This window comes from Arthrobacter sp. zg-Y769, from assembly GCF_020907405.1.
Taxonomy (GTDB): Bacteria; Actinomycetota; Actinomycetes; order Actinomycetales; family Micrococcaceae; genus Arthrobacter_B.
The window spans coordinates 1-225664 of sequence record NZ_JAJJOE010000007.1; the positions used below are offsets into that span (position 1 = coordinate 1).

The 225664-nt window shown below is 65.9% G+C and carries 214 protein-coding genes, 4 tRNA genes and 3 pseudogenes (1 of these 221 cut by a window edge); 153 read left to right on the plus strand and 68 right to left on the minus strand.

Translation table 11 applies throughout. The features are described from left to right. Nucleotides 1-102: 102 nt before the first annotated feature. Nucleotides 103-3867 carry a zinc-dependent metalloprotease family protein gene (locus LOC60_RS05440; RefSeq protein WP_230023227.1) on the minus strand — a complete coding sequence of 1255 codons (3765 nt, stop codon included), beginning with the start codon at nucleotides 3865-3867 and terminating at the stop codon, nucleotides 103-105. A gap of 247 nt (nucleotides 3868-4114) precedes the next feature. Between LOC60_RS05440 and LOC60_RS05445 the strand changes: the two genes are divergently transcribed. Beyond that, entirely contained in the window at nucleotides 4115-4585 is a 471-nt protein-coding gene (locus LOC60_RS05445; protein WP_230023229.1) for a ribose-5-phosphate isomerase, read from the plus strand. Beyond that, nucleotides 4585-5490: an Fpg/Nei family DNA glycosylase gene (locus tag LOC60_RS05450; RefSeq protein WP_230023231.1), complete on the plus strand. Its 906-nt coding sequence runs from the start codon at nucleotides 4585-4587 to the stop codon at nucleotides 5488-5490. Before LOC60_RS05445 ends, LOC60_RS05450 begins: the two co-directional genes overlap by 1 nt. A gap of 55 nt (nucleotides 5491-5545) precedes the next feature. Here LOC60_RS05450 and LOC60_RS05455 read toward each other — a convergent pair. After that, nucleotides 5546-5619: transfer RNA gene (locus LOC60_RS05455), tRNA-Gly, on the minus strand. Nucleotides 5620-5769: 150 nt separating this feature from the next. Between LOC60_RS05455 and LOC60_RS05460 the strand changes: the two genes are divergently transcribed. From LOC60_RS05460 to LOC60_RS05485, 6 genes are all read left to right on the plus strand, one after another. After that, nucleotides 5770-5843: transfer RNA gene (locus tag LOC60_RS05460), tRNA-Pro, on the plus strand. A 55-nt stretch (nucleotides 5844-5898) separates the two neighbouring features. Beyond that, nucleotides 5899-7248: a trigger factor gene (gene tig / locus LOC60_RS05465; protein ID WP_230023234.1), complete on the plus strand. Its 1350-nt coding sequence runs from the start codon at nucleotides 5899-5901 to the stop codon at nucleotides 7246-7248. Between the two features lie 286 nt (nucleotides 7249-7534). Beyond that, nucleotides 7535-8155, plus strand: coding sequence for an ATP-dependent Clp protease proteolytic subunit (locus LOC60_RS05470; RefSeq protein ID WP_227922731.1), 621 nt, complete (start codon nucleotides 7535-7537; stop codon nucleotides 8153-8155). A gap of 47 nt (nucleotides 8156-8202) precedes the next feature. Then, entirely contained in the window at nucleotides 8203-8877 is a 675-nt protein-coding gene (locus LOC60_RS05475; RefSeq protein WP_227921049.1) for an ATP-dependent Clp protease proteolytic subunit, read from the plus strand. A 168-nt stretch (nucleotides 8878-9045) separates the two neighbouring features. Further along, nucleotides 9046-10338: an ATP-dependent Clp protease ATP-binding subunit ClpX gene (gene clpX, locus LOC60_RS05480; RefSeq protein WP_229951660.1), complete on the plus strand. Its 1293-nt coding sequence runs from the start codon at nucleotides 9046-9048 to the stop codon at nucleotides 10336-10338. A 65-nt stretch (nucleotides 10339-10403) separates the two neighbouring features. Further along, nucleotides 10404-11039, plus strand: a complete 636-nt coding sequence (locus LOC60_RS05485) for a mycothiol-dependent nitroreductase Rv2466c family protein (RefSeq protein ID WP_230023237.1) — start codon at nucleotides 10404-10406, stop codon at nucleotides 11037-11039. A gap of 69 nt (nucleotides 11040-11108) precedes the next feature. Here the strand turns inward: LOC60_RS05485 and valS are convergent, their stop codons facing one another. Next, the gene (gene valS / locus LOC60_RS05490; RefSeq protein ID WP_230023240.1) at nucleotides 11109-13736 is read right to left on the minus strand and encodes a valine--tRNA ligase; all 2628 of its coding nucleotides are present in this window, start codon (nucleotides 13734-13736) and stop codon (nucleotides 11109-11111) included. A 145-nt stretch (nucleotides 13737-13881) separates the two neighbouring features. Beyond that, complete coding sequence (locus LOC60_RS05495; protein ID WP_230023243.1) at nucleotides 13882-14172, minus strand: hypothetical protein; 291 nt, start codon at nucleotides 14170-14172, stop codon at nucleotides 13882-13884. 295 nt (nucleotides 14173-14467) lie between these two features. On the opposite strand from LOC60_RS05495, the gene LOC60_RS05500 reads away from it, so the two are divergent. The 6 genes from LOC60_RS05500 (at nucleotide 14468) to ndk (ending at nucleotide 22146) form a co-directional block, all read left to right on the plus strand. Continuing rightward, nucleotides 14468-15355 carry an endonuclease domain-containing protein gene (locus LOC60_RS05500; RefSeq protein WP_230023246.1) on the plus strand — a complete coding sequence of 296 codons (888 nt, stop codon included), beginning with the start codon at nucleotides 14468-14470 and terminating at the stop codon, nucleotides 15353-15355. An 85-nt stretch (nucleotides 15356-15440) separates the two neighbouring features. Continuing rightward, entirely contained in the window at nucleotides 15441-16199 is a 759-nt protein-coding gene (locus LOC60_RS05505; RefSeq protein WP_230023248.1) for an SDR family oxidoreductase, read from the plus strand. Between the two features lie 324 nt (nucleotides 16200-16523). After that, the gene (gene ileS / locus LOC60_RS05510) at nucleotides 16524-19823 is read left to right on the plus strand and encodes an isoleucine--tRNA ligase (RefSeq protein ID WP_230023250.1); all 3300 of its coding nucleotides are present in this window, start codon (nucleotides 16524-16526) and stop codon (nucleotides 19821-19823) included. Next, nucleotides 19823-21202, plus strand: a complete 1380-nt coding sequence (locus LOC60_RS05515) for a bifunctional folylpolyglutamate synthase/dihydrofolate synthase (protein WP_230023252.1) — start codon at nucleotides 19823-19825, stop codon at nucleotides 21200-21202. Before ileS ends, LOC60_RS05515 begins: the two co-directional genes overlap by 1 nt. Before the next feature lie 11 nt (nucleotides 21203-21213). After that, nucleotides 21214-21690, plus strand: a complete 477-nt coding sequence (locus LOC60_RS05520) for a DUF4233 domain-containing protein (RefSeq protein WP_230023254.1) — start codon at nucleotides 21214-21216, stop codon at nucleotides 21688-21690. A 39-nt stretch (nucleotides 21691-21729) separates the two neighbouring features. Further along, complete coding sequence (gene ndk / locus LOC60_RS05525) at nucleotides 21730-22146, plus strand: nucleoside-diphosphate kinase (RefSeq protein WP_230023255.1); 417 nt, start codon at nucleotides 21730-21732, stop codon at nucleotides 22144-22146. A gap of 76 nt (nucleotides 22147-22222) precedes the next feature. Here the strand turns inward: ndk and LOC60_RS05530 are convergent, their stop codons facing one another. Next, nucleotides 22223-23323 (minus strand): SDR family oxidoreductase, encoded by a 1101-nt coding sequence (locus tag LOC60_RS05530; protein WP_230023257.1) that lies wholly within the window; start codon nucleotides 23321-23323, stop codon nucleotides 22223-22225. Nucleotides 23324-23448: 125 nt separating this feature from the next. On the opposite strand from LOC60_RS05530, the gene LOC60_RS05535 reads away from it, so the two are divergent. Continuing rightward, the gene (locus LOC60_RS05535; RefSeq protein WP_230023259.1) at nucleotides 23449-24087 is read left to right on the plus strand and encodes a CG0192-related protein; all 639 of its coding nucleotides are present in this window, start codon (nucleotides 23449-23451) and stop codon (nucleotides 24085-24087) included. A gap of 8 nt (nucleotides 24088-24095) precedes the next feature. Here the strand turns inward: LOC60_RS05535 and LOC60_RS05540 are convergent, their stop codons facing one another. After that, nucleotides 24096-24755, minus strand: coding sequence for a vitamin K epoxide reductase family protein (locus LOC60_RS05540; RefSeq protein ID WP_442860380.1), 660 nt, complete (start codon nucleotides 24753-24755; stop codon nucleotides 24096-24098). A gap of 438 nt (nucleotides 24756-25193) precedes the next feature. Here LOC60_RS05540 and LOC60_RS05545 point away from each other — a divergent pair, with 438 nt between their 5' ends. From LOC60_RS05545 to LOC60_RS05625, 17 genes are all read left to right on the plus strand, one after another. After that, a complete protein-coding gene (locus LOC60_RS05545) occupies nucleotides 25194-28499 on the plus strand; it encodes an Rne/Rng family ribonuclease (RefSeq protein WP_230023261.1) in 3306 nt (1101 codons plus the stop codon). Between the two features lie 364 nt (nucleotides 28500-28863). Next, nucleotides 28864-29175: a 50S ribosomal protein L21 gene (rplU, locus tag LOC60_RS05550; RefSeq protein WP_146361875.1), complete on the plus strand. Its 312-nt coding sequence runs from the start codon at nucleotides 28864-28866 to the stop codon at nucleotides 29173-29175. 84 nt (nucleotides 29176-29259) lie between these two features. Further along, nucleotides 29260-29523: a 50S ribosomal protein L27 gene (gene rpmA / locus LOC60_RS05555; RefSeq protein ID WP_104053918.1), complete on the plus strand. Its 264-nt coding sequence runs from the start codon at nucleotides 29260-29262 to the stop codon at nucleotides 29521-29523. Between the two features lie 107 nt (nucleotides 29524-29630). After that, nucleotides 29631-31214 (plus strand): GTPase ObgE, encoded by a 1584-nt coding sequence (obgE, locus tag LOC60_RS05560; RefSeq protein ID WP_230023264.1) that lies wholly within the window; start codon nucleotides 29631-29633, stop codon nucleotides 31212-31214. Nucleotides 31215-31266: 52 nt separating this feature from the next. Next, on the plus strand, nucleotides 31267-32481 hold the full coding sequence (gene proB / locus LOC60_RS05565) for a glutamate 5-kinase (RefSeq protein ID WP_230023267.1): 1215 nt from the start codon (nucleotides 31267-31269) through the stop codon (nucleotides 32479-32481). After that, on the plus strand, nucleotides 32478-33809 hold the full coding sequence (locus LOC60_RS05570) for a glutamate-5-semialdehyde dehydrogenase (protein ID WP_230023270.1): 1332 nt from the start codon (nucleotides 32478-32480) through the stop codon (nucleotides 33807-33809). Before proB ends, LOC60_RS05570 begins: the two co-directional genes overlap by 4 nt. A 120-nt stretch (nucleotides 33810-33929) precedes the next feature. Continuing rightward, complete coding sequence (locus tag LOC60_RS05575) at nucleotides 33930-34172, plus strand: hypothetical protein (protein ID WP_230023271.1); 243 nt, start codon at nucleotides 33930-33932, stop codon at nucleotides 34170-34172. Nucleotides 34173-34207: 35 nt separating this feature from the next. Further along, nucleotides 34208-34873: a nicotinate-nucleotide adenylyltransferase gene (nadD, locus tag LOC60_RS05580; protein WP_269440159.1), complete on the plus strand. Its 666-nt coding sequence runs from the start codon at nucleotides 34208-34210 to the stop codon at nucleotides 34871-34873. Nucleotides 34874-34897: 24 nt separating this feature from the next. Next, nucleotides 34898-36157, plus strand: a complete 1260-nt coding sequence (locus LOC60_RS05585; RefSeq protein WP_230023274.1) for a hypothetical protein — start codon at nucleotides 34898-34900, stop codon at nucleotides 36155-36157. Nucleotides 36158-36181: 24 nt separating this feature from the next. Further along, a complete protein-coding gene (gene rsfS, locus LOC60_RS05590) occupies nucleotides 36182-36568 on the plus strand; it encodes a ribosome silencing factor (protein WP_230023277.1) in 387 nt (128 codons plus the stop codon). A 9-nt stretch (nucleotides 36569-36577) separates the two neighbouring features. Then, entirely contained in the window at nucleotides 36578-37261 is a 684-nt protein-coding gene (locus LOC60_RS05595) for a histidine phosphatase family protein (protein ID WP_230023280.1), read from the plus strand. A 126-nt stretch (nucleotides 37262-37387) separates the two neighbouring features. Further along, a tRNA-Ala gene (locus tag LOC60_RS05600) sits at nucleotides 37388-37463 on the plus strand. A 49-nt stretch (nucleotides 37464-37512) separates the two neighbouring features. Next, nucleotides 37513-37588 (plus strand) — tRNA-Ala (locus tag LOC60_RS05605). A 267-nt stretch (nucleotides 37589-37855) separates the two neighbouring features. Then, nucleotides 37856-39505 carry an FAD-dependent oxidoreductase gene (locus tag LOC60_RS05610; protein ID WP_230023283.1) on the plus strand — a complete coding sequence of 550 codons (1650 nt, stop codon included), beginning with the start codon at nucleotides 37856-37858 and terminating at the stop codon, nucleotides 39503-39505. 152 nt (nucleotides 39506-39657) lie between these two features. Further along, on the plus strand, nucleotides 39658-40320 hold the full coding sequence (gene pnuC / locus LOC60_RS05615; protein WP_230023286.1) for a nicotinamide riboside transporter PnuC: 663 nt from the start codon (nucleotides 39658-39660) through the stop codon (nucleotides 40318-40320). After that, the gene (locus tag LOC60_RS05620) at nucleotides 40317-41423 is read left to right on the plus strand and encodes an AAA family ATPase (protein WP_230023310.1); all 1107 of its coding nucleotides are present in this window, start codon (nucleotides 40317-40319) and stop codon (nucleotides 41421-41423) included. Before pnuC ends, LOC60_RS05620 begins: the two co-directional genes overlap by 4 nt. Beyond that, nucleotides 41423-42166 carry an NUDIX hydrolase gene (locus LOC60_RS05625; RefSeq protein ID WP_230023313.1) on the plus strand — a complete coding sequence of 248 codons (744 nt, stop codon included), beginning with the start codon at nucleotides 41423-41425 and terminating at the stop codon, nucleotides 42164-42166. The genes LOC60_RS05620 and LOC60_RS05625 overlap by 1 nt, the downstream gene beginning before the upstream one ends. A gap of 32 nt (nucleotides 42167-42198) precedes the next feature. Here LOC60_RS05625 and LOC60_RS05630 read toward each other — a convergent pair whose 3' ends face one another. Next, nucleotides 42199-42903, minus strand: a complete 705-nt coding sequence (locus LOC60_RS05630) for a lysoplasmalogenase (RefSeq protein WP_230023316.1) — start codon at nucleotides 42901-42903, stop codon at nucleotides 42199-42201. A 210-nt stretch (nucleotides 42904-43113) separates the two neighbouring features. On the opposite strand from LOC60_RS05630, the gene LOC60_RS05635 reads away from it, so the two are divergent. Together LOC60_RS05635 and LOC60_RS05640 are read left to right on the plus strand one after the other, a co-directional pair. Continuing rightward, nucleotides 43114-44211, plus strand: coding sequence for a fatty acid desaturase family protein (locus LOC60_RS05635; RefSeq protein ID WP_230023319.1), 1098 nt, complete (start codon nucleotides 43114-43116; stop codon nucleotides 44209-44211). Between the two features lie 61 nt (nucleotides 44212-44272). Then, a complete protein-coding gene (locus LOC60_RS05640) occupies nucleotides 44273-45346 on the plus strand; it encodes an App1 family protein (protein ID WP_230023322.1) in 1074 nt (357 codons plus the stop codon). A 65-nt stretch (nucleotides 45347-45411) separates the two neighbouring features. On the opposite strand, the gene LOC60_RS05645 is transcribed toward LOC60_RS05640, so the two are convergent. The 3 genes from LOC60_RS05645 to LOC60_RS05655 all read right to left on the minus strand — a co-directional run bounded on the left by LOC60_RS05645 (nucleotide 45412) and on the right by LOC60_RS05655 (nucleotide 48289). Then, on the minus strand, nucleotides 45412-45879 hold the full coding sequence (locus LOC60_RS05645) for a hypothetical protein (protein WP_230023324.1): 468 nt from the start codon (nucleotides 45877-45879) through the stop codon (nucleotides 45412-45414). Between the two features lie 330 nt (nucleotides 45880-46209). Then, entirely contained in the window at nucleotides 46210-47310 is a 1101-nt protein-coding gene (locus LOC60_RS05650) for an FUSC family protein (protein WP_230023326.1), read from the minus strand. A 40-nt stretch (nucleotides 47311-47350) separates the two neighbouring features. Next, a complete protein-coding gene (locus LOC60_RS05655; protein WP_230023329.1) occupies nucleotides 47351-48289 on the minus strand; it encodes a LysR family transcriptional regulator in 939 nt (312 codons plus the stop codon). Nucleotides 48290-48731: 442 nt separating this feature from the next. On the opposite strand from LOC60_RS05655, the gene nrdH reads away from it, so the two are divergent. The 4 genes from nrdH to nrdF all read left to right on the plus strand — a co-directional run bounded on the left by nrdH (nucleotide 48732) and on the right by nrdF (nucleotide 52737). After that, a complete protein-coding gene (gene nrdH / locus LOC60_RS05660) occupies nucleotides 48732-48977 on the plus strand; it encodes a glutaredoxin-like protein NrdH (RefSeq protein ID WP_230023332.1) in 246 nt (81 codons plus the stop codon). Nucleotides 48978-49081: 104 nt separating this feature from the next. Then, on the plus strand, nucleotides 49082-49573 hold the full coding sequence (gene nrdI, locus LOC60_RS05665) for a class Ib ribonucleoside-diphosphate reductase assembly flavoprotein NrdI (RefSeq protein ID WP_230023749.1): 492 nt from the start codon (nucleotides 49082-49084) through the stop codon (nucleotides 49571-49573). After that, the gene (nrdE, locus tag LOC60_RS05670) at nucleotides 49570-51708 is read left to right on the plus strand and encodes a class 1b ribonucleoside-diphosphate reductase subunit alpha (protein ID WP_230023751.1); all 2139 of its coding nucleotides are present in this window, start codon (nucleotides 49570-49572) and stop codon (nucleotides 51706-51708) included. Before nrdI ends, nrdE begins: the two co-directional genes overlap by 4 nt. 54 nt (nucleotides 51709-51762) lie before the next feature. Next, the gene (gene nrdF / locus LOC60_RS05675; RefSeq protein ID WP_230023335.1) at nucleotides 51763-52737 is read left to right on the plus strand and encodes a class 1b ribonucleoside-diphosphate reductase subunit beta; all 975 of its coding nucleotides are present in this window, start codon (nucleotides 51763-51765) and stop codon (nucleotides 52735-52737) included. Here nrdF and LOC60_RS05680 read toward each other — a convergent pair. Beyond that, a complete protein-coding gene (locus LOC60_RS05680; protein ID WP_230023338.1) occupies nucleotides 52734-53249 on the minus strand; it encodes a DUF2975 domain-containing protein in 516 nt (171 codons plus the stop codon). The two genes, nrdF and LOC60_RS05680, sit on opposite strands and share 4 nt — an antisense overlap. Nucleotides 53250-53383: 134 nt before the next feature. Here LOC60_RS05680 and LOC60_RS05685 point away from each other — a divergent pair, with 134 nt between their 5' ends. Then, entirely contained in the window at nucleotides 53384-53953 is a 570-nt protein-coding gene (locus tag LOC60_RS05685) for a DinB family protein (RefSeq protein WP_230023341.1), read from the plus strand. 27 nt (nucleotides 53954-53980) lie between these two features. On the opposite strand, the gene LOC60_RS05690 is transcribed toward LOC60_RS05685, so the two are convergent. After that, nucleotides 53981-55348: a hypothetical protein gene (locus LOC60_RS05690; protein ID WP_230023342.1), complete on the minus strand. Its 1368-nt coding sequence runs from the start codon at nucleotides 55346-55348 to the stop codon at nucleotides 53981-53983. A gap of 259 nt (nucleotides 55349-55607) precedes the next feature. On the opposite strand from LOC60_RS05690, the gene LOC60_RS05695 reads away from it, so the two are divergent. The 7 genes and pseudogenes from LOC60_RS05695 to LOC60_RS05725 all read left to right on the plus strand — a co-directional run bounded on the left by LOC60_RS05695 (nucleotide 55608) and on the right by LOC60_RS05725 (nucleotide 61164). After that, nucleotides 55608-56573: an ABC transporter ATP-binding protein gene (locus tag LOC60_RS05695; RefSeq protein ID WP_230023344.1), complete on the plus strand. Its 966-nt coding sequence runs from the start codon at nucleotides 55608-55610 to the stop codon at nucleotides 56571-56573. Continuing rightward, a complete protein-coding gene (locus LOC60_RS05700; RefSeq protein ID WP_230023346.1) occupies nucleotides 56573-57367 on the plus strand; it encodes an ABC transporter permease subunit in 795 nt (264 codons plus the stop codon). The genes LOC60_RS05695 and LOC60_RS05700 overlap by 1 nt, the downstream gene beginning before the upstream one ends. 128 nt (nucleotides 57368-57495) lie before the next feature. Further along, complete coding sequence (locus LOC60_RS05705) at nucleotides 57496-58311, plus strand: ribose-phosphate pyrophosphokinase (RefSeq protein WP_230023348.1); 816 nt, start codon at nucleotides 57496-57498, stop codon at nucleotides 58309-58311. 9 nt (nucleotides 58312-58320) lie between these two features. Further along, nucleotides 58321-59865: a nicotinate phosphoribosyltransferase gene (locus LOC60_RS05710; protein WP_230023350.1), complete on the plus strand. Its 1545-nt coding sequence runs from the start codon at nucleotides 58321-58323 to the stop codon at nucleotides 59863-59865. Then, entirely contained in the window at nucleotides 59862-60506 is a 645-nt protein-coding gene (locus LOC60_RS05715) for an NUDIX domain-containing protein (protein ID WP_230023352.1), read from the plus strand. The genes LOC60_RS05710 and LOC60_RS05715 overlap by 4 nt, the downstream gene beginning before the upstream one ends. 283 nt (nucleotides 60507-60789) lie before the next feature. After that, nucleotides 60790-60939: pseudogene (locus LOC60_RS05720) on the plus strand (DivIVA domain-containing protein); the annotation flags it as partial. 33 nt (nucleotides 60940-60972) lie between these two features. Next, complete coding sequence (locus tag LOC60_RS05725) at nucleotides 60973-61164, plus strand: DivIVA domain-containing protein (RefSeq protein WP_442860387.1); 192 nt, start codon at nucleotides 60973-60975, stop codon at nucleotides 61162-61164. Nucleotides 61165-61223: 59 nt separating this feature from the next. Here LOC60_RS05725 and arfB read toward each other — a convergent pair whose 3' ends face one another. From arfB to LOC60_RS05750, 5 genes are all read right to left on the minus strand, one after another. Then, nucleotides 61224-61646: an alternative ribosome rescue aminoacyl-tRNA hydrolase ArfB gene (arfB, locus tag LOC60_RS05730; protein ID WP_230023354.1), complete on the minus strand. Its 423-nt coding sequence runs from the start codon at nucleotides 61644-61646 to the stop codon at nucleotides 61224-61226. Nucleotides 61647-61713: 67 nt separating this feature from the next. Further along, the gene (locus LOC60_RS05735; protein ID WP_230023356.1) at nucleotides 61714-62283 is read right to left on the minus strand and encodes a DUF1697 domain-containing protein; all 570 of its coding nucleotides are present in this window, start codon (nucleotides 62281-62283) and stop codon (nucleotides 61714-61716) included. Beyond that, entirely contained in the window at nucleotides 62280-63062 is a 783-nt protein-coding gene (locus LOC60_RS05740) for an alpha/beta fold hydrolase (protein ID WP_230023358.1), read from the minus strand. Before LOC60_RS05740 ends, LOC60_RS05735 begins: the two co-directional genes overlap by 4 nt. A gap of 80 nt (nucleotides 63063-63142) precedes the next feature. After that, nucleotides 63143-63976, minus strand: coding sequence for an SDR family oxidoreductase (locus LOC60_RS05745; protein ID WP_230023360.1), 834 nt, complete (start codon nucleotides 63974-63976; stop codon nucleotides 63143-63145). Between the two features lie 143 nt (nucleotides 63977-64119). After that, complete coding sequence (locus LOC60_RS05750) at nucleotides 64120-64548, minus strand: VOC family protein (RefSeq protein ID WP_230023362.1); 429 nt, start codon at nucleotides 64546-64548, stop codon at nucleotides 64120-64122. Nucleotides 64549-64650: 102 nt separating this feature from the next. Between LOC60_RS05750 and LOC60_RS05755 the strand changes: the two genes are divergently transcribed. Together LOC60_RS05755 and LOC60_RS05760 are read left to right on the plus strand one after the other, a co-directional pair. Next, nucleotides 64651-65652, plus strand: a complete 1002-nt coding sequence (locus tag LOC60_RS05755; RefSeq protein WP_230023377.1) for a helix-turn-helix transcriptional regulator — start codon at nucleotides 64651-64653, stop codon at nucleotides 65650-65652. A gap of 69 nt (nucleotides 65653-65721) precedes the next feature. After that, on the plus strand, nucleotides 65722-65961 hold the full coding sequence (locus LOC60_RS05760; RefSeq protein WP_230023380.1) for a hypothetical protein: 240 nt from the start codon (nucleotides 65722-65724) through the stop codon (nucleotides 65959-65961). Between the two features lie 100 nt (nucleotides 65962-66061). On the opposite strand, the gene LOC60_RS05765 is transcribed toward LOC60_RS05760, so the two are convergent. The 4 genes from LOC60_RS05765 to LOC60_RS05780 form a co-directional block, all read right to left on the minus strand. Next, the gene (locus LOC60_RS05765; protein ID WP_230023383.1) at nucleotides 66062-66574 is read right to left on the minus strand and encodes a hypothetical protein; all 513 of its coding nucleotides are present in this window, start codon (nucleotides 66572-66574) and stop codon (nucleotides 66062-66064) included. 55 nt (nucleotides 66575-66629) lie between these two features. Further along, nucleotides 66630-68798: an alpha/beta hydrolase gene (locus LOC60_RS05770; protein ID WP_230023385.1), complete on the minus strand. Its 2169-nt coding sequence runs from the start codon at nucleotides 68796-68798 to the stop codon at nucleotides 66630-66632. Nucleotides 68799-68800: 2 nt separating this feature from the next. Next, nucleotides 68801-69172 carry a DUF6507 family protein gene (locus LOC60_RS05775; protein ID WP_269440160.1) on the minus strand — a complete coding sequence of 124 codons (372 nt, stop codon included), beginning with the start codon at nucleotides 69170-69172 and terminating at the stop codon, nucleotides 68801-68803. Between the two features lie 66 nt (nucleotides 69173-69238). After that, nucleotides 69239-69805, minus strand: coding sequence for an MOSC domain-containing protein (locus tag LOC60_RS05780; RefSeq protein WP_230023389.1), 567 nt, complete (start codon nucleotides 69803-69805; stop codon nucleotides 69239-69241). A gap of 182 nt (nucleotides 69806-69987) precedes the next feature. Between LOC60_RS05780 and LOC60_RS05785 the strand changes: the two genes are divergently transcribed. After that, the gene (locus LOC60_RS05785) at nucleotides 69988-70641 is read left to right on the plus strand and encodes a M15 family metallopeptidase (protein ID WP_230023391.1); all 654 of its coding nucleotides are present in this window, start codon (nucleotides 69988-69990) and stop codon (nucleotides 70639-70641) included. 27 nt (nucleotides 70642-70668) lie between these two features. Here LOC60_RS05785 and LOC60_RS05790 read toward each other — a convergent pair whose 3' ends face one another. The 4 genes from LOC60_RS05790 to LOC60_RS05805 form a co-directional block, all read right to left on the minus strand. Further along, nucleotides 70669-71976: a Y-family DNA polymerase gene (locus tag LOC60_RS05790; protein WP_230023393.1), complete on the minus strand. Its 1308-nt coding sequence runs from the start codon at nucleotides 71974-71976 to the stop codon at nucleotides 70669-70671. Continuing rightward, complete coding sequence (locus tag LOC60_RS05795; protein WP_227933663.1) at nucleotides 71969-72388, minus strand: LexA family protein; 420 nt, start codon at nucleotides 72386-72388, stop codon at nucleotides 71969-71971. The genes LOC60_RS05790 and LOC60_RS05795 overlap by 8 nt, the downstream gene beginning before the upstream one ends. A gap of 71 nt (nucleotides 72389-72459) precedes the next feature. After that, a complete protein-coding gene (locus LOC60_RS16180; RefSeq protein WP_269440161.1) occupies nucleotides 72460-73002 on the minus strand; it encodes a TM2 domain-containing protein in 543 nt (180 codons plus the stop codon). A 164-nt stretch (nucleotides 73003-73166) separates the two neighbouring features. After that, the gene (locus LOC60_RS05805) at nucleotides 73167-74174 is read right to left on the minus strand and encodes an NAD-dependent epimerase/dehydratase family protein (protein WP_230023394.1); all 1008 of its coding nucleotides are present in this window, start codon (nucleotides 74172-74174) and stop codon (nucleotides 73167-73169) included. A 115-nt stretch (nucleotides 74175-74289) separates the two neighbouring features. On the opposite strand from LOC60_RS05805, the gene LOC60_RS05810 reads away from it, so the two are divergent. The 3 genes from LOC60_RS05810 to LOC60_RS05820 all read left to right on the plus strand — a co-directional run bounded on the left by LOC60_RS05810 (nucleotide 74290) and on the right by LOC60_RS05820 (nucleotide 76919). Further along, the gene (locus tag LOC60_RS05810; RefSeq protein ID WP_230023397.1) at nucleotides 74290-75135 is read left to right on the plus strand and encodes an aldo/keto reductase; all 846 of its coding nucleotides are present in this window, start codon (nucleotides 74290-74292) and stop codon (nucleotides 75133-75135) included. Between the two features lie 37 nt (nucleotides 75136-75172). Continuing rightward, nucleotides 75173-75514, plus strand: a complete 342-nt coding sequence (locus tag LOC60_RS05815; protein ID WP_230023400.1) for a hypothetical protein — start codon at nucleotides 75173-75175, stop codon at nucleotides 75512-75514. A gap of 937 nt (nucleotides 75515-76451) precedes the next feature. Continuing rightward, on the plus strand, nucleotides 76452-76919 hold the full coding sequence (locus tag LOC60_RS05820) for a hypothetical protein (RefSeq protein ID WP_230023403.1): 468 nt from the start codon (nucleotides 76452-76454) through the stop codon (nucleotides 76917-76919). Between the two features lie 105 nt (nucleotides 76920-77024). Here LOC60_RS05820 and LOC60_RS05825 read toward each other — a convergent pair whose 3' ends face one another. Next, nucleotides 77025-77354 carry a hypothetical protein gene (locus LOC60_RS05825; protein WP_230023406.1) on the minus strand — a complete coding sequence of 110 codons (330 nt, stop codon included), beginning with the start codon at nucleotides 77352-77354 and terminating at the stop codon, nucleotides 77025-77027. Nucleotides 77355-77460: 106 nt separating this feature from the next. Between LOC60_RS05825 and LOC60_RS05830 the strand changes: the two genes are divergently transcribed. After that, the gene (locus LOC60_RS05830) at nucleotides 77461-78165 is read left to right on the plus strand and encodes an SOS response-associated peptidase (protein ID WP_230023409.1); all 705 of its coding nucleotides are present in this window, start codon (nucleotides 77461-77463) and stop codon (nucleotides 78163-78165) included. Between the two features lie 21 nt (nucleotides 78166-78186). Here the strand turns inward: LOC60_RS05830 and LOC60_RS05835 are convergent, their stop codons facing one another. Beyond that, nucleotides 78187-79161: an aldo/keto reductase gene (locus LOC60_RS05835; RefSeq protein WP_230023412.1), complete on the minus strand. Its 975-nt coding sequence runs from the start codon at nucleotides 79159-79161 to the stop codon at nucleotides 78187-78189. A gap of 102 nt (nucleotides 79162-79263) precedes the next feature. Between LOC60_RS05835 and LOC60_RS05840 the strand changes: the two genes are divergently transcribed. The 3 genes from LOC60_RS05840 to LOC60_RS05850 all read left to right on the plus strand — a co-directional run bounded on the left by LOC60_RS05840 (nucleotide 79264) and on the right by LOC60_RS05850 (nucleotide 81673). Beyond that, a complete protein-coding gene (locus LOC60_RS05840; protein WP_230023415.1) occupies nucleotides 79264-80049 on the plus strand; it encodes a thioesterase family protein in 786 nt (261 codons plus the stop codon). Nucleotides 80050-80052: 3 nt separating this feature from the next. Next, nucleotides 80053-80793: a lipoate--protein ligase family protein gene (locus LOC60_RS05845; RefSeq protein WP_230023417.1), complete on the plus strand. Its 741-nt coding sequence runs from the start codon at nucleotides 80053-80055 to the stop codon at nucleotides 80791-80793. A 100-nt stretch (nucleotides 80794-80893) separates the two neighbouring features. Next, complete coding sequence (locus LOC60_RS05850; RefSeq protein WP_230023419.1) at nucleotides 80894-81673, plus strand: pullulanase X25 domain-containing protein; 780 nt, start codon at nucleotides 80894-80896, stop codon at nucleotides 81671-81673. Here LOC60_RS05850 and LOC60_RS05855 read toward each other — a convergent pair. Both LOC60_RS05855 and LOC60_RS05860 read right to left on the minus strand, forming a co-directional pair. Beyond that, on the minus strand, nucleotides 81670-83112 hold the full coding sequence (locus tag LOC60_RS05855) for a lipase maturation factor family protein (RefSeq protein WP_230023421.1): 1443 nt from the start codon (nucleotides 83110-83112) through the stop codon (nucleotides 81670-81672). The two genes, LOC60_RS05850 and LOC60_RS05855, sit on opposite strands and share 4 nt — an antisense overlap. 136 nt (nucleotides 83113-83248) lie before the next feature. Continuing rightward, nucleotides 83249-83521 carry a hypothetical protein gene (locus LOC60_RS05860; RefSeq protein ID WP_230023423.1) on the minus strand — a complete coding sequence of 91 codons (273 nt, stop codon included), beginning with the start codon at nucleotides 83519-83521 and terminating at the stop codon, nucleotides 83249-83251. A gap of 127 nt (nucleotides 83522-83648) precedes the next feature. Here LOC60_RS05860 and LOC60_RS05865 point away from each other — a divergent pair, with 127 nt between their 5' ends. Continuing rightward, a complete protein-coding gene (locus LOC60_RS05865) occupies nucleotides 83649-84269 on the plus strand; it encodes a MerR family transcriptional regulator (RefSeq protein WP_230023426.1) in 621 nt (206 codons plus the stop codon). A 93-nt stretch (nucleotides 84270-84362) separates the two neighbouring features. Continuing rightward, entirely contained in the window at nucleotides 84363-85166 is an 804-nt protein-coding gene (locus LOC60_RS05870) for a PIG-L deacetylase family protein (RefSeq protein WP_230023428.1), read from the plus strand. Here the strand turns inward: LOC60_RS05870 and LOC60_RS16185 are convergent. Next, a complete protein-coding gene (locus tag LOC60_RS16185; protein WP_331460786.1) occupies nucleotides 85102-85416 on the minus strand; it encodes a recombinase family protein in 315 nt (104 codons plus the stop codon). The genes LOC60_RS05870 and LOC60_RS16185 overlap by 65 nt on opposite strands. Nucleotides 85417-85583: 167 nt before the next feature. Next, complete coding sequence (locus LOC60_RS05880; protein ID WP_230023430.1) at nucleotides 85584-85760, minus strand: hypothetical protein; 177 nt, start codon at nucleotides 85758-85760, stop codon at nucleotides 85584-85586. 196 nt (nucleotides 85761-85956) lie between these two features. Between LOC60_RS05880 and LOC60_RS05885 the strand changes: the two genes are divergently transcribed. Next, nucleotides 85957-86556 (plus strand): hypothetical protein, encoded by a 600-nt coding sequence (locus LOC60_RS05885; RefSeq protein WP_230023432.1) that lies wholly within the window; start codon nucleotides 85957-85959, stop codon nucleotides 86554-86556. A 173-nt stretch (nucleotides 86557-86729) separates the two neighbouring features. Here LOC60_RS05885 and LOC60_RS05890 read toward each other — a convergent pair whose 3' ends face one another. Beyond that, nucleotides 86730-87143 carry a hypothetical protein gene (locus LOC60_RS05890; protein ID WP_230023434.1) on the minus strand — a complete coding sequence of 138 codons (414 nt, stop codon included), beginning with the start codon at nucleotides 87141-87143 and terminating at the stop codon, nucleotides 86730-86732. 550 nt (nucleotides 87144-87693) lie between these two features. On the opposite strand from LOC60_RS05890, the gene LOC60_RS05895 reads away from it, so the two are divergent. After that, entirely contained in the window at nucleotides 87694-88545 is an 852-nt protein-coding gene (locus tag LOC60_RS05895) for a hypothetical protein (RefSeq protein WP_230023437.1), read from the plus strand. 234 nt (nucleotides 88546-88779) lie between these two features. Here LOC60_RS05895 and LOC60_RS05900 read toward each other — a convergent pair whose 3' ends face one another. Both LOC60_RS05900 and LOC60_RS05905 read right to left on the minus strand, forming a co-directional pair. Continuing rightward, complete coding sequence (locus LOC60_RS05900; protein ID WP_230023439.1) at nucleotides 88780-89967, minus strand: MFS transporter; 1188 nt, start codon at nucleotides 89965-89967, stop codon at nucleotides 88780-88782. A gap of 16 nt (nucleotides 89968-89983) precedes the next feature. Next, a complete protein-coding gene (locus tag LOC60_RS05905) occupies nucleotides 89984-90667 on the minus strand; it encodes an SDR family NAD(P)-dependent oxidoreductase (protein WP_230023441.1) in 684 nt (227 codons plus the stop codon). Nucleotides 90668-90817: 150 nt separating this feature from the next. Here LOC60_RS05905 and LOC60_RS05910 point away from each other — a divergent pair, with 150 nt between their 5' ends. Beyond that, the gene (locus tag LOC60_RS05910) at nucleotides 90818-91684 is read left to right on the plus strand and encodes a helix-turn-helix transcriptional regulator (protein WP_230023443.1); all 867 of its coding nucleotides are present in this window, start codon (nucleotides 90818-90820) and stop codon (nucleotides 91682-91684) included. Nucleotides 91685-91699: 15 nt separating this feature from the next. After that, the gene (locus LOC60_RS05915; protein ID WP_230023445.1) at nucleotides 91700-92428 is read left to right on the plus strand and encodes an NADPH-dependent F420 reductase; all 729 of its coding nucleotides are present in this window, start codon (nucleotides 91700-91702) and stop codon (nucleotides 92426-92428) included. A gap of 90 nt (nucleotides 92429-92518) precedes the next feature. On the opposite strand, the gene LOC60_RS05920 is transcribed toward LOC60_RS05915, so the two are convergent. Continuing rightward, complete coding sequence (locus LOC60_RS05920) at nucleotides 92519-92794, minus strand: hypothetical protein (protein WP_230023447.1); 276 nt, start codon at nucleotides 92792-92794, stop codon at nucleotides 92519-92521. Nucleotides 92795-92989: 195 nt separating this feature from the next. Here LOC60_RS05920 and LOC60_RS05925 point away from each other — a divergent pair, with 195 nt between their 5' ends. After that, nucleotides 92990-93379, plus strand: coding sequence for a VOC family protein (locus LOC60_RS05925; protein WP_230023449.1), 390 nt, complete (start codon nucleotides 92990-92992; stop codon nucleotides 93377-93379). Between the two features lie 7 nt (nucleotides 93380-93386). Here LOC60_RS05925 and LOC60_RS05930 read toward each other — a convergent pair whose 3' ends face one another. Beyond that, entirely contained in the window at nucleotides 93387-94202 is an 816-nt protein-coding gene (locus LOC60_RS05930; RefSeq protein ID WP_230023452.1) for a DUF427 domain-containing protein, read from the minus strand. Between the two features lie 241 nt (nucleotides 94203-94443). Here LOC60_RS05930 and LOC60_RS05935 point away from each other — a divergent pair, with 241 nt between their 5' ends. Further along, nucleotides 94444-95079: a DUF4352 domain-containing protein gene (locus LOC60_RS05935; protein WP_230023454.1), complete on the plus strand. Its 636-nt coding sequence runs from the start codon at nucleotides 94444-94446 to the stop codon at nucleotides 95077-95079. An 80-nt stretch (nucleotides 95080-95159) separates the two neighbouring features. On the opposite strand, the gene LOC60_RS05940 is transcribed toward LOC60_RS05935, so the two are convergent. Then, nucleotides 95160-95801, minus strand: a complete 642-nt coding sequence (locus tag LOC60_RS05940; protein WP_230023456.1) for an MBL fold metallo-hydrolase — start codon at nucleotides 95799-95801, stop codon at nucleotides 95160-95162. Further along, nucleotides 95801-96886 (minus strand): S-(hydroxymethyl)mycothiol dehydrogenase, encoded by a 1086-nt coding sequence (locus tag LOC60_RS05945; RefSeq protein WP_230023458.1) that lies wholly within the window; start codon nucleotides 96884-96886, stop codon nucleotides 95801-95803. Before LOC60_RS05945 ends, LOC60_RS05940 begins: the two co-directional genes overlap by 1 nt. Nucleotides 96887-97097: 211 nt before the next feature. On the opposite strand from LOC60_RS05945, the gene LOC60_RS05950 reads away from it, so the two are divergent. Next, entirely contained in the window at nucleotides 97098-98144 is a 1047-nt protein-coding gene (locus LOC60_RS05950) for a zinc-dependent alcohol dehydrogenase family protein (protein WP_230023460.1), read from the plus strand. Here the strand turns inward: LOC60_RS05950 and LOC60_RS05955 are convergent. Both LOC60_RS05955 and LOC60_RS05960 read right to left on the minus strand, forming a co-directional pair. Continuing rightward, a complete protein-coding gene (locus LOC60_RS05955) occupies nucleotides 98141-98650 on the minus strand; it encodes a hypothetical protein (protein ID WP_230023462.1) in 510 nt (169 codons plus the stop codon). The two genes, LOC60_RS05950 and LOC60_RS05955, sit on opposite strands and share 4 nt — an antisense overlap. Before the next feature lie 121 nt (nucleotides 98651-98771). Beyond that, a complete protein-coding gene (locus LOC60_RS05960) occupies nucleotides 98772-98996 on the minus strand; it encodes a mycoredoxin (RefSeq protein ID WP_230023755.1) in 225 nt (74 codons plus the stop codon). 152 nt (nucleotides 98997-99148) lie between these two features. On the opposite strand from LOC60_RS05960, the pseudogene LOC60_RS05965 reads away from it, so the two are divergent. After that, nucleotides 99149-99912: pseudogene (locus tag LOC60_RS05965) on the plus strand (SOS response-associated peptidase). Between the two features lie 26 nt (nucleotides 99913-99938). Here the strand turns inward: LOC60_RS05965 and LOC60_RS05970 are convergent. Continuing rightward, nucleotides 99939-100376 (minus strand): VOC family protein, encoded by a 438-nt coding sequence (locus LOC60_RS05970; protein WP_230023465.1) that lies wholly within the window; start codon nucleotides 100374-100376, stop codon nucleotides 99939-99941. A gap of 96 nt (nucleotides 100377-100472) precedes the next feature. Between LOC60_RS05970 and LOC60_RS05975 the strand changes: the two genes are divergently transcribed. Genes LOC60_RS05975 through LOC60_RS05985 form a run of 3 tightly spaced genes read left to right on the plus strand, consistent with a single transcriptional unit; the run spans nucleotide 100473 to nucleotide 102173 of the window. Continuing rightward, nucleotides 100473-100811: a chorismate mutase gene (locus LOC60_RS05975; protein WP_230023467.1), complete on the plus strand. Its 339-nt coding sequence runs from the start codon at nucleotides 100473-100475 to the stop codon at nucleotides 100809-100811. Between the two features lie 23 nt (nucleotides 100812-100834). Beyond that, the gene (locus LOC60_RS05980) at nucleotides 100835-101401 is read left to right on the plus strand and encodes a DUF2087 domain-containing protein (protein ID WP_230023469.1); all 567 of its coding nucleotides are present in this window, start codon (nucleotides 100835-100837) and stop codon (nucleotides 101399-101401) included. After that, nucleotides 101394-102173: a tyrosine-protein phosphatase gene (locus LOC60_RS05985; RefSeq protein ID WP_230023472.1), complete on the plus strand. Its 780-nt coding sequence runs from the start codon at nucleotides 101394-101396 to the stop codon at nucleotides 102171-102173. Before LOC60_RS05980 ends, LOC60_RS05985 begins: the two co-directional genes overlap by 8 nt. 10 nt (nucleotides 102174-102183) lie before the next feature. On the opposite strand, the gene LOC60_RS05990 is transcribed toward LOC60_RS05985, so the two are convergent. Beyond that, nucleotides 102184-103227 (minus strand): DUF2776 family protein, encoded by a 1044-nt coding sequence (locus tag LOC60_RS05990; protein ID WP_230023474.1) that lies wholly within the window; start codon nucleotides 103225-103227, stop codon nucleotides 102184-102186. 269 nt (nucleotides 103228-103496) lie between these two features. Here LOC60_RS05990 and LOC60_RS05995 point away from each other — a divergent pair, with 269 nt between their 5' ends. Both LOC60_RS05995 and LOC60_RS06000 read left to right on the plus strand, forming a co-directional pair. Then, nucleotides 103497-105182 carry an MDR family MFS transporter gene (locus LOC60_RS05995; RefSeq protein ID WP_230023481.1) on the plus strand — a complete coding sequence of 562 codons (1686 nt, stop codon included), beginning with the start codon at nucleotides 103497-103499 and terminating at the stop codon, nucleotides 105180-105182. A gap of 31 nt (nucleotides 105183-105213) precedes the next feature. After that, on the plus strand, nucleotides 105214-106818 hold the full coding sequence (locus tag LOC60_RS06000; protein ID WP_230023483.1) for an MDR family MFS transporter: 1605 nt from the start codon (nucleotides 105214-105216) through the stop codon (nucleotides 106816-106818). 10 nt (nucleotides 106819-106828) lie between these two features. On the opposite strand, the gene LOC60_RS06005 is transcribed toward LOC60_RS06000, so the two are convergent. Next, entirely contained in the window at nucleotides 106829-107092 is a 264-nt protein-coding gene (locus LOC60_RS06005; protein WP_230023486.1) for a hypothetical protein, read from the minus strand. A 441-nt stretch (nucleotides 107093-107533) separates the two neighbouring features. Here LOC60_RS06005 and LOC60_RS06010 point away from each other — a divergent pair, with 441 nt between their 5' ends. The 5 genes from LOC60_RS06010 to pgsA all read left to right on the plus strand — a co-directional run bounded on the left by LOC60_RS06010 (nucleotide 107534) and on the right by pgsA (nucleotide 114602). Continuing rightward, on the plus strand, nucleotides 107534-107845 hold the full coding sequence (locus LOC60_RS06010; protein ID WP_230023488.1) for a DUF6504 family protein: 312 nt from the start codon (nucleotides 107534-107536) through the stop codon (nucleotides 107843-107845). 19 nt (nucleotides 107846-107864) lie between these two features. Further along, entirely contained in the window at nucleotides 107865-111290 is a 3426-nt protein-coding gene (locus tag LOC60_RS06015) for a DNA polymerase III subunit alpha (protein WP_230023490.1), read from the plus strand. A 75-nt stretch (nucleotides 111291-111365) separates the two neighbouring features. After that, the gene (gene thrS / locus LOC60_RS06020) at nucleotides 111366-113378 is read left to right on the plus strand and encodes a threonine--tRNA ligase (RefSeq protein WP_230023492.1); all 2013 of its coding nucleotides are present in this window, start codon (nucleotides 111366-111368) and stop codon (nucleotides 113376-113378) included. 15 nt (nucleotides 113379-113393) lie between these two features. Further along, nucleotides 113394-113978, plus strand: coding sequence for an HIT family protein (locus LOC60_RS06025; protein WP_230023494.1), 585 nt, complete (start codon nucleotides 113394-113396; stop codon nucleotides 113976-113978). A 3-nt stretch (nucleotides 113979-113981) separates the two neighbouring features. Further along, complete coding sequence (gene pgsA, locus LOC60_RS06030; protein ID WP_230023497.1) at nucleotides 113982-114602, plus strand: phosphatidylinositol phosphate synthase; 621 nt, start codon at nucleotides 113982-113984, stop codon at nucleotides 114600-114602. Nucleotides 114603-114665: 63 nt separating this feature from the next. On the opposite strand, the gene LOC60_RS06035 is transcribed toward pgsA, so the two are convergent. Then, nucleotides 114666-116690, minus strand: a complete 2025-nt coding sequence (locus tag LOC60_RS06035) for a M3 family metallopeptidase (RefSeq protein ID WP_230023498.1) — start codon at nucleotides 116688-116690, stop codon at nucleotides 114666-114668. 117 nt (nucleotides 116691-116807) lie between these two features. On the opposite strand from LOC60_RS06035, the gene LOC60_RS06040 reads away from it, so the two are divergent. Next, a complete protein-coding gene (locus tag LOC60_RS06040; RefSeq protein ID WP_331460782.1) occupies nucleotides 116808-118121 on the plus strand; it encodes a CapA family protein in 1314 nt (437 codons plus the stop codon). Nucleotides 118122-118483: 362 nt separating this feature from the next. Here the strand turns inward: LOC60_RS06040 and LOC60_RS16390 are convergent. Next, nucleotides 118484-118720: pseudogene (locus LOC60_RS16390) on the minus strand (class I SAM-dependent methyltransferase); the annotation flags it as partial. Nucleotides 118721-118726: 6 nt separating this feature from the next. Beyond that, nucleotides 118727-118891, minus strand: coding sequence for a hypothetical protein (locus LOC60_RS06045; protein WP_230023501.1), 165 nt, complete (start codon nucleotides 118889-118891; stop codon nucleotides 118727-118729). A gap of 282 nt (nucleotides 118892-119173) precedes the next feature. Between LOC60_RS06045 and LOC60_RS06050 the strand changes: the two genes are divergently transcribed. From LOC60_RS06050 to LOC60_RS06060, 3 genes are all read left to right on the plus strand, one after another. Then, nucleotides 119174-120718, plus strand: coding sequence for an HNH endonuclease (locus LOC60_RS06050; protein ID WP_230023503.1), 1545 nt, complete (start codon nucleotides 119174-119176; stop codon nucleotides 120716-120718). 116 nt (nucleotides 120719-120834) lie between these two features. Beyond that, nucleotides 120835-121149, plus strand: a complete 315-nt coding sequence (locus LOC60_RS06055) for a hypothetical protein (RefSeq protein ID WP_230023505.1) — start codon at nucleotides 120835-120837, stop codon at nucleotides 121147-121149. Nucleotides 121150-121200: 51 nt separating this feature from the next. After that, entirely contained in the window at nucleotides 121201-122316 is a 1116-nt protein-coding gene (locus LOC60_RS06060) for a hypothetical protein (RefSeq protein WP_230023507.1), read from the plus strand. Here LOC60_RS06060 and LOC60_RS06065 read toward each other — a convergent pair. Beyond that, nucleotides 122313-123059, minus strand: a complete 747-nt coding sequence (locus LOC60_RS06065) for a type 1 glutamine amidotransferase (protein ID WP_230023509.1) — start codon at nucleotides 123057-123059, stop codon at nucleotides 122313-122315. The two genes, LOC60_RS06060 and LOC60_RS06065, sit on opposite strands and share 4 nt — an antisense overlap. After that, entirely contained in the window at nucleotides 123056-124327 is a 1272-nt protein-coding gene (locus tag LOC60_RS06070; RefSeq protein ID WP_230023512.1) for a Mur ligase family protein, read from the minus strand. The genes LOC60_RS06065 and LOC60_RS06070 overlap by 4 nt, the downstream gene beginning before the upstream one ends. A gap of 277 nt (nucleotides 124328-124604) precedes the next feature. On the opposite strand from LOC60_RS06070, the gene LOC60_RS06075 reads away from it, so the two are divergent. The 8 genes from LOC60_RS06075 (at nucleotide 124605) to LOC60_RS06110 (ending at nucleotide 133744) form a co-directional block, all read left to right on the plus strand. Further along, nucleotides 124605-125363 (plus strand): YebC/PmpR family DNA-binding transcriptional regulator, encoded by a 759-nt coding sequence (locus LOC60_RS06075; protein WP_230023514.1) that lies wholly within the window; start codon nucleotides 124605-124607, stop codon nucleotides 125361-125363. 11 nt (nucleotides 125364-125374) lie between these two features. Next, on the plus strand, nucleotides 125375-125971 hold the full coding sequence (gene ruvC, locus LOC60_RS06080) for a crossover junction endodeoxyribonuclease RuvC (RefSeq protein WP_230023516.1): 597 nt from the start codon (nucleotides 125375-125377) through the stop codon (nucleotides 125969-125971). 76 nt (nucleotides 125972-126047) lie between these two features. Then, nucleotides 126048-126674 (plus strand): Holliday junction branch migration protein RuvA, encoded by a 627-nt coding sequence (gene ruvA / locus LOC60_RS06085; protein ID WP_230023518.1) that lies wholly within the window; start codon nucleotides 126048-126050, stop codon nucleotides 126672-126674. A gap of 1 nt (nucleotide 126675) precedes the next feature. Continuing rightward, nucleotides 126676-127767 (plus strand): Holliday junction branch migration DNA helicase RuvB, encoded by a 1092-nt coding sequence (ruvB, locus tag LOC60_RS06090; protein ID WP_230023520.1) that lies wholly within the window; start codon nucleotides 126676-126678, stop codon nucleotides 127765-127767. Between the two features lie 101 nt (nucleotides 127768-127868). Further along, entirely contained in the window at nucleotides 127869-128288 is a 420-nt protein-coding gene (locus tag LOC60_RS06095; protein ID WP_331460783.1) for a preprotein translocase subunit YajC, read from the plus strand. A gap of 94 nt (nucleotides 128289-128382) precedes the next feature. Continuing rightward, entirely contained in the window at nucleotides 128383-130110 is a 1728-nt protein-coding gene (gene secD / locus LOC60_RS06100; RefSeq protein WP_230023522.1) for a protein translocase subunit SecD, read from the plus strand. Further along, nucleotides 130110-131126: a protein translocase subunit SecF gene (gene secF, locus LOC60_RS06105; protein ID WP_230023524.1), complete on the plus strand. Its 1017-nt coding sequence runs from the start codon at nucleotides 130110-130112 to the stop codon at nucleotides 131124-131126. Before secD ends, secF begins: the two co-directional genes overlap by 1 nt. Nucleotides 131127-131356: 230 nt before the next feature. Beyond that, entirely contained in the window at nucleotides 131357-133744 is a 2388-nt protein-coding gene (locus tag LOC60_RS06110) for a RelA/SpoT family protein (RefSeq protein WP_442860388.1), read from the plus strand. A gap of 20 nt (nucleotides 133745-133764) precedes the next feature. Here LOC60_RS06110 and LOC60_RS06115 read toward each other — a convergent pair whose 3' ends face one another. The 3 genes from LOC60_RS06115 to LOC60_RS06125 all read right to left on the minus strand — a co-directional run bounded on the left by LOC60_RS06115 (nucleotide 133765) and on the right by LOC60_RS06125 (nucleotide 136725). Further along, complete coding sequence (locus tag LOC60_RS06115; RefSeq protein WP_230023525.1) at nucleotides 133765-134382, minus strand: type IV toxin-antitoxin system AbiEi family antitoxin; 618 nt, start codon at nucleotides 134380-134382, stop codon at nucleotides 133765-133767. A 100-nt stretch (nucleotides 134383-134482) separates the two neighbouring features. Then, nucleotides 134483-135913: a DUF349 domain-containing protein gene (locus LOC60_RS06120; protein WP_230023527.1), complete on the minus strand. Its 1431-nt coding sequence runs from the start codon at nucleotides 135911-135913 to the stop codon at nucleotides 134483-134485. Between the two features lie 53 nt (nucleotides 135914-135966). Further along, nucleotides 135967-136725, minus strand: coding sequence for a peptidylprolyl isomerase (locus tag LOC60_RS06125; RefSeq protein ID WP_230023529.1), 759 nt, complete (start codon nucleotides 136723-136725; stop codon nucleotides 135967-135969). Between the two features lie 189 nt (nucleotides 136726-136914). Between LOC60_RS06125 and hisS the strand changes: the two genes are divergently transcribed. Both hisS and LOC60_RS06135 read left to right on the plus strand, forming a co-directional pair. Further along, nucleotides 136915-138264 carry a histidine--tRNA ligase gene (gene hisS / locus LOC60_RS06130; protein ID WP_230023531.1) on the plus strand — a complete coding sequence of 450 codons (1350 nt, stop codon included), beginning with the start codon at nucleotides 136915-136917 and terminating at the stop codon, nucleotides 138262-138264. A gap of 92 nt (nucleotides 138265-138356) precedes the next feature. Further along, nucleotides 138357-139376, plus strand: coding sequence for an adenosine deaminase (locus LOC60_RS06135; protein WP_230023533.1), 1020 nt, complete (start codon nucleotides 138357-138359; stop codon nucleotides 139374-139376). Here LOC60_RS06135 and LOC60_RS06140 read toward each other — a convergent pair. Next, the gene (locus tag LOC60_RS06140; RefSeq protein WP_230023534.1) at nucleotides 139373-140668 is read right to left on the minus strand and encodes an APC family permease; all 1296 of its coding nucleotides are present in this window, start codon (nucleotides 140666-140668) and stop codon (nucleotides 139373-139375) included. The two genes, LOC60_RS06135 and LOC60_RS06140, sit on opposite strands and share 4 nt — an antisense overlap. Nucleotides 140669-140792: 124 nt before the next feature. Here LOC60_RS06140 and aspS point away from each other — a divergent pair, with 124 nt between their 5' ends. The 3 genes from aspS to LOC60_RS06155 all read left to right on the plus strand — a co-directional run bounded on the left by aspS (nucleotide 140793) and on the right by LOC60_RS06155 (nucleotide 144595). Next, the gene (aspS, locus tag LOC60_RS06145; RefSeq protein WP_230023536.1) at nucleotides 140793-142586 is read left to right on the plus strand and encodes an aspartate--tRNA ligase; all 1794 of its coding nucleotides are present in this window, start codon (nucleotides 140793-140795) and stop codon (nucleotides 142584-142586) included. 116 nt (nucleotides 142587-142702) lie between these two features. Further along, complete coding sequence (locus tag LOC60_RS06150; protein WP_230023538.1) at nucleotides 142703-143539, plus strand: PhzF family phenazine biosynthesis protein; 837 nt, start codon at nucleotides 142703-142705, stop codon at nucleotides 143537-143539. A gap of 9 nt (nucleotides 143540-143548) precedes the next feature. Then, nucleotides 143549-144595, plus strand: coding sequence for a nitronate monooxygenase (locus LOC60_RS06155; RefSeq protein ID WP_230023540.1), 1047 nt, complete (start codon nucleotides 143549-143551; stop codon nucleotides 144593-144595). 6 nt (nucleotides 144596-144601) lie between these two features. Here the strand turns inward: LOC60_RS06155 and LOC60_RS06160 are convergent, their stop codons facing one another. Next, nucleotides 144602-145207, minus strand: coding sequence for an acVLRF1 family peptidyl-tRNA hydrolase (locus LOC60_RS06160; protein WP_230023543.1), 606 nt, complete (start codon nucleotides 145205-145207; stop codon nucleotides 144602-144604). Nucleotides 145208-145257: 50 nt separating this feature from the next. Between LOC60_RS06160 and LOC60_RS06165 the strand changes: the two genes are divergently transcribed. The 13 genes from LOC60_RS06165 to nusB all read left to right on the plus strand — a co-directional run bounded on the left by LOC60_RS06165 (nucleotide 145258) and on the right by nusB (nucleotide 157784). Continuing rightward, complete coding sequence (locus tag LOC60_RS06165) at nucleotides 145258-146673, plus strand: replication-associated recombination protein A (protein ID WP_230023545.1); 1416 nt, start codon at nucleotides 145258-145260, stop codon at nucleotides 146671-146673. A gap of 210 nt (nucleotides 146674-146883) precedes the next feature. Further along, on the plus strand, nucleotides 146884-147510 hold the full coding sequence (rpsD, locus tag LOC60_RS06170; RefSeq protein WP_104054795.1) for a 30S ribosomal protein S4: 627 nt from the start codon (nucleotides 146884-146886) through the stop codon (nucleotides 147508-147510). A 226-nt stretch (nucleotides 147511-147736) separates the two neighbouring features. Further along, entirely contained in the window at nucleotides 147737-148111 is a 375-nt protein-coding gene (locus LOC60_RS06175) for a DUF948 domain-containing protein (protein ID WP_230023547.1), read from the plus strand. Between the two features lie 29 nt (nucleotides 148112-148140). Continuing rightward, on the plus strand, nucleotides 148141-148395 hold the full coding sequence (locus LOC60_RS06180) for a hypothetical protein (RefSeq protein WP_231713208.1): 255 nt from the start codon (nucleotides 148141-148143) through the stop codon (nucleotides 148393-148395). Nucleotides 148396-148485: 90 nt separating this feature from the next. After that, entirely contained in the window at nucleotides 148486-151179 is a 2694-nt protein-coding gene (gene alaS, locus LOC60_RS06185) for an alanine--tRNA ligase (protein WP_230023549.1), read from the plus strand. Beyond that, nucleotides 151136-151753, plus strand: coding sequence for a Holliday junction resolvase RuvX (gene ruvX / locus LOC60_RS06190; protein WP_442860383.1), 618 nt, complete (start codon nucleotides 151136-151138; stop codon nucleotides 151751-151753). Before alaS ends, ruvX begins: the two co-directional genes overlap by 44 nt. Next, a complete protein-coding gene (gene mltG / locus LOC60_RS06195) occupies nucleotides 151750-152964 on the plus strand; it encodes an endolytic transglycosylase MltG (protein ID WP_230023561.1) in 1215 nt (404 codons plus the stop codon). Before ruvX ends, mltG begins: the two co-directional genes overlap by 4 nt. After that, nucleotides 152965-153834 carry a shikimate dehydrogenase family protein gene (locus LOC60_RS06200; protein ID WP_230023563.1) on the plus strand — a complete coding sequence of 290 codons (870 nt, stop codon included), beginning with the start codon at nucleotides 152965-152967 and terminating at the stop codon, nucleotides 153832-153834. 32 nt (nucleotides 153835-153866) lie between these two features. Next, a complete protein-coding gene (aroC, locus tag LOC60_RS06205) occupies nucleotides 153867-155075 on the plus strand; it encodes a chorismate synthase (RefSeq protein WP_230023566.1) in 1209 nt (402 codons plus the stop codon). After that, nucleotides 155065-155607: a shikimate kinase gene (locus LOC60_RS06210; protein WP_230023567.1), complete on the plus strand. Its 543-nt coding sequence runs from the start codon at nucleotides 155065-155067 to the stop codon at nucleotides 155605-155607. The genes aroC and LOC60_RS06210 overlap by 11 nt, the downstream gene beginning before the upstream one ends. Further along, a complete protein-coding gene (gene aroB / locus LOC60_RS06215) occupies nucleotides 155608-156729 on the plus strand; it encodes a 3-dehydroquinate synthase (protein WP_230023568.1) in 1122 nt (373 codons plus the stop codon). 84 nt (nucleotides 156730-156813) lie between these two features. After that, nucleotides 156814-157377, plus strand: a complete 564-nt coding sequence (gene efp, locus LOC60_RS06220; protein ID WP_227911484.1) for an elongation factor P — start codon at nucleotides 156814-156816, stop codon at nucleotides 157375-157377. Next, nucleotides 157374-157784: a transcription antitermination factor NusB gene (gene nusB, locus LOC60_RS06225; protein ID WP_230023569.1), complete on the plus strand. Its 411-nt coding sequence runs from the start codon at nucleotides 157374-157376 to the stop codon at nucleotides 157782-157784. Before efp ends, nusB begins: the two co-directional genes overlap by 4 nt. A gap of 82 nt (nucleotides 157785-157866) precedes the next feature. Here the strand turns inward: nusB and LOC60_RS06230 are convergent, their stop codons facing one another. Continuing rightward, complete coding sequence (locus LOC60_RS06230; RefSeq protein ID WP_230023570.1) at nucleotides 157867-159078, minus strand: PrsW family intramembrane metalloprotease; 1212 nt, start codon at nucleotides 159076-159078, stop codon at nucleotides 157867-157869. Nucleotides 159079-159224: 146 nt separating this feature from the next. Between LOC60_RS06230 and pyrR the strand changes: the two genes are divergently transcribed. The 13 genes from pyrR (at nucleotide 159225) to LOC60_RS06295 (ending at nucleotide 174023) form a co-directional block, all read left to right on the plus strand. Beyond that, nucleotides 159225-159809 carry a bifunctional pyr operon transcriptional regulator/uracil phosphoribosyltransferase PyrR gene (gene pyrR, locus LOC60_RS06235; protein ID WP_230023571.1) on the plus strand — a complete coding sequence of 195 codons (585 nt, stop codon included), beginning with the start codon at nucleotides 159225-159227 and terminating at the stop codon, nucleotides 159807-159809. Beyond that, nucleotides 159806-160801: an aspartate carbamoyltransferase catalytic subunit gene (locus LOC60_RS06240; RefSeq protein ID WP_230023573.1), complete on the plus strand. Its 996-nt coding sequence runs from the start codon at nucleotides 159806-159808 to the stop codon at nucleotides 160799-160801. The genes pyrR and LOC60_RS06240 overlap by 4 nt, the downstream gene beginning before the upstream one ends. Next, a complete protein-coding gene (locus tag LOC60_RS06245; RefSeq protein ID WP_230023574.1) occupies nucleotides 160798-162126 on the plus strand; it encodes a dihydroorotase in 1329 nt (442 codons plus the stop codon). The genes LOC60_RS06240 and LOC60_RS06245 overlap by 4 nt, the downstream gene beginning before the upstream one ends. After that, complete coding sequence (locus tag LOC60_RS06250; RefSeq protein WP_230023575.1) at nucleotides 162126-162641, plus strand: PH-like domain-containing protein; 516 nt, start codon at nucleotides 162126-162128, stop codon at nucleotides 162639-162641. Before LOC60_RS06245 ends, LOC60_RS06250 begins: the two co-directional genes overlap by 1 nt. 38 nt (nucleotides 162642-162679) lie before the next feature. Continuing rightward, nucleotides 162680-163816, plus strand: a complete 1137-nt coding sequence (gene carA, locus LOC60_RS06255; RefSeq protein WP_230023766.1) for a glutamine-hydrolyzing carbamoyl-phosphate synthase small subunit — start codon at nucleotides 162680-162682, stop codon at nucleotides 163814-163816. Beyond that, nucleotides 163816-167112 carry a carbamoyl-phosphate synthase large subunit gene (carB, locus tag LOC60_RS06260; RefSeq protein WP_230023583.1) on the plus strand — a complete coding sequence of 1099 codons (3297 nt, stop codon included), beginning with the start codon at nucleotides 163816-163818 and terminating at the stop codon, nucleotides 167110-167112. Before carA ends, carB begins: the two co-directional genes overlap by 1 nt. Then, complete coding sequence (gene pyrF, locus LOC60_RS06265) at nucleotides 167105-167965, plus strand: orotidine-5'-phosphate decarboxylase (RefSeq protein ID WP_331460785.1); 861 nt, start codon at nucleotides 167105-167107, stop codon at nucleotides 167963-167965. Before carB ends, pyrF begins: the two co-directional genes overlap by 8 nt. A gap of 115 nt (nucleotides 167966-168080) precedes the next feature. Beyond that, the gene (gene mihF, locus LOC60_RS06270) at nucleotides 168081-168398 is read left to right on the plus strand and encodes an integration host factor, actinobacterial type (protein WP_230023586.1); all 318 of its coding nucleotides are present in this window, start codon (nucleotides 168081-168083) and stop codon (nucleotides 168396-168398) included. Between the two features lie 37 nt (nucleotides 168399-168435). Next, on the plus strand, nucleotides 168436-169005 hold the full coding sequence (gene gmk, locus LOC60_RS06275; protein ID WP_230023588.1) for a guanylate kinase: 570 nt from the start codon (nucleotides 168436-168438) through the stop codon (nucleotides 169003-169005). A 26-nt stretch (nucleotides 169006-169031) separates the two neighbouring features. Then, a complete protein-coding gene (rpoZ, locus tag LOC60_RS06280) occupies nucleotides 169032-169295 on the plus strand; it encodes a DNA-directed RNA polymerase subunit omega (RefSeq protein WP_230023590.1) in 264 nt (87 codons plus the stop codon). A 31-nt stretch (nucleotides 169296-169326) separates the two neighbouring features. After that, nucleotides 169327-170589 (plus strand): bifunctional phosphopantothenoylcysteine decarboxylase/phosphopantothenate--cysteine ligase CoaBC, encoded by a 1263-nt coding sequence (coaBC, locus tag LOC60_RS06285; protein WP_230023592.1) that lies wholly within the window; start codon nucleotides 169327-169329, stop codon nucleotides 170587-170589. A 56-nt stretch (nucleotides 170590-170645) separates the two neighbouring features. Next, on the plus strand, nucleotides 170646-171869 hold the full coding sequence (gene metK / locus LOC60_RS06290; RefSeq protein ID WP_230023594.1) for a methionine adenosyltransferase: 1224 nt from the start codon (nucleotides 170646-170648) through the stop codon (nucleotides 171867-171869). 6 nt (nucleotides 171870-171875) lie between these two features. Further along, nucleotides 171876-174023 (plus strand): primosomal protein N', encoded by a 2148-nt coding sequence (locus LOC60_RS06295; protein ID WP_230023595.1) that lies wholly within the window; start codon nucleotides 171876-171878, stop codon nucleotides 174021-174023. Between the two features lie 5 nt (nucleotides 174024-174028). Here the strand turns inward: LOC60_RS06295 and LOC60_RS06300 are convergent, their stop codons facing one another. The 3 genes from LOC60_RS06300 to LOC60_RS06310 form a co-directional block, all read right to left on the minus strand. Further along, a complete protein-coding gene (locus LOC60_RS06300; protein ID WP_230023598.1) occupies nucleotides 174029-174178 on the minus strand; it encodes a hypothetical protein in 150 nt (49 codons plus the stop codon). A 207-nt stretch (nucleotides 174179-174385) separates the two neighbouring features. Next, nucleotides 174386-174844 carry an Hsp20/alpha crystallin family protein gene (locus tag LOC60_RS06305; RefSeq protein ID WP_230023600.1) on the minus strand — a complete coding sequence of 153 codons (459 nt, stop codon included), beginning with the start codon at nucleotides 174842-174844 and terminating at the stop codon, nucleotides 174386-174388. Nucleotides 174845-174942: 98 nt separating this feature from the next. Next, the gene (locus LOC60_RS06310) at nucleotides 174943-175677 is read right to left on the minus strand and encodes an MBL fold metallo-hydrolase (protein WP_230023602.1); all 735 of its coding nucleotides are present in this window, start codon (nucleotides 175675-175677) and stop codon (nucleotides 174943-174945) included. Nucleotides 175678-175994: 317 nt separating this feature from the next. Between LOC60_RS06310 and LOC60_RS06315 the strand changes: the two genes are divergently transcribed. Together LOC60_RS06315 and LOC60_RS06320 are read left to right on the plus strand one after the other, a co-directional pair. Next, nucleotides 175995-176429 carry a MarR family winged helix-turn-helix transcriptional regulator gene (locus tag LOC60_RS06315; protein WP_230023604.1) on the plus strand — a complete coding sequence of 145 codons (435 nt, stop codon included), beginning with the start codon at nucleotides 175995-175997 and terminating at the stop codon, nucleotides 176427-176429. A 36-nt stretch (nucleotides 176430-176465) separates the two neighbouring features. Beyond that, a complete protein-coding gene (locus LOC60_RS06320) occupies nucleotides 176466-177473 on the plus strand; it encodes an NADP-dependent oxidoreductase (protein ID WP_230023606.1) in 1008 nt (335 codons plus the stop codon). 3 nt (nucleotides 177474-177476) lie between these two features. Here LOC60_RS06320 and LOC60_RS06325 read toward each other — a convergent pair whose 3' ends face one another. Genes LOC60_RS06325 through LOC60_RS06335 form a run of 3 tightly spaced genes read right to left on the minus strand, consistent with a single transcriptional unit; the run spans nucleotide 177477 to nucleotide 180337 of the window. Next, nucleotides 177477-178568, minus strand: a complete 1092-nt coding sequence (locus LOC60_RS06325) for a glycosyltransferase family 4 protein (protein ID WP_230023771.1) — start codon at nucleotides 178566-178568, stop codon at nucleotides 177477-177479. Between the two features lie 2 nt (nucleotides 178569-178570). Continuing rightward, nucleotides 178571-179500, minus strand: a complete 930-nt coding sequence (locus tag LOC60_RS06330; RefSeq protein WP_230023608.1) for an alpha/beta fold hydrolase — start codon at nucleotides 179498-179500, stop codon at nucleotides 178571-178573. Further along, nucleotides 179501-180337 carry an aldo/keto reductase gene (locus LOC60_RS06335; RefSeq protein ID WP_230023609.1) on the minus strand — a complete coding sequence of 279 codons (837 nt, stop codon included), beginning with the start codon at nucleotides 180335-180337 and terminating at the stop codon, nucleotides 179501-179503. Between the two features lie 197 nt (nucleotides 180338-180534). Here LOC60_RS06335 and LOC60_RS06340 point away from each other — a divergent pair, with 197 nt between their 5' ends. The 11 genes from LOC60_RS06340 to holA all read left to right on the plus strand — a co-directional run bounded on the left by LOC60_RS06340 (nucleotide 180535) and on the right by holA (nucleotide 195472). Continuing rightward, nucleotides 180535-181278, plus strand: a complete 744-nt coding sequence (locus LOC60_RS06340) for an MIP/aquaporin family protein (protein ID WP_230023612.1) — start codon at nucleotides 180535-180537, stop codon at nucleotides 181276-181278. Between the two features lie 63 nt (nucleotides 181279-181341). Further along, the gene (glpK, locus tag LOC60_RS06345) at nucleotides 181342-182865 is read left to right on the plus strand and encodes a glycerol kinase GlpK (RefSeq protein WP_230023614.1); all 1524 of its coding nucleotides are present in this window, start codon (nucleotides 181342-181344) and stop codon (nucleotides 182863-182865) included. Between the two features lie 155 nt (nucleotides 182866-183020). Then, entirely contained in the window at nucleotides 183021-184373 is a 1353-nt protein-coding gene (locus LOC60_RS06350; RefSeq protein ID WP_230023616.1) for a flavin-containing monooxygenase, read from the plus strand. Further along, nucleotides 184373-185311, plus strand: coding sequence for a bile acid:sodium symporter family protein (locus tag LOC60_RS06355; RefSeq protein ID WP_230023618.1), 939 nt, complete (start codon nucleotides 184373-184375; stop codon nucleotides 185309-185311). The genes LOC60_RS06350 and LOC60_RS06355 overlap by 1 nt, the downstream gene beginning before the upstream one ends. Further along, nucleotides 185308-186264 (plus strand): SDR family oxidoreductase, encoded by a 957-nt coding sequence (locus LOC60_RS06360; protein ID WP_230023620.1) that lies wholly within the window; start codon nucleotides 185308-185310, stop codon nucleotides 186262-186264. The genes LOC60_RS06355 and LOC60_RS06360 overlap by 4 nt, the downstream gene beginning before the upstream one ends. Nucleotides 186265-186492: 228 nt before the next feature. Then, on the plus strand, nucleotides 186493-188994 hold the full coding sequence (gene leuS, locus LOC60_RS06365) for a leucine--tRNA ligase (protein ID WP_442860390.1): 2502 nt from the start codon (nucleotides 186493-186495) through the stop codon (nucleotides 188992-188994). 13 nt (nucleotides 188995-189007) lie between these two features. Further along, the gene (locus LOC60_RS06370) at nucleotides 189008-189961 is read left to right on the plus strand and encodes a DegV family protein (protein ID WP_230023624.1); all 954 of its coding nucleotides are present in this window, start codon (nucleotides 189008-189010) and stop codon (nucleotides 189959-189961) included. Between the two features lie 110 nt (nucleotides 189962-190071). Further along, nucleotides 190072-190722, plus strand: coding sequence for a hypothetical protein (locus LOC60_RS06375; RefSeq protein WP_230023627.1), 651 nt, complete (start codon nucleotides 190072-190074; stop codon nucleotides 190720-190722). Nucleotides 190723-190869: 147 nt separating this feature from the next. Then, a complete protein-coding gene (locus LOC60_RS06380) occupies nucleotides 190870-191676 on the plus strand; it encodes a helix-hairpin-helix domain-containing protein (RefSeq protein WP_230023629.1) in 807 nt (268 codons plus the stop codon). A 298-nt stretch (nucleotides 191677-191974) separates the two neighbouring features. After that, the gene (locus tag LOC60_RS06385; RefSeq protein ID WP_230023630.1) at nucleotides 191975-194281 is read left to right on the plus strand and encodes a ComEC/Rec2 family competence protein; all 2307 of its coding nucleotides are present in this window, start codon (nucleotides 191975-191977) and stop codon (nucleotides 194279-194281) included. A gap of 156 nt (nucleotides 194282-194437) precedes the next feature. Further along, nucleotides 194438-195472, plus strand: a complete 1035-nt coding sequence (gene holA, locus LOC60_RS06390; protein WP_230023632.1) for a DNA polymerase III subunit delta — start codon at nucleotides 194438-194440, stop codon at nucleotides 195470-195472. 117 nt (nucleotides 195473-195589) lie between these two features. Here the strand turns inward: holA and rpsT are convergent, their stop codons facing one another. Then, nucleotides 195590-195850, minus strand: coding sequence for a 30S ribosomal protein S20 (gene rpsT / locus LOC60_RS06395; RefSeq protein ID WP_146361896.1), 261 nt, complete (start codon nucleotides 195848-195850; stop codon nucleotides 195590-195592). 174 nt (nucleotides 195851-196024) lie between these two features. Then, complete coding sequence (locus LOC60_RS06400; protein WP_230023634.1) at nucleotides 196025-196657, minus strand: type II toxin-antitoxin system PemK/MazF family toxin; 633 nt, start codon at nucleotides 196655-196657, stop codon at nucleotides 196025-196027. A gap of 174 nt (nucleotides 196658-196831) precedes the next feature. Between LOC60_RS06400 and lepA the strand changes: the two genes are divergently transcribed. After that, nucleotides 196832-198685, plus strand: a complete 1854-nt coding sequence (gene lepA, locus LOC60_RS06405) for a translation elongation factor 4 (protein WP_230023644.1) — start codon at nucleotides 196832-196834, stop codon at nucleotides 198683-198685. Next, nucleotides 198682-199914, plus strand: a complete 1233-nt coding sequence (hemW, locus tag LOC60_RS06410) for a radical SAM family heme chaperone HemW (RefSeq protein WP_230023646.1) — start codon at nucleotides 198682-198684, stop codon at nucleotides 199912-199914. Before lepA ends, hemW begins: the two co-directional genes overlap by 4 nt. Nucleotides 199915-199975: 61 nt before the next feature. On the opposite strand, the gene LOC60_RS06415 is transcribed toward hemW, so the two are convergent. Together LOC60_RS06415 and LOC60_RS06420 are read right to left on the minus strand one after the other, a co-directional pair. Further along, nucleotides 199976-200341 carry a DUF4870 domain-containing protein gene (locus LOC60_RS06415; protein ID WP_230023773.1) on the minus strand — a complete coding sequence of 122 codons (366 nt, stop codon included), beginning with the start codon at nucleotides 200339-200341 and terminating at the stop codon, nucleotides 199976-199978. A 180-nt stretch (nucleotides 200342-200521) separates the two neighbouring features. Further along, complete coding sequence (locus tag LOC60_RS06420; RefSeq protein WP_230023648.1) at nucleotides 200522-201370, minus strand: DUF3097 domain-containing protein; 849 nt, start codon at nucleotides 201368-201370, stop codon at nucleotides 200522-200524. A gap of 211 nt (nucleotides 201371-201581) precedes the next feature. Between LOC60_RS06420 and hrcA the strand changes: the two genes are divergently transcribed. The 3 genes from hrcA (at nucleotide 201582) to LOC60_RS06435 (ending at nucleotide 204606) form a co-directional block, all read left to right on the plus strand. Further along, nucleotides 201582-202595 carry a heat-inducible transcriptional repressor HrcA gene (gene hrcA, locus LOC60_RS06425; protein WP_230023650.1) on the plus strand — a complete coding sequence of 338 codons (1014 nt, stop codon included), beginning with the start codon at nucleotides 201582-201584 and terminating at the stop codon, nucleotides 202593-202595. A 105-nt stretch (nucleotides 202596-202700) separates the two neighbouring features. Next, nucleotides 202701-203840, plus strand: coding sequence for a molecular chaperone DnaJ (gene dnaJ / locus LOC60_RS06430; RefSeq protein ID WP_230023652.1), 1140 nt, complete (start codon nucleotides 202701-202703; stop codon nucleotides 203838-203840). A gap of 1 nt (nucleotide 203841) precedes the next feature. After that, the gene (locus LOC60_RS06435; RefSeq protein ID WP_230023655.1) at nucleotides 203842-204606 is read left to right on the plus strand and encodes a 16S rRNA (uracil(1498)-N(3))-methyltransferase; all 765 of its coding nucleotides are present in this window, start codon (nucleotides 203842-203844) and stop codon (nucleotides 204604-204606) included. Between the two features lie 13 nt (nucleotides 204607-204619). On the opposite strand, the gene LOC60_RS06440 is transcribed toward LOC60_RS06435, so the two are convergent. Next, nucleotides 204620-205591 carry a GerMN domain-containing protein gene (locus LOC60_RS06440; protein ID WP_230023657.1) on the minus strand — a complete coding sequence of 324 codons (972 nt, stop codon included), beginning with the start codon at nucleotides 205589-205591 and terminating at the stop codon, nucleotides 204620-204622. Nucleotides 205592-206011: 420 nt separating this feature from the next. Between LOC60_RS06440 and LOC60_RS06445 the strand changes: the two genes are divergently transcribed. The 8 genes from LOC60_RS06445 to LOC60_RS06480 all read left to right on the plus strand — a co-directional run bounded on the left by LOC60_RS06445 (nucleotide 206012) and on the right by LOC60_RS06480 (nucleotide 214980). Then, entirely contained in the window at nucleotides 206012-207079 is a 1068-nt protein-coding gene (locus LOC60_RS06445; protein ID WP_230023774.1) for a PhoH family protein, read from the plus strand. After that, entirely contained in the window at nucleotides 207076-207552 is a 477-nt protein-coding gene (ybeY, locus tag LOC60_RS06450; RefSeq protein ID WP_230023665.1) for an rRNA maturation RNase YbeY, read from the plus strand. The genes LOC60_RS06445 and ybeY overlap by 4 nt, the downstream gene beginning before the upstream one ends. Nucleotides 207553-207572: 20 nt before the next feature. Further along, entirely contained in the window at nucleotides 207573-208883 is a 1311-nt protein-coding gene (locus tag LOC60_RS06455) for a hemolysin family protein (RefSeq protein WP_442860391.1), read from the plus strand. Next, nucleotides 208876-209805, plus strand: a complete 930-nt coding sequence (gene era / locus LOC60_RS06460) for a GTPase Era (protein ID WP_230023669.1) — start codon at nucleotides 208876-208878, stop codon at nucleotides 209803-209805. The genes LOC60_RS06455 and era overlap by 8 nt, the downstream gene beginning before the upstream one ends. A 90-nt stretch (nucleotides 209806-209895) precedes the next feature. Beyond that, on the plus strand, nucleotides 209896-211419 hold the full coding sequence (locus LOC60_RS06465) for an LCP family protein (RefSeq protein ID WP_230023671.1): 1524 nt from the start codon (nucleotides 209896-209898) through the stop codon (nucleotides 211417-211419). Between the two features lie 176 nt (nucleotides 211420-211595). Further along, complete coding sequence (leuA, locus tag LOC60_RS06470; protein ID WP_230023673.1) at nucleotides 211596-213338, plus strand: 2-isopropylmalate synthase; 1743 nt, start codon at nucleotides 211596-211598, stop codon at nucleotides 213336-213338. Nucleotides 213339-213406: 68 nt separating this feature from the next. Continuing rightward, nucleotides 213407-214156, plus strand: coding sequence for a DNA repair protein RecO (gene recO, locus LOC60_RS06475; protein WP_230023675.1), 750 nt, complete (start codon nucleotides 213407-213409; stop codon nucleotides 214154-214156). Beyond that, nucleotides 214153-214980, plus strand: a complete 828-nt coding sequence (locus LOC60_RS06480) for an isoprenyl transferase (RefSeq protein ID WP_230023776.1) — start codon at nucleotides 214153-214155, stop codon at nucleotides 214978-214980. Before recO ends, LOC60_RS06480 begins: the two co-directional genes overlap by 4 nt. Here the strand turns inward: LOC60_RS06480 and LOC60_RS06485 are convergent. After that, a complete protein-coding gene (locus LOC60_RS06485) occupies nucleotides 214964-215962 on the minus strand; it encodes an alpha/beta hydrolase (RefSeq protein WP_230023677.1) in 999 nt (332 codons plus the stop codon). The two genes, LOC60_RS06480 and LOC60_RS06485, sit on opposite strands and share 17 nt — an antisense overlap. A 75-nt stretch (nucleotides 215963-216037) precedes the next feature. On the opposite strand from LOC60_RS06485, the gene LOC60_RS06490 reads away from it, so the two are divergent. Then, nucleotides 216038-217108 carry a quinone-dependent dihydroorotate dehydrogenase gene (locus tag LOC60_RS06490; RefSeq protein WP_230023679.1) on the plus strand — a complete coding sequence of 357 codons (1071 nt, stop codon included), beginning with the start codon at nucleotides 216038-216040 and terminating at the stop codon, nucleotides 217106-217108. 53 nt (nucleotides 217109-217161) lie between these two features. Here LOC60_RS06490 and LOC60_RS06495 read toward each other — a convergent pair whose 3' ends face one another. Continuing rightward, nucleotides 217162-217755 (minus strand): DUF3043 domain-containing protein, encoded by a 594-nt coding sequence (locus LOC60_RS06495; protein ID WP_230023681.1) that lies wholly within the window; start codon nucleotides 217753-217755, stop codon nucleotides 217162-217164. Nucleotides 217756-217793: 38 nt separating this feature from the next. Between LOC60_RS06495 and LOC60_RS06500 the strand changes: the two genes are divergently transcribed. The 7 genes from LOC60_RS06500 (at nucleotide 217794) to LOC60_RS06530 (ending at nucleotide 224567) form a co-directional block, all read left to right on the plus strand. Next, nucleotides 217794-219209 (plus strand): dipeptidase, encoded by a 1416-nt coding sequence (locus tag LOC60_RS06500; protein WP_230023688.1) that lies wholly within the window; start codon nucleotides 217794-217796, stop codon nucleotides 219207-219209. A gap of 156 nt (nucleotides 219210-219365) precedes the next feature. Then, nucleotides 219366-219746: a HesB/IscA family protein gene (locus tag LOC60_RS06505; RefSeq protein ID WP_230023690.1), complete on the plus strand. Its 381-nt coding sequence runs from the start codon at nucleotides 219366-219368 to the stop codon at nucleotides 219744-219746. 184 nt (nucleotides 219747-219930) lie between these two features. Continuing rightward, nucleotides 219931-220788 carry an aa3-type cytochrome oxidase subunit II gene (gene ctaC / locus LOC60_RS06510; RefSeq protein ID WP_230023692.1) on the plus strand — a complete coding sequence of 286 codons (858 nt, stop codon included), beginning with the start codon at nucleotides 219931-219933 and terminating at the stop codon, nucleotides 220786-220788. 8 nt (nucleotides 220789-220796) lie between these two features. Further along, nucleotides 220797-222521, plus strand: coding sequence for an aa3-type cytochrome oxidase subunit I (gene ctaD, locus LOC60_RS06515; RefSeq protein WP_229951841.1), 1725 nt, complete (start codon nucleotides 220797-220799; stop codon nucleotides 222519-222521). Beyond that, nucleotides 222521-222922 carry a cytochrome c oxidase subunit 4 gene (locus LOC60_RS06520; protein ID WP_229951842.1) on the plus strand — a complete coding sequence of 134 codons (402 nt, stop codon included), beginning with the start codon at nucleotides 222521-222523 and terminating at the stop codon, nucleotides 222920-222922. The genes ctaD and LOC60_RS06520 overlap by 1 nt, the downstream gene beginning before the upstream one ends. A 225-nt stretch (nucleotides 222923-223147) precedes the next feature. Continuing rightward, on the plus strand, nucleotides 223148-223945 hold the full coding sequence (locus LOC60_RS06525) for a GntR family transcriptional regulator (protein WP_442860384.1): 798 nt from the start codon (nucleotides 223148-223150) through the stop codon (nucleotides 223943-223945). 64 nt (nucleotides 223946-224009) lie between these two features. Beyond that, complete coding sequence (locus LOC60_RS06530) at nucleotides 224010-224567, plus strand: hypothetical protein (RefSeq protein ID WP_231713212.1); 558 nt, start codon at nucleotides 224010-224012, stop codon at nucleotides 224565-224567. A gap of 74 nt (nucleotides 224568-224641) precedes the next feature. Here LOC60_RS06530 and qcrB read toward each other — a convergent pair whose 3' ends face one another. After that, nucleotides 224642-225664: the 3' portion of a cytochrome bc1 complex cytochrome b subunit gene (qcrB, locus tag LOC60_RS06535; protein WP_230023700.1), read on the minus strand. It continues 663 nt past the right edge of the window; 1023 of the gene's 1686 nt are visible here — the last part of the coding sequence; its start codon lies off the right edge, out of view; the stop codon is at nucleotides 224642-224644.

Sequence of the window (225664 nt, forward strand, 5' to 3'; positions counted from 1 at the left end):
CTGCAACAGTCTCTCACTGCTACGCACCCTGCCAACGCAGGGGAGGGCGGTTTGCCGAAGCAATCCGCCCTCCCGATATCATCCCCGGTGGTTACTTATCCGCTATTTGTACTGGATAAGTGCTTTCCCGTCGGTGCCGAGGACAATCTTTCCGCCCCGGAAATCCTGCACCTTGGTTTTGCCAACGGCATATTCACCGGTTGTGGGGAAGCCCAGTCGACCGCTTTCGAATCCCTGCCCGCGGTATGCATCGCGGATGGGGCCGTTCTGGGACACCTGCGCACCTGTGGCCGAAGACCACAGGATGGCGCCGTTCCTGTAATTCTGGTATTTGCCGCCGGGGATGGTTACTTCTCCGCTGGTGGGGAAGCCGAGCCCGCCGGTTTCAAAGCCCGTCTTCTGGTAGGCGTCCCGGATGGGTCCGGTAAGGGAGACCTGCGCGCCGGTGGCGGCGGACCAGAGGATCGCGCCGTTTTTGTAGTTCTGGTATTTGCCGCCCGGGATCACCTTCTCGGAGCCGGTGGGGAAGCCGAGGGGGCCGCTTTCGGATCCCGACTTCCGGTAAGCGTCCCGGATGGGCCCGTCCGTGGAAACCAGTGCCCCTGCCGAGGCCGTCCAGTGGATGGAACCCTTGCTGAAGTTTTGGTATTTTCCACCGCCGGCCACGGTGATCTCAGCGCTGATGGGGAAGCCGAGCACACCGGTTTCATAGCCGGTTTTCGAATAGGCGTCCCGGATCACTCCCTTCGGAGAGACCTGGGCGCCGGTGGCGGCGGACCAGAGGATCGCTCCGTTTTGGAAGTCCTGGTATTTGCCGCCGCGGACGGTAACTTCTCCGCTGGTGGGGAAGCCGAGGGGGCCGGTCTCGGATCCCGACTTCCGGTAGGCGTCCCGGATGGGCCCGTCGGCGGAAACCTGTGCACCGGTTGAGGCCGTCCAGAGGATGGTGCCGTTGGCGAAGGTCTGGTGCTTCCCGCCGGGGATGCTGACTTCTCCGCTGGTGGGGAAGCCGAGGGGGCCGGTCTCGAATCCTGTTTTGGCATAGGCGTCCCGAACGGCGCCCTTGACGGAGACCTGCGCGCCGGTTGAGTCCGACCAGAGAATCGCCCCTTGGGAGAAGTTCTGGTACTTTCCGCCGGCCACGGTGACTTCACCGCTGGTGGGGAAGCCGAGCGGGCCGGTTTCGTAGCCCGTCTTCGCATACGCGTTGCGGATCGCTCCGCTGGGGGAAACCTGCGCACCGCCCGACGCCGACCAGAGGATTGCACCGTTTTGGAAGTTCTGGTACTTCCCGCCCGGGATATTGGTTTCTCCGCCGGTGGGGAAGCCAAGCGGCCCCCGCTCAAAGCCGGATTTGCGGTAAGCGTCCCGGATGGCTCCGCTGAGGGAAATCTGTGCGCCGCCGGACGCCGTCCAGAGGATGGCTCCGTTCTTGTAGTCCTGGTATTTGCCGCCCGGGACGCTAACTTCTCCGCTGGTGGGGAAACCCAGCGGACCGGTCTCGAATCCGGTTTCGCGGTAGGCGTCGCGGATGTCCCCGTTAAGGGTCACCTGCGCTCCGGTGGCCGCGGACCAGAGGATGGCCCCGTGGGCGAAGTTCTGGTATTTGCCCCCGGGTACGGACGTTTCGGAACCGGTGGGGAAGCCGAGCGGACCGGTTTCGTAGCCCGACCGCTGGTAGGTCTCCCGGATGGCCCCGTTGAGGGTCACCTGGGCTCCGGTGGCGGCGGACCAGAGGATCGCCCCGTTGGTGAAGTTCTGGTAGCTGCCCCCGGGTACGGACGTTTCGGAACCGGTGGGGAAGCCGAGCGCACCGGCCTCGAAGCCCGCCTTCTGATAGGCGGTCCTGATGGCGCCCTTGAGCGAAACCTGCGCGCCGCTGGCGGCGGACCACAGGATGGCGCCGTTCGTGAAGTTCTGGTACTGGCCGCCGCGGACGTTGATGGGCCCGCTGGTCGGGAAGCCGAGGGGGCCGCGTTCATAGCCGGTGTTCCGGTAGGTATCCCGGATGGACCCGTCAATGCTGACCTGCGCTCCGGTGGAAGCGGACCAGAGGATCGCACCGTTCTGGAAGTCCTGGTACCTGCCGCCCGTGACGGCTTTTTCGGGGCCGGTGGGGTAGCCCAGCAAACCGGTTTCGAAGCCTGTGTTGCGGTAGGTATCCCGAATGGGTCCGTTGACGGATGCCTGGGCGCCGGTGGCGGCGCTCCAAAGCACGGCACCGCCTTCGAAGTTGCGATAGGCGCCGTTGTCCCGGATCCCGCCGGTAACTTCCGAAGTGGGGGATCCGAGGGCGGGGTTGGCGGCGCGTGCCTGCTCGATCGGTTCGGCCGCCCGCGCGGCGGCCCCACCGGTGATGGTCACTGACGCCGAGTCCCCGTTGACCGAGTTGATCCTGACCGTGGTGCCACTGTGGGTGGTGAATGTCTGGCCGGACTGCCAGGTGCTGTTGGCGTTGGTGTAGCCGGCAAAGTCCCGGGTATTGGGCGAGACGATCACGGAGTTGACCGCCCAACTGTTGGCGAGGTCCGCCTTGACGATCTTCACGCCGCGGTTTCCGCCCACTGCCGTCCCGGTGTCGTAGCCCACCGGTGTACGAAGCTCGAGGTAATAGGTTTCTCCCGAAGCGTCCTTGAACTTCACGGCACGTTTGGCAGCCGACCCTGCCCACGGCCGAAGCGTGTAGGTCTTGGCCTGCCCCGGCGCACCGGCGTTGAGGATTTCGTCGCCGCGGCCGAAGGTGCCGGAGTCCCAGAAATAGGAACTGATCATCGGCAGGTTGTACTGCGCATAACCCATCAGGTCCGAGGTATCTCCGTACTCCCGCGACGTGCACGCGCCGTCGGCCCAGTTGCCCGCGGAGTTGACCCCGATATCGGACCGGCCGTTGTTGCACTTGAGGCTGTTGGCATGCAGCAGGCCGAGTACATGGCCAAGTTCATGGGTGACTACGTTGTTGGTAAAGCCGGAAGGCCTGGGCATCAGCACCGAGCCGCTGGTGGGGCCGGACGTCCAGCCGCCGCCCAGGATGCCGCCGTAACCGCCGCTGCGCAGGTCACCTGCCGGAACGAACACCACAAGGGCCTCGTTTGGGGTGTCATACCACCGGAGGTCCTTCCTGATGGTGTTCATCATCGCCGCGTAGTCCTGCCCGGAGTTCGCAGTGCTGTTCAGCGTCTTGGTTTCGGCAATCGCCATACCCAGCCGCTGGTCCGATGCGGCCCGCCAGTACCTGTTGGCCTCCGTGATGGAGTTCTTGGCGGCCTGCTGGTCCACTCCGCCGCGGTTGTCCGTCAGCGTTGCGAAGACCAGGGTCACCTGAATGGTTCCGCTGCGCGCAGCGGCGGCCGTCGTGCTGGCTGCGCCGCCCTGCCTCGCGCTGACGGCTGAGAGGCCGTGGCCATGCGCGGCGGAGATATCGGTTTCCACTGCGGACCGTACGGTGCCGTCGGGGTCGGTTACCAGAGGGGTATTGGGGCCGGGAACAGGGAACCCGCCGCCAACCACGGGATCGTAGCCTTCTCCGTCCTGCGGCTGATCTTCGTCGTCCGTGCTCTTTGTTTCGGAGTCCGGCGCCGGGACGGCCGGATCAGTGGCCGGCACAGTGGCAGTCGGCACCGGCTCAGCGGCCGGCTCAGTTTCGGTCGGCGCGTTCTGCTTCGGCTTCTGGGTGCCCTGCGCGGGAGTGGCCGGATCGGCCTCCGGCTCCTCAGCGGGCACCGGAGACGGAACGGTTGAACGGGCGCCCGGTCCGGGCGCGTCAGTGGCAGCCGACTGCGGGAGCTCATTGAGCCCCTGGGCAGGAAGCCCTCCTGCCGTCAACGAAGCAGCGAGGAGGGCCAGAACGGCGAGTTTTGCACTTTTCAATAGATAATCCTTGTAGGGCGAGGCCTGGTGGCGCAAACGGTGCAGCATCCACAACGCCCGCGTCCGACATGGAGAACCGAACCGAGCGTAGGCGAACTTAGAATTAGTCCTATCTGCCTTATCGGCAGGCCTGCCGGTTATGTAAGCAGTGTTCACCGGAGAAAAAGCCGGCAATTTGGAAGCCGCACTGCGGCGGAAGCTAGGCTGGAAGCGTCTTTCCCTTCCCGAAGAAACGGATTTATTTCTAATGCGCGTGCACATTGCAACCGACCACGCAGGCATGGACCTGAGCTCCCACCTCATCGCCCACCTGGCAGGCAAGGGGTACGACGTCGTTGACCACGGCCCCCGCGAATACGACGCCGAGGACGATTACCCGGCATTCTGCATCAACGCAGCGGAGGCCGTTGTCCGGGATCAGGAAGCCGGCACGGAAGCCCTGGGAATTGTGCTGGGGGGTTCCGGAAACGGCGAGCAGATCGCAGCGAACAAGGTCCGGGGCGTGCGGGCGGCACTGGCTTGGAACCTCGAAACGGCCAAGCTTGCCCGGCAGCACAATGACGCGAACATCGTGGCGGTGGGTGGACGCCAGCACAGCGTCGAGGAAGCCACCGGCATCATCGAGGCCTTCCTGGCCGAACCCTTCAGCGACGCCGAACGCCACGTGCGGCGGATCGCCCAGATCGCACGGTACGAAACCACCGGTTCGACCCGCTAATGCCCGAGGGCCACTCGATCCACCGCCTGGCCCGGCAGTTCAACTCGGCGTTCGGCGGGGCTTCGCTGTCCGTCAGCAGCCCGCAGGGCCGGTTTGCCGCCGGTGCCGCACGGTTGGACGGCCATGTGCTCGAAGCAGCGGAAGCCCACGGCAAGCAGCTGTTCCTGCACTTCGACAACGATCTCTATCTGCGCATCCACCTGGGCCTTTACGGTGCCTTCGACTTCGGCGGGGATAAAACCTTCACGGGTGCCTCCAGCATCGGCGCGCCCCGGCGCGTGGGGGAGCAGGAGGTGGCGGGTGACGACGGCGCGGGCTACGCCGGCCCGCCCGAGCCCAGGGGAGCAGTGCGGGTCCGGCTGGTCTCCGAGCATGGCTGGGCGGACCTGCGTGGCCCCACCGCATGCGAGGTGGTTACGGAGGCCGAACGCAGCAAAGTGCTGGCACGGCTGGGGCCGGACCCGTTGGCTGACGGCGCTGACGGCACCGCCGGAACCGAGGCAGCGGCGGAATTCACGCGCCGGCTGCGGAGCAGGGGCTCGCCGGTGGGCCTGCTCCTGATGAACCAGGAAGTCCTTGCCGGCGTGGGCAACGTCTACCGCGCCGAAGCGCTCTTCCGGGCCCGGATGTCTCCCTGGCGGCTCGGCCGCAGCGTCGGCGGGGACGAGGCAGCCCAGCTGTGGAACGACGTCGTGCGCCTGATGAACGACGGCGTGCGGCAGGGCAGGATCATCACCACGGAGCCGCAGGACCGGGACGACGCCGGCGAACCCGTACCCGTGTCCGAGGCCCACTATGTCTATAAACGGACGGGACTGCCGTGCCGGCGCTGCGGAACGCCGGTGGCCGGAACGGACATGGGCACCCGGAAACTGTACTGGTGCCCGTCCTGCCAGGCGGACTGAGACCTGCTGCCAAACGCAGGAAGGGCCTTCCGCAGTGCGGAAGGCCCTTCTAAGCTGGAGGGGATGACGGGAATCGAACCCGCGTAATCAGTTTGGAAGACTGAGGCTCTACCATTGAGCTACATCCCCGGCGCCGTAAGGCAGGTTTTACCTTAGCACGCGATAACCGGCCGTGAGTAATCGGCCCGTATCCGGTTCCCGGCCGGGTGCGGAATCCATCCCGCAGCACGGAAATTGGTCATACCCGCTTTCGGGCAGGTAGGCTGTCAGGTGCACTGACGGGGTGTAGCTCAGCTTGGAAGAGCGCCTGCTTTGGGAGCAGGAAGTCGCAGGTTCAAATCCTGTCACCCCGACTCTGTATAACCATGGTGCAGACCAATCCCAGAAACCCTCAGGAGAACTTACGCTGTGAAGAGCGCCGTAGAAAACCTCACACCCACGCGGGTAAAGCTCAACGTCGAAGTTCCGTTCGAGGAACTGAAGCCGAGCATCGAAGAGGCCTACAAGACCATCGCCACTCAGGTGCAGGTCCCGGGCTTCCGCAAGGGCAAGGTTCCCAACCGCCTCATCGATCAGCGCGTGGGCCGCGGCTACGTTCTGGAGACGGCGATCAATGACGGACTCAACGGCTTCTACGCCGCAGCCGTCCAGGAAACCGGCATCACGCCCCTGAGCCGGCCCGAAGTTGAGATCACCGAAGTACCGGATCCCGGCACCGACGAGGGCCAGCTGGTCTTCACCGTCGAACTGGACATCCGTCCCGAAATCGAGCTGCCGGACTACGCCGGCCTCGAGGTCACCGTCGAGCCCGCCGAGGCTTCCGACGCCGACGTCGACAAGGCCCTGGACGAACTGCGCAGCCGCTTCGGCACGCTGAAGTCCGTGGACCGCCCCGCAGCTGCTGATGACTTCCTGACCATGGACCTGGTTGCCAAGGTTGACGGTGAAGAGGTGGATTCCGCCGCTGACCTGTCCTACCAGGTAGGCGCCGGAACCATGCTCGAAGGCATGGACGAGGCCGTTACCGGCCTGAGCAGCGGCGAGTCCGCTACGTTCAACACCAAGCTGGCCGGCGGCGAGCACGCAGGCGCCGACGCCGTGGTCACCGTTACGGTCAAGGCCGTCAAGGAGCGCGAGCTCCCGGAAGCCAATGACGACTTTGCCCAGCTGGCAAGCGAGTTCGACACCATCGGTGAACTGCGCGAAGACCTCACCAAGCGTGCGGCTGAGTCCAAGCTGATGGAGCAGGGCGTCGAGGCCCGCGACAAGGTCCTGGAGAAGCTGCTCGAGCTCGTTGAGGTTCCGGTTCCGGAATCCGTCATCGAAGAGCAGATCGAACAGCACTTCAACTCGGAGAGCGCCCAGACTTCCGGTGCCGACCACGACACCGAGGAGCACCGCGCCGAGGTCCGTGCCAACACGGAGGCCGCCTTCAAGAACGAAATCATTCTTGACGCCGTAGCCGAGAAGGAAGAAGTAGGCGTCGCCCAGAACGAGCTGATCGACTACATCGTTTCCTCCGCCTCCCAGTACGGCATGGATCCGAACCAGTTCGCCCAGCTGATTGACCAGAGCGGCCAGGTTCCGATGATGGTCGGTGAGGTCCGCCGCCGCAAGGCACTGGCCAAGGTCCTGGAACTGGCCAAGGTCACCGACACCACGGGTGCCGAGATTGACCTGACCGACTTCGTCCGGCCCGCCGGCGAAGAGGTTGAGGCAGCAGAAGCCGAAGAAGAGCAGAACGAAGACAAGGCCTAGCCTGTCCGGGTTTCCCCAGCGGAAACCAGCCCCTGTGCCGGCCGGGCGAATTGGCCCGCGGCACGCGGGGTTTAAGGTTAATTTAACCCCAAGGGGCGCACCACGGACCGATGTGACGCGCATCGTGCGCCGTCAGCGAACAGTCGGCGAAACCGACGCGGATCGCCGCCGCAACAGGCTAGTGTCCTAGAAGAGACAAACGGCAGGAGCCGCTGGCACGGCCAGCACCCGTTCCTGCCAGAGCGAGAGGTCACTCAGTATGGCAACTGCACCGAACACACCCACCATGGCAACGGTGGACCCGGCCGGCCGGGACGACTACATCTACAACCGCCTGCTCAAAGAGCGGATCATCTGGTTGGGCTCGGAAGTCCGGGACGAGAATGCCAACGCGATCTGCTCCCAGCTTCTGCTGCTTTCCGCGGAAGATCCTGAGAAGGACATCTACCTTTACATCAACTCTCCCGGCGGTTCCGTGACCGCAGGCATGGCGATCTACGACACCATGCAGTTCATCCCGAACGACGTCGTCACGGTCGCCACCGGCCTGGCCGCCTCCATGGGCCAGTTCCTGCTCTCCTCCGGCACCAAGGGCAAGCGCTACGCAACGCCGCACGCCCGCATCCTGATGCACCAGCCCTCCGGCGGAATCGGCGGCACGGCTTCGGACATCAAGATCCAGGCCGAGCTGATCCTGAACATGAAGCGCGTGATGGCCGAACTGACCGCCGAGCAGACCGGCCAGACCGTCGAAACCATCCTCAAGGACAATGACCGCGACAAGTGGTTCACCGCGCAGGAAGCCCTGGAATACGGCTTCTTCGACAAGATCTCCGCCCACGCAGGCGGCGTGACCGGCGGCGGCGGAACCAACCAGGACCAGGCAGAGGGCAAGGACGAGGACTAGGGTCCCCGGCCAGCCACCCCTCCATTTGCAGACTTCAGGAGTAATTCATGAACCATAATTTCGGCACCGCCGGCTCCGCCGTCGCCCCGCAGATGCCCACCAGCCGCTACGTCCTGCCGCAGTTCGAAGAGCGCACGCCCTACGGCTTCAAGCGCCAGGACCCGTACACCAAGCTGTTCGAAGACCGCATCATCTTCCTGGGCGTCCAGGTTGACGACGCGTCCGCCGACGACGTCATGGCCCAGCTGCTGGTCCTTGAGTCCACGGATCCGGACCGCGACATCACCCTGTACATTAACTCCCCGGGCGGCTCGTTCACGGCCATGACGGCCATTTACGACACCATGCAGTACATCCGTCCGGAGATCCAGACGGTCTGCCTCGGTCAGGCGGCCAGTGCGGCCGCCGTGCTGCTGGCCGCCGGCACCCCGGGCAAGCGCCTGGCACTGCCGAACGCCCGCGTGCTCATCCACCAGCCGTCGCTGTCCGGCGGCCAGGGCGGCCAGGCCTCCGACCTGGAAATCCAGGCCGCCGAGGTCATGCGGATGCGCACCTGGCTGGAGGACACCCTGGCGCTGCACTCCAACCGCACCTCCGAGCAGGTCAACACGGACATCGAGCGCGACAAGATCCTGACCGCCGATTCGGCCCTGGAATACGGGCTGATCGACCAGGTCCTTGATTCCCGCAAGCTCAAGACGCCGGCCATCAACAAGATGTAACCGGCTCCACCCATAAGCAGGATGTTCCGGCGGCCCGTGGCGCGTAATATCGCACCACGGGCCGTTTGGTTGCTGAATAGCTCCTCCAAGTGTCCTAGAGTGGATCATGGTTGGCTCAGCCCATGCTGCGGAACCGTTTTTTGATGGACCATCTAAGGGGACTGAACTATGGCTCGCATTGGTGAGAGCACGGATCTGCTCAAGTGCTCTTTCTGCGGAAAGAGCCAGAAGCAGGTGCGTAAACTCATTGCCGGCCCCGGCGTGTACATCTGCGATGAGTGCATCGACCTCTGCAACGAGATCATCGAGGAAGAGCTCTCCGAGGTTGCCGATTTGGGCACCTTCGAGCTGCCCAAGCCCCGCGAGATCTTCGATTCGCTCCAGGAATACGTTATCGGCCAGGAACCCGCCAAGCGGTCGCTGGCCGTTGCTGTCTACAACCACTACAAGCGCATCCAGGCGGGCCACGCCCCGCGGGGCGCCGGCAACCTCGCCGATGCCGTAGCTGCCGACGACGTCGAAATCGGCAAGTCCAACATCCTCCTGATCGGTCCCACCGGCTGCGGCAAGACCTATCTGGCGCAGACCCTGGCCCGCCGGCTCAACGTCCCCTTCGCCGTTGCCGATGCCACCGCGCTCACCGAAGCCGGGTATGTCGGTGAAGACGTGGAGAACATCCTGCTCAAGCTCATCCAGGCCGCGGACTACGACGTCAAGAAGGCCGAGCAGGGCATCATCTACATTGACGAGATCGACAAGATCTCCCGTAAGAGCGAAAACCCGTCGATCACCCGCGACGTGTCCGGCGAAGGCGTGCAGCAGGCGCTGCTGAAGATCCTCGAAGGCACCGTCGCCTCCGTCCCGCCGCAGGGCGGGCGCAAGCATCCGCACCAGGAATTCATCCAGATCGACACCACCAACGTCCTCTTCATTGTTGCCGGCGCCTTTGCCGGCCTGGAGGAGATCATCGGTTCGCGGTCCGGCCGCAAGGGCATCGGTTTCGGTGCGCCGCTGATCGAAACGACAAAGGGTACCGACTCCTACGCGGAGGTCATGCCCGAGGACCTGCTGAAATTCGGACTGATTCCGGAATTCATCGGCCGGCTTCCCGTGATCACCACGGTCTCCAACCTGGACCGCACGGCCCTGATCCGCATCCTGACCGAGCCCAAGAACGCCCTGGTCAAGCAGTACCAGAAGATGTTCCAGCTTGACGGCGTCGAGCTCACCTTCGAGCAGGGCGCACTGGACGCGATCGCCGACCAGGCGCTGGACCGCGGCACCGGAGCCCGCGGGCTGCGTGCCATCCTCGAGGAAGTGCTGCTGCCGGTCATGTTCGACCTGCCCAGCCAGGAGGACGTCGCCACGGTGGTCATCACCGCCGATACCGTGGAGAAGAAGGCCGAACCTACCCTCATCTCGCACGCCGTCGCGACCAAGCGCAGGAACAAATCGGCCTGAGCCGCGGTTGGTAGAAGTAGTATGCAGGGCGCATCTGCGCCGTCCACCGCTTCGAAGGAGTTTCCATGACCGCTAACGGTTCTGTGTCCGCCGCCGGTTCGGCATCGACTGCCGATTTCTGGTTTGACCCGATGTGCCCGTTCGCCTGGGTCACCTCCCGCTGGATGGACGAGGTGGAACAGGTCCGCGATGTCCGCACCGACTGGCACGTTATGAGCCTGGCCGTCCTGAACGAGGGACGCGAGCTTCCGGAGGACTACCGGAAGCGGATGGATGCAGCCTGGGGTCCGGTGCGCGTGATCATTGCTGCGCAGGAACTGCACGGCAGCGAATACATCAAGAAGCTGTACGACGCCATGGGTACGCGGATCCACGTCGGCGGCAACAGCGACTTCCCCACGGTCATCCGGGAAGCCCTGGCGGAGGTGGGCCTGCCCGCCGAGCTGGCGCGCTACGCCGACACCGATGAGTACGACGCGCAGCTTCGTGCCTCGCACAAGGAAGGCATCGACAAGGTGGGCGACGACGTCGGAACCCCCATCGTGGCCTTCAACGGGACCGCGTTCTTCGGACCGGTGCTGACCCGCATCCCGCGCGGCGAAGAAGCAGGGGCCATGTTCGACGGCGCAGTGATGCTGGCCTCGAACCCCGCGTTCTTCGAACTCAAGCGCAGCCGCACCGAGAGCCCGCAGTTCGACTGATTAGTCTGCTTTCATAAAGAGAACGCCCGGCCGGGTAACCCGGCCGGGCGTTCTGCTGTCCTGCTGCGGTTACTCCGCCGGAGGTGCCAGTTCGACGTCGGAAACGGCGAGCTCGCCCTCGCCGACGGCCAGGTTCAGTTCCCGGACGTTGCCGGCGGCCAAAAGGTCCGCCTGTCCGGCGCGGAGCCGCGTCACTGCACCCTCGGGCGCGGTGACGGTGGCCTTGAGGACCTCGGTCCGCTGCTTGACCTTGGCCTCGGACTTGGCCTTGCGGATGCCGCCCAGGGCGGCGGCAACCGTACCGAGGATGCCGGCGTCGGCGTCCGCCACGGCAGTGGCAAGGCCGTCTACGTTCGGCCACGGCGCACGGTGCACCGATCCGGCGCGCCACCAGCCCCAGACCTCTTCGGTGGCGAAGGGCAGGAACGGAGCGAACAGGCGCAGCAGTGCGTCCAGGGTGGTGGCCAGGGTGGCCAGCACCGAGGCCTGCTCCGCCTCGCCGGCGGCACCGTAGGCACGGTCCTTGATCAGCTCCACATAGTCATCAGTGAAGGACCAGAAGAAGGACTCGGTCAGCTGCAGGGCCTTGGCGTAGTCATAGCGCTCAAACGCGCCCGTGGCGGCCTGGACGACGTCGGTCAGCTGGGCCAGCAGCGCCAGATCCAGGGCGTTGGTGATCACCGAGGTGTCCGCCAGGGCCACGTTCTTCTCCGTGGCGCCCAGGTTCAGGACGAACTTGGAGGCATTGAGCAGCTTGATGGCCAGGCGGCGGCCGATCTTCATCTGCGCAATTTCGTACGCCGTATCCGCACCGAGCTTCGCCGAGGCGGCCCAGTAACGCACCGCGTCGGAACCGAACTCGTTGAGCACATCGGTGGGGACCACCACGTTGCCCTTGGACTTGGACATCTTCTTCCGGTCCGGGTCCAGGATCCAGCCGGAAATCGCGGCATGCTTCCACGGCGCGGCGGCGTTCAGCGCGTCGGCGCGGACCACCGAGGAGAAGAGCCAGGTCCGGATGATGTCGTGGCCCTGCGGACGGAGGTCAAACGGGAAGACCTTCGAGAAGAGGTCCTCGTCCCGGCTCCAGCCGCCTACGATCTGCGGGGTCAGCGAGGAGGTGGCCCAGGTGTCGAGCACATCCGCGTCGCCGATGAAGCCGCCCGGCTGGTTGCGCTGGGACTCTTCGTAACCCGGAGCCGCTTCGGCAGCCGGATCCACCGGAAGGGATTCGGAGGCGGGCAGTACCGGGTTGTCGTAGTCCGGGTTGCCCGAGGCGTCCAGCGGGTACCAGACCGGCACGGGGACGCCGAAGAAGCGCTGGCGGGAGACCAGCCAGTCACCGTTCAGGCCCTCGATCCAGTTCTCGTAGCGGGAGCGCATAAACGCCGGGTGGAAGTCGATTTCCCTGCCCCGGGCGATCAGGCGTCCGCGGCGTTCCTCATCGCGCCCGCCGTTGCGGATGTACCACTGGCGGCTGGTAACCACTTCGAGGGGCTTATCGCCCTTTTCGAAGAAGTTGACCGGGTGGGTGATCTTCTTCGGCTCACCGTCGAGGTCGCCGCTTTCGCGCAGCATCTCGACGACGGTTTCCTTGGCGCTGAAGACTGTCTTAGTGGCGAGGGCGGCATAGTTTTCCTTGGCCGTCTCGGTGGCAATCCACTCCGGGGTCTCGGCGAGGATGCGGCCGTCGCGGCCGATCACGGCGCGGGTGGGCAGGTTCAGCTCGCGCCACCAGGTCACGTCGGTGAGGTCACCGAAGGTGCAGATCATGGCAATGCCGGAGCCCTTGTCGGGCTTGGCCAGCGGATGCGCCTTCACCTCCACCTCGACGTCGAACAGCGGGGACTTCACAGTGGTGCCGAAGAGGCGCTGGTACCGTTCGTCGTCGGGGTGCGCCACCAGGGCCACGCAGGCCGGGAGCAGTTCCGGGCGGGTGGTCTCGATGTAGATCTTCTCGCCGTCGGGGGCATGGAAGCTCACCCGGTGGTAGGCGCCGGGCTGTTCGCGGTCCTCGAGCTCGGCCTGGGCGACGGCGGTGCGGAAGGTGACGTCCCACAGGGTAGGGGCCTCGGCCATGTAGGCGTCGCCGGCCCGGAGGTTGTCCAGGAACGCGCGCTGGCTGACGGCACGCGAAGAGTCGTCGATCGTGCGGTAGGTCCGCGTCCAGTCCACGGAAAGGCCCAGGGTGGAGAAGAGATCCTCAAAGACCTTTTCATCCTCGACGGCCAGTTCCTCGCACAGCTCGATGAAGTTGCGGCGGGAGACGACGTCGAAATCGCGCTGGTTCTTCGCGGCCTTGGCCGGCGGACGGTAGTCGGCGTCGTACGGCTTGGTGGGGTCGCAGCGCACACCGTAGTAATTCTGTACGCGGCGCTCGGTGGGAAGGCCGTTGTCGTCCCAGCCCATCGGGTAGAAGACGTTCTTGCCGGTCATCCGCTTGTAACGGGCCATCACGTCGGTCTGCGTGTAGGAGAACATGTGTCCCACGTGCAGCGAGCCGGAGGCCGTGGGCGGGGGAGTGTCGATGGAGTAGACCTCGTCCCGGACCGTGTCCGGGTCAAACGCGTACGTTCCCTCCTCGCGCCAGCGGGCACTCAGCTTGGACTCGAGCCCCTCAAGGGCGGGCTTGTCGGGGACGGAAACGGTCTGGGGTTCGTTGTCGGGCGTGTCTGTGCCCGGGATATGTTCAGCCATGGTTTCCATTCTTCCATGCAGGCCTATGCCCTGAGGCACGTTACGGTCTGCCGGAATGTTGGGGTGCGGCGCCGTCGGGCCGTATTTGCCGTGCGGCAGGCGCAGTCCAGGCGCGTCGGAGCTTCCCGGGTCCCGAGCCGAAACCCTAGTTGTCCTGTGCCTTGCCGAAGTAGTGGGCCAGGAAAAAACTCATGGCGACTGCTCCGGTGAGCAGCGAGATGCGTTCACGTGGCCCGGCCGGGGTTCGGCCCAGCAGGGGGACGCCGCCGGCTGCGTTCAAGCCGCTCCAGAGGGCATTGGCCATGGGGCCGGAGAGCCCGACGCCGGGCGGATTGGCAAACGGCGTGGGGAACCGTTTTCCCTGCACGGCACTGACCCCGTGGGGGACTGCATTGGCGAGGAGTATCCCTGCGAAGAATCTGCTGATGAGAGGCATAAGGCTTGCCGAGTCCTGTTCGTGTAGGCGGGAAGTCCAGCGGGGAGCCGGTGTACCGAGAGCGTACAGCTTTGGCCCCCGCCCGGGTCCGCGAGCACAGCATCCCACCGGGTGGTGCTGCTGGTGCTGGTGGGACCTCAGTAGGCACCTGCAGCCCCAAACCGTGGGACCGCGTGCCAGCAGACAGCGTCGTCTCTCCCTCCACACAGGCTCTAACCGCAGCGGGTGCCCCGATGCACCCCACCCCGCAGCATGGAAGAGCAACAATCGGGCCGAGACACTCCACTGTTTGGGGATGCAGCAACTGGAGGCATTCCTGCTCACACGTTACGGAGTGGCCAGCTACGGGACGCTGACCGCCAACGGGTTCCCGCGGTGGACAGTCAACCAGGCTCTGCGCACCGGGATCGTCCGGCGCGTGGCCCGCGGGACGTTTGCACTGCCTCAGGCGGACGCCCGGTTGGTTCAGGCCGCACGCAGCCAGGCCTCGCTGACATGCGTCTCGGCGGCAGAGGTTCTGGGCTGGTGGTTGCTGACCCCACCCGAAACCGTCCATGTCCGGTGTGATGCGGCCCGGACAATACCCGGCACGGTCGTGCACCGGGGACAGCGGTCGGCACACCGGCTGATAGTGCCGCCCTGGCAGATCCTCCGGGACGCCTTCCGCTGCCTTCCCCGGCTGGACGCACTGGTGATGGCGGAATCCGCAGTCGTAACCAACGCCGTGGGACTGCAGAGCCTGCAGAAGGAATTCTCCGGGCAGCAGGACTGGCAGGTCCGGGCCCTGCTGGGGACCATTCGGCGGACCACGGCATCACCGCTGGAGGTCTGCGCGCGGTTCCACCTGCTGAACGCAGGCCTACGGATCGAGACGGAGGTCGCCCTCCCTGGTATCGGACGAGTGGATCTGCTTGTTGACGGGTGGCTGATCATCGAGATTGATGGGTTCGCGTTCCACAGCAGCAGAGAGCAGTACCGAGGGGACCGGCGACGCTGGAACGCGGCGGCAGCAGGCGGGTGGGTCACGCTGCGGATCACCGCGGAACTTGTCCTGCACCGACCGGACGAGTTCGTGGAGCTGGTGCAAAAGGCGCGGAATATGTGGAGCGGACGCGTGCCGACGTTTACCCGTGGACCAAGCCGGCGTGGCGGTAGCCGGACCAAGCCGGCCCCCGTAGCCTGACCAGCCCGGTGACCCTAACCGTCACAATGCTCAGCAACCCCGTGCCGGAGCCAAAGACGCACGGAACGCTGGCTAAAGTAAACCCATGACTGAGATCACACCGAAGCGGGCCGTTGTTACCGGAGCAAGTTCAGGGATCGGAGCCGCCGCTGTACGGGCCCTGCGCGCCTCGGGCTGGGACGTCGTCGCCGTCGCCCGGCGCGGGGACAGGCTGCAGGCGCTCGCCGAAGAAACGGGTGCCGAAGCCATCGCTGCGGACGTCACCGACGACGCTTCCGTGGCACGGCTCGCCGAACAGGTCCTGGCCGGCGGGGGAGTGGACGCCCTGATCAACAACGCCGGCGGTGCCTTCGGACTCGACCCGGCCGCCAGCGGACGGATCAGCGACTGGCAGCGCATGTACGACGTCAATGTCCTCGGCGCGCTGCGCATGACGCAGGCGTTCCTGCCGGCCCTGCGGGCGAGCGGCCGGGGATCGGTCCTGCTGCTGACGTCGACGGCGGCCTTCACCGCCTACGAGGGCGGGGCCGGCTACAGCGCGGCGAAGTCCGGAGAGGAGATGCTCGCCCGGACGCTGCGCCTGGAGGAAGCCGAACATAATGTCCGTGTCATCGAGATTGCCCCGGGCATGGTGAAGACGGAGGAGTTCTCCCTGAACCGGGTGGGGGATAAGGAAGCTGCGGACAAGGTGTACGCCGGCGTCGAAAAGCCGCTGACGGCGGAAGATGTCGCCGAGGTGATGGCCTTCGCCCTGAATGTGCCGCATCACGTGAACCTGGACCAGGTGGTCCTGCGGCCGCTGGCACAGGCCGCCCAGCACAAGGTCATACGCACCGGGCAGTGAGCCGGTAGGTAGTCCGGGCACGCCTGCGGGAACGGTGCTTCGACAAGGGGCGCGGGCGTGGCCTAAACTTGAGCGGAACAGCACTGACCCGGCCATCACCGGTGAGCTTCCGGAAGAACAGCGGTCCCGTTAGGGGCCAGCCCAGTAGAACCGGACGGGTAAGCCCGTCACAGCAGTCAATGAGCGGCAGCCTTACGAACCCGGCACCACCGGGGGCGTACGGCGGCAAGCGAGGTGGTACCGCGGTTACCGCCGGCCTTTCGAGGCCGGTAGAGGCCGCCCTCGCATCCTGTTCCACAGCCAGATTCACTTGCCGCTATCAGGATGACGACTATGCCCTCTGTATACCCCAAAGCCAGCACCGGCGACGCAGCTTCTGCTGCCGTTCCCTCCTCTCCCCGGTTTCCGGAACTCGAAGAACGCGTTCTGAAGTACTGGGATAAGGACGGCACCTTCCAGGCTTCCATCGACGCCCGGCCGGCCGGAAACGACGGCGAGAACGAATTCGTCTTCTACGACGGCCCGCCCTTCGCCAACGGCCTGCCGCACTACGGCCACCTGCTCACCGGCTACGTCAAGGACCTGGTGGCCCGCTACCAGACCCAGCGCGGCCGCCGCGTGGAACGCCGCTTCGGCTGGGACACCCACGGCCTGCCCGCCGAACTCGAGGCCATGAAGCAGCTCGGCATGAGCGACAAGGTCCAGATCGAGAAGATGGGCATCGATAAGTTCAACGATGCCTGCCGTGCCTCCGTGATGAAGTACGCCGGCGAGTGGCAGGACTACGTCACCCGCCAGGCCCGCTGGGTGGACTTCGAGAACGACTACAAGACGCTCAACGTCGAATACATGGAATCCGTCATCTGGGCGTTCAAGACCCTGCATGAAAAGGGCCTGACCTACAGCGGCTTCCGCGTGCTTCCGTACTGCTGGAAGGACGAAACACCGCTGTCCAACCATGAGCTGCGCATGGATGACGACGTCTACAAGATGCGCCAGGACCAGACGGTCACGGTCACCTTCCCCATCACCGCGGGCGACAATGCGCTCTCGGCCGAGCTCGAAGGCGTGCAGGCGATCGCCTGGACCACCACCCCCTGGACCCTGCCCACCAACATGGCCCTCGCCGTCGGACCCGGGGTCCGCTACGCCGTCGTGCCCGCCGGACCAAAGGGCACGCAGGCAGGCGAGGGACGTTTCCTCCTGGCCGAAGACCTCGTAGGTGCCTACGCGAAGGACCTGGGGTACGACGACGCCGACGCCGCCCGCGCTGCCGTCACCGCCGTCCACCTCGGCAGCGACCTGGCCGGGCTGCGCTACGCACCGCTGTGGAACTACTACACCGACGCCGATAAGTGGGGCACTGCCAACGCCTGGCAGATCGTCACCGCGGATTACGTCACCACCACCGACGGCACCGGCATCGTCCACCAGGCACCCGCCTACGGTGAAGACGACCAGAAGGTCTGCGAGGAATACGGCATCCCCGTGATCCTCTCCGTGGACGAAGGCGGCAGGTTCCTGCCCATGTTCGGCACCGGGGAGCTCGCCGACATCGCCGGCCTGCAGGTCTTCGATGCCAACAAGTTGATCACCCGCGTTTTGAAGGCCGACGGCCGGCTGCTGCGCCAGGCCAGCTACGAACACAGCTACCCGCACTGCTGGCGCTGCCGGAACCCGCTGATCTACAAGGCGGTCTCCTCCTGGTTCGTGGAGGTCACCAAGATCAAGGACCGCATGGTCGAACTCAACCAGCAGATCAACTGGATCCCCGAGAACGTCAAGGACGGCCAGTTCGGCAAGTGGCTGGAAAACGCCCGCGACTGGTCCATCAGCCGCAACCGCTACTGGGGCAGCCCCATTCCGGTCTGGGTGTCGGATGATCCCAACTACCCGCGCACCGACGTCTACGGTTCGCTGGCGGAAATGGAAGCCGACTTCGGCCGCCTGCCGCTGAACAAGGAGGGCCAGCCGGACCTGCACCGCCCGTTCATCGACGAGCTGACCCGGCCCAACCCGGACGATCCCACCGGGCAGTCCACCATGCGCCGAGTGGAGGATGTCCTGGACGTGTGGTTCGACTCCGGGTCCATGCCCTACGCCCAGGTGCACTATCCGCACGAGAACGCCGACTGGTTCGAAAGCCACAACCCCGGCGATTTTATTGTCGAGTACATCGGCCAGACCCGCGGCTGGTTCTACACCCTGCATGTCCTGGCCACCGCGCTGTTTGACCGGCCCGCCTTCCGCAACGTCATCAGCCACGGCATTGTCCTGGGCTCCGACGGGCAGAAGATGTCCAAGTCCCTGCGCAACTACCCGGATGTCTCGGAGGTCCTGGACCGCGACGGCTCCGACGCCATGCGCTGGTTCCTGATGGCCTCCCCGATCCTGCGCGGCGGCAACCTGGTCGTCACCGAACAGGGAATCCGCGACGGCGTCCGCCAGGCCATCCTGCCGCTCTGGAACGTCTGGCACTTCTTCAGCCTCTACACCAACGCCGCCAACAACGGCAACGGCTACGAGGCGAAGGCCTGCTACGACTCCACCGAGCCGCTGGACCGCTACCTGCTCGCCGCCACCGGCGACCTGGTCCGGGACATGGGCACCGCTCTGGACACCTACGATGTGTCCGTCGCGTGCGAGATCCTGCGCGCCTACATGGACACGCTGACCAACTGGTACATCCGCCGCAGCCGCACGCGCTTCTTCGAAGAAGACACGCAGGCCTTCGACGTGCTTTACACCTGCCTGGAGACGGTGTGCCGGGTGGCAGCTCCGCTGCTGCCGCTCATCGGCGAGGAAATCTGGCGCGGCCTGACCGGCGGGCGCTCCGTGCACCTGACCGACTGGCCGGACGCGGACCTCTTCCCGAGCGATCCCGCCCTGGTGGAACGCATGGAAGCCACCCGCCGGATTGCCTCCGTCGGGTCCTCCCTGCGCAAGGGCGCGAACCTCCGGGTCCGCCTGCCCCTGTCCGAGATGACCGTCGTCGCCCCGGAAGCGCAGTCCCTGGCCGGCCAGTTCGCCGCGATCATCGCGGATGAGCTGAATTTGAAGAACGTCCGCCTGGTGGACGCCGCCGACGCCGACCCGGCAGAATTCGGCATCAGCCAGAAGCTCGTGGTTAACGCCCGCGCCGCCGGTCCCCGCCTGGGCAAGAACGTGCAGACGGCCATCAAGGCAGCCAAGTCCGGCGACTGGTCCGTGGACGACGCCGGCACGGTCACCGCCGGCGGCCTGACCCTGGAGCCGCAGGAGTACACCCTGGAGACCGTCGTCGAATCGGGCGAAGGCGAGTCAGCGAAGGCGGTTGCCGTGCTGCCCGGCGGCGGCTTCCTGGTCCTCAACACCGAGGTCACGCCCGAGCTGGCCGCCGAGGGCACCGCCCGCGACGCCATCCGCGCCGTCCAGCAGGCCCGCCGCGATGCGGACCTGCACATCAGCGACCGCATCCGCACCCGCATCAGCACGGGGATGGAAGAAGCGGCAGCGCTCGAAGCCAACGTTGACCTGGTAAAGGCAGAAACGCTCACCGACGACCTGGTGGTCACCGGCGACCTGGTCACCGACGGCGCCGGCACCGACGCCGAGAAATACATCGTCACAGTGGAGAAAATCTAATGAGTTCAGCAGACCGCCCGTCCGGTTCCATTGACGGGTTCTCCGTGGAGAGCGTTTATGCCGAACTGCTCAGCCGCGCCCCGGAGAGCAGGATGGAGCCGCGCACCGCTCCGCTGTTCCGGGCCATGGAGGTACTGGGGGAGCCGAACAAGGCGTTCCCGATCATCCATATCACCGGCACCAACGGCAAGACGTCCACGGCCCGCATGATCGAGGCCGGACTGCGGGCCTACGGGCTCCGTACCGGCCGGTACACCAGCCCGCACCTGAGCAGCGTCACCGAGCGGATCAGCATTGACGGCGAACCCGTCAGCGACGAAACGTTTGTCCGGATCTGGGACGAAATCCATCCCTACCTGGACATTGTCGACGCCGAACTGGAGGCCGCGGGCGAGCCCCGGCTGACGTACTTCGAAGCCGTGACCATCCTGGCGTTCGCGGTCTTCGCGGACGAACCGGTGGACGTGGCAGTCATCGAAGTAGGACTCGGCGGCATCACCGATGCCACCAACGTCGGCGACGGCACCGTCTCCGTAGTCACCCCTATTTCCCTGGACCACACCGAGCTGCTCGGTGACGACGTCGCCGACATTGCCCGGGAAAAGGCCGGCATCATCAAGGAGGACGGGTTCCTCATCAGCGCCGCACAGCCGATGGAAGCCGCGCAGGTGCTGCTGGAAAAGGCGCACGAGGCAGGCGTTCCGTTCCGGTTCGAAGGCGTTGAATTCGGCGTCGAGTCCCGCGTGATGGCGGTGGGCGGGCAGATGGTCACCATCAACGGCCTCGCCGGCCGCTACGAGGATCTCCAGGTTCCGCTGCACGGTGCGCACCAGGCCGAAAACGCAGCTGTTGCCGTGGCGGCACTGGAAGCGTTCATCGGCGGGGGCACCAAGGAGCTCGACGTCGAACTGCTGCGTACCGGGTTCCTGACCGTCACCTCGCCCGGCCGCCTCGAGGTGGTGCGGACCGCTCCCACCATCGTGGTCGACGCCGCACACAACCCCGCCGGCGCCAAGGCAACTGCCGAGGCACTGCGCGAGGCGTTCAACTTCACCACGCTCGTCCTGGTCGTCGGGATCCTGGCGGAGAAGGACGCCGTCGGCATCCTGAGCGAACTCCGCGAACAGCTGGGGGACATGGTCAGCGGGATCGTCCTGACCCAGTCCGGCTCGCCGCGGGCCATCCCGGCCGAGGAACTGGTCCAGGATGCGGTGGACGCCGGCTTTGCGGACGAAGACATCCAGGTTGAGGCAGGCCTAGACAATGCCCTCGAATGGGCCGTAGCCAAGGCCGAGGAGAACAACGACCTCTCCGGCGGCGTGCTTGTGGTCGGTTCAATCACCGTGGTCGCCGAAGCGCGCACCCTCCTCGGAAAGTAGGCTTCGCAGCCATGGCAAGACTGACCAAGGCCCAGCGCGAATGGCGTCCGGGCATGCCCAAGAAGCGCCGCTCCGTCAAGGTAATGTTCGCGTCGACGGTCCTGACGCTGGAGGCGTTCGTTGTGCTGTTCGGAACGCTTGCCGTCTTCGGGCTGCACCGCGACAGCATCTCCCCGCCGCTGCTGCTGGGCGGCGGACTGCTGCTGGCCGCGGCAATGATCGGAACGTGTGCGCTGCTCTCGAAGCCGGCAGGTCCGCTGATCGGGTGGATCCTGCAGCTGGTGCTCATTGCCAGCGGTTTCCTGGAACCCCTGATGTTCCTCGTCGGCGGGCTCTTCGCCATGACCTGGTGGTACGGCCTCAAGGCCGGAATGCGCCTGGACCGGGAAAACCGCGAACGGGACCGGATGCAGGCCGAATGGGAGAAAGCCCATCCCGAAGAGGGCAATGCGGCTGCGGGCCCCGAATCCGCTGCCGGCACCGACTAGGCTTAGATCCGATATCCGATCGTTCCAAGGAGATACACCGTGAGCACCGAGCGCACACTTGTCCTGATCAAGCCCGACGGCGTCGAGCGCCGGCTCACCGGCGCCATCCTGGCCCGGATCGAAGCCAAGGGTTACACCGTGGCGGAGCTGAAGAAGACCGAAGCCACCCGCGGCATCCTCGAAGAGCACTACGCCGAGCATCAGGGCAAGCCGTTCTACGAACCGCTGGTGGAGTTTATGCTCAGCGGCCCGATTGTTGCGGTGGTCCTAGAGGGACAGCGTGTGATTGAGGGCTTCCGCTCCCTGGCCGGCACCACCGATCCCACGACGGCGGCTCCGGGCACCATCCGCGGCGACTTCGGCCGCGACTGGGGTTCCGCGGTGCAGCAGAACCTGGTCCACGGCTCCGATTCGCCCGAATCGGCAGCCCGCGAAATCGGCATCTGGTTCAGCTAACCGCAGTCCGTACGAACCTGGAAAGGGCCGGCACCATCTCTGGTGCCGGCCCTTTCGTTGTCTATCTGCCCCCGGGTTAGGGAACCAGGTTTTCGGCCCGCAGACGCGCAAAGAGCGCCTTGAACGCGTCCTCCGTGCGGCGGTAACCGGTGAAGCCGGCCAGCCGGCTCTTGCTCATGTCCGTGAGTACTTCCACCTTCCGGCCAAGGTCGGCGTCAGTGTGCCACCAGGAGGCCAGCCGTGCCAGGTCCGGTTCGGCCAGGCCCTGGCGCTCGGCGATCTTGGCCCAGGCATCGGACATCCCGGCCATCTGCTTTTCGAGCGGGCGCGGCTCGGATTCGAAACCGACGGGCTCCACGCCGAACTCGGCGGCCAGGCGGGGCCACAGCGAACGCCAGCGGAAGACATCGCCGTTGACCACGTTGAAGGCCTCATTGGCGGTGTGCTCATCCGTGGCTGCCCAGAGCATGTGCTCGGTGAGCAGGCCGGCGTCGGTCATGTCGGTGACCGAATTCCATTGCGTTTCGGAGCCCGGGAAAATGAACGGCATCCCGAGTTCACGGCACAGTGTCGCCTGCACGGCAAGGGTCTGGCCCATGTTCATGGCGTTGCCGACGGCGAAGCCGATCACGGTGTGGGCGCGGTGGACGGACCATGCGAAGCCCTGCCGCTCGGCGGCTTCCATCAGTTCGTCTTCCTGCGCATAGTAGAAGTTCTCCACCGGCAGCCGCGGTTCGTCTTCCGAGAACGGGGTATCCGGCATGGGGCCTTCGCCGTACGCCTCGAACGGCCCCATGTAGTGCTTGAGTCCGGTCATCAGGGCAACATGCTCCAGGGGAGCGTCCGCCAGCGCGGTCAACAGGTTGCGGACCATCGCGGAGTTGACGGCAATGTTCTGGGCCTCCGTTTCCTGCCGGGACCACGAGGTGAAGAACACATGTGTGGGACGGTGGCCCTCAAGCGCCCGTGCAAGGCTTTCGGGCGAGCCGAGGTCTGCTGCAACGGGAACGACGCCGGGACGTGCCGGGTCGGGGGCTCCGGCCTTCCGGGACAGGGCCAAGACGGTCCAGCCCTCGCTCGAGAGCAGGTCCACCAGGGCCGCTCCGGCGATTCCGGTGGCACCGGCAACAAGCGCCGTGCGCGGGGCGTCCGGGTGGGCAGGTGTGGTTCTGAGCATGGTTCTCCTCATGGATCGAAATGCGGCGCTGCGGGGCTATCTTCCGCACGCCTTCTTCTTCGGCAACGGGGAACAGGCGGAGGAAATTCCTGACGGGTTCCGCAAAAGACGCCTAGGCTGTGCCCATGGCACTTATATACGACGCCGAGCTGCGTCCGGGCAAAATGGAACTGATTTCCGGCTGGCTGCCGGGCACCTGGTGGTTTCCCTCGACGGAGCCGGTGACGGTTCGAAAGCTGGGCTCCTTCCGGTTCGATGACCCCGAGGGCGAGGTGGGAATCGAAACCCATGTCGTGGAAGCCGGTTCAACGGTGGTGCAGGTTCCCCTGACCTACCGGGGCGCGCCCCTGGCGGGTGCGGAGGAATTCCTGATCAACGAAATGGAGCACTCGGTCCTCGGACACCGCTGGGTCTACGACGCCCTCGGCGACCCGGTATATGCGCGGGTCCTGGAAGCCGCGCTCCTTTCCCGGCAGCCGCAGGCAGCGCAGTACCTTGACAACGACGGCGCCCGCGAGCTGCTGCCCGAATCCATGCAGGTCAGCAGCACGGGAATGCCAAACGGCGCCGAGCTGGTCCAGGCGCCGGAGTCCGAGCCGCAGGGCTGGGCAACATCCGTCCTGACCCAGGGCGGCTGGGAGTTCTCCGTGGTGCGGCTGCTGGATCTGGACGGCCGGACTGCGCCGGACCCCTCGCTGACCGCCGTGTGGGACGGACAGGAGATTCCGGTGGTGCTGGCCTGGGGGCTTCCGCTGGTTCCCTGAGGGAGGGGCTAGCTGCCGACGAACGAATTCAGGAACCGGAAGAAGATGGACGCGGCCGTCGCCACCCAGAGCAGGACGACAATCGGCCACGCCCAGTCCGTCAGGAAACGGATCAGGCCGGCCGGCGCCGGTATGGTGCCGGCCGCCAGGTTGCGGATGGTCGTGAAGACGAAGAGCGGAATCATGGCCGCCCACACCACGATGCAGTAGATGCACAGCACATAAATGTCGAACAGTGCCTGGCTCCACAGCCAGACGACGAACACCATGCCGAGGGTGACGCCGATCTGCAGCCCGATCCAGTACCACCGGGCGAACCGGGCACCGGCCAGCAGTCCCATCGCCGTGGTGATCACCACGGCGAAGGCCACAATGCCGATCAGCGGGTTGGGAAAGCCGAAGATGGCGGCCTGCCAGGTCTGGAACACCGTCCCGCAGGAGACCCAGGGACTGATGTCGCAGCTTGTGATGTAGCCGGCGTCCGCATACACACGCAGGCGCTCAATCACCAGGATCCCGGATGCGACCCATCCGACCACAGCGGTGACCAGCAGCGTCCAGGCGAAGGACCGGCGTTCCGGCCGTACCGCGGAAGCTGCCGGATCCGGGAGGTCTGCGGCTTCGGCCGGGGTGGTGCCGGAAGATGGACGGGCTGCGCTGGAGGGCACGGAAGCTCCTTACGGAGTAGGTGTCTAAAGTAACTATCTGCGTCGAGTCTATGCGCAGGGACGGGCCAAAAAGGCGGCCGTATGCGATAATGAAGCTTGGCTGATGGCGGAACCACATTCCGTGATCGGTCCAGCGACAGGCTTCCGGTTCTGCCGGTGACGCTTCCCGTGTAGTTAGCCCATCAATCCGGATGGGAACCAGGGAATCCGCCGGCCAGACCTGCCCATAGCCGTAACGAAGATTATCCGTTCCGCGGGGGTAGCAGGAAAAGCGCCGCTGGTCTTCGAGTGATACCGCGCCCCACAGCTGGCACGACCTCGAATGACATCCAGACGACTTCCGGCTGGCGGGCAGGCTGCGATGCCACCGTACAGCCGACACATTGCCTTGGGGCATTGGAATGTGGCCAGTGCCGCAGGGCCGGAGCATAGGCCTAGATGACTAATCAGAATAATGGAACCAATGAACTGCCTGTGGAAACCGGAGCAGCAGGTGATCTCCCCGAGCAGCCGGCCCCGGTCAAGAAGGCCACCCGCAGCCGCCGCAAGTCCGTTCCGGTTTCTTCCCCGCAGCCGACGGCGGACGCCGCGGCAGCGGTAACCCCGGCAGCCGAAACCCCTTCAGACACCCCGGCGCCCGCAGCCGAAAAGCCCAAGCGGACACGCTCACCCCGTAAGAAGGCAGCACCGGCCGCCGAAGCACCGACCGCCCCGGAGGAAACCCCGGAAGCCGTGGCCGAGGCCGCTTCCGCCGCCGCGGATTCGGTTTCCGCCGACGGCGCCGCTTCAACCGACACGGCGTCCGAAACCCCGGCCAAGACGGTCCGCCGTCGCCGCAGCCCGGCCAGGAAGCCTGCCGCCGAGGCTGCCGCGGTAGAGATCGCCGCCGGGGTTGACACTCCCGCCGGCGACGAAGTGACGCTGGCAGCCGGTCCCGAGTCCACCAACACTGCCGAACCGGCCGCTGAAGCGCCGGCACCGAAAACCCGTACCCGCCGCCGTGCCAGCACCCCCACCGGTCCGGCACGCTCGGCCGAGTCGGCAGCGGCGCCCGCTGCTGCGGAGTCCGCCGGGACCCCCGTTGAAACCCCGGCCGAGCCCGTAGTGCCTGCGGCGGCTTCCGCCAAGGACCAGGCGCCGGCAAAGGACCAGGCTCCCGCAAAGACCGAAGCTGCCGGACCTACCTCCGCGCTGGATCCGTTCTCAGTGCCGGAATCGCCCACGTCGGTGCTGTTCCACGCCCCGGATCTCACCGCTGTCCGCTCCGTCCCCGTGGCCAAGCCCGCCGACACCGAAGAAACGGACGAGCAGGAAAGCAGCGAGGACTCCGGACGTTCCCGCCGTCGTTCCCGCCGCAGCCGTACCCGTCAGGGAGCCGAGTCGGAAAACGCCCAGGAAACAGGAGCGGAAGAAGCATCTGCCGGCCCTGAGGACAACGAGTCCGACGGCGTCACCTCCCGCCGCCGCCGCCGTCGCCGCCGCGGCGATGCCGATCTGGAACTGACCGGGGGAGCGGACGACGATCCGCCCAACACCGTCACCCGGGTCCGTGCGCCGCGCGCCCACGCCGAAGCTCCGGTCTCCGACCGCGTGACCAGCGTCAAGGGCTCAACCCGGCTGGAAGCCAAGAAGCAGCGCCGCCGCGAGTCCCGCGAGTCGGGCCGCCGCCGCCACGTGATCACCGAGGCTGAGTTCCTGGCCCGCCGTGAATCCGTGGACCGCCAGATGATCGTCCGCCAGCGGGACGAGCGGATCCAGATCGGCGTGCTGGAGGACGGCATCCTTGCCGAGCACTTTGTCTCCAACACCCAGCAGGACTCCCTGATCGGCAATGTCTACGTCGGCAAGGTCCAGAACGTTCTGCCCAGCATGGAAGCGGCCTTCGTGGACATCGGCCGCGGACGCAATGCCGTGCTTTACGCCGGTGAGGTCAACTGGGACGCCGCAGGCCTGGACGGCCAGCCGCGCCGGATCGAACTGGCGCTCAAATCGGGCGACTCCGTCCTGGTGCAGGTCACCAAGGATCCGGTGGGCCACAAGGGCGCCCGCTTGACCAGCCAGATCTCCCTGCCCGGCCGCTACCTCGTGTACGTTCCGGGCGGTTCGATGACCGGCATCTCACGCAAGCTGCCCGACGTCGAACGCAACCGGCTCAAGAAGATCCTCAAGGACCACCTGCCGGAGAACGCGGGCGTCATTGTGCGTACCGCCGCCGAAGGTGCCAGCGAGGAAGAGTTGATGAATGACATCAACCGCCTCCGCGCCCAGTGGGAGACCATCGAGGCGAAGTCCAAGTCCACCAAGACGCTGCCGCCGGAGCTCCTGTACGGAGAGCCGGACCTGACCATCAAGGTGGTCCGCGACGTCTTCAACGAGGACTTCTCCAAGCTTGTGGTCTCCGGTGAGGACGCCTGGGACACCATCGAGGCCTATGTCACATACGTGGCTCCGGACCTCGTTGGACGGCTCGAGAAGTGGACCAAGGACGAGGACATCTTCTCGGCCCACCGCATCGACGAGCAGATCGCCAAGGCACTGGACCGCAAGGTGTTCCTGCCCTCCGGCGGTTCCCTGGTGATTGACCGCACCGAAGCCATGACCGTGGTGGACGTGAACACGGGCAAGTTCACCGGCAGCGGCGGCAACCTGGAGGAAACCGTCACCAAGAACAACCTGGAAGCGGCCGAAGAAGTTGTCCGGCAGCTGCGCCTGCGCGACATCGGCGGCATCATCGTCATTGACTTCATCGACATGGTCCTTGAAGCGAACCGCGACCTGGTGCTGCGCCGCCTCGTGGAGTGCCTGGGCCGGGACCGGACCAAGCACCAGGTCGCAGAGGTGACCTCGCTCGGCCTGGTCCAGATGACCCGCAAGCGCATGGGTACCGGACTGCTGGAAGTCTTCGGCGAGACCTGTGAACACTGTGACGGCCGCGGCGTCGTCACCCAGGACGTCCCCGTTGAGCACCGCCGCAGCACCAGCCATGCTCCGGCAGGCAACGGGCATGCGGTGGCCGACGACAACCACCAGCAGCACCTCAAGCAGGAAAAGCAGTCCCGCGGGGACCGGAAGCGCAGCCGCAGCCGGGGGCAGAACAGCAACGCCCAGGCGCCGGACGAGCAGCCGCAGCACGACGAGCCGGTACAGGAAGATGCCGAGCGGCAGGCCAAGGCCGAAGCGGCCCGGGCCGCCCTGGCCAGCATTGCCGCTGCGACCGCTGCCGCGCATGAAGTGGTGGACGCCGCCCCAAACGGCAACGGGGAATCCTCGGAGCAGTCCGATACCGAGCCCGGGGCTGTGCTGAACATCCAGGGTGAAACCGTGGTGGTTCCGCGACGCCAGCGCCGCCGCCAGGTAAAGGAAGAGCCGGCCCTGACGCTTGAAAGCCTGACCGAGGCCTTCAACGAGGTCGCCTCGGCCGTGGCCCAGTCCGTGGAGCCGGAACAGTCCGCGGCGCCGGAACAGCAGCCTGCTGTTCGCCAGTCGGCGGCTGAACCGAAGTCCGCGCCGCGACAGGCTGCCGCTCCGGAGGCGCCTGCCCGTCCGGCCCGCCGCCGCAGGGCAGCCAGCAGCCCGCAGGGTGCTGCCGAAGTCCTGGCGCCGGCGGCAGGGGAAGCGGCTCCCTCCGCTCCCGCACGGCATACGGTCACGGCTGTCGGCAGGCCGCCGGTTGCCCCCGAGGAAAAGACCGGCGCTGCCGCTCCGGTGATCCTGGGCGTAGGCGTACCCGCCTCCGAGCTGTAGCGTCCCTGTTCCACCGCCTGCGGGCGGCCTGTCCCTGAGGGGGCGGGCCGCCCGCAGGCGTTTAAGCCCCTGCCGCGGACCCGCCGGGGATGCCGATGCCCGGAACACCGGCCGCATGGGATAAAGTAGAGATCGAGCAGTGGCACCGGTTCGGTGGCGCCCATGGTCCTGGTGCATGTGTACACACGCAGGCACAGTCCGCATTTGCGGGTTATAGGACCATTAGCGTAGCCTTGAACTTCGGTGCGAACGCCTTCCAACCGTTTATCGGTTCAGGCGGAACTGCATGGCGCAAGGCGGGTCCAATCTGGACCTGGCTAAATGCGCATCCAAGTATTAAACGTCGAGAGAAGTGAGTTCCCAAGTGGTGTACGCGATTGTCCGCGCTGGCGGCCGCCAAGAAAAGGTTTCCGTCGGAGACCTCGTAACCCTGGACCGCGTCCCCGGTGGAGCCGGTAGCACCTTTGAGCTGCCTGCCCTGCTTTTGGTTGATGGCGACAAGGTCACCTCTGCTGCACAGGACCTGGCCAAGGTTACCGTGACTGCAGAAATCGTCGAGAACTTCCGGGGTCCGAAGATTGTCATCCAGAAGTTCAAGAACAAGACCGGCTACAAGAAGCGTCAGGGCTACCGCTCCTCGCTGACCAAGGTCAAGGTTACGTCCATCAACTCCTGATTCTCCTGCCGGCCCCAGGGCCGGGAACGCGGGTGTGATCCCGCCTGAGGGTTTCAATATCAGTTAGCAAAGGCAGGCAAAGAAATGGCACATAAGAAAGGTGCGAGTTCCACTCGCAACGGTCGCGACTCCAACGCCCAGTACCTCGGCGTAAAGCGTTTCGGCGGCCAGGTTGTCAAGGCAGGCGAAATCATCGTTCGCCAGCGTGGCACCCACTTCCACCCGGGTGAGGGCGTTGGCCGCGGAGGCGACGACACCCTGTTCGCCCTGGAAGCAGGCGCAGTTGAATTCGGCAGCCGTCGTGGCCGCCGCGTCGTGAACATCGTGGCTGCTGCAGCCGCCGAGTAATCACCGGCATTTAGCTTTTCCGACGGGGCGGGCCTTGATGGCCCGCCCCGTCGTTTTTTAAGCCAAGTAGAATTGGCATGATCAAGAAGTTCCTCTGAAGGAGAACCATGGCCAGCTTTGTAGACCGCGTAGTGCTGCACGTTTCGGGCGGTACAGGCGGCCATGGTTGCGTGTCCGTCAAGCGTGAAAAGTTCAAGCCCCTGGGTGGGCCCGACGGCGGCAACGGCGGCGACGGCGGCGACGTCATCCTGCGCGTTGACACGAATACCACCACCCTGCTGGACTACCACCACGCCCCGCACCGGCACGCCACCAACGGCGGCAACGGGATGGGCGACTGGCGCGCAGGCAAGACCGGCGAGACACTGATCCTTTCGGTGCCGGACGGCACCGTCGTCAAGAACAAGGCCGGCGACGTCCTGGCGGACCTGGTAGGGGAGGGCGCCGAATACATCGCTGCCGCCGGTGGCCAGGGCGGCCTCGGCAACTCCTCGCTTTCCTCGCAGAAGCGCAAGGCTCCCGGATTCGCGCTGCTGGGCGTCCCCGGCGAAGAGGCCGACATTGTCCTGGAGCTCAAGTCCATTGCCGATATTGCACTGGTCGGCTTCCCGTCGGCCGGCAAGTCCTCGCTGATTGCCGCCATCTCCGCTGCCCGGCCGAAGATCGCCGACTACCCCTTCACCACGCTGATCCCGAACCTGGGCGTTGTCCAGTCCGGTGACGTGCGCTTTACCGTCGCCGATGTTCCCGGCCTGATTGAAGGCGCCTCGGAAGGCAAGGGGCTGGGCCACAACTTCCTGCGCCACGTGGAACGCTGCGCCGCCCTGGTGCACGTGCTGGACTGCGCCGCACTGGAAACGGACCGCGACCCCATTGGGGACCTCGAAGTCATTGAGCGGGAGCTCGAGAAGTACGAAGTGGACATGAGCTACGCGGGCACCGACGGCGACGTCGTCCCGCTGAACCGCCGTCCCCGCCTTATCGCCCTGAACAAGGTGGACGTTCCTGACGGCCGCGACATGGCCGAGTTCGTCCGGCCGGAACTGGAGAAGCGCGGATACCGCGTGTTCGAGGTTTCCGCGTCCAGCCATGAAGGCCTGCGTGAACTCGGGTTCGCCATGGCTGCCATCGTCAAGGACGCCCGTGACGCCGTGGAGAAGGCTCCGCCGCGCATCCAGCCGCCGGTCCTGAAGCCGCGCGGCGCCAACTACAAGGGCGGCTTCCTGATCCGCCGCGAAGAGCGCAACCTCGAGCCGCTCTTCCGCGTCCTGGGCGAGAAGCCGGTTCGCTGGGTCCAGCAGACCGACTTCACCAATGACGAAGCCGTCGGCTACCTGGCGGACCGCCTGGCCAAGCTGGGCGTGGAGGAGAAACTGTTCAAGGAAGGCGCCAAGCCCGGTGACGCCGTGGTCATCGGCGAAGGCGACGGCGTCGTCTTCGACTGGGAGCCCACGATGATCGGCGGAGCGGAACTGCTTGCCGCTTCCCCGCGCGGCAGCGACATCCGCGTCGAAGACTTCTCCCGCCCCACCCGCGAGGAAAAGCGCAGCGACCACCAGAAGCGCAAGGATGCCCGCGCCGCGGCCCGAGACGAGCTCGAAGCCGAACGCAAGGCAGGCATCTGGACCGAGTCCGTGAACTACAAGCACTCCTCCCGCCCTGCGGACGTCGAGGGTAACGAAGAAGAGTAACTCCTTCATCTTGCCGGTAGGGACGGGGTGCAGCGCATAGGCTGGGCAGGTTATGAGTGAACACATCGAATTCGCCACACCTGCCCGCCGTGCGCTGACCTCGCGCTCCGGACTTGCCCGCGCCCGCCGGGTGGTCGTCAAAGTGGGCTCCTCGTCCCTGACCTCGGTGGCGGGCGGGATCTCCGACTCTGCCCTGAAGTCCCTGGCCGACGTGTTGTCCGCCCGGCATGCGGAGGGCACCGAGATCATCCTGGTCTCGTCCGGAGCCATCAGTGCCGGCCTGGCGCCGCTGGGCCTGACCAAGCGCCCGGCCCAGCTTTCCTCGCAGCAGGCTGCTGCGAGCGTGGGGCAGGGCCTCCTGATGGCGCGGTACACCTCCGCCTTCAGTGCGCACGGTGTCACGGTCAGCCAGGTCCTGCTCACCATTGACGACCTGATGCGCCGCACGCACCACGCCAACGCGCACCGGGCCATGGAACGGCTGCTGAACTTCGGCGTCCTGCCGATTGTCAACGAGAACGACGCCGTCGCCAGCCACGAAATCCGTTTCGGCGACAATGACCGTCTGGCCGCCCTCGTGGCGCACCTCGTGAAGGCCGACGCGCTCATCCTGCTCTCCGACGTCGACGCCCTCTACGACGGTCCGCCGTCCGAGGGCGCCCGCCGCATCCCCGAAGTCACCGGTCCCAAGGACCTTGCGGACGTACGGATCGGCAAGGTGGGCAAGGCCGGCGTCGGTACCGGCGGGATGGCGACCAAGGTCGAAGCAGCCACCATTGCCGCGGAGTCGGGCATCCCGGCACTGGTCACGTCCACGGCCAACGCAGCCGCCGCGCTGGCCGGAGAAGACGTGGGCACGTGGTTCACCACCCGCGGCCGGCGCCGGTCCATCCGCCTGCTGTGGCTCGCCCACCTCGCCCGCATTCAAGGCACCCTGGTGCTCGACGACGGCGCCGCACGGGCGGTGGGGGACCGGCACCGTTCGCTGCTGCCGGCGGGAATCACTGCCGTGAAGGGGCAATTCGAGCCCGGTGACGCCGTCGCCCTGGTCGACACTGCGGGCCGCGTGATTGCCCACGGGCTGACCAACTACGGTTCCGACGAGCTGCCCTCCATGCTTGGCCGCTCCACCCGGGAACTGTCCCGCGAACTGGGGCGCGGCTATGAACGTGCGGTGGTGCACGTCAACGACCTCGTTCTCCTGCATCCCCACGAGGCACCGGCAACCGCGCCGGAAACCGGTACCCGACCTACACTTGGGACATGACTTCCGTGAACACTTCCGAAGCAGCCGCCGCCGAACTGGAACCCGCCGGAACCGCCGCCGCGGGGGAGGACAGCGTCGAAGCCCGGGTGCATGCCCTGGCGGACCGTTCCCGCACCGCCGCACGGCGCCTGGCGCGGGCCAACCGTGCCTGGAAGGACCGCGCCCTGCGGCAGATCGCGCAGAACGTCAACGCGAAACAGGACGCCATCCTCGCTGCCAATGCCAAGGATGTGGCGGCAGGCCGGGAAAACGGGACCTCAACAGCCATGCTGGACCGGCTGTCGCTGACCCCCGCGCGCATCACCGCGCTGGCTGCAGCATTGGAGAACCTCGCCGGGCTTCCTGATCCGGTGGGGTCGGTTGCCCGCGGCCAGACGCTGCCCAACGGCCTGCGGCTGCGCCAGGTGCACGTACCCATGGGCGTGGTGGCGGCAATCTACGAAGCCCGCCCCAACGTCACGCTCGATATTGCCGGACTGGCCCTGAAAAGCGGCAACGCGGTGCTCCTGCGGGGCGGCAGTGCTGCGGCGGCCACCAACGCTGTCCTGGTGGAGATCATCCGCGACTCCCTCGAAGACGTGGGCCTGCCCGCGGACGCCGTGCAGAGCGTTGACCAATACGGCCGTGAAGGCGCCAACATACTGATGAAGGCGCGGGGCCGGGTGGATGTGCTGATTCCCCGCGGCGGCCGGTCCCTGATCCAGTCCGTCGTCACCAACGCCACCGTTCCCGTCATCGAAACGGGGGAGGGCAACGTGCACATCTACCTGGACCGCACCGCGCCGGTGGAAATGGCCGTCGATATCCTGCTCAATGCCAAAACACAGCGCCCCAGCGTCTGCAACACCGTCGAAACCCTGCTCATCCACGACGGCGCTCCGGCGGCGCCGGACGTCCTGGCTGCCCTGGCCGCTGCCGGCGTCCGCCTGCACGCCGATCCCCGTGCCATGGACCTGCTCCCCGCCGGCGTCAGCGCGGAACCCGCCGACGACGGCGACTGGGGGCGTGAATACATGGACCTGGACCTGGCTGTGGCGGTGGTGGACAGCCTGGACGATGCCCTGGAGCACATCAGGCGCTGGACCACCGGACACACCGAAGCGATCATCACCAACGACCTGGCCAACGCTGAGCGGTTCATTGCCGAGATTGACTCGGCCGCGGTGATTGTCAACGCCTCCACCAGGTTTACGGACGGCGGAGAACTGGGGCTTGGAGCCGAGGTGGGCATTTCCACGCAGAAGATGCATGCCCGCGGTCCCATGGGGCTGAAGGAACTGACCACCACCAAATGGATCATCCAGGGCGACGGCCAGATCCGCGGCTAGTTCGCTCCAGTGCGCCCTGCGACGGGTGCGGCTGCGATGTGCACTCCGTTACGCGTACCATTGACTAGAACCCGTTCCGCCGGCTGCCCGGCGGAACCTATCGATCTCTAGGGGAGATACATGCTGATCCAGCTTACGGGCGCCGTGCTTACTGCTGCGGAGATGGCCGAAGAACACCACGTTGAACTGCCGGCGTCTCCGTACGTCTACGGCGGGGTGATCTTTGCGGCGCTGCTGCTACTGATGCTGATCACGGTGTCTTTCAGCAACGTGGGCAACCGCCACACGGCCGAGCCGGAGCACGTTGACCCCCAGCGCCAGTTCCCCGACAAGCATGACCACGGCCAGGCCATCCGGGACTGACCCCGTACGTGGAGTCAGCGAAGGCGTTCTTCCCCATGGGTGAACCGCAGCGGACGGAAAGCAACGGAAAACGCAGATTCCGCCTCGGAGTCATGGGTGGAACGTTCGACCCGATTCACCACGGCCACCTGGTGGCGGCAAGCGAAGTGGCGTCCACATTCGACCTTGACGAGGTTGTCTTTGTGCCCACCGGCGATCCGTGGCATAAGCCGGCCAAACAGCAGGTGAGCCCGGCCGAACACCGGTACCTGATGACGGTCATCGCGACGGCGTCGAACCCGCGCTTCACGGTGAGCCGGGTCGATATTGACCGCCCCGGACCCACGTACACCATCGACACACTGCGCGATTTGAAGGCAGCGAGGCCCGAGGCCGATCTGTTCTTCATCACCGGCGCCGATGCCATGGCGCAGATCCTGTCCTGGAAAGACATCCAGGAACTGTGGTCCCTGGCGCGTTTCGTGGGGGTGACGCGGCCCGGGCATGTCCTGGAAAACGTCGGCCGGGATGATGTTGTCCTGATGGATGTGCCCGCGATGGCGATTTCGTCGACTGACTGCCGGCGCCGCGTGGCCGAAGGTAACCCCGTGTGGTACCTCGTGCCGGACGGAGTGGTGCAGTACATCGCAAAGCACCGCCTGTATGCCGCAGGACAGCAGGCCCTGGGCTCCGCGAAAACCGAATCAGAACCAGTAGCGTAAACACATATACCGGATGGGTAGGAAATGACTAACGGTCCAGAGTCCGCGCCGCGGCGCAGCCGCCGGGCGGCCGACGTACCTGTGGATTCCCCGGCCGGGCCGCGGGAACGTGAGTCCCAGCAGCGCGCCCGTGACAGGGAAGCGCTGCGTGCGTACAAGGCCCTGGCCGACACGCAGGAGCGCCCGGACCCGGAAACCGCCCTGCCTACCCGCCGCCAGTTGAGACTTCAGCAGCAGCAGCGTGCCGCAGCGGCAGGCAGCCGGACGACCCCTGTGCCGGCGGCCGCCGTCGAGTCGCCCGCCGTCCGCCCGGCCGCATCCGGACCGCTTGCCGAAACCCCGTCACCTGCCAGTGTGCCCCTGCGCCGGGAACGACGCCGGCAGTCGCCGGCAGCGGCTGTGGACGGGGAGTCGGAGGCTCCGGATCTACAGGCTGCCGAAACCGAGCACGAGCAGGAAACCGGCTCCCGGGTGCAGGCATCCCGCCAGCAGAGCCGGCGCTCGGCAACAGCGACCCCGGAATCGGAGCCCACGGCAACGGAGTCCGTGACGGCGGTACCCGTTGCCGGGGCCGCTGCAGGCACCGATCCCAATGCCGACGTCGAGGGCATGAGCGTGGAGCAGGCCCTGGCCGCCCGCCAGGCACTCGAGGGGCAGGCCCGCAACCACGTCGCGGCTATGGAAGCGATGGAGGCCCAGGACCCGCAGGCGGTGGACCTGGAACTGCTGGCACAGCAGAAAGCCCTGGCTGAACGTGCCAAGGTGCTGAACCGCCGCACCCGGGCCATAGAGAAGCTGTCCCGGGAAAATGAGCAGCGCAGGCCCTCGTCCGGCGATCCGAGCACTGCCCACAACCTGGCCATGGTGACCCCGCTCGAATTCGTCAACGTCCCCGGGATGGAACATCCCGTGATGAAGGCACCGCCCACCTCGCATGTGCCTGTCGTCACCGCTGCGACGCAGCAGGCGGCGGCACCGGCCGACCGGCCCGTGGCCCCTGCCCAGCGTCCGGCGTCCGCGCCGCGCCGGAAACCTGTGGGTGCTACGGACGTGCGCCATTCACGGATCCTGGCCCGCGCGGATGCGCTGGTCAATGCACCGGATGAGGAAGCGGCCAGCCCAATCGGAGCCCGAAGCGCCTTCGGGCTCGACCCACTAGATGTCATGACGGCCGGACTCGGCCGTACCCGGAGGCTGCGTTTTGCAGCCGCCGGTGTTGCAGGTCTGGGCACACTTGCCCTGATCGTCGGAATATTAATGATCGTCGGCGGCCTTGGCGGCTGACCGATTACCCCAAGGAGACACACTTTGAGCGCCACCGAATCTTCCATTGACATCGCACGGGCGGCGGCGAAAGCGGCGTCGGCCAAGATTGCCGACGACATTGTCGCAATCGACGTGAGCGAACGCCTCGCCATCACCGATGTCTTCCTCATTGCCTCCGCGTCGAACGAACGCCAGGTCAACTCCATTGTTGACGGCATCGAAGAGGAACTGGCAAAGATGGACCTCAAGCCCATCCGCCGTGAGGGGCGCAGCGAAGGCCGCTGGGTCCTGCTGGACTACGCCAACGTCGTAGTGCACGTGCAGCACGAAGAAGACCGGGTGTTCTACGCACTGGAGCGCCTGTGGAAGGACTGCCCCGAGGTTGACCTTCAGCTCGAAGACGCCCCTGCCGGCGCCGAGTCCGAGTAGCCTGCACACGTGAGCGCCCCAGCCCCCTGGGATCCGGATACCGCGTCGCGCCGGGTGGTTTTCTGGCGCCACGGCCGCACCGAGTGGAACCGGGTGGGACGTTTCCAGGGGCAGCAGGATATTGCCCTTGACGACGACGGCACCCGCCAGGCAGCCGAGGCTGCGGCAGTGCTGCGGTTCCTCGAGCCGGACATCATTGTTTCCTCGGACCTGAGCCGTGCCCTTAATACGGGCAGGGCCCTGGCCGCGGAGACGGGCGTTGCCGTTGCACAGGACAAGCGCCTGCGCGAAACCTTCGCCGGCACGTGGGAGGGGCAGACCTTCACGCAGATCGCCGAGCAGGACGCGCCGTTGCTCGCGGCCTGGTCCGCCGGCGTCGGCAGCGCCCGGGCCGGCGGCGGCGAAACACGTGTCGACGTCGGCAGGCGGGTAGCCGAAGCCGTGGGTGAGGCGGTCGAGGGACTGCCCGCCGGCGGCACCCTGGTGGCAGTAAGCCACGGCGGAGCGATCCGCGCCGGAATCTGTGCCCTGCTCGGCCTGCCCACGGAGTCCTGGGCAGTCATTTCGGGAGTATCCAACTGCCACTGGTCCGTCCTGCAGGAAATCCCGGACCGCCACGGGAATTCCGCCTGGCACCTGGCCCAGCACAATGTAGGGCTGGACTCGCTCCCCAGCGGCCCGGTGGAGGGCTGACGACCCTGTCGGAAGCCCGGCAGGGGAGCGGAGTTATGGATTTTGCGCTCCTGTTGATTTGTACTAAGGTAGAGGAGTTGCTTCGCCCCGGTGAACGGAAAAGTGAGGCAGACAACCTTTAGTTTTGGGGCTGTGGCGCAGCTGGTAGCGCACCTGCATGGCATGCAGGGGGTCAGGGGTTCGAGTCCCCTCAGCTCCACCAAAACCTTCGGGAAACCGGAGGGTTTGCGGTGGACAACCACTGAAAGTTCGGGGCTGTGGCGCAGCTGGTAGCGCACCTGCATGGCATGCAGGGGGTCAGGGGTTCGAGTCCCCTCAGCTCCACCAAGGAAGAGGTCTGAGTAATCAGGCCTCTTTTTGCATGTCCGGACAACATGGTTTCGGGGCAGTACGCCCGCGCCTCCCATCGTTCCGCTCCCCCAGCCCTCGCTGTGCCCTCAGGGTCGTTCTGCCCGCTTTCCAAGCGCCCCCCGCATAGCGCATCCGGCCTTTCTCTGTGATACTCCCCACCATGGGGACGGGAACGCCCGTTGTTGCTTAGCCGGAGCCTGCCAGTCCCGTGACCTTTATTCAGAAAAACGGGGAGGCACTCTGATGGAAGAAGTAGACGTTGTTGTGGTCGGCGCAGGGACGGGAATGTTCGCGGCGCTTGCCGCCGCGCATCACGGAATGTCCGCCCTGGTGGTGGAGAAATCTCCGTATGTAGGGGGATCAACTTCGCTGTCCGGAGGCGGCTTTTGGATCCCCGGCAACTCCATCCTGGAGGAGAACGGCCAGAAAGAGGACCCGGAACGGATCCGTACCTATCTCAGGGAAGCCACCCGGGGCGAAGTGAAGGACGAACGCTGGCAGACCCACATCGATGCGGGCCGCGCCACCGTCGACCTGCTGCGAAGCATGACGCCGCTGAAGTTCCAGTTCATGAACGAATACGCCGACTATTTCCCCGAGCTCCCGGGAGGGTCGGCGACAGGGAGGGCCTGCGAGCCCAAACCGTTCGATGCCAAATCATTGGGCGCCGACCGGGCGCTTCTGCGGGCACCCAAACTCAAGGCACCGTTTCCCATGCCGATTACCAGCCGCGCCTACAAATGGCTGAACCTGGTGGCCCGCAGCCCCAAGGGGGTGCTTGCCGGTGCCCGCCAGCTGGGCCTGGGGGTAGGCGGCATGGCGCTTGGGCGTGAGTACCTGGCCGGCGGACAGGCACTGGCTGCAGGCCTCCTGGCCGGGCTGCGAAAGGCAGGGGTGCCGATTTGGACGCAGACACCGCTGGATGACCTGATCATCGAAGACGGACGTGTTACCGGCGTCGTCGTGGAGCGGGACGGGCTCAAAACCAGGGTGCGCGCCCGCCGCGGGGTCATCTTGGCCACGGGAGGGTTCGACCGAAACGCCGGGATGCGGCATGAATTCCAGTCTCCTTACGTCGACGGGTCCTGGAGCTTCGGCGCAGAGTCCAATACGGGCGATGTCGTTTCCATTGCCCAAAGCCACGGAGCGGATCTGGCATTCATGGATGCAGCCTGGTGGTTCCCCGCCGTGCCCGTCCCGGGGCCCATGCCGGGCGCACTCCTTGCAGAGCGGTCGCTCCCGGGACAGATCATTGTCAACGGCAGTGGACGGCGCTTCATGAACGAAGCCGTGAACTACATGACCGCCGGGCAGATCATCACGTCGAAGCACACTCCGGAAGACCCCCACATTCCGGCCTGGATGATCTTCGACCAGCGATACCGCAACCGCTATCTGTTCGGCGGCGGGCTGTTCCCGCGCCAGCCCCTGCCCAAGGCCTGGTATGACGCGGGCATTGCCAAGCAGGAGCCAACCCTTGAAAAGCTCGCCTCCTCGCTGGGCATGGCGGAGCTGCCTGCAACGGTGGAGCGGTTCAACAGCCTGGCGGGGGCAGGGCGGGACGACGACTTCGGCCGGGGCGACAGCGCGTACGACCGCTACTACGGGGACCCCACGGTTTCACCCAATCCGTGTCTTGGGCCTATCGACGCCGGCCCGTACTACGCAGTGCAGGTTGTCCCGGGGGATCTGGGCACCTGCGGCGGCATACGCGCCGATGCCAACGGGCAGGCCCTGGCTACGGACGGCAGCACGATTCCCGGGTTGTACGCAATCGGAAACGCCGCCGGGAATGCTTTCGGACGGGTGTACCCGGGGCCCGGTGCCACCATCGGGCAGGGCCTGACCTTCGGGTATGCCGCGGCGCGGAATCTGGCCGACGTGCAGGACTGACCTGGTTCGGTGACGCCCCGCCCGCCACGGCGGGCGGGGCTTTATCTACATGTGACCTAGATCTCACTATTGGTGCAGACCAGCCCTTCCGTTCTCCCTCCGCCGGCCCTAGGCTACTCATTGTCACATTGACAATAAATCAGGGGAGCGACATGAACGCAGTACTGGACTGGATGAACTCGCCGGCGGCAAACCTGCTCGGAGCACCCGTCAGCTGGATCGAAGTCATCGGATTCGTCACCGGAGCGGCCTGCGTCTACGGCGTCGCCCGGCAAAAGGCCTGGAACTGGCCCGTGGGCATCGTCAACAACATTGCGTTCATGATCCTGTTCTTCGGTGCCGGGCTCTACGGGGAGACCGTCCTGCAGGCCGTGTTTGCGGCAGTCGCCGTCTACGGCTGGTACAACTGGGTCCGCGGCGCCAGGGACACGGAGCAGAAAAGCGACCTGCCCATCCGCGACGCCAGCCGGAACGAAATCATCGCCGGGATCGCCGCCGTCGTCCTGGCCACCGCAGGGATCGCCATGATCCTCACCCATGGAACGGACTCCGAGGTTCCCTGGCCCGACGCCTTCGTCCTGGCGGCATCGCTCCTGGCCACGTACGGACAGGCCAAGAAGATCTTCCAGCACTGGTACGTGTGGATTGCCATCGACCTTGTCAGCGTTCCGCTCTACTTCTCCCGCGGCCTCAACCTGACCGGCCTCCTTTACATCGGCTTCACCGCCCTCTGCGTCTACGGCCTTATCGACTGGAAGCGCACCCGCACCGCAGCCGCCCGCACGGGCGCCGCAACGGGAAAGGTGCCGGCATGAGCCTGTTCAAACAGGGCGTCGTGATCGGCAAATTCTTTCCGCCGCATACCGGCCACCGGCATCTCATTGCCACCGCGTCGGAGCAGTGCGCCGGGCTTGCCGTCGTCGTCCTTGGCAGCCGGTTCGAGAACATCAGCCTTGCCGACCGCGTGAAATGGCTCGCCGCTGAGTTCGAGGAGAGCAACGTCACCGTCATCGGCATGCCGGATGACTGCCCCGTGGACTACGCTTCCCGCGCGATCTGGAAGGCGCACAACGAAGTGCTGCGTCTTGCCCTCAAGCTCAAGGGCATCACGGCCGTCGACGCCGTCTTCAGCTCGGAAGAGTACGGCGCAACGCTGGCTGAGGACTTCGGAGCCGCCCACGTTATGGTCGACCACGCCCGGGCCGCCTACCCGGTCAGCAGCACCCTTTGCCGCGATGACCTCAGCGCGGCCTGGCGGAACATCATCAAGCCCGCCCGCCAGGACCTGGCCGTGCGCATCATCGTGGTCGGTGCCGAATCCACCGGCACCACCACCCTGGCCCGGGCCCTGACCGGCCACTACCGGGGCCGCTATCCCGAGCTGGTGGACGTTCCCGAGTTCGGCCGCCAGTTCACCTACGATAAGTTTGCCGAGCTGCAGGCACGGAAGCCCGACGCCGTCCTCTCCGACATGGTCTGGACGGCGGAGGATTTCGCCCTCATCGGAGAACGCCAGAACCAGATGGAGAACGAGGCGGCGGCACGGTGCCCCCTGGTGATTGCCGACACCGATGTCATCACCACCTCCCTCTTTGAACGCGTCTACATCGGCGAGCAGAGCTACGGCTCCTATCACGCCGTCGACCGGCTGCCGCACCGCGACCTGTACCTCATTACCGACCACGACGGCGTGCCCTTCGAGGACGACGGCTGGCGCGACGCCGAGCACCCCCGCGCCGAAATGACCGAGTGGTTCAAGGAGGAGCTCACGGCAGCCGGCCATTCCTGGATCCTTGTTTCCGGCACCCCGCAGGAGCGGATTGCCGCGGCAACTGGGATAATCGACCTCATCATCGCCCAGCGGAACAGCTTTACCTCCCCGCCCTGGGCAACACGGACGGTATTGACGGGAGCCTGATGGCCGGCGAAGAAGAGCAGTTCCTTCAGGACTACGCGCCCAGGGAGTATCCCTCCGTTGCGCTGACCGTGGATCTGGTCGTCTTCGCCGTCTCCGGAAGCACTCTCCATGCCGCCTTCGTCCGCCGCGGAGGGCACCCCTTCAAGGGGTCCCTGGCGCTGCCGGGCGGGTTTGTCGGTCCGAATGAGGACGCCCTTGCAGCAGCCTGGCGCGAGCTGGAGGAGGAGACTGGGCTGGATCTTGGTGCCCACCGCGCCCACGTCGAGCAGCTGGCCACCTACAGCGCACCGAACCGCGACCCCCGCATGCGTGTCGTTTCCGTCGCCCACCTTGCACTGCTCGCGACCGACGGCCGCGTCCTGCCCGCACTCAATCCCGGCACCGACACGTCGGCGGCGCACTGGCTGCCCGTGTACGAAGTCCTCGCCACTGAGAAGCTTGCCTTCGACCACCGTGAGATCCTCACCGCCGCTCTTGGGCGCCTCGCCGGCAAGATCGAATACACCCTCGCCGCTGCCAGGCTCCTGCCCGAGGAGTTCGCCCTCTACCAGCTGCGCCGGGTCTACCAGGCCGTGTGGAACACCGACAAGCTCGACGCCGGCAACTTCACCCGCAAGATGACGGGCGCGCTGCATGACACCGGGCGCAAGGCCGCCCGCGGCAAGGGCGCACCGGCCGCGCTGTTCACGGTTCGGGATGAGTATCTCAGCCCTCCGATGATCCGCCCCGCCACGGAGACCTGACGCGTTTTCCGCCGGTAACGGGGAATAGTCCGTCAGCGCACCCCGCGCCAGGTCCGCAGGACCCCTGCGGCAATGAGGCCCTGCCCGGCACAGTAAGTCAGCATCACGAGCGGATTGGTCCAGTCCGGCATCTGCCCGGGCAAAAAGATCCGGCCGGCCAGGACCGTGTCCGAGGCCAGGAACAGCAGGCCGCCGGCTGCCACCATCGGCCGGCACCGCGCCGCCGTCGCCGCCGTGCCGGCGAGGACAATGCCGTAGGCCGCCACGGCGAAGGCGAGGCCGCCGAGGGCCGGCCAGAGGACCAGCAGCATCAGCACCCACCACAACCCAAAGACCAGTGCCCACCGGGGAAGAGGTCCGGCCTGGGCATACCGCGCCAGCAGCCAGATGTAACAAATGTGGGCAATACCGAACGAACCAAGCATGACCGGCAGTTCCGGTGCCGAGGGGAAGAACGCGGCCGCCCCATCGCCGATCCAGGAGAAAAACAGTGCGGCCAGCAGCAGTGCAGCCGGCAGTTTCCGGCCGGAAGGCCCGCGGAGCAGTCCGCGCGCACCCCACAGGACGGCAACGGCAAGCAACGGCATCAGGGTGAGCTTGGTGGGCTCCGCGATGTCGGTGGCTTCGGCTGCACGTGCCCCGATATGAACAGCTGAGGCCGCGGCGAAGGGAAGGAACCCCCACCACCACGAGCGGGGCAGGGCTGCGGTCTGGTTACGGACGGTCGCGGTAGCCATGGCACTCCTTTGGGTCGGCTGCAGCCCATCGTACGGTGCCTGCCGGGAACGGGACCGCCGGCGTCCCGGTACCCGGTCCGGAGAGGCGGCGGCAAAAGGTCACGGGAGTGTCACAGACAAACACCAGACTTCCGGGTTAGGCTGATCACATCTGCAGAGCGGAACCGCTCGTCACCCCGGCTGGGAAGTCGTACATCACCTGAAGGCCGAATGAGCATAACCGCATCCTCCACTGCATCCGTTGATGAAAGCCCGAGCGAAAAGAAGCCGCGCAGGAACAACGTCACCAGCACCTACTCCGGACTGCTCAAGGCTGTCCGCGATGAAGGACTGCTGAAGCGCCGGAGCTCTTTTTACATCACCACGTTCGTGTTTCTGTGCCTCGGCCTGGTGGCCGCTGCCACAGGGTCCTTCTTTATCGGGGAAAGCTGGTTCCAGCTGCTGATCGCCGCTGCGCTGGGCATCCTCCTGACCCAGCTGGCGTTTATTGCCCATGAGGCTTCGCACCGGCAGGTCTTCGAATCGGGACCGGCGAATGACCGTGCCGGCAAGTTCGTGGCAAACGCCGTCGTCGGCATCAGTTACCAGTGGTGGATGAACAAGCACAGCCGGCACCATGCCAACCCCAATACGGTGGGCAAGGATCCGGACATCGACATGGATACCATCTCCTTCCTGCCGGAGCAGGCAGCACGGCAGAAGGGCTTTATGGCCTGGTTTGCACGCCGCCAGGGCTGGCTGTTCTTCCCGCTGCTGATGCTGGAGGGCATCAACCTGCATGCGACGTCCATCAAGCACCTGTTCGAGAACAAGCAGGTCAAGGGCCGTATTTCCGAACTGGTTATGGTCTTCACCCGCCTGGGCCTTTACCTGGCTGCCGTGTTCTTCTTCCTGCCGGTGGGAATGGCCTTCGCCTTCATCGGCGTGCAGCTTGCCGTCTTCGGTGTGTACATGGGCGCTTCCTTTGCCCCGAACCACAAGGGCATGCCGATCCTGCCCAGGGATTCCAAGGTGGACTTCCTCGGCCGCCAGGTCCTTACCTCCCGGAACATTGTCGGCCGGGGTATGAACACCCTGATGGGCGGACTGAACTACCAGGTGGAGCACCACCTGTTCCCGAGCATGCCCCGGCCGTCGCTGGCCCGGGCCAGCGAACTGGTGAAGGAACACTGCGCCAAGCATTCCATCCCCTACACCGAGACCACACTCGTGCAGTCCTACGCCATCGTGGTTCGGTACCTCAACGAGGTGGGCCTCTCCGCACGTGATCCGTTCGACTGCCCGGTTCGCTCCAAGTACCGTATCTAGCGCGCGATTCACGCGGGCACTGGCGAACACCTGCATTCGACGCATCTGACAGACTAGGAATATGACAAAAAACCCCGTAGCCCGTCCGGCGGACAAAACCCCGGTGGCCCACCTCGGCATGCGCATGGAGGATTCCCTGCACGCATGGCGCGATGAACGTGCCCGGAAGCGGGGGGACGTGCAGATCGTCCTCCCTTTCACCGGGTACGGCTCCACCGAATGGGTGCGCGTCCTCGGCCGGGTAGTCCTGGCCAAGCCCGGGTATTTTGACGGCGCTGAAAAGTCGATGGCGTCCAAGGCGATCGCCGACGGCATCCGCGGCTGGCGGAACTTCACGAGCCCGCCGGTCAACAAAGCCACGGTCACGGTGGTTGTGGGTGACCAGAAGCATGTGGTCACTGCCGACCGCGGGGGAGTGGTCGACGCCGTCCTTCCGGCGGACCTGGCTCCGGGATGGACCACCATCCTGCTCCGGTCTGAAGACGGCGAGGAAACCACGGCGCCCATCTACGTGGTGGATCCCGCGGCCGAGGTGGGCGTGGTGTCCGATATCGACGACACCATCATGGTCACCGCCCTGCCGCGTCCGATGCTGGCCGCGTGGAACACCTTCGTCCTGGACGAACATGCCCGCACACCCACTCCGGGAATGGCCGTGATGATGGACCGCCTGGCACGGGAAAACCCCGTGGGCCCGGTGCTCTACCTCTCGACCGGGGCCTGGAATGTCGCTGCCACGCTGACCCGGTTCATTACCCGCAACCTGTATCCGGCCGGTCCGCTGCTGCTGACCGACTGGGGTCCCACCACGGACCGCTGGTTCCGCAGCGGACAGGCGCACAAGCGCACCCAGCTGGAACGCCTGTCCCAGGAATTCCCGGACATCAAGTGGCTGCTGATCGGCGACAACGGCCAGCATGACGAAGAGATCTATGCCGACTTCGCACAGCGCCACCCGGAGAACGTCCGCGCCATCGCCATCCGCCAGCTCTCGGCCGGCGAAGCGGTACTGGCCGGTGGACGGACGGGGAAGCCGGGGGAGACCCCGGTGGACGTGCCGTGGATTTACGCCCCGGACGGCGCCGGGATGGCCCGTCAGCTTGCCGAGATCGGTCTGTTGACGGACGAGGGGTAGACCCGCGCATCTCGCATAAAACGGCCCGTGCCCTGGGAAATCCCAAGGCACGGGCTGTTTTGCGTTTAGGGCAGTTCTGCCTCGGTGATGGTCACACCCCAGGGAACGCCTTCGGTCCCGTACACGTTCACATCTAGTTCCCCTGCGGCGGGCCTGATGTCCACGGTCAGCGAGTGATTGTTGGCGTCCGGCCCGCATGAGAGCTTCATTGGTCCTACCTTGGCCATCTCGATGGTGATGGTACCTGTCCGGTTACAGGCTGCCTGCAGGGTGACGGCCTCGGCATTAACCTTGATGCCTTGAACGGACCGGGCGCCGCGGTCCCCTTCCAGATTCAGGATCTGGGTGACCAGGACGGCTGTGCCCGGCTCCGGTGCCGTGACAGGGACTGCGGAGTCGGAGGGATTTGCTGCGGCGCTGGTCTCCGGGACAGCGGAACCTTCCGCTGTGTCTGCTGGAGAACAACTCGACAGGAACAATGCGCCAAAACTAAATGCGGCGATTGCCGGCATTGCGATTCTGCGTTGTTGCATTGGTTCTCCCTTTAACTCGGGAGGCCCTCCATGTTGTCTAACCCGGATTTCCGGGCGGCTGACCCCGACGGATGGTGCTTTGTGATGCGCAGTGCACTGTGTCTTTCTCTTTCGCAGTCTTGCTTTCCCGCAGGGCAGTGTCAACCTTGCGGGTCCTGCGAAGGAATGTCGAACACCCCTGAATGCCTGTCATTGCACGCCTATTGCGGGAATTGAATTAGTTTCAGAACGGCGGCTTTACCCGGTGAAGTCGTCCGCTATAAGCGCTGGCAAATCAGCGGCGGAAATCCAGGGCGGGCTATTCGCCGGCGGGCAGGACACTAACGCGGCCTAGGCGTCGCCGTCGGACTCCGTGTTGATGATCCGAAGGATGCGGCGCAGGTCCATGGCCAGGGCCGCCGTCGCATCCACCGGGCTGTCCGCCGAGCCCGAGGTGTTGACCAGCCGCACCAGTTCCACAAGTGCCTTGGTTGCCGTCGAATGCTCTTCACTTTCGGGATCCCACGTCTCCACCGCCTCGCCGCAGGCATTCACGGCGTCGGCCAGCGGAACGATCAGTGCCGCCGGGACAGCCACATGCTCCGGGTTGCGCCAGATGGCGTCCGTGAGGACTTCGGTCATGTCCTTCACATGCCGGGTGGCACGTTCCATGGCCCGCAGTGCCCGGTAGTCGGCAGTGAAATCACGTCTGTACTTGCGGCTGCGGATGTTTCCGTGCCGGCTGTTGTCTGCCAGCTCCACGGCTTCCCGGACCTCCTTGGTCAGGGTATCCAGTTCGCTCTCGCGCTGGGACCAGTCCTCGTGTTTAGGCGGCCAGGTTTCCTCCAGCGCCGTGCCCATGTCCCGCAGCTGCCGAGCCAGCGACTTCCGCAGCGTCACCAGCCCGTTGACGGCGCCGTTCAGGTGCAGGGGCGGGAAGACAAGGGCATTGACGGCCAGCCCGACACCAACGCCTACCAGCATCTGCACCCCGTAGCCGAACGAGTAGCCGTCCGGATCATCACCGCCCAGGACCAGCACGAACAACGCAGCCATCGGCACGTATTCCCGGCCGGACGCGCCCAGGAAGGACAGCCCGCCAAGCAGTACGCCGATGCCCACGATCACCGAGATCGTCCAGACATTCGGGGTGCCGATCAGCAGTGCCCCCAGCGCCAGGAGCATGCCGGTCACCAGGCCCGCCAAGGTCTCCATGCCGGTGCGGAACGAACCGGACACTGTGGGGTACATGCTGACAATGGCACCCAAAGGCGCGTAGTACGGGTACTGCGAAGCCACCCCCGGCACATGCGGGGCGAGTGTCCAGGCGATGCCGACAGCGAGGGTCGCCTTGAAGGCGAGCTGGAAGCGGGTGACCCGCAGGACTCCGGTTACCCGGTTGGTAACGGCACTCAATGACCGTTTGGAGATGGTTTTTTCGCCAGTGGTCATGTTTCGAGTATGGCCCGGGGCCAACCCCGAAAACGACTTTTCAGCCCTGCTGCGGGCCGTATGTGGGGAGCGGCACTATGCTCCGCCGGCCCAGCACATCCGCCAGCCGGTCGAGGAAGAGCCGGACCTGGACGTTCTGCTCGTGGATCAGGAGGGCGAAGATGCTGCGTGCCAGCCGGATCTCCGGGACGTCCAGCACCACCGTGCCGGCGGGACGGTTCAGCAGCGCCAGCTCCGGCACCAGCGCCGCGCCCAGGCCGGCGGAAGCCATCGCCAGGCTGGCATTGAAGTCGTCACAGTACGCGGCCACCTGCGGGTGGAGGCTGCAGCTGGCGAAAAGCCGCTCAATCACCAGCGCATCGGGGGTGCCGGGGTGGTGCATGATCCAGGGCATCCCCGCCAGCTGTTCGGCCGTCACCTCGGCGCCGCTGCGGATCCCCCAGGATTCGGGCAGCACCACCCGGAAGTTATCGTCACCCAGCCATCGGCGGCGGATGGAGGACGGCCAGGCCAGGCCGCCCTGGCCCACCTGGTACACCAGTGCGACGTCGAGGTTCCCGCCGGTGCGCAGGCCCTGGATGGTCTGTGCGGGTTCCGCAACGGAAAGCAGCAGCTCAATTCCCAGGTCCCGCCACTGGGGCGAGGCCAGCAGTTCCGGGAGGGCGAAGGTGGCCAGGCTGGGGAAGATGCCCAGCCGCAGCTCCTGCCCGCTGCCCGGTCCCGGCCGTGCGGCGGCTGCCAGGAGGGCGTCCATGTCGGTGAGCACCTTGACGGCGTGCCGGGACATGACGACGGCGGCTTCGGTGGGGGAGGCCGTGCGGGCCGAACGCTCGAACAGGCGTGCTCCGGTGTCCTTCTCCAGGGCTGACATCTGTTGGGACACCGCGGACGCCGTATAGCCCAGCCGCAGGGCGGCGGCGGCAAACGACCCGGTGCGGAGAACCTCCAACAGCGTCTTCAGGTGCACGGGGTTCACCATGTCCGCTGCCCTCCTTCCTCGCCCCGGCGGGGTCGACCACAAGATCTAGTGTTGGCCGGTACTAGACCCGACACGCCCACGGTACGCGACACGCGTGAATCTTGCCTGCCTCGTCACATGCCCGCCGGGTTCTGCACAGGCTGTGGAGAACCCCCGCGGAGCCGCGGAAATCCCGCCGGAATACGCGGCATCCCCTGTGCACAAACTGTGGACGACGGGCCTGCGTAATGACATACTTGTAATACATCATGTAGGGGTTCCACCTCAGGGGGCGCACTAGATGTAGTGTCTGGGCATGGAACTGGATGTAGTATCTAGGAACAGACTTCGAGAGCTTCACCAAGCTCCGCAAGCAGTTTTTTGAGCACCACGCACGTCCAGCACCGCCAGCTTCATCCAGCAGCACAGAACAGACTTCACGCTTCACTAGGGGAGACCAGCCATGACCGTTACGGTTTACACCAAGCCCGCCTGCGTACAGTGCAACGCCACTTACCGCGCCCTCGACAAGAAGGGCATTGTGTACCAGAGCGTGGACATGTCGCAGGACCCCGAGGCCCTCGAGCGCGTCCGTGCAATGGGCTACATGCAGGCACCCGTTGTCGTCACCGAGCAGGACTCCTGGTCCGGCTTCCGGCCCGACAAGATCGAAGAGCTGTCCCAGGCACAGGTTTCCTCCGTAGCCTAGGGTTCCCCCGGGCCCCGCAGGCCCTCGGCTTCCCGCCGCAGCAACCCGCATCACGCACCACCCGCGCAATACCCGTCAGGAGCGCAGCAACCATGACACTGGGGATGGCACATTCCACCGGCTTTGCGCCGGCATCCGCAGGAGATGGGCAGCCGGAAACGGATGCGTCCTTGATCTACTTCTCCTCAGCCTCCGGGTATACCCGCCGCTTCGTGGAGAAGCTCGGGATCCGCGCGGCCCAGCTCCCGCTCCACACCTCCCAGCCCACGCTGCTGGCCCTCCGGCCCTATGTACTGCTGCTTCCCACCTACGGTGGAACTGCTGCATCACCGGGGGCCGCAGCCCGGGGCGCCGTTCCCAAACAGGTCATCAAGTTCCTGAACCATGAGGGCAACCGCTCCCTGATCCGGGGAGTGATCGGCGCGGGCAACACAAACTTCGGGGACTCCTATTGCCTCGCGGCAGACATCATTGCCGTGAAATGCCAGGTCCCCGTGCTGTATCGATTTGAACTCATGGGCACGTCCGAGGACGTTGCCAAGGTTAACGAAGGATTGGAAAAGTTTTGGACACATCAGTCGCAGAAGCCGGCATGACGGACTCCAAGGAGCTCCCGGAGGCTTACAAGGGCCTGGGTTATCACGAGCTCAACGCCATGCTGAACCTGTATGGCAAGAACGGAGAGATCCAGTTCGACGCCGACCGCGCTGCTGCGCGCCAGTACTTCCTCCAGCACGTTAACAACAACACGGTCTTCTTCCACGACCTGGAAGAGAAGCTGGAATACCTGGTCAAGAATGAGTACTACGAGCCGGAAACGCTCGACCAGTACTCCATGACCTTCATCAAGGAGCTGTACAACCGCGCCTACAAGAAGAAGTTCCGCTTCGAGACCTTCCTGGGCGCGTTCAAGTTCTACACCTCGTACACGCTGAAGACCTTCGACGGCAAGCGTTACCTGGAGCGTTACGAAGACCGCGTCTGCATGGTTGCCCTGCACCTGGCCCGCGGCGACGAGCAGCTCGCCACCCAGATGGTGGATGAAATCATCGAGGGCCGCTTCCAGCCGGCCACCCCCACGTTCCTCAACGCGGGCAAGGCACAGCGCGGCGAGCTGGTCTCCTGCTTCCTGCTGCGCATCGAAGACAACATGGAGTCCATCGGCCGCTCCATCAACTCCGCACTGCAGCTGTCCAAGCGCGGCGGCGGCGTTGCCTTCGCACTGACGAACATCCGCGAGGTCGGTGCGCCGATCAAGCAGATCGAGAACCAGTCCTCCGGCGTTATCCCCGTGATGAAGCTCCTCGAGGACAGCTTCTCCTACGCCAACCAGCTGGGCGCCCGCCAGGGTGCCGGTGCCGTGTACCTGCACGCCCACCACCCGGACATTAACCGGTTCCTGGACACCAAGCGCGAAAACGCGGATGAGAAGATCCGCATCAAGACCCTCTCGCTCGGCGTCGTCGTTCCGGACATCACCTTCGAACTGGCCAAGCGCGACGAGGACATGTACCTGTTCTCCCCGTACGACGTCGAGAAGGTCTACGGCATGCCGTTCTCCGACATCTCGGTCACCGAAAAGTACTACGAGATGGTCGACGACGCGCGGATCAAGAAGACCAAGATCCGTGCCCGCGACTTCTTCCAGACCCTCGCCGAGATCCAGTTCGAGTCGGGCTACCCCTACATCATGTTCGAGGACACGGTGAACCGGGAGAACCCGATCGAGGGCAAGATCATCATGTCCAACCTGTGCTCGGAGATCCTCCAGGTTTCCCAGCCCACCACGTACAAGGATGACCTGTCCTACGACGAGACCGGCAAGGACATCTCCTGCAACCTCGGCTCGCTGAACATTGCCAAGACCATGGATTCGCCGGACTTCGGCCGGACCATTGAGACGGCCATCCGTGCGCTGACCGCCGTTTCGGACATGAGCCACATCGGTTCGGTTCCGTCCATTGCCAAGGGCAACGACATGTCCCACGCCATCGGCCTGGGCCAGATGAACCTGCACGGCTATCTGGCACGCGAGCGGGTCTACTACGGCTCCGAAGAGGGCATCGACTTCACCAACATCTACTTCTACACGGTGGTTTACCACGCCGTGCGGGCGTCGAACCTGCTGGCCATCGAGACCGGCCGCAAGTTCGCCGGCTTCGAGCGTTCCAAATACGCCACGGGGGAGTACTTCGACAAGTACACCAACCAGGAATGGGTACCTCAGACCCAGCGTGTGCGCGAGCTCTTCGAGGGCGTGCACATCCCCACCGCCGCTGACTGGGAGGCGCTGAAGGCTTCGGTCATGGAGCACGGCATCTACAACCAGAACCTGCAGGCCGTGCCGCCCACCGGATCGATCTCCTACATCAACAACTCCACCTCTTCCATTCACCCGGTGGCGTCGAAGATCGAGATCCGCAAGGAAGGCAAGCTCGGGCGCGTCTACTACCCGGCCCCGTACCTGACCAACGACAACCTGGAGTACTACCAGGATGCGTACGAAATCGGCTACGAGAAGATCATCGACACCTACGCTGCCGCCACGCAGCACGTGGACCAGGGCCTGTCCCTGACGCTGTTCTTCAAGGACACCGCAACCACCCGCGACATCAACAAGGCGCAGATCTACGCCTGGCGCAAGGGCATCAAGACCATTTACTACATCCGCCTGCGCCAGCTCGCGCTGGAAGGCACCGAGGTTGAGGGCTGCGTTTCCTGCATGCTGTAAGGCTGCAGCCTTCCGCACCCCTTTCCCCGAACTTTTGAAGACAAGGAATTATTCATGACCGAGAAGCTGAAGCTGATCGACGGCGTCGAGGCGATCAACTGGAACCGGATCCAGGATGAGAAGGACGTTGAGGTCTGGAACCGTCTGGTCAACAACTTCTGGCTGCCGGAGAAGGTGCCGCTGTCCAACGATGTCCAGTCCTGGGCAACGCTGACTCCGGATGAGCAGCAGCTCACCATGCGTGTGTTCACGGGACTGACCCTGCTGGACACCATGCAGGCCACCATCGGTGCCGTTTCGCTGATTCCCGATGCGCTGACCCCGCACGAGGAAGCGGTCTACACGAACATTGCGTTCATGGAGTCCGTGCACGCCAAGAGCTACTCCTCGATCTTCTCCACCCTGGCTTCCACCAAGGAAATCGATGAGGCGTTCCGTTGGTCGACGGAGAACCCGCACCTGCAGAAGAAGGCGCGGATCATCACCGATTACTACCGCGGCGATGATCCCCTGAAGCGCAAGGTGGCCTCCACCCTGCTGGAGTCCTTCCTCTTCTACTCGGGCTTCTACCTGCCGATGTACTGGTCCTCGCGGGCCAAGCTCACAAACACGGCCGACCTGGTCCGCCTCATCATCCGTGACGAGGCCGTGCACGGCTACTACATCGGTTACAAGTACCAGCGTGGCCTGGAGACCATTCCCGAGGAACGCCGCCAGGAACTGAAGGACTACACGTACGAGCTGCTCTTCGAGCTGTACGAAAACGAAGTCCAGTACACGCACGACCTGTACGACGGCGTCGGCCTGGCCGAGGACGTCAAGAAGTTCCTGCACTACAACGCCAACAAGGCGCTGATGAACCTGGGCTACGAAGCCATGTTCCCGTCCACCCTGACGGACGTGAACCCGGCGATCCTTTCGGCCCTGTCCCCGAATGCCGACGAGAACCACGACTTCTTCTCCGGCTCCGGATCTTCCTACGTCATCGGCAAGGCCGTGAACACGGAAGACGACGACTGGGACTTCTAGTTCCTGGCTGTACCGGCAACACTGCCGCTGCGGCGGGCCTCTGGGCCTGCTGCGGCGGCAGCGCTGGTTAAGGCCTCCAGCCAACCCAGGACCCCGTTCCGCAGGGCGACGGCGACGGGGATGAGGGCGAGGAAGAGCAGCAGCCCGAACAGCATCGCCGGGCCGCCGATGTTTTCGACGGACCCGGCATGGGCAAATACTCCGGCGAAGAGCACTGCCATGGCACCCAGCGAAACCGCCATGATGTTGGCCCATCCGGTCGACCGACGTTGCGCGGACCTGTCCGCTGCCGCGGCGGAGACCAGTTGCCAGGCTGCGAGCAACGCCAGTTCGAAGGCGGCCACCGCGACCCCGATTACCGTGACGTACGGGGACGCCAAGTCCGCAACCTCCGGATAGGCGTCCGCGGCCCGGGCCGCGATCCGCGGAACCACCACGAACTGAACCACCAGGGCCGCAAGGGCAAACGTCACAAGGGCGCAGCGGAGGGGGAGTGCTTCCTGCCGAGTCATAGCGTGATCCTCGCCCCGGCCGGTGCAGCTGTCAACCGGTGCCTGGAGGCCGGCGCTTCCGGTGCGCAGCGAAGACCGTGCCAGGGCTGACCACGCATGGACGCTGCGGCACCGTCTGCCTAGTCTTCCGCTTTATGACTGAAGAGATTCACAAGATAGAACCACCGCTGGCGGGAACCGAAATTGAAACCCTGCTGGGTTCCCTTGACCGGCAGCGTGCCACGTTTGCCTGGAAAACGGGCGGCCTGGATTCCGAGTCCCTTAACACCACTGTTGGCGCGTCTGCCATTACGCTCGGTGGTCTCCTCAAGCACCTGGCGGGTGTGGAGGACATGTACTTCGCCTGGCGGCTGAAAGGTCAGGACCCGGGAGCCCCGTGGAATGCGGTGGACTGGGAAACCGATCCGGACTGGGATTGGCGTACCTCCGCAGACGACAGCCCGGAGCACCTCTATGCCCTGTGGGGCGACGCCGTCGGACGCTCCCGGCAACGCCTTGCCGCCGCTTACAACGACGGCGGACTCGACCAGCTGCTGCCGGCTATTGAGGGGCAGGCCGGCAGCCTGCGCCGCATGCTGATCGACCTGATCGAGGAATATGCCCGGCACACGGGACATGCCGATCTGATCCGTGAATCGGTGGACGGGCTGGTGGGGGAGGACCCCCCGGGGGACGTAGCCTGGCCAGGCCCTGCTGCCGTGTAAGCCGGTCCCGGCCCAGCGGAGCCCCGCCTACTCGCAGTAGAGCCTGACGCCCGCTTTATACGCCTCGGGATATACCTCCATTGCCATCTCCAGGGATTTCTCGCTCCACTCCTTGTCGCCCGGCTCGTAATCCCCGGCGTCCGCCGACTCGATGGTGGCCGAGTTGAAGGTGGGGCGGGGCTCCTTGCTGGTTAGATCGAACTCCACCTTGGAATACCCCATGATGTCCACTGTGGTGTCATTGGAGCAGGTGTCGTGCCAGAACTCTGAGAGGTCGCTGTAGAGAATGCCGACGCCCAGGTGTTTGCCGCCGTCCCGCTCTATCGCCGGGGTCAACCGGTCAAGGTAGACCTGCGTGTGTGCCCGCAGGGCTTCGTCCTGTATCTGATCCACTTCGGCTTGACTGCCCGCGATCCGCTTCCGGTACTGTTCGAGGGCCCTATCGGTAAGGCGGTCCAGATAGGCCTGGGCCTCCGGCGTGTTCAGCGCGGGTTGCTCCCAGAGCTTCTCCCAGTTCTCCTCCGACATAAACTCGGTGTCATTGGGGTTTTCCGTGACGATGCGCAGCACCCGATCCACCGCGTCCGACACCGACTTTGCGATCTCGGCGTCTCCGGGATGCTGGCTCTGGGAGGTGAGCGGCGGGTACGGGGACTCACAATGATGCTTCAATCCAGCCTCGAAGGCGGCAGGGTAGGCGAGCTCGGCCAGGTCGCCGATCCGCTGTCCATGAGGGTTGCCGCTCCAGATGGTGTGGGCCGACGTCACCATCCAGACTCCCTCCAGGGTGGGCTTGCCTGAGCCGTCGTACAGTATTTCAAACGTGGCCCGCCCATAGCAGGCATCGGTGATTACCTCGGCAAGGTCGCCGTAAATTCGCCGTTTTCCGGCGCGATGCAAGCCGCCCTCGATTGCCTGCGACAGCAGGTCCACCGAGGCCTGCGCGTCCTCCCTGCGGGAGGAGTCCGAGATGGAGCCTGCATCCCATTCCATTTCGGACTCGTCCTCCCGGAGTTGATAGTCCCATGCCGCCGCCATGGCTTCGAGAAGATCCTGCATTTCCGGTGAGTTCATGGCCGGCTCGCTCCAGAACGCGTCCCACTGTTCCTCTGTTACGCCGTAGGGAGGGGCGTCCAGTATGGCGTTCATCCGCATGTTCACCGTGTGGGCGACATGGGCCTGCGCCCGGGCATCCTCGAACTGGTCGGAACCCTCGCTGTAGGTGCCCACCACGGACAGTACGGTGAGCATCACAACTGCCAGAAGCGAGGCGGTCACGATGAAGAACACCTTTAGAACGCGGGACTTGGGCTTGGGAGGGGGCGGCGGCATCCAGTACGGCGGGTAATGCCCGTTCGGCGGAAACGGCGGCGTTCCGGCGGGGTAGGCACTCATCGTGCCACCTCTCGTTCAACCCGGCCGCCCCCAGGCGCGGAAACTGTTTCCGCACGGAACTTAACTTCTGAAAGCTTGCTGCGCATATTTCCCCCGAAATAATTCCTGACTCAGTCTGCGGCGCAGCAGGTAACCTTCGAAATCGCGCCCAGTCCGAAACGATAACGGACAACCGCCTTGATTCACGGCTCATCGGCCGGGGCGGATTCTATGAATGCGCCCCTATCCACTACCTGCGGCCGAAGAGTAGCCTGACCGCATGGGTACTGGCTCTGCCGCATCCGTGGTGCAGACCCGTGCGCTGCACAAGCGGTTCGGGCGCATCGCGGCCCTGAAGGGGATCGACCTGGATGTCCCTGCCGGAAGCGTCTTCGGGATCATCGGCCCCAACGGGGCCGGCAAGACCACGCTGATGCGCCTGTTGCTGGACCTGCTGCGCCCCAGTTCCGGAGAGATAGCTGTCCTCGGCGTTGATCCCCGCAGCGGAGGGCCCGACCTGCGCCGACGGATCGGCTTCCTCCCCGGCGACCTGTTTATGGCGGAAAGAGTGAGCGGACAGGAGCTTCTCCGTTGTTTCTCCCGGATCAGCGGTCCCGTTAAGCCGGGAACCGTCCGGGCCCTGGCAGAGCGGCTCGAGCTGGACCTCGGCCGCCCGGTGCGGGCACTGTCCAAAGGAAACAGGCAGAAACTCGGACTTATCCAGGCATTTATGCATCAACCCCCGCTGCTCATTTTGGACGAACCAACCAGCGGATTGGACCCACTGGTTCAGCAGGAGTTCCTGGCCCTGGTGAGGGAGGCGAGCAGTAACGGCCAGACCGTGCTGCTCAGTTCGCACGTCCTGAGCGAGATTGAGGAGGCCGCCGATACCGTAGCCATCCTCCGTTCGGGGACGGTGGTCTCCGCCGCCAGTACCGCGGCTATCCGGGCCTCGGCCGGCCGCCGCGTGCGGATCGGAACCACCGTCACGGAGGCACCTGCCCTGGTTGAACGCCTCGGAAGGGTGCCGGGATTGGTGCTGCTCCAAGTGGGCGCCGACCCCGTAGCCTCAGGCGCAACCTCGATCAATGCCCGGTTCGACGGCGAGATGCCGGACCTGATCACGGCCCTGGCGGGCCAACGCCTCCTCGACCTGGTGGTGCAGGAACCCGACCTGGAGGAAGCGGTCCTGCGTTTTTACGGCCCGGAGGCCGGTGCCGGAACGGGCGACGGCGGTGCGGGCTAATGAGCCGTCTTCCCTTGTTCACCCGTTCACTCGCCGGGTCGTGGCGCCCGCTGCTGGGATGGGCGGCGGGCATCCTCGCTGTCCTGAGCCTGTACCTGCCCCTTTATCCGTCCCTGGCGGGGCAGGATTTTCAGGATCTCCTGCAGAGCCTGCCATCCGAGCTCATTTCCGCACTGGGCTATGACCAGCTGACCACCGGCGCGGGATACACCCAGTCGACGTTTTTCGGCCTCATCGGTTTCGTACTCTTCACCATCGCCGCCGTTTCCTGGGGAACCCGGGCCATTGCCGGGGACGAAGAGAGCGGGACCCTGGAACTAGTCCTGGCCCACGCCGTCAGCCGGGTCCAACTCGTCCTGGAGCGGAGCGCCGCCATCGCGGCCCGCCTGCTGCTGCTGGGCCTTTTCACCGGTCTGGCTGTGCTGGTTTTCAACCGCCCCGCACAACTCGGGCTCGTTCCTTCCCACGTCTGGGCCGGGTGTGCAGCACTTATCGGACTGGCACTGCTGACGGCGTTCGTGGCCCTGGCCGCAGGGGCCTTCAGCGGCCGCCGCGTCTGGGCGCTCGCGGCTGCCGTGGCGGTCGCCGTCGGCGGGTACGCCCTCAATGCCGTGGCCAACCAGAACCCGGACCTGGACTACCTCCACTCCTGGACACCTTATTACTGGGCCTTCGGCGCCGGTCCGCTCAGCAACGGGGCCGATTGGGCAGGGCTCACTGCGCTGTACGGCACGAGCACGCTGCTGGTGCTGCTCGCGGCCTTCGCCCTCAACCGGAGGGACATCGGCACGTGATCGGGTGCCCCGTGTGATGATGTCCCCACCAAAACGAGGCGGCGGGCACCAGTGCGTCGATATTCGTAACATTACGTTTATTTCGTCAATAAACTTCCAATGACGAAAAAGCTGGGTAGGCTGGCAGCATGTTCACCGCATACGCAGCAGTCCCGCAGGGATACACCGTCCATTCGGCCGCCACGCCCATGTCCTTTCCGGCCGGGGAGGCCCACCTCAAGGTCGAAGGCAGTCCGGAGGAGACCCCGCTCTACCTCTACCTCACCGGCGCTGACGCAAACGAGTACCTAGCCGCAGCCATGTGGATCGACTACGCCCACCAGGGTGGCCACAAGGTCCAGGCCCTCATTCCATACCTGCCCGGAGCCCGGCAGGACCGCGGCAACCCCTTCGGTGCCAAGGTCTACGCCAACCTCATCAACGCCATGAACGCCGACGAGGTGGTCTGCTTCGACCCCCACTCGCCCGTTATGCCGGCACTGGTGAACAACCTGCGCATCGTCGAATCCTCCACCGTCATCGCGCAGGTCCTGCGGAACAGGGCGGGGGAGTACGCGGGCGTCATCTGCCCGGATGCCGGGGCGAAGGAACGCACCGCCCGGACCGCCGCAGCGCTCGGACTTCCGCTCTACCACGCCGAAAAACACCGGGACTTTGCCACCGGCAAGCTCTCCGGGTTCACCTGCGAGGAGCTGCCCGCAGAAGGCCGCTTCCTGGTGGTCGACGACATCTGCGACGGCGGCGGCACCTTCATGGGACTGGCCGCAGCCACCGGCCTCGGACCGGACCGCCTGGACCTGTGGATCAGCCACGGAGTCTTCTCCGGCAAGGCAGCCCAGCTGAGGCAGGCATACGGCTCAGTCCACACCACCGATTCACACCCCGGCGCGGCCAACCCGGACGTCGCCGCTTCCATCACGCCCCTGATTTCCCACCTCATCTAAGGACCAACGATGACCATCACAGCAGCGCCTGCCGAACTGACCACCGCCAGCACCACCGCCGCCCTCTTCCAGACGGACGCGTACAAGCTCGGCCACATCCACATGTATCCCCGGGGCACCACGAAGGTCCTCTCCAACTTCACCAACCGCGGTTCCCGTCTTGAGGGCGTCGACCACGTGGTGCACTTCGGCCTGCAGGCCTTCCTGCAGAAATTCTGCCTCGAAGCCTTCGCCCCCTTCTTCGCCGCCGATGAAGACGACGCCGTCGCCGAGTACCAGGGCGGCCTCGACGACATCCTCGGTCCCAACACCGTCGGAACCGGCCACATCCGGGCCCTGCACCGCCGCGGCTACCTGCCGCTGATCTTCCGCGCCGTTCCCGAGGGAACCCGGGTTCCGCTGCGGGTCCCGTCCGTGACCGTCGAATCCACCGAACCGGAGTTCTTCTGGCTGGTCAACTACATCGAGACGGCACTCAGCGCGTCCATCTGGCAGCCCTCCACCGCAGCGACCATCGCCGACAAGTACCGCGGCATCCTCGATGCCGCTGCCGAAAAGACCGGCACGGACGCCGCGTTCGTGGACTGGCAGCTCCACGACTTCTCCTTCCGCGGCATGCCCGGAGTCGAGGCGGCTGCCGCCTCCGGCGCCGGACACCTGCTCTCCTTCAAGGGGTCGGACTCCCTCGCCTCGGCAGACTTCATCCGCCGCTACTACAACTCCTCCTTCGGTGCCGACAACGGCCAGATCCTCGGCTCCATCCCCGCCAGCGAGCACGCCGTGATGTGCGCCGGAGGCCAGGAAGGGGAGGCGGACACCTTCCGCCACATCCTGGAGGTCAATCCCAGCGGCAACATTTCGCTGGTGTCCGACGGTTTCGACCTGTGGCACGTGCTGCAGAACATCCTGCCCGGGCTCAAGGACATCATCACCTCCCGGGACGGCAACGTGGTCATCCGTCCCGACTCCGGGGATCCCGCCGATATTGTCTGCGGCACCTCCACCCGGCCCGGCGCCGTCCCCGACACGGCACCGCCGATGGCAGAGGACCCGGCCTACTTCGGCGTCGCCGCCCTCCTGGAAGCCGAGTTCGGCTCCACCCTCAACGGGGCCGGCTACAAGGTCCTGAACAACGTGCGTGTGATGTACGGGGACTCCATCACCCCGGAACGTGCCGCCGACATCACCGCGCGGCTGGAGAAAGCGGGCTACGCTGCCGAGAATGTGGTGCTGGGCGCCGGGTCGTTCACCTACCAGTACGTCACGCGCGACACCTTCTCCTCGGCAGTCAAGGTCACCTACATCGAGGTCAACGGGGAAGGGCGCAACGTCTTCAAGGATCCGATCACGGCCAAGGGGTTCGGCTCCAAGCGCTCGGCCACGGGACGCCTGGCCGTTACCCGGAACGACGACGGCGAACTGGCCCTCATAGAGAAGGCCACTCCCGAGCAGGAAGAGGCGTCCCTGCTCCAGCCTGTCTGGGCCAACGGTGAGTTCCTCCGCCGCCAGTCCTTCGCGGACGTCCGGGAAGTGCTCGGTAACATCTCTTCATGAGCATTGAACGGCAGCAGCCCCTCGTCTCGATCGATACCGTGCCCTTCATTGGAAGGGACGGGGGGCTGTGCGTGGTGACCGCGGAGCGGGCCAACGAACCCTTTGCCGGAGTCCAGGCGCTCCCCGGTGTCCTCCTGCTTCCCTCCGAGCGGCTGGCGGAGGCTGCACTGCGGGCCTTGACGGTCAAGACCGGAATAGGGGAGGACCAGGTGCAGCACCTCGACACGGCGGGCGTCTACGACAACCCGGACCGGGATCCGCGCGGGCCCACCATCTCGATCGTCCACACCGCCGTCCTGCAGCCGGATGCCCGGCTGGATGAAACGAGGGTCAAGGTCACGCCGGTGGAGCGGGTGTCCGGACTGCCGTTCGACCACGACACCATCATCCGCCGCACCGCCGGCACCGTGCTGGATGCCCTCTGGGTGGACCAGCCACTGACGAAAGCACTGCTGGGAAAGCACTTCACCACCGCGCAGGCGGCCCGGATCATCCGGAATCTCTCGGCCGCCGCCGGCCGCAGCGAACCCGACTCGTCCAATCTGGGCCGGACGCTGGCCCGGAACCCGGCCCTGTCCAAGTCCGGTCAGGCAGTGGCAGAAGGCCGCGGGCGGCCGGCTGCAGGGTGGTCCTGGAAATAGCCGGAAGCATCGAAATCAATGGCGGCTTTCGGAAGAAGCATTCGGTTACAGTTATTGTCGCCAGACCTTTGATCCGTTCAGCTGTGACACAGACTGACCTTACGAAAATCGGAGCTCCATGTCTTTTGAATATGTTTCAGCGGTAATGGCCCAAGGAGCAAGCGAAAGCGATGGCTCAGGGAGAACTTGGATTCTCGTAGCGGTAATACTCCTGCTCGGATTGCTAGCTTCGAAACCCTCCAAATCCGCCAAATCCAAGGGCGAATCCGCCACATACGGCACCGGTACTCTCACAGCTGAAGAGGTTGTCGCCAAACGTTTCCAGCCCACGAAATTCAAGGAGGGCTATGACCAGGACGAGGTGGATGACTTCCTGGATCGAACTGTCCAGGAGCTCCGACGGCTCGAAAAGGAAGGTCTTCAGCTACAAAAGACGGCCATTTTCAGGCAGGACGTTACCGCTCCAATTCTTAGCCCTGAAGAGGTAATAACGCAGAGGTTCCAGCCGACAAAGTTCCGCGAGGGGTATGCGCAGAATGAGGTGGATGACTTCCTGGACCGGATTGCCACGGGTCTTCGGGACCGGGTTTCCGAAAATGAGCAGCTTCGGCGCCGGCTAGGCCCGTCCCAGTACGGAACGCCGACGACGCCGAGCTAACCCGGATACGGCCCATCGGTGGGCAGCAGCCCTCAAATTGATGCCAAACCCCGGTGGAATTAATCAGCCGGCGGCCGTTGCCGTTGCCGCTTCGTGGCACCCCGTTGTTTCTTTGCATCGAGGCGGCGGTAGTTCGAGCCCCGGGTAGGTTTGGTGGTGCGGCGCGGGGCAGGTCCGGGCGCCAGTCCGTCTGCCACGAGGGAGGCGAGCTTGGCCAGGGCTGTTTCCCGATTGCGAAGCTGGGAACGTTGCTCGGAGGCCGTCACGGTCAGCACTCCAGCCACGAGCCTGCGTTTCAGCTGCTGCTGTAGCAGCAGGCGTTGCTGTTCCGACAGCACCGCAGAACCGGCTACGTTCCAGGAGAGTGCAACGCGGCTGTCCGAGGTGTTGACATGCTGGCCCCCGGGGCCGGACGAACGGGAGAACCGCCAGTCGAGTTCAGCCGCGGGAATCGTGAGCGCGGGCGACACCACCAAATCCATCCCTCCAGCGTCGCACGAATGCGCGGCGGGGAATGCCTCCGATGCGTGGGTGATCGCTCACCGCTGATCATCCTGGCAGCAGGTCCCACAGCTTCCGGGTTGTTTTCCAGCTGCGGATCGTCATCGACTTGTAGAGCGGGGAGGCCGCGATGGCGCTGAGCCGGCTCTTGGTCAGCTCGGCGCTGAGCCGCTGCGAATAGATCACGCCGTCGCCGGCCCAGACCGTGTCGATTCCTTCCCTGGGCCGGAATGCGCCCATCGCGGCGTCGGCATCGATACCCATGAGGAAGATCGCGTCGGAGTGGTAGAGGTCCGGCCGCTCACCGAAGTTCTCGGGCCGGTGCTCGACGACGGCCTGCACCTGGGCACGGCCCAGCACCAGGACCTTGACGAGTTCGTCGTCGAGGTCGAAGTTCTCGGTGAGGGCGGCTTCGATCCGGCTGCCGATCGAGGCGGCGTCGTCGTTCGAGGCCAGGAAAACATTGCCGCTCGCGATGTAGGTCGAGACCTGCTGGTACCCGAGGTCCTCCAGATGCCCCCGCAGGGCCTGCATGGGGACCTTGTTCCGCCCGCCGACATTGATGCCGCGTAGGAGGGCGAGGTAGGAGGGCGTGCTCCCACCCGGGGCGTCCGTCACTGCACCGGTATGCGGCGGCGGATTTCGCGGACGGTGCCCGACGGATCGGGGGAATGGTCGTGGGATTCCGGCACTGTCACCAGGACCGCGTGGGGCATGCGCTTGGCCAGCTTCTCGGTGGCGTCCATGATCACCGGGTACGTGGTGGTGCCCCGCAGAATCGTGACGGGCACCGAGACCTCCGCCATCGCCGTCGTCGGGGTCGAGACGGATTGTGAAAGGCGCGCGTCGTAGACCGCGGACTGGGCCAGCCGAAGAAGTGCCGGGAAAAACGGGCTGGTCCGGATTTCTTCGATCAGCGGTTCGGGCAGGCCGATGCCTTCACGCTGGAAGGTGGTGACCGCCTCGGCCGGATTGTCGGCGTCGACGAGGGACTGGAGCCGGTCCGGAAGATCCTCAGACGGCTCCCCTTCACCGAACAGGAAGGGCGGCTCGGAAAGGAACAGATGACTGATCGGTGCTCCTTCGGCCGCGGCCAGCAGCGCCAGCATCGCGCCCGAAGAATGCCCGAGGACAACCGATTCACCGCCGACGGCGTTCAGGACCGCCGTGAGGTCCTCCACCTCCCGCTGCGGTGAGTAGGGGGAGGTGTCGCTGCTTTCCCCGCGGGCACGGCGGTCCACGGTCACGGCCTGGAAGCCGGCGGCCTTCAGCGCGTCGGCGAGCGGGGCGCCGGCGTCCGCGGTTGAAAAGGCACCGCCGACAATGACTACCGGGGTGCCGTGGCCCACCTGGTCGAAGGCGATGCGGGTGCCGTCTGCTGAGGTTGCGTACAACATGCCCCAGATTCGATCACACCACCGGCGCCCCGGCAATCAGTGAATCCGCATCCGTTCCTGAAGGTGCGGAACTTTCCTGCCTAGCCGGCGACCTGGCTGCGCTGGCCGGTATCGACGGCGGCCACCGCACCGCCGTCAATTAGGAGGTCCGCGCCGGTCATGAAGCTGGCCTCCTGGCTGAGCAGGAAGGCCGTGGCGTTGGCGATGTCGAAGGCGGTGCCGAGGCGCTTGGTGCCGGACGCCTCGATCATGGCGCGCATCTGCGAGCCGGATTCGCCGGAGAGTTCCTGCTGGCCCATCGGGGTGGAAATGACGCCGGGGCTGATGCTGTTCACGCGTGCCCCGCGGGCACCCCAGCGCAGGCTGGCGGTCTGGACGCGGACCTGGTTGGCGCGCTTGGCCACGCTGTAGGCGTGTCCGGGGTGGTCGATGCCGGCGACAAAGGGAATCAGCAGCAGATCGTCCGCGGGGACGGTCGCCAGACTCGCCAGCACATCGGCGGGCATCTGGCCGCCGGCCATGTAGGCGGACATGCTGGAGATAACGACGCCGGCACCGCCCGGGGCGATGACCTTCTCGAACTCCTCCAGCACCACGGCCACACCGAAGAGGTCGACCTTCCAGATGGCCTCCACCGGCGCCTGGACGGGGGAGAGTCCGGCGGTGTGCACTACACCGGTTACGGCGCCCAGTTCGCGGGCGGTTGCGGCCAGCGCGGCCACCGACTGCCGCGAGGAGACATCCACCTGCTGGGAGACGACGTCGTAGCCTTCGCCCAGTGCGGCGGCGTGCACGCTCTCGAGCAGGTCCTCATTGAAGTCGGCCAGCAGGATCTTGCGTCCTGCGCCGGACCGGCGCATAACCGCCTGCCCCATGCCGCCCATGCCGATGACTACCAGTACGTCCGAGGCCATAACGCTCCCATGCTTAGAGTGCCGGCGGGGAAGCCGCCGGAGGTATGCCTCCGAGACTAGCCGGTCCCCGGCCGTCCCGGCGCGGCGCCGCGGCGGGCACGGCCCGGGATTCGGTCCGTGCCCGCGGGGTACCGGGCACGGGGTTAGCCGGCGGGCTCGTAGGCGACGGCGACGTCAAGCACCCATGTGACGCCGAAGCGGTCCTGCACCATTCCGTAGGCGGGGGAGAAGGCCGAGGGGGCCAGGTCCTGCAGCACGGTGGAGCCGTCGGCAAGCCGCCCCCAGAGTCCAGTGATCTCCTCCGCCGAGTCGCCGCGGACCGAAACGAAGGAGGACTTCTCGCCCTGGTCGTAGGAAACGCTGGAGGGAACGTCGTAGGCCATGACGGAGAACCCGTTCCCGCCGATTACCTGCCCGAACTTGACCTGGCCCGCCTCCTCCGGGAGGTCGACGCTGTGGGCGTCTTCGTTGGTGACGACGATAAGCTGCCCGCCGAAGACCGAGTGGTAGAACTCCAGGGCGGCCCGGGCATTGCCGCGGAAGTTCAGGTGGGGCGTGGTGGTGACTGACATGGAGAGCTCCTTCTGGGAAAGCCCGGGTGGTTTCCCGGTAACTCCCACTCTTCTCCCAATAGAGGTCAGGTTCTGGCCGCTATTTCGCTTATCTTTTGTCTTATGACCACCACGACGTCGCGGCTCCTGCTGCTCCTCTCGCTCCTGCAGACTCCGCGGGACTGGCCGGGGCAGGTGCTGGCCGACCGGCTCGAGATCAGCCCCCGGACCGTGCGGCGCGACGTCGACCGGCTGCGGGAGATGGGCTATTCCATCTCCGCGCTGAAGGGGCCGGACGGAGGCTACCGCCTGGACGCCGGCGCCGAGCTGCCGCCGCTGCTTTTCGACGATGACCAGGTGCTGGCGCTCGCCGTCGCGCTGCAGTCCGCACCCCTCACCGGTGCGGGGATCGAGGAGGCCGCGGCACGGGCGCTGGCCACGGTCCGGCAGGTGATGCCCTCGCGGCTGCGCCACCGTCTTGACGCGCTGCAGTTCACTACACTGCCGGGACTCCCTGGCACGGGCGGATCGGTTTCGCCGGAACTGCTGCTGACCCTCGCCACTGCCGTCCGATCACGTCAGGTGCTGCGCTTTGACTATGCGGGTGCCCAGGCGAATGACGGCGACGTCGGCTTCTCACCGCCGCGCCGGGCGGAGCCGCATCATCTGGTGGCCTCCCGCGGACGCTGGTACCTGGTGGCCTGGGATCTGGACCGGAACGACTGGCGGATCTTCCGTGCCGACCGGATCACGCCGCGGATGCCGGCGGGTGCCCGGTTCCGGCAGCGGGAACTGCCCGGCGGCAGCGTGCACGCCTTCGTCTCCGCCCGGTTCCGGGGAGCGGAGCCGGGAAAGCATCCCGGTAAGGGGTCCGACTGGCCCTGCCGGGGTGCCGTGATCCTGCACCTGCCGGCGGCCGCCGTCGTACCGTTCGCCGCGGACGGCACGGTCGAAGCGCTGGGATCCGACCGGTGCCGCCTGGAGGCGGGCTCCTGGTCCTGGGCGGCACTGGCAGCCTCCTTTGGCCGGTTCGACGCCGAACTCGAGGTGGCGGGCCCGCCGGAGCTGGCGGCCGCCTTCGGTCAACTCGCCGCGCGATTCGCCGCTGCGGCTGCAGCACGGTAGGCACGTGACATCTCCGATTCACCGTGGAGCAGGCCAGCCGGAACCGGGATCGGGCTGCATAATGCCGTTATGGCTTCCGACCACCGGAACATGAATCCGCTTCCCGCACTCTGGCGGGACCTTGCCCCGCTGCTGCCGAGTCCGCCTTCGGATACCGAGCGGATCGAACTGGAACCGGAGCTACGGACCTGGCCGAGTGCCTACGGCGAACTGGTCTTTGTGCCGCCTCCGCTGCTTGTCGACGGTAACCAGCTTGAATACGGTTGGGCCCCTCCGCGTTACGGCAGCGCCACCCTGGGCTGGGAATGATGCGCACGCATACCGTGCTGAAACCGAAACCAACCAGCGCCAGCACCCATGGCGGAGCGTTAAATCGGGCAATTACCCGATTCTTTGCTTGGAATCTGTCCTACTCGGTCTGGGCGCTGACCTCGTCCTGGAGTGTTGGGTGGGCCGAGCACTGGCTCCTGAGGGTCAGGAGCTGTTCTGCGTCGTTCGCCCCGTAGTCGATAAAGGCGCCGTCGGCCCGTTTCCCGGTGACAATATAGGTGTTCTTGGGTTCGTTTCCGGCCGGGGGGTCCATGGACCGGGTCAACTCGTATCCATGATCCTGCAGGTAGGCCCGCATTTGATCCCGCGCTTCACCGGGCCCGACGGGTGCCGGAGGTCCGATCAGCCCAAACTCCATAAAGCGCTGCTCCATGCCGTCAGCGGTCCTTCCGCAGGGCTCCGGAGAAAAAGCGATGACGGGCTCTTCAGGAGCCCAGATTGTTCCGTTCTCATAGGTCCACCCTGATGTGCCGGTAGCGCTGACCGCATCAGCAGCCATACCTATGAGATCGTCAAAGACCACCGCTGCGGGCTGTCCGTGGCTGTCGCCCCCTGAGGCCTGCTCGGCAGCGGAGGGTGTGTTGTTCGGCATAGCGGGGGCTCCTTGGGCACATGAACTCAGGGTGAGCAGGGCAATCATTCCGGCGCTAGTCACGGAAATTACTAACGAGCTTCTCCGCGTGGAATTCCAGAACGCGTAACCGCCTCTTGAAGTACTCATCCGCCTCTTTCTGCTGGGTGTCCACAATGTCCTCAACCCTATGCTGGCCGTGGTCCACGATTTCGTTATGTTGCCGCCGGGCAGCTTCCGCGTTTTCCACGGCTTCACGTTGCTTCTCATCGACAAAGGGATCCAGTGGATTCTCGAAAGGCCCGAAGTCCGGCAGATAGTGGTCCTGCAGAACGTCTGACACTTGAACCAGCCCGTCCTGCAAAGCATCCGCCGCTCGATTATGCCCTTCCTGAAGCGTGTCGACGGTGTGTTCTCCGAACGTCTGCATATTGTCGACAACCCTTCCCGGACCGTAGTAAACATCCTCGGTCGTTTCCTTCAGGTGTTCCACCCTGTCATCCATCGCGGACTGGGGGATCAGATCGAGGGAGGAGCCGTTGCCTGTGCTCGCCTCGGCGATCTGCGCCAGGCTCGATGTGCCGAAGTCCAGATACCCGCCGCCGGCTTCCGTCTGGTGAGGGAGGGCATGAGTTTCCTTTCCCTCCACACTGTGGCCGCCGTTGGCACGACCGTATTCATCCACCTCGGAACTGAAAACCTTCGCACCAAAGGCTTCGGCGGTGGGACTCAGCCGCGGATTGCCCAGTTCGGACCCGGCAATACCACCCGGGGCGACGATGTCCCGGCTACCCTGGGTGGCATAGACCTCCCGGGCATTCAGGTCCGCAGCGGTTCGGGCTGCTTCAGGGTCTATGCCGGCAGATCCGTAGAACACGACCGTGTCCACAGTATGGGTGGTCTGGCTTAGCGCGTACGCCGCCGTGGTGGTGCCGTAGGAGTGAGCGGTTACGCTTACTTCCGGGATATCGGAACTCCGGGTGTAGTACAGCCCGTCGATCACGGTCGCGAGCTTTGCCCCGCCGGTGCGGGCTTTGTCGGAGTACAGGACTTCGGCGGAGAGTTCCGGTGAATCGTATCCAATCCACGCGACGACAGCGTGGCCTGATGTCAGGCGCTCCTGTTGCGTGTAGATGTTGTTGGCCGCCGTTACTGCGCCTTCCATGTCCTGCGAGGAGCTGTCCATCCCCGACACGTTCATGGTTACATTGGTTGCCGTATCCATGTTGCCGATGGCGACGGCGGCGAGGGGCGGATCGGCAGGATCAAAGGCGATGAGGCTGCGTCCGGAAGGATCCATCGTATTTCGATCCCCCAACGACGCGTTGATGCTCTTGTACGCTGCGCGCTGTTCATCGGTTGCCCGCCAGGAGGGTTTCATGACCAAGGCCAGGACGGCAGCATTCGCTGCCGCGCGGAGGCCATAGGGAACCCCCTCCGTATTGCCGACGACGGCGGGCAGGGCCTGGGCGAGCGCCTCCTGCTGCTCTGGCGTCAGGGATTGCCAGAACGCAGCCTGCTGGTCCGCCGCCAGACCGATCCGGGGCGGATAAACGGCTGCTTCCGGATAATCCTGTGCATAGTCCTTATAGTCGGCGGGATCCATGGCAGCGAGCGCGTCGTAGTAGCACTGGACATCCTCGGGCGTGGCTCCGGACGAGACCGCACGCCGGTGCAGGCGTTCCACATCGTGGCTGACCAGATCAAGGGCGTCCGAGGCGTAGTACGAGGACGCGTCGGAGGAGGCGCGGCGAATCCCTGACAGCGCCGCCAGACAGGCGGCCCGGGCCTGTTCGTAGGCATCCGCCAGGGCGTCGGCCCGTTTGGTGAAGTCTGTTTGGTAGTTGAACAGGGCGTTGTCGAAGCTGTCGCCGACAGGTTCTTCCTCGCTGCCGAGCAGGGAGGCCAGATCATTCTCCGCAGCGTTGATTTCGATCTGCAGGTCGGTTCTGGTGGTCCGTATGGTCCTGACGGACTCCGCAAAGTCGCTGATGGCCCGGGCCGCGGCAGCTGTGCTGGCAGTCAATGCCTGGGCCTGCCACGCCGGTGCTGCCATGGCGTTGAGGACCAGGGAACTCTGCGGCGTTTCATAGAGGACGCCCAGCACCCGCCACTTATCTGCCGTATCCGAAACCTGTGCCTGGAATGCCTCGCCGGCAGCGGACAGCAGCGGGGCCTGTTCCTGGAGCACCACGGGATCAGGAAGGGTTTGGGTGGCTGAGAGGTCAACGTAAAGGTAGCCCATCCCTACTTCACCATCCGATGTCCGCCGCCGGACATTCCCGGGGCCTCCGGAACGGACGCCGTCAGCGAAGCCGCCTTGTGGGCCAGATCCGCCATATCCCGGTCGCCCTCAACATACGCGTTGACGCTCTCGCGGGTCGCATGAACGGCGTTGTTGCACCGGACAAGAATGTCAGTCATATCATTGGCGATGACCTCGAAGCGCAGGTGGTCAACGGCGTCCGCGAGTTCCGGACAATGCGCCAGCGCAGTTTCCATTGCATTCAGTGCCTGCTGGGCATTGTCTTTGGCCGATTCGCATTCGGCGAGCAGGTTTTCGCTGTCCTGGAGCAATGACAACGCTCCCGGGACCTGTATGTTCCAATTTTCCCCCATATCCCACAACCTAAGCGAGGAAAGCGGAAGAGTCCATGGGGAGAACTACCCATGCACCGCTGCGGGTCACGGAAGCCTGCCGGGCCTCAGTAGCGACGGGACGGCGGCCCTGGCCGGATCCAACGGAACGGGGCTGAGGAGCAGGGCCGGCCCGCGGTGAAGCGTCCCGCTGCTTAGCGGCCGGCAGCGCAGCCCGCCCCTGCCGCGCATCGCCTTGTGTGCACCGGGCGCCAGGACCTGATCCATCCAGGCGCAGGGGTGGGCCTGCCTGCCGCCATGGAATTGAACCCGGCCGCCTGCCGACTCCAGAACAAAGTCCTGTCCCAGCAGCGGGGACAGTTCGGCGCCGCGGAGCACCACGTTCCGGCGGGCCAGCAGCGGATCGAAAGGGTCGGCGCCGAGCTCGGAGGCGATGGCGTCCAGCGCCTCGATGGCGAACAAAGTGACGGCGGCATCCATGTGGGCTGCCTTGCCGAAGAACCGGTCACCGACAATTCCCTTACCGGCAACGACCTCGGCTTCGTCCGCATCGGTGGTGACGACGTCGGCCGGGCCGTCCTTAGCGCGCCCGAAGTAGGCGTGCGCCGGCGAGACCAGCAGGTGCAGGATCTCGACGTCGTACGCATAACTCATGCCTCCACGCTAGCCGCTCCTCCAAGGACGGCCGTAACCGCAGCCTAAGGCCGCGCCGGTCCCGGCCGCCGTGTACCGCCCGTGCGAGGATAGCGCGCAAACCCAACGAGGGGGAACTGCCGTTTGAAGGGCGGGGTCTAGTGGGAACAACGCGGTATCTGTACCTCAGGACGTTTGCAAACATGGCCGCCCTGCTGTGCGTCTGCCTGGCCGTGTCACTTGCCGTGTTCCTGAACCTTTCCAATGAGCCGGCCGACGCGGCAGCCGCCTCCGATGTCGACTCGCCGGACAGTTCCATCATCGTGGTCAATAAGGACCGTCCCCTCGCGGCGGAGTATGTGCCGCAGGACCTGGTTGATGCGGGCGGGATGCTGCTGCGGGCCGAAGCGGCAGGCGCCTATACCCGAATGGTGGCCGACGCAGCGGCTGACGGTGTCGCCGTTTCCGCCGTCAGCGGCTACCGGTCCCGCGAAGAACAGTCCCGGCTGCACACCTCCTACATCGCGGACTACGGGCAGGAGGGAGCCGATTCGCTTTCCGCCCGGCCCGGCTACAGCGAGCATGAGACCGGGCTGGCCGTGGACATCGGCAACCCGGATGGCCTGTGTGCGCTGGAAACCTGTTTCGAGGGAACGGCGGCCGGTTCCTGGGCCGCGGCTAACGCCCACCGCTACGGCTTCCTTATCCGTTATCCGGCGGGGGCGGAACACATCACGGGGTATGCCTACGAACCCTGGCACCTGCGCTACGTGGGGCCGGAGACCGCCCGCGGAGTCCGCGACGCCGGCGTGACGCTGGAGGAGTTTCTCGGCCTTCCGGCCGCGCCGGGCTACTGAGCCGCGGCGTCCAAGGGGGCACGCATGTCAGACCGCCTTGACCACCGGCAGCTCGCTCCACTCCGTGGTGTACCGCGGCGAGGAATACCTGCGCGACATGGTCCACTCCGGCGTCGCCGTCGACATCCCCGCCAGCCCGAGCCCGATGCTGGCCGCCCCGTATTTGTCCGTGACCTTCCCCAGCAGCTCGCCCAGATTCCGGCGTTCCTGGGCGGAAACGAACTCCTCGAACAGCGGCTGCGCGCCGGCGGACTCCAGCCCGCTGAGCATCACCCCGGCCTTGGTGTACGGCACGCCCTCCACCACCTGGGCCTCGAGGGCACCGACCGCGGCCCGGCTGAGGACCACGGGATCCGACGTCGGGGCGGGCAGGCGCACGGTGGCCGAGGGGAACGACGCCGCCCGCTCACTGAAGTGCGACGTGCCGGCATAGGCGGTGAGGATGCTGGCCTGCTGCCCCTCGCGCTCCAGCCGGGCGGCGGCCTGCTGGGCGTAAATGCTCATGACCTGGCGCATCTCGGCGCCGGTGGTGACCGGCGTCGAGAAGCTCCGGGAGAAGATCAGCTGCTTGCGGTCCGCCCGTTCGTCCTCCTGCGGGATGCAGGCGGTGCCGTTGAGCTCCAGCACGGTGCGCTGCAGGGTGACCGAGAATTTCCGCCGGATCAGCGCCGGATCGGCGGCGCGCAGATCCGCGACCGTGGAGATCCCCATCGCATCCAGCTTCGCGCCGAGCCGGGACCCCACGCCCCACAGCCCGGTGACCGGCACCCGGGACATGATGGCCTCCACCGCAGCCGGGTCCATGGTCTCGAGGTTGCAGACGCCCTGCAGGTGCCGGTTCTGCTTCGCGATCCGGTTGGCGAACTTCGCCAGGGTCTTGGTGGTGCCGATCCCCACGCAGACGGGAAGGCCGGTGTGGCGGGCGACGGCGGTGCGGATCGTTGTGCCCTGTTCCTCCAGCTGCCGGGGCGTGCCGGCGAGTCCGAGGAAGGACTCGTCTATGGAGTAGACCTCCTGCCACAACGAGTAGCGGCCCAGCAGTTCCATCACCCGGGAACTGAGGTCCCCGTACAGCTCGTAGTTGCTCGAGCGCTGGACCAGGCCCACGCGCGGCGCGGATTCGGCGAGCTTGAACCAGGGCGTGCCGGTCTTGATGCCCAGCGCCTTCGCCTCATCCGAGCGTGCCACCACGCAGCCGTCATTGTTGGACAGCACCACCACCGGCACCCCGGCCAGTTTCGGATCGAAGGCGCGCTCGCAGGAAACGTAGAAGCTGTTGACGTCCACCAGCGCAATCCGCTGGCTGGCGCCGGAGGGCGCAGCCGGTTCAGACATGGTGCAGGCAGCGGGTCACAACGCCCCACACGGACAGTTCCGACGGCTCGGCCACCAGGATGTCCGGATAACCCGGGCTTTCGGCCCGCAGTACTATCCGCTGCCCGCCCAGCAGCAGCCGGCGGACCGTGAGTTCGCCGTCCACCACGGCGACGACGACGGCGCCGTCCCGCGGCGTGAGCGAACGGTCCACTATCAGTTCGTCACCGTTGCAGATGCCGGTGCCTGCCATGGAGTCACCTTCCACCCGGACTACGTAGGTGGAGGTCGGGTCGCGGATCAGGTGCCGGTTAAGGTCGATCCGGCCGTCGAAGTAATCCCGGGCCGGACTGGGAAAGCCCGCGGCAGTCGCGGCGTCGGACTCCGACGGCGGAGCGGGGCGGCGGGAACGGTCCGCTGAGAACACCGCCATGCCGAGGCCTCCTGAGGGGATACTTCTAGAACATACTTTCGAACCTTAGCCTAGCACCGCACTGCTGTTCGTTACTTGAGCGGAACCCCGTGGGCATCGGTGCGGAAGGTCTTGGCGTTGCAGAGAATCATCAGGCCTTCGACGAATCCCCAGACAGCTCCCATGCCCGTGAAGCAGGTCAGGACAATCTGTGCGATGCCCAGGTTGTTGTTGCCCAGGTAGAAGCGATGGACACCGAAGCCGCCGAGGAATACTCCAAGCAGTCCGGCGGCGACGCGGGATTTCTGGGGACGGTAACCGGAGCCCTGCGGCGCATGGCCGAACTGGGCATGGCCGTAGCCCTGGGCCTGCTGGTGGCCGGCGGCCGGGTAACCCTGGACGGGATATCCCTGGGCCTGGTTCGGGTAACCCTGGTTCGGGTAACCCTGGCCGGGATACCCCTGGCCGGGCTGGTTCGAGTAGCCGGGGGAGGGATAGTGAGGTGCCTGCTGAGGCTGCTGGGCCGCCGGCGGCGGGGTGGGTTCAGGTTTCTTGGGGGAGGCGTATTGCTCGTCCCACTCGTCGGACCACCGGTTTCCGTGGTTGTTTCCCTGGCCTGAACCGTAACCTGACATGGTTTCCTCCAACATCTTTTCGAAGCCATCCGGACGGGGTGTCGAGATTCAGCTTCAACTCCGGCGGCGAGCGCCGTAACCATCCGGATATACCTGCTGCCTGCACTCTAACAGCCGCCGGAAAACAGAAGCTCCAGACCCGCCCGCCCCGGAATGGCTTGTTCCTAGGCGTCCGCCCGCGCCCGGCCGGCCAGCCGGTCGCTGACTTCCATCCAACCGGCGTCCAGGCCCTGTTCCTGCGGATGGGCATCGTGCCACCGGATAATTTCGCGGGCCCCCTCGGCAAAGGGAATCACCGCACGGTAGTCCGGCACCAGGGACTTGATCTTGCTGTTGTCGAAGATCACCGAATGGCTCTTGTCGCCCAGCAGGCCCGGACCGCGCCCCGGATCCAGCGCGGCGATGGTCTCCGATGCCACGTGCACCAGCAGGGGCTCGGGGACACCGGCGGCCGCCGCCAGGGAACGGTAGACGGCATCCCAGGGCAGGAACTCGTCCGAGGTGATCGTGTAGCTCTCGCCGACGGACTCGGGCCGGCCCAGGAGGCCCACGAAAGCCTTCGCGAAATCCCGGCTGTGCGTCAGCGTCCACAGCGACGTGCCGTCACCGTGCACCACCACCGGCAGCCTGGCGCGCATCCGGTGGATATCCGTCCAGTGACCGGACAACGGGACCATCGTGGCGTCGTAGGTGTGCGACGGGCGAACAATCGTTCCAGGAAAGCCCTCGCTCCGGTAGGCCTGCACGAGGAGGTCCTCACCGGCGATCTTGTCCCGGGAGTACTGCCAGAACGGGTTGCGCAGCGGCGTGGATTCACGCACGGGCAGGCGGGCCGGCGGCTTCTGGTAGGCCGAAGCCGAACTGATGAAGACATACTGCCCGGTCCGGCCGCGGTACAGTTCCACCGCCGCCGCCACATGTTCGGCGGTGAAGGACAGGAAGTCCGCCACGGCGTCGAACGTGCGGTCGCCCAGGGCGGCGCGCACGGCACCTGGATCCCGGACATCGGCGGCGAGGACCTCGACGCCGTCCGGCACCGGACGAAGCGCGGACACGCCGCGGTTCAGCACGGTCACGCGGTGTCCGAGGCTGGTGGCCCGCGCGACGGCGGCCGAACTGATCACTCCGGTCCCGCCGATAAAAAGCAGGTTAAGGGCCGCGGGATGCGTCATTGCAGGTTTCCTTACGGGTTTCCTTGACTGAGGGCAGGAGCCGGGCTTAGGTGGAGGTGCCCGCCTCCCGGCTGCACCCAAGCCTAAATGACCGCACCGCAGGAAAGGCACCGCCATGACAGAGAGTTCCCGCACCGTTGTTCCGGAACTGACGCTCGGCAACTCCGTGCGGATTCCGCAATTGGGGTTCGGCGTTTTCCAGGTTCCGCCCGGCCGGACGCAGGAGGTGGTGGAGGACGCCCTGGCGGCCGGGTACCGGCATATCGACACCGCCGCCGCGTACGGCAACGAGGCCGGCGTGGGAGCGGCCATCGCCGCGTCGGGCATTCCGCGGTCCGAGATCTTCGTGACCACCAAGCTGCGCAACGGAGACCAGGGGAGGGCGCGGGCTGCGTTCCTGGACAGTCGGCGAGCGCTGAACCTCGACGTCGTCGACCTGTACCTGATTCACTGGCCGGTGCCCTCGCAGGGGATGTTCGTGCAGGCCTGGAAGGAACTCGAAGCCCTTTACCGGGACGGCTACATGCGTGCCATCGGCGTCTCCAACTTTCTCACCGACCACCTGGATGCACTTTACGAGCAGAGCCAGGTGCTGCCGGCGGTGAACCAGATCGAGCTGCATCCCGGGTTCCAGCAGGCGGCGCTCGCCGCCGAGACCATGTCCCGCGGCATTGCCGTGGAGGCGTACAGCCCGCTGGGGCAGGGGACTGAGCTGGCCGGGGCGGAAGTGGCCGCGCTCGCCGGGAAGTACGCGGCCACCCCCGCGCAGGTGGTCCTGGCCTGGCACCTGGGCTCGGGCCGGATCGTCATTCCCAAGTCGGCCAATTCCGAGCGGATGCGGGAGAATCTCGCCGCGGCCGGACTCGAGCTGACGGAGGAGGAGCTGGCCATCCTGGACGGGCTGGACGGCGGACGCCGACTGGGTGCCGATCCGGCGACGGCTGACTTCAGCCAGTTCTGACTTTCTGACTGCACGAACAGCGCTCCCGGGAGGACGGATGCCCCCTTCGCAGACAGCCTTGGATCTCCTGCAGGCCATCGCCGACGAGCTGCAGGACGGCCCGCTGACCGTCGGCACCATGTTCCGCAGCCCCGGGCTGCGCACCGGATCCAAGATCGTGGCCTTCCTCGGTTCCGGCGGCTACCTGATCGTGAAGCTGCCGATGGTTCGTGCCCGGGAGCTCATCGCCGCCGGCGCCGCAGGTCCGGTCACCATGGGTAAGCGCACCATGCGGGAATGGGTCGAGGTGCCGTCCGCCGCGGACCCGGCAGCCACGGCACGGCAGTGGACGGAGCTGACCCGCGAGGCGCTGGAATATGTCCGCAGCCTTCCGGAATAGCACGGCAATCAGCTTTCACCCTCTAAACCTGTGAGTCGAAGCCGACGAAACAGACCGGGGGAACGGGGACACTGCGGACGAGGAGATCAGGCCTGCAGCTTCGCCGGGAGCTGCACCCCGAGTGGGCAAGTCTCGGAGCCACCAGCCGACCGACAGAAGTCAGAGGAAGCACTCACCTGGTAGCAAGTCTTTGCAAGACATCGACAGGTGGTTCCGGTGTGGGGCGGCCCTCAGTGGCTGCAACCCAAACGATGCCGTGCTGATCTTGACGACTTCTGGCGGTGCCGATCGGCTCGGCGAGGTTAACCGCCACGTCGCGGGCGAAACCCTCTACGGTGCCGTCCGCTGAGTTTGCACTAAACTCGAGCCTCCACCCAATGGACACTTCGGGGTCAGCAGTCCGGCGATAAACAACGCAAACTGCGGCCGGCCCATCTTCCCAGATGCCGAGGATCTGCACGTCGTCAGCCCAGTAACGGCTAACTGAGTCAACTACATGGCGAACGAGATTCACATTTCCATCCTGAAGGAAAATCAGACGTGAAAGTAGTCGGTCAGGCTACCGCAACATCGCCCAGTGGGGGAAGGCTATCGGACGTACCACCAGGGATGTTGTAGCAACGTAGCTACTGAATCGGGTCCGGCAATCGACCCATTTTGTTTTCCGTGAGTACGCCCGACGAAAACGTAGCGGCTCATCACCGTGGGAACAATCGAATCAACAACTAAGAAGTGCCCGGGCTTTCTGACCTGGGGACGAGAAACCTAGTCCGTTATCGTGGAGGCAATCGCAGGATAGGGAGATTCCGTGGAGTTGACTCGATGTGCAGTGTCGGTCGCTGTCAGCGTTGCGGTCTTAGTTGGAGGGTGCAGTGTGTCCGCGTGTGCATTCAACGCTCTCCCTGGATCGGGTCCGACTGAGCAGAAGAATCTGCCATTGGATCCGTCTAAGCTCGAGAGCTCGCCGCCGGAGGAGGCCAAGAACTCGTTAGAAGAATCAGAACTCCTTAAAGATGCAGGGATTCTGTTAGAGGCCCTGCATGGCAGCAGCGCTTTGGTGAGTGTTTCATCGGACGTTGACCATGGCAGGGTCGTGGTCTATTGGTACGGAAATGATAGGTCGGCGCTCGAGGGCATCCTGAGTAGTGTAGGTTCACCCGTTGAGGTGCGATCTTCTCCATATGATCCTGAGGCTCTCGATAATGCGGCAGAGTTCTTGTTGGCCACGGATCTAGGCATTGACGTTTCCGCGACCTCCGTAGAGCCTGACGGATCAGGAATACTGGTCAGCTTAGTGTCGGCGCCAATTGGTGAGGGCCTCGAGGAAGTTGCTGCGCGGTTGTCAACGCTCGTTGGGTTCCCCGTGGACATAGATCTCAACGGCCCCGTCCCCGCAGCAAAGTAGTAGCGGAATAGTTGCCACTCGACCGGTTGTTCCGTCTCCCGAGTTGGAAGTTTCCTTGATCCGGTTGATCTTCACAGCTGGGCTAGGAGCTCCACGGCAGTGCCCTTAGGGGCTGTCCCGGGCGGTACGGTCCCCGAGCGTTTCCTTGCGGGAGTTGTTGGTCCGGCGGGTCACCGCTGATGCCCACACCCAGGTGGCCCGGCGCAGCCCGCCGTCCTCCCAAAGCACCTGCACCGCCCGCGGGGACCAGCTGCAGGCCTCGCCCTTGACCCGCTCGGCGGCACCGGGGAACCGGATCCAGGCCCAGACCGGCACGCCGGGCACCGAGGTGGTGACCGGATTGTGCTCGAAGTCCAGCTCTTCGGGGGTAAGGCTGATCGGCTCGGCCCGCCGCGCATAGCGGGCCGCCAGCCGCTCGGCGGCTTCCTGGTTCATACTCTTAAAAATAGAACATATGTTCGAAAGAAGGTAACCGGGACGGGAGTGTTCGGCCCCTGACGTCCTCCTGCCGGCGGCCGGTCCATGGTGCACAATGGGTGCCATGTGCGGACGCTACGTAATGGCAAGGGCGACGTCGGACCTGGTCTCCGCGTTCGCCGTCGAGCAGACAGTGGGAGCGGACGTGCTGCCGTCCTGGAACGTGGCGCCCACGGACGACGTGCGCATCGTCACCGAACGGTTCTCCCACGAAGCGCCGGTCCGGCGGCTGGCGACGGCGAAATGGGGGCTGGTGCCGGTCTGGGCCAAGGACCCTAAGATCGGGTCGCGGATGATCAACGCACGCCGCGAGACGATCCTGGAGAAACCGGCGTTCCGCAAGGCGGCCGTGAAACGCCGGGCCCTGGTGCCGGCGGACGGTTACTACGAGTGGGAAAAATCCCCGGAGGGGAAAATCCCCACCTATCTGTATTCCGGGAAGCAGGACCCGCTGGCGTTCGCCGGCCTGTACGAATTCTGGCCGGACCCGGCACTGCCGGAGGACCACGAACACAAATGGCTGCTGAGCGTCACCATCATCACCACGAAGGCCACGGACGCACTCGGGCACATCCATGACCGCACCCCGCTGATCATTCCGCCGGACCTCTATGCAGACTGGCTGGATCCGAAACTGAGCGACGGGGCAGATGTCGCCCAGCTGCTCGACGCCGTACCCGAACCCACGCTCACCCCGCGGGTGGTCTCCACGGAGGTGAACTCGGTGCGCAACAACGGGCCGCAGCTGATTGAGCCTGCGAGCGCCTGACCCGGCGCCCGCCGCTGTGACTCACCAGGCGTAGTCCTCCGGCGCCGGCGAGTGCCCCGGGAAGATTTCGTCCAGCCGGTCCAGTGTCCCGGAATCGAGGGCAACATCCAGGGCGAGCAGTGCCTCGTCCAGCTGTTCCTGGGTACGCGGCCCCACCAGCGGCGCGGTCACCGCCGGCTGGTGCAGCAGCCAGGCCAGGGCCAGGACCCCGGGAAGGATCTCCAGCTCCGCGCCCAGCTCCTCATACTGCCGGATCTGGTCCTCGTGTTTCGCCAGCAGGTCCCGCACCTTGCCCTCGGCGCGCCGGCCGCCGCCGTCGGCCTCCTTCTGCAGGATCCCGCCCAGCAGGCCGCCCTGCAGGGGAGACCACGGCAGGATGCCCAAGCCGTACTGCTGCGCGGCGGGCAGGACTTCCAGCTCAACGGACCGGTTGATCAGGTTGTAGATCGACTGTTCGCTGACCAGGCCCATGAAGTTGCGGCGCCGGGCGTTCTCCTGTGCCTGGGCGATGTGCCAGCCGGCAAAATTGCTGCTGCCGTTGTAGATCACCTTGCCCTGCGCCACGGCCACTTCCATGGCCTGCCAGATCTCGTCCCAGGGTGTGTTCCGGTCAATGTGGTGGAACTGGTAGAGGTCAATGTAGTCCGTCTGCAGCCGCTGCAGGCTGGCGTCCAGGGCGCGGCGGATGTTCAGGGCGGAGAGGAACGTGTCATTGGGGCGCTCGCTCATGGAGCCGTAGAGCTTGGTGCCCAGGACGGTGCCCTCGCGCCGGCCGCCGCCCTTGGCGAACCACCGGCCGATGATCTGCTCGGTCCAGCCCTTGTTCTTCCCCCAGCCGTACACATTGGCGGTATCGAGAAAGTTGATGCCGGCGTCGCGGGCGGAGTCCATGATGGCGTGGGCATCCGCCTCCTCGGTCTTCGGGCCGAAGTTCATGGTGCCCAGGCACAGGCGGGAGACGGACAGGCCGGACCGGCCGAGGTGGGTATATTCCATCCGGCCAGTGTGCGCCGCGTTACGTCCGGGGGCCAGTCGTCCGGCCGCGCTGGGGTAGCCTGAGAGCTCCAATTTCCGGAACCGGCAGGGAGAAGCAAGCACGTGGCTGAATCGTATTACCGCTCACTGGGCAACGATGCCTACGAGGCAACCATCCACACCCAGGGCGCCTGGAATCCGCACGAACAGCACATGGCGCCCATTTCCGGACTGCTGGCCCACAGCCTGGAGCAGTTCCGTCCCCGGCCCGAGCTGCGCATGGCCCGGATCAGCTACGACATCTTCGGGCTGATCCCGCGCACCACCTTCGAGGTGAAGACCTCCGTCCTGCGTCCCGGACGCACCATCGAACTGGTCCAGGCCGAAATGGTGGCCGAGGGCCGCACCGCCGTGCGTGCCACCGCCTGGCGCATCGCCCGCGGATCGACGTCTGAGGTGGCCGCCGTCGAAGACGACCCCATGCCCGGTCCTGCCGAGGCAGGCAGCCATGAGGGCCTGACCTCGTGGCCCGGTGCCTTCATCGAATCCATCGAGATGCGGGCACTGCCGGGGCTGCGGCCGGGCCGCGGCCGGGCCTGGCTCCGCACCCCACACGAAATGGTGGAGGGGATGCCGACGTCGGACCTTGTCCGCCTCGTCGGCATGGCGGACACGGCCAACGGCATCTCCACCCGTGTCCCGCCGGGAGGGGACAGCTACATGTTCCCCAACGTGGACCTGCAGCTGCACCTGCACCGGGATCCCCGCGGCGAGTGGCTGGGCCTGGATACCCGGGTAACCTTCGGCGCCGACGGCATCGGCCTGACCTCGGCTGTCCTGCATGACGTCCACGGACCGTTCGGGCGCAGCGAGCAGATCCTGACCGTCCGGCCGCTCGGCGGAGCGTAGGCGGTGCCCGCTGCCCTGGAGGTGTTCCGGCAGGACGGCTCGCTGGGGGCCGCCGCGGACCTGGACTTCGCGCTCGCCATGCTCGACGCCGTCCGCCGCGGCGAGCTGGGCCCCGCCCTGCGGATCTACCGCCCGCGTCCCACGGTGGCCCTGGGGCAGCGGGACGCCAAGCTGCCCGGCTTCACCGCAGCGCAGGCGGCCTCCCGGCGCCATGGTTTCGAGCCGCTGGTCCGCAGGGCCGGCGGCCGGGCCGCCGCCTACCACGAGGGCTGCCTGGTCCTGGACCACGTGGAACCCGATGCCTCTGCCCTGGCCGGGTCCCGGCGCCGGTTCGAGGACTTCGGCGAGCTGTTGGCGGACGCGTTCCGCAAGGCCGGCCTGACCGCCGGGGTGGGCGAAATTCCGGGGGAGTACTGCCCCGGTGAGTTCACTGTCTTCGGCGAGGCCCCCGACGGCGGACGGATCAAGCTGGCGGGCACCGCCCAGCGGGTGATTGCCGGCGGCTGGCTGTTTTCCTCGGTGCTGGTGGTGGACAACGCCGCCCCGCTGCGCCGGGTCCTGACCGACTGTTATGCCGAGCTCGGGCTGGATTGGGACCCGCGTACCGCCGGTGCTGCCCGGGACCTCGCGCCGAGCCTGGACCTGGCCCAGGTGCAGGACGCCGTGCTGGCTGCCTATGCCGGATACGCGCCCCTCGTTGACGGCGACTTCTCCGGATTGGTGGGGAGAGTTACACGACACTAGGGCCCCGGTGCTTCTTCCCGGGAGCTACCGGGGATAGTGTTGAATGCGGTCAGCCGGCTTATCAGGAGCGGCTATCTTCATTCGTAACAAAGGAATTCCATTGGGCTCAGACACCGTTGAAAACACTGCGCTGCGGCTGCAGGCGGTCCTTGAGATCCTCGCTGCAGAGGACCCGTCAGCTACAGGCAAGGTCAGCAGGGCAAAGGTACTCGGTGCCGCCCTGGACCGTGTGCCGCTTGCAGGACGCGAAGCGGAGGCCCTGGCCAGCGGCACCACCCGCGGTGAGCGTGCCCTGGTGAACGCCACCACCAAGCTCGTCAAGGCCGGCTGGATCCTCAAGGAAGCCCGCTCCGGCTGGAGCATCACCAACGAGGGCCGCCGGGCCCTGAAGGACTTCCCGGAGCCGGCGCATCTCTCGGCCGCCCTCAGCGGGAAGCCGGTAGCTGCGGCCGAAGCCGTTTCCCCGGCCGAGGAAGTAGTGGAAGAGGCCCTGCGCGACGCCGTCGCCGTCCCCTCCGCTCCGGCCGAGCAGCACGGCTCCCACCCGGAGGCCGGCACCTCCGAGCCGTCCTTCCCGCAGCCGGAATCCGTCGCCCTCGCCGGCGACTTCGGCTCTGCGCTCGGCATCGAGGACTGGGACCCCGCCGGGGCGCAGTTCGTGTTCGACCGCCACGATGAACTGTGGAAGCTCACAGTGGACCTGCCCGAAGGCACGTACTCCTACAAGGTGGCATTGAACGGTTCCTGGGACGAGAACTACGGGTTCGACGCGCACCGCGACGGCGGCAACATCGAAATGCGCCATGCGGGCGGACAGTTGACCTTCCTGTATGACCATGCCACGCACAACGTAGTCACCAAGCCGGAAGTGAACGCCTAGGACCCCTCCGGCGCGGTGCCCGGTCCCTGGATCGGGTCCACCAGGATCCCCGCCGGCTCCCGCACCCACCAGACCCGTTCCCGGCGCAGTTCCGCGGGCGTGGAAAAGCGGTAGCGGTAGACCCGGGCACGGATCCAGCGGGGCGGCTCGCCGTCGAACGGGTCCCTGCGCAGCAGGCGCAGGGTCCGGCGGTCGGCGGCGAGCAGCTTCCGCAGCAGCACCGGGAACCAGGCACCGGAGGCGCCCAGGCCCAGGAACCACATCAGCCAGTCCAGGCGCAGGTGGTAGGGCGCAAACTGGCGCGGCATCCGGCGCGGGTCCCCGGGTTTTCCCTTGAATTCGTACTCCTGCCAGCGGGCCGCCGGCCCCGGCGGATCGTTGGTGCCCTCAATGACCACCTCGTTCCGGTGCCGGGTGATGCTGCCGAACGCGCCGTAGGCGTTGGAGAGGTGCCAGCGGTTGAAGCTGGCATTCATCAGCTGGTCGCGGCGGACCAGGTTCTTCAGCGGTGCCCACGCCCAGTACAGCACCGCCAGGGTGACGACGCCGACGACGACGGCGAACGCCGCCGGGGTTGCCTCCGGATCCGGTGCGGCGAACCGCACCCAAGGAAGCACCGCCTGCACGGCCGAATCGCTGATCGCCGTGCACGCCAGCAGGATGGTCAGCACGTTCAGCCAGGCGAAGTTCCCCGAGAGGACCAGCCAGAACTGGGTAATAACCACGACCGCCGCGGCGATGGAGGCCACCGGCTGCGGGAAGAACAGGAAGAACGGCACCACCAGCTGCGCAAAGTGGTTGCCCAGCACCTCCACCCGGTGCAGAGGCTTTGGCAGGTGATGGAAGAACCAGCTGGCCGGATTCGGCATCGGCTGGGTTTCTTGGTGGTAGTACAGGGCGGTGAGGTCCCGCCACACCTTGTCGCCGCGCAGCTTAATCAGCCCGGCACCGAATTCGAGCCGGAACACCAGCCAGCGGAAGGCCCACAGCACCGCGACCGGTGCGGCGACGTCGTCGGAGCCCAGGAACGCGGCCAGAAAACCCGCCTCCAGCAGCAGCGATTCCCAGCCGAACCCGTAGAACGTCTGCCCGATGTTCACTACGGACAGGTACAGCCCCCAGATGAGCAGGAACGCCGCCATCGGCAGCCACCACGGTCCGGCCTGCGGGACCCCGGCGACCAGCAGGGCAGCGACGGCGGCGCCGGTCCAGGCCACGGCGAGCAGGAACCGGTCGGAGTAGTGCCAGTGGAAGAGGGTGGGAATGCCCCTGCCCTTGATCCGGGCCAGGAACTGCGGCGCCGGCAGCAGCCCCTTTTCGCCCAGCAGTGCCGGGAACTGGGCTGCGGCTGACAGGAACGCGATCAGGTACACGGCCGCGATGCCTCGCTGCAGGATCTGGCGGGCGAATTCGTATCCTTCGGCACTGAACCACTCCATGGCAATCCAGCCTAGCCCCAGGTGACGAGTGCGCAGCGGGCTACGTGCTCATGACGTGGCTCCCTGAATGATGAGCCCGACACCGGCGGAGAGCAGGCCGACGCCCAGCACCGCCGCTCCACTCTCCGGGTACGGGTTAGCCGGCTCGCCGCATCCGGGCCAGTTCGGCTTCAATACGGCGATCCGAGATGGCGGGACGGCCCGCATAGATGGGAATCCCCGCAACGACCGCGGCGAGAAGAGTTCCCAGGACCGGCCAGGCCGGCCAGAAGTAACCGCCCGGCGTCGTGAAGTACCAGATAGCGATCTGAAGGACCGCGAGCAGCAGCCAGAGACCGACCAGGCCCTTGTAGGCCGTCTTGGCGATGACGCGCCGACGGGCGAGCTCGTACGACTCATTTGTTGACATGGTGTGTCTTCCTTTTTCGATGGAGTATTCAGGTCAGGCGGACGATTGGCTGTGCACCGGGCTTCCCCCGAATTGGATAGTTGACTATCTAAGCTGTACGATAGCCCTACTATCCAATGGAGGCAAGATGCAAATATCAGAACTGGTGCAACGGGCAGACGTACCGCTGGCAACGGTCAAGTTCTACATCCGGGAGGGCCTTCTCCCTGCAGGGCGTGCAACCAGTGCAACCCGTGCCGACTACGACGAGAACCACCTCGCGCGGTTGCGGCTGATCCGCTCGCTCACGGTTGTGGCCGGCCTGCCCCTGAACCGGGTCAAGAAGATCCTTGACGTGATCGATCATCCGAAAGACAGCATCTACGAGACGCTGGGGACGGCAATAGATGCCCTCACGGGCTTTCTTCCCGGTGACCAGGACCCCGACCGCGGCTGTCCGCGGGCCGAAGCGGCTCTCGCTTCGCTGGGGAGCGCCTATAACGCCTCGGATGACCGGATGGCGGCTTTTGTGCAGCTCGAGAGCGCCCTCCGTGCCGTCGAGGAGGTCGGCATGCCGGCCGACGCTGCGAGGCTGCGGCTTTACGGTGACCATGTGATGGCGATTGCGCGCGCTGAAATAGACGGGATGTCGACGGAAGACCCGCAGGCAGCCGTTCAGTACGCGGTCCTGGGTACAGCACTGTATGAGCCGGTCCTGACGGCAATACGCCGCCTCGCCCACCAAAACCTCGCCATCGGCGTTCAGTGAACCCCGGGCCTCACTGACTAGGGGTCCCGCACCTGCCGCGGCGGGCCTACGCTGGAACGGTGGCAAAGCGCTCTGCGGCAGGAGGTGCCTGACATGAGCGGATCACGGGTTCTTGCCCTCGTCGTCGCCCATCCGGACGACGACGCCTACGGGCTGGCGGGAACGGTGGCGCTGCACGAACACGATCCGGGGTTCCGCTTCATCCTGGTCCACGCGACCGACGGCGGCGCCGGGCAGATCGATCCGTCCTATCCGCCGGTCAACGAGCCGCTCGGGCGGATCCGGCGGCGGGAAATGGAAGCCGCCTGGACGGCGCACGGCAGGCCGCCGGACCGCCACGAGTGGCTGGACTACGACGACGGTGCAGTGGCGCAGGTTCCCTTCCGGGAACTGGTGGAGCGGATCGGCGGCATCTTGGCGCAGGAGCGGCCCGACGTCGTCGCCACCTTCGGCCCCGACGGGATCACCGGGCACCCGGACCACATCGCCGTCGGTGCGGCCACCGATGCCGCCTTCACGGGTCTTCGGTCCGACGGCGGACCGGGGCTGCAGCGCCTGCTGCACGGCGGAGTCCGCCGCTCCACCTGGGAACGGTGGAACCGCAGCCGGGTTCGGCGCGGACTGGAACCCTGGGACGAGGGCCGGGTGTATGACGTACGTCCGGTGCCGGACGATCTGATCGGCATGGAGGTGGACGTCGGCAGCGTGGCGCACCGGATCGTAGCCGGGCTGATGGAGCACCGGACCCAGCGGCACGTGGTTTCCCCGGGCGTACCCCCGGACTCGGAAGAGGATGCCGGCTGGGCGCGTTCCGTGTCAGTGGAGCCGCTGGTCATCGCCTGGCCGCCGCGGCTGCCCGGGGCAGCCGTACTGGGCGATGTTTTCGAGGGGCTGTGAAGTAGGTCAGGGTTGCCTGATGACGACCTTGCCCCTGCCGCTTGCGGCCAGTAGAGCCCACCGTGTCCCCGGATCTGACGGCAGCCATGGCCTCACGCAATCCTGGACGTGTGCGGTTTGTTCCAGTGAGTCCGTGATCGACATAGATGTTCTCGGGGTCAACTCCGAGGACCGCCAATCCGTCCCGCTGAGCGGTGAGGTCTTGTTCGTTGGTCGAGACTCGGGCATATCCAATCTTCACCCAGACAATGTTGCAGATTAGGTACCCGCACCATGCATCTCACCGTGCGGGTCTTACGTATGACGAACCCCCTCTGGTTCCAGCACCAATGTCGCCTGTAGCAGACAGGCTCCGAGCTGTTGGCCGAGGGAGCGAAACGAACCTATGTCTGTCCTGGCTAAGCAAAGCCGCCAAATTTAGCATCCGGCCTGGCTATGGAAGGCGCGGGCGTCGGAGAAGAACTCATTGGCACCTGATGATCCGCAATTGCTGGAAATTAAGTAGCTGTAGCAGACGGCCGCCACAGCGACACCGACAATGGTAATGGCGTGCAGGATCCAACGGGCATGCCTATGGTTGATGTGGTCGGTCATTGGTCTCCTTGGTCGGTGATTCTGTCCGTTCGGAGTGCTACACCGTAGCAGCACCGTACACGGTGGCCCGCAATATTATTCGTGCATCCAGCCGTGTCAGGAGGATGCGCATCGTTCTTATGTCCGTAAGCCGATCCGGCAGCGTGCACGATCGAGCGCTAATGGGACAATCTGGTGTCAGTGACATGATGAGCCGGTGACATTCTCTCCCTGCAGTGATCAAGCGCCCGCGGAGTGGATCACCACTAGCGATGAGCATTGGTGGAGCCTGGTGACGCTGGGCCCTCCAGGGTTCCCGTCCTATGCGCGACTGCGGTTCATCCCAGACCCGGCCCATGAGGGTCAGTCTGAAAACGAGATTGCGGGCCAGAGCGACATCCCGTCAGATACTGCTCAACTCCGTCTCGCGGTTGAGGCGTTGCTCCAGCGCCCCGACTCGCCTGCCGAGGGGTACGTGCTGATGTGGGACGGGTGGGGTGAGGATGAGTTCCCCGAACCGGTGCTGCGCACAGCCCGTGTGGTGCTCCCACATCGTGAGTACTACCTGTGCCGGGTCTCACTGGCAGACTTTGCCTCTGGGGTGATCGAAGACTCCTGGCAGGCGAAATCGAATCGTCCCATGCCCTTGCCATCATTTATATGGCCCTCCGATCGGGCCTGGTGCATCACCAAAGATGTTGATCCACATTGGGCCGGCGTCGGGGCTGAGCAGGCGCTGATTGACCAGCTACTGACCGAACCAAGTCTCGACGTCGTTCCGGTCGAGACGAATCAAAAACTGCCCTTCTATCACTAGAGGATAGAACCGACGAGCAAGAGGGACGGTGCCTCGCTGGAGGATCCCCAACGGGCGGGCTGTGCGGACGACTTTGGACATTCCGTGCAGTCGACTTCGGAAACTGACAATCGGTGATGTCAGTGGATATATGAAGCTTTTCCGGAATGCATGAGTGCACGGTGAGGGACCCCCTAGCGTGCACCCCGCAAGAAGCCCTCCATGGCGTAGCCGCCATTTTGCTCCAGTACATCTCTAGCAATCCCGGCCAGCTTTCGGGGGTCATAGTCCGTCGAAGCCGCCCACGCCAATAGCCCCAATGCGGCCTCATCGTTGGGCAGCTGTTCCAGGCGCCGAACCACCCATTTGCCGTTGCCCAACCATTTTTGGTGCCGGAGCAACAGCAGTTCGGCGGATTGGCGGAACACATTCGAGGCGATGGCGAACGTTTCGGCGGGAGAACTGGAACCCAGAAGGTCATCCATCGAACAGCTGAGGTCGTACCTACGGAGGTCGCGTTCGGCATCAGTTAACGGCATGGGGCCCTGCCGCATGTAAAGGCGCGCCTCATCCTGCCATTGCGTCCCGGGCCCGTGGTCGGTCAGCAAGAGTCCCCGGGCGCAGATGTCTCCGAGGATGGCACAGCGTATTGACCTTTCCTTCTCATACCAGAAGGCCAGGCTCTCGGGGGTGTGAACGAAGGCTTCTACGATCCATCCGCGATACCGGACGGTCTCCGCGTAGTTCGAGCCACCAGCTCGATAGAGGATGGCTATATCAAGATCAGATGTCGGAGTCGAACAGCCCCCAAGGCTGCGCTGCCACCCAGGATTGATGCTTCCGCTCCGGCATGCATTTCCTCGACATAAGAGCGTGCAATCGTGATTGGATCCATTAGCCCATGATGCCCTACGCCTACAGGCCTTCTTCGACACAGCGCGAGGACACATGTTCCAAAGCGGATCCGCTTATAGGACTGGAGCCGCGGGCCTGAGGGATTGAACGCATCTGGGGACGTTCCCCAGTCCAGTACCTTTCGTGGTCTTGAAGCATCCCGCGGGGAACGTCGTACACCACCTCCGTGGGGACTTGACCCGTATCGGATCCACCGGCAGAGTCCTCGGCATGATCTTCGATGGGCCTGTAGGGAGTGCTCCATTGGGACTTGACCTTCGCGAGGTGGCCGCACCACCGTGGGAAGAAGACCTGCTGGTCACCGCCCGGCCCAAGGGAGTCGTGGACGTGTGGTCGCTGATGCGCGGGGCGCGCTGCGTCACGTTCGAAACGGTCTGGGGCTCCGGCGGCTGGCGGGGGGCACTGGTGCCCGGTGAGCACCCCGTGGTGGTGGCCGGCGCGTGGGAGCACCACGGCGTATGCGGGTACGACCTGACGGGACAGCGGCTGTGGCAGGACCGCAGCCGCACGAACGTAGAGGCCGTGACTGCCCTCACTGGAGGTCGTGTTGTCGTCACTCACCTCCGCAGGGCCACCCGCGTGCTGGAGGCAGCGACCGGGGAGGAGATGCGTACCCTGCGCGGGGCGTTGAGGGTGATCGCGCTGCGCCCGGACCTCACGCTTGCAGTAGGTGGCGGCTGGTGCCGCCTGCTGGATCGTTCGCTGGATCCGCTCGGGTCCCGAATTTCGACCGGACTGAATACGGTTTGGTGTGCGGCTAGCGACGGGGAGCACCTGGCGATCAACGAGATAGGCGGACCCTTACGCATTCTCGACTCCGACGGGCAAGAACGAGCGAGAATAGCTGAGCACTTCCGTCACCTCCTCCACGACCCGGTGACGAACACCTGGGTCGCGGTCCAGGATTTTGGGGAGAAGAACTCCCTGCTCAGGTTCAGCAACGACGGGGAGGTTCTGGAGCGACGTCCCTGGGACCTCCACATCGGCGGTACGGCCACGATGCGCGGAGGCAGAACGTTGATCCTGAACACGAATCAAGGCGGGCAGGTCGTAAACTGCGCGGACTGGAGCGTGCGCGGGCTTGAAGCGACGTGAGCCCGCGCGCCGAGCAGCCCGTCGCATTGCCACGGGTTGACGGCGGTCCCTGCCATCACCATCGGCCAGCCCGCCACCAGCACATCGCTCGTTTTTCGACATGACCGAGCGTTCTTGCATGACAGGGGCCAGCATTTCGGGCGGGCCACCGATCGCGGTGCGGTATGTATTGCAGCGCTTTGTGGGACGACCACCGTCAACGTTGCCAGCCAGTCTCAGACCAGCCACCAAGACTCACAGTCGTTTTTGTACGGGAAGACCCGCCAGTACCAACGCGCCGACGATCGCCGCAATTCCGCCGACGGTCAGAACGGAGGTGGCACCGGCGCCGTCGACGAGGACTCCGCCGATACTTGCTCCCACGGCGATCGCGATATTGCAGACCGTCACGATGAGTCCGCCGATTTGCTCAAGTCGTGTCGGTGCAGTCCTGGCACCCCAGCTGAGCACCGACGTCGGGAGTCCGCCGAAACCAAAGCCCCAGAGTGCGGCGGCGATGAAGAGGCCGGTGATTGATCCCCCGCCGAGGAGCATAGCGAGCATTCCGAATCCCAATACCGCAGGGAAGAGGAACACTGCGGCCCGAAGCGCACGGTCGGCCAGGGGGCCGCTGAGAACGGTGCCCAGGACACTGGCGGAACCGAACACGAGCAGCAGCACGGCCAGGCCACCACCGGCATCGATTCCTGACACGGTTTCTGCCGCCGGGCGGATATACGTGAATCCGCCGAAGTGGCCGCCGAAGGTCAGCAGGACCGCAGCCAATCCCACTACGACCACTCCGGAGCGAAGGGTCGATCCGAGGGCGCGGAGCCCGCTCACTCCTGTAGGTTTGACGGCCGGCAGCGTGGCCGCCTGCACGAGCAGGGCCAGAGCGGCGACGACTGCGGCGATGAAGAAGACGGCCCGCCATCCCCAGATTTCCCCGAGCCAGGCGCCGAGAGGTACGGCAACAATGGTTGCAACTGCTACACCGGCGTTGATGACGGTCAGCGCGCGGCCGAGATGGTCGGCGGGCACCAAGTGCGCGGCCATGGCGGTGGCCATTGCCCAGAAGCCGCCAAGGGCAACGCCGAGCAGGAGCCGCGCGGACAAAAGAACGAAAAGGCCGGGTGCCAGGGCAACGAGGATGTTGGAGAGGATAGCCAAGGCGGTAAGGCCGATCATCACCCGCCGGCGATCGGTGCGGGGGAGGACCACTGCGATAAAGAGGGCCGAGAAAACAGCAGCGACGGCGGTCATTGTCACGCTTTGTCCGGCAGCACCGACCGATACGTCCAGGGTTCCAGCGATACGCGGAAGGAGGCTCGCGGGCAGGAACTCAGACATAACAATCGCGAAGATTCCAAGGCCGAGCGAGACGACGCCGCCCCAGGCGGCTGTCTGGTCTGCTTTGGTGATGTGTGCGGGGATGGCGGTCATTGTGGTGATCCTTCTCCTAGAAGTACAGCTCGCCGTTTTCGTCCCGGAGGGTTCCTGTTGGGCCGTCGGAGCCGAGGGTGGCGAGGCGTACAACGACTCGTGCGCTTTCTTCCGGCGGCCTCCCGATTCCGAATCCGGCCGTCATATCCGTGGCAGTGGTTCCGGGTTCGAGTGCGTTGAACTTGATGCCCGGGTGGGACTTGGCGTACTGCACGGTGAGCATGGTCGCCGCCGTCTTCGATGCCGAGTAGAGGGCGAGCGGCAGATCGAACTCCGGTCGATCGGGGTTGGTTACGGCCCAGAAGGACCCGGCGCTGCTCGAGATGGTGACCACATGGGCGTTGGCGGACTTGCGCAGCAGGGGGAGTGCCGCCTGCGTGACGCGGACAATACCTACTGCATTGGTATCGAAGGCCCGGAGGGCGGAAGGGCCGTCCATCTCCGTCTCCAGGATGCCTGCGTTGTGCACCAGGACATCGAGCCGCCCCTCGGCGGCATCAATGCTCGCGAGTGCGCTGCTGACTGAGGCGTCATTCGTTACATCGAGCTGCACGAATCGAGCGCCCAGCCCTGCTGCGGCTTTCCCACCCCCCTCGGCGTCACGGGCGCCGATGTAAACGACATGCCCCAACTCCAGCAGTTGCCTGGCAGTCTCGAATCCGATGCCCTTGTTCGCCCCGGTGATTATTGTGACCGTCATCTTCTGTCCCCTCGGTAGTCTGCTCCAGCTGAGCCACTGCAACGCTACGAATGCCTGCTTTCACCGGCCAGAGCCCTGTCCAGCCGGGGGAGTGACAGGACCCCCGCTGCCGCTGTCCCATCTGCCCTGCCAGGTCCTAGGCTGGCTTCCATGAGTAAGACACCGAACGCCCTTGGCGACTACCTGCGGGCCAGGCGCGAGCTGGTAACACCGAAGCAGGCCGGCATACCGGACATAGGTGTGCGGCGCGTGCCCGGACTGCGGCGCGAGGAAGTGGCCATGCTCGCCGGCATCAGCGCCGATTACTACCTGCGGTTGGAGCGCGGGCGGGACCGGCACCCCTCCGTGCAGGTCCTCGAGTCCATCGCCCGCGTGCTCCAACTTGACGACGACCACCTCGCGCACCTGCTCACGCTGGTCGCGGACGTTCCCCGGCAGCGCGTTCGCCGGCCGGCCAAGGAATCCGCTCCCCCTGGTGCACTCAAGCTGCTGGATTCGCTTGCCCAGCCCGCCTTCATCGAGGGGCGGTACTTCGACATCCTGTCCTCGAACAGCCTGGCGAAGGCGCTCTCACCCCGTCTTGATATCGGGGGGAATCAGCTGAGGGACATGTTCCTCGACCCGGCCGAGCAGGCCCTTCATCCGGAGTGGGAAGTGGTGACGGAGTGCTTCGTTGCGAACCTTCGGCAGTCCGTGGGCAAGGATGTCGATAATCCCCGTTTCATTGAACTCGTAGGAGAGCTTTCACTGGCGAGCCCCTACTTCCGCCGAATGTGGGCACGGCATGAAGTGGGGCCCCAGAGAGGCACACCGATGCGGCTCAACCACCCGCAGGTCGGGGAAATGACCCTCAACCGGGAGCGGCTGGGCATCAACGGAGCGGACGGACTGATGCTCGTCATTTACCACCCCGACGCCGGCTCGGACAATGCTGAGAAACTTGCACTCCTTGCCTCCGCAGCCTTCTCAACGAACAGGAGCCAGGAACATCCGCAAACCAAACCAGCGCCAGGTTAAGCAAGGAGTAATACCGTGACTACCATCGGCATCCTCGGGGCGGGCCAGGCCGGAACAACGCTTGCCCGGGTGGCAACGGCGGCGGGCTACGACGTCGTTATCGCGAATTCGCGGGGACCCGAAACCTTGCAGCGGCTGGTCAAGGACTTGGGGCCGCGGGCACGCGCCGCCTACGCGGCAGAGGCCGCGGCTGCAGCTGACTTCGCCGTCACCGCGTTCCCGTACGCACCCGGTGACCGGCTGCCGGTACAGGAACTCGCAGGAAAAGTCGTCATCGATAACAACAATTACATGGTCTGGCGTGACGGGAACTTCCCTCTCGTCGACGCCGGGCTCAAGACAATTCATGAGTTACGCCAGGAACAGCTGCCCGCCTCAAAGGTCGTCAAGGCGTTCAATCACGTCCAGTTCCATGAGCGCTTCCACCTCCGTGTCCCCAGCGATGCGCTGCCGGCCATCATGCGGCTGGCGCGACCGGCCGGAGCACCTGACCGTAAGGCGCTGGCCGTCTCCAGCGACTATCCGGAGGCCGTCGAGCTGGTGACCCGGTTCTATGACGATCTCGGATTCGATGCAGTTGATAACAGTCCCCTGAGCGATTCCTGGCGCAGCAGCCCCGGTACGCCGATGTGGCGCCACCACGTCGATGGGCAAAGCCGCGAGGAACTCATCCGCAATCTGCAGCGCGCACAACGGTCCGTCATCGCGGCAGCGGCTCAGGCGAAGGGGCCCATGCCTGCGTAAAAAGCTTCGGGAGGCGGGCAGGGTGCCTTCTGGGCGCAGATCCTAGCCGACTTGATGAGGAGGCCGAGATGACGAGCACTCCCGCGCGGGTCAGCCGTCCCGCCGCATCCGGGCCAGTTCGGCTTCAATGCGGCGATCCGAGATGGCGGGACGGCCTGCATAGATGGGGATTCCCGCAATGACCGCGGCGGCAAGTGTTCCCAGGATCGGCCAGACCGGCCAGAAGTAACCCCCCGGCGTCGTGAAGTACCAGATAGCGATCTGAAGGACCGCCAGCAGGAGCCAGAGACCGACTACCCCCTTGTAGATGGTCTTCGCGATGACGCGCCGGCGGGCAAGTTCGTACGATTCGTTAGGCGTTGACATGGCGTGGTCTCCCTTTCTGATGCGGTGTTGGGGAAACAACGCTACGAACCCGGGTTATCAGCGGCCAGTGCCCTGCACAGCCGGGGGTTTGACAGGACCCCCCTCCCGCATTTGCCTGGTGCAGCGGATACTGGCCGTGCCGACGGAACTCCCGGATGGCCGGCACGAGAACATCCGAACAGACAGGGAACACCCATGAGGATTGTGGTGACCAGTATTTTTGTGGACGACCAGGACAAGGCACTGGATTTTTATACGCGGGTGCTGGGATTCGAGCAGCGGCAGGATGTGCCGGCGGGCGGGGCGCGTTGGCTGACTGTGGGTGTGCCGGGGGAGGACACCGGGGTGGAACTGCTGCTCGAACCGGCCGGGCATCCCGCCGTCGCGCCATTCACGGAGGCGCTGGTAGCGGACGGGATCCCCTTCACCTCCTTCGCCGTGGACCGCGTGGAGGACGAATATCAACGGCTGTTGGACTTGGGCGTGGCCTTCACCCAGCCGCCTACCCGGATGGGACCAATAACCACGGCGGTTTTCTCCGACACCGTGGGCAACCTCATCCAGATTGCCGATACTGCGGGCTGAAGCAGCCTTAGAAGCGGAACAGGGAGGTGATTTCCTGTTTGATGTCATCGACGTAGACCTCGGTCCGCTCGTCGAAGAACGAGACCCGGTCCTTGAGCTGCGCCGAATCGGGCAGCACCGCTTCGTAGGACCAGGCGAGGTCGGTTCCCGCCGGATGTCCGGCCACGGACCAGTAGTTCGCCGTCCCCTTGTACGGGCAGACGGACCGGAAGGTCGATGCGTTGAGGACATCCCAGTCCACATCCCCGCGCGGGAAGTAGGTCCGCGGCGGGAGCATGGTTTCGTACACGAGCAGCGGCTGGCGGGTTTCGGCCAGCAGCTGGCCGTCCAGATGCACCCGCACCGCCCGCGAGGAGTCCAGGGCATCGACCCGGTGGAAGGGGTCCCGGGGGTGCCCCTGGACCACCTGGTCTTCCTCCAGCCAGCGGTCGAACGCATTGAAGTCCAGCAGCACATACCCGGCGAGATCCGCATCCTCCGGACGGAACCCCGCGCCGGGCAGCTCGTGCGACCCGGCGCGCAGGTCCAGCGGCTGGCCGGGGGCGGTGTGCGCGGAGAACGGGTAGCGCGGGTCCATCAGGGCCTCCGGGGGCACACCGGCCAGCGGGTCGCCGTCGGGCGCGGCTGCCGTCAGTTCCGCGGAGATATCGCCGGCCGGCACCGCGTAGATGGGGGTGACCCGTCTCGGCTCGTAGGCCAGCACCGCATGGGTGGAATCCACCACGGTGTTGCCGCCGAGCTGCGCCCGGATCCGCCGCGGCGTGGGTTCGTAGCGCAGTTCAGGCAGAATTTTCCAGAAAGAGGGACTGATGTGCAGTGCCATGGTTCCAGTGTCTGGCGGGCCGGGAGCGGACACAAGGTCCTGCCGGAACGAATCGGATCCCGGTCCGGCGGCCGTCAAATACGGGTGTATCCATGATGGTAAAAGAGAAACCTAAATGGATGTTGGTTTCGCAGGGAAAGGGGACTTCATAAGGCAGGCCCATATCCTTCAACGGCCGGCCGGGCATGGACGCAGGCTGGGCGAATTCATAGTGTCTTAGGGGTCTAATACACTTTGCGGAATGAAGAAATCAATGATGAAGAATCCTCTCCGCCGCCGTGCCGGAGGCGCGGCAATCGCGCTTTCGGCCCTGCTCGTAGTTTCCGGGTGCGGATCTTCCCCCGCTGAAGAGACCCCGGCGGAAACGCTCCCGGTGGAAACAGTAACCCCGGAACCGGAATGGCCGGCCGGAGACGAAAAAGGGACGCTGGAGAATCCCTATAGCCTCGGCGAAGAAATAGTAGACGGTGACTGGACGCTGACGGTTAACAGCGTCAATCTTGACGCCAACGAACAGTTCAAGGCGATGGATAGCTTTGTGGGACAGGTTCCCCCGGACCCGGGCAACACCTGGGTTTTCATCAACGCAACATTTAGTTACAACGGCGATGAGCCTGCTGAAGGCGGCACTATGTTCTCGATCGTCAATGAGAACTGGACCGGCGGCTTTATGACCGACGATGAGTACGGAACGACCTTCAACTCCGTTTCAACGCTCAAGCCGGGGGAGACCAAAGCCGGTCCCGTAGAAGACGGATTCACGGTGACGGAGAACGCGATCCTGCAAATGCCCGTGGAACATGCAAATGAATCGAGCATGGTCAATGTTGAATTCAACAATGCCGAATATAATCACTTCCTCGTGAAGCTCGACTAGAAACACCTGGATCCAAGGAATGCCCCGGCCATCCGGCCGGGGCATTCCTTTTCCCTGTCGCGGGAATAGTGCGGCGGGTCCTAGTGCCCCCGGTCGATCCATTCCTGCAGGTGCGGACCTTCGGCGGCGATCGACGTCGAATCTCCGTGCCCGGTGAGCACCTTCGTCTCCGCCGGCAGCGTCAGCAGCCGTTCCCGGATGGACTCGATGATGGTCGGGAAGTCGCTGTAGGAGCGGCCCGTGGCACCCGGGCCGCCGCTGAACAGCGTGTCGCCGCTGAAGACCACCGGCTCCGGAACGTCCTCGCCGGCGGCCAGCGAGAAGCACACCGATCCGGGGGAGTGGCCCGGGGTGTGCAGGGCGCGCAGGGTATGGCCGGCGATCTCGAACGTGTCGCCGTCCTCGATGACATCGTCCGGTCCCTCGTCGGGGAACACGGCGTCCCAGAGCATCCGGTCCGCGGCGTGCAGGAATACCGGGGCGCTGAAGCGGTCCCGGGCCTTGCCGACGGCGCGGATGTGGTCGTCGTGGCCGTGCGTGAGCAGGATGGCCATGACCTCCCGGTCACCCACGGCTTCGGCCACCGCGTTGATGTTGTGCGCCGGGTCGATGACGATCACCTGGAGGTCATCGCCGACAATCCAGACGTTGTTGTCCACGTCCCAGGTGCCGCCGTCCAGGGAGAAGGTCCCCGAGGTGACCACGTTATCGATGCGGAACATTACAGCTCCACCACCGAACGCAGGACCTTGCCGTCATGCATCTTGGTGAAGGCTTCCTCAATGTCGCCCAGGCCGATGCGTTCGGTAACGAAGGCATCCAGGTCCAGCCGGCCGAGCTTGTACTGCTCCACCAGCATGGGGAAGTCCCGCGACGGCAGGCAGTCGCCGTACCAGGAGGACTTCAGGGAGCCGCCGCGGCCGAACACGTCCGCCAGCGGCAGCTCGATCTTCATCTCCGGGTTCGGCACACCCACCAAAACCACGCGGCCGGCGAGGTCGCGGGCGTAGAACGCCTGCTTATAGGTCTCCGGGCGTCCCACGGCGTCAATCACGACGTCGGCGCCGAAGCCGCCGGTGAGCGCGCGGATGGCTTCCACCGGATCCTCGTCCTTGGAGTTGATGCCGTGCGTGGCGCCCTGCGCCATAGCCAGGTCGACCTTGGCCGAATCGATGTCCACGGCAATGATGGTGGTGGCGCCCGCCAGCTTCGCACCGGCGACGGCGGCAATACCCACGCCGCCGCAGCCGATGACGGCCACGGATTCCCCGCGCTGCACGGCGCCGGTGTTGATGGCGGCACCGATGCCGGCCATAACGCCGCAGCCGAGCAGGCCCACCGCGGCGGCGTCGACGTCGTCGTCCACCTTGGTGCACTGGCCGGCGGCCACGAGGGTCTTTTCGGCGAACGCACCGATGCCCAGGGCGGGCGTCAGCTCGGTGCCGTCCTCCAGGGTCATCTTCTGCGTGGCGTTGGCGGTGTTGAAGCAGTACTGCGGCTCGCCCTTGCGGCAGGCACGGCATTCGCCGCACACGGCGCGCCAGTTCAGCACCACGCGGTCGCCGGGGGCAACCTCGGTGACGTCGGGGCCGACGGCGGAGACGACGCCGGTGGCCTCGTGTCCGAGCAGGAAGGGATAGTCGTCATTGATGGCGCCCTGCTTGTAGTGCAGGTCGGTGTGACAGACGCCGCAGGTGAGGATGTCCACCAGCGCCTCGCCGGGGCCGGGATCCGGAACCAGGATGGTCTCCAGGGAGACGGGGGCGTTCTTTTCCTTGACGACTACGGCCTGAACCTTATGAACCATGAGTGTGCTGCCTCTTTCGATGTCCGGGCGGGAAGCGGAAATCCAGCATCCCGCTTTTCCATCCTATGGAGCCGGGGCGCCGGGGGCGAAGCCGGGATTGCCCTTCCGCTCCAGGCTTCGCCGTCAGGGCCTGACGCCGGCCCCGGGTTCGGTCATAGCATGGAAGGAGGGAACGGTCCCCAGACTCTGCAACCTACCGCAGGAAGTGCCCATGCTAGGAACCCTGATGTACGCGGAGCGGGATGTCCGGGTGGAGGAGATGCCCCGGCCGGTCCTGCAGGATCCCGGCGACGCCATCGTGAGGGTGGTGGCCGCCTGCGTCTGCGGATCGGACCTGTGGCCGTACCGCGGCATCGATCCGCTGCGCCGTCCCCGCGCGATGGGGCACGAATATGTCGGCGTGGTCGAAGAAACGGGGTCCGCGGTTTCGCTGCTTGAGCCAGGCAGTTTCGTGGTGGGTTCCTTCTTCGCCTCGGACAACACGTGTGAAATCTGCAGGGCGGGGTATCAGAGCCGCTGCGTCCAGGCGACCGGCGTCGGCGGAGCGCAGGCCGAATATCTGCGGGTTCCCCTCGCGGACGGCACACTCGTGGCGACGGCGGAACTACCCGCGGAGGACCTGGTGCCGTCCCTGCTCGCGGCCTCGGACGTGCTCGGGACCGGCTGGTTCGGTGCCGCGGCGGCCGAAGCCGGACCCGGCAAGACGGTGGCCGTGGTGGGCGACGGTGCGGTGGGCCTGCTGGCCGTGCTGTCGGCACGCGAGATGGGTGCCGAACGGATCATCGCCATGAGCAGCCACGCCGACCGCCAGGCCCTGGCCCGGGAGTTCGGGGCCACCGACATTGTCCCGGAACGCGGCGACGACGGCGTGGCAGCGGTCCGCGAACTCACCGGAGGCCTGGGCGCGCACAGCGTGGTGGAGGCGGTAGGGACCCAGTCATCGATGCTGCAGGGCATCGGCTGCACCCGCCCCGGCGGGCACATGGGCTACGTGGGTGTACCGCATGGTGTCCAGCTACCCGGGGAACAGCTCTTCTTCAGCGAGATCCACCTGCTGGGCGGACCGGCGCCGGTCCGCCGTTTCCTGCCCGAGCTCATGGAGCTCATCCTGCAGCGGAAAATCAATCCGGGGAAGGTCTTTACCCTGGAGCTGCCGCTAAGCGAGGCCGCGGAAGGCTACCGGGCCATGGACGAACGGCGCACCATAAAGGCCCTGCTGCGTCCGGAACCGCTCCCGGCACGTCCCGCCGGGGGTTAGAACTCTACGTAGGTGCCGGTGGGAACGGTGCCGCTGAAGTTCGATGCGGGACCAAAAAGTCCGTTGAGCCCGCACTCCTGCTGGGAACCGGAAAACGACGTCAGATTGAAGCCGTAGGTCACGTCCTGGGACCGGCCTGCCGGTAAGGTCAGCTGGATTATCGACTGTCCGGCACGCCAGCTGGCACTTTCGAACGCCAGGGCACTGACTTCGGTCCGCACGGCGGGAAGGACCGCGGAGAGCGGCACCGATCCCTTGACCGAAGCGCGGCTTGTCACGGCTTTTTCATTCGTGGCACCGATGGGTGCAGTGACCGTGGAAGTGTTCAGGAGCGTTACCGAGCCTGCGGCTTCCCTGCTCGCGGAGGTTTTCTTGAAGGTGGTCGCCGTGGATCCGGGTTCACATTCGGTGTCGGCCGCCGACGCCGGTGCCGCCGCAACCGCAGATCCTGCGAGCAATCCGGCTGTCGACAGAAGTACGGCGAGCCGCCTCGTTGTGGTCTTCATCCCGCTCCTTCGTGTCCCGGTAGTATCCGTTCCCTCTGGAAGAGCCCCAACACTACTACTCAGTAATCGGGAGTCAAGCAGGCAGTCCAGCCGGTTCCGCGGCCGCGGACCGGGCCGGGAGCTAGAGACCGAGTCGGGACTTTACTTCCGATGCCGAGGGATTGGTGGCCGAGGAGCCGTCCGGGAAGATCACGGTGGGGACGGTCTGGTTGCCGCCGTTGAGCGAGGCCACCAGCTCCGCAGTGCCTTCCACGTCTTCGATGTTGATCTCCGTGTAGCCGATGCCCTGCGCGTCCAGCTGGGACTTCAGGCGCCGGCAGTATCCGCACCAGGAGGTGGAGAACATGGTGATGGTCCCGGTTGCGGGGGTGAAAGCTTCAGCAGTGGCAGCCACGGGGGTAGCTCCTCTTCGTCGAAATGGATAGTTGCCTAATCCAACAGTATTCCGGCCCGCGGCATTCCCGGTGGCAGACTGGAGGCATGTGCGGAAGATACGTGATGGCCCGCTCCGTGGGGGACCTCGTGGCCGAGGCAGAAGCAGAGGCCGATGACCGCCTGGAACTGCGCGCGTCCTGGAACGTGGCCCCGACGTCGGACGTCCCTGTTGTCCTTGAACGGTTCGTGGAGGTGCCTGGCCGGGGGCGGACGCAGGTGCGCCAGATCCACGTGGCCCGCTGGGGCCTGGTGCCGGGCTGGGCAGGTGATGCGTCCGTGGGCGTCCGGGCATTCAATGCCCGCAGCGAGACCGTCCTGGAGAAACCCACCTTCCGTGAGGCCGTAGTCTCGCGCCGCTGTGCCGTGCCGGTGGACGGCTACTACGAATGGAAGGCCGGCCCCGGCAAGGCCCGCCACCCGTTCCATGTTTCCCGGGCCGACGGCGCTCCGATTTTTTTGCCGGCCTGTATGAGTGGTGGCGGGATCCGGCCAAGGCCGAGGACGATCCGGAGAAGTGGCTGCTCTCGACGTCGATCCTCACCGTCGCCGCGCCCCCGGCGGACAGCGCCGAACCGGTGCTGCGCGAACTTGCCGACCTGCACGACCGGCTGCCGCTGCCGCTGTCTGCGGACGCAATGGCTGCCTGGCTGGACCCGGCGCGGCGGGATGCGGCGGCGCTGGTGGCCCTGGCCGCGGACCAGGCCTACGACACGGCGGCGGAGTGGGTGCTGGCCGAAGCCCACCCGGCGGTTGGCAATGTGCGCAACGACGGCGAGTACCTGCTGCATCCGGACCCGGCGGTGTTGCCGGCGGACGTGCTCTTCTAGTCCTGCCGGGCGAGCGGGCCCCGAACTTAGTCGGCGATCGCGGCCAGGGTGACCCGGCCGGCGTCGTCCACGCTGAGGCCGGGGTTGAAGCAGACCTCCCAGCGCAGTCCGTCCGGGTCCGTGAAGTAGCCGGAATAGCCGCCCCAGCTCATCTGCGTTCCGGGGGCGGTGATGATCCCGCCGGCGCCGGCGGCGTTCGCCAGCACGGCGTCCACCTCGGCAGCGGAATCCACATTGTGGCCGAGGGTGACCGGGGCGTTGTGGAGCTCGCCCGCCGCACCGGCTTCCGCGGCCAGGTGGTCGGCCCGGAAGAAAGCCAGCAGCAGCCCATGGTTGATCTGGAAGAAGATCACCTCATCGTGGACATACTGGACCGATTCCCAGCCGAGCCGTGAAACGTAAAACGCGTAAGTTACTTCGAGGTCCCGTACGCCTACGGTGACCACGGAAACGTGGGGGTTCACGTCTTGATCCTGCCATGAAGTCACCGATTGGCCATTACCCGGGTACCGGACGCCCGGGTGCCGCGTCCGCGGCCCGGTGGTGGTTACTCTTAAGACATGGAAGCAGCTGAGCAGAAATCCGTTTCGGGACAGCTAGATAATGTCCGGACGGCAATTGACGAGATCGACGAGGAAATTGTCGCGCTGATCTGGCGCCGGCAGCGGCTGGTCCGGCTTGCCGGGGGACTGAAGGACAACGACGACGCCGTCCGTTCACCCAAGCGCATGGAGGAAGTCATTGCCCACGTCCGCCACGCGGCCGAGGAGCAGGACGGCGACTGCAACGTGGTGGAACGCACGTACAAGGCCATGATCGAGGCCTTTATCGACTACGAGCTGAAGGTTCGCCACGAGATGGAGACGCAGCGCAAGCTGGACGCCTTCAGCCGCAGCTAGGCCTCCGGCCGAGAAGGGGAACCATGGGGGAAACCAATCCGGCGCCGGAGGGAAACCGCTGGCGTCCCGTTGCGGCGGCGCTCGCAGACCGCCGGCGCCTGCACCTGTACGCCCGTGCCGTGCTGGCGGCCGACGACGGCGAGCGCCTGGATCCGAAGGGCCTCACCTCTGCCGAGGCCAAGTCATTGGCGGTGCTGCAGAACGCCGGCCTGGTCCGCGTCGGCGAGCGCGGGGTGGAACCCGCAGCGTCCGTCTTCGCTGACCTGCTCACTGTGCGTCCGCCGGACACCACCGCGCGCCGCTTCCTGGTCAACGGCAAGGTCGAGTCCTACCCGCGCAAACGCGCCGACCGGCTGGAGCTGCTGCATTTCCTGGCCGGGGAGGTCTTTGAGCACGCCCGGCCGCCGGAACCGGGGCTCCGGCCCGTGCTGACCGAAAAGGAACTCACCACCCGGCTGGCCGCCTTCACCGCAGACCCCGCTGCCATCCGCCGCTATCTGGTGGATGAAGGCATCGTGGCCCGGGATGCCGCAGGCACCCAGTACTGGCTCACCCGTCCCCGCCCGGCGGAAGGAATGGAATTTGCCTAGTTTCCCGGACACGGCCAGGGTCACTGACGTCGACGCGGCTCCCGGCACCCGCGCCGGCGTGGAAGGCCTGGTGAACTTCCGCGATCTGGGCGGCCGGCGACGGCGCGACGGCACGCTTACGCCGCACGGGGTCTTCTTCCGCTCCGAAACGGTGGACCTGGTCCGGCCCGGCGGCTGGGACACTCTGTATGCGCTGGGAGTGCGCACCGTCGTCGATCTCCGCCAGCCGCCCGAACGTGCGCGGGACACCACCGCCCGCCCGGACTGGCTCACCACGGTTCCCGTGGACCTGGACGGCCTGGCCGAGAACCCGGAGTTCTGGGAAGGGTACTGGGACAACGGGCTGATGGGCACACCGCTGTACTACCTGCCGCACCTCACGCGGCTGCCGGACCGGATGGGCGCCGCCCTCACCGCCCTGGCCGGCGCACCTGAAGGCGGGGTGCTTTTCCACTGCATGGCGGGACGCGACCGCACCGGAATGACCGCAATGGTCCTGCTCGCGGCACTGGACGCGGAGCCGGAGGAGATCCGGGAGGACTACTTCGAAACCGTCCGCAACGCGGACGCCTTCGCAGCAGCAACGGGACGGCCCAATCCGGAGGCAGAGAGCGAAAAACTGTGTGCCGAGCACGGAACCAGCATGGACGGTGCCTTCCGCGCGGCGGTGGACGGCTTTTCGCTGCAGCGGCTCTTTGACGACGCCGGGCTGCCGGAAGAGGTCCGGGACCGTATTCGGACCTGGCGGGGAGCACTTCCCGCCGGGCCATAACGCTGCTCTGCTACTCCGACGTTCCCGCTTCGAGGATCGACACGATGGAGAAGAGCGTAAAACAGACAGCTCCGAGCCCAACCAGCACGTGTGCGGGGACAAAGAACGCAGGGTCTGTGCCTGCGGCTTCAAAGAGGAACGCGGCGAAGAACAGACAGGTGAGCGCTGTTCCGACGGGCATCAGCGGGATGCGGTTGGCCAGGGCAAACGGGCGGCGCCAGACGAGGGCGAGCAACAGCACCTTCGACAGGATGCTGAAGCAGATCAGCCCGAGGCCGATCAGCACACATCCCGGGGCCAGCCGAAAGGGCTCGTGAGAGCTGAACAGCACGAATAGTCCGAGCAGCACATTGATCGTGCCGGCGGCAGCGACGAGCCAGGGCCAGGCGAAACGTTCGCCATCGCTGAATTCGTTGCGCACCTGGCGCACGATGCTCGCGACCAGGGCGATCAGCGACGTGCAGATCGCCGACAGGCCGATCAGGACGTGGCCGGCAACGAAGCCGGGAGTATCTCCGCGCACCAACAGGCCGGTCGCAAGGGAGAAACCTACGACGGCGGCCACAACCGGAACTGCGAGCAGCACGGCACCGATGGCGCGGGAGTGGGCACCTTCGGGCGGGCCGCCCTGAGGCTCAAGTAACTGTGCTGACTGGATGAGCGTGAATTTTGTGGACGCGGCCGCGACGGTGCTGACGCACGTGGCGACGAAGCCGACGCCGATCACAACGAAGCCCGCCGTGAGGTTCTCCGCGGTGTTGTCCCGGTTGGCCAGGACGATGCCCCAGATGATGGCGGCGGCAGCAGCCACGTAGCCGGAGAGCGGCAGGACGATCCCCCACACGCGCCCATAGCGGTTGATGAGCTGCCTGATGATGGTGGCCGCCGTAGTGAATAGTGCATAACAGATGACGGTCAGCCCGACGTTAACGTGTCCGGCGACAAAGTGACCGGCGTCGTTCCGCCCGGCCAGGATATAGAGGCCAAAAGACAGACAGACAGCACCCATCAGCAGCGGTATGGCGCGGAAAATGACACTAATTGTACGGTTCATGGCGTACCCCGAAGCTGGTCCCATGCGGCTCCCACATCGTGGCCGGTCCGCGCTCAGTGCCAGTTTGCGCCTGTCCTACCCGCGGAACAACGCCGTGGCAGGGAGCAGTTCGCTGGCTATGTAACTTCGCGCCCTCTACAGCCACGACGCCTGCCGGTACCGGCGGCATGGGTGCCGCCGCCGACCGTTGACTTGGCAGGACGGGGGGCGTCGAATGGGAGTTCCGACCGGACTGCCCTCATCCGGCGGAAATTTCCAAGGAGGAGTGCATGGCCGACCGGTTTACTCCCCACGGAACCGCTGCAACCCATCCGATAGCCGGCATGGCCGGCGCCATGGGAGCACCGGTCAACGCAGTCCCCCTGGTGGCGCACACGACGCAGTCCCGGACCGGCCCGCCACCGGGTGGTGCCGGGGCACAGGGCCGCGCCGATGCGGGCGGGGGACACTCACGGCGCCAGATCGCCGTCGTTTTCGCCGGGCTGATGCTGGCGGTGCTTGTCGCGGCCCTGGACCAGACCATCGTCTCCACCGCCCTGCCCACCATCGTGGGAGACCTGCAGGGTATGGACCACCTGTCCTGGGTGATCACCGCGTATCTGCTGACCTCCACCATCGGGCTGCCGATCTACGGGAAGCTCGGAGACCTGCTCGGGCGCAAGAACATCTTCATTTTCGCCATTGTGGTTTTCCTGGGCGGCTCCGCCCTGTCCGGGCAGGCACACAGCATGACCGAGCTCATCACCTACCGTGCCATCCAGGGGGTAGGCGGCGGCGGGCTGATCATCGGCGCGCAGGCCATCATCGGCGACATTGTGCCCGCCCGCGAGCGCGGCAAGTACATGGGACTGATCGGGGCGGCGTTCGGCATCGCCTCGGTCAGCGGACCGCTGCTGGGCGGCTACCTTACCGATTACTGGTCCTGGCGGTGGGTCTTCTACATCAACCTGCCGATCGGTGCGGTGGCGCTCGCGGTCATCATCACCGCGCTGCACCTGCCGCGGTCCGGACGCACGGGCATCCGGCTGGATTACGCCGGCGGTGTGCTGCTGGCCGTCGCCTCCACCGCCCTGGTGCTGCTGACCAGCTGGGGCGGCAACAACTATGCCTGGACCTCTCCCACCATCCTCACGCTGGGAGCAGTGGCCGCCGTCGCCGTCGCCATCTTCATTCCGGTGGAGCTGCGGGCCGCCGAACCGATGCTTCCGCTGCGCCTGTTCGGGATCCGCAACTTCCTGATCTGCACGCTGGTGGGGCTCGCGGTGGGGCTGGCCATGTTCGGGTCCATTGCCTATCTGCCCACCTTCCTGCAGATCGTCAACGGAGCGAGCCCCACGATGTCCGGGCTGATGATGCTCCCGATGACCGCGGGGCTGCTCACCACCTCGATCGGAACGGGGCAGCTGATCTCCCGCACCGGCAGGTACAAGATCTATCCCATCCTCGGGTCCCTCACCATGATTGCGGGCCTGGTGCTGCTCTCACGTATCTCCAGTACGACGCCGTACTCGCTCACCGCGCTCGGCATGCTGGTGCTGGGACTGGGGATCGGGGCGCTGATGCAGAACGTGGTGCTGATTGTGCAGAACAGCGTCCCCGCCAAGGACATGGGTACCGGGGTTTCCACGGCCAACTACTTCCGGCAGATGGGCGGTTCCCTGGGGATTGCCCTTTTCGGGTCCCTGTTCATCCGCCGCTTGAACGACCAGCTGGCCTCCGCTCCGGCCGGCGCCGGCGACGCGGCGTCCGGCGGCGCCAATTCGATCAGTCCGGACAGCATCAGGGCGCTGCCCGCACCCGCGCAGGACTTCATCAAGTCCGCATTCGGCGAGGCGCTGCCGCCGATCTTCCTGCTGGGGGTGCCGATCCTGGGGGCGGCCTTTGTCCTGACGCTGTTTATTGTGCAGCAGCCGCTGGCCAGGACGGCGCGGGTCAGCCTGGACAGCGGTAAGTAAGGCAACGGAACGAGAAGAGAAGATACCCGCCATGTCCCACAGAGCAATAACCCCGCGCATCGCGGTACACCCGGCCCGTCCCGGGACCAGCGTGCCGAAGCACCGGGAGGAGGCTGCCCAGGGCGAGGAACCGAAGCGGAGCCTCGTGCCGGTCTTCACGGGACTGGTGCTCTCCGTACTGCTGGCAGCCCTGGACCAAACCATCGTCGCTACCGCCCTGCCCACCATAGTGGGGGACCTGAACGGGTTGGAGCATCTGTCCTGGGTGGTGACTGCGTATATTCTGGCGGCAACCATCGGGCTGCCGATCTACGGGAAGCTCGGCGACCTGTTCGGCCGCAAGAGCATTTTCATTTTCGCCATCGCGGTGTTCCTCATCGGCTCGGTCCTGTCCGGACTCGCGCAGAATATGGGCCAGCTGATCGGTTTCCGCGCCCTGCAGGGCATCGGCGGCGGCGGGCTGATGATCGGGGCGCAGGCAATCCTCGGAGACCTGGTCTCCCCCCGGGAGCGCGGGAAGTACATGGGCCTGATCGGGGCCGCCTTCGGACTGGCGTCCGTGGGCGGTCCGCTGCTGGGCGGCTGGATCACCGATGCCTGGTCCTGGCGGTGGGTGTTCTACATCAACCTGCCCATCGGTGCAGTGGCGCTCGCCGTCGTCGTTTCCTCGCTGCACCTGCCCAAACCCCGGGGCAGGCGCCCGAAGCTGGATTACGCAGGCGCCGGGCTGCTCGCGCTCGCGAGCGCCGCCCTGGTGATGCTGACCACCTGGGCCGGCACCACGTACGCCTGGTCGAATCCCCGGATTCTTGCCCTGGCTGTGGTGACGCTTGCGGCCGGCACGTCGTTTGTGCTGGTGGAGAGGCGGGCACAGGAACCCATCCTGCCGCTGGGCCTGTTCCGCAGCCGGAATTTCCTGCTGCCGGTGCTGGTGGGCATCGCCGTCGGAATCGCAATGTTCTCCACCATCTCCTACCTGCCCACCTTCCTGCAGATGGTCAACCGGGCCACCGCCACGCAGTCGGGCCTGATGATGCTGCCCATGATGGGCGGGCTGCTGCTGACCTCCATCGGTACCGGACAGCTGATTTCCCGCACCGGCCGGTACAAGATCTACCCGGTGCTGGGCTGCGCGGTGATCATTGCCGGGCTGGTGCTGCTCTCACGGATCTCAGACACGACCGCCTACGGCTTCACCGCTCTTGGCATGCTGGTGATGGGACTCGGACTGGGAATGCTGATGCAGAACCTGGTGCTGATTGTGCAGAACAGCGTGCCGGGCAGGGACATGGGGGCGGCCATCTCCGCAGCGAACTATTTCCGGCAGATCGGTGCCTCGTTCGGGATCGCGCTGTTCGGGTCGATCTTCATCCACCGGCTGGGCAATGAGATTGCAGCGGCGCCTCCGGGGGCAGGGGCTGCCCTCGGGGGAGACATCAATTCGCTGAGTCCGGCCATGCTCCGCGGACTCCCCGCTCCGGCGCAGGACTTCATTGCTGCGGCATTCGGGCAGGCCCTGCCGCCCATTTTCCTGCTCAGCGTGCCCATCGTGGCAGTGGCCCTGGTGCTGTGCCTGTTCATCCGGGAGGTGCCGTTGTCCACCACGGTGCGGGTGAACGCGGACAGCGACAGGTAGGGGCCAGCCGTTAGGTGCCGTCATAACCGGCAAGGGCTATCAGCACTAGGAGAAGTGCAGCCAGGGTCCCTCCCTGCCAGATCAGTGAGGGAATGATGTACAGGCGGGCGGCAAGTTTCCTGTTTCCCTGGATAAGCGCCGCGATGAATCCCGTCACTGCTCCGAGCAGGGTGAGCAGGCCGGAAAAGATGAAGAAGTCAAAAAGGGAGAAGGTGGCGTCCCAGTCAGCCATGGCGATGAGAGGCCGGATGACGATCGCCCAGGCGATCGACACGAGGACCATTCCCGTTATCGCCGCCGCGCTGAACCGTGTCCGCTGGGGGTCCGCTTCTGGAGGAATCGCCTGATCCGCAGGTAGGAGGTCCTCCCGATATGGATTCCGCTGCAGCGGTTCGGGCTCCTGCCTGCTAAACGGTGTGTTGCTCTCTGCTGTCATGACCGGCCCCCATCCGATGAAAATTGCCCGGACCGGCCTTCTGCGCCGGATCCGGTGTGTCTGGAAACAGTGTGCACCATGCGGGGCGATCCATCCCGCATGGTGTCGTTTGTCCCCGGCTGGTCGTACACTGGTGGCGGAGCTGTTCGAACATATGTTCGAATCAGTTGCCAATCGATAACCAACTGAACCAATGGCTGATCAAGTCATAACCAATGGCTGACCAGTGGGGAATGACGCAGGCGGTGTGCCTGTGTACCGGGGCGGGGAGGAAGCTGAATGGGTGTCTTCAGTGAGGCAATAGAGGTGGTGTGCTCGCCCGCGGGACAGCCTCTGAGGCTCATCTGGGGCGGGCGTACCTACAAGGTGGGAGCGGACCCGGTGCGCTGGTATGAACGCCGCAACTGGTGGGAAGAGGAAACCCGTGCCGAGCGCGGCCACGGCGCCGGACTGGTGGATACCGAGATCTGGCGGGTCCAGGCCCGCGCCAATGACCGCTCCGACCTGCGCACCCTCGACCTCTCACACCATGTCCGCAGCGACCGCTGGCGCCTGATCCGGATCCACGATGCCCTCAGGGACAGTGCCTAGTGAAGGACAGCGCACCGGTATGAGCTTTACCCACCTGCACGCAGCCACCGCGTTCAGCGCCCACTACGGGGTGTCCTGGCCGGAGGAGATGGCATCCGCCGCAGCGGCCGACGGCGCGGACGCGCTCGCCTGCACCGACAGGGACGGGCTCTACGGAACGGTCAAGCACCTGCGGGCCTGCATGGAGGCGGGCATCGATCCCGTCGTCGGGGTGGACCTGGCCGTGCTGGATGCAGGGAACGCCGTCACGGGACGGGTGGTCATCCTTGCCCACGGGCATAACGGGGGAGCGGGATACCGTGCACTGTGCCGGCTGATCTCCGCCGCACACGCCGCCACCTCGGCCTCCCGGGCACGCACCGGCAAACCGGTAGGCATCACCGTGGAGCAGCTTGCCGGGTACGTCCGCGGTGTAAGGGCCGGGGAAGGCGTCCCCGATGAGGAGGCCGAACCGGTCCTGACCGTCCTCGTCGGACCGCAGTCCGACGTCGGCCAGGCCATGCGCAGCCGCAGCTACGCCGTCGCCCGCACCCTGTTCGGCCGCTGGCGCTCGCTGATCCCTGCCCGGGCGCTCGCCGTCGAGGTGGTCACGCATCTGTCTGCGCCGGGGGAGAACCTCAGCCTTGCCCACGCAGTACGCATGTTCCGGCTGGCCGATGAGATGCAGGTCCCTGCCATCCTCACCAACGCCGTACGGTATGTGGACGAGGACGGCGCCGCTACCGCTGACGTGCTCGACGCCGCGCGCTCGCTGACCTCGCTGTCCCAGCTTCCGGACTTACAGCCCAACGGGCAGGGCTGGCTCAAGGGGGCACGGGCAATGACCTCCCTTGCCCGGGAAGTCAGCGCGGAAGCAGGCTACGGTTCCGCGGGAGCGGCGCGGATGCTCGCCGACACTGCGGCGCTCGCGGATCGCTGCCGGATAGACCCCGTAGCGGACATGGGCTGGAAGCAGCCCGTGGTGCCCGAAGCCTCGGTGATCGGTATCGAGGCCGAACCCATGATCGAACTGCGCCAGCGCTGCGAGGCGGGGATCAACCGGAGGCTGCGTGCCCGGGACTCCATTGCCGAGGTCGAGCTGCGCAACCGGCTCGAACACGAGCTGGGCATCATCGAACGGCTGGGCTTCGCCTCCTACTTCCTCACGGTGGCGGAAGTCTCGGCCATGATCACCGGGATGGGGGTACGCGCCGCGGCCCGGGGGTCGGGAGCCTCCTCACTGGTGAACTACCTGCTGGGCGTCAGCCATGTAAACCCGCTGGACCACGACCTGATCTTTGAACGCTTCCTCTCCCGGGACCGCTCCACGCTGCCGGATATCGACATCGACGTGGAGAGCGCCGAGCGGCACAACGTCTATCACCGCATCTTCGAACGCTTCGGCTCCGAACGGGTCACGCTGATGAGCATGCAGAACGGCTACCGGGCACGGGGGGCGGTGCGCGATGCCGGCCTGGCGCTGGGTATGCCGGAGGAGGAGATCGGCGCTGTGGCTAAACAGCTGTGGCGTTTCTCGGCCCGCAACTTCCGCGAGGCGCTCGCCGAAAAGCCCGAACTGCGGGAATTCTCCGGCCAGGTGGAAAAGAACCAGCAGCTGGACCTGCTGGTGGACCTCACCGAACGCCTGGACCGGCTGCCGCGGCACATCTCCATGCATCCCTGCGGAGTGATCCTGGGGGACACCTCCCTGCTGGACCGCACCCCCGTGCAGCCCAGCGGCCTGGGCCTGCCCATGTCCCAGTTCGACAAGCACGACATGGACCCCATGGGCATGCTCAAACTCGATGTGCTGGGCGTGCGGATGCAGAGCGCCATGGCCTTCGCCGTGCGCGAGGTAGTGCGTGTGCATTCCTCCCGCGAAGAGGTCATTGCCGCCGGGAAGCATCAGGAAGGGCCGGATGAGCCGGACCCGGAGTTCGTCGAACCGGACGGGCGGATCAACCTGGACGCCGTGCCGTTCGACGACGAACCCACCTATGAGCTCATCCGCAGCACACATACCCTGGGCTGCTTCCAGATCGAATCCCCGGGACAGCGTGAGCTGGTGGGCAAGCTGGCGCCGCGGGAATTCAATGACCTGATCATCGACATTTCCCTGTTCCGGCCCGGCCCGATGAAATCCGACATGGTCCGGCCGTTCCTGGAACACCGGCACGGCTTCTCCCCGGAGGTCTATCCGCACGAGGCGCTGCGCCCGGTACTGGCCGAAACCCACGGCGTCACCGTCTTCCATGAGCAGGTGCTGCGGACCCTGAATGTCTTCACCGGCTGCGGCCTGGCCAAGGCGGACGAGCTGCGCCGGCTGCTGGGCAACGAAGCCGCCGAACCGGGCGTGGAGGAATACTTCCGCAGCAAGGCAGCCGCCCGGGGGTACACGCCGGAGACCATCGACAAGGTCTGGGACACGCTCAAGGCCTTCGGCAGCTTCGGCTTCTGCAAGGCCCACGGGGCTGCCTTTGCCGTACCCACCTACCAGTCCGCGTGGTTGAAGGCACACCATCCGGCGGCGTTCCTCGCCGGAATCTTCGAGCACGATCCCGGGATGTATCCCCGCCGGCTGCTGGTGGCCGAGGCCCGGCGGATGGGCATCCCCATCCTGCCCCTGGACATCAACCGCAGCGGTGAAACCTACCGGGTGGAACGGCTCGACGACGGCCGGCTGGGGATCCGGCTGTCCCTGGCCGGGATCTACGGGCTGTCCGCCGTCGAACTTCGACGCATTACCGCCGGGCAGCCCTATGACTCCCTGGCGGACCTGCGGGCCCGCGCGAAGGTCTCCCGGCCCACGCTGCGCCGGCTGGCACAGCTCGGTGCGTTCGACTCGCTCAGCAAACAGATCGGCTCCGAGGGCAGCCGCGCAGACCTGATCCAGTACCTGGACGCCGCCCCGGCCAAGTCCGCGTCCCGGAAGCACGATCCGATCCCCGGGCAGCTGGCCCTGCCGCTGGGGGACACCGAGCTGGCGAACCTGCACCGTCACCTGCCCGAACCGGGGCTGCGGGAAAAGGTCCGCACCGAACTGGACCTGCTCTCCGTGGATGTCAGCGCGCATCTGATGGAGAGCTACGGCCCGCTGCTGCGCGGGCTGGGCGTTACGCCCGCGGAAGCACTGATGGACCTGCGCAACGGGACCGAGGTGCTGGTGGCCGGCATCCGGGTGGCCACGCAGACCCCGCCAATGCGCGGGGGCCGCCGCGTGGTGTTCATCAGCCTCGACGACGGCACGGGCTGCATTGACTGCACGTTCTTCCACGAGGCGCAGGAGAAATCCGGTCCGCTTCTTTTCGGCACCGAACTGCTGCTGGTCCGCGGGCTGACCCGCCGCACCGGCCCGCGGGGCATCAGCCTCCAGGCACTCGAGGCATGGAACCTGGCGGACACGGACTCGCTTCCGAAGCCCGGCCGTCAGCGCGGCATGTTGGTGGGGCCCAAGCGCAGCGGATAACATCGGTACGGGCGGAAGTGCGGCCGTGTCCAGGCCGTGCAGCAGACGCCGTACAACGAAATCTAGGAGACAACCGTGTCAGTGCCAGAGAAGTTCACCCTCATCGTCGACGGCGAAGAGACCACGGTGGATACTGGCACCACTGGTGCACAGCTCTTCTTCGACCGCCGCGACGTCGTCGTGATGCGCGTCCACTCCGTCCTCAAGGACCTGGATACGCCGCTGGAGCAGGGCGACATCGTGGAGTCCGTCACCATTGAGTCCGAAGACGGACTGAATGTCCTGCGCCACTCCACCGCCCACGTCATGGCCCAGGCCGTGCAGCAGCTGCGTCCGGACGCCAAGCTGGGCATCGGCCCGTACATCAAGGACGGCTTCTATTTCGACTTCGACGTCGCCGAGCCGTTCACGCCGGAGGATTTGAAGACCCTCGAGAAGATGATGCAGAAGATCATCAACTCGAACCAGAAATTCGCCCGCCGCGTGGTCAGCGAAGACGAAGCCCGCGAAGCCATGAAGAACGAGCCGTACAAGCTTGAACTGCTGGGCAAGAAGGACGGCGCCGAGGAAGCCGGCGAGGGCGCAAGCATCGAGGTCGGCGCCGGCGAGATCACCATTTACGATAATGTGGACCGCAAGTCCGGCGACGTCGTCTGGTGCGATCTGTGCCGCGGCCCGCACCTGCCCAACACCAAGCTGATCTCCAACGCCTTTGCCCTGACCCGCTCAGCCGCCGCCTACTGGCTCGGCAACCAGAAGAACCAGCAGCTGCAGCGCATCTACGGCACCGCCTGGCCCACCAAGGACGCGCTGAAGGCCTACCAGGAACGCCTGGCCGAGGCCGAGCGCCGCGACCACCGCAAGCTGGGCACCGAACTGGACCTGTTCTCCTTCCCAGACGAGCTGGGCTCGGGCCTGCCGGTGTTCCACCCCAAGGGCGGCATCATCCGCAAGGCCATGGAGGACTACTCCCGCCAGCGCCACACAGAGGCCGGCTACGAGTTCGTCTACACCCCGCACATCACCAAGGGCCACCTGTACGAGGTCTCCGGCCACCTGGACTGGTACCGCGACGGAATGTTCCCTCCCATGCACGTGGACGAGGTCACCGATCCGGAGACCGGCGAGGTCACCAAGCCCGGCCAGGATTACTACCTGAAGCCGATGAACTGCCCCATGCACAACCTGATCTTCCGCTCCCGCGGACGGTCCTACCGCGAACTGCCGCTGCGGCTGTTCGAATTCGGTTCCGTGTACCGCTACGAGAAGTCCGGCGTGATCCACGGCCTGACGCGCGTGCGGGGCATGACCCAGGACGACGCCCACATCTACTGCACCCGCGAGCAGATGAAGGACGAGCTGACCACCACGCTGAAGTTCGTGCTGGACCTGCTCAAGGACTACGGGCTGGATGACTTCTACCTGGAACTGTCCACCAAGGACCCGGAGAAGTACGTCGGTTCCGACGAAGTGTGGGACGAAGCCACCCGCACCCTCGCCGAGGTTGCCGAAGCCTCCGGGCTGGACCTGGTCCCCGATCCGGGCGGAGCAGCCTTCTACGGCCCGAAGATCTCTGTCCAGGCCCGCGACGCCATCGGCCGCACCTGGCAGATGTCCACCATCCAGCTGGACTTCAACCTGCCCGAGCGCTTTGAGCTCGAGTACCAGGCCGCCGACGGCACCCGCCAGCGCCCGGTCATGATCCACCGTGCCCTGTTCGGTTCCGTGGAACGCTTTATGGCCGTGCTCACCGAGCACTACGCCGGCGCGTTCCCGGCCTGGCTGGCACCGGTGCAGGTGGTCGGCATCCCCGTGGCCGAAGCGTTCAACGACTACATGTTCGACGTCGTCGACAAGCTCAAGGCCCACGGCATCCGCGCGCAGGTGGACACCGGCACCGACCGCTTCCCGAAGAAGATCCGCACCGCGTCCAAGGACAAGATCCCGTTTGTCCTGATCGCCGGCGGTGACGACGCCGAGGCAGGCGCCGTCTCCTTCCGCTTCCGCGACGGCAGCCAGGACAACGGGGTACCCGTTGAAGAGGCCGTCAAGCGGATTGTCGAAGCCGTCCGCAACCGGGACAAGTAGGGCGGCGGGGACGCTATGGGAGAACAGCCTGACGACGCCGCGGTGACGGACACGTTTGAACTCGCCGGCGTCCCCGACGCATTCCAGCGGCTCTGGACTCCGCACCGGCTGGCCTACATCAAGGGCGGACAGAAGCAGGTTTCCTCCAAGGAGACCTGCCCGTTCTGCGCCGCGCCGGAGCGGTCGGACGAGGAATCGCTGATTGTCCACCGCGGGAAGCATGCCTTCGTCATTCTGAACCTCTTTCCGTACAACGCCGGCCACCTGCTGGTCTGCCCGTACCGGCATGTGCCGGATTACACGGACATCGACCCGGAGGAGACGGCGGAAATTGCGGCCCTGACCCAGACCGCCATGCGCGTGCTGCGGAAGGTGTCCAGCCCCACCGGTTTCAACCTGGGCATGAACCAGGGCGAAACCGGCGGGGCCGGGATTGCCGCCCACCTGCACCAGCACATCGTGCCCCGGTGGGGCGGCGACGGAAACTTCCTGCCGATCATTGCGCAGACCAAGGCCATCACCCAGACCTTGGGCGAGGTGCGCCGGCAGGTGGCTGACGCCTGGCCGCAAGAGGGCTCCGGCCCGGACAGCGAGGACTGACACGTGCTCAACAAATACGCACGGGGATTCTTCACTGCCGTTTTCACCCCGCTGGCCACCTGGCTGCTCCGCCGCGGGGTAACCCCGGACATGGTTACCATTGCCGGCACGCTCGGTGTGATGATCGGGGGACTGGTCTTTTATCCCCTGGGTGAGCTGTTCTGGGGAACCATCTTCATCACCGTCTTCATCTTCTCCGACGTGGTGGACGGAATCATGGCCCGGCAGCAGCGGCGCACCGGCAGCTGGGGCGGGTTCCTGGACTCGACCCTGGACCGCTTCGCCGACGGCGCTCTCTTTGCCGGCGTCGCCATCTGGTTCTTCACCGGCGGCGGCAATGATGCGATCGGCATCGCAGCCGTCCTCTGCCTGGTCGTGGGCATGCTGGTGTCCTACATCCGGGCCAAGGCGGAGTCGCTGGGCTTCAACGCGAACGTCGGTATTGCCGAGCGGGCCGAGCGGCTCGTCTCCCTGCTGGTCGCCACCGGCCTGGTGGGGCTGGGCGTACCGGAGGTCCTGCTGCTGGTGGTCCTCATCCTGCTGACCCTGGCCAGCTGCGTGACCATCGGGCAGCGGATGTACAGCGTCCGGAAGCAGGCCAGGCAGGGAAACCCGGCAACGTAGAAGGTAGCAAAAAGGCGGGAACCGGATCACCGGTTCCCGCCTTTTTCTCTGCCCGCCTGCCTGCTAGGCTAGGCCGCGCCGGTCCAGCAGCGGCTGGATCTGCGCATCGCGGCCGCGGAAGTTCCGGAACGCCTGCAGCGGGTCGATGCTGTTGCCGCGGGACAGCAGCTCCGTGCGGAAACGGTTCCCGTTCTCCCGGGTCAGGCCGCCGTTCTCCCGGAACCACTCGACCGTGTCGGCGTCGAGCACTTCGCTCCAGATGTACGCGTAGTAGGAGGCAGCGTAACCGCCGGCAAAGATGTGCTTGAAGTAGCCGGTCCGGTAGCGCGGCGGAACCAGGTCCAGGTCGACGCCGGCCGCTGCCAAGGCCGCGGCCTCGAAGGCTTCCGGATCCTCCACCGTTTCGCCCGGGGCGAGTTCGTGCCAGGCCAGGTCCAGCAGGGCGGCGCCCAGGTACTCGGTGGTGGAGAACCCTTCGCCCCAGACGGCCGCCGCATTCACCTTGTCGATGACGTCCTGCGGCAGCGGCTCCCCGGTGACGTGGTGCTTCGCGAAGTTGCTGACCACCTCCGGCCACAGCATCCACATCTCGTTGACCTGCGACGGGTATTCCACGAAGTCGCGCGGTACGGCGGTGCCGGAGAACTGCGGATAGGTGACGTCCGAGAACAGTCCATGCAGCGCATGGCCGAATTCGTGGAACGCCGTAACCACCTCGCCGAAGCTCAGCAGCGTGGGCTCGCCGGCTGCGGGCCTGGAAATGTTCAGGTTGTTGATGACCACGGGCTGGGCGTCCAGCAGCCGGGACTGGTGGACCACGGAATTCATCCAGGCGCCGCCGTTCTTGGTGTCCCGGGTGTAGTAGTCGCCCAGGAACAGGCCCAGCCCGGTGCCGTCGTCGTCCTTGACCTCCCAGACCCGGACATCCGGGTGGTAGCCCGCGAGGTCAGTCCGTTCGGTGAAGGTCAGCCCGTAGAGGCGGTTGGCGGCGTAGAAGACCCCGTCAGTGAGAACGCGCTCCAGCTCGAAGTACGGGCGTAGGGCGGAGGAGTCGACGTCGAATTTCTCCCGCCGGACCTGCTCGGAGTAGTACGCCCAGTCCCAGGCGGCCAGATCGTGTCCGTCCCGGCGGGCCGCTTCGCGCAGTTCTTCGGCTTCGGCCTTGGCATTGCGGACGGCTGCAGGGGCGAGCTTGTCCAGCATTGCGTGGATCGCGTCCAGGGACGGTGCGGTCTGGTCATCGGTGCCGTACTCGGCATGGCTGGTGAAACCGAGCAGTGCAGCCTTCTCGGCCCGCAGCGCGGCCATTTCCGCGGCGAGGGCAAGCGTGTTCCCGTCATTGTTCCGGAAACCGCGGTTCCGGGCGGCTTCGTGCAGCCGGCGGCGGGTTTCCCGGTTCGTCAGCGACGCCAGGGCTGGCTGCGGGGTAGGCAGCACGAGGGACAGCAGGTACTTGCCGTCATGGCCGGCGTCCGTTGCGGCGGTGGCTGCCGCCGCGACGTCGTCGTCGGCCAGGCCGTCCAGCTCGGCGGCGTCCTCCACCACCAGGGCGGAATCGTTGGTGTCCTTCAGCAGGCGCTGGGAGAACTGCGTGCCCAGTTCCGACAGGCGCGTGTTCAGTTCGCGCATGCGGGCCTGGCCGGCGTCGTCCAGCTGCGCGCCGGCGCGGATGAACCGGCGGCGGTACTCGGACACGAGACGGACCTGCTCATCATCGAGGCCGGCGGTTTCTGCCGCGATGGCCTCCACCCGGTCAAAGAGCTGCCGGTTCAGGTAAACGGCATCCTCATGGGCGGCGAGCCGTGGCCCGACCTCCTGCTGGATCCGCTGCACGCCGTCGGTGGCGTGCGCGGCGCAGAGAGTGAAGAAGACGACGGCGGTGCGTCCCAGCTCCTGGCCCGAGGACTCCAGAGCCGCGATGGTGTTCTCGAAGTCAGGGGCCTGGGGGTTCGCCGCAATGCGGTCAATCTCTTCGGCGTGGCCGGAAATCCCGGAGTCAAAGGCGGGCAGGAAAACGTCTTCGTTGATCTGCTCGAACGGGGGCAGCTGGTACGGCAGGCTACTCGGGTAAAGGAAAGGGTTGTCCATAAAGCCCAAGAGTGGCACAGCGGAGCATCCCGCTCCAACCCGGCGCTGCAGTAGGATCGGTCCGATTCCCCGTCGCCCGCAGCCCGCAGGCCTGGGGTGACAAGCCTGGGGGAGTTCATGAAACGCAACCTTGACGTTCATACTGCGGGGTTTCGCGGGGCGGGGCTGCGCCGCTGGCGGGGGCTGCGCCGCCTGCGGGGGCTGGCAGCGGTGCTGGTGGCGGCCCTGCTGATCGGCGGGTGCATGGCGGACCGCGGAGACGGACCGGAGGGCGGCGAGGATCGGGACGCCGGTGGGCCGTCGTCGTCATTACCGTCAGGGTCGATACCGTCCGCCGAGTCGCCGTCCGCGTCTGCCGGCAGCCCCGGTAAAGGGCCTGCCTGCCCCACGGAGAACTGCTTTACCCTGATGCTCGCCGGAGACCTGCTGGTCCATCCGCAGCTGTGGGAGCAGGCTGCGGCGGATGCGGCTGCCACCGGGAAAGGACCGCTGGACTTCGAGCCGCTGCTGGCCGGGCAGCGTACGTACATTTCCGTCTCGGACCTGGCCGTGTGCCACATGGAAACCCCGGTGGCCGAACCGGACGGACCGTATGCGGGGTACCCGATGTTCAACGTGCCTCCCCAGATCCTCACGGCGGCGGACGCCGTCGGCTACTCCGGCTGCACGACCGCCAGCAACCACACCATTGATGCCGGCACGGAAGGGCTGAACCGGACGCTGGGCGTGCTGGATTCCCTTGGGCTGGCGCACACCGGGTCGTACGCCGCGGAGGCCGGTGCCGGCGCACCCATGTTCCTGTCCGCTCCGGCCGGGGACCTCGCCGTCGTCGAGGCAACCTACGGCCTGAACGGGCTGGTTGCCGAGTACCCGTGGCAGGTGGATCTGCTCGACGCCCCGGCGATGATCGCCAAGGCGAAGGCAGCCCGTGCGGAGGGGGCCGACGTCGTCGTCGCGGCCATCCATGCCGGTGAGGAATACGCGTCGGTGCCCAATGCCCAGCAGATCGAAACGGCGCACGCGCTGGCCGACAGCGGCGAGTTCGACTTCATTTACGGCCACCACACGCATTCGATCCTGCCGATCGAGAACTACAACGGCACGTGGATTGTGTACGGGCTTGGCAATGCCGTGACGGAGCTTTCGCCCTGGTACGACGTCAACAATGAAGGCCTGATTGTCCGGGCACAGTTTGCCCGCGACGACGCCGGGGCCTGGACAGTGAGCGACCTCGCCTGGGCATCGTCGGTGATTGTGCGGGATCCGTACCGGTGGTGTTCCGTTGCCGGGGACCTGCCGCAGGGGGAGTGCGCGCCGCCGGCCCAGCAGGCGGCCGTGCGGGCGCGGACCATACCGGTGGTGGAGTCCCTGGGAGCGGCCGACGCCGGGGCGCATGAGTGGCTGGTGACGCAGGACGGCGGGGGCGGGTAGCGGCGGGGGCGTGGTGGGGTTGCGGGGTGTCGGGGTGTTGCGTGGGTGTCGCTAGGCCGGGTTGGTGAGCACGATCCACTCCGGCGAATCCTGCGCACCGGACTTCCATCCCAGTTCCCCCAGCACTGATCGACCGTAAATCCTGCGGCTTCCAACCCTGCGGTTACCGTGTCCCAGGCGGGGAAGCGCAGTGTCTCGGTCGTCGTCCAGGTTCCGGATCCGTTGGTCCAGGTATCCGTGTGCGTGACCAGGTCGTCCCTGCGCTGGACGGTCTGGCTGACTGTTCCTCCACTGGTGGTATGCGTGCCCTGCCACCGGCGCCAGGCTTCAACGGCCGGGTTGCGTACTTCGAAGGCCAGCCGACCTCCGGGCCTCAGCGCGCGTCCGGCCTGAGTGAGCACTGCTGCCCATGAAGCATCATCGAGGAAATACTGGGCAACGTGGCCGGTCATCAGAACCAGATCGGCCCAGGCCGCCGGAAGGTGTTCGGCGGTTCCCCGGATCCAGGACACGGCGTCGGCGTGTGGCTGGGACGCAGCGAGCGACACCATGGTTTCTTCCGGTTCGACACCGGTCACCTCATACCCTTGCCCGGCCAACAGGCTTCAGAGCAGACCTGTTCCCGATCCGATGTCCGCAACGCGGCGGGCTCCCAGCGTTGCGGCCAGGGACAGGTAGAACGGTAGGTCCTGCCGGGCTTTGGTATCGACGTCGTAAGCGGCTGCAAGTTCAGGGACGGCGTAGTAGTTCCCGGGGTTCGATGCAGTCATGCGGCTCGTTTCATTCGGAGTTGCCTCTTCATTCGCGGGACCGGAGGACTTCGGTTTGGGTACGTGCCCGAACGCTAGCACGCGGCGAACCGGGTGCCGACGGCTGGGTCGACTGCACGCCTCCAACGAGCACCCGGGATCGGCCGATGCCGGCAGGAACCTACCCAGCCCTTTCAAGTGTTTCCGCAGGTCAGGGTGGGGGTACTCGGAACGATGGGTAGTTTTCCACAAGGACGAAAAATCCTATTGCGGGCTTGGTTTTGAGCCCATAGCATCGAACACATGTTCGAATCAAATCGGGACTATCCACCACCTGTCGATGGTGTTGAGCTCTGCTTCAGTACGGCCCCTGGACGCCGCGGTGGCAGCAGCGGGCCGGCATCCGTGCCAGCGCTGTCCGCCCGTGAGTGCCCTGGTCCGGAAACTCCCGACGAGGCGCATTGCGGCAATGAATCCTCATCCTCGCCGGTCACCACGTGGATTGCAGAACTGTCGTCCGCGCGGGTCCTGGAGGCGATCGCCTCCGATACGGACGCGGGACTGATAAACCGGCTGCGCGAACTGGAAGAACTCAAGGCTGCTGCTTCAGCTGCCCAGGTCCGGGTTGCCGCCGCTTTCGATTCTTCCGTACGTGCAGCACATGCCCGTTCCGGGGTTCCCCTGGAGCAGCAGGGGAGAGGCATTGCAGCTCAAATCGCCCTCGCCCGACGTGAATCGCCTGCACGGGGCGGGCGGATTCTTGGCTTTTCCAAGGCATTGGCACATGAAATGCCGTGCACGCTCCGGGCGCTGTCCGAGGGCAGACTCAGCGAATGGCGGGCAACGCTGCTGGTCCGCGAGACGGCATGCCTGTCGGTATCCGACCGTCGTCTGGTGGACCGCGAGGTAGCCGGAGACCCTGCAGGGCTCGAGGGCTTGGGGGACGGACGCCTGATTGGCCGGATCCGGAAAATAACCTACCGGATCGATCAGGAGGCGCTGGTCCGCCGGGCCTCCAAGGCCCAGGCGGACCGTTATGTTTCCTGTCGGCCTGCCCCGGACACCATGACCTACCTGACCGGCCTATTGCCGGTGGCCCAGGGTGTTGCCGTATTTGCCGCCCTTAGCCGTGAAGCAGATTCCCTCCGGGCACATGGCGATGCACGCGGCCGGGGCCAAATCATGGCGGACACGCTGGTTGAAAGAATCACCGGCCTTACCCAAGCTGACCGTGTGCCGCTGGAGGTCCAACTTGTTATGACCGACCGTGCGCTTCTTGCGGGCTCGGATGAGCCGGCCTACCTCCAGGGATACGGTGTGGTACCGGCCATGTGGGCACGCGACGCGGTGCGAAAAACGGGAAGCCGCAAGGCCGGAGGGTTCACCGCCGAGAGCGTCAGCCCCGGCGGTGGAGGGACAGGAAAGGACCGGTCGCACAAAGCCGGACACGAAGAACCGACCGGCCGGTGCGGAGTATCTGCAGCGCCGGACCTCTGGCTCCGGCGCCTTTATACGGCCCCGACCTCAGGTGAACTCATCGGCCTGGACTCCAAGGCGCGGTTTGTCCCTGAATCGTTGGCGAGGTTCATCTCCGTGAGGGATCAAACCTGCCGGACACCGTGGTGCAACGCCCCAATACGGCACCGCGACCACATCCGTCCGCACCGTATCGGCGGCAGGACAAACGTCGAAAACCTGCAGGGCCTGTGCGAAGCCTGCAACCAGGCCAAGGAAGCACCAGGCTGGCGGGCAAGGAGTGTTGGAAGTCCGGGCCGGCACACGGTCGAAATCACCACGCCCACTGGATATACCTACCAATCCACGGCGCCACCGCTGCCGGGCACCTGATCGTTTGAGCCGCAGCGCAAAATCGCGGGTGTGCGCATTGATGCTGCCGTAGACGGCGTGCATACTCAGATTTCAAGCAGATGCAGGACGAGCCCCGACCGAACCCTAGGAGTGACATGTCTGGTGCAACACTGGCGAAGTCCGCGATGCGGTTCGGCACGCGGTTCGGTATCGCAGCGGTCGTCCTCCTCGTCCTGGGTCCGTTCATCAACAGGAACTTCGGTATAGGAGACGGTCTGAACTACCTGCACCTTCCCGCGCTCTGGGAAGAAGCACCCGTCGCTGTGCTGGTATCGCTGATCTATCTGCTTCTCCTGGTTACGTCCATGTTGCTCTCCGCCATGCTCATCACGACCTCCCTGGTCATTCGTCACAGCGAAGCAAGTGGACAGGCAACGATGAACAAGGACTCAACCTCCACCGGGTTCTGACCGGTACAACCACTTGTGCCCGTAACCGCCCTGCCCGCTTACGATGCCCCGGTGGAAACTTCGTTGAAGAAGTACGATGCCTACGTTCCCCGGACGCCGCCGCCAGCTGCGGACGACCCTGTTGTGCAGTGGCTGCTGCAAGGCGATCCAGCCATCCGCTGGCAGGTTTTACGTGACATTCTCGACGCCCAGTTGGATCAGGTGGTGGCTGAGCAGGCGCGGGTGGAGCACGAAGGGTGGGGCGCTGGACTGCTCGCGCTGCGGGCACCCGACGGACATTGGGCAAACGGGGCATGCTTCCCGGATACCGCCGCGTTCGCCGAGCGTACCGCGCAGGCCCTGGCTGCCGGCGAGCCACCGCCGCCGTTCCCGTCACCAGCCGCTGAACCAGACGCGGAACCGGCCGAGGGGCCAGTTGGGCAGCCCGGTGGGGAACCCGGGCAACCATGGACCGCCACCTACCCGGTGCTGCTCGACCTGTGCCACTTGGGCATACCGCCGGACAGTGCGGTGATGCGGGAAACGGCCCGGCTTGTCGCCCACAATTGCCGGTGGGAGTACAACGGGTTGCCGTTCTTCGCCGGGGAAGTCGACTGCTGCATCAACGCCGGCACTATCCTGATCGGCACCTACCTGGGCATCGACGTCGACCCGGTGGTGCAGCGGCTCGTGGCCGACCAGCTGCCTGACGGTGGCTGGAACTGCTGGGCCGAGACGCCTTCGGCGCCGGGATCTTTCGCCAGCACTCTTGACGTGGTTGACGCGTTACTGAGGTGGGAGCGGCACACCGGTGGATCCGACGAGGTCCGCCGGGCCCGCCATGCCGGCGAGGAGTATCTGCTTCGCCGTACCCTGTTCCGTTCATTGCGCACCGGCGGGGTGGTGAACCCACAATGGCTTCAGTTCTCCTACCCTCCACGCTGGCACTATGACCTGCTCAAGGCGGCGAGCTACTTCGCCCTGCGCGGCGGCCCGGCCGATCCGCGGCTGGTTGAGGCGATCGAACAAGTCCGTGCCAGGCGTCAGCCGGACGGACGCTGGCTGCTGGAGAACACCCACCCCGGAGCGGTCCACTTACGATTCGAAGAACCCGATGGAACGCCGAGCCGGTGGAACACCCTCAGGGCACTGCGGGTCCTGCGCTGGTACGACGCAGCAAGTCCCTAGCGGGGCCGCTGCCCGGCGTGCTGGCGCGCCATCTCCGAAAGCTTCGACAGATCCGCCAGGTCCTGCTCCGAACGGGGAACAGGAGAGAAGCTTCCAAACTTACGTTCGGCAGCCTTCTCGATCAGGAAGTCGGCAATCGCCGGGTTCTTCGGAAGGAGGGAGCCGTGCAGGTAACTGGCAACCACGTTCTTGTAGCGGGCGCCCTCGGTGCTGTCCTTGGTGTTGTTGCCTTCACCCTTGCGGATCTCGGCCAGCGGCTTCACGCCCGGGCCAAGGAACGTCTGTCCGCTGTGGTTCTCATAGCCGTGGATCTCGCCGAACTCTTCGCTAACGGAATGCACATTGCCGATCAGCCGCACGTCGCCGCCGTGGGTCTCCATGTCCAGGATGCCGATGCCCGGAATGAGCGCGCCCTCGTGCGTCTTAAAGAACCGTCCGAACAACTGGTACAGACCGCAGATCACCAGCATCGGCAGGCCGTCCTCGGCAAGCCCCTGCAGGGTGGGAGCCAGCTGCTGGAGATCCTGCTGGATCACCACCTGTCCGCTGTCCTGGCCGCCGCCGCCGACTATGATGTCGACGTCGGTCGGGAACACGTCCCCGGCGTTGTACTCCTCGACGACGGGCGTGTAGCCGTACCACTTCAGGCGCTGCTTGAGCACCAGCACGTTGCCCCAGTCGCCGTAAATGTTCATTTCCCGCGGATACAGCTGCAGGATCTTGATTGTGCGGTCCTCGGTCATGAGACCACCTCTACCTTCGTGATCTTGGAGAGTTCCCGGCGTACGGCCAGCATGGCCGTGTACGTGCAGAAGATCCGCATGGGAACCCCGGGGGAGTCCTTGATGAAACGCTTCAGTCCGTCCGTGATGTCCGGTTCGATGGTGCGCACCGGCACGTCGTCGTACTTCAGCCGCAGGGCCATGTCGTAGGCGCGGACGCCGCTGACGACGTCGACGCCGCCCTCGGCCAGGGACTCGAAGTCCACGTCCCACAGCCAGGACATGTCCCGGCCGTCGGCGTAGTTGTCATTGATGGCGATCATGGTCGAATAGCCGTGGGCGGCAAAGGACTTCAGGCCCAGACGGAAGCCGCTGGGATTCTTCACCAGCACCAGCTCCAGCGGCTGGCCGTTGACGGTCAGGGACTCGCCGCGGCCGAAGGCAGGCTCCACGTTGGCCAGCGCCTCGAACAGGGCATCGGAATCCAGGTCATCGCCCTTGATGGTGCGGGCGAAGGCCAGGGCTGCAGCGGCATTGAAGATGTTGTAGACGCCGCGCAGCTTCAGCCCGGAGGTGCGGACCTGTCCGTCGATCAGGAAGTCCGCGTCCGCCTCACTGACGCGTTCCAGGACGACGTCGGCCTGCTGGGTGGCTGCCAGGGCCTCGGCGAGGCTGCCGCGCATCTCGTCGTCGTTGGGGAAGGTGCTGCGCAGCGAGGCGTCGAGCCCGAAGTACACGGCGCGCTGGCCGTTCAGGGACTCGGCAATACCCGCAACGCGGGGGTCTTCACGGTTCAGGACCACCGTCTCCGTGGTGGCCCGGGCAATGGTTTCGAGCAGGCGCGTGGTCTTGTCGATCTCGCCGAACCGGTCCAGCTGGTCACGCAGGACATTCAGCAGCAGGCTGTAGCGCGGCCGGATCAGTTTCACGAAGTGCACGGCGTGCGCCTCGTCCAGCTCCAGGACGGCGATGTCCGCGTCCAGGTGCCCGCGCAGGTTCACTTCGCCCAGCAGCGCCGCGGCAACACCGCGGGTGAAGTTGCTGCCCGTGCGGTTGGTGAAAACCTTCAGCCCCTGGCTCTCGAGCAGCTCCACCACCATCTTGGTAGTGGTGGTCTTGCCGTTGGTTCCGGAGACGACGGCGACGCCGAGCGGCAGGTCCGCGAGGGTGCGGCGGATGAAATCGGGGTCGATCTTCTCCACCACCAGGCCCGGCAGGGCGGAGCCGCCGCCACGCAGTTTGGAGGCACTGCGGACCAGTTTTCCGACCAGGATGGAGAAAGAACTCATGGTTACTGAATATAGCGCACACCCTTGATCCGGCGCCGATGCCGGGACGTGAGGCTGCACGCATCAGGGCAGGTCAGCGGCGTGACGGGCCTGCGGATTCGGCCCCGACCAGGGCACAGGAAGCGTTTCCGGCCCCGGAAACGGATTCGGTCGCTAGAATTGTGGCAGTGCGTTCGGGAAGCTTAGCTGGTCTCCCTGTTCGGGCCGGGTCTCCCGGAGTCCTGGACGGGCGGCAAGCAGCCGGACTTTTTTATCGATCAGAGGAGAAGCGTAGAGCATGTCGGGCCACTCTAAATGGGCAACCACCAAGCACAAGAAGGCCGTAATTGATGCCAAGCGCGCCAAGTCCTTCGCCAAGCTGATCAAGAACATCGAAGTTGCAGCACGCGCCGGCGGGGCCGACATGGCAGGCAACCCGGCCCTGGAACTGGCCGTGTCAAAGGCCAAGAAGACCTCGGTCCCCATCGACAACATCAACCGTGCGGTCAAGCGCGGCGCCGGCCTGCTCGGTGAAGCCGTCGATTACCAGACCATCATGTACGAGGGCTACGGACCCCAGGGTTCCGCGCTGCTGATCGAGTGCCTTACGGACAACAAGAACCGTGCCGCCTCCGAGGTCCGCCTCGCGGTCACCCGCAACGGCGGCAACATGGGCGACCCCGGTTCCGTGGCCTACATGTTCACCCGCAAGGGCGTAGTGAACCTGCCCAAGAACGGCCTTACCGAAGACGACCTGCTGATGGCAGTCCTCGACGCCGGTGCGGACGAAGTAAAGGAATCCGGCGAGAACTTCGAGATCATCTCCGAGCCGCAGGATCTGCGCGCCGTCGTCGGCGCACTGGAAGAGGCGAGCATCGAGTACGAGACCGATGAAGCCGAATTCCTACCGTCCATGCACGTGGAACTGGACGCGGACGCTGCCCGCAAGTTCCTCAAGCTCGTGGACGCGCTTGAAGACCTCGACGACGTACAGAATGTCTACTCCAACGCTGATATCCCGGCCGCCGTTATGGCCGAGCTTGAAGAAGACGACTAAGCGCCGCCTCCGTGTCCTTACGCGTCCTGGGGGTGGACCCCGGCCTGACCCGCTGCGGCCTTGGAGTAGTTGAGGTCGAGGGAAACCGCCGGGCCACCCTCGTGGCCGTCGGAGTTGTCGGCACCGTCGCCGGAACCGCGCTTGACGCGCGGCTGCTGGTCATTTCCGAAGCCATCGACCTGTGGCTGGACACGCACCGGCCCGATGTCCTGGCCGTGGAACGGGTGTTCAGCCAGCTCAATGTCAGCACCGTCATGGGCACCGCCCAGGCATCCGGCGTCGTGATTGCCGCCGCCGCCCGGCGCGGCATCCCGGTGGCCCTGCACACCCCCACCGAGGTCAAGGCAGCGGTCACCGGCTCCGGCTCGGCCAATAAGGACGCCGTGGGCAAGATGGTGACCAAGATCCTGCGGCTGGACGAAATGCCCAAGCCGGCGGACGCCGCCGACGCCCTGGCCCTCGCGATCACGCATGCCTGGCGGCGCGGCGTCGCCGGTCCCGGACCCACTGCCGGCTCTGCGTCGCGGGGTACGGCGCCGGCGACCGGGCTGACCCCGGCCCAGCGGCTCTGGGCCGAAGCGGAAGCCCGGGCAAAACGCGGACGCTAGCGGCCAGCGGGGGAATGCGGGCACCAGCAAGTAGGGTATTCGTAGATATGTTCTATACAGCCTCTGGAGTTCCTTCATGATCAGTTCCCTCCGCGGGGTCGTTTCGCACGTGGGCCTTTCCTCCGCCGTCATCGATGTCCACGGACTCGGGATGCTTGTCCAGGCCACGCCCCAGACGCTGGCTTCGCTGCGCACGGGAAGTGAAGCGTTCGTCCACACCGCCATGATCGTCCGCGAGGACTCCATGACCCTGTACGGTTTCAGCGACGCGGACCAGCGGGAAGTCTTCGAAATCCTCCTCGGCGTCAGCGGCGTGGGTCCGCGGATTGCCCTTGCAGTACTGGCCGTGCACACGCCGGAAGCCATCCGCGTGGCAGCGTCCAGCGGGGACGACAAGGCCTTCAGCAAGGTTTCCGGCATCGGCCCCAAGGGAGCGCGCCGCATTGTCCTCGAACTGGCGGACAAGCTTGTGCCGCACGGCACCGTGGAAAACCCGGCCGCACCCCGCTGGCAGGAACAGGTCCTGGCGGCAATGACCGGTCTCGGCTGGTCCGAAAAGGACGCCACTGCCGCCATCGACGACACTGCAGCCGAGCATCCCGATGTCGCGGCCGCGGGCAACGTCGGCGAAATCCTGAAACTGACGCTGCGCCGCCTCGGCACCGACGGCGCCCGGGCCTCCTCGCGCCGAAAGGCCGGCTGAGGTGTCCGCCGACTCCCTGGTTGCTCCGGGGCACGATCCGGACGACAAGGCCATTGAAGCCGCCCTGCGGCCCAAGAACCTGGACGACTTCGTGGGGCAGAAGCGTGTCCGGGAACAGCTTTCGCTGGTGCTCGAAGCATCCAGGCTGCGCGGCCGGAGCGCGGACCATGTGCTGCTGTCCGGTCCTCCCGGCCTGGGCAAGACCACCCTGTCCATGATCATTGCCGCGGAGATGAACGCGCCGCTGCGGATCAGCTCCGGACCGGCCATCCAGCACGCCGGCGACCTCGCAGCCATCCTGTCCTCCCTGACCGAGGGCGAGGTGCTGTTCCTGGACGAAATCCACCGCATGTCCCGGCCGGCCGAGGAAATGCTCTACATGGCCATGGAGGATTTCCGCGTCGACATCATTGTCGGCAAGGGAGCCGGCGCCACCGCCATCCCGCTGGACCTGCCGCCGTTCACCCTGGTGGGGGCCACCACCCGCGCCGGGCTGCTGCCCGGACCGCTGCGGGACCGTTTCGGCTTCACCGGCCACCTGGAGTTCTACTCGACGGACGAACTGGAACTGGTGCTGCGCCGCTCGGCCATGCTGATGGACATGAAGGTCAACTCCGCAGGCTTTGCCGAGGTTGCCGGACGCTCGCGCGGCACCCCTCGAATCGCCAACCGGCTGCTGCGCCGCGTACGCGACTGGGCCCTGGTGCACGGCATCGAGCAGATCGATGCCCGCTCGGCCGGGGCCGCCCTGGACATGTATGAAGTGGACGTCCTGGGCCTGGACCGGTTGGACCGCGCCGTGCTGACCGCACTGATCACAAAGTTCAACGGGGGACCGGTGGGCCTTTCCACCCTGGCAATCGCCGTCGGCGAGGAACCGGAGACCGTGGAGACGGTGGCCGAGCCCTACCTCGTCCGCGAAGGCCTGCTCGGCAGGACGCCGAGGGGCCGCATCGCCACCCGGGCCGCCTGGGAGCATCTGGGGCTCCAGATGCCCGAGAACGTGGCGGCAGCGATGCCGCAGAACATGTTTTCCGGGCCCGGCACAAACACCTCATCCGCCCCGGCCGAGGAGACCGTGCCGGAAACTTAACGGCTGGTTCCCACGTTTTCCGTTTAGACTGGCCCTTGGGCACGGTCCCGGCAGCACGCCCGGACGCCCAGTACTTCCCCAACAGAAACGGAACTTTCCACGTGAATATCGCTGATCTCTTTCTCCCTCTGCTGCTGGCGGCCTTCGTCATCCTGATGTTCCGCAAGCAGAAGAAGACGCAGCAGACGGTCACCCAGCAGCGGGCCCAGATGCTTCCGGGCACCGAGGTCATGACGCAGTTCGGGCTTTTCGGCCGGATTGTTTCCGTGGACCAGGAAGAAAACAAGGCCGTTCTGGAACTTTCGCCCGGGAACACGGCCACCGTGCACCTTCAGGCACTGACCAAGGTGGTCACCGTTCCCGCTGAAGAAGAAGCACCTGCCGACGACGCCGTCGTCCCCGACGATGCTTCCACCCTCACGCTCGGCAAGGACACCTCCGAGCGCCAGGACGCCGTTCAGGACGAGACACCTGAAGAAACACTCAAGCGCCTGAACCGCGACGACAAAAAAGAGAACTAGACTCTCCACGAGCCAAGCGGGGCATTGATGCCCCGCTTGCCGCCCGGAGACCATGACGGTCCCGGTGATCTTCGCCCTTAAGGAAAAATTCCCTATGCCCCGTACCGGCCCCGGCTCGGCCGCGAAAAAGACGCTCCTCTGGCTGGGCGTCATTTTTGCTGCCCTGGCCCTTCTGCTTGGCGGTGGTTCCATGTGGAGCAACGCCAGCTGGACCCCGAAACTCGCCCTCGACCTCGAGGGCGGCACCCAGATGATCCTTGCTCCCGAGGTGCAGGGTGGTGACTCCGAAATCACCACCGAACAGCTCGACCAGGCCGTGGAGATCATCCGCCAGCGCGTGGACGGCAGCGGTGTCTCCGAAGCGGAGATCAGCACGCAGTCCAACCGCAACGTCGTGGTGTCGCTGCCCGGTGTCCCCGATCCCGAGACCCGCGAACTGATCCAGGCTTCGGCGAACATGGAGTTCCGGCCGGTCCTGGCCGGCGGAGGGGGACAGGGCGCAGCAGTCACGGACCCCACCCCGGCAGAGCAGCTGCCCACCCCGTCGGCGGAACCCACCGATGCCTCTGACACCAACTGGATTTCCCCCGAGTTGCAGACAGAGTTCGAAACCACCGACTGCCTGAACCCGGACACCATTGCCAACGCGGAGCAGGCTCCTGCAGACCAGCCGATGGTTGCCTGCGAACCCGGCACCGCCGGCAAGTACATCCTGGGTCCGGTGGAAGTTCCCGGCGTTGACATCTCCACCGCCAGCTTCGGCATGGCACAGGGCAACAACGGCGTCTCCACCAACCAGTGGGCCGTGAACATCGAGTTCAACGGTGAAGGCACCGATAAATTCCGCGCCGTCACCGACCGGCTCTTCGCCTTCCCGGAGGGGGATCCCCGGAACCAGTTCGCCATTGTCCTGGACGGCCAGATCATCTCGGCGCCGACCGTCAACGCGGTCATCACCGACGGCAAGCCCCAGATCACCGGCAACTTCACGCAGGAGAGCTCCGAGGCCCTGTCCGAGCAGCTCAAGTACGGCGCACTGCCGATCAGCTTCGAGATCCAGAGCGAGCAGCAGGTCTCGGCAACCCTGGGCGCCGACCAGTTGAAGATGGGCATCATCGCCGGCCTGATCGGCCTGGCCCTGGTTGCCGTCTACTCGCTGTTCCAGTACCGCGCGCTGGGCCTGGTGACCATTGCCTCGCTCGTCGTCGCCGGTCTGCTGAGCTACCTGGCCATCGCCATCCTGGGCTGGAGCCACAACTACCGCCTCTCGCTGGCCGGCGTGGCCGGCCTGATTGTCGCCATCGGCCAGACCGCGGACTCGTTCATCGTCTACTTCGAACGCATCCGTGACGAACTCCGGGACGGCCGCGGACTGGTCTCCGCAGTGGACAACGGCTGGAAGCGCGCCAAGCGCACCGTCCTGGCGTCCAAGGCCGTCAACATCCTCGCCGCCGTCGTCCTGTACTTCGTGGCCGTGGGCAACGTGCGCGGCTTTGCGTTCACCCTGGGCCTCACCGCCATTGCGGACCTCATCGTGGTCTTTATGTTCACGCACCCCACCATGGTGCTTCTGGCCCGCACCAGGTTCTTCGGTGACGGCCACCGCTTCTCCGGCCTCGATCCGAGCAAGCTGGGCGCCGTACCGCTGTACCGCGGTGCCGGACGCCTGCGGAATCCCTCCGATGTTCCTGCTGCGCGCGGCAAGAACAAGGCGGCGGCCAAGGAAGCCGAACGACGGATGACCATCGCCGAACGGCGGCTTGCCGAAAAGCAGGATTCAATGGCCGGCAGCGGCCGCAGCTCCGAGAAGGACGGCGAGTAATGAGTAAGCTCCCCAGTTTCGCCGCATTCGGCAACGACCTTTACACCGGAAAGCGGTCCTACAACTTCGTTGGCAAGGCCAAGCTGTGGTTCCTCATCGCAGCGGCAGCCGTGGTGCTTTCGATCCTCATCCCGGTGGCCAAGGGCGGCTTCAACCTCGGCATAGAATTCCGCGGCGGCTCCGAATTCACCGTCTCCAACGTCAGCACTACCGACGTCAGCGGCGGCGAGGAGGCCGTGGCCGAGGTTGCGGGCACCGCAGACCCGAAGGTCACCAACATCGCCCCCGGCACCATGCGGATCCAGACGGAGAAGCTGAGCGATGACCAGACCATCGAGGTCAAGGAGTCACTGGCCAAGACGTACGGCGTCAGCCAGGACGAGGTCACTTCCACGTTCATCGGTCCCACCTGGGGCAGCGACGTCAGCCGGCAGGCGCTGGTGGGCCTCATCGTGTTCGTGGCACTGGCCGCGGTGCTGATGGCCGTCTACTTCCGGACCTGGAAGATGTCGGTAGCCGCCGTCGTCGGGCTGCTGGTGGTTATGGTCGTCACCGCAGGCGTCTACGCGCTGAGCGGTTTCGAAGTCACGCCGTCGGCCATCATCGGTTTCCTTACCGTGCTGAGCTACTCGCTCTATGACACGGTGGTGGTCTTCGACAAGGTCCGGGAAAACACGAAGGACCTGGACAAGCGGACCAAGCGGACCTTCGCGGAAGAAGTAAACCTGGCCGTGAACCAGACCCTCGTGCGGTCCATCAACACTTCCGTGGTGGCGGTCCTCCCGGTGGCCTCGATCCTGTTCATCGGAGCAATGCTGCTGGGCGCCGGCACCCTGAAGGACCTGTCCCTGGCACTGTTCGTGGGTATCATCCTGGGTACCGTTGCGACCATCTACATCGCGGCGCCTCTGTACGCGTGGCTGCGGCGCAACGAACCGGACATCCGCAAGCAGGCCAAGCGGGTGGCCGAGCGCCGGGCCAACGAAGCAAAGGGCTCCGTGGCAGTGGACGCCTAAGGGGAAAACCCTGATCCGCCTTCCGGTTCCGTACTCCCCGCCAAGGGAGTACGGAACCGGCGGTTTAGGTGCGGTGCGGTCAGGCTTAGACTGGTTGACAGGATCAGCACCGCACGCGGTGCGCCAAAAAGCGTATTTGAGAACCTGCTCGAAGCAGCACGGAAGAAAGGTCGTCAGTGGCCAACAGTGCATCGCCTGCCGATGAGGCAGGAAACAGCGGCACCCCGGGTATGACCCCGGGGCATGAGGGCACCGCAGCGGGCGAGGCTGCGGCACTGGATGCTGCCGCGGGCAAGACTGACGCACTGCTTCCGGTATCCGCCCCGGCCCAGGTGCCTGTCCCGGCGAGGGTAGGTAGCGGTGCCGGCCGTGCGCCGTCGACCGGCCGCCGTGCCTCCACCCGTGCCCGGCTCGCCCGCCTGGCCGGCCGCGGCAACCCCGGCTACTCGCCGATGCTCGAACCGCTGCTGCGCACGGTCCGGGTGAACAACCCCAAGGAAGACCTGGACCTGATCCAGCGTGCCTACGTGGTGGCCGAGCGCAGCCACGAGGGCCAGAAGCGCAAGAGCGGCGACCCGTACATTACGCACCCGGTGGCGGTGGCGACCATCCTCGCCGAGCTGGGCATGACCGGCACCACCCTGGCCGCGGCCCTGCTGCATGACACGGTGGAGGACACCACCTATACGCTGGACGAGCTGCGCCGGGAGTTCGGCCCCGAAGTGGCCATGCTCGTAGACGGAGTCACCAAGCTGGACAAGGTCACCTTCGGTGACGCAGCGCAGTCCGAAACCGTGCGCAAGATGGTCGTCGCCATGGCCAAGGACATCCGCGTGCTGGTCATCAAGCTGGCGGACCGGCTGCACAACGCCCGCACCTGGCGCTTCGTCTCGCCGGAATCCTCCGCCCGCAAGGCACGCGAAACACTCGAGATTTTCGCACCGCTGGCCCACCGGCTGGGCATGAACACCATCAAGTGGGAACTGGAGGACCTTTCCTTCGCCGCGCTGCACCCCAAGGTGTATGACGAGATTGTCCGGATGGTCGGCGACCGCACCCCGGAGCGGGAAAAGTACCTGGGCACCGTGCGGTCACAGATCGCGGATGACCTGCACGCGGTCAAGATCAAGGCCACCATCACCGGCCGGCCCAAGCACTATTACTCGATCTACCAGAAGATGATTGTCCGGGGCAAAGACTTCGACGACATCCATGACCTGATGGGCGTCCGCGTCCTGGTGGACTCCGTCCGTGACTGTTATGCCACCCTCGGCGCGCTGCATTCGCGCTGGAACCCCCTTCCCGGGCGGTTCAAGGACTACATCGCGATGCCGAAGTTCAACATGTACCAGTCACTTCACACCACGGTGATCGGCCCCGGCGGCAAGCCGGTGGAAATCCAGATCCGGACCCATGACATGCACCGCCGCGCCGAGTACGGTGTAGCCGCGCACTGGAAGTACAAGGACGGCAACAAGGGCCCCGAAGCCCCCGACGACATGGGCTGGCTGCGCAGCCTGGTGGACTGGCAGCAGGAAACCTCCGATCCGGACGAGTTCCTGGATTCGCTGCGGTTCGAGATCAACGCCCGCGAGGTGTTTGTCTTCACCCCCAAGGGCGAGGTCATGGCCCTGCCGGCCGGGTCGACGCCGGTGGACTTCGCCTACGCGGTCCACACCGAGGTGGGCCACCGGACCATTGGTGCACGCGTCAACGGGAAACTGGTGCCGCTCAACAGCGAGCTGCAGCACGGCGACTGGGTGGAGATCTTCACGTCCAAGGCGGAAGGCGCCGGCCCCAGCCAGGACTGGCAGGGCTTCGTCAAGAGCCCGCGCGCCCGGAACAAGATCCGGCAGTGGTTCACCAAGGAACGCCGCGAAGAGGCGATCGAAAAGGGCAAGGATCTGCTCACCCGCGGCATGCGCAAGCAGAACCTGCCGCTGCAGCGCCTGATGACGCACGACGCGCTGGTGGCGGTGGCCGAGGAGCTGCACCACCAGGACATCTCGGCGCTTTATGCGGCTGTAGGCGACGGGCATACCTCGGCCCAGAACGTCATTGAGCATCTGGTGAACCTGATGGGCGGCCACCAGGGCGCCGAAGAGGACCTGGCTGAAACGCCGGTGGCCACGGCCGCCCGCCGCCCCAAGTTCTCCGATTCCGGTGTCACGGTACGCGGCACCGGCGACGTGTGGGTCAAGCTGGCCCGCTGCTGCACCCCGGTTCCGCCGGACCCCATCATCGGCTTCGTGACGCGCGGCTCCGGCGTTTCGGTCCACCGCAGCGACTGCCGCAACGTGCAGGAACTGCGGGCCACTCCGGACCGCATCGTCCCGGTGGAATGGGCGCCCACCCAGTCCAGCGTGTTCCTGGTCGAAATCCAGGTGGAGGCACTGGACCGCAAGAGCCTGCTGTCGGACGTGACGCGGGTCCTCTCGGACAACCACGTGAACATCCTCTCCGCCAGCGTGAACACCTCCAGCGACCGTGTGGCCATGTCGAAGTTCGTGTTCGAGATGGGGGATCCGAAGTACCTGAACCACATCCTCAGCGCGGTCCGGAAGATCGACGGGGTGTTCGACGTCTACCGGACCACGGGGTCGCAGCGGCGGGTCTAGCGGCGGGTCAACCGGCGGGTCTAACCCGCAGGGGCGGCGGCTGCCGTGACGCGTTCCAGGGCCGCTGCCTTGCCCGGTACGCGGTTGCCTGCCTGCAGGGCGCGCCGCACGAGGTCCAGGCGGCAGTCCAGGGCCGGGTGCGCTGCCAGACGGCGCAGGGCCGGGACAGCGTCAGCGGTGGCCGCATAGAGGGCAACGTCGACGGCGGTCCGCAGCGGGGAGGTGACTGACACCGTCCCGACGTCAACGCGGTCGGCAGGACCGAGCAGGCCCTCATGGAGGACCGCGGTGCTGAAGGGCTGCAGGGCGCCCGTGCGGCTGCGCCGGTCCGCCAGGACATCGAGCCTGGACGGCCGCGGCGCGCAGCCATAGATCCAGGCAGCGCTCAACCTTCCCATGGTCAGCCGGCGCCGCAGCGGCGCAGGCAGCGCGGCAGACGCCGCGAGGGCCCGGACCACCGGATCCGGGCGGACATCCCAGCGCACGAAGGTTCCGGCGTACACCTGCCGGAGCAGTCCGTCCATCGCCATGGCCTGGAGTTCCCCGTGGCGGAAGATCTCTCCGGCCGTGAACAGCGCACCGCCCGTGGAGGTGACCTGCGGGAGGGCACCGGGGTAGGGGAACAGCTGCGCGGGCATGCACACCAGCATGTGCAGTGAAGCCGACAAAGTAAAAGCCCCGGCCGCCCGCTGTGGATAACGGGGGACCGGGGCTTTCGCCGCGCGGAAGGGACGGAGCCTAGGCGAAGTCCTGCGCGGACTTCCGCAGCATTTCCAGCCACTGCTGACGGGCTTCGAGGGCCTCGCGGGCCTCGGCGATCTTCCTGGCGTTGCCGGCCTTCTCAGCGTCGGCCAGGTCCTGCTCGAGGGACGCGATGGTCGCCTCCAGCTGGGACAGGGCAGAGTTGGTGCGCGCCTTGGTCTCGGGGTTGCTCCGCTGCCAGTGCTCGTCTTCGGCAGCCTTCACGGCTTCCTCGACCTTGCGGATACCGGCTTCCATGCGGCCCATGTCCGCCCTGGGTACCTTGCCGGCGTCTTCCCAGCGTTCCCGGATGGACTGCAGGGCCTTGCGGGCCGAGTTCAGGTCCGTGATCGGCAGGAGGGCCTGGGCTTCCCGGAGCAGCTGTTCCTTGACCACGAGGTTGGCGGCGAATTCCTCGTCAATAACCTCGTTGGCGGCCTGGCGGGCGGCGAAGAACTTATCCTGCGCTGCCCGGAAACGGGCCCACAGGGCGTCGTCGTCCTTGCGGCTGGCGCGCTTGGAGGCCTTCCACTCGTCCATGAGCTGCCGGTATTCGGCGGCGGTGTTGCCCCAGTCCGTGGACGTGGCGAGTTCCTCGGCACGCGCAATGAGTGCCTCCTTCGCAGCCTTGGCGGACGAATTTTCGCTGTCCAGCTGCGAGAAGTAGGCGCGGCGGTGGCGGTCGAAGACCGTCCGGGCGGAGCGGAACCGCTTCCACAGGCTGTCTTCGGTGCTGCGGCCGAGGCGCGGGCCGTTCTTCTGCGCGGTCTTCCACGCATCGAACAGTTCGTTCATCCGGTTGCTGCTGGTTTTCCACTGGATGGCGGCCGGGTCCTTGGCCGCGATTTCCTCCGCCTCGGCAACGATGGCTTCACGGGCGGCAAGCTCACGGGCCTTGGCTGCTTCAGCTTCGGCGCGCTCTGCGGCCTCGGCTTCCTGGAGCGAGGTTTCAAGGGCAGCGATACGGGCATCGAGGGCCTTGATATCGCCCACCATCTTGCGCTCGGCCACCTGCTGGGCCAGATGCTTCAGGGTCTTGTGGATGTCGGCGGCCGGAGCCTTGACCTGCATGCGCTGCTCAAGGAGCAGGAGCTGGCTGGCGACGTCGTCGTACTTGCGCACGAAGTAGGCCAGGGCTTCTTCCTTGGAGGCGTCGGGGAACTGGCCAACCGGGGATTCCTCGCCGTCCACGATCAGGAAGACATGGCCGTCCTCCTCAACGCGCGCAAAGCGGGCGGCTTCCTCCAGCGGGGTGGAGTGCGCTGCCGGAACAGCCACCACCGGCTGGGCCGGCGATCCCGCCCGCGGGCCTACAGCTGCGGGGGAAGGACGCCGCGCCGCGAGTGCTGCCGGGCTCGGAGTGGCAGGCCGGGAAGTTTCCGTAGGGATCCGGTCTGCTGTTTCGTCGGATTTCTGACTGTCTGTCACCGCTAAAAGTCTTTCACTCGATGGATGGCAGTTTGCGAAGCCCGCGCCGCCACTTAATTCAGGGTGAACGAGTTAATCGTCACCGGGTCTTTCGGAAAACCATCGGTCTTCCCGGAGTCTGTCCCCGAGGAAGCGATGGACTCCACTACGTCAAGACCTGACGTTACCTTACCCATTATCGTGTAGCCGCCCGTTTCCTGCGCCAGCGTCGAATCCTTGTAAACGATGAAGAACTGTGTGCCGTGGCTCATGACGTCGTCCCCGCGGGCGACGGCGATGGAGCCGGCGGGGTAGAAGCCGTCAGCCGGTGTGTTTTCCACCGGCCCCCACAGGAAATCCTGGTCTGCTTTGCCGTCCCCGTCCGGTGACCCGCACTGCAGCACGAACGTGGTTTCAGCAGTGGTCAGACGGTGGCAGTCCTTGCCGCTGAAATACCCCTCGTCCGCAAGGGTCTTGAAGACGGCTGCGGCCTGCGGCGCCGCGTTGCCGTCCAGCTCCACGCCGATCTCGCCCTGGCCGAGGGCCAGCGAACCGGTGAACGTCCTGCCTTCAGCCATGGACGGATCCGGAACCTCCGGCAGGTCGGCGACGGAGGCCTGGTCCCGCAGCAGGTCCAGCTCCTCGGCGGTGGGATCGGAACTGAACCAGCTCACCTGCAGGGCAGCGGCAAGGGCCAGGACGACGGCCGCGGCTGACGCTGCGAAGAGGTTGTCCCGCTTCCGCCGCTTCGCACGGGCGGCAGCGAAGGCCTTCCGTGCCTCCATCCGGGCCACCCGGCGCCTGTCTTCACGGCTGGTGCGGTTTGCTGCCACCGTTGCCTCCTGTACTGGATCTGGGTTGGATGGGGCCGCGCCGGGACTGGGCGTCCGCGCGCCTGAAACGAGGGCTGCGTCCAAGAACGCTAAAATGAGTGCCGCACATAGTTTATGCACGCTCTGCGTGCACTTTGGCCGGGCGGGGTGCTGCCTGTGCCTTTTCGCCCACCTAAGGAGTTTGCCACCATGGCACGCAAGGCCTCACTGTCCGGTTTCCCCGAATGGCTACCGCAGGAGCGCCTCGTTGAACTCCATGTCCTGGACGTGCTGCGCCGGACCTTCGAGCTGCACGGCTTCTCCAACATTGAAACCCGTGCCGTAGAGACGGTGGGCCAGCTGCTGCGCAAGGGCGAGATTGACAAGGAAGTGTACGCGCTCAGCCGGCTGCAGGCCGAAGAGGGCGAAGCCGCCGGCAAGCAGGATCCCAACCAGCTGGCCCTGCACTTCGACCTCACCGTGCCGTTTGCCCGCTATGTCGTGGAAAACGCCGGCCACCTCTCCTTCCCGTTCCGCCGCTACCAGATCCAGAAGGTCTGGCGCGGCGAACGGCCGCAGGAGGGCCGCGCCCGCGAGTTCACCCAGGCGGACATTGACGTGGTGGGCGACGGCGACCTGCCGTTCCGGTACGACGTCGAGCTGGCGCTGGTCATCGCCGAAGCCCTCGGTGCGCTGCCCATTCCCGAATTCCGGATCCGGGTCAACAACCGCAAGCTGGCCGAAGGCTTCTACCGGGGCATCGGGCTGGAAGACACCGCCGGAGTGCTGCGCAGCATCGACAAGCTCGAGAAGATCGGCGCGCAGCGCGTGGCCGAACTCCTGCAGGAAGAACTCGGCGCCACCCCCGCGCAGGCCGAGGCAGCCCTGAAACTGGCCTCCATCCGCACGGAGGACACGTCCTTCGTGGAGCAGGTCCGTGCCCTGGGTGTGTCGAATGACCTGCTCGAGGAAGGCCTGGATGAGCTGTTCCAGGTCATCAGCGAAGCCTCCCGCCGGGCTCCGGGACGGGTTCTTGCGGACCTCAGCATCGCCCGCGGCCTGGACTACTACACCGGCACCGTCTACGAAACCGTCCTGGTGGGCCACGAAGCCCTCGGCTCCATCTGCTCCGGCGGCCGCTACGACGCCCTGGCCAGCAAGGGCAGCCGCACCTTCCCCGGCGTCGGACTCTCCATTGGCGTCACCCGGCTGGTCATGCGCATCCTCAGCCAGGAATTCGCCGCCGCCTCCCGCAGCGTGCCCACCACCGTGCTGCTGACGCTGGCAACCGACGACTCCTGGTCCGAAGCGCAGGACATCGCTGCGCAGCTGCGCAGCCGGGGCATCTCCGTGGAGGTGGCACCGAAGGCGGAAAAGTTCGGCAAGCAGATCAAGTTCGCCGACCGCCGGGGCATCCCGTTCGTCTGGTTTACCGCCGAAGACGGCAGCCACGAAGTCAAGGACATCCGCTCAGGCGAGCAGGTCCCCGCAGATCCGGCCCTTTGGACGCCGCCGGCCGAGGACCTCACCGTGCAGGTGGCCCGGGTGCAGGCGCCCTAGCGGCCCTGACGGCCGCGGCCCGCGGACTTCTGCGGGGCGGACTTGGCGAAAGGCACTGTTAGCGGGAACAGGCACAGTCCTAGGGTTTAGCCATGACCGCTGATCTGCTTCCCACTCCGCCCTGCGCCGAAATCCATCTGCACATTGAAGGGACGCTGGAACCCGAGCTGATCTTCGACCTGGCCGCGCGTAACGGCATCGACCTGCCCTACGCCGGGCTCGAGGACCTCCGCGCACGCTACCGCTTCACGGACCTGCAGTCCTTCCTGGACCTGTACTACGCCAACATGGACGTCCTGCGCACAGAGGCGGACTTCGCCGACATGACCCGCGCCTACCTGCGGCGGGCAGCCACCGCCGGGGTGCGGCATGTGGAGATGATGATGGACCCGCAGGCGCACCTGATCCGCGGGATTCCCCTGGAGACCTCCGTCCGCGGCGTCTGCTCGGTGCTGGAGCGCAGCGAGGAGGAATTCGGCATCTCCACCGGGCTGATCGCCGCGTTCCTGCGTGACCGCCCGGCGGCTGAGGCGCTGGAGGTCCTGGAGGAGCTGCTGGCCATGGACGCGCCGATCATTGCGATAGGCCTGGATTCGGCGGAAGTGGGGAACCCGCCGTCGTGGTTCGTCGAGCTGTACCGGAGGGCGCGGGAGGCCGGATTGAGGACCGTTGCCCATGCCGGAGAGGAGGGGCCGCCCACCTACATCGTGGAGGCCCTGGACCTGCTCCTGGTAGACCGGATCGACCACGGCATTACCTGCCTGGATGACCCGGCCCTGGTGGAGCGGCTGGTCCGCGAGAAAATCCCGCTGACCATCTGCCCGCTCTCCAACGTACGCCTGCAGGCCGTGGAGAGCCTGGCGCAGCATCCCCTGCCGCAGATGCTCGATCACGGGTTGAACATTTCGGTGAACTCCGACGATCCGGCGTATTTCGGAGGCTACGTGGATGATGCGTTCCGCACCGCGCAGGAAGCCTTCGGCCTGAGCCGGGCACAGCTCGCCCGGCTCGCGGCGGATTCCATCGAAGCATCGTTCGCGTCCGCGGAACGCCGCGACGAACTGCTGGTAGAAATCCGTGCGTGGGCGGCAGCAGGACCCGAAGCAGGCTAGAGCGCCGGCGGGGTCTTGGAAGAGCGCGGTCGGCGGAAGCTCAGCCGGACCACCAGTCCGGCCACCAGGATGATCAGGGTCAGGCTGATGGACAGCGGGGGCAGCGCCAGGGCCAGCAGCAGCGCTCCGGCCGCTCCGGCAAGGTTGAGGATCCGGGGCGCGTAGCGCGTGCGGTCCTTCAGTGAGAACGCACACACGGCGGTGATGGCCGCATAGAACAGCAGCGCGAAGGAAGCCATCCCCAGCAGCCCGTCCAGTTCGCCGAACACTACAAGCAGCAGGACGACGACGGCGGCCGCGGCCTGGGCTGCCCAGGGGACGGGCCCCGTGCGGGAGTTCCGGGAAGCGGAGAAGACTGATGGCAGGTCACGGTCGGAGGCCATGGCGGACGCGGTCCGGCTGGCCGATTCCAGCAGAGACCACAGGCCGCCCAGGGCAGCGGCGGTGACCGCAATGACAACGGCTCCCGTACCCACATCGGCGCCGACGCTCTGCATCGGATCCAGCAGGGGAGCGGTTTCCGCGGAAAGTGCCGCCGCCCCGTAGTAGGCAAGCATTGAGGAGCCCATAAACCAGTAGAGCGCGAAGGCAACGGCCAGGGCCGCGGGGATGGCGATGGGCAGGTTTCGTGAGGGATTGCGCACACCGGAGCCCATCGTGGCCAGCCGCGTGTAACCGGAGAAAAGGAAGAACAGCAGCCCGGCCGCCTGCAGCACCCCGGAGACGGACGCCTCGATCTCGGCGCCCACCCGTACCGGCTGGTGGGGTGCCTCGTTGAAGAGCACCACCACGGTGAACGCCAGGACACTGAAGACGAAGGCCACAATGAAGCGGGTGACCCAGGAACTCCGGCTGAAGCCCAGCAGGTTCACCACGGCCATCGCCGCCACGGCGCCCGCGCCGCCCACCCGGGGGTGCTCCGGGAAGGCATACGCGCCGAACGCCAGGGCCAGCACCGCGGAGGAGAGCATCAGCGCCCAGATCAGGGTCCAGCCGGAAAGGAAACCGCTGTAGGGTCCCAGCAGGATCCGCGCAGCCGTTCGTGCCGTTTCATCCCCGCCCTGGTCCTCGGGAAGGCGCCGCGATACTGCCCGGCTGAGCTGGAACGTGGAGAGGCCGCAGAGGAAGGCCACAAAGGCCGCTATCCCGAGGCCCGCGCCCAGTGCCGGACCAGCGGCGGCGGCAGCCGGGGCGAAGGCAACAAACGCTCCGGCACCGACGATGGAGCCTAGGCCGGCAGTGGTGGCATCAAAGCCGCCCAGGGGAACACGCGGCTGGGTAGTGCCGGACAACAGGGCGTCCAATCGGTAGGTACGTGGCGGGGCGGGGGTCGGTTCACCGGTAAACTCTCAAGAAGACCGTGTATTTACAATGGGCGGAAACAGTGGTTTCCGCAAGTTTCTCGAAAGGACAGCTGTGCTGCGCACTCATGCCCTTGGTTCCCTGAGGGCCGAGCATATTGGACAGACCGTTACTCTCGCAGGCTGGGTCGCCCGACGGCGCGACCACGGCGGCGTTGCCTTCCTCGACCTCCGCGACGCTTCGGGCGTGGCCCAGGTTGTGGTGCGTGAAGAGGATGTCTTCCACGGCCTGCGCAACGAGTACGTCCTGCAGATCACCGGCACCGTGCAGAAGCGGCCCGAGGGTAACGAAAACCCGGCGCTGGCCACCGGCGAAGTCGAGGTGATCGCGGACGACGTCGTCATCCTGAACACCTCCGACCCGCTGCCGTTCCAGATTGACGAGCATGTGGAGGTCGGCGAGGAAGCCCGCCTGCGCCACCGCTACCTGGACCTGCGCCGCCCGGCACCGGCCGCGGCCATGCGCCTGCGCTCCGAAGCCAACCGCGTGGCCCGCGAGCTGCTGCACGACGAAGGTTTCGTGGAAATCGAAACCCCCACGCTGACGCGCTCCACCCCCGAGGGTGCCCGCGACTTCGTGGTTCCCGCACGCCTGGCCCCGGGTTCCTGGTACGCGCTGCCGCAGTCCCCGCAGCTGTTCAAGCAGCTGCTCCAGGTGGGCGGCTTCGAGAAGTACTACCAGATTGCCCGCTGCTACCGCGATGAGGACTTCCGCGCGGACCGCCAGCCGGAATTCACGCAGCTGGACATCGAGGCCAGCTTCGTGGAAGAAGACGACATCATCGCCCTGGGCGAGCAGATCGTGAAGTCGCTGTGGAAGCTGATCGGCGTCGACATCACCACCCCCATCCCGCGCATGACCTACGCGGACGCCATGGCCCGCTACGGCTCCGACAAGCCGGACCTGCGTTTCGGCCTGGAACTGACGGAACTCACCGAGTTCTTCAAGGACACCACCTTCCGCGTCTTCCAGGCTCCGTACGTGGGCGCCGTGGTGATGCCGGGCGGTGCCTCGCAGGCACGCCGCACCCTCGACGCCTGGCAGGAATGGGCCAAGCAGCGCGGCGCGAAGGGCCTGGCCTACGTGCTGATCCAGGAAGACGGCACGCTGACCGGTCCGGTCGCCAAGAACCTGACCGACTTCGAGCGTGAAAACCTCGCCGGGAAGGTCGGCGCCAAGCCGGGAGACTGTATCTTCTTCGGAGCCGGTGAAAAGAGCGAGGCACGTGCCCTGCTCGGCGCCGCCCGCGTGGAGATCGGCCACCGCACGGGCCTGATCGATCCCAAGGACTGGGCGTTCGTCTGGGTTGTTGACGCGCCCATGTTCGAACCGGCCTCCGCTGCTGTCGCAGCCGGTGACGTGGCAGTGGGCGGCGGCGCCTGGACCGCCGTGCACCACGCGTTCACCTCGCCCAAGCCCGAATTCATGGACACCTTCGACACGGATCCCGAGTCGGCTGTGGCCTACGCCTACGATATTGTCTGCAACGGCAACGAAATCGGCGGCGGTTCCATCCGTATCCACCAGCGCGACGTGCAGGAACGCGTCTTCAAGGTCATGGGCCTTTCGCAGGAGGACGCACAGGAGAAGTTCGGATTCCTGCTTGAGGGCTTCAAGTACGGCGCCCCGCCCCACGGCGGCATCGCCTTCGGCTGGGACCGCGTGGTGGCCCTGCTGGCCGGCACCGATTCCATCCGCGACGTCATCGCCTTCCCGAAGTCCGGCGGCGGCTTCGACCCGCTGACCCAGGCTCCGGCCCCGATCACGCCGCAGCAGCGCAGGGAAGCCGGCGTGGACTTCAAGCCGGAGGCCAAGAAGGACAAGGAAGCACCCGCGAAGGAAGCATAATTTCCCACCGCAGTCGGTACCCGGTCGCAGATGCGGCCGGGTACCGTGCTTTAACCCGCTTGGACATACCCGCTTCCGCTGGACAGTCCGGCGCCGGCACCCGATAGTGTTTGGGCATGAGAGATCGCTGGTTCAAGCAGGTCGACGTTTTCGGCACAAAGCCCTACCTGGGCAACCCGGTAGCCGTGGTACTCGACGCAGACGGTTTATCCGACGCTGCCATGGCTTCCTTTGCCCGGTGGACCAACCTGTCGGAGACCACCTTCGTGCTGCCTCCCACACAGGACGGCGCCGACTATAAGGTCCGGATCTTCACGCCCGGGGGAGAGATCCCCTTTGCCGGACACCCCACTCTGGGCACCTGCCACGCGTGGCTGGAGGCCGGGAACATCCCGCACTATCCCGGCGTCGTGATCTCCGAATGCGGAGTGGGGCTGGTGACCCTGCACGCCTCGGCCGGCATGGCCGCGTTCGGGGCGCCGCCGCTGATCCGCTCGGGCGAGCTGGAGGACGCCGTGCTGAAGCAGGCGGTGGATGCCCTTGGCATCAGCCGGGACCAGGTCTCCGCTTCAAACTGGATTGACAACGGCCCCGGCTGGCTGGGCCTGCTCCTGAAGGACGCCGATACGGTACTGTCCCTGACCCCGGATGCCGCGGCCATGGGCTCCCTGGCCGTAGGGGTCATCGGGCCGAAGAGCGACGGCGAGGAAACGGACTTCGAAGTCCGCGCCTTCGCGCCAGGTCACGGTGTGCCGGAGGATCCCGTTACAGGCAGCCTCAACGCCGGACTGGCGCAGTGGCTGATCGGCGCCGGGCTCGCACCGGACCGCTACACCGTTACGCAGGGCACCGTGCTGGAACGTTCCGGACTGGTGCGGATCTTTACCCGGGACCGGAGGATCTGGGTCGGCGGGGAAACCGCCACCTGCATCGACGGCACCGTCAAGCTGTAACCGCCGGCCGTGTTTACGCTGAAGTCCCTGCCGCACGGCGTGGTCGGGGCGCCCATGGCCGGCGGGCCGTCCACTCCGGCGCTGGCCGCGGCGGTCAGCAACGCCGGCGGGCTGGGATTCCTGGCTGCGGGCTATAAAACCGCCGAGGCCGTGGCCGCCGAAATCACTGCGGCCCGGGAGCTGACCGGAAAGCCGTTCGGGGTGAACCTCTTCGTCCCGGACGCCGCGAATACCGGCGGTTCCGGCACGTCCCGGCAGGTCGCTGCCGCCCTGGCCTACCGGGAGCAGCTGGCCCGGGACTACCCGCCGGAGCTGCTGCCGCTGCCGGACCCGGAGGACGAGGACGGCTGGGACACCAAACTCGACCTGGTCCTCCGCCTGCTGGTTCCCGTGGTGTCCTTTACCTTCGGCCTGCCCGGCAGGGACGTTATTACCGCGCTCCGGGATGCAGGCACCGCCGTCGTGGTCACCGTGACCACCGCCGGGGAAGCAGCATTGGCCGTTTCCGCCGGTGCACGGATCCTGTGCCTGCAGGGACCGGAGGCGGGCGGCCACCGCGGCACGTTCGACGCCGCGGCGGACGTGCCAACGCAGCCGCTGGCGGAACTGGTGCGTGCGGTGCGCGGCGCCGGCAGCGGGGTTGGATCCGGCGTCGAACTCATTGCCGCCGGAGGAATCCGCACCTCCGCAGACGCGCGTGCCCTGCGCGCTGCCGGCGCCGATGCAGTACAGGTTGGAACCGCGCTGCTGTTGAGCCCGGAGGCCGGGACCGCCGCCGTGCACCGGGCGGCCCTGCAGGATCCGCAGTTTACGCAGACCGCACTGACCCGGGCCTTCTCCGGCCGCACCGCACGCGGACTCGCCAACCGGTTTATGGCCAGCCATCCTGACGCTCCGGCCGCGTACCCGCTGGTCAACCAGATGACCAAGGGGCTCCGGGCGCAGGCCGCAGCCGCCGCAGATCCGCACGGCACCAGTCTCTGGGCCGGAACCGGCTACCGGTCGGCAGTGCCGGAGCCGGCCGCGGTTGTGGTCGCGCGCCTAGGCGGGCAGTAACCGTTCCTAGGGCAGGGTGACCCGGATAAAGACCGACGCCGCGTCCCGGGCCGCCTGCTCCAGCACCGCTGCTTTGGGGTCCGCGACGTCCAAGGGACGCAGCCGGGGGAGCCGTGCCCAGCGCGCAAACTCCCGCCGTCCGGCCACCTGCCCGGCCAGCATCCGGTCGCCGCCGAAGACCAGATATTCAGGAGCCGCACTGCTGAATACTGCCGCTGCCTGCTCCGCGGCGGCTCCAGCCAGGGCGTCGGCCGCGTTGGCACGGCGGCTGTTGGACGAGCCGGTTTTCGAAGCCAGCAGCCTCCCTTCCCGTGCCGCCCCTACGGCATATCCGCCCCGGCGCACCAGCACCAGGCCCAGTGTCCGGGCCTGCCCGGCCAGCGAGGTGAGGCGTTCGATGTCGTTGGCTCCCCGCCCGGGGCGGCCGTCGGCAGGCCAGGGACCCAGGAGCCGGGCCTCGGCGCCGGATACCGCACGGACCCGGAGGCCGTCGGTTTCGGGCAGGAACTCCAGGGGACCCTGGCTGGCCTCGAACCGTTCCAGCCAGCCGGGCAGCCGCTCGGCGGGAACATAGGTGGTGCGCGAGCCGGGCACGGCGGGGCCTGCTTTCAAGGAAAAAGGGGGTGGACCAGCTCAGGTTACGGCACGAGTAGCCTTGAAGCGTGAATGGTTTGCCGGGGAATGATTTGTTCAGCGTTGGCGGAGACGACGACGCGGAGTTCGACGACGCCGGGGACAGCCCGGGCGCGAGGATACGGCCGCGCAGCCCCCTGGCGGTCCGGATGCGCCCGCGGACAGTGGACGAGGTGGTGGGCCAGCAGCACCTGCTCGGTCCGGGTTCGCCGCTGCGCACGCTGGCGTCCTCCGCTGACGAACGCAACCCCGCCGGTCCCTCCTCGGTCATGCTGTGGGGGCCGCCCGGAACCGGCAAGACCACGCTCGCGCACGTCGTCGCCCGCGGCGCCGGACGCAAGTTCGTGGAACTCTCCGCCATCACGGCAGGCGTTAAGGACGTTCGCCGGGTCATGGAGCAGGCCCTGACGGACCGGGACCTGCACGGGGTGACCACCATCCTCTTCCTGGACGAGATCCACCGCTTTAACAAGGCCCAGCAGGACGCACTGCTGCCGGGCGTGGAGAACCGGTGGGTGGTCCTGATGGCCGCCACCACCGAGAACCCCTCCTTCTCCGTGGTCTCCCCGCTGCTGTCCCGGTCGCTGCTGCTCACCCTGAAACCGCTGACAGAGGAAGACATCGCCGCCCTGCTCCAGCGCGCCGTCGAGGATGAACGCGGACTGGCCGGACGCGTCACGCTTCACGCCGAGGCGCTCGAGCACCTGGTCCGGCTGGCCGCGGGGGACGCCCGCCGCGGCCTGACCGCGCTCGAGGCTGCGGCCGGCGTCGCGTACTCCGAGAAGGCCGACGGCGACGACATCCCGGAAGTCACGCTGAAGCACGCCGAAGAGGCCCTGGACGTTGCGGCGTTGCGCTATGACCGCGCGGGGGACCAGCACTATGACATCACCAGCGCGTTCATCAAGTCCCTCCGCGGTTCCGACGTCGACGCCGCGCTGCACTACCTGGCCCGCATGCTGGAGTCGGGGGAGGACCCGCGGTTCGTTTCCCGGCGGCTGATCATCTCCGCGTCGGAGGATGTGGGCATGGCCGATCCGACGGCGCTGCAGACGGCCGTCGCCGCGGCGCAGGCCGTGCAGCTGATCGGCATGCCGGAAGGGCGGATCATCCTCGCGGAGGCCGTGGTGCATATTGCCACGGCGCCGAAATCGAACGCTGCCTATATGGGCATCAACGCTGCCATCGCCGATGTCCGGGCCGGACGCGGGCAGGGCGTACCGTCCCACCTGCGTGATGCACACTACCCGGGTGCCAAACAGCTGGGGCACGGCAAGGGCTACGTCTATTCGCACGATTCCCCGCACGGGGTGGCACGCCAGCAGTACGCCCCCGATGACCTGGTGGGAAAGAACTACTACGAGCCCACCGGCAACGGCGTGGAGCGGGACATCTCCGCAAGGCTGGAGCGGCTGCGGGGAATCATCCGGGGCGAGAAGTCCTGACCTGCCCGGGATGCGCCCTGCCCGGCAGGTCCCGCGGTGCGTGTTAGCATTGATGGTTGACTGGCAAGCCGGTTGTCGATTTCGACACCCTCGGCTGTAGCAGACGGCAGCGGTTGGCCGGAGCTCTCCCTAATGGAGGCCAGCATATTTCGCAGCAGTCACGGCACGCTTTACCGCCGTGGCCAAACCGCCAAACAGTGAAAGGTGAACGTGGCTAACAACACACGTGCACGCCGTCAGGCACGCGCATCGCGCGCCCTCGGCATTGCTTTGACCCCCAAGGCAGCTAAGTACTTCGAGCGTCGGCCTTACCCCCCGGGTGAGCACGGCCGCGCCCGTCGCAAGCAGGACAGCGACTACGCGGTACGTCTGCGCGAAAAGCAGCGTCTGCGCGCCCAGTACGGCATCCGCGAAGCACAGATGACCCGTGTCTTCGAAGAAGCCCGCCGCACCGCCGGCCTGACCGGTGAAAACCTGATCGAACTGCTCGAAATGCGTCTCGACGCACTCGTGCTGCGTGCCGGCTTCGCCCGCACGATCGCCCAGGCCCGCCAGCTGGTTGTGCACCGCCACATCATGGTTGACGGCGCCCGCGTGGACCGTCCGTCCTTCCGCGTTTCCGAAGGCCAGCTCATCCACGTGCACCAGCGCAGCGAGACCATGACGCCGTTCCAGGTTGCCGCAGCCGGCGCCCACCGCGACGTCCTGCCCGCCGTTCCGGGTTACCTCGATGTTTCCCTGGACAAGCTGCAGGCACGCCTCGTGCGTCGCCCGAAGCGCTCGGAAGTCCCCGTGACCTGCGAAGAGCAGCTCGTGGTGGAATACTACGCACGCTAATAACGGTAAAAACTCCGTTTACTGTTCAGCCCGCGGCCCTGTGCCGCGGGCTGTTCCGTTGTCCGGGGGCAGATGTCCCCGAGTGGCGCACACGGCAAAAGTAAGTGCCGCGGCGCTGCAGTAGGTAAGGTACATACCGGGGTCTTTCGCCGTATCCAGGCAGGGGCACCAAGGCAGAACCGGCCACGGGGATGCGAACCACAATTTTTTGCGTAAAAGGAGTCCCATGTCGGGTGGAGATATAGCCGGTCTGATCGCGGCCGGTGTGTTTGCCGTATTGGTCGCGTTGCTGGCCGTTCCCATCTGGAAACTGGGGAAGGTCTTTGACGAGATGCGCGGTGCCATCCGTACCCTCAGCGAGGAAACCACGCCGCTGATCGACGAGGTCACCACGACGGTGTCCACCACCAACCAGCAGCTGCAGAAGGTGGACGGCATCTCCTCGAACGTCTCCGATGCGACGGCGAACCTGTCCGCACTGTCCTCCCTGGTGGCCGCCACCGTGGGCTCCCCGCTGATCAAGGTTTCGGCGTTCAGCTACGGCGTCCGCTCCGCCCTTGCCTCCCGCAGGACGGCCGGCCGCGGCCGGCGCAGCCGCTAAGCAAACCTACACAACTACAGGAGCCAGCCATGATCAAGCGCGTATTTTGGATGTCCATCGGCGTCGCCATCGGCGTGATCGCTGTCCGCCGGGTCACCGAGGCCAAGACCAGCCTGAGCCAGGCGGGCATCAACCGTGCCGTTGATTCCGCCGCGGGTGTGGTGCAGGGCTTCGCCGAAGCCCTGCGCGAAGGCATGGGCCAGCGCGAAGGTGAACTGCGCGCTGCCCTGGGCCTGGACAACACGGACAACGTTGCCGAGACGCTGAGGTCCACGCGCCGCTAAGCGCCGGCACCTCTTCGTTCCCCGCAGCACAGCACCAGGCACGCAGTCCTGCAGGCTGAATAATCATTACCGGAAGGGTATAGAAGCACCATGAAGTCCCACGAGATTGCACGCCGCTGGCTGGATTACTTCAGCGATAAAGGGCATACGGTGGTGCCCTCGGCGTCACTCGTTTCCAACGATCCCTCGCTGCTGTTCACCGTGGCCGGCATGGTGCCGTTCATCCCCTACCTGACTGCCCGCGAAAAGGCTCCGTACAGCCGCGCGACCAGCGTGCAGAAGTGCATCCGCACCGCGGACATTGAAGAAGTGGGCAAGACCGCCCGCCACGGCACCTTCTTCCAGATGGCCGGCAACTTCTCCTTCGGTGACTACTTCAAGGAAGAAGCCATCACCTACGCCTGGGATCTGCTGACCTCCGACGTCGAGAAGGGCGGCTACGGCCTGGACCCGCAGCGGCTCTGGGTCACCGTCTACGAAGACGGCGACGAGCGCGACGACGAAGCACGCGCCATCTGGCGGGACAAGATCGGCATCCCCAACGAACGCATCATCGGCACCGGCAAGGCCGACAACTACTGGAACACCGGACAGGCCGGCCCCGGCGGCCCCTGCTCCGAGATCTACTACGATCGCGGCCCCGCCTACGGGCAGGAGGGCGGCCCGGCAGTAGACGAGACGCGCTACATCGAGATCTGGAACCTGGTCTTTATGCAGTACCAGCTCTCCGCCGTGCGCTCCAAGACGGACTTCGACGTCGCCGGCGAGCTGCCGCAGAAGAACATCGACACCGGCCTCGGCCTGGAACGCCTCGCCATGATCCTGCAGGGCGTCGAGAACATGTATGAAACGGACCAGGTCCGTCCCGTGCTGGACAAGGCCGCCGAACTTTCCGGCAAGACCTACACCAGCGCCGAAGACCCGTCCGATCCGCACCACACGGACGACGTCCGGATGCGCGTGGTGGGCGACCACATCCGCTCCGCCCTGATGCTGATTTCCGACGGCGTGAGCCCGTCGAACGAAGGCCGCGGCTATGTGCTGCGCCGCCTGATCCGCCGGGCCGTGCGCGCCATGCGCCTGCTCGGGGTGGAAACGGCCGTGCTGCCGGAACTGCTGCCCGTCTCGCGTGACGCAATGAAGGGCACCTACCCCGAGGTCGAAGCCGACTTCGCCCGGATCAGCCGGATTGCCTACGCGGAGGAAAAGGCGTTCCTGCGCACCATCGCCTCCGGCACCGAGCGCCTGGAAGAGGCCGTGAAGGTCTCCAAGGCCGCGGGCGCCCCCCTCAGCGGCGAAGAGGCCTTCGCCCTGCACGACACGTACGGTTTCCCCATCGACCTCACGCTGGAAATGGCGGAGGAAGCGGGACTGAAGGTGGACGAAGCCGGCTTCCGGTCGCTGATGTCCGAGCAGCGCAAGCGCGCCCAGGCCGACGCCCGCGGAAAGAAGCACGGGCACGCCGACATGTCCGTGTTCAACGAACTGCTGGCTGCCGGCTCCACCGTGTTCACGGGCTACGACGAGCTCAAGACCGAATCCAAGGTCCGCGGGATCATCTCCGGGGACTCCCGGGTGGAATACGCCGGCCAGGGTTCGGAAATCTCCCTGGTGCTGGATGAGACGCCGTTCTACGCCGAAGCGGGCGGCCAGGCCGCCGATACCGGCCTGATCACCGGCGACGGGTTCGTCCTCGAGGTGCAGGACGTGCAGCGTCCGGTCAAGGGACTGAGCGTGCACAAGGCGATTGTCCGCGAGGGCGAAATTGCCGCGGGTGCCAGCGTCCTGGCCGCCGTCGATGCCCAGCGCCGCCACGAGGCCGAGCAGGCGCACTCCGGTACGCACATCGTGCATGCCGCCCTGCACCAGATCCTCGGCCCGGAAGCGCTGCAGCGCGGCTCCTTTAACAAGGCCGGCTACCTGCGGTTCGACTTCTCCTGGGGCGAGGGCCTGTCCGATGCTGCGAAGTCCGAGATCGAAGAGGTCTCCAACCTTGCGATCCGCAGCAACTACCAGGTCGAGACCAAAATCATGTCCCTGGCCGAGGCCAAGGCCCTGGGCGCCACCGCCCTGTTCGGCGAAGCCTACGGCGACACGGTGCGGGTCGTGGAGATGAACGGCGACTGGTCCCGGGAACTCTGCGGCGGCACGCACGTCGCGTCGACCTCCCGCATCGGCAGCCTGACGCTGCTGGGGGAGCAGTCCGTGGGCTCCGGCAACCGCCGCGTCGAAGCGTTCGTGGGTATGGACGCCTTCCGCCACCTCGCCGCCGAGCGCGCCCTGGTCAACGAGCTTTCGGAAATGCTCAAGGTTCCGTCGGCCCAGCTGCCGGACCGCCTTGCCGCTACCCTGGCGAAGCTGAAGTCCACGGAGAAGGAACTGGAAAGGCTGCGCCGCGAACAGCTGGCCGCCTCCGCTGCCGCCCTCGTGGGTTCCGCAGTGGACATCGACGGCGTCCGGCTCCTGGCCCACAACGCCGGCGAGGTCGGGGGAGCGGATGACCTGCGCACCCTCGCCCTTGACCTGCGCTCCCGGCTGGGCAGCGAACCCGCCGCCGTGGCCGTGGCCGGTGTGTCCAACAACCGTCCCGTGGTGATTGTGGCCACGAACGAGGGTGCCCGCGGTGCCGGCGTCAAGGCCGGTGCACTCGTCAAGGTTGCCGCCGGTGTGCTCGGCGGCGGCGGCGGCGGCAAGGACGACGTCGCCCAGGGCGGCGGCTCCGACGCCGGCAGGATTCCGGATGCCCTCACGGCCATCCGCGAAGCCGTGGCGGGGCGGGCCTAACTTGGCTCGTCTGCACGGGGTGAAGCTGGGCGTCGACGTCGGCCTGGTTCGGGTCGGCCTCGCAGCCAGCGACCCCGACGGCGTCCTGGCCATGCCGGTCAGGACGCTGAAGCGGGACGCGAAGAAGAACAGCGACATCCGTGTGGTGGTTCGTGAAGCTGCGGAGCGGGGGGCCGTGGAAATATTTGTCGGCCTGCCCCGCAGCCTGGGCGGCGGCGAAACGGCCTCCACGCAGATGGCGCGCGACTACGCGCAGACACTGGTCCGGGCCCTGGCGGATGCCGGGCAGGACCAGCAGGTGCGGCTGGTGGACGAACGCCTGACTACCGTTTCCGCGCACCGTTCCCTGCGTGAAGCTGGAATGAACAGCCGGAATCACCGTACAGTGGTTGATCAAGCAGCAGCTGTGGCGATTCTGCAGCAGTCTATTGACACACAACGATCCCTGAACAGGGACGTAGGGGAGCTGGTTACACTGCGCCGGCCGCGCCGCGAAAGCGGCGGGGTGCCGGCCCCGACTGAGGAGTTCGAAATTTCGCAGGACATCGAGCGCGAAGGCGGTATCACGCCGTGAGCCACAGATATCCCGAGTACCCGGCCATGGCTGAACCTGACCATTTGCCCGGACAGGGAGGCAGCAACCAACTGCCCGTGGGCCAGTTCTTCGAGGAACCATCGGACCTGCCCAGCCGCAGGAGCCAGCGCCCGAGCCGCGAAAAGCAGCGTCGCCGCCGTCGCCGCACCATCGTGATGATCACCGTACTCGCCGTCTTCGCCGGGGTGATCTTCGGCCTCATCATGTTCCTCCGGGACCTGCTGGGCATGAATGAGATCCAGGATTACGAGGGCGCCGGCAAAGGCACCATAGCCTTTACCGTCGCCGAGGGCGACGGTCCGCTGCTGATTGGCGGCAAGCTTGAAGCCGAAGACATCGTCGCCACTTCCAAGGAATTCATCAACGCCTTCACCGCGCAGTCGGACGGACGGGAAATCCAGCCCGGAACGTATGAGATGAAATACCAGATGTCCTCCTCCGCCGCCGTGGACGCCCTGCTCGGAGACGGCGGCAGCCAGGTGCACTACGCTGCCGTGGCACGCGACCTGCGCCAGAACGAGGTCTTTGAGGTCCTGAACACCTCCACCCGGATCCCGCTGTCGGAGTTCCAGGCCCTGGCCGCGAACCCGCAGCAGTTCGGCCTCCCCGCTGAAGCAGTGAGCCTTGAGGGCTACCTGCACCCGGGCGAATACCGGTTCGACGTCGAAATGGACGCGACGGCGATCATCACCGAGATGGTGGACAACACCTTCGCCCAGCTCGAAGAGGCCGGTATCACCGACCCCGCCGAGCAATACCGGATCCTGACCAAAGCCAGCATCATCCAGGCCGAGGCCGGGGAAGCCGACTACGGTTCCGTTGCCGGTTCCATCGAGAACCGCCTCGGCCCGGACAACAAGGAAACCAACGGGCTGATCCAGTCCGATGCAACGGTGACCTACGGCCTGGGACGCAAGAGCTACGAACTCACCCCCGAGGAAAAGGCCGACAAGTCCAATCCGTACAACACGTACGCCAACCCCGGCCTGCCCGTCGGCCCGATCGGTTCCCCGAGCCGGGAGGCCATTGACGCGGCAGCCAACCCGTCCGATGTCCCGTACTACTACTGGGTCACCGTCAACCTCGACACGGGCGAAACCAAGTTCTCCTCCACCCTGGCCGAGCACGCCAAGTACGTGGAGGAATACCAGAACTGGTGCAGCACACAGAAGCCCGGGCGGTGCGGATAGGTGGATCAGACCCTGCGGCGGGCAGCCGTCCTGGGGCACCCGATCAGCCATTCCCGGTCCCCGCAGCTGCACCGGGCCGCGTACGCCTACCTCGGGTTCGAATGCAGTTACGAGGCAATTGACGTACGCGAAGAGGAGGCCGCGGAATTCGCGGCCTCCGTCCGCGGGCAGGCAGGCTGGACCGGCCTGTCCGTCACCATGCCGCTGAAGGCGGTCATGGTGGAGCAGATGGACGAGGTCCGGCCGCTGGTGCAGGCACTCGGAGTGTTGAACACCGTGACTTTTCGCCGGGAGAACTCCCGCACCCTCCTGGTAGGCCACAACACCGACGTGGCCGGGATTGTCGGTGCGCTGCGGCACGCGGGCATCGGCCTCCGGCCCCGCGCCCTGGTGCTGGGCGCCGGAGGGACCGCATGCGCGGCCGTTGCCGCCCTGGCGCAGTTGGACCCGGCAGGCGTTGAGGTGTGCGCGCGGCGCTTCCCCGAAGCGGCGGCGGGCCGGGCGGGAGTTCTGGAAGCGGGCCTGGCGACGGGTATCGCGGTCCGCCCACGCCCCTGGGCAGAGGCCGCCGCCGCCTGCACGGAAGCCGACGTCGTGATCTCCACACTGCCGCCGCGGGGCGCCGACGGGCTCGCGGACACCATCCCCGGAGTGCGGCCGGGTGCCATCCTCCTGGACGCCGCCTACGACCCGTGGCCAAGCCGGCTCGCCTCCGTCTGGTCCGGGCTGGGCGGAACCGTGGCACCGGGCATTGAGATGCTGCTTTACCAGGCAGTGGAACAGGTGAAGCTTTTCACCGGCGATGCCTTCTTTGACGAACCCGGCGTCACAAACGCCATGTGTGACGCAGCGGGAATACTGCGGCGCTGAACGCCCGCGCCGGGCATGGCAGTATTGAAAGCATGTTGCGTTGGTTGACCGCCGGTGAGTCCCATGGCCCTGCACTGGTTGGAATTGTTGAAGGTGTCCCTGCGGGAGTGGAAGTGGACAGCACCCGCATCTCCGCTGCCCTGGCCCGCCGCCGGCTCGGTTACGGCCGCGGCGCGCGGATGAAATTCGAGCAGGATGCCGTGCGCATCCTCGGTGGAGTCCGCCACGGCCTCACCCAGGGCGGCCCCGTCGCCATTGAGATCGGCAACACCGAGTGGCCCAAATGGGAACAGGTGATGGCCCCGGATCCCGTCGATCCGGCTGTTCTGGGCGATTCCGCGCGGAACGCGCCCCTCACCCGCCCGCGTCCGGGCCATGCCGATTTCACCGGCATGCAGAAATACGGCTTCGACGACGCCCGCCCCGTCCTGGAACGCGCCAGTGCCCGTGAAACCGCCACCCGCGTGGCCCTTGGAGCGGTTGCGTCCGCGTTCCTGAAGCAGCTGGGCATTGAACTGGTCAGCCACACGGTGGGTATTGCCGGTGTGATGGCACCCGGAGACTCGGCGCTGCCGCTGCCCGCCGACGTCGACGCCCTCGACGCCGATCCGATGCGCTGCTTCGACGCCGGAGTCTCGGCGGCCATGGTTGCCGAAGTGGATGCCGCCCACAAGGAAGGCGAAACGCTCGGGGGAGTGGTGGAGGTGCTGGCCTACGGACTGCCGCCCGGACTGGGCAGCTACGTGCACTGGGACCGTCGGCTGGACGCCAGGATCGCCGGTGCCCTGATGGGCATCCAGGCCATCAAGGGCGTGGAAGTGGGGGACGGCTTCCTCACCGCCACCCGCCGCGGCTCCGCTGCCCACGATGAAATCCTGCAGGACGCCCAGGGCCGCGTGGTCCGTTCCGGCAACCGGGCCGGGGGCATCGAAGGCGGCATGAGTATCGGCGAGCTGCTGCGGGTGCGGGCCGCCATGAAACCCATTGCCACCGTGCCGCGGGCGCTGCGCACCGTGGACGTACGCACGTCCGAACCGGCACGCGCCCATCACCAGCGGTCCGATGTCTGTGCGGTCCCCGCTGCCGGAGTGGTTGCCGAAGCCATGGTGGCGCTGGTCCTGGCCGAAGCCGTGATCGAGAAGTTCGGCGGCGATTCGGTGCCGGAAACCGCACGGAACCTGCACGCCTACCTGGCCGCCATCCCGCAGTCGCTGGAATCCGCCGGAACCGATGTCCCTTAGCAGCGGCCGGTCCCGGCTTTCCGACCGGCACCTGGTCCTGATGGGCTTTATGGCCGCCGGGAAGTCGGTGGTGGGGCGCGGGTTCGCCGCCCGCCAGCAGATGCCCTTCCTGGACACGGACGAGGCAGTGGTGGCACGCTACGGCCCCATCGCCGGCCTGTTCAGTGCCTACGGGGAACACTATTTCCGCGAGGTTGAGGCCCGCACAGTCGCCGCCGCACTCGAGGCCCGGGTCCCCACGGTGATCTCGCTGGGCGGGGGCGCCGTGCTGGACTCGGGGACGCAGCAGCTGCTCGGCGGAGCCACTGTAGTGTTTCTGGATACGGACCTTGCCACTGTGCTTCCACGGATCACCCGTGCAGGCCACCGCCCGCTGCTGGCACCGGATCCGGTCCGGCGCTGGCAGGAGCTGGCGGACGTCCGCCGTCCCATATACGAATCCCTGGCCGACATCACCATTGACACCAGGGGATTGACCGTTCCGGCCATCATTGACCGGCTGACTTCCGTCCTCATCAAAGGAGAAGACTAGATGCCCTCCGAATCCACAATCATTCAGGTGACCGGTGCCAACCCCGCAGAGAACTACGACGTCGTCGTAGGCAACGGCCTGCTCGGACGCCTGCCGGAGATGCTCGGTGAGCGGGTGCGCCGCGTCCTGGTCATCCACCCCCGCGCCCTGCGCACCACCGGCGACACCGTCCGGGACGAACTCGCCGCAACGGGGCTGACTGCCGTCACCGCCGAGATCCCGGATGCCGAAGAGGGCAAGCACATCCAGGTGGCCTCCTTCTGCTGGCAGGTCCTGGGCCAGAACGACTTCACCCGGTCCGACGCCATTGTGGCCGTGGGCGGCGGGGCCGTCACCGACCTGGCCGGTTTCGTGGCAGCCACCTGGCTGCGGGGCATCAAGGTAGTGCATATCCCCACGTCCCTGCTGGGCATGGTGGATGCCGCCGTGGGCGGCAAAACCGGCATCAACACCGCCGAAGGCAAGAACCTGGTGGGCGCCTTCCATCCGCCGGCCGGGGTCCTGGCGGACCTGGACGCCCTGGCCACCCTGCCCAAGAATGAACTGCTCAGCGGCATGGCGGAGGTCATCAAGTGCGGCTTTATCGCCGACCCCGCCATCCTGGACCTGGTCGAAGCGAACCCGGAGGCCGTGGCCGACGGCGGCTCCGCCGTCGTACGCGAGCTGGTGGAACGCTCGATCGCGGTGAAGGCCGACATCGTTTCCTCCGACCTGCGCGAGTCCGGCCGGCGGGAATTCCTGAACTACGGACACACCCTGGGCCATTCGATCGAACTGGCCGAACGCTACCAGTGGCGCCACGGCGCGGCGGTGTCCGTGGGCCTGGTCTTCGCCGCGGAACTGGGACGGACGGTGGGCCGCCTGGATGACGCCACCGCGGACCGGCACAAGGAGATCCTGTCCTTGCTGGGGTTGCCGGTGACGTACCGCAAGGACCGCTGGTCCGCCCTGCTGGACGGCATGCGCCGGGACAAGAAATCCCGCGGGGACCTGCTGCGCTTCGTGGTGCTGGACGGGCTGGCGAAACCGTCCATGCTTGAGGTCCCTGACACCTCCCTGCTCTTCGCCGCCTACCAGGAGATTGCTTCCGAGCCGCAGGGCGGAATCCGCCTCAGCCTGTAGGTTCTGCGCGAGCGGGTAGAATAGTCGACGGACTTGAATAAAACGTACTTTGACTAACGACTGACGAACAACGGAAGAGAAACTGTGGCGACGACCAACGACATCAAGAACGGCACCGTGCTGAAGCTTGAAGGCAACCTCTGGAGCATCATCGAGTTCCAGCACGTGAAGCCGGGCAAGGGTGGTGCGTTCGTCCGTACCAAGATGCGCAACGTGACTTCGGGCAAGGTAGTGGACAAGACGTTCAACGCCGGCATCAAGGTTGAGACCGCCACCGTGGACCGCCGCGATTACCAGTACCTGTACCAGGACGGCGAAGACTACGTCTTCATGGACACCTCCGACTTCGACCAGCTCACCGTGCCGGGGAAGATCGTGGGCGACAACGCGAACTTCATGATGGAGTCGATGATGGTCACCATCGCCATCCACGAAGGTTCGCCGCTGTACATCGAACTGCCGCCCTCGGTCACCATGGAAATCACCTACACGGAGCCGGGCCTGCAGGGCGACCGCTCCACCGGCGGCACCAAGCCGGCCACCATCGAGACCGGCTACGAAATCCAGGTGCCCCTGTTCCTGGAGCAGGGCACCAAGGTCAAGGTTGACACCCGCACCGGCGACTACCTGGGACGCGTTAACGAGTGAGTGCACGCAGTAAAGCACGGACCCGGGCACTGGAGGTCCTGTTCGAAGCCGAGCAGCGTTCGGTTTCTGCCTTCGACGCCATCCGGGCCCGCCGCGAAAAGACCGACCAGACCATCAACCCCTACACCATGGACCTGGTGGAAGGCGTGGTTGCGATGCAGGAGCAGATCGATGAGTTCCTGAGCACGTATTCGCAGGGCTGGACGCTTGATCGCATGCCTTCGGTGGACCGCATCATTCTCCGCCTGGGCACGTGGGAACTTCTCTACAACGACGACGTTCCCGACAAGGTGGCCATCAGCGAAGCCGTGGAATTGGCGAAAGCGTTCTCCACGGACGAATCCCCGGCCTTCATCAACGGCCTGCTCGGCCGGCTCCAGGAACTGAAGCCGTCCCTGCTGGCCTAGGCAGAACCCGCGCAGATACGAAAAGACCGGCCCCTCGGGGCCGGTCTTTTCTGCGTTGGGAGCGGTTTGGTCCAGGTGCCGCTTACCGCCGTTGCCCGGCAAGCATGGCGGTCCGGATACCGGTAACCTCGCCCAGCAGGGTCAGTTCGTACTCCATGTTGGCCGGAACATCCCGGCCGGACGCTATCTGCTGCCGGGTCAGTGCCAGGCGCGTGGCACGCCGGATGAACTCCTTCATGGCCGGGGCGGCCCCGGTGGCCCGCGCCCAGACCATTGCCTGGCGCCGGCCGGCACCGGTGGCCAGCATCAGCACTTCGGCCGGTGTGAACCAGCCCGCCCTGGCGTATTCCTGAAGCCGGCGCAGGGTCAGGCGCTGCTCGGCGCGGCGCAGCAGCCACACGCCCGTGACCGCCGCGGCGAAGAACGGGACCTGAAGCAGGAAGTAGAAGAGGAAGAAGTCACCGAACAGCAAGGCCGGTCCGCCGTTCCAGAGCATGTGCCCCAGTATTGCGGGGATCAGGCCGAGCAAGAACGCGGGCAGGATCCATCCGTTGCCGGCGCGCCGCGCCGCGAGGCCCAGGGCGAGCCCGGTGCAGGCGGTGAACAGCACATGCGCAAAGGGCGAGAGCAGGCCGCGGAGGATGAACGTAAACCCGAGCTCGTAGACGGTGTCGGAACCGGCCCCCAGCAGCGCCGAGCCGAAATAGAGGATGTTTTCCGTGAAGGCGAACCCCGCAGCCACCGCGGCGGCAAACACGATGCCGTCCACGGCCCCGTCAAAGATCCGCCGGCGCACCAGCAGCAGCAGGAGGATGCCCAGGCCCTTGGCGATTTCCTCCACTACGGGAGCCTGGACCACCGCGCCCAGCAGGTCTGCGGAGCCGTACGGAACCAATTCCAGCAGGGCAAACGTGAAGTAGGGGCCGACCAGCAGTGCGATGGCCACCGAAACCCCGGCACCCCAGAGGAAGGAGAAAACCAGGCTGCTGCGGGGTTCCGGCTCCCACCGGTCCACCCACCAGATACCCAGCACGCAGATGCCCAGGGGCACCAGGGCGAGGAGCCCGCAGATGATGAAGGCCGGCGGGCCGAGGGTGTCGAGCAGGAACATTCCCACCCAGGCCAGCGCCACGGCGGAGAGCGCAATCAGCACCACGGTGGCCGCCAGGCCCTTGTCCCGGCGGGGAGCGGGAGGGGACCAGAACGCCTGGACGGGTGCGGCGCCGTAGGCAGGACCATAGCCCGGAGGGGCGGGATGCTGCTGCTGGGCGGGGAAGATTCCGGGTGCGCTCATGCGCTGGGCCTGCTCATAGCAGACAGGATAGTTGCACCGCGGCAATTACCGCCGGTCAACGCCTGCAGCGGCGTGCCCTGTGATAGCTTGATCCCGCATTCAACCTTTAAGTTCCGTCCTGTGAGGCGGGGAAGGAGGAAGCGGATATGACGGCCCATGATTCCATTTCCAGCCGTACTGTTTTGTCTTCAGCTGATATTGACCGCGCCCTGACGCGCATTGCCTACGAGATTCTCGAGGCCAACAAGGGCCCGGAGGACCTGGTCCTGATGGGGATTCCGCGCCGCGGCTATCCGTTGGCCCGGCGCCTGGCCGCCAAAATTGCGGCGGCGGCCCCCGGCGTCGACCCCGCTGCCATTACCGGGCAGCTCGATGTCACCATGTTCCGGGACGATCTTGCCCGCAGGCCCACCCGGCCGCCCCATGCCACCCGTGTCCCGGTCACCGGCATCGATGACAAAGTGGTGGTGCTCGTGGACGACGTCCTGTATTCCGGCCGGACCATCCGCTCCGCGCTCGATGCCCTCGTGGACCTCGGCCGGCCCCGCATTGTCCGGCTGGCGGTGCTCGTGGACCGCGGCCACCGCGAGCTGCCCATCAGGGCGGATCACGTGGGCAAGAACCTGCCCACCGCTGCCCGCGAACGGGTCCGTGTGCGGCTGGCCGAAAGCGACAGTGCGGCCACGGGTGAAGCGGCCGCTGACGAAGTGGTCATTGAGGGCCCTGCATGAGGCACCTTTTGTCCACGCTGGACCTCAGCCGGGACGATGCCCTGGCCATCCTGGACACCGCGGAGCAGATGGCGGCCGTGGGGGAGCGGGAAGTCAAGAAGCTTCCCGCTCTGCGCGGGCGCACCGTGGTGAACCTCTTCTTCGAGGACTCCACCCGCACGCGGATCTCCTTCGAAGCGGCGGCCAAACGGCTGTCCGCCGACGTCATTAATTTCTCCGCCAGGGGTTCCTCGGTTTCCAAGGGGGAATCGCTGAAGGACACCGCGCAGACGCTTGCGGCCATGGGGGCCGACGCCGTGGTGATCCGGCACGGTTCCTCCGGAGCTCCGGCCCGGCTGGCCTCCTCCGGCTGGATAAATGCGGCCGTGCTCAACGCCGGAGACGGCACGCACGAGCACCCCACCCAGGCACTGCTGGATGCGTTCACCATGCGCCGGCACTGGGCGCGGCTGCATGGCACGGAATCCACCGGCACGGACCTGGCGGGCATGAAAGTGGTCATTGCCGGGGACGTGCTGCACTCACGGGTTGCCCGCTCGGACCTGTGGCTGCTTCGAACCCTGGGGGCGGAGGTCACCCTGGTGGCCCCGCCGACGCTGCTGCCGTTCGGCGTCGAGAGCTGGCCGTGCACGGTCAGTTACGACCTGGACGAGGCACTGGCTACCCGGCCGGATGCGGTCATGATGCTGCGGGTGCAGGGGGAACGGATGCATTCGGCCTTCTTCCCCTCCGTCCGCGAGTATTCCCGCCGGTGGGGCCTGGACGACGTCCGCCTGGACCGGCTGGACGCGCTGGGCCTGACGGACACCATCATCATGCACCCGGGTCCGGTGAACCGCGGGCTGGAAATTTCCGCCCGTGCGGCTGATTCGCCCCGCTCCACTGTGCTGGACCAGGTCCGCAACGGCGTCTCCGTGCGCATGGCCGCCCTTTACCTGCTGCTCTCCGGAGAGAACAGCACCGAACGTACAGCCGAGGAGCAGCCCCGATGAGCACCACCGGAACCTATCTGATCCGCGGAGCCTCCGTGCTCGGCACCGAACGTGCGGATATCCGCATTGAGGACGGCATCATCACCGCCGTCGGCTCCGGGCTGCCGGTGCCCCGGAACGCCGCCGTGGTCGAGGCGGACGGCCTGATCGCCCTGCCCGGCATGGTGGACCTGCACACGCACCTGCGCGAGCCCGGCCGGGAGGACGCCGAAACCGTGGCGACCGGAACCCGGGCCGCGGCGCTCGGTGGCTTCACCGCTGTGCATGCCATGGCCAACAGCATGCCGGTCGCGGACACTGCAGGCGTGGTGGAACAGGTCCTTAGCCTGGGGGAGCGGGCGGGATGGGTGGACGTGCGTCCCGTAGGGGCCGTCACCGTGGGCCTGGAAGGCAGGCAGCTGGCCGAACTCGGTGCGATGGCCGACTCCCGTGCCCGGGTACGCGTGTTTTCCGACGACGGGAAATGCGTTTCGGACCCCGTGCTGATGCGCCGTGCGTTGGAATACGTGAAGGCGTTCGACGGCGTTATTGCCCAGCACGCGCAGGAACCGCGCCTGACCGAAGACGCGCAGATGAACGAGGGCGAAGTCAGTGCAGTCCTGGGGCTGGCCGGCTGGCCCGCCGTCGCCGAGGAATCCATCATTGCCCGGGACGTCCTGCTGGCACGGCACACGGGATCCCGGCTGCATGTCTGCCATGTTTCGACCGCGGGGTCCGTGGAGATTCTCCGGTGGGCGAAGGAGCGCGGCATCCGGGTCACCGCCGAGGTCACCCCGCACCATCTGCTGCTGACCGACGAACTGGTGCGGACCTTCGATCCGGTCTACAAGGTGAACCCGCCGCTGCGTACCGAAGCCGATGTGCAGGCAGTCCGCCGCGGCCTGGCCGACGGCACCATCGACATTGTCGGCACCGACCACGCCCCGCACCCGAGCGAGCACAAGGAAGGCGAGTGGGCGACGGCGGCGATGGGCATGACCGGCCTGGAGACCGCCCTCTCGGTGGTGCAGCACGCCATGATCGACACGGGGCTGATGGACTGGGCCGGCTTTGCCCGGGTCACCTCGACAACTCCCGCGCTGATCGGCCGGCTACCCGGGCAGGGCAGGCCCGTCGCGGCCGGCGAACCGGCCAACGTCATATTGGTGAACCCGTCTGCGCGAAGAAGGGTCGACCCTTCTAAGATGGCTAGCAAGGGACGCAACAGTCCGTTTGCCGGACTGGAACTGCCCGGTGGAGTCGAAGCGGTTTTCTACGCCGGCCACCCCACCGTCCTGAACGGCAGGCTGAACACGCCCCACCCCGCTGCCGCAAAGGAATCCTGATGGAACTGGTCTTTTTCTTCCTGGGCCTGGCTGCCCTCATTGTCGTCGTCCTGGGCCTGTTTGCCCTGGGCTGGCGCGGCCGGCGACGCCGCCAGCAGGACACACCCCGGCCCGTGCCCCTGCCGGACGAACTGTCCGAGCCGGGCTTCCAGGCCCTGGGCCAGTACGTGGCCACCACCACCGCCGGTGACTGGCTGGACCGCGTGGCCCTCTACGGCCTGGGCGTAAAGTCCAATGCCACCGCCGCCGTCTTCCCCGAAGGCGTGCTGTTTGCCCGTTCCGGTGCCGACGACCTCTGGATCCCGCGCGCGGACCTGCGCAGCGTCCGCCTGGAACGCGGGATGGCCGGAAAATTCGTCGAGAAGGACGGGCTGGTCATTGTGACGTGGCAGCTGGGTCCCAAGCGTGTGGACACCGGCTTCCGCACCCGCTCGGCCGACGACAAGACACCCCTGGTCCGCGCCGTTACCGAACTCCTGCCGGCAACGGACACCCCTAGCGAGGAACAACTGTGACAGTGCACGAAATCATCAATCCCACTCCCGCCGTCCTGATGCTGGAAGACGGCCGCACTTTCCGCGGGCGTGCCTACGGCGCGCAGGGAACGGCCCTTGGCGAGGCAGTGTTCGCCACCGGCATGACCGGGTACCAGGAGACCATTACGGATCCCTCCTATGCCCGCCAGCTGGTGGTCCAGACCGCCCCGCATATCGGCAACACCGGAGTGAACGGCGACGACGCCGAGTCCCGGCGCATCTGGGTGGCCGGGTACATTGTGCGCGACGCGGCCCGCCGCCCCTCCAGCTGGCGCTCCGAGCGCACCTTGGAGGAGCAGCTCGCGGAGCAGGGCGTCGTCGGCATCTCCGGCGTCGACACCCGTGCCGTGACCCGGCACCTGCGTGAGCGCGGGGCGATGAAGGCCGGGATCTTCTCCGGATCCGACGCCGAACGGCCCGATTCCGAGCTCCTCGCCGAGGTCCGTGCCCAGCAGGGGATGGAAGGCTCCCGGCTGGCCGAAGAGGTCAGCGTGGACGAGGCCTACCTGATCGACCCGGCGGACCACGGGTGGGCCGGCGAACCGCTGTTCACCGTTGCAGCCATAGACCTGGGCATCAAGTCCATGACCCCGGTGCGCCTGGCCGAGCGCGGAATCCGCACCTACGTGCTGCCCGCGGCCTCCACCTTCGAGGACATCAAGGCACTGAACGCCGACGGCGTGTTTATGTCCAACGGCCCCGGCGATCCCGCCACCGCCGACGTGCAGGTGGACCTGCTGCGCGAGGTGCTGGATGCCCGCATCCCGTTCTTCGGGATCTGCTTCGGCAACCAGATCCTCGGCCGCGCCCTCGGCTTCGGCACCTACAAGCTGCGCTACGGCCACCGCGGCATCAACCAGCCCGTCATGGACCGGCGGACCGGGAAGGTGGAAATCACCAGCCAGAACCACGGGTTCGCCGTCGACGCCCCGCTGGACGGGCCCGTCACCGCACCCGAGGCCCGCTTCGGGCGGGTGGAGGTCAGCCACGTGAGCCTGAACGACGACGTCGTCGAGGGCCTCGCCTGCCTGGACATCCCGGCTTTCTCGGTCCAGTACCACCCCGAGGCTGCCGCCGGACCGCACGACTCCGCCTACCTCTTCGACCGCTTCGTGGACCTGATGGCCGCCAGCAAGAGCAAGGAAAGCATCTAATGCCCCGCAGAACCGACCTCAAGTCCGTCCTGGTCATCGGCTCCGGCCCGATCGTCATCGGCCAGGCCGCGGAATTCGACTACTCCGGCACGCAGGCCCTGCGGGTGCTCAAGGAGGAGGGCCTGCGGGTCATCCTCGTGAACTCCAACCCGGCCACGATCATGACCGACCCGGAATTCGCCGACGCCACGTACGTAGAGCCGATCACCCCGGAGGTGGTCGAAAAAATCATCGCCAAGGAACGCCCCGACGCCATCCTGCCCACCCTGGGCGGACAGACCGCACTGAACACCGCCATCGCGCTGGATAAGAGCGGCGCGCTGGAAAAGTACAACGTGGAGCTGATCGGGGCAAACATTGCCGCGATCGAACTCGGTGAGGACCGCGAAAAGTTCAAGGGCGTCGTCGAGCGCTGCGGCGCCGAATCCGCGAAGTCGATCATCGTGCACAGCATGGACGAGGCCTTCGCCGCCGCCGAGGAACTGGGCTACCCGATGGTGGTCCGGCCCTCCTTCACCATGGGCGGGCTCGGCTCCGGCCTGGCCTACAACGCCGAGGACCTGCGCCGCATTGCCGGTGCCGGCATCCAGTACAGCCCCACCTCCGAGGTCCTGCTCGAAGAGAGCATCCTCGGCTGGAAGGAATACGAACTGGAGATGATGCGGGATAAGAACGACAACGTGGTTGTTGTCTGTTCCATCGAGAACTTCGACCCGGTGGGCGTGCACACCGGAGACTCCATCACCGTGGCCCCGGCCATGACCCTCACCGACCGTGAGTACCAGAAGCTGCGCAACATCGCGATCGCCGTCATCCGCGAAGTGGGCGTCGACACCGGCGGCTGCAACATCCAGTTCGCCATCGAACCGGACACCGGCCGCGTGGTGGTCATTGAAATGAACCCGCGCGTCTCCCGCTCCTCCGCCCTGGCCTCGAAGGCCACCGGCTTCGCCATCGCCAAGATCGCCACCAAGCTTTCCCTCGGCTACACCCTGGACGAGATTCCGAACGACATCACCAAGAAGACCCCGGCGTCGTTCGAACCCACCCTGGATTACGTGGTGGTGAAGGTTCCGCGGTTCGCGTTCGAGAAGTTCCCTGCCGCGGACCCCACGCTGACCACCACCATGAAATCCGTGGGCGAGGCCATGGCGATCGGCCGCAACTTCACCGAAGCCCTGCAGAAGGCCCTGCGTTCCCTGGAACAGAGGGGCGCCACCCTGTCCTTCGACCCGGTGGATGCCGCCGACGTGCCCGGCTTGATCGAAGCCTCCCGGCGTCCCACCACCGCCCGGCTGCAGCAGGTGCAGCAGGCGCTGCTGGGCGGGGCCTCCATTGAGGAACTCTTCGAAGCCACCGGCATCGACCCCTGGTACCTGGACCAGCTGGTGCTGATCAACGAAACCGCCGAACAGATCCGCCGGGCGCCGTCGGTCAACGAGGACATCCTGCGCCTGGCGAAGCGGCACGGTTTCTCCGATGAGCAGATCGGCGCGCTGACCAACACTCCCGAAGCCGTGGTCCGCGGTGTCCGGCACGCGCTGAACGTGCGGCCGGTCTTCAAGACGGTGGATACCTGCGCCGCCGAATTCGCCGCCTACACCCCGTACCACTACTCCTCCTACGACGAGGAGGACGAGGTGGCCGAGCACGCCAAGCCGTCCATCATCATCCTCGGCTCCGGGCCGAACCGGATCGGGCAGGGCATCGAGTTCGACTACTCCTGCGTCCACGCGACCATGGCCCTGCGCGAAGCCGGCCACGAGACCGTGATGATCAACTGCAACCCGGAAACCGTGTCCACCGACTACGACATCTCCGACCGGCTCTACTTCGAGCCGCTGACCCTGGAGGATGTCCTGGAGGTCATCGCCGCGGAGCAGCGCACCGGCGGTGTCCTGGGTGTCTTCGTCCAGCTCGGCGGGCAGACTCCGCTGAAGCTGGCCCAGGCCCTGGCCGACGCCGGCGTGCCGATCCTGGGCACCTCGCCTGCCGCGATCGACCTGGCCGAACACCGCGGGGCGTTCCAGCAGGTGCTGGATGAGGGCGGGCTGACCGCGCCGAAGAACGGCACCGCTGTGTCCTTCGAGGACGCCAAGCGGGTGGCGGATGAGATCGGCTACCCCGTGCTGGTCCGCCCGTCCTATGTGCTGGGCGGCCGCGGCATGGAAATCGTCTACGACGAAGCGAACCTCTCCCGCTACATCACCAACGCCACCGAGATCACTCCGGACCATCCCGTCCTGGTGGACCGGTTCCTGGAAGACGCCATCGAGATCGATGTCGATGCGCTCTTCGACGGCACCGATCTCTACGTGGGCGGAATCATGGAGCACATTGAGGAGGCCGGCATCCATTCCGGCGACTCCGCCTGTGTGCTGCCGCCCATCACCTTCGGCACCGACGTGATCGACCGGGTCCGCGAGGCCACCCGGGTGATCGCCGCCGGCGTCGGTGTCCGCGGCCTCATCAATATCCAGTTCGCGCTGGCCTCGGACATTCTCTACGTCATCGAAGCCAACCCGCGTGCCTCCCGCACCGTGCCCTTCGTTTCCAAGGCCACCGGCGTCCAGCTGGCCAAGGCCGCGGCCCTGATCGGCACCGGCAGCAGCATTGCCGAGCTGCGGGCGGCCGGGAAGCTGACCGCCGTCGGCGACGGCTCCACCCTGCCGCTGGATGCCCCCGTGGCCGTGAAGGAAGCGGTGCTGCCGTTCAGCCGGTTCCGCACCCCCGAAGGCACCGTGGTGGACTCGCTCCTGGGCCCGGAAATGCGCTCCACCGGCGAGGTCATGGGCATCGACAAGTACTTCGATACCGCCTTCGCCAAGTCGCAGGCCGCCGCGAACAGTGCCCTGCCCACCGCCGGCAAGGTCTTCGTCTCGGTCGCGAACCGGGATAAGCGCTCCATCATCATGCCGGTGAAGCGGATGAGCGATCTTGGCTTCGAAATCCTCTCCACCGGCGGCACGGCCGAGGTGCTGCGCCGCAACGGCATTGCCGCCACGGTGGTGCGCAAGGTCGGCGAAGGCGCGGGACCGAACGGGGAAGGGACCGTCGTGGACCTCATCACCGCGGGTGAAATCAACCTGGTGGTGAACACGCCTTCCGGCGGCCAGGCCCGCGGCGACGGGTACGAGATCCGGGCGGCGGCGACGTCCATCGGCTGCCCGGTGGTCACCACCGTTTCCGAGTTCGGCGCCGCCGTGCAGGCGATCGACGCCATGCGGTCCTACGAATGGGACGTCACCTCCCTGCAGGAACACGCGTCCCGGCTCAAGGCCGCCACCGGTGCCTGACACCGGCCCGGCGGCGCGTCCGGCTTTCGGTACCCGCCTCCGCGCAGCCATGGACCGCCGCGGGCAGCTGTGTGTGGGGATCGATCCGCACCCCGGGCTGCTGGCGGACTGGGGATTGAACGACGACGCCGCCGGGCTGGAGCGGTTCTCGCTCACTGTCCTGGCGGCGGTGGGGGAGCAGGTCTCTGCCGTGAAGCCGCAGGTGGCGTTGTACGAACGGCACGGATCAGCCGGGATCGCGGTCCTGGAACGGCTGCTGGGTGAGTGCGCGGACGCGGGAGTGCTCAGCATTGCCGACGCTAAGCGCGGGGACATCGGCTCCACGATGGCTGCCTATGCCGACGCCTGGCTGCGGGATGGCTCACCGCTGGCGGCCGACGCACTCACGCTTAGTCCGTATCTTGGGTTCGAGTCCCTGCGGCCGGCGCTGGACCTTGCCGCTGCCGCCGGCCGCGGTGTCTTCGTCCTCGCGCTGACCTCGAATCCGGAAGGGGCGGGCGTGCAGCACATGGGCGGTCCGGGCAGCCGCTCCGTGGCTGCCCGGATCGTTGACGCCGCTGCGGCGGAAAACGCCGGGCCGGGGCTGGGTTCCGTGGGACTTGTGGTGGGCGCGACCGTCGGGACCGCCCTCGCGGACCTGGGGATTGACCTCGCGGCCTCCCGTGCCCCGCTGCTCGCCCCGGGACTGGGCGCCCAGGGCGCAACGGCCGCCGACCTGCGCCAAACCTTTGCTGCCGCCTACCCCAATGTCCTGGCCACCTCCAGCCGCGGCATCCTGCGGGCCGGCCCCGATCCGCGGGCGCTGCGCGAGGCAGCGCTTCGGACCCGATCGGAACTGGTATCCGTACGCTAGCCGCGCGGCCCGCCCTGCCCAGCGGCCTCCATTGCAATTGGGCTTCGATTGCGGATAGGTTCGGACCTACCAGCAGAGCCGCTGACAGCGGTGTGTCTTCGTCCGGGAGTGTCTCTTGAACCTCAAGCCTCTGACAGAAGCCGAGCGTACGCGGGCCCGTGAAAAGGCCACTGCGGCCCGGGCCGTCCGTGCCGAGGTGAAGTCACGAATCAAGTCCGGTGATCTCAGCGTGGAAGAAGTCATCCTGTCCCGTTCGGGGGAGGAGGCGGTGGGCCGGCTGAAGGTCATGGACCTGCTGCGCGCCCTGCCTGGTGTCGGGGAGCGTCGCGCAGCTGGAATAATGGCTACGGTAGGTATTGCGCCCACCCGCCGGGTCCGGGGGCTGGGCGTGCATCAGCGCAAGGCGCTGATAGAGCTGCTGGACAGCCATTGAAGTAGCAACGCATCAATAACGAGTGAATGAGGTTTACGTGTCGCAACCGCGGCTGACAGTTCTTGCAGGTCCAACCGCAGTTGGCAAAGGCACTGTATCCACCTATATCCGGGACAACTATCCCGAGGTCTGGCTTTCCGTATCGGCCACCACCCGTGCTCCCCGGCCGGGTGAAGAAGACGGCGTGCATTACTTCTTCGTCAGTAGCGAAGAGTTCGATGCCATGATCGAAGAGGACCAGATGCTCGAGTGGGCAGTGGTCCACGGACGCAACCGGTACGGCACGCTGCGCCGCACCGTGGAAGCAGCCATGGCCGAGGGGCGCAGCGTCCTGCTGGAGATCGATCTGCAGGGCGCCCGGCAGGTCAAGAAGTCCATGCCGGAGGCGAATTTCGTGTTCCTGGCCCCGCCTACGTGGGACGAAATGGTCCGCCGGCTGGTGGGACGCGGAACTGAAACATCCGAAGAGCAGCAGCAACGGCTGGAAACCGCTAAACTGGAACTTGCTGCCGAGTCCGAGTTCGATCACACCGTCATTAATGATGACGTCAAGCGGGCTGCAGCTGAGCTTGTATCACTCATGGGAATCAGTCCGCGCACGCGCTGACAAACCGCGAATCCCGTTCAAGAATTTTGGAGAACCCTGTGTCTGAAGGCATCATCAACCCGCCGATCGACGACCTGCTCGAAGCAGCAGATTCCAAGTACGCGCTGGTCATCTACGGTGCCAAGCGCGCCCGCCAGATCAACGCCTACTACTCCCAGCTGCACGAGGGCCTGTTCGAGTACGTCGGCCCGCTGGTGGAGACCAAGCTGAACGAAAAGCCGCTCTCCATCGCCCTGCGCGAGATCAACGACGGCATGCTCGTGTCGCGTCCGAGCGAGAGCGCCGAGTAAAGCTCAGCAACCACGAGGGGGAGGCGGCAGCGTGCGCATAGTGCTGGGTGTAGGCGGCGGTATCGCCGCCTACAAGGCTGCGTCGCTGCTGCGGCTTTTCACCGAAGCCGGCCACGACGTCTCCGTTGTCCCCACCGAATCCTCCAAGCAGTTCGTCGGGGTGGCTACATGGGAAGCGCTCTCGGGCAACCCCGTTTCCTCCTCCGTCTTTGACGAGGTGGAGAAGGTCAACCACGTGCGGCTGGGCCACGAAGCGGACCTGATCGTAGTCGCACCGGCCACCGCGGACCTGCTGGCCAGGGCTGCAACAGGCCAGGCAAATGACCTGCTGACCAATACCCTGCTGATGGCGCGCGGGCCGGTGGTGTTCGCACCGGCCATGCACACCGAGATGTGGGCCCATCCCGCCACGGCGGCCAACGTCGCCACCCTGCGCAGCCGGGGTGCCGTGGTGCTGGAACCGGGCATCGGACGGCTCACCGGCAAGGACACCGGCCCCGGCCGACTGCCCGAACCGGACGAGATCTTTACCGCCGCGCTGGCTGCCGTCGATACCGCGGACCCGGCAGCCGACAGTCCGGCAGCGGCTCCCGGCGCCTTGGCCGGAACCACCGTCACCATCACTGCCGGGGGCACCCGCGAACCGCTGGATCCGGTACGGTTCCTCGGCAACCGCTCCTCCGGGAAGCAGGGAACCGCGCTGGCGGAAGCGGCCATGGCAGCAGGTGCCCGGGTTCGGCTCATCGCAGCGCACATGGACGTACCGGCGCCTAGCGGCGTCGAACTGGTCCGCGTGGAAACAGCGCTTGAACTGCGTGCCGCCGCCCATGCTGCCTCGGGGGATTCCGACGTCGTGATCATGGCTGCCGCCGTGGCGGATTTCCGCCCGTCCCAGGTGGTGGAGACCAAGATCAAGAAGCGCGACGACGAAGCGGATCCCGTCATCACCCTGGTTAGGAACCCCGACATCCTGCAGGAACTCGTCCGTGCCCGCGACGCCGCCGGGACGGGCACTCCGAAACTCATTGTCGGATTCGCCGCCGAAACCGGTGACGCAACCTCCGACGTGCTTGAATACGGGCGCAAAAAACTTGCCCGGAAGGGCTGCGACCTGCTGGTGCTCAACCGGGTCGGCAAATCACTGGTCTTCGGCCAGGACGACACCGAGGTGAGGATTCTCTCACCGGCGGACTCCGCGGAGGACGCAGGCGAAAGTGCGGCCGGCACTAAAGCCGAGGTCTCGGCACGCATCATCTCGCGGATTTCCGCCGAGCTCGCAACCCGCAGCGCCTGACCGCCCATCCTCTGCACGTGCTTCGATGGTCGGTGCGGCCCGGTAGAGTAAACCCCGTGACTTCTACTTCCTCTCCCGCTAAGCCGCAGTCGAACCTGCGCCTTTTCACCTCGGAATCCGTCACTGAGGGCCACCCGGACAAAATCTGTGACCAGATCAGTGACGCAATCCTCGACGGCCTGCTCAAGGTGGACCCCGAGTCCCGGGTAGCCGTTGAAACCCTGGTGACCACCGGCCTGGTGCATGTCGCCGGGGAAGTAACCACCGAGGGTTACGTCGAAATCCCGCAGTTGGTCCGCGACACCATCCTGGACATCGGCTACGACTCCTCCGCCAACGGGTTCGACGGCGCCCGCTGCGGCGTCTCCGTCTCCATCGGCCAGCAGTCCCCGGAAATCGCTTCCGGCGTGTTCAACTCCCTGGAGAACCGGACCGGGAAAGTCGTGGACCCCTACGACGCCCAGGGCGCGGGGGACCAGGGCATCATGTTCGGCTACGCGAGCGATGAGACTTCGGTGCTGATGCCGACGCCCATCTGGCTGGCCCACCGTCTCTCCGAACGCCTCACCACCGTCCGCAAGGACGGCACCCTTCCGTACCTGCGTCCGGACGGCAAGACCCAGGTCACCGTCGGCTACGACGGCGACCGGCCGGTCTCGGTGGACTCCGTGGTGGTCTCCACGCAGCACGCAGCCGAGCTGGACCTGGAGCAGCTGCGCGCCGACATGGTCGAGTACGTGGTCAATCCGGTACTGGCGGGCACGAACCTGGACATTTCCGATGTCGAGCACATCATCAACCCGGGTGGACCGTTCGTTATCGGCGGGCCCGTGGGCGACGCCGGCCTCACCGGCCGCAAGATCATCGTTGACACGTACGGCGGATTCGCCCGGCACGGCGGCGGTGCCTTCAGCGGCAAGGATCCGAGCAAGGTGGACCGTTCCGCGGCCTACGCCATGCGCTGGGTGGCCAAGAACGTGGTTGCCGCCGGCCTGGCCCGGCGGGCTGAAATCCAGATCGCGTACGCCATCGGCATGGCCCGTCCCGTCGGGATCTACGTCGAGACCTTCGGCACCGAGACGGTGGACCCGGCACGGATTGCCGACGCCATCCAGGAAGTCTTCGACCTGCGTCCGCTGGGTATCATCAACGGCCTGGACCTCAAGCGTCCCATCTACCAGCGGACTGCCGCCCACGGCCACTTCGGCCGTGAGGACGAAGGTTTCACCTGGGAGCGCAAGGACAAGGTCGAGGACCTCCGCAGCTACTTCAACGTGTAGCCGGCCATGCCCGCTGACGACTCCTCAGAGGCCGTGCAGCTTTCCCTGCTGCACGGCTTCACGCCGTCGGCAAAGCCGGCGGGCAAGGCGCAGCCGGCTTCGGCCCTGCCGATTGCCCGCGTGCTGCTTGATTCTCCGCTGCCGCACCTGGACCGTCTCTTTGACTATCTGGTGCCTGCGGACTTCGACGCCGACGCCGTTGCCGGAGCGCGCGTCAAGGTCCGCTTCGGCGGACAGGAACTCCCGGGATTCATCACCGAGCGGGCAGCCGAGGCGGACACCACCGCCCGGCTGATGCCGCTGGGCAAAGTCGTTTCCCCGCAGCCGGTTCTTTCGCCTCAGATCCTGCGTCTGGCCGAGGCAGTTGCCGCCCGGTACGCGGGCACGGTGCACGACGTACTGCGGGTAGCCATTCCGCCGCGTGCCGCCCGCGTGGACAAGGAATTCACCCCCGAAGCACGGGCCGCGGAGGCCGGGGCGGGGGAGGGTGCAGCGGCCGACGCCGTACCCGGACCGGAAGGGGCCGGGGCGAACCCGCTGGCACGGTATCCGCACGGTCCCCGGTTCCTGACCCATCTTGCGGCCGGCCACAGCCCCCGGGCCGTGCTGTCCTCGCTCGGCGGATACGGTCCACAGGACTGGCCGGCCGAAATTGCCGAAGCTGTCCGTTCCACACTGATCTCGGGCCGCGGCGCCGTCGTCGTGGTGCCCGATAACAAGGACCTGGCCCGGCTGCAGTCTGTCCTGACCGCCCGGATTGGAGCGGACGCGTTTGTCCGGCTGACCGCCGAAGACGGACCCACGCCGCGCTACCGCAGTTTCCTGCAGCTGCTGCACGGCGATGTCCGCGTTGCCGTGGGCACCCGCTCGGCCGCGTACGCGCCGGTGCAGGACCTGGGCCTGGCCGTCATTTGGGACGATGCCGACGAACTGCACGCCGAGCAGCGCGCTCCCTATCAGCACGCCCGCGATGTGCTGCTGCTGCGGTCCGAACTGGAAAACGCGGCTCTGCTGCTGGCATCGCATTCGCGTAGCACCGAGGCGCAGCGGCTGGTTGCCAGCGGCTGGGCGGCTGGCATAGCCGCGGAGCGTTCCACCGTCCGGGCACATGCCCCGCGCGTTGTCAGTACTACCGACTCCTTCTCGATGGAACGTGATCCCCTGGCGGCGCGTGCCCGGATACCGCATGCAGCATGGAAGGCCGCCCAAGACGGACTCACGCGGGGCCCCGTGCTGGTCCAGGTGGCCCGGACGGGATTCTCGCCTGCGTTGTCCTGCCAGGAATGCCGGGAACCCGCCCGCTGCCGGAACTGTTCCGGACCGTTGGGGCTGGCGAGCAGGAACGGCATACCCGCCTGCCGCTGGTGCGGGCGTCCGGAGCCGATGTGGCATTGCGGCAACTGCGGCGGAACCCATCTGCGCGGATCCACCGCCGGAGCCGGCCGCACCGCTGAGGAACTCGGCCGTGCCTTCCCCTCCACCACCGTGATCTCTTCCGCCGGAGACCACATCCGGACCGAGATTCCGGACACTCCCGCTCTGGTGGTTGCCACCCCCGGCGCCGAACCCGTGGTTCCGGGCGGCTACGCCGCAGCCATCCTGCTGGACGGCAACGCCATGCTGTCGCGCGAGTCCCTGCGGGCCGGCGAAGACACCCTGCGGCGTTGGTTTACGGCAGCGTCGCTGGTTCGTCCGGCGACCGAGAAGGGCCTAGTGGTAGTCACCGCCGATGATTCGGCAACTGTCGGGCACCTGCTCCGGTGGGATCCGGCGTCGGCGGCGGAACGCGAACTGGAGCTGCGGCGTGAACTGGGCCTGCCTCCTGCCGTGCGGTATGCCGAACTTACCGGCTCCCGGGAGGGCCTCGATGCCTTTATCGCCCGGCTCGGGCTGCCCGAGGGAGTGCGGGCTGTGGGACCGGCGCCGCTCGCGCCGCCCGTTGTTCCGCCGTCGGCCAACGCCCAAACACGCGATGTCCGGTCTCCGGACGGCCAGCTGGGAGGCGCCGGCGGACGCTACCGGACGCTCTTGTTCTTCCCCTACGGGCAGGCACCGGCCATTACCGCGGCACTGCGTTCCACGAAGGCTGCAGCCTCGGCCCGCCGCACCGGAGATCCCGTGTACATACGGGTGGACGGTACTGACGTCCTTTAACGGTCCTACAGCAGTTCGAGCAGGACGGCGCCGGCGCCGAGCAGGGAAAGCAGCGCCAGCTGGGCTGCGCCGCCCAACCGGGACAGCTGCCCCAAGAGTCCGCGGGGTACTCCGTGGATCATCCAGTTCCGATGATTGACAGTCGGCAGCCTCATCGCTGCGTCCCCTTTCCTGGCTGCCCGGCCTTGACGGCGGCTTTGACTGCGCAGCCTCTTGCCCGGGTCGAATCGGTTATGGCGTACATTTCCCAGTATCGCGCTCCGGAGAAGTGCAGCCGGACCGGAACCGGGTGAACTTCGCCACGGGCAGGCACAAGGAAGGGCTCCGGAGATCCGGAGCCCTTCCTTGCTGGTTCTGTCTATTTATGCCTGGACGGCTTCACGGGTATCGCCCTCGGAGGCTTCCCCGCTGATCGTCGTGGATTCAGCGGATGTCTGGACTGCAATCTTGCGGGGCTTCGCCCGCTCAACCACCGGGATGATGACGCTGAGGACACCGTTCTCGTACTGCGCGGAGATCTTTTCAGTGTCGATTCCCTGGCCCAGGTTGAGCTGCCGAAGGAAGGATCCGCTTTCACGTTCGCGGGTCAGCCACTTCACCCCGTCAGTGTTCTGCAGCGTGCGCTGGGCGCGGATCGTCAGCAGCTGGCCGTCAACGTCAATGTCGATGGAGCCAGGGTCGATCCCCGGGAGGTCGGCTGCGAGGATGTACTGGTCGCCCTGCCGGTAGAGGTCCATGGGCATGCCGCGCAGAGTTCCTTCGCCGCGCAGTGCCTGAGTCATGCGGTCCAGTTCCTGGAACGGATCAAACTTCATAGCCATGGTGGTACCAACTCCTTTATCAAGATTCAGTTCCAAAGTTGAGTCGGTGTCACTCAACTTGCAGAAAGAGATTAGCACTCACCTGTGGCGAGTGCCAACTACTTTTTCTGGTGTGGAAATTGTTCTCCGGCCCGTCGGGCGAGCTGTTGTAGGTCTCCGGGATTTCCACGCCACGGAGCGCCGTGCCCGGGAAGCACCCAGCTGGCCTGAATACCCGCGAGACGGCCCAGGGATTCGAGGGCTGCCTCCGGATCGTCGGTGAATGGCGCGGGTTGAATGCCCGATACCCCGGTCAGTACGTGGCGGGTGGTCAGTGCATCGCCGACGAAGACGGCATCCGCCTCCGGCACATGCACTGCGATACTGCCCGGAGAGTGGCCAGGAAGGGCTATGACCCGCGGTGAGCCCGGCAGCGGAAGGACATCCCCGTCTGCCACCTCGGTTACTTCGGTGAGGTAGGTGGTGCGCCAGCCGTGCTTTCGGAGTCCGTAAAGGAGGAACTGGATCAGTGGGAAAACCCGCAGCCGGCCCATTGCGGCTTTGGGTTTGCTGCCGCCGCGCGCACGGTCGGCGTCGAGCGAGTGCACAAAGACCGGTACGCCGCCTTCCCGCCGCAACTTTTCGGCAAAGCCGATATGGTCGCTGTCGCCGTGGGTCAGAACGGCCCCGCGCACGTCGTCGAGGGAGCGGCCCATTGCCTTCAGCTCCGTGAGGAAATCGTCCCAGTGTCCGGGGAGCCCGGTGTCGATGACGGTTATCCCGTCCTCCGTGTCGACCAAGTAGGCAGCAACAATGTCATTACCGATGCGGTGCAGGTGAGGTGCGAGTCTCATCAGGGGTTCCTTGCAGGTAGTGGACGTCGCTTTAGCGACACGGTGCAGGGTGGAATCAGGCGGCCCGGATCAGGTCTGCCAGGCAGGCTTCGAAGGAGGAGTCTTCTATCGGCAGGCTAACCGCCGGAAGTTTCCCAGGTAAGGGTGGTGGGGTGGAGCGGTAGGTGCGCACGGATGGCAGCGAGTCCCAGCTGCGTCGGCGGGCAGTACGGCGGTAATCGGGGATTCCCAGCATCCGGACAGCCTAGGGCCACCACGGAAACTTCCGCGGACCGACATATATTGTGCACAATCGAATTGTGCCCTACGGTGTATCCATGAACGAATCACTGCAGCGTCAGGTGTGCTTCTCGCTGTATTCCGCCTCCCGTGCCGCTACGGCCCTGTACCGTCCCATGCTTGAAGAGCTTGGCCTGACCTACCCGCAGTACCTGGTGATGTCGCTGCTCTGGGAGGAAGACGGCCAAAGCGTCCGGGAACTCGGCACGGCGCTGGACCTGGATTCCGGCACGCTTTCGCCGCTGCTCAAGCGGCTGGAAGCAGCGGACCTGGTGCGGCGCCGTCGTGCCGTTGAGGACGAGCGGCGCGTGCGCATCCACCTCACGGATGCCGGACGCGCCCTTGAACAGCACGCCAGGAACCTGCCGGACCGGCTGGCGGATTCCGCCGGACTGGCGCCGCAGGATCTGAAGAGCCTGCAGGAAACCCTCGCCAAGGTCACCGCCGCCCTGCGGCAGGCCGTGGCGAAGTAGATACCCACCATCAACCCCGACAGTAAGGTTCATTCCATGAGCAGTTACACCGGCCGCGAAATCCAGCTTGCCTCCCGCCCCGAAGGGTGGCCGACGGAGCAGAACTTCCGCTTGGCGGAGGTGCCCGTTCCCGAACTCCGGGAGGGCCAGGTCCTGGTCCGTAACCTGTACATGTCCGTGGATCCCTACATGCGCGGCAGGATGAACGACGCCAAGTCCTATGTTCCGCCGTTCCAGCTTGACGCCCCGCTGGAGGGCGGCGCCGTCGGTGAAGTCGTGGAGTCACGCTCCCCGGAGCACAAGCCCGGAGACAAGGTGCTGCACGGCCTGGGCTGGCGTGATTACGCAGTCCTGGACGGGCGCCGCGCCCGCATCATCGACACGGAGGCGGCTCCGGCCAGCGCCTACCTGGGAGTGCTGGGCATGACCGGGCAGACGGCCTACGCGGGCCTGACCAAGGTGGCGGAGTTCCGGGAAGGCGACGTCGTCTTCGTTTCGGGCGCGGCCGGTGCCGTGGGTTCGCTGGTGGGCCAGATTGCCAAGGCTCTGGGCGCCAAAAAGGTCATCGGCAGTGCGGGCTCCGCCGAAAAGGTCCAGCGGCTGCTCGATCTTGGCTTCGATGAGGCGTTCAACTACCACGACGGTCCCGTGAAGGATTCCCTGAAGAAGGCCGCCGGTGCCGACGGTATTGACGTCTACTTCGACAATGTGGGCGGCGAACACCTCGAAGCGGCCCTTTCGGTGATGAACAAGTTCGGCCGGATCGCCATGTGCGGCGCCATTTCCCAGTACAACGATTCCCCCGTCGGCCCGCGCAACCTGGCGATCGCCATCGGCAAGGAAATCACCCTGCGCGGGTTCCTGGTGGGTAGCTACAACGAGTACGCCGACGAGTTCGCCACCCTGATGACCGGCTGGCTGCAGGAAGGCCTGGTCCGTTACGACGAGACCTTCGCGGACGGACTCGAAAACGCTCCGCAGGCCTTCATCGACCTGATGAAGGGCGCCAACAAGGGCAAGATGATCGTGACCCTGGGCAAGTAGGGATCAACGACGGCGGCGGCGGCCGGGGAACAGGCGGACAGCCTCCCCGGCCGCTTCCATAAGCTGGGCCGCGGAGGCACCCCAGCTGTAATCGGCTGCGCGCTGCACACCGGCGTCGGACGCCTTCTGCCAACGTCCGGGCTCCCCAAGGTTCCGGACGGCATCGGCGAAGGCAGAGGGATCATCCGCATCCACCAGCAGCGCCGCGCCCCCCGAAACCTCCCGGAAGATCGGAATGTCGCTGGCGACAACCGGCGTACCCACAGCCATCGCCTCGATCACCGGCAGCCCGTAGCCCTCGGCTTTCGACAGGGTCACCAGCGCCGTGGTGCGGCGCAGCAGGGCGTCATACTCCTCATCGCTCACACCGTTGTGGAACCTCACGCGGGCACCGGCTGGAACAATCGCTTCGAGCTCGCTCCGCCGCGCATCGGAGATACGGCTCAGCAGGTGCAGCGTGAAGTCCGGCAGATACTCCATGCCGCGGATGATGGTTTCGACGTTTTTGTAGGGCATGAAGGAGCCCATATACAGCAGCGAAGCCTCCGCCCCGGCGTCCGGATCCCGCGGGACGGCACCTGCCTGGGGTGCGTTGGCCACTATCCGGACCGGACGCTTCGTGAGCCGGTGCCCGTCCATCAGCCCGCGCGTGGTGTCGCTGATGGTGGCGACGACGTCGGCCCGGTTCAGCAGCAGCCGCTGCGGCCAGTAGGCCAGGTGGTAGAGCCGCCACAGCCAGCGAACCGGCAGCGGAAGGAACGACGGCGGCGTCGGGTTCGAGTAGTAGATCAGGTCATGGAGGGTCAGGACCAGCGGATACTTCCGTCCCCAGCTGCCCATGGTCTGCATCGGGCTGAAAACGGCGTCGGGGCGGAGACGGTTGATCCGGAAGGCCGCGAACAGCTCCGCGGGGGAGAGCGGACTGTTGATCTTCACCCACGGCAGGTCCGGAAGCAGGGCGAGCTGGCGTTCGTCGGAGATCAGCATCAGGACGTCCGCGTGCCCGCTGACGGCTTCGATCAGGCTGGCGCCGTACCGGCTGATGCCGTCATGGTGGTCGGTGCGGGTAAAGCGTGCGTCTACGGCCAGGCGCATCCTCATGGGTGCCTCCGGGAAAGGAAATCCTCGATCTTTTCGGCCGCTTCCGCCGGCTTCTCATAGTGCACCAGATGCCCGACGCCGGGCAGCATGTGCAGTTCCGCGTCGGGAATGCGCTCCGCAAGCAGGCGCTGTCCCTTCACCGATCCGATGTCGTCCTGTTCCGCCGCGATGAGCAGCACCGGCATCGTCAACTGCGCGGCGACGTCGCGCACCGTGGCCGAAATGGACGCCCGGAAGGCATCCAGGACCACCCGGCGGTTGGCGAACGCGCTGAAGTAGGCATCGTGCTGGGCGTGGATCCAGCGGCGCAGGCCGGGATCCTTCGTCTTCGCCATCAGCATGCTCATGCCGCGGACAATGACCGGGCTGCGCAGCACCGCCATGCCGGGTTTCTCCGGCAGCGCCGCGGCCAGCCGGTAGTAGAATTCGGCGGCCTTGCTGGTGATCCCCTTGGGCCCCTCCAGTGCCGGCTCGCAGATCGGGTTGACCAGCACCAGTTCACTGATCAACTCCGGCGACTCGGCCGCCAGACGGGAGGCAATGATGGAACCGAAGGAATGGCCGAGCAGGACGGTGTCCGGTCCCAGGCCAAGCTCCTCGAGTGCGCCGCGGACAAATGCGGTGTAGGCGGGGACATCGTGCCGGCCCGGAAGGGCGGCACCGGCCCCGAAGCCGGGAAGATCCGGCACCAGGACCCGGTGGCGGGGGAGCGCTTCGACAATCCGCAGCAGCCCATGGTGGTCGCCCCGGAAGCCGTGGACCATAAAGATCGGCGGAAGGCCGGGGTCGCCGTCAGTCACCGGCGCAAAATCCCGGCACACCTGTTCAGCGCCGCCCACCGTAAAGGACCGCACTGCGGCCCTGCGCGAGAAGGGCACCGGGGCACCCGACGGCGTCAGCTGCCGGCGTGCCGCCGTACCGGACATTCAGTTCACCTCGTCGGGATGCGAACCGGAACGGTGCCCGCGGTCCAGCGCGTTCAACGCGGCCCGGTGCTCGTCGGACAACTCGAAGGAGTACAGGTCCAGGTTCCCGGCAATCCGCTCCGGGCTGCTTGCCTTGGGAATAACGATGTTCCCCAGGTCCAGGTGCCAGCGCAGGATCACCTGTGCGGGGGTGCGCCCCAGCTCCGCGGCAATCCGCTCAATCACCGGGTCCGCCAGTACGGCGCCGCGGCCCAGCGGACTCCAGGCGGCCGTGCGGATTCCCAGGCGCCGGTGCAGCCGCCTCAGTTCCTCCTGTGCCAGCCACGGGTGCAGCTCAATCTGGTTTACCGCGGGAACAATTCCGGTTGCGTCCAGCAGTTGCTCCAAATGGGAGGGCTGGAAATTCGAGACGCCGATGGCACGGACCCGGCCCGCCGCGTAGAGCTCCTCCAGCGCCCGGTACGTGTCAATGAACTGTTTCCGCTGGGGGCACGGCCAGTGAATCAGGTACAAATCCAAGTAGTCCAGGCCCAGCCGGGACAGGGATGCGTCGAAGGCCCGCAGGGTCGAGTCGTAGCCCTGGTCGGTGTTCCAGACCTTGGAGGTGACGAAGATGTCGCTGCGTACGGCACCGCCCCCGGCGGTAAAGGTGTTCACTGCCTCGCCCACCCCGGCTTCGTTGCCGTACAGGGCCGCCGTGTCGATATGCCGGTAGCCCGCCCCGAGGGCGTCCAGGCACAGCCGGGCTGCGTCGTCGGCAGGGATCTTGTAGGTGCCGAAACCGACCTGGTCGATCAGGACGCCGTTATTAAGCGCGATTCGCGGTGCAGGCTGCATAGGACGACTTTACCGAGGCGCGGGCGCGGTGCCGAATCGCCTCCTGACTACCTGTTTCTCCGTATGAAGATTGGCGTGGCGCCAAACAGGTCAGCTAAGGTAATGGCGCTTCTTGCAAAAGATTGGTTGCATAGAACCCAACAGTCCGCCCTCCCACTTGGGTCGTGGACAGATACGAATGATCGGAGGAGTCGATGGTGACTCTGGGAGAAGTTTTCATCAGTGAGCTGGCGGGAACAGCCATCCTCATTATTCTGGGCTGCGGTGTGGTGGCCAACGTGGCACTCGCCAAAACGAAGGGTGCCGGCGGCGGCTTCCTGATGGTCAACTGGGGGTGGGCCATCGGTGTATTCGCCGGCGTGTACGCGGCCGCTATTTCCGGCGCACACATCAACCCCGCCGTGACGGTAGGCCTCTGGGCAGCCGGCAACGAGGAGTTCGCACCGGGCGTCGAAGTTTCCTTCGGCGCGGCGATGGTTTACTTCGCCGGACAGATGGCCGGTGCCATTGTCGGCGCCATTGTGGCCTGGCTTGCCTATAAGAAGCAGTTCGACGACGAACCCGACGCCGCGAACATCCTGGGTGTCTTCTCCACCGGTCCTGCCATCCGGTCGTACGGCTGGAACGTCGTGACCGAGGTGGTGGGCACCTTCGTCCTGGTCTTCACCATTGTTGCCTTCGCCGGAACGCCCACGGAGCTCGGCCCGCTGGCCGTCGCGCTCGTGGTGCTCGGCATCGGCGCCTCGCTCGGCGGACCCACCGGCTACGCCATCAACCCGGCCCGTGACCTCGGCCCGCGCATCGTGCACGCCCTGCTGCCGATCCCGAACAAGGGCAGCAGCGACTGGGCCTACGCCTGGGTGCCCGTCGTCGGCCCGCTGATCGGCGGTGCCCTCGGCGGCCTTATCGGCGCCCAGCTTCCCCTCCCGCTTCCGGTATAAGCGCACCGGCTGGCCGGCAGGTCCGCCACCACCCAAAGACCCCCACCGCAAGGAGCAGAAACAATGCCTGACAATCCCAGGTACATCATCGCCATCGACCAGGGCACCACCAGCAGCCGTGCAATTGTTTTCGGCCACGACGGAAACATCGTTTCCACCGGGCAGAAGGAACACGAGCAGATCTTCCCGCACGCGGGCTGGGTGGAGCACGATCCGATGGAGATCTGGACGAACGTCCGCGAGGTCGTGGGCAGTGCCCTGTCCAAGGCCAACCTGACCCGGCACGACATTGCCGCCGTCGGAATCACGAACCAGCGTGAAACGGCCGTTGTCTGGGACCGCAACACGGGCGAGCCCGTCTACAACGCAATTGTCTGGCAGGACACCCGCACGCAGCCCATCGTCAACGAGCTGGCGGCAAACGGCGGACTGGACCGCTTCAAGGACACCGTTGGCCTGCCGCTGGCGACATACTTCTCCGGCACGAAGATCAAGTGGATCCTGGACAACGTAGAGGGGGCACGTGAACGGGCAGAGGCGGGGGACCTCATGTTCGGCAACACGGACTCCTGGATTGTCTGGAACCTGACCGGCGGGACGGACGGCGGCGTGCACATCACCGACGTCACCAACGCTTCGCGCACCCTGTTTATGAACCTCGAGACGCTCACCTGGGATGAGGACATCCTCAAGGAGTTCGGTATTCCGCGGTCGATGCTGCCGGAAATCAAGTCCTCCTCCGAGGTCTACGGCATAGTTGCCGGCTCCCAGCTGCTGCGGGAAACCCCGGTGGCAGGCATCCTCGGTGACCAGCAGGCCGCAACGTTCGGCCAGGCGGCGTTCGAAAAGGGCAACGCCAAGAACACCTACGGGACCGGTTGCTTCCTGATCTTCAACACCGGTGAGGAAATTGTCCGTTCCGAGAACGGGCTCATCACCACCGTGGCCTACCAGCTGGGCGACGCCAAGCCGGTTTACGCGCTTGAAGGTTCCATTGCCGTCACCGGTTCCCTGGTCCAGTGGCTCCGCGACAACCTGGGCATCATCAACAGCGCCCCGGAGATCGAAGAGCTCGCCCGCAAGGTGGACGACAACGGCGGCGTGTACATCGTGCCCGCGTTCTCCGGACTCTTCGCACCGTACTGGCGTGCAGATGCGCGCGGTGCGATGGTGGGCCTGACCCGTTACGTGAACAAGAACCACATTGCCCGGGCCGCACTGGAAGCCACCGCCTTCCAGACCCGGGAAGTGCTCGACGCCGTGAACGCTGACTCCGGTGTCCCGCTGACGGAACTGCGCGTAGACGGCGGCATGGTCGCCAACGATGCCCTGATGCAGTTCCAGGCAGACATCCTCGGCGTCGACGTCGTCCGGCCCAAGGTCATCGAGACCACCGCACTGGGTGCCGCTTACGCGGCCGGCCTGGCTGTCGGTTTCTGGAACGGCACCGACGAGCTCGAGCAGAACTGGGCTGAAGGCAAACGCTGGATCCCGCAGATGGAAGAATCCGAACGTGACCGCCAGATGCGCCTCTGGAAGAAGGCCGTCACCAAGACCTTCGACTGGGTTGACGACGACGTTCAGTAATTCGAAGGCAGACTAGTAGTGAAAGGCCCCGGCAGCGAGACTGCCGGGGCCTTTCGCTTCCCCCGCTCGGGCGGGGTCGGTTTGACGGGCACATCAACCCTTCGGTACCGTTCGGGCAGCATCGACGGTGATGCAGGTCACAGAAGCAGGTGGAAGTGTCTCCCGCAGCAAACTTTGTACGATCGGAACTGCCTGTCGCCGTTATCGGCGCCGGACCCAGCGGCCTTGCCGCCATGCGGGCCCTATCCAGGCAGGGCCTCGCTTTTGTCGGCTTTGAGCGGCATACCGACGTCGGCGGACTCTGGAATATCGAGAATCCGGCCAGTACGGTCTACGAATCGGCCCACCTGATCTCGTCGAAATCCACTACGCAGTTTGCCGAATTCCCCATGCCGGAGGGCACCCCCGACTACCCCGGGCACCGCCATCTCCAGGCCTATTTCCGGTCCTACGCCGACCGCTTCCAGCTGCGTCGGTCCATCCGGTTCGGTGTCCGGGTCACCGCAGCGGTGCCGTCCGAGGACGGCGCGTGGATGGTGTCCTGGGAGGGCGCCGACGGACCGGACAGCGGACGGTTCAGTGCTGTCATCGTCGCTTCGGGCACCCTGCACACCCCGGCAATTCCCACCCTGCCCGGGCAGTTCAGCGGCGAGATCCGCCACTCGGCGTCCTACAAAAACCCCCGGGAACTCTCCGGAAAGCGCGTGCTGATTGTTGGAGCCGGCAACAGCGGCTGCGACCTGGCCGTGGACGCCGTCCACCACGCCGCCTCCGTCGACATCAGCGTCCGGCGGGGTTACTACTTCATTCCCAAGTACGTCTTCGGCCGGCCCACCGACACCCTGAACCAGGGAAAGCCGCTGCCCCGGCCGCTGAAGCAGTTCTTCGACAAGCGGCTGCTGCGCATGTTCACCGGAGACCCGCGCCGCTTCGGCTTCCCGAAACCCGACCACCGCATCTACGAATCCCACCCCGTGGTGAACTCCCTGATCCTGCACCATCTGGGACACGGGGATCTTCAGGTCAAGGGCGACATTGCCCGGCTGGACGGGCACACCGTTCACTTCCGGGACGGAACCTCGGGGGAGTACGACCTCCTTCTCCTTGCCACGGGCTACGTGCTGGACTATCCGTTCCTGGACCCGGCGCTGCTTGGCTGGGACGGCCCGTCGCCGTCGTTGTACCTGAACATGTTCAGCCGCCAGGCGGAGAACCTGCTCGTGATCGGCATGGTGGAGGCCTCGGGCCTGGGCTGGGAGGGCAGGTTCCGGCAGGCCGAACTGGCGGCCGCCTACCTGGCCGCCCAAAAACGCGACCCGGAGTCCGCCGGGGAGTTCCGGCAGCTGCTGGCCGGAGAATCACCGGATGTCACCGGCGGTTACCGCTATCTGGGCCTGGACCGGATGAGCTACTACGTCAACAAGGACGCCTACCGTGCCGAACTTGAAGCGCACCTGGAGCGGCTGGCGTCAGCCGGGTCCGCAGCGCGTGAAGAGGCGAACCGCTGATGCCCATTGACGACGTCGTCCTGAGCTTTACGCCTGCCTCGCTGCTGATCCTGAACGTAGTGCTGGCGGTGATTATCCTTGGCATCGCCCTCGAAGTACGTCCGGCGGATTTCCGCACCGTGGCGCGCAGCCCAAAGGCGGTGCTGCTGGGAATCGGCGCCCAGTACCTGGTGCTTCCCGCCGTGACGGTCGGGCTGGCGCTCCTCCTGCAGGTCCCGGCATCGATTGCCCTGGGCATGATCCTCGTGGCCTGCTGTCCGCCCGGGGGCATCTCCAACGTCCTGACACACCGGGCGCACGGCAATGTTGCCCTGTCCGCTTCCATGACCGCTGTCTCGAACCTGGTGGCCATCGCCGTGATGCCGCTGAATGTGGCGCTGTGGGCGCGGCTGAATCCGGCCACTGCCGGGCTGATGCGGGACTTCTCCCTGGACCGCTGGGAAATGCTGATCCAGGTCCTGCTCATCATCGGCGTGCCCTTTGCCGTGGGCATGCCGCTGGCCCGTCGCTTCCCCGCGGTGACCGACATCCTGCGGCCCTGGGTACAGCGGATAGGCCTGGTGGCCCTGCTTGTATTCATTGTCGCCGGGACAGCCAGCAACCTTGGCCCGCTCCGCGAGCATCTCGGGACCATCTTCCTGATCGTGCTGCTGCATGACGCGGTGGCACTGGCTGTGGGCTACTGGACGGCGGCGGCGGTGCGGCTGGATGAACCCAGCCGGCGGGCGTTTACCTTCGAAGTCGGCGCCCGCAACACCGGACTCGGGCTCGGCCTGACTCTAACCTTCTTTGCCGGTCTGGGCGGCATGGCCATGGTCGCCGCCTGGTGGGGCATCTGGGACATCCTGGCCGGACTGCTGCTGGCGGCCTGGTGGCGACGGCGTGACGCACGCCGCGGTTCGCCGGCCCCGGCCGCGGAGCGGGGGACAGGACGATGACCCGGGTCTGCGTGACCGGCGGCAACGGCTTCCTGGGCAGTGCGGTGGTCGCCGGATTGGCGGACCATCCGGAGATTTCGCATGTCCTCAGCCTCGACATCCGGGAACCCGCGGAGGAACGCCGGCTCGCCGGGGTCGAGTACGCCCTCGCGGATGTATGTTCCCCGGACGTGGCGCGGCTGCTGCAGGCGCACCGGATCGACACCGTGGTCCATCTTGCCGCCATCGTGAATCCGGGAAAGCACACCACGCGGGAACAGGAATTCTCGGTGGACGTGGTGGGCTCACGGAATGTCCTGGCGGCCTGCATTTCCTCCGGGGTGAAGCACGTGGTCATTTCCTCTTCCGGCGCCGCCTACGGCTACCACCCGGACAACCCCCCGTGGCTGAAGGAATCCGATGCGCTCCGCGGCAATGACGAGTTTGCCTACTCCCGGCATAAACGGCTGGTCGAGGAGGAGCTGGCAAGGGTCCGCGAAGAACATCCCGAGCTGCAGCAGACCATCTTCCGGATCGGCACCATCCTCGGCGAGCGGGTCCGCAACCAGATCACGGCCCTTTTCGACGCACCGAAGCTGCTGCGGGTAGCCGGCAGCGACTCCCCGTTTGTGTTCATCTGGGACGAAGACGTGGCCGGCATCATGGTCCAGGCCGTCGTCACGGGACGCAGCGGCATCTTCAACGTTGCCGGAGACGGTGCCCTGACTGTGCGGGAGATAGCGGGACTGCTGGGACGCGGCACCGTCACGGTTCCGGCACCCGTCCTGGCTGCCGCGCTCTGGCTGGGTCACCTGCTGCGGCTGACCGTCCACGGTCCCGAACAGGTGCGGTTCCTGCGCTACCGGCCGGTGCTGGACAACACCGCACTCAAGCAGGAGTTCGGCTTTACTCCTTCCCGCACCAGCAGGGAAGCGTTCCTCGCGTTCCGGGCAGCGCGGGACACGGCCGGCTAAAGCTCCCGCGGCTCACCCGGGCACACTGGCTTCGAGGGCCGTGTGCTGTTGTAAAGTGGAGAAATGATCGCAGTTCTCCTCCTTAGCTAGCCGCGCACCGTCCGTGCGCGGCCGCCCCTTGCTTGTCGAGGGGCTTTTGTGTGTCTGGGGAGGACCCAAAAATTTAAGGGCCGGATTTACCGCCGGCCCGCAGCGCGGATCGATTTTCTTTGAGGACAGAGGCGAAGCATAGTGAGCACGCAGTCACAGACTGATCAGCAGGAAGAGGCCGTCTACAGTTTCGCGGCCATCGAGCAGAAATGGCCGAAGGTCTGGGATGACCTCGGCGTTTTCACCCCTGCCGACGACGGCTCGCGCGAACGGCGCTATGTACTGGACATGTTCCCGTACCCCTCCGGCGACCTGCACATGGGCCACGCCGAGGCGTTCGCGATGGGCGACGTCGTCGCCCGTTACTGGCGCCAGCTCGGGTACGACGTGCTGCACCCGATCGGCTGGGACTCCTTCGGCCTGCCCGCCGAGAACGCGGCCATCAAGAACAACGCGCACCCCAGCGACTGGACCTACCGCAACATCGAGACCCAGGCGGAGTCCTTCAAGCGCTACGCCATCAGCGTTGACTGGTCCCGCCGGATCCACACGTCGGACCCCGAGTACTACCGCTGGACCCAGTGGCTGTTCACCCGCTTCTACGAGCGCGGCCTGGCCTACCGGAAGAATTCCCCGGTCAACTGGTGCCCCAAGGACCAGACCGTGCTGGCCAACGAACAGGTGGTCAACGGTGCCTGCGAACGCTGCGGCACCCAGGTCACGAAGAAGTCGCTGAACCAGTGGTACTTCAAGATCACCGATTACGCCGACCGCCTGCTCGATGACATGGAACAGCTCAAGGGCCACTGGCCCGAGCGGGTCCTGGCCATGCAGAAAAACTGGATCGGCCGCTCTGAGGGCGCCCACGTCCGGTTCAACATCGAGGCCGAGGGCGGCAAACCCGCCGAGCAGGTCACCGTCTTCACCACCCGCCCGGACACCCTGGCCGGCGCCACCTTCTTCGTCGTCGCCGCGGACGCCCCGCTGGCACTGGACCTGGTGACGGATGAAAACCGCGACTCGCTGCTGGACTACCGCGAATCGGTGAAGGCACTCTCGGACATCGAGCGCCAGTCCACCGAACGCGTCAAGACCGGCATCTTCACCGGCCGGTACGCCGTGAACCCGCTGAACGGCGAAAAGCTGCCCGTCTGGGCCGCCGACTATGTGCTGGCCGACTACGGCACCGGCGCCATCATGGCCGTCCCGGCGCACGACCAGCGTGACCTGGACTTCGCCAAGACCTTCGACCTGCCCGTCAAGGCTGTCCTGGACACCGGCGAAGAGGATCCCGCCGTCAGCGGTGTTGCCACCACCGGCGAAGGCACCCTGATCAACTCCGGCGCACTGGACGGCCTGCCCAAGGCCGAGGCCATTCCCGCCGCTGTCCGGATGCTCGAGGAACAGGGCACCGGCGAGAAGTTCGTGAACTTCCGCCTGCGTGACTGGCTGCTGTCCCGGCAGCGTTTCTGGGGCACCCCCATCCCGATCATCCACTGCGAGAACTGCGGCGAGGTTCCGGTCCCCGATGACCAGCTGCCCGTCACGCTGCCCACCGGGCTGCGCGGTGAAGCACTGGCACCGAAGGGCACCTCCCCGCTGGCCTCCGCCGAGGACTGGGTCAACGTGGCCTGCCCGAAGTGCGACGGCCCCGCCAAGCGCGATACCGACACCATGGACACGTTCGTGGATTCGTCCTGGTACTTCATGCGCTTCGTGTCCCCGCACTTCACGGACGGCCCGTTTGATCCGGAGGCGGCAAAGAACTGGATGCCGGTCGGGCAGTATGTGGGCGGCGTGGAACACGCCATCCTGCACCTGCTTTACGCACGGTTCTTCACCAAGGTGGTCCACGACATGGGCCTGCTGGAAGCCAGCGAACCGTTCAGCTCGCTGCTGAACCAGGGCCAGGTCCTCAACGGCGGCAAGGCCATGTCCAAGTCACTGGGCAACGGAGTGGACCTGAGCGAGCAGCTGGACAAGTACGGCGTCGACGCGGTGCGCCTGACCATGATCTTCGCTTCCCCGCCGGAAGACGACGTCGACTGGGCGGATGTGTCGCCGTCGGGTTCCGCGAAGTTCCTGGCCCGCGCCTGGCGCCTGGGACAGGACATCACCAGCGAGCCCGGCGTGGACTTCTCGACCGGGGACCGGAAGCTGCGTGCGCTCACGCACCGGACCGTTGCCGATGCCACCGAGCTGCTGGAAAACAGCAAGTTCAACGTGGTGGTGGCCAAGCTGATGGAGCTGGTCAACGCCACCCGCAAGGCCATCGATTCCGGTGCCGGCGCTGCCGATCCGGCGGTACGCGAGGCGGCGGAAGCCGTCGCCGTCATCCTGAGCCTCTTCGCGCCCTACACGGCCGAGGATCTCTGGAACCTGCTGGGCCGCGATGCCTCCGTCGTAAACGCCGGCTGGCCCGCGGTCGACAAGACGCTGCTGGTGCAGGACACGGTCACCGCCGTCGTCCAGGTGCAGGGTAAGGTCCGTGACCGCCTCGAGGTTGCCGCGGACATCAGCGAGGAAGACCTGCGGGAGGCCGCGCTGGCGTCTGACGCCGTGCAGCGGTTCCTCGACGGGCGCGGTATCCGTACGGTCATCGTCCGGGCGCCGAAGCTCGTCAACATCGTTCCGGCCTAGGCCGGAACGCCCCATGGACTGGCTCGAACGGCTCGCCTCGCGGGCCAGGGGACGGCAGCGGTCAGCTGCTGCCGTCCCCGCGCCGTCCGTGGGAGTGGTGACCGATTCCGCCTCGGCCCTGCCGGTCCGGTGGGCGGAGGCGGCAAACGCGTCCGCGTTCGTCCGGGTGGTACCGATGCCCGTGATGATCGGGGACCAGATCTACGGTGAAGGCTCGGATGACCTGATTCCGGCCCTCGCCCTGGCCCTGGCCCAAGGGCACGAGGTCCGTACCTCACGGCCGGCTCCGGGACAGTTCGAGGCTGCGTACCGGGAGCTGGCAGCCGCCGGTTGCGCCTCAGTAGTGTCCATCCACCTTTCCGGGCAACTGTCCGGCACCGTCGATTCGGCCCGGCTGGCATCCCGTTCCGCCGGAATTCCGGTCGAGGTCATTGACAGTGCGACGGCGGCCATGGGCCTGGGGTTTGCCGTGGCAGCCGCGACCGAGTGCGCCCGGACCGGCGCTTCGGCGTCGGAGGTGGCCGCCTGTGCCCGGGCCGTGGCAGCCGATTCCAGCATCCTCTTCTATGTCCCCAGCCTGGACCAGCTGCGGCGGGGCGGTCGGATCGGAGCGGCCGCCGGCTGGCTGGGGACACTGCTGGCCGTGAAGCCGATCCTGGTGGTCCGCGACGGCAAGGTGCTTCCGCTGGAACGGGTCCGGACCGCCCCCAAGGCACTGGCGCGGCTGGCAGAACTCGTACAGCAGGACATCGCCGGGCGGACCGGGAAGGTCCGTGCCGCGGTGCATCACTTCGGTAACGCATCGGAAGCCGAGCGGCTGGCCGGCGTCATCGGTGCCGCCGCACCCGAGGTGGAGGTTCTCATCTGCGCGCTGCCCGCCGTGCTTGCTGCGCATGCGGGGTTGGGGGTGCTGGCCGTGGCCGTTGCGGGAGACGAACCGGATCCGGCCAGGCCCGTTGTGCCGTAGGAGAATTGAGAATTTCCCCTTATCTTTCCCTCCCGCTATTGCGGTAGCTGCATAAAGGGTAAGTGGTAGAGTGAGCGGAAAATTTACGCCTACTGCGAGGGAATGCCGCTATGTCTCCATTTGGATTTGGTAAGAACAATGAAACCGCTGCTGCTGCTCCGGTCGTAGATCTTGGGAAGAAAACCGGTGCCATTTCCCTTGAAAAAGGTAACCGCGTCACCATTGCAAAAACTCCTGTAGTCACGGCTCGCTGTGAATGGTCATCCAACACCGACTACGATCTTTACGCGTTGGTCATTCTCAAGGATGGAACGGAACTGGTTTGTTCCACCTTCGGCTCCGAAGCGCAGCCGGATCCGACGCCGGAACTGCTCGGCGGCGCAGTTCGCCACCTGGGTGACGTGGGGCGCGGGCAGAACGGCAAGGCCCAGGAAACCATTGAAATCAAGCTGACGGACGAGATCGAAGCGGTTGTTCCCATCGCTTACTCGGCCCAGTCCAACGGAATGGGCTCTTTCCGTAAGTACGGGGTATCCCTGGGAATCGACAATGGCTCCGGAACCAGCGTAACCATCGACTCCGCCAACGCTTCCAAGCGGATGAGTGTATTCACGGTTGCGATCGGAGTTATTCGCAACACCGCTGATGGGGTTGTCGTAGAGTCACTGGAAACGTACTCAAAGTCCCTGAGCGAATTCCGCCCGACCTGGCAGAATGGCCAGGTTGTTATGGATGCCGGGTCCAAGAACATCTTCAAGTAAAACCACCCCAACGGGCCGGCAAGAGTCCCGGCCCACCGTTTGTCTTGTCCTCAACATTGCCGAGCGGGGCTGCGGGCCGTTCCGGTTCGTCCAGTTACGCGAACAAAGGCTTCGAACCCGGCGGGCCGGGGATCGTAGGTTTGCCCGATGGCACAACATCGTTGGGACAGCCCGGACGTCCACGTCCCGGAGGAGCCGGAGCCGGCAGACGGCCATCCGTCCGGGCGGAGGCGCAGGTGGGCCTTTTCCCTGCCCGCAGCGGTGCTGGCGGTTTCCCTGTTGCTGGGCTGCGGGGCAGCGGTCGTTATGCTGCGCGATCGAGGACCGGTTCCGGTTGCCAGTGTTCAGCTGTCCCCACCGGCTACGGATCCCTCACCCGCTGCCGCCGAAAGCGGCGGTCCGGGGATACCTTTGGCGTCTGGGCCGGCCTCGCCCTCACCGTCTCCGTCCAGTGCGAAGGAACCGGGAGGGAACCCGGCAACGGTGGTGGTCCATGTGGCCGGGGCCGTCCAGCGTCCAGGCGTCGTCCGGTTGTCACCGGGCAGCCGGATCGTTGATGCCGTTGATGCTGCGGGCGGAACGGCGGCTGATGCGGACCTCGCCGCCGTGAACCTGGCCGCCTTGGCGGAGGACGGTGCGATGGTGTTGGTTCCGCGGATCGGCGAAAGCCCGCCGGGCCCCGTGGGCGCCGCAGGAAATCCGGCGGATGGCGGTGCGTCCGGTGCCAAGGGTCCGGGAGTGCAGGCCGGCAGCGGCACTTCGGACAGCGTCAACCTGAACACCGCAGACTCGGCCCGGCTGCAAAGCCTGCCGAGGGTCGGCCCGGTAATGGCCGAACGGATCATTGCGTGGCGGACCGAGCATGGCGGGTTCAGCCGGCCGGAGGATCTGGATGCCGTACCGGGGATCGGCGAGGCCATGATGGCGGCGCTGCTGCCACTGGTTACGGTTTAGCGGACAGTGCATGTCCAGCGGGTCCGAAAGCAGATGGTCACGGTATGTCACCTCGGCACTGAACCCGGAAGCGCAGCGCTTAGTTCCGCAGGCGGAGCGGGGCGCAACCGCAGGCGGCCGGTGGGACAGGACCTGGGGAGGAATCGGCAGGGCACGGGAAGCCTGGCACAACCGGGAGACCGCAGCAGCAGACACGCCGCCGCCTGAGCTCCGGGAGCTGCGGCTCTTGCCGGCGGCAGCCACGGTATGGGCGGCAGCTTTTGTTGCAGTTCGTTTGCCGCACCCGGCGGGATGGGCGTTGGCCGCCGCGGCGGCTGTCCTGGCGGTCCTCTTGCTGCTGACCGCCACGCGGCGGCGCTGCAGGCAAAGAAGCACGGCCGGATTCCTGCGAGGTGCCGCCGTTCCCCTCGCGGCGGCAGCGTTGGTCTGCGCCGGTGCGACCGCAAGTCTGGCTGCACGCACGGCCGGCCCCATCTCCGGTCTCATCGCCGAAGAGGCCGCTGTGACCGTGGAACTGCGTGCAGCATCGGATGCCCGCCCGGGGGCACCGGACCGGTTCACCGGCCGTCCGCGGTATCTCATCGATGCCGTAGCGGAATCGGGCACCGCGGAGGGGCAGCGGTTCGGAACGTCGGCGACCCTCCTGGTGATCGGCGGGGAGGACTACGCGCCCGTCAGGCTGGGGGACCGGTTTACCAGCGCCGGATCCCTGCAGCCGCTCCCTGCAGGGGACCGTAATCTGGCCCTGCTCCGGGCGGCTGCTCCACCGGAGGTCACACCTGCCGGTGGATGGTACGCGGCAACGGCAGAACTCCGCGGCACCTTCGTCCAGGCGGCCGAAGACCGCGGTGCGGATGTCGAGGGACTGCTTCCGGGCATGGTGCTGGGTGACCGGGGCGGCCTGGATCCCGGCTTGGAGCAGGCGATGAAGAATACCGGCCTGACCCATCTGACAGCTGTCTCGGGCGCCAACTGCAGCTATCTGCTGGCGTTTATCTTCCTCACTGCCCGGGCCCTGCGGTTGCCGCGGGCGCCCGCCGTGCTGCTGGCGTTGGCCGGGCTTGTGGCGTTTGTGCTCCTCGTCCGGCCGGATCCCAGTGTCCTGCGCGCTGCCGTAATGGGCGGGCTGGGAACCCTCGCCGTACTTTCCGGGAGGGGACGCCTGTCCGCCGCCCTGCTCTTCCTGTCGATCTCGGTGCTGCTGTGCGTGGACCCCTGGTTGTCCGGAAGCTACGCGTTCACCCTCTCGGTCTGCGCAACCCTCGGGCTTATTGTGCTGGGACCGCATCTGGTGCGCGTACTCTCGATGCGCCTGCCCCGCTGGTTCGCGGCTGCCTTGGCCATACCCGTTGCTGCGCAGCTGTTCTGCGCCCCGGTTCTGGTGCTCCTGCAGCCGCAGCTGCCGGTGTATTCGGTGCCTGCCAATCTTGTTGCCGCGCCCGTTGTTCCGGCCGTGACCGTGGCCGGAATGCTTGCCGTCGCACTGGTGGGCGTCGCTCCGGTGCTTGCGGCACCGCCGCTTCTGCTTGCGGCTGCAGGTGCCTGGTGGGTGGCCCGGACGGCCCGGTTCTTTGAGTCCGCACCCGGCGCCGTGGCCGCCTGGCCTGAGGGGAGCCCGGGTGTGCTGCTGATGGGTGTATGTGCGGGCGCGGCCGTGGCCGGAATCCTGGTTCTCTCACGGCGGGATCTCCCGCCGCGGGGGAGCGGCGGCGGGACGGGTCGGCGCCGGATAGCGGCCGGGGCAGCTGCTTTGCTGGTCCTTCCCGGTGGTGCAGTCCTCGGCGCCCGTGCCCTGCAGGGAGGACAAGTGCAGGAGGGGGAGTGGGTGGTGGCCGCGTGCGACGTCGGACAGGGGGACGGTTTTGTACTCCGTGCCGGACCGGAGAGTGCAGTAGTGATCGATGCCGGTTCAGAGCCCGGTCCCATGGATGCCTGCCTGGACCGGCTGGGCGTGCGGACCGTGGAGCTGCTGGTATTCACGCATGCCCATCTGGACCATTACGGCGGTGCTGCCGGAGTGTTGTCCGGACGGTCCGTGCGGCAGGTGGGCTACTCAACGGCGGGCCGGGAACTGCCGGAGGAACTGGCAGGAGTACTGGCCGGAACACCGGCGTCCCGGACCCGGCTGGCTCAGGGAATGGCCGGAACAGCGGGCAGGGTGGGGTGGGAAGTCCTCTGGCCGCCGGCCGGCACAGTGCCCGCAGCGGGCGATGACGAGGAGAACAATGCCAGTTCCGTCCTGCTGGTGACCGTTGCCGGACCGGACCCGGGGGAGCGGCCGCTGCGGATACTCTTCACCGGCGATGCGGAGGAGGAAGCAGCAGCAAGGATCCTTGCAACGCACACCGATCTCCGATCCGGCGTCGATGTGCTGAAGGTAGCCCACCACGGGGCACGCAACGGCGGCGACGGCTGGTCCCGGACCGTGCGTCCCTCGCTTGCGCTCATATCCGTTGGTGCCGATAACGGATACGGCCATCCGGCACCCGAAATTCTGGCGCAGCTGAAGGCTTCGGGCACGGCGGTGGCACGTACGGACCAGCACGGCACGGTCCTGGTGGTCCGCGAAGGCAACGCCGTCGAGATCCTGAGCCTGCCTCCGTAGAACCCCGGCAGACATGGCGTCGGCTGTCCGGAAAATTGGCCGCCGCCCGGGACCGTGGCAATCTTGGAGTGAGGCTATCCGCGGTGCGGGTACGTTTCGAATCATTTACCCCGGCAGGCCGGAATCCGGCAGCCTAGAATCCCAGGAGCACCCGCTGTGAATCCGGCAGTCCCTTCCAAACGCAGCTCCGGCAGCAAGCCCGCCGCAAAGTCCTCAGCGACAGTTTCCTGGCGCGAGGTCGAACCCGCTCCGGTGGTCCTGCTGGCAGGTCCCGAGGACTACCTGGCGTCCCGTGCGCGGGACCGGCTGCGCGGGGTGCTGCGTGAGAAGCAGCCGGACACGGAACTGGTGCACTTCGACGCCGCCTCCTACGTCTCCGGCGAGCTCACCCTGCAGTCAAGTCCCTCGCTGTTCGGCGAAGCCAAACTCATCGAGGCCGTGAATCTCGCGTCGATGAACGAGGATTTCCTCACCGAAACCCTGGCCTATTTGAAGGACCCTTCTCCGGACGCCGTGCTGGTGCTGCATCATTCCGGCGGTAACCGCGGCAAGAAGCTGCTGGATGCGGTTAAAGCCTTCGGCGCACCCGTGGTGGAATGCCAGCCGTTCAAGAAGGATGCGGAGAAGCTGGACTTCGTCACCTCTGAGTTCCGCACTGCCCGCCGCCGGATCGATCCGGCCGCAGCCCGGGCGCTGGTAAGCGCTGTCGGGTCCAGCCTTTCGGAGCTGGCAGCCTCGTGCCAGCAGCTGATCAGTGATTCCACCGGCGAGGTGACCGAGGAACTGGTGGAGCGCTATTACGGCGGACGGGTGGAGGCCACGGCCTTCAAGGTGGCCGACGCCGCCTTGGCCGGCCGCGCGGCTCAGGCGCTGTCCATGCTCCGGCACGCCCTGGACACCGGAGTGGATCCGGTGCCCTTGGTGGCCGCCCTGGCCATGAAGGTCCGCGCCGTGGCCCGCGTGGCCAACCTGCGTGGATCCTCGGCCTCGATGGCCAAGGAACTGTCCATGGCACCCTGGCAGGTGGACCAGGCACGGCGGGACGCCCAGCGGTTCTCCTCGGAGTCACTGATCGAGGCCGTCCAGGCCCTCGCCGAGGCTGATGCCCAGGTCAAGGGCGCAGGGCGGGATCCCGTCTACGCCGTGGAACGCGCCGTCACTGTCATTGCCCTGGCGGCGTCGGGCCGGTAGGGGCACCACGGGCGCAGCTTAGAGCAAAGCAGGCTAAAACAAAGCAGGTTAAAACAAAGCATGGCCGGTCCCGAAGGACCGGCCATGCTTTTGTAAGTCTGTGTTGCTGGCTGCTGGTTAGAGCGCGCTGACCTTCTTGGAGATGGCCGACTTGCGGTTGGCAGCGTTGTTCTTGTGGATTACGCCCTTGCTGACGGCCTTGTCCAGCTTGCGGCTGGCGGTCTTCAGCGCTTCGGCTGCTGCGTCCTTGTCGCTGGCCTTGACTGCGGCATCAACCTTGCTGATGACGGTCTTCAGCTCGGACTTCACCGAGTTGTTACGCTGACGCGCCTTCTCGTTGGTGAGGATGCGCTTCTTCTGGGACTTAATATTGGCCACTTATAAACTCTCTTTGTATTGCGGACTTGGTCGGTGAGGGTATTTCAGCCCAGACATTGACTGAGCGGCGTGGGGATACCGTAATGGCGCCTGAACCAAAGTGCCCGTCGACCTGCGCGGACACACAGCAATAAATGTTAGCAGAGTTTGGCCTCCGGTAACGAAAGCGCCGGTTCAGCGCGCCGGACGGATCACGGCCAGGCGCCGGGCAACTGTTTGGAAAACGTTCTTATCCATGATCGCACCTTCCCGGCGTACGCTGCCCGGATCCAGCTGCAGCACCCGGTCCAGCTTCACTTCGCTGGGCCGCCCCTTGCTGTCCCAAGGTCCGGTGCCGACGTCGAGGTACCGCGGGTCGGAACCACTGCGGTTGTTCCGGTCCCGGCTGGTCATCATCAGGCCCAGCAGTGCCCCGCCGCTGCGTCCGATCAGCAGGACGGGACGGTCCTTGCCCTGGCTGGCGTCATCCTCGTACGGAACCCAGGCCCACACCACCTCTCCGGGATCCGGATCACCGTCGGGCTGCGGGGCGTAGACAGGATTGACGGGGCCGGAGTAATCACCGGCGTAACCCCGGGCGGCGGCGGGCGCTGTCCGTGCGGACGACGACGGCGAGGGCCGGGTGGTGTGCGGGGGAGCCGCCCTGGTTCCGGGGGAGGGTGACGGCGTCCGGACGGTCGTGCGCGGCCGGGCCGGTCCGCCGGTTCTCCGGCTGTTTTCGGCAGGCCCGGCGGACGAAGAGGCCTGGCGCAGTAGGCGGAGAGCCGTGCGGGCAATGGAGGCAAACGAGCGGGCGTTAAAGGGCATGGCACTACGTTATGCTCCCGGTGCACGGAACCCGGTGCGTCCGGTTCCTGTTGCGGCAGGCAAACGTGGGAGACTGTTAACTCGACAGAACTCCCACTAGAACCGCCAGGACGAAGGACACCCGCGCACCGCGCCGCGTCCGGAGAGTCCCGGAACAGTAAAGGAACCGCCACAGTGTCACCCATGGCCCGCTTCTCGCCGGTGCCTGCCGCGACGGATCCGGCGATCATCAGAAACTTCTGCATCATCGCCCACATCGACCACGGCAAGTCCACCCTGGCCGACCGCATGCTCCAGTCCACCGGAGTGGTTGAGCACCGGAACATGAAGGCCCAGTACCTGGACCGGATGGATATTGAGCGCGAACGCGGCATCACCATCAAGTCGCAGGCCGTGCGCATGCCCTGGGAGCTGGACGGGCAGTCCTACGCCCTGAACATGATCGACACCCCGGGCCACGTGGACTTCACCTACGAGGTTTCGCGTTCCCTTGCTGCCTGCGAAGGCGCAGTGCTGCTGGTGGACGCCGCCCAGGGCATCGAGGCGCAGACGCTGGCGAACCTCTATCTGGCGATGGAAAACGACCTGACCATCATTCCGGTCCTGAACAAGATCGACCTCCCGGCGGCGCAGCCGGAGAAGTACGCCGAGGAACTGGCGAAGCTGATCGGCGGCGATCCGGCGGACGTACTGAGGGTCTCCGGCAAGACCGGTGTAGGCGTTGAAGCCCTGCTGGACCAGATTGTCCGCGAGATTCCGGCACCGGTGGGGGACCCCAACGCTCCCGCCCGAGCCATGATCTTCGACTCCGTGTATGACACCTACCGCGGCGTCGTCACCTATGTCCGCGTGATCGACGGGTCGCTGTCGCCGCGTGAACGCATCCAGATGATGTCCACCCGGGCCAGCCATGAACTCCTCGAAATCGGAGTCAGCTCGCCGGAGCCCACCCCGTCCAAGGGCCTGGGCGTGGGTGAGGTGGGCTACCTCATCACCGGCGTGAAGGATGTTCGGCTGTCCAAGGTGGGCGACACCGTCACCAACCTGGCCAAGCCGGCCGAGAAGTCCCTCGAAGGCTACGCAGATCCCAAACCCATGGTGTTCTCCGGGCTGTACCCCATCGACGGCGCCGACTACCCGGTGCTGCGCGAAGCGCTGGAAAAACTGATGCTCAACGATGCCGCGCTGGTGTACGAACCCGAGACCTCCGCGGCACTGGGCTTCGGCTTCCGGGTGGGCTTCCTGGGCCTGCTGCACCTGGAAATCACCCGTGAACGGCTCGAGCGCGAGTACAACCTGGACCTGATCTCCACCGCGCCCAACGTCGAGTACGAGGTGACGCTCGAGGACAAGAAGGTGGTCACGGTGACCAACCCCAGCGAGTACCCCGAAGGCAAGATCAAAGAGGTCCGCGAGCCGATGGTCTCGGCCACGATCCTGGCGCCGAACGAATTTGTCGGCGCCATCATGGAGCTGTGCCAGGCCCGCCGCGGCGTCCTGGGCGGCATGGACTATCTCTCCGAGGACCGGGTGGAAATCCGGTACCGCCTGCCGCTGGCCGAGATCGTTTTCGACTTCTTCGACATCCTCAAATCCAAGACCCGCGGCTACGCCTCCCTGGATTGGAAGGCCGACGGCGAACAGGTTGCCGACCTGGTCAAGGTGGACATCCTGCTCCAGGGCGAGCAGGTGGACGCCTTCAGCTCCATCACGCACAAGGACAAGGCGTACGCCTACGGCGTGATGATGACCGGCAAGCTCCGCGAGCTCATCCCGCGCCAGCAGTTTGAGGTGCCCATCCAGGCGGCCATCGGCTCCCGCATCATTGCCCGCGAATCCATCCGCGCCATCCGCAAGGACGTGCTTGCCAAGTGCTACGGCGGCGACATCAGCCGTAAGCGCAAGCTGCTGGAAAAGCAGAAGGAAGGCAAGAAGCGCATGAAGATGGTGGGCCGCGTCGAAGTTCCGCAGGAAGCCTTCGTGGCCGCGCTTTCCTCTGACGAATCCAAGGACAAATCCAAGAAGTGACACCCAGTGCACTGCCCCTCGGAGACCCGGCACCCGCCGACGGCCTCCTGCCAGCACAGGCCGCAGACGGCGCAGCCGATCGGAACTTCGGGCTTTACGTCCATATCCCGTTCTGCGCAGTCCGCTGCGGCTACTGCGATTTCAACACCTACACCGCTACCGAACTCGGCGGCGGCGCCTCGCAGGACGCCTACGGCGGCACGGCTGCGCGTGAAGTCGTCTTCGCCGCCGATGCCCTGCGGCGTTCGGGACTGCCGGAACGCCGCATGGGTACCGTCTTCTTCGGCGGCGGCACTCCCACCCTGCTCCCGGCGGAGGACCTGGCGCTGATCCTGCGCACCGCCGTCGACCAGTGGGGCCTGGCCCCCGGTGCGGAGGTCACCACCGAAGCGAATCCGGACTCGGTGACGCCGCAGTCCCTGCAGCTGCTTGCCGACGCCGGCTTTACCCGGGTCTCCTTCGGCATGCAGTCGGCAGTTCCGCACGTGCTGGCGGTCCTGGACCGCACACACACGCCTTCCCGCGTTCCGCAGGCAGTGCAGTGGGCGCGCGATGCCGGCCTGCAGGTAAGCGTTGACCTGATCTACGGGACGCCGGGCGAGTCCATGGCCGACTGGAAGCACTCGCTTGAAGAGGCGCTGAGCTACGAGCCGGACCATATCTCCGCCTACGCCCTCATCATCGAGGAAGGCACCAAGCTGGCCGCCCGGATGCGGCGCGGCGAGGTGCCGCCCATCGACGACGACGACCACGCCGACAAATACGTGCTGGCGGACGAGATGATGAGCGCAGCCGGGCTGAACTGGTACGAGGTCAGCAACTGGGCGCGCACCCCCGAGGACCAGTGCCGGCACAACCTGGCGTACTGGCGCAGCGACGACTGGTGGGGTGTCGGACCGGGAGCCCACTCGCATGCCGGCGGCGTGCGGTGGTGGAACGCCAAGCATCCCACCGCCTATGCCCAGCGGATCGCGGCGGGACAGTCACCGGCAGTCGGACGCGAAACCCTTGACGCCGACACCCGGTACGTGGAAGACGTTATGCTTCGGACCCGGCTGGCCGAGGGCCTGGCCCTGGACCGGCTGCGCGAGCCGGGCCGGCTGGCCGTGGCCGGCCTCATGGCCGACGGGCTGGTGGATCCGCGGGCTGCCCTGACCGGCACCGTCCTGCTTACCGCCAAGGGGCGGCTGCTGGCCGACGCCGTGGTCCGGCGGCTCCTGCCCGACTAAGTAAGCAGCAGATCCGTCCGACGAAGCGACGAAGCAGCGGCTGCGGCTTACTTGGTGCGGCTTACTTGATGCGGCGCAGGTTGATCGGGTAGCGGTAGGGCCGGCCACGGTTGCACTCGATGCCCGCGATGACCGAGGACACGGCCACGTAGACCCAGATGAGCGCGTTGAGCACGGCGAAGAATCCGCCGATCTCCGGGATGAAGGACAGTGCCCAGACCGTGAGGGCCGCGATGCTGGGAGGCAGCGTGAAGTTCAGGGCTTCCTTGGACTCCTGCGCCGTGAACGGACCGCGGTCGCGGAACACCAGGTAAATGATCAGCGACGGAACAAAGGCGAGGATGCCGCCGAAGTGCGCCAGGGTTGCCCACTGCCGGTCTTCCGACGCGGTCAGGGGCAGTGCGTTGGCGGGGGCGCCCTGGTAGATCGGACGCTGCGCTCCGCCCTGCTCTTCCGGCCGGGCGTGGTGATTCTGGCGTGTGTTGGACACGGCGTTTATTCCTTTTGATTCATGGTGACACAGGGTCGGTCCGCTACTACGTATTCCCCAAGCGTACTGGTTCGGGCACTTCATCACGGAAAGGCCACGGGGGATGCGGTGCAGGTCTCACCCGGGAACGGTCAGGAAATCGATGACTTCCTCCACCCGTCCAAGCAGCGACGGTTCAAGATCCGCGTAGCTGTTCACCTGCCCCAGCAGCTTCTTCCAGCCCATGGCGACGTCGGTATGGTCGCGGTGCGGCCAGCCCAGTCCCTGCAGGATCCCGGTTTTCCAATCCAGATGCCGGGGGACCACCGGCCAGGCACTGCGCCCGATCACGGACGGCTTGATGGCCTGCCAGACATCCACGTACGGATGCCCCACAATCAGGACGTTGCCCGGCGCGCCGGGGGAGGTCATGGCCTCGGCCGCGATCCGGGATTCCTTGGACCCCGGAACCAGGTGGTCCACCAGGATCCCCAGCCGGCGGCCCGGTCCGGGTGCGAACTCGCGAACCGCCGAATACAGGTCGTCGACCCCGTGGAGAGGCTCGACGACGATTCCCTCCACCCGCAGGTCGTCACCCCAGACCTTCTCCACCAGCTCGGCGTCGTGCTTGCCCTCGACCCAGATGCGGCTCGCCCGGGCGGTGCGCGCACGCTGGTTGGCAACACGCACGGAGCCCGACGCCGTCCGTGCGGGCCCTGTTTTTCCGGCGGCCGCGGCTGCCGGCACTACTTCCACCGGCTCGCCCTCGAGCAGGAAACCGAAACCGAGTTCGAAGGACTTGCTTTTTCCGCGCCGGTCTTCGAGCACCATCAGGTGCAGCCCGCCGGACTTCTCCACGCGTACCACCGCACCCACCCAGCCCGAGGCAACGTCCTCCAGGACAAGGCCGGTTTCGGCGCCGACTTTGCGCAGCGCGGTCCGGGCCGGCGCGGTGATGTCCTGCGGACCCCAGGAAAAGCTGGACACGAAAATTGCCTCACTAACGGTTCTGGATTGGACGACAAACCGCAGCAGGCCACGGGTTCCTCAATGCTAGCAACGCTGCCGATCCGTATTAGACTTAGCACTTGAATACTGTGAGTGCTAAACGTCAGGCTCTCCGGCCTGTAGGTGATGACGCAGGTCAAGACGCAGAACAACTTGCCGATCACCCGCCGATCAACAAGGAGGGAAAACCATGAGTGAGCCACGCCGACTCGAGGTCCTCCGAGCCATTGTTGAGGACTACGTCCATTCGCGCGAGCCCGTAGGATCCAAGGCACTCGTGGAACGTCACCACCTGGGTGTTTCCTCGGCCACCATCCGCAACGACATGGCCGCCCTGGAGGAAGAGGGGCTGATCACCGCCCCGCACACTTCCGCCGGCCGTATCCCCACCGATAAGGGCTATCGGCTGTTCGTTGACCGCATCTCCGATGTCAAGCCCCTCTCGGCACCCGAACGCCGTGCCATTTCCTCCCTGCTGGAGGAGGCCGACGACCTCGATGACGTCATGGACCGCACCGTCCGGCTGCTGTCCCAGCTGACCAACCAGGTGGCGGTGGTGCAGTACCCGCATCTGGGCAACGCCAAAGTCCGGCACATCGAGTTTGTCCTGCTGGCACCGGCACAGGTGCTGGTGGTCCTCATCTCGACCACGGGACGGGTGGAGCAGCGGGTGATCACCGTTCCGCAGCCGGTGACCGAGCCGGACCTGATGGACCTGCGCCAGCACTTCCTGTCCATGGTGGCCGGCACACCGCTGAGCAGCATCACCAGCCAGCTGGCCAATGCCCTTGCCACTGTGCCGGCGGACCGCCGCCGGGTCGGCAATGCCCTGGGCCACTGCCTGGAGCAGCTGGCCGGCATCAACCGCGAGGACCGCATGGTGATGGCAGGGACAGCCAATCTGGCCCGCTCCACTGTAGACTTCCCGCTGACTATTGGTCCCGTGCTCGAAGCGCTTGAGGAGCAGGTGGTGATGCTGCGCCTGCTGTCCGAGATGGAACAGGATGCCCGCGGGGTCGCTGTCCGGATCGGACGCGAGAATCCGCACGGCGGCCTGTCCGAAGCGTCGGTGGTGGCCACGGGATATGGCCCCGATTCCACGGCCAAGGTCGGCATTCTCGGCCCCACCCGAATGGACTATCCCACCACCATGGCAGCCGTGCGCGCCGTAGCCAGGTACCTGTCCCGAATACTGAATAACTAGCGCGGTCCCCGGCAGTTCGGGACCGGCCCGCCGGGAAACCGGCGGAACCCCAACCTCCGTCTTCAAAGTCTGAAGGCATGCAATACAGGAAAGCGATGTGCACGAGTGAGCGATCACTACCAGGTCCTTGGTGTCGGACGAGACGCCACCGGTGAAGAAATCAAAAAGGCGTACCGGAAGCTTGCCCGCAAGCTGCATCCGGACGTCAACAGTGCTCCGGGCGCGTCAGATGAATTCAAAGCGGTATCGCACGCCTACGAAGTCCTTTCCGATCCGGAAAAGCGGCGGATCTATGACACCACGGGCAATGAGAACGGCAATGACAACGGCTTCGGCGGCGGCGGCTTCGGCGCCCAGGGGTTCGGCTTCCAGGACATCTTCGACACCTTCTTCGGCGGTGCCGCTCCGGGCGGCGGACGCGGGCCGGCCTCGCGCAGCCGCCGCGGACAGGATGCACTGATCAGCGTCCGGATCGACCTCAAGGACGCCGTCTTCGGCACCAACAAGAAGATCGACGTCGATACTGCGGTTGTCTGCCCCACGTGTGACGGCTCCTGCTGCCAGCCCGGAACCTCCCCGCGCACCTGCGACATCTGCCACGGCACCGGCCAGGTCCAGCGCGCCGTCCGCTCCATCCTGGGCCAGGTCATGACCTCGGCACCCTGCGGGACCTGCAACGGCTTCGGCACCGTCATCCCCGATCCGTGCCACGAGTGCTCCGGCGAAGGCCGTGTCCGCAACCGCCGCACCCTGACCATCAAGGTCCCGGCCGGCGTCGCGACCGGTACCCGGATCCAGCTCGGCGGGCAGGGCGAAGCCGGCCTCGCCGGCGGCCCCGCGGGTGACCTGTACGTGGAGATCCGCGTCAACAACGATCCGACGTTCCTCCGCGACGGCGATGACCTGCACGCCACGCTCACGGTTCCCATGACTGCCGCAGCGCTCGGCACGACCGTCATGCTGGAGACCTTCGACGGCGAACGCGAGATCACCGTTAAGCCCGGGACCCAGTCGGGCGAGGTATCCGTCCTCAACGATCTGGGCGTCACGCACCTGCGTGGCCACGGCCGCGGCGACCTGCGGGTGCACCTGCACGTGGAGACGCCGCAGAAGCTGGACTCCGAGCAGGAGGAACTGCTGCGCCGGCTCGCCAAGCTGCGCGGCGAGGAATACACCGAGGGCCGGCTCAACAGCTCCGGCACCGGGGTGTTCGCGAAGCTGCGGGACCGGTTGGGCAACCTCTGAGATGACCAACCCGATTTTCTTCGGTGACCCGGCGCTGGTGTCCGCCGCCGGGCCCGGAGACGTTTTCCGCCTCGAGGGGCCGGAAGCCCGGCACGCCGTGTCCGTGAAGCGCCTCGGAATCGGAGAGAGCGTGGACGTGGTCGACGGCGCCGGGCGCCGGCTCACCGGGACCGTGACGGAAACCGGTGCATCGGTCCTCGAGCTGCGGGTGGAAAACGTGCTGAACGAACCCGCTGCGTCCGAACGGTTCCTCCTGGTGCAGGCGCTGGCCAAGGGGGACCGGGACGAGCAGGCAGTCGAAGCAGCCACCGAGCTGGGCGTGGACGCCGTGATCCCGTGGCAGTCGGACCGCAGCATTGTCCGCTGGCGTGCGGAGAAGGCGGCCAAGGGACAGGCGAAATGGCAGGCGCTTACCTCTGCCGCAGCCAAACAGTCCCGGCGTTCACGCATTCCCGTGGTGGAGCCGGCACTGGACAGCCGAGCCCTGCCGGCCCGGCTGGCGGACCTGAACCTGGTCCTGGTCCTGCACGAGGAGGCCGACGTGCCGTTGGCCGAGGCACTGCAAAAGCTCGGTACACGCACGGATGACGCGGCGGCGGACATCGCAGTGGTGGTAGGTCCCGAAGGGGGCATCAGCCCTGCGGAGCTGGCGGCGCTGCGCGGCGTCGGAGCCGTCGCCGTGCGGCTGGGACCGCATGTGCTGCGCTCCTCGACTGCCGGTCCTTCCGCGCTGGCGGTACTGAACCAGCTGCTCGGCCGCTGGTAGGAGCCGCGCGGGGCTAGTGTTCGGAAGGCTCCGATGAAGCGGCGACGGTGATGCGCTTGGAGTCCCCGGCGGTTTCCTGCCCGCTGTAATAGACCCGGAGGCTGTACTCGCCAGGGGCGAGGGAAGCGGTGAAATTGAACTCGCCGGTTTTGCCGGGCGCCTCATCCAGCTCAACACGGCCGGACGCCGCAGCACCGGTGGACGGCCTGCCGTCCACTATGGGTTCAGCCCGCCAGTGCAGTCCCGCGGGCTTGGCCACCGCCGTGCCGCTGACCGTCACATCGGTACCCCGGAGCTGGGCTTCCTGCGGATCAATGATCCAGATCTTCGCCACCAGCGCGGGATCGCGGCTCAGCGGTCCCTCAAGGGGAACATGGCCGAACGCACGGTAGCCCTCCTTGCCGTCCACCAGGATTGCCACGCTGCTTTCCTGCCCCACGGCAGTCAAACCTGCGTTGGCGGCGGCGGCCGTGGCGGTGTACACCAGCTGCTGGACGGCCCGGTGGGCCATGCCCGAGTCGAGGGACCCCTTGAATGCGTCCGAGGAGATGTCCACGGTAATAACGTTCTTGCTGGAAATCGACGCGGTGACACTGTCCGCCGCGTGCCAGGGCGTGAAGTAATCCTGGTCCAGCGGCTTATCGGCGGTCATGGCCTGAACCGCCTCGCCGATGGGATCACCGGTGTTGTCCGAGGAAAGGAACTCACGGTAAAGACTGACCGTCGAGTCCGTCAGCCCCAGCCAGTACACCGGCATGAGGGTTCCGGCGGAACTGGCTTCCGCCGGTGGAGAGATAGTCATGGGCGCTGCACCGGAGGCCTCGCCGCCGTCGGCGGATGAGGGCATTGAGATGGTGGGATTCTCGGCAAGGACACCGCATCCGCCCAGTCCCAGCGCGGCCGCGGCCACCAGCGGACCGGCGAGGAAGCGCCTGCGGCGGACCCCGCGGGGAAGGGACGTTCCGGAAGTGGTTCCAACGTCCATCTATCCTCCTTGGGGCCGAACGCGAAAAGGTACGTCTTCAACCTTTGCACACGCGCAGGGGCGCACCCGTGCTCTGAACGGGCCCGCGTCCGGACTGAAACACGATTGAGACATCACCGTTGCGGGGCTGAGATAAATCCGATGCGGCTCCGTGCGGTGAGGAGTGCATCAAGTAAGATTTAGGTAGCGGGCGGGTGCGCCGTCTCCAGGCAAGCGCTCCAGGCAGGCGGCCAGTGAAATGTCGGGCAGGGAAATGCCGGACAGGGAAATAATCGTCTGTCCCGGGACGTTGGCGCTAGTGGCCGGATACGCCTGCCAAGGGCAGGCTTCAGCACCGGACTTGTTCACTGAACTTTAAAACCAGACTCTATAAGGGGCGATGAAAGGCCTGAAAAGGCCGTCTATATGACCGAATCTTCAATGGAAATCGGCACCATACGGCTGGATAACCAGACCATAGTCTTTGACTCCACGGAACACATGGTCCAGTCGCTGGGTGCCAATGACGAGGCGCTCAGGATCATTGAGACGGCAAATCCCGAGGTAAGCCTGATGGTGCGGGGGAACGAGCTGTCCGTTTCCGGCCCTGCCGCCGAGGTGGAGCAGACCGTACGCCTGGTCAACGAAGTCCGGGTCCTGGCCCGCAACCAGACGCGGGTGACACCGCAGGTCCTCGAGCAGCTGATCAGCATGCTCAAGGACCAGAGCACCCACCGCCCGGCCGATGTCCTGACGCAGAACATCCTGTCCACGCGCGGGAAGACCATTCGGCCCAAGACCCTGAACCAGAAGAACTACGTGGATGCGATCGACCGCAACACAGTCGTTTTCGGCATTGGTCCCGCAGGAACCGGCAAGACCTACCTGGCCATGGCCAAGGCCGTGCAGGCCCTGCAGCAAAAAGAGGTCAACCGGATCATCCTCACCCGGCCGGCAGTGGAAGCAGGGGAGCGGCTTGGGTTCCTCCCGGGCACGCTGAGCGACAAGATCGACCCGTATCTGCGTCCGCTCTACGACGCCCTGCACGACATGATGGACCCCGAATCGATTCCCCGGCTGATGGCTGCGGGCACCATCGAGGTGGCGCCGCTGGCCTACATGCGCGGCCGGACGCTCAACGATGCCTTCATCATCCTCGATGAAGCCCAGAACACCACGCCTGAGCAGATGAAGATGTTCCTGACCCGCCTCGGCTTCGGTTCGAAGATGGTTGTCACCGGCGATGTCACCCAGGTGGACCTCCCCGGCGGCACCGCGTCCGGCCTGCGGATTGTCCACGACATCCTGGGCGATATCGACGACGTCGCGTTCTCGGAACTGCAGGCCGCGGACGTTGTCCGGCACCGGCTTGTCAGCAATATCGTTACCGCGTACAGCGAGTGGGACGAGGCCCGGCGGCGCAGCGGAGCCGACGGCGGCCGGAATGACGGCAGCCGGGCCAACGGCCACGGCCGGTCCAACGGCCAGACACGGGAGGCCCGCTCATGAGCATCGAAGTCAACAACGAATCCAGCGCCCCCGACGTCGACGAAGAGGAACTGGCCCGGCTGGGCCGGTACCTGCTGGACAGTCTGTACGTACACCCGGAAGCGGACCTGTCCATCATCCTGGTCGATGAGGACGCAATCGAGAAGCTGCACATCGAGTGGATGGACCTGCCCGGTCCCACGGACGTGCTGTCCTTCCCGATGGACGAGCTCCGTCCCGGCACGGCCGGACGCATAACGCCCGCCGGAGTCCTGGGCGACATTGTGCTCTGTCCGCAGGTCGCGGCACGGCAGGCCCGGGACGCAGGGCACGGAACGAACGAAGAGCTCCTGCTCCTGACCACCCACGGCGTCCTGCACCTGCTCGGCTACGATCACGCCGAGCCGGAAGAGGAGAAGGAGATGTTCGGTCTCCAGCGCCGCCTCCTGTCCGCTTATCTGGGTAAACAGGCCCCCAAGGAGACCCGAAGTTGAGTATTGGCGTCCTCATCGTCATGGCCATGGCTTTCATGGTCCTGGCGGGCCTGCTCACCGCCGCGGAGTCAGCGTACGGCTACCTGCCCCGGCAGGACGCCGAAGCGCTGCTCCACGGCAAGGCAGGAGCGCCGCTGCGCCGGATCCTGGCGCACCCGGTGGCGCACATGCACGCGCTGCGCTTCTGGCGGGTGTGGTTCGAAATGGCCATGGCGGTGTCCGTGGCAACACTGTTCCAGCTGCTGCTGGACAACATCTGGCTGGCCGGCCTGCTCGCCACCGTGACCATGGCCGCCGTCGGCTTTGTCCTCGTCGGCGTCTCTCCGCGGCAGATCGGCCGCAAGCACGTAACGGCAGTCGTTGTGCTCACGGCCGGGCTGGTCCGCGTCCTGCGGACCGTCCTGGGACCGATCCCGGGCTGGCTCGTCCGCCTCGGCAGCGCCGTCGCCCCCGGCACCCAGGGACCCGACGCCGCGTTCTTTACGGAAGAGGAATTCCGTGAACTGCTGGACCGCGCGTCCGACGCCGACATGATTGAGGACACCGAGGCGGAACTGATCCACTCGGTCTTTGAACTCGGCGACACCAAGGTCCGGTCCGTCATGGTCCCGCGCACGGACATGGTGTGCATCGAAGCCGGCAGCACGCTGCGCCAGGCCATGTCGCTGTTCCTCCGCTCGGGCTATTCCCGCGTCCCGGTGATCGAGGACAGCGCCGACCACCTGGTGGGGATCCTCTACCTGAAGGACGTCGCCGCGCAGATGCACAGCGACCCGGAACGCGCGTCCGTGCAGAAGGTCGAGGATTACGCCCGCGGCGTCCGCTACGTCCCCGAATCCAAGGCGGTGAGCGAGCTCCTGCAGGAACTGCAGCGCGAGTCCACCCATGTCGCGATTGTCATCGACGAATACGGCGGAACCGCCGGACTGGTTACGCTGGAGGACCTGATCGAAGAGATCGTCGGGGAGATCGTCGATGAATACGATTCGGAACGTCCCGAAATCGAAGGCCTGGGGGACGGCCGTTACCGGGTCAGTTCCAAGACCGGCATCGACGACCTCGGTGAGCTGTTCGACGTCGAACTGGAGGATGATGAAGTGGACACGGTGGGCGGCCTCCTGGCCAAGGTCCTGGGCCGCGTCCCGATTGTCGGCAGCGAGGTAGTGGTTGAAGGCATCGCCCTGCACGCCGAACGGCTCGAGGGCCGGCGCAACCGTGTCTCGCACGTCCTGGCGTGGAACACCTCGCCGCAGAATGAAGAAATCAGCGATGAGGGCAGAAACCCTGCCCATCGCACCCGCTCTACAGAATTGGTACCCCGTAATGACTGAACCGCAGTTCCGCGCAGGATTCGTTTCCCTGGTGGGCCGGCCCAACGCCGGAAAATCCACCCTGACCAATGCGCTGGTCGGTTCCAAGGTGGCCATCACTTCCGCCAAGCCGCAGACCACCCGGCACACTATCCGCGGCATCGTCCACCGCGAGGACTCACAGCTGATCCTCGTGGACACCCCGGGCCTGCACCGTCCGCGGACCCTGCTGGGCAAGCGGCTGAACGAGCTGGTGGCCGACACCCTGGCCGAGGTTGACGCCGTTGGTTTCTGCCTGCCCGCCAATGAGGCCGTGGGTCCCGGCGACCGCTACATCGCTGCGCAGCTCGCGGCCCTGAAGCGGACACCCGTGATTGCCCTGGTCACGAAGACGGACCTGGTGGACCGCGCCGCCCTGGCCAAGCAGCTGATGTCCGTCACCGCACTGGGCAATGAAGTGCTGGGGGAGGCAGGCTGGGCGGACGTCGTGCCCGTGTCGGCAGCCGACGGATTCCAGGTGGACACCGTGGCAGAGGTCCTGGCCGGGCACATGCCTGCGTCCCCGCCCCTGTACCCCGACGGCGAACTGACCGATGAGCCCGAAGCCGTGATGGTTGCCGAGCTGGTCCGCGAAGCGGCCCTTGAGGGCGTCCGCGACGAGCTGCCGCACTCCCTGGCAGTGGTGGTGGATGAGATCGTGCCCCGTGAGGGACGCAGCGAAGATAATCAGCTGCTGGATGTCCGCGTCAACCTGTATGTGGAGCGCTCCTCGCAGAAGGCCATCATCATCGGCCGCGGCGGGTCCCGGCTGCGCGACGTCGGAACCACGGCGCGGCACGGCATCGAGGCACTGCTGGGCACCAAGGTGTACCTTGACCTGCACGTAAAAATCGCCAAGGACTGGCAGCGGGATCCCAAGCAGCTGGTGAAACTCGGCTTCTAGCCCGGGGCGGCCGGCTCCCGTATCCACAGGAGCTGGCCGTACACTGTGAAACATTCGTTTGAGCATATTGATTCATGAAGGGGACCGGCTATGTCATCTCGCCGTGCCGCAACGGGCGGCGGCCCCTTGGGAAAACCTACTGACGGCCCGGGTTCAGCAGAACCCGGCGGCAGGCATCTCTCCAGCGGAGCCTCCTCCGGCCACCCGCTGCTGAAGGGCATTGCCGCCGTCCTCGCCCTGGTGCTGGTGGGCGGGGTGGTCTTCGGCGCCGTTCAACTGCTTCGGCTTAGGGGCAACTTCGATACCCAGCCCCTGAACCTGGGTGCCGGCGACACACCGGCGGAGCAGGCGGATGCCAACTCGGACCCCATGCAGATCCTGGTACTCGGTACCGACCAGCGTGACGGACAGAATTCGAACAACTCCGATGTGATGATGCTGGTGAACCTCACGGCGGACCGTTCAAACGTCACCGTGGTCAGTTTCCCCCGCGACCTCTTGGTCCCGCTGCCCGAATGTGAGGACCCCTCGTCCGGAACGGTCTATGACGCAATGGACCTGGGCCAGCTGAACGGCGCCCTGGGCAACGGCGGACCCGGCTGCACTGTCGCCGCCATCAACGACGTCACCGGCCTGTCGATCGATCACTTCATGATGGCCGACTTCGATGCGGTGAAGGAACTGTCCAACACCCTCGGCGGAGTGGAAGTCTGCGTCAACCAGCCCGTAAAGGATCCGCTCTCCGGCCTCGACCTGCCGGCGGGCGTCAGCAGCGTCAAGGGCGAGCAGGCCCTCGCCTTCCTGCGGACCCGCCACGGGTTCGGCAACGGCGGCGACGAAGGCCGCATCCGCGCCCAGCAAAGCTTCCTGGCCTCCATGGTCCGCAAGGTCAAGGAAGAGGGAACGCTGAACAACCTCCCCAAGCTCTATTCGATCGCGGAGACCGTGACGAAGAACCTCACGGTGGACGACGAGCTCGCGAATATTCCCGACCTGGTCGCGCTGGCGACCCGCCTGAAGGATGTGGACCTGGGCAACGTTGCGTTCGTAACGGCTCCCGTAATGCCGTACGAATACGACCCCAACCGGCTGGTGCTCGACGAAGCGAAGGCGCAGCCCCTCTTTGACGCACTGGTGGCGGACCAGGGCATCACCGCCGAGGAGACCCCGTCCCCGGAAGCCACCGAGACAGCGGACGCGGGCGCCACGGCTACCGCTGAGGCAACGGAACCTGCCGCACCCGCCGTCGACCCCGCTGCCGTTCCGGTGACGCTGGTCAATGCTTCCGGAACCGCCGGCCGCGATGCCGAGGTCCTCGAGTATCTCGCGTCCAAGGGATTCAGCCAGGGCGTCGCCGGCGGCACCGCCCCCGCCGAAAGCCCTGCCACGCAGATCTTCTACGGCTACGGATATGAAGAAATGGCCCTGGAAGTGGCCCGGACGCTGAACATCCCCAGCGTGCAGGTGGTACTGAGTGCCGCCTACACCGGTGTTTCCGTAGAGATCGGTGCCGATTTCGCCAGCGGCTCCACCATGGGCGACCTGGGGGATCTGGGGGACCTGGACGGGCAGACCGCAGCCCAGGTTACGTGCCAGTCGGCGTTTGGGAACTAGCCCTTCGGCTAGCCGTTGGGCTGCGTGTTAGTCTGATCACGTGCACGCAGAGACCCTCCTCCTTAGCTGCCGCGGCGAGGCCACACAAGCACCTGCTTAGGCCGCCCCTCGCTGCGGAGTTTGTGTTGCCCGGCCACCGTTTCTGATGATCGACTAGAAAAGGCCAGACCAACACCATGCGTAACGCACAGCAGTCCTCGGGCATGCCGATCTCCAAGTACGTCCCCTTCCACGAGCAGATTGCCGTGGACCTTCCGGACCGGACGTGGCCGGACAAGGTCCTTACCAAGGCCCCGCGCTGGTGCGCGGTTGACCTGCGGGACGGCAACCAGGCTTTGATCGACCCCATGACGCCCGAACGCAAGCACAAAATGTTCGACCTGCTGGTGAAGATGGGGTTCAAGGAAATTGAAGTCGGTTTCCCCTCCGCCTCCCAGCTGGACTTCGACTTTGTCCGCCAGCTCATCGAAGGGGACCGGATCCCCGACGACGTCACCATCCAGGTCCTGACCCAGTCCCGGGAACACCTGATTGAGCGCACCTACGAATCCCTCGCGGGCGCGGACCGGGCGATTGTCCACCTCTACAACTCCACCTCGGTACTGCAGCGCCGCGTCGTGTTCAACACGGACCGCGACGGCATCGTGGACATTGCCCTGTCCGGAGCTCGCCTGTGCAAAAAGTACGAGGAGCAGCTGCGCGGCGTCGACGTCACCTACGAGTACTCACCCGAGTCCTACACCGGCACGGAACTGGACTTCGCCCTGCGGATCTCCGACGCCGTCGCCGAAGTCCTGGAGGCATCCCCTGACCGGCAGATGATCCTGAACCTCCCGGCGACGGTGGAAATGACCACGCCGAACGTCTACGCGGACTCCATCGAGTGGATGCACCGCAACATCGCCAACCGCGAGTCGGTCATCCTGTCCCTGCACCCGCACAATGACCGGGGCACCGGCGTCGCGGCCGCGGAACTGGGCTACCTGGCCGGCGCCGACCGGATCGAAGGCTGCCTGTTCGGAAACGGCGAACGGACCGGCAACGTGGACCTGGTGACGCTGGGCATGAACCTGTTCAGCCACGGCATTGACCCGCAGATCGATTTCTCCGACATGGACGAGATCCGCCGCACAGTGGAGTACTGCAACCAGCTCCCCGTGCCCGAGCGGTCACCCTACGGCGGAGACCTGGTCTTCACCGCCTTCTCCGGCTCCCACCAGGACGCCATTAAGAAGGGCTTCGAGGCCATGGCGAAGGATGCCGCCGCCGAAGGCAAGACCGTGGACGAACTGCAGTGGGGCGTGCCCTACCTCCCGATCGATCCGAAGGACATCGGCCGCAGCTACGAAGCAGTGATCCGGGTGAATTCCCAGTCCGGCAAGGGCGGCGTTGCGTACCTGCTCAAGAACGAGCACAACCTGGACCTGCCGCGCCGCGCGCAGATCGAATTCTCGGGGGTCATCCAGCGGCGCACGGACACCGCCGGCGGAGAGATCACCGGAGCCGAACTCTGGAAGGTGTTCCAGGATGAGTACCTGCCGTATACGCCGGAGTCCGACGGCGCCGCCTGGGGACACTACGAACTGACGTCCGTGAATGCGGACACCGCGGCGGACGGACGGTTCAACCTGACCGCAACCCTCGGTGTGGACGGCGTGCGGCAGCGGCGGATGGCCAGCGGAACCGGCCCCATCGCGGCGCTGCTGGAAATCCTGGGCCAGGACGGCATTGATGTCCGGCTGCTCGACTACACCGAACACGCGCTGTCCGCCAGCGGCAACGCGCACGCTGCGGCGTACGTGGAGCTGGCGGTGGGGGAGCGTGTGCTCTGGGGCGTGGGTATCGATCCCAACACCACCATGTCCGCGCTGAAGGCCGTCATCTCCGCAGTGAACCGGGCCATCCGGGACCAGTCCTAGGGGCCGGCGGGGGCGCGCCGGGCGGCAACGGTCCGCCGGGCGTGCCCGGGCGTGGGAAAATAGCTTTCGTGGCCAAATCCTTTGCATCCCGCACCTACCGGGATGACGCGGTTGTCCTGCGCACCCACAAGCTGGGCGAAGCGGACCGCATCCTCGTCCTGCTGACCCGTGAGCACGGGCAGGTGCGCGCCGTAGCCAAGGGCGTCCGGCGGACGTCGAGCAAGTTCGGTGCCCGGCTGGAACCCTTTATGGTGGCCGAGCTGCTGCTCTCGCACGGCCGGAACCTGGACATCGTGACCCAGGCCCAGACCAAGGGCGCCTACGGGCAGGCCATCGCCGCGGACTACGGCCGCTACACGGCCGCCGCTGCCATTGCCGAAACCGCGGAGCGGCTGACCGATATTGACGGTGAATCGGCAAAGGCCCACTACCAACTGGTGATCGGCGCCTTTGCGGCGCTCAGCCGCGGGCTGCACGCTCCGGAACTGATCCTGGATTCCTATCTGCTGCGCGCCCTGGCCACCGCCGGGTGGGCGCCGAGCTTTACCGACTGTGCCCGCTGCGGCGCCGCCGGACCGCACACTGCGTTCTCCGCACCGCTGGGCGGAGCCGTCTGTCCGGTCTGCCGGCCGCCCGGCTCGGCGTCGCCGTCGCCGGAAACCATGGTGCTGCTGGCTGCCCTGCTTACCGGTGACTGGCCTACCGCCGACGCCTCCGGCCCGCAGCCGCGCCATGAGTCCGCCGGCCTGGTGGCCGGATATCTTCAGTGGCACCTCGAACGGGTGCTGCGGTCCCTTCAACATGTGGAGCGTGTCTGACCTTGCGTTCAAAAACTCCGTCCGTCCGGCCGGCCGGACCCGTGAGCACTCCTGCACCGCATCCCTCGGGTGCGGTTCCGCCGCAGGTCCCCGCCGAGCTGGTGCCCGCCCATGTGGCGATTGTGATGGACGGCAACGGCCGCTGGGCGAACCAGCGCGGCCTGCCCCGGACCGAGGGGCACCGCGCGGGCGAAGCCGCCCTGCTGGACGTGATGGCCGGCGCCATCGAAATGGGCATCCGCCACGTTTCCGTCTACGCGTTCTCCACCGAGAACTGGAAACGCTCCCCGGAGGAGGTCCGCTTCCTGATGGGCTTCAGCCGGGATGTCCTGCGCCGGCAGCGGGACCAGCTGAATGAATGGGGTGTCCGGATCCGCTGGTCCGGCCGCCGGCCGCGGCTGTGGCAGAGCGTTGTGCGGGAACTGGAGATTGCCGAGGAGGAAACGCGCGGGAACACGGTGTGCACCCTGAACATGTGCGTGAACTACGGCGGGCGGGCCGAGATCGCCGACGCCGTCGCCGCGATTGCCGCCGATGTGCAGAAGGGCAAGCTGCGGCCGGGCTCGATCAGCGAGAAAACCATCCAGAAGTACCTGGACGAACCGGACCTTCCCGACGTGGACCTGTTCCTGCGCACCTCGGGGGAGCAGCGCTTCTCCAACTTCATGCTCTGGCAGTCCGCCTACGCCGAGATGGTCTTTATGGATACCCTCTGGCCGGACGTGGACCGGCGGACCCTGTGGGAAGCAGTGGAGATTTACGCGCGCCGGGACCGCAGGTACGGCGGCGCCGTCGACAAGGCCGCGCTCAGCGCGGAAGCATAAAGGCCCCGGACCACCGCCGGATTCCCTCGTAGACCCGGGTTCGGACGGGCAGGGCCGAAAGCAGGGTGTCGTGCAGGGCGCCGTCGAACCGGTACACAGTGATCTCCGGTCCGAGCAGGACGCCGCGCTGCACCATCAGGTTTACGTCCAGCACACTGTCGGTGCGCAGCATCTGCGGATTCCAGGTGGGGGAAATGGTCGACGCCGCTGAGGCCAGGAGCAGCACCGGCACCCGGATGTCCAGGCCGCGGGCAACCCGGGCGTGGCCTGCCAGCACCGCCCTGATCCAGCCGGCGCGGACGGGGAAGCTGAACGGCGGCCGCCACAGCGGATCCACGTCCCATTCACCGTCCATCGCCGAGCTGATGCTCCGGAAATAGAAACCGAACTCCGGAATCTTCAGCCTTGCCTTCGGCCGCCGGCGGGCCACCGGTTCCAGCAGCCCGCTGGTGGCGAACCGGAGCATGGAACTTCCGCTGAGCTCCAGCCAGGGACTGTTCAGGATCAAGGCCTGCAGCCGGTCGGGGAACCGGTCCGCCCAGAGCGCGGCGACCAGCCCGCCCGTTGAATGCGCCATCAGCGTGGTGCGCATGTCGGCGTCATACCTCGCCCGGACGTCCGCTTCCATGGCCTTCAGCGCGGCCTCGATGTCGGCGTCGTACTCCGCCAGGTCGGTCACGTAACCCTCGGACTGGCCGGGGCGCAGGCTCCGCCCGTACTTCCGCAGGTCAAGGGCATAGAAGGCGACACCCTGCCCGGCCCAGAACCGCGCCAGGTCCGCCTGGAAGAAATAGTCGCTCCATCCATGCAGGTACAGGACGGCATCCACCTGTCCGGCAGTCGGGACCGGGGGAACGGGCGGAAGATAGGTGACCAGGGTGGCAACCACCGGGCCTTCGTCGTCCACTCCCAGATCGAGGGTCAGGCTGCGGAACCCGTCGCCTAGAACATCGGGTTTCCAGGTGGGGTGTTCGTGCCGCATGCCTTCGACAATAGTCGACCACCCGTTTAGCGCCGGGGGTTTGGCACGGGGTGCCGGTTCTGGAATCTTTGACCTATGCGCATTTATCCCACCTTCTTCCGGCTGGTGTTTTCCGGCATGGACCCCGAACTGGCACACCGGATCGGCTTTGTGCTCATCCGCGCCGCGGCCAGGACGCCCGCCGGGCCGGTGATGCGCCGGCTGATGCGCCCTGCCCCGGTGCTTCGGACCGAAGCACTCGGACTGACGTTTCCGTCGCCGTTCGGACTGGCGGCCGGATTCGACAAGGAAGGTTCCGGCATCGCGGCCCTGAGCAACCTGGGCTTCGGGCACGTGGAGGTGGGCACCGTGACCGCCAAGGCCCAGCCCGGCAACCCGAAGCCGCGCCTGTTCCGCCTGGTGGAGGACCGTGCCGTGATCAACCGGATGGGCTTCAACAACGACGGCGCCGCCGCGGTGGCGCCCCGCCTGGCCAAGGCACGGAAGGCACTTGATAAAACCTTCGGGTCGCCGCGGCCCGTGATCGGTATCAATATCGGCAAGACCAAGACGGTTGACCTCGCGGACGCCGTCGAGGACTACCTCGCCAGTGCCCGGGAACTGGCCCCCTACGCCGACTACCTTGCCGTGAACGTCAGTTCCCCCAACACGCCCGGACTGCGGCTGCTGCAGGACATCTCCACGCTGCGGCCGCTTTTGGCCCGGGTGGGCGGCGCGGCTGACGAGGCTGCCGGCCAACACGTGCCGCTGCTGGTCAAGATCGCCCCGGACCTGACGGACGCGGACATCGACGACGTCGCGGACCTCGCCCGGTCCCTGCAGCTGGACGGGGTGATCGCCACCAACACCACCGTCACCCGGGAAAACCTGGTCACCGACCCGGAACGGGTGATTGCCTGCGGCGTCGGCGGGCTCAGCGGCGCACCGCTGAAGAAACGCTCCCTCGAGGTGCTGCGGCGGCTGCGCACCGGGCTGGGGGAGGGCGGCCCGGTGATCATTTCGGTCGGGGGAGTGGAAACGGCAGCCGATGTGCAGGAGCGGCTGGACGCCGGCGCGGTCCTGGTGCAGGGGTACACCGCCTTCTTGTACGAAGGACCGTTCTGGGCGGCGCGGATCAACCGGGGCCTGGCGCGGAACCGCGCTTAGCAAAAAGAAGGGCCGCCCGGAGGGGCGGCCCTTCTTTTTGAGGAGGAAGAGGATCAGGAGGGGTACTGGCCGCGGCTGACCTGCGGCTTGGGCAGGCGGAACCGGCGCAGCTGAAGCGACCGGGACACCCCGTACCAGACATCACCGGGATTGGGTCCGCCGAACTTGGCCGTCAGGCGCTTCCGGATCTGGCGGCGCAGCATAAAGCTGTCCGCGATGACCAGCAGGATGAGCACCCAGAACGCGGACATCACGATCAACTGGACCTCGATGCTCTGGATGAAGCTGAAGAGGACGAAGACGAGGGCGGCGATCATGATGAACTCGCCCAGGTTCCAGCGCGCGTCCACGATGTCGCGGACAAACCGGCGGTTGGGCCCCTTGTCGCGAAGGGGAAGGTAGCGCTCTTCGCCGGTGTCGAGGGCGCGGCGGGTCTTCATCCGCTCCTCCCGCAGCGCCTCGCGGTTGGCTGCCTTGGCGGCCTTCCGGTCATCCGGCACCAACGGGCGCCGGCGGGCGGCTACCTGGTCCTTGCGGCGGGGCGTCGGGGCACCCTTGCCCACCCGTACATTGGCTGCCTGATCAGCGGCAGCTGCCTGGTCCACAGTTTCCTGCGCGGTGGGCGCTTCTTTCTTTCGTCCGAACACATCCCAAGGATACCGTGAAAGATTGTAGGGTTTTGGCTATGACTTCCAACCCCACACCAGACGCAAATCCCTCGTCCCCGGATGTCCACGAGGACGCCCTGCGCGCCAGCGTGGCCGCTGATTTCCCGCGGACCGTCGAGCAGCTCACGTCCCTGGTCAGCATCCCGGGCATCGCGTGGGATTCCTTTGATCCCGAACACCTCAACCGCAGTGCCGCCGCCGTTGCCGAGTTGGTCCGTGAAGCCGGCATCGAGGACGTGCAGATCCTGCGCGTGGACAACAACGGCACTCCCGGCGGCCCCGCCGTCGTCGCACGCCGGCCGGCGCGGGCCGGAGCGCCCACCGTCCTGCTGTACGCCCACCACGATGTCCAGCCCCCGGGTGACCCGGACCTGTGGGAGTCCGACCCGTTCACCGCCGAGGAACGCAACGGACGGCTCTACGGCCGCGGCGCAGCCGATGACAAGGCCGGCATCATGGCGCACATCGGTGCCCTGCGCGCCCTGGAAGAGGTGCTGGGGGAGGAGTCCGGCGTCGGTGTCACCCTGTTTATCGAAGGGGAGGAAGAGGCCGGTTCGCCGACCTTCCGCACCTTCCTGGAGACCTACCAGGACCTGCTCCGCGCCGACGTCATAGTGGTGGCCGATTCCGGCAACTGGAAGGTAGGCGTACCGGCGCTCACCACGAGCCTGCGCGGCCTCGTGGACGGCACTGTCGAGGTCCAGGTGCTGGAACACGCGGTGCATTCGGGCATGTTCGGCGGACCGGTGCTGGATGCACCCACCCTGCTGGCGCGCCTGATTGCCACTTTCCATAACGACGCCGGCGACGTCGCCATCGCCGGGCTTGTGTCCGAAGACGCCGCCGCCGTGGAATACCCGGAGGCGGACTTCCGCGCCGATTCGTCCCTGCTCGAGGGCGTCCGGCTCGCCGGAACGGGTTCCATCGCCTCCCGGCTGTGGACCAAGCCCGCCCTCTCGATCATCGGCATCGACGTGCCGACGGTTGCGATGTCCTCCAACACCATCCAGCCGAAGGCCCGGGCGAAGTTCAGCCTGCGCCTGGCCCCCGGGCAGAGCCCGGAGGCAGCCATGGCGGCCGTCGAGGCCCATGTTCAGGCAAATGCTCCGTTCGGAGCCAAAGTCACCTTCACCCCGGGGGAGCAGGGCAACGCTTTCGCCACCGACACCAGCGCAAGCGCCGCACGTACTGCGCTCTGGGCCCTCGAACGCGCATGGGGAGTGGAACCGGTCGAGTCCGGTATGGGCGGCTCCATCCCGTTCATTTCGGACCTTGTCGAACTGTTCCCGCAGGCGCAGATCCTGATCACCGGCGTTGAAGATCCGGATTCGCGCGCGCACAGCGCCAACGAATCGCTGGACCTGAATGACTTCCGGAACGCCATCCTGGCCGAAGCGCTGCTGCTCGCACGTCTCGGGGCGGTTGCCGGCTAGGAACAGCCGGTGAAGGTGCCGGGCGGGAATCATCCCCGCCCCGCACCTGTTGGATGGATGGGGGTTCCCGGACGTACCATTGAGACACTGGTCCCCGGCCACGGCAGGCGCTTATGACCTGCCCGCGGAGAGACCAGCTGAGGAAAGAGAGAAACTATGAGCGTTTCCACCAGCGAAAACATGACCGCCGCGGCAGAGGCTGAACTGCCCGTACATGAAGTACTGCTGTCGGATGTTGCGGCGCAGAAGGTCCGCAGCCTGCTGGAGCAGGAAGGCCGCACCGACCTCCGCCTCCGCGTGGCGGTACAGCCCGGCGGCTGCTCGGGACTTATCTACCAGCTTTACTTCGATGAGCGCGTCCTCGACGGCGACGCCGTTCGTGACTTCGACGGCGTCGAGGTCATCGTGGACAAGATGAGCGTTCCGTACCTGTCGGGCGCATCGATCGACTTCGAGGACACCATCTCGAAGCAGGGGTTCACCATTGATAACCCCAATGCCGGCGGCTCCTGTGCCTGCGGAGATTCCTTCCACTAGGACCCACAGCCTCGGCGGCCCGTAATACCGGAGCATTAACACCCCGGCGCGGCGGCGATCTGTCACTGGATCGCCGCGCGTACGGGTAAGCTCTACACGTAGTAGTAAAACTAATGTCCGTAGGCGGGAACTTTTTTGTCCCCGTTCGGACAGCACTTGCACGCAACAAGAGGAAGGGCCGTCTGTGAGTTCGCAGGACCGAACCAGCAGCCGACGCGCCAGGATCTTAAAGATCTCAGCCGTAACGTCGGCCGGCGCGTTGTTTTTATCGGGGTGTTCGTCAGAGGCTCAAACGGGCTGGTTGCCGTCGGACCGCGACACCACTAACCACACCGGCCGCATCATTGACCTGTGGGTCAACTCGTGGATTGCCGCCCTGGCGGTTGGTATCCTCACCTGGGCTTTGATCCTGTGGTGCATGGTTGCCTACCGCCGGCGCAAGAACGAGACCGGGTACCCCCGCCAGCTCAGCTACAACCTGCCGCTGGAAATCTTCTACACGGCTGTCCCGCTGTTCATGGTTCTGGTGTTGTTCTACTTCACCAACCAGGACATCAAGGCGATCAATGCAACCAGTGATGACCCGGACCGGGTCATCATTGACGTGCGCGCCAAACAGTGGTCCTGGGACTTCAACTATGTCAACGAAGACAAGTACTACCAGGGCACGCAGGTCAACCTCGATGGAACCGAAGTTTCAGCGGATGAGTTCCCCACCCTGGTGCTCCCCGTTGACCAGACCATCGAGCTGCAGCTGAACACCCGCGACGTCCAGCACTCCTTCTGGGTGCCTGCCTTCCTGCAGAAGATGGATATCTACCCCGGCCGCACCAACGTCATCACCCTCGAAACCGGCAAAACCGGCACCTTCGACGGTAAGTGCGCCGAGCTCTGCGGTGAATACCACTCCGAGATGCTCTTCAATGTCGAGGTTGTCAGCGAAAGCGAGTACGACACGTACGTTGCGGGACTGCCCAGCGGCCAGGTCGACGGCGACTACGACCGCCAGTACAACTCAGAATCTAGCGAAGTTAGGAAGTAGGTGACGTTATGACTACTCTCGAATACACTTCGGAAGATTCAGGCACCAGGGTTGCGCCCCGCGTAGTACCCGTCTCCAAGGGACGAATCGTTGTCAGCTGGATCACGTCCACTGACCACAAGACGATCGGGTACATGTACCTGATTGCCTCGTTTATCTTCTTCTGCCTCGCCGGCGTGATGGCACTGGTCATCCGCGCGGAGCTGTTTGAGCCCGGTATGCAGATCCTGCAGACCAAGGACCAGTACAACCAGCTGTTCACGATGCACGGCACCGTGATGCTCCTGATGTTCGCCACCCCGCTGTTCTCCGGTTTCGCGAACGTCATCATGCCGCTCCAGATCGGCGCGCCGGACGTCGCCTTCCCGCGGCTGAACGCCCTGGCGTTCTGGTTCTTCCTCTTCGGCAGCACCATTGCCGTTGCCGGCTTCATTACGCCGCAGGGCGCTGCGTCCTTCGGCTGGTTTGCCTACACCCCGCTGTCCAGCACCACGTTCTCTCCGGGCGTGGGCGGAGACCTCTGGGTCTTCGGCCTGGCACTGTCCGGCTTCGGCACCATCCTCGGTGCGGTCAACTTCATCACCACCATCATCTGCATGCGTGCCCCGGGCATGACCATGTGGCGGATGCCGATCTTCACCTGGAACACGCTGGTCACGGCCATCCTGGTCCTGATGGCGTTCCCGCCCCTGGCAGCAGCACTGTTCGCCCTCGGCGCCGACCGGCGCTTCGGAGCGCACATCTTTGATCCGGAGCGCGGCGGTGCCATTCTCTGGCAGCACCTGTTCTGGTTCTTCGGCCACCCCGAGGTCTACATCATCGCGCTGCCGTTCTTCGGCATCGTGTCCGAGATCTTCCCGGTCTTCAGCCGCAAGCCGATCTTCGGCTACAAGGGCCTGGTCTACGCAACCATCGCCATTGCCGCACTGTCGGTGACGGTTTGGGCGCACCACATGTACGTAACCGGTGCGGTCATGCTGCCGTTCTTCGCCTTTATGACCATGTTGATTGCGGTGCCTACGGGCGTGAAGTTCTTCAACTGGATCGGCACCATGTGGCGGGGGTCCATTACGTTCGAGACCCCCATGCTCTGGAGCATCGGCTTCCTGATCACGTTCCTCTTCGGCGGACTGACCGGCATCATCCTGTCCTCCCCGCCGCTGGACTTCCACGTCTCGGACACCTACTTCGTGGTTGCCCACTTCCACTACGTGATCTTCGGCACCGTCGTATTCGCCATGTTCGCCGGCTTCTACTTCTGGTGGCCCAAGTGGACCGGCAAGATGCTCAACGAGCGCCTCGGCAAGATCCACTTCTGGCTCCTGTTCATCGGCTTCCACGGCACCTTCCTCATCCAGCACTGGCTCGGTGTCCTGGGCATGCCGCGCCGTTACGCCGACTACCTGGTGGAAGACAACTTCACCGCGATGAACCAGTTCTCCACCATCGCCTCCTTCGTCCTCGGTGCTTCGATGATCCCGTTCTTCTGGAACGTGTACATCACCTGGCGCCACGGCAAGAAGGTTGAAGTGGATGACCCCTGGGGCTTCGGTGGCTCGCTCGAGTGGGCAACTTCCTGCCCGCCGCCGCGCCACAACTTCACGTCCCTGCCCCGGATCCGTTCGGAGCGTCCGGCCCTGGACCTGCACCACCCCGAGCTGCAGCAGCACGTCACTGACGATTCCGCCGCTGCCAAGGTATTCGGCCCCGGCGACCGGAAGGAAAAAGTCTAATGAAGGTTGAGACTAAACTCTTCGCTTACATGGCGCCGTTCTTCGTCGTCGTCGGCGTGGTCTACGGCTACCTGGTGGAGTGGACGGAGCCCGTCGGTTACCTGGCGCTCTTCCTCACCGGCGGTATGTCCGGCATGATCGCCTACTACATCGGCTTCACCGGCAAGCGGGTCGGACCCCGTCCCGAGGACCGCCTGGACGCCGAGATTCACGAAGGTTCCGGCGAGCAGGGCTTCTTCAGCCCGTGGAGCTGGTGGCCGCTGCTGCTGGGTGCCTCCGCCGCTATCGGCTTCCTGGGCATGGCGGTTGGCTGGTGGATCCTGTACATCGGTGCCGGACTGGCCGTCATTGCACTGGTCGGCTGGGTTTTCGAGTACAGCCGCGGAAACCACGCCCACTAGGGACTGCATAACAGCATAAAAAGGAAGGACCCGCAGGAGACTGCGGGTCCTTCCTTTTTGTTCTTGCCCCCCCTTGCCGGACGACGAGGATGGTGTCGGGGGCGGCTAGGGGAGTGATGCCGGGCTGTCTGCCGGTATTCTTAGACGGCAGCAGTTTTCCCAGCCGAAGGGGCGGAGTAGAAGCATGCGCACTAACAGTTCCACCTCCCGCCGGGAAGCCAGCCGGTGAGCAATACCCGTCTGCGGCTGCTGACCGAGGGGATTGACCCCGCCGCAGGCGTCGCGAAGCATATACAGCTTCAAGCCATTCTCCGGCGGTTTGTCGAAGTCCATTCCGCGGCGGGGGAGATCATCCCCTCGGAGCGGGAGCTCTCGGAACACTTTGCGGTAGCCCGCATGACCATCCGCCAGGCCGTGGATGCCCTGGTCGCGGACGGTGTCCTGGAGCGCGTCGTCGGCCTCGGCACCTTCGTCGCCCGCCCCAAGATGGACCTGCAGGTGCAGCTGACCTCCTACTCGGAGGAAATGCACCGCCGCGGCATGGTCCCCGACGCCCATGTCCTGAGCTTCGAACAGATCGGCGCCTCGCAGCTGGTGGCCCGCGAACTGCAGATCGAACCGGGCCAGCCCGTGGTCCGCTTCCGCAGGCAGCTGCTGGCCGACGGCGAGCCGATGAGCGTGGACGAAAACTTCATTCCCGCACACTACGTACCCGGCATCCTCGAGGAGCAGCCCCCGACGTCGCTCTACAACGTTTTGAGCGAAAGGTACGGGCTGGTGATGGAGTGGGGCGAGGACACCATCGAGGCCACCGCGGCCTCCGCTTCCATTGCCCGCCTGCTCAACGTCGAGCTTGGCGCACCGGTACTGAAGATCCAGCGCCACGCGTATGTCTCACGCGCGATGGTGGACTATTCGGTGTCCTACTACCGGGCGGACCGCTACAAGCTCTGGGTGCCCCTCCAGCGCCCCGGTGTGCGTACGCCGCGCTCCTATCACCCGCGCAGGCGCCCGCACGCCTGAGGCCACCCCCGGGGGGGCCGCAACCGAAGCACTTAGAACCCAACGCAGGAAGAGGAACACCATCATGGTCACCATTCGGATGTACAAGCGCGACGACGCGGGGGTGCTCCATTTCCGGGAGGCGCTTTACGACGAGGATGACGGGCAGCTAATGCTGACTTCCGGTCCCGTGGGCCACGAGGGCTCCGCCAAGGTCCAGGATGCGGCACCGGACGCGGCGGAGGGATTGCTGCGTGCCTTCACAGCTGCCTCCGAGGAGGACGGTTACGAGGAGATTGATCCTGAGGAGCAGCATTGGGTGATTGTCCAGTACGCGCTCAAGACGGCCACCGGCACCGAACGGGACCGCTACCTCGAACACAAAGCCACCCAGGCCATCTCCTCGTATTTCCTTTGGCGTGGACTGGGCGAGGTGGACCACACGGAGTTCGTACCGCGCAGGCTGAACATCTATTGCCTGGTGCCGGACGTGAACAAGGCCGTTGCAGGCCTCAAGGTCGTGCTCCGCGACCCGCTGCTTGACTTCACCAAACTGACCATCGGCTCGGCACCCGTGGCGGACCCGTCCGCCCTGAAACAGCGTTACCCGCTTCCCGCCAAGCGGCCGTTTACCCTGGCCTAGCCCGCCCGCCAAACTAAAAAGAAGAGGGCCCGACCGGATTATCCGGTCGGGCCCTCTTCCGTACAGCCTTGGGGTTAGCGCTGTTCGATCGACGCCTGGTCGTTGGCCTTGGCCTCAACCTCGGACGGCGACTCGTGGTGATGCGCGTTCGCCAGCTCGGACGGCGTCACCGGGGCAACGCGGTCCTCGAAGAAGAAGCGGGACAGCTTGGCACGGCGCTTTTCCTTGCCGGAAACCTTGCCGTTGGCATCCAGCTGGGCCGGAATCGCCTTGTATGCCTCAAAGTCCACCAAGCGGTAGCGCTTGTACTCGTCCAGCGGCTCATGGACCTCGATGTACTCGCCGTGCGGGAGACGGACAATGCGTCCGCTCTCAACACCGTGCAGGACAATCTCGCGGTCCTTGCGCTGCAGCGCCAAGGCGATGCGGCGGGCAATGATGAAGCCCAGGATCGGACCGACGAAGAACAGCACGCGCAGCCAGTACGTCACATCGTTCAGCGACACATGGAAGTGCGTGGCGATGAGGTCGGAGCTGGCAGCGGCCCACATAACGCAGTAGAACGTGATGCCTGCAACGCCGACGGCGGTGCGGTACGGAGCGTTACGCGGACGGTCCAGCAGGTTGTGGACCCGCTTGTCCTTGGTCAGCCAGGCTTCGATCCACGGCCATGCGAAGAGCAGGGTGAAGACGAGGCCTGCCGGGCCCAGGGCCGGCAGCAGCACGTTCAGCGACAGGGTGTTATCGCCCCACGGGAACGGGATAACCCATTCCAGCGGGAACCCGCCGATGAATCCGGGCATCAGGCGCAGGGCGCCGTCAACCCAACCGATGTACCAGTCAGGCTGGGTACCGGCGGACACAGGGGAGGGATCGTAGGGACCGTAGTTCCAGATCGGGTTGATGGTAAAGAACCCGGCGATGATGGCAATCACACCGAAGACGATGAAGAAGAAGCCGCCGGCCTTCGCTGCGTAGACCGGGCCGACAGGGTAACCGACAACGTTGTTGTTGGTCCGGCCGGGGCCGCGGAACTGCGTGTGCTTGTGGATGACGACCATAAACAGGTGGATGGCGATCATCAGCAGGATCAGCGC

Excerpts from the sequence above, each read along its gene's own strand:
- LOC60_RS05445 (WP_230023229.1), top strand. The coding sequence starts at position 4,115 with ATGCGCGTGCACATTGCAACCGACCACGCAGGCATGGACCTGAGCTCC.
- LOC60_RS05450 (WP_230023231.1), top strand. The coding sequence starts at position 4,585 with ATGCCCGAGGGCCACTCGATCCACCGCCTGGCCCGGCAGTTCAACTCG.
- LOC60_RS05470 (WP_227922731.1), top strand. The coding sequence starts at position 7,535 with ATGGCAACGGTGGACCCGGCCGGCCGGGACGACTACATCTACAACCGC.
- LOC60_RS05475 (WP_227921049.1), top strand. The coding sequence starts at position 8,203 with ATGAACCATAATTTCGGCACCGCCGGCTCCGCCGTCGCCCCGCAGATG.
- clpX (WP_229951660.1), top strand. The coding sequence starts at position 9,046 with ATGGCTCGCATTGGTGAGAGCACGGATCTGCTCAAGTGCTCTTTCTGC.
- LOC60_RS05485 (WP_230023237.1), top strand. The coding sequence starts at position 10,404 with ATGACCGCTAACGGTTCTGTGTCCGCCGCCGGTTCGGCATCGACTGCC.
- valS (WP_230023240.1), bottom strand. The coding sequence starts at position 13,736 with ATGGCTGAACATATCCCGGGCACAGACACGCCCGACAACGAACCCCAG.
- LOC60_RS05495 (WP_230023243.1), bottom strand. The coding sequence starts at position 14,172 with ATGCCTCTCATCAGCAGATTCTTCGCAGGGATACTCCTCGCCAATGCA.
- LOC60_RS05500 (WP_230023246.1), top strand. The coding sequence starts at position 14,468 with ATGCAGCAACTGGAGGCATTCCTGCTCACACGTTACGGAGTGGCCAGC.
- LOC60_RS05505 (WP_230023248.1), top strand. The coding sequence starts at position 15,441 with ATGACTGAGATCACACCGAAGCGGGCCGTTGTTACCGGAGCAAGTTCA.
- ileS (WP_230023250.1), top strand. The coding sequence starts at position 16,524 with ATGACGACTATGCCCTCTGTATACCCCAAAGCCAGCACCGGCGACGCA.
- LOC60_RS05515 (WP_230023252.1), top strand. The coding sequence starts at position 19,823 with ATGAGTTCAGCAGACCGCCCGTCCGGTTCCATTGACGGGTTCTCCGTG.
- LOC60_RS05520 (WP_230023254.1), top strand. The coding sequence starts at position 21,214 with ATGGCAAGACTGACCAAGGCCCAGCGCGAATGGCGTCCGGGCATGCCC.
- LOC60_RS05530 (WP_230023257.1), bottom strand. The coding sequence starts at position 23,323 with ATGCTCAGAACCACACCTGCCCACCCGGACGCCCCGCGCACGGCGCTT.
- LOC60_RS05535 (WP_230023259.1), top strand. The coding sequence starts at position 23,449 with ATGGCACTTATATACGACGCCGAGCTGCGTCCGGGCAAAATGGAACTG.
- LOC60_RS05545 (WP_230023261.1), top strand. The coding sequence starts at position 25,194 with ATGACTAATCAGAATAATGGAACCAATGAACTGCCTGTGGAAACCGGA.
- rpmA (WP_104053918.1), top strand. The coding sequence starts at position 29,260 with ATGGCACATAAGAAAGGTGCGAGTTCCACTCGCAACGGTCGCGACTCC.
- obgE (WP_230023264.1), top strand. The coding sequence starts at position 29,631 with ATGGCCAGCTTTGTAGACCGCGTAGTGCTGCACGTTTCGGGCGGTACA.
- proB (WP_230023267.1), top strand. The coding sequence starts at position 31,267 with ATGAGTGAACACATCGAATTCGCCACACCTGCCCGCCGTGCGCTGACC.
- LOC60_RS05570 (WP_230023270.1), top strand. The coding sequence starts at position 32,478 with ATGACTTCCGTGAACACTTCCGAAGCAGCCGCCGCCGAACTGGAACCC.
- LOC60_RS05575 (WP_230023271.1), top strand. The coding sequence starts at position 33,930 with ATGCTGATCCAGCTTACGGGCGCCGTGCTTACTGCTGCGGAGATGGCC.
- nadD (WP_269440159.1), top strand. The coding sequence starts at position 34,208 with ATGGGTGAACCGCAGCGGACGGAAAGCAACGGAAAACGCAGATTCCGC.
- LOC60_RS05585 (WP_230023274.1), top strand. The coding sequence starts at position 34,898 with ATGACTAACGGTCCAGAGTCCGCGCCGCGGCGCAGCCGCCGGGCGGCC.
- LOC60_RS05610 (WP_230023283.1), top strand. The coding sequence starts at position 37,856 with ATGGAAGAAGTAGACGTTGTTGTGGTCGGCGCAGGGACGGGAATGTTC.
- pnuC (WP_230023286.1), top strand. The coding sequence starts at position 39,658 with ATGAACGCAGTACTGGACTGGATGAACTCGCCGGCGGCAAACCTGCTC.
- LOC60_RS05620 (WP_230023310.1), top strand. The coding sequence starts at position 40,317 with ATGAGCCTGTTCAAACAGGGCGTCGTGATCGGCAAATTCTTTCCGCCG.
- LOC60_RS05625 (WP_230023313.1), top strand. The coding sequence starts at position 41,423 with ATGGCCGGCGAAGAAGAGCAGTTCCTTCAGGACTACGCGCCCAGGGAG.
- LOC60_RS05630 (WP_230023316.1), bottom strand. The coding sequence starts at position 42,903 with ATGGCTACCGCGACCGTCCGTAACCAGACCGCAGCCCTGCCCCGCTCG.
- LOC60_RS05635 (WP_230023319.1), top strand. The coding sequence starts at position 43,114 with ATGAGCATAACCGCATCCTCCACTGCATCCGTTGATGAAAGCCCGAGC.
- LOC60_RS05640 (WP_230023322.1), top strand. The coding sequence starts at position 44,273 with ATGACAAAAAACCCCGTAGCCCGTCCGGCGGACAAAACCCCGGTGGCC.
- LOC60_RS05645 (WP_230023324.1), bottom strand. The coding sequence starts at position 45,879 with ATGCAACAACGCAGAATCGCAATGCCGGCAATCGCCGCATTTAGTTTT.
- LOC60_RS05650 (WP_230023326.1), bottom strand. The coding sequence starts at position 47,310 with ATGACCACTGGCGAAAAAACCATCTCCAAACGGTCATTGAGTGCCGTT.
- LOC60_RS05655 (WP_230023329.1), bottom strand. The coding sequence starts at position 48,289 with ATGGTGAACCCCGTGCACCTGAAGACGCTGTTGGAGGTTCTCCGCACC.
- nrdH (WP_230023332.1), top strand. The coding sequence starts at position 48,732 with ATGACCGTTACGGTTTACACCAAGCCCGCCTGCGTACAGTGCAACGCC.
- nrdI (WP_230023749.1), top strand. The coding sequence starts at position 49,082 with ATGGCACATTCCACCGGCTTTGCGCCGGCATCCGCAGGAGATGGGCAG.
- nrdE (WP_230023751.1), top strand. The coding sequence starts at position 49,570 with ATGACGGACTCCAAGGAGCTCCCGGAGGCTTACAAGGGCCTGGGTTAT.
- nrdF (WP_230023335.1), top strand. The coding sequence starts at position 51,763 with ATGACCGAGAAGCTGAAGCTGATCGACGGCGTCGAGGCGATCAACTGG.
- LOC60_RS05680 (WP_230023338.1), bottom strand. The coding sequence starts at position 53,249 with ATGACTCGGCAGGAAGCACTCCCCCTCCGCTGCGCCCTTGTGACGTTT.
- LOC60_RS05685 (WP_230023341.1), top strand. The coding sequence starts at position 53,384 with ATGACTGAAGAGATTCACAAGATAGAACCACCGCTGGCGGGAACCGAA.
- LOC60_RS05690 (WP_230023342.1), bottom strand. The coding sequence starts at position 55,348 with ATGAGTGCCTACCCCGCCGGAACGCCGCCGTTTCCGCCGAACGGGCAT.
- LOC60_RS05695 (WP_230023344.1), top strand. The coding sequence starts at position 55,608 with ATGGGTACTGGCTCTGCCGCATCCGTGGTGCAGACCCGTGCGCTGCAC.
- LOC60_RS05700 (WP_230023346.1), top strand. The coding sequence starts at position 56,573 with ATGAGCCGTCTTCCCTTGTTCACCCGTTCACTCGCCGGGTCGTGGCGC.
- LOC60_RS05705 (WP_230023348.1), top strand. The coding sequence starts at position 57,496 with ATGTTCACCGCATACGCAGCAGTCCCGCAGGGATACACCGTCCATTCG.
- LOC60_RS05710 (WP_230023350.1), top strand. The coding sequence starts at position 58,321 with ATGACCATCACAGCAGCGCCTGCCGAACTGACCACCGCCAGCACCACC.
- LOC60_RS05715 (WP_230023352.1), top strand. The coding sequence starts at position 59,862 with ATGAGCATTGAACGGCAGCAGCCCCTCGTCTCGATCGATACCGTGCCC.
- arfB (WP_230023354.1), bottom strand. The coding sequence starts at position 61,646 with ATGGATTTGGTGGTGTCGCCCGCGCTCACGATTCCCGCGGCTGAACTC.
- LOC60_RS05740 (WP_230023358.1), bottom strand. The coding sequence starts at position 63,062 with ATGTTGTACGCAACCTCAGCAGACGGCACCCGCATCGCCTTCGACCAG.
- LOC60_RS05745 (WP_230023360.1), bottom strand. The coding sequence starts at position 63,976 with ATGGCCTCGGACGTACTGGTAGTCATCGGCATGGGCGGCATGGGGCAG.
- LOC60_RS05750 (WP_230023362.1), bottom strand. The coding sequence starts at position 64,548 with ATGTCAGTCACCACCACGCCCCACCTGAACTTCCGCGGCAATGCCCGG.
- LOC60_RS05755 (WP_230023377.1), top strand. The coding sequence starts at position 64,651 with ATGACCACCACGACGTCGCGGCTCCTGCTGCTCCTCTCGCTCCTGCAG.
- LOC60_RS05760 (WP_230023380.1), top strand. The coding sequence starts at position 65,722 with ATGGCTTCCGACCACCGGAACATGAATCCGCTTCCCGCACTCTGGCGG.
- LOC60_RS05765 (WP_230023383.1), bottom strand. The coding sequence starts at position 66,574 with ATGCCGAACAACACACCCTCCGCTGCCGAGCAGGCCTCAGGGGGCGAC.
- LOC60_RS05770 (WP_230023385.1), bottom strand. The coding sequence starts at position 68,798 with ATGGGCTACCTTTACGTTGACCTCTCAGCCACCCAAACCCTTCCTGAT.
- LOC60_RS05775 (WP_269440160.1), bottom strand. The coding sequence starts at position 69,172 with ATGGGGGAAAATTGGAACATACAGGTCCCGGGAGCGTTGTCATTGCTC.
- LOC60_RS05780 (WP_230023389.1), bottom strand. The coding sequence starts at position 69,805 with ATGAGTTATGCGTACGACGTCGAGATCCTGCACCTGCTGGTCTCGCCG.
- LOC60_RS05785 (WP_230023391.1), top strand. The coding sequence starts at position 69,988 with ATGGCCGCCCTGCTGTGCGTCTGCCTGGCCGTGTCACTTGCCGTGTTC.
- LOC60_RS05790 (WP_230023393.1), bottom strand. The coding sequence starts at position 71,976 with ATGTCTGAACCGGCTGCGCCCTCCGGCGCCAGCCAGCGGATTGCGCTG.
- LOC60_RS05795 (WP_227933663.1), bottom strand. The coding sequence starts at position 72,388 with ATGGCGGTGTTCTCAGCGGACCGTTCCCGCCGCCCCGCTCCGCCGTCG.
- LOC60_RS16180 (WP_269440161.1), bottom strand. The coding sequence starts at position 73,002 with ATGTCAGGTTACGGTTCAGGCCAGGGAAACAACCACGGAAACCGGTGG.
- LOC60_RS05805 (WP_230023394.1), bottom strand. The coding sequence starts at position 74,174 with ATGACGCATCCCGCGGCCCTTAACCTGCTTTTTATCGGCGGGACCGGA.
- LOC60_RS05810 (WP_230023397.1), top strand. The coding sequence starts at position 74,290 with ATGACAGAGAGTTCCCGCACCGTTGTTCCGGAACTGACGCTCGGCAAC.
- LOC60_RS05815 (WP_230023400.1), top strand. The coding sequence starts at position 75,173 with ATGCCCCCTTCGCAGACAGCCTTGGATCTCCTGCAGGCCATCGCCGAC.
- LOC60_RS05825 (WP_230023406.1), bottom strand. The coding sequence starts at position 77,354 with ATGAACCAGGAAGCCGCCGAGCGGCTGGCGGCCCGCTATGCGCGGCGG.
- LOC60_RS05830 (WP_230023409.1), top strand. The coding sequence starts at position 77,461 with ATGTGCGGACGCTACGTAATGGCAAGGGCGACGTCGGACCTGGTCTCC.
- LOC60_RS05835 (WP_230023412.1), bottom strand. The coding sequence starts at position 79,161 with ATGGAATATACCCACCTCGGCCGGTCCGGCCTGTCCGTCTCCCGCCTG.
- LOC60_RS05855 (WP_230023421.1), bottom strand. The coding sequence starts at position 83,112 with ATGGAGTGGTTCAGTGCCGAAGGATACGAATTCGCCCGCCAGATCCTG.
- LOC60_RS05860 (WP_230023423.1), bottom strand. The coding sequence starts at position 83,521 with ATGTCAACAAATGAGTCGTACGAGCTCGCCCGTCGGCGCGTCATCGCC.
- LOC60_RS05865 (WP_230023426.1), top strand. The coding sequence starts at position 83,649 with ATGCAAATATCAGAACTGGTGCAACGGGCAGACGTACCGCTGGCAACG.
- LOC60_RS05870 (WP_230023428.1), top strand. The coding sequence starts at position 84,363 with ATGAGCGGATCACGGGTTCTTGCCCTCGTCGTCGCCCATCCGGACGAC.
- LOC60_RS05880 (WP_230023430.1), bottom strand. The coding sequence starts at position 85,760 with ATGACCGACCACATCAACCATAGGCATGCCCGTTGGATCCTGCACGCC.
- LOC60_RS05900 (WP_230023439.1), bottom strand. The coding sequence starts at position 89,967 with ATGACCGCCATCCCCGCACACATCACCAAAGCAGACCAGACAGCCGCC.
- LOC60_RS05905 (WP_230023441.1), bottom strand. The coding sequence starts at position 90,667 with ATGACGGTCACAATAATCACCGGGGCGAACAAGGGCATCGGATTCGAG.
- LOC60_RS05910 (WP_230023443.1), top strand. The coding sequence starts at position 90,818 with ATGAGTAAGACACCGAACGCCCTTGGCGACTACCTGCGGGCCAGGCGC.
- LOC60_RS05920 (WP_230023447.1), bottom strand. The coding sequence starts at position 92,794 with ATGTCAACGCCTAACGAATCGTACGAACTTGCCCGCCGGCGCGTCATC.
- LOC60_RS05925 (WP_230023449.1), top strand. The coding sequence starts at position 92,990 with ATGAGGATTGTGGTGACCAGTATTTTTGTGGACGACCAGGACAAGGCA.
- LOC60_RS05930 (WP_230023452.1), bottom strand. The coding sequence starts at position 94,202 with ATGGCACTGCACATCAGTCCCTCTTTCTGGAAAATTCTGCCTGAACTG.
- LOC60_RS05935 (WP_230023454.1), top strand. The coding sequence starts at position 94,444 with ATGAAGAAATCAATGATGAAGAATCCTCTCCGCCGCCGTGCCGGAGGC.
- LOC60_RS05940 (WP_230023456.1), bottom strand. The coding sequence starts at position 95,801 with ATGTTCCGCATCGATAACGTGGTCACCTCGGGGACCTTCTCCCTGGAC.
- LOC60_RS05945 (WP_230023458.1), bottom strand. The coding sequence starts at position 96,886 with ATGGTTCATAAGGTTCAGGCCGTAGTCGTCAAGGAAAAGAACGCCCCC.
- LOC60_RS05950 (WP_230023460.1), top strand. The coding sequence starts at position 97,098 with ATGCTAGGAACCCTGATGTACGCGGAGCGGGATGTCCGGGTGGAGGAG.
- LOC60_RS05955 (WP_230023462.1), bottom strand. The coding sequence starts at position 98,650 with ATGAAGACCACAACGAGGCGGCTCGCCGTACTTCTGTCGACAGCCGGA.
- LOC60_RS05960 (WP_230023755.1), bottom strand. The coding sequence starts at position 98,996 with ATGTTCTCCACCTCCTGGTGCGGATACTGCCGGCGCCTGAAGTCCCAG.
- LOC60_RS05975 (WP_230023467.1), top strand. The coding sequence starts at position 100,473 with ATGGAAGCAGCTGAGCAGAAATCCGTTTCGGGACAGCTAGATAATGTC.
- LOC60_RS05980 (WP_230023469.1), top strand. The coding sequence starts at position 100,835 with ATGGGGGAAACCAATCCGGCGCCGGAGGGAAACCGCTGGCGTCCCGTT.
- LOC60_RS05990 (WP_230023474.1), bottom strand. The coding sequence starts at position 103,227 with ATGAACCGTACAATTAGTGTCATTTTCCGCGCCATACCGCTGCTGATG.
- LOC60_RS05995 (WP_230023481.1), top strand. The coding sequence starts at position 103,497 with ATGGCCGACCGGTTTACTCCCCACGGAACCGCTGCAACCCATCCGATA.
- LOC60_RS06000 (WP_230023483.1), top strand. The coding sequence starts at position 105,214 with ATGTCCCACAGAGCAATAACCCCGCGCATCGCGGTACACCCGGCCCGT.
- LOC60_RS06010 (WP_230023488.1), top strand. The coding sequence starts at position 107,534 with ATGGGTGTCTTCAGTGAGGCAATAGAGGTGGTGTGCTCGCCCGCGGGA.
- LOC60_RS06015 (WP_230023490.1), top strand. The coding sequence starts at position 107,865 with ATGAGCTTTACCCACCTGCACGCAGCCACCGCGTTCAGCGCCCACTAC.
- LOC60_RS06025 (WP_230023494.1), top strand. The coding sequence starts at position 113,394 with ATGGGAGAACAGCCTGACGACGCCGCGGTGACGGACACGTTTGAACTC.
- LOC60_RS06035 (WP_230023498.1), bottom strand. The coding sequence starts at position 116,690 with ATGGACAACCCTTTCCTTTACCCGAGTAGCCTGCCGTACCAGCTGCCC.
- LOC60_RS06040 (WP_331460782.1), top strand. The coding sequence starts at position 116,808 with ATGAAACGCAACCTTGACGTTCATACTGCGGGGTTTCGCGGGGCGGGG.
- LOC60_RS06045 (WP_230023501.1), bottom strand. The coding sequence starts at position 118,891 with ATGACTGCATCGAACCCCGGGAACTACTACGCCGTCCCTGAACTTGCA.
- LOC60_RS06050 (WP_230023503.1), top strand. The coding sequence starts at position 119,174 with ATGTTCGAATCAAATCGGGACTATCCACCACCTGTCGATGGTGTTGAG.
- LOC60_RS06055 (WP_230023505.1), top strand. The coding sequence starts at position 120,835 with ATGTCTGGTGCAACACTGGCGAAGTCCGCGATGCGGTTCGGCACGCGG.
- LOC60_RS06065 (WP_230023509.1), bottom strand. The coding sequence starts at position 123,059 with ATGACCGAGGACCGCACAATCAAGATCCTGCAGCTGTATCCGCGGGAA.
- LOC60_RS06070 (WP_230023512.1), bottom strand. The coding sequence starts at position 124,327 with ATGAGTTCTTTCTCCATCCTGGTCGGAAAACTGGTCCGCAGTGCCTCC.
- LOC60_RS06075 (WP_230023514.1), top strand. The coding sequence starts at position 124,605 with ATGTCGGGCCACTCTAAATGGGCAACCACCAAGCACAAGAAGGCCGTA.
- ruvA (WP_230023518.1), top strand. The coding sequence starts at position 126,048 with ATGATCAGTTCCCTCCGCGGGGTCGTTTCGCACGTGGGCCTTTCCTCC.
- secD (WP_230023522.1), top strand. The coding sequence starts at position 128,383 with ATGCCCCGTACCGGCCCCGGCTCGGCCGCGAAAAAGACGCTCCTCTGG.
- secF (WP_230023524.1), top strand. The coding sequence starts at position 130,110 with ATGAGTAAGCTCCCCAGTTTCGCCGCATTCGGCAACGACCTTTACACC.
- LOC60_RS06110 (WP_442860388.1), top strand. The coding sequence starts at position 131,357 with ATGACCCCGGGGCATGAGGGCACCGCAGCGGGCGAGGCTGCGGCACTG.
- LOC60_RS06115 (WP_230023525.1), bottom strand. The coding sequence starts at position 134,382 with ATGCCCGCGCAGCTGTTCCCCTACCCCGGTGCCCTCCCGCAGGTCACC.
- hisS (WP_230023531.1), top strand. The coding sequence starts at position 136,915 with ATGGCACGCAAGGCCTCACTGTCCGGTTTCCCCGAATGGCTACCGCAG.
- LOC60_RS06135 (WP_230023533.1), top strand. The coding sequence starts at position 138,357 with ATGACCGCTGATCTGCTTCCCACTCCGCCCTGCGCCGAAATCCATCTG.
- LOC60_RS06150 (WP_230023538.1), top strand. The coding sequence starts at position 142,703 with ATGAGAGATCGCTGGTTCAAGCAGGTCGACGTTTTCGGCACAAAGCCC.
- LOC60_RS06175 (WP_230023547.1), top strand. The coding sequence starts at position 147,737 with ATGTCGGGTGGAGATATAGCCGGTCTGATCGCGGCCGGTGTGTTTGCC.
- LOC60_RS06180 (WP_231713208.1), top strand. The coding sequence starts at position 148,141 with ATGATCAAGCGCGTATTTTGGATGTCCATCGGCGTCGCCATCGGCGTG.
- alaS (WP_230023549.1), top strand. The coding sequence starts at position 148,486 with ATGAAGTCCCACGAGATTGCACGCCGCTGGCTGGATTACTTCAGCGAT.
- ruvX (WP_442860383.1), top strand. The coding sequence starts at position 151,136 with ATGCCCTCACGGCCATCCGCGAAGCCGTGGCGGGGCGGGCCTAACTTG.
- aroC (WP_230023566.1), top strand. The coding sequence starts at position 153,867 with ATGTTGCGTTGGTTGACCGCCGGTGAGTCCCATGGCCCTGCACTGGTT.
- LOC60_RS06210 (WP_230023567.1), top strand. The coding sequence starts at position 155,065 with ATGTCCCTTAGCAGCGGCCGGTCCCGGCTTTCCGACCGGCACCTGGTC.
- aroB (WP_230023568.1), top strand. The coding sequence starts at position 155,608 with ATGCCCTCCGAATCCACAATCATTCAGGTGACCGGTGCCAACCCCGCA.
- LOC60_RS06230 (WP_230023570.1), bottom strand. The coding sequence starts at position 159,078 with ATGAGCGCACCCGGAATCTTCCCCGCCCAGCAGCAGCATCCCGCCCCT.
- pyrR (WP_230023571.1), top strand. The coding sequence starts at position 159,225 with ATGACGGCCCATGATTCCATTTCCAGCCGTACTGTTTTGTCTTCAGCT.
- LOC60_RS06240 (WP_230023573.1), top strand. The coding sequence starts at position 159,806 with ATGAGGCACCTTTTGTCCACGCTGGACCTCAGCCGGGACGATGCCCTG.
- LOC60_RS06245 (WP_230023574.1), top strand. The coding sequence starts at position 160,798 with ATGAGCACCACCGGAACCTATCTGATCCGCGGAGCCTCCGTGCTCGGC.
- LOC60_RS06250 (WP_230023575.1), top strand. The coding sequence starts at position 162,126 with ATGGAACTGGTCTTTTTCTTCCTGGGCCTGGCTGCCCTCATTGTCGTC.
- carA (WP_230023766.1), top strand. The coding sequence starts at position 162,680 with ATGCTGGAAGACGGCCGCACTTTCCGCGGGCGTGCCTACGGCGCGCAG.
- carB (WP_230023583.1), top strand. The coding sequence starts at position 163,816 with ATGCCCCGCAGAACCGACCTCAAGTCCGTCCTGGTCATCGGCTCCGGC.
- LOC60_RS06295 (WP_230023595.1), top strand. The coding sequence starts at position 171,876 with ATGCCCGCTGACGACTCCTCAGAGGCCGTGCAGCTTTCCCTGCTGCAC.
- LOC60_RS06300 (WP_230023598.1), bottom strand. The coding sequence starts at position 174,178 with ATGAGGCTGCCGACTGTCAATCATCGGAACTGGATGATCCACGGAGTA.
- LOC60_RS06305 (WP_230023600.1), bottom strand. The coding sequence starts at position 174,844 with ATGGCTATGAAGTTTGATCCGTTCCAGGAACTGGACCGCATGACTCAG.
- LOC60_RS06310 (WP_230023602.1), bottom strand. The coding sequence starts at position 175,677 with ATGAGACTCGCACCTCACCTGCACCGCATCGGTAATGACATTGTTGCT.
- LOC60_RS06315 (WP_230023604.1), top strand. The coding sequence starts at position 175,995 with ATGAACGAATCACTGCAGCGTCAGGTGTGCTTCTCGCTGTATTCCGCC.
- LOC60_RS06320 (WP_230023606.1), top strand. The coding sequence starts at position 176,466 with ATGAGCAGTTACACCGGCCGCGAAATCCAGCTTGCCTCCCGCCCCGAA.
- LOC60_RS06325 (WP_230023771.1), bottom strand. The coding sequence starts at position 178,568 with ATGCGCCTGGCCGTAGACGCACGCTTTACCCGCACCGACCACCATGAC.
- LOC60_RS06330 (WP_230023608.1), bottom strand. The coding sequence starts at position 179,500 with ATGTCCGGTACGGCGGCACGCCGGCAGCTGACGCCGTCGGGTGCCCCG.
- LOC60_RS06335 (WP_230023609.1), bottom strand. The coding sequence starts at position 180,337 with ATGCAGCCTGCACCGCGAATCGCGCTTAATAACGGCGTCCTGATCGAC.
- glpK (WP_230023614.1), top strand. The coding sequence starts at position 181,342 with ATGCCTGACAATCCCAGGTACATCATCGCCATCGACCAGGGCACCACC.
- LOC60_RS06355 (WP_230023618.1), top strand. The coding sequence starts at position 184,373 with ATGCCCATTGACGACGTCGTCCTGAGCTTTACGCCTGCCTCGCTGCTG.
- LOC60_RS06360 (WP_230023620.1), top strand. The coding sequence starts at position 185,308 with ATGACCCGGGTCTGCGTGACCGGCGGCAACGGCTTCCTGGGCAGTGCG.
- LOC60_RS06370 (WP_230023624.1), top strand. The coding sequence starts at position 189,008 with ATGGACTGGCTCGAACGGCTCGCCTCGCGGGCCAGGGGACGGCAGCGG.
- LOC60_RS06375 (WP_230023627.1), top strand. The coding sequence starts at position 190,072 with ATGTCTCCATTTGGATTTGGTAAGAACAATGAAACCGCTGCTGCTGCT.
- LOC60_RS06380 (WP_230023629.1), top strand. The coding sequence starts at position 190,870 with ATGGCACAACATCGTTGGGACAGCCCGGACGTCCACGTCCCGGAGGAG.
- LOC60_RS06400 (WP_230023634.1), bottom strand. The coding sequence starts at position 196,657 with ATGCCCTTTAACGCCCGCTCGTTTGCCTCCATTGCCCGCACGGCTCTC.
- hrcA (WP_230023650.1), top strand. The coding sequence starts at position 201,582 with ATGAGTGAGCCACGCCGACTCGAGGTCCTCCGAGCCATTGTTGAGGAC.
- LOC60_RS06435 (WP_230023655.1), top strand. The coding sequence starts at position 203,842 with ATGACCAACCCGATTTTCTTCGGTGACCCGGCGCTGGTGTCCGCCGCC.
- LOC60_RS06440 (WP_230023657.1), bottom strand. The coding sequence starts at position 205,591 with ATGGACGTTGGAACCACTTCCGGAACGTCCCTTCCCCGCGGGGTCCGC.
- LOC60_RS06445 (WP_230023774.1), top strand. The coding sequence starts at position 206,012 with ATGGAAATCGGCACCATACGGCTGGATAACCAGACCATAGTCTTTGAC.
- ybeY (WP_230023665.1), top strand. The coding sequence starts at position 207,076 with ATGAGCATCGAAGTCAACAACGAATCCAGCGCCCCCGACGTCGACGAA.
- LOC60_RS06455 (WP_442860391.1), top strand. The coding sequence starts at position 207,573 with ATGGCCATGGCTTTCATGGTCCTGGCGGGCCTGCTCACCGCCGCGGAG.
- era (WP_230023669.1), top strand. The coding sequence starts at position 208,876 with ATGACTGAACCGCAGTTCCGCGCAGGATTCGTTTCCCTGGTGGGCCGG.
- LOC60_RS06465 (WP_230023671.1), top strand. The coding sequence starts at position 209,896 with ATGTCATCTCGCCGTGCCGCAACGGGCGGCGGCCCCTTGGGAAAACCT.
- leuA (WP_230023673.1), top strand. The coding sequence starts at position 211,596 with ATGCGTAACGCACAGCAGTCCTCGGGCATGCCGATCTCCAAGTACGTC.
- LOC60_RS06485 (WP_230023677.1), bottom strand. The coding sequence starts at position 215,962 with ATGCGGCACGAACACCCCACCTGGAAACCCGATGTTCTAGGCGACGGG.
- LOC60_RS06490 (WP_230023679.1), top strand. The coding sequence starts at position 216,038 with ATGCGCATTTATCCCACCTTCTTCCGGCTGGTGTTTTCCGGCATGGAC.
- LOC60_RS06500 (WP_230023688.1), top strand. The coding sequence starts at position 217,794 with ATGACTTCCAACCCCACACCAGACGCAAATCCCTCGTCCCCGGATGTC.
- LOC60_RS06505 (WP_230023690.1), top strand. The coding sequence starts at position 219,366 with ATGAGCGTTTCCACCAGCGAAAACATGACCGCCGCGGCAGAGGCTGAA.
- ctaD (WP_229951841.1), top strand. The coding sequence starts at position 220,797 with ATGACTACTCTCGAATACACTTCGGAAGATTCAGGCACCAGGGTTGCG.
- LOC60_RS06520 (WP_229951842.1), top strand. The coding sequence starts at position 222,521 with ATGAAGGTTGAGACTAAACTCTTCGCTTACATGGCGCCGTTCTTCGTC.
- LOC60_RS06530 (WP_231713212.1), top strand. The coding sequence starts at position 224,010 with ATGGTCACCATTCGGATGTACAAGCGCGACGACGCGGGGGTGCTCCAT.